At 71.0% G+C, this 217,136-nt stretch carries 192 protein-coding genes, 3 pseudogenes and 1 riboswitch; of the genes and pseudogenes, 97 read left to right on the top strand and 98 right to left on the bottom strand.

What is annotated here, in order from left to right; genetic code table 11:
* Both BCD49_RS45265 and BCD49_RS25480 read left to right on the top strand, forming a co-directional pair.
* Window positions 1-126 (top strand): annotated as a pseudogene (locus tag BCD49_RS45265) (IS982 family transposase); the annotation flags it as partial.
* Between the two features lie 362 nt (window positions 127-488).
* Window positions 489-851: an HIT family protein gene (locus BCD49_RS25480; protein WP_241832396.1), complete on the top strand. Its 363-nt coding sequence runs from the start codon at window positions 489-491 to the stop codon at window positions 849-851.
* Between the two features lie 187 nt (window positions 852-1,038).
* Here the strand turns inward: BCD49_RS25480 and BCD49_RS25475 are convergent, their stop codons facing one another.
* Entirely contained in the window at window positions 1,039-2,418 is a 1,380-nt protein-coding gene (locus BCD49_RS25475) for a serine hydrolase domain-containing protein (RefSeq protein WP_007511325.1), read from the bottom strand.
* Window positions 2,419-2,511: 93 nt separating this feature from the next.
* A complete protein-coding gene (locus BCD49_RS25470; RefSeq protein WP_007511326.1) occupies window positions 2,512-3,693 on the bottom strand; it encodes a sulfotransferase family protein in 1,182 nt (393 codons plus the stop codon).
* Between the two features lie 518 nt (window positions 3,694-4,211).
* Between BCD49_RS25470 and BCD49_RS25465 the strand changes: the two genes are divergently transcribed.
* Together BCD49_RS25465 and BCD49_RS25460 are read left to right on the top strand one after the other, a co-directional pair.
* On the top strand, window positions 4,212-4,913 hold the full coding sequence (locus tag BCD49_RS25465; protein ID WP_007511329.1) for a cysteine hydrolase family protein: 702 nt from the start codon (window positions 4,212-4,214) through the stop codon (window positions 4,911-4,913).
* A gap of 124 nt (window positions 4,914-5,037) precedes the next feature.
* Entirely contained in the window at window positions 5,038-6,693 is a 1,656-nt protein-coding gene (locus tag BCD49_RS25460) for a hypothetical protein (RefSeq protein WP_007511331.1), read from the top strand.
* A gap of 123 nt (window positions 6,694-6,816) precedes the next feature.
* Here the strand turns inward: BCD49_RS25460 and BCD49_RS25455 are convergent, their stop codons facing one another.
* On the bottom strand, window positions 6,817-7,407 hold the full coding sequence (locus tag BCD49_RS25455; RefSeq protein WP_007511333.1) for a carboxymuconolactone decarboxylase family protein: 591 nt from the start codon (window positions 7,405-7,407) through the stop codon (window positions 6,817-6,819).
* Window positions 7,408-7,533: 126 nt separating this feature from the next.
* Here BCD49_RS25455 and BCD49_RS25450 point away from each other — a divergent pair, with 126 nt between their 5' ends.
* The 4 genes from BCD49_RS25450 (at window position 7,534) to BCD49_RS25435 (ending at window position 10,568) form a co-directional block, all read left to right on the top strand.
* Window positions 7,534-8,364, top strand: coding sequence for a helix-turn-helix domain-containing protein (locus BCD49_RS25450; RefSeq protein ID WP_007511334.1), 831 nt, complete (start codon window positions 7,534-7,536; stop codon window positions 8,362-8,364).
* A 258-nt stretch (window positions 8,365-8,622) separates the two neighbouring features.
* Window positions 8,623-8,841 (top strand): CbtB domain-containing protein, encoded by a 219-nt coding sequence (locus BCD49_RS25445; RefSeq protein ID WP_007511335.1) that lies wholly within the window; start codon window positions 8,623-8,625, stop codon window positions 8,839-8,841.
* A gap of 15 nt (window positions 8,842-8,856) precedes the next feature.
* Window positions 8,857-9,732, top strand: a complete 876-nt coding sequence (locus BCD49_RS25440) for a CbtA family protein (protein ID WP_007511336.1) — start codon at window positions 8,857-8,859, stop codon at window positions 9,730-9,732.
* Between the two features lie 110 nt (window positions 9,733-9,842).
* Window positions 9,843-10,568, top strand: a complete 726-nt coding sequence (locus BCD49_RS25435) for an adenosylcobinamide amidohydrolase (protein WP_071041993.1) — start codon at window positions 9,843-9,845, stop codon at window positions 10,566-10,568.
* A gap of 70 nt (window positions 10,569-10,638) precedes the next feature.
* Here BCD49_RS25435 and prpB read toward each other — a convergent pair whose 3' ends face one another.
* Together prpB and BCD49_RS25425 are read right to left on the bottom strand one after the other, a co-directional pair.
* Window positions 10,639-11,553: a methylisocitrate lyase gene (gene prpB, locus BCD49_RS25430; RefSeq protein ID WP_007511338.1), complete on the bottom strand. Its 915-nt coding sequence runs from the start codon at window positions 11,551-11,553 to the stop codon at window positions 10,639-10,641.
* 34 nt (window positions 11,554-11,587) lie between these two features.
* Window positions 11,588-13,099: an MmgE/PrpD family protein gene (locus BCD49_RS25425; protein ID WP_007511339.1), complete on the bottom strand. Its 1,512-nt coding sequence runs from the start codon at window positions 13,097-13,099 to the stop codon at window positions 11,588-11,590.
* 172 nt (window positions 13,100-13,271) lie between these two features.
* Here BCD49_RS25425 and BCD49_RS25420 point away from each other — a divergent pair, with 172 nt between their 5' ends.
* Both BCD49_RS25420 and BCD49_RS25415 read left to right on the top strand, forming a co-directional pair.
* Window positions 13,272-13,790: a flavin reductase family protein gene (locus tag BCD49_RS25420; protein ID WP_007511340.1), complete on the top strand. Its 519-nt coding sequence runs from the start codon at window positions 13,272-13,274 to the stop codon at window positions 13,788-13,790.
* Between the two features lie 177 nt (window positions 13,791-13,967).
* The gene (locus tag BCD49_RS25415) at window positions 13,968-14,621 is read left to right on the top strand and encodes a GntR family transcriptional regulator (protein WP_063630282.1); all 654 of its coding nucleotides are present in this window, start codon (window positions 13,968-13,970) and stop codon (window positions 14,619-14,621) included.
* A 121-nt stretch (window positions 14,622-14,742) separates the two neighbouring features.
* On the opposite strand, the gene BCD49_RS25410 is transcribed toward BCD49_RS25415, so the two are convergent.
* Window positions 14,743-16,068 (bottom strand): LLM class flavin-dependent oxidoreductase, encoded by a 1,326-nt coding sequence (locus BCD49_RS25410; protein ID WP_071041992.1) that lies wholly within the window; start codon window positions 16,066-16,068, stop codon window positions 14,743-14,745.
* A 315-nt stretch (window positions 16,069-16,383) separates the two neighbouring features.
* Window positions 16,384-16,612: riboswitch (cobalamin riboswitch) on the top strand.
* Between the two features lie 246 nt (window positions 16,613-16,858).
* On the opposite strand from BCD49_RS25410, the gene BCD49_RS25405 reads away from it, so the two are divergent.
* Together BCD49_RS25405 and BCD49_RS25400 are read left to right on the top strand one after the other, a co-directional pair.
* Window positions 16,859-19,372 (top strand): ribonucleoside-diphosphate reductase subunit alpha, encoded by a 2,514-nt coding sequence (locus BCD49_RS25405; protein WP_116439428.1) that lies wholly within the window; start codon window positions 16,859-16,861, stop codon window positions 19,370-19,372.
* Complete coding sequence (locus BCD49_RS25400) at window positions 19,363-20,394, top strand: ribonucleotide-diphosphate reductase subunit beta (protein ID WP_035925121.1); 1,032 nt, start codon at window positions 19,363-19,365, stop codon at window positions 20,392-20,394. Before BCD49_RS25405 ends, BCD49_RS25400 begins: the two co-directional genes overlap by 10 nt.
* A gap of 4 nt (window positions 20,395-20,398) precedes the next feature.
* Here BCD49_RS25400 and BCD49_RS25395 read toward each other — a convergent pair whose 3' ends face one another.
* Both BCD49_RS25395 and BCD49_RS46490 read right to left on the bottom strand, forming a co-directional pair.
* Window positions 20,399-21,517 carry an enoyl-CoA hydratase/isomerase family protein gene (locus tag BCD49_RS25395; RefSeq protein WP_007511346.1) on the bottom strand — a complete coding sequence of 373 codons (1,119 nt, stop codon included), beginning with the start codon at window positions 21,515-21,517 and terminating at the stop codon, window positions 20,399-20,401.
* Complete coding sequence (locus BCD49_RS46490; RefSeq protein ID WP_007511348.1) at window positions 21,514-21,606, bottom strand: hypothetical protein; 93 nt, start codon at window positions 21,604-21,606, stop codon at window positions 21,514-21,516. Before BCD49_RS46490 ends, BCD49_RS25395 begins: the two co-directional genes overlap by 4 nt.
* A gap of 73 nt (window positions 21,607-21,679) precedes the next feature.
* Here BCD49_RS46490 and BCD49_RS25390 point away from each other — a divergent pair, with 73 nt between their 5' ends.
* Entirely contained in the window at window positions 21,680-22,870 is a 1,191-nt protein-coding gene (locus tag BCD49_RS25390) for a HoxN/HupN/NixA family nickel/cobalt transporter (RefSeq protein ID WP_007511349.1), read from the top strand.
* 173 nt (window positions 22,871-23,043) lie between these two features.
* On the opposite strand, the gene BCD49_RS25385 is transcribed toward BCD49_RS25390, so the two are convergent.
* The 4 genes from BCD49_RS25385 to BCD49_RS25370 form a co-directional block, all read right to left on the bottom strand.
* Complete coding sequence (locus BCD49_RS25385; protein WP_007511351.1) at window positions 23,044-23,274, bottom strand: hypothetical protein; 231 nt, start codon at window positions 23,272-23,274, stop codon at window positions 23,044-23,046.
* A 150-nt stretch (window positions 23,275-23,424) separates the two neighbouring features.
* Window positions 23,425-24,771 (bottom strand): EAL domain-containing protein, encoded by a 1,347-nt coding sequence (locus tag BCD49_RS44280; protein ID WP_007511352.1) that lies wholly within the window; start codon window positions 24,769-24,771, stop codon window positions 23,425-23,427.
* Between the two features lie 577 nt (window positions 24,772-25,348).
* The gene (locus BCD49_RS25375) at window positions 25,349-25,657 is read right to left on the bottom strand and encodes a DUF6458 family protein (RefSeq protein ID WP_007511354.1); all 309 of its coding nucleotides are present in this window, start codon (window positions 25,655-25,657) and stop codon (window positions 25,349-25,351) included.
* A gap of 228 nt (window positions 25,658-25,885) precedes the next feature.
* Window positions 25,886-26,548, bottom strand: a complete 663-nt coding sequence (locus BCD49_RS25370; protein ID WP_007511356.1) for a TetR/AcrR family transcriptional regulator — start codon at window positions 26,546-26,548, stop codon at window positions 25,886-25,888.
* A gap of 427 nt (window positions 26,549-26,975) precedes the next feature.
* Here BCD49_RS25370 and BCD49_RS25365 point away from each other — a divergent pair, with 427 nt between their 5' ends.
* Entirely contained in the window at window positions 26,976-29,102 is a 2,127-nt protein-coding gene (locus tag BCD49_RS25365) for a PKD domain-containing protein (protein WP_241832395.1), read from the top strand.
* Between the two features lie 128 nt (window positions 29,103-29,230).
* Here the strand turns inward: BCD49_RS25365 and BCD49_RS25360 are convergent, their stop codons facing one another.
* Window positions 29,231-29,770 (bottom strand): hypothetical protein, encoded by a 540-nt coding sequence (locus BCD49_RS25360; protein ID WP_007511360.1) that lies wholly within the window; start codon window positions 29,768-29,770, stop codon window positions 29,231-29,233.
* A gap of 739 nt (window positions 29,771-30,509) precedes the next feature.
* Between BCD49_RS25360 and BCD49_RS43700 the strand changes: the two genes are divergently transcribed.
* Window positions 30,510-30,686: a hypothetical protein gene (locus tag BCD49_RS43700; RefSeq protein WP_007511362.1), complete on the top strand. Its 177-nt coding sequence runs from the start codon at window positions 30,510-30,512 to the stop codon at window positions 30,684-30,686.
* On the opposite strand, the gene BCD49_RS25355 is transcribed toward BCD49_RS43700, so the two are convergent.
* Window positions 30,667-31,296 carry a hypothetical protein gene (locus tag BCD49_RS25355; protein ID WP_007511365.1) on the bottom strand — a complete coding sequence of 210 codons (630 nt, stop codon included), beginning with the start codon at window positions 31,294-31,296 and terminating at the stop codon, window positions 30,667-30,669. The two genes, BCD49_RS43700 and BCD49_RS25355, sit on opposite strands and share 20 nt — an antisense overlap.
* 348 nt (window positions 31,297-31,644) lie before the next feature.
* Here BCD49_RS25355 and fusA point away from each other — a divergent pair, with 348 nt between their 5' ends.
* From fusA to BCD49_RS25340, 3 genes are all read left to right on the top strand, one after another.
* The gene (gene fusA / locus BCD49_RS25350) at window positions 31,645-33,756 is read left to right on the top strand and encodes an elongation factor G (RefSeq protein WP_007511369.1); all 2,112 of its coding nucleotides are present in this window, start codon (window positions 31,645-31,647) and stop codon (window positions 33,754-33,756) included.
* 331 nt (window positions 33,757-34,087) lie between these two features.
* Window positions 34,088-34,873 (top strand): ferritin-like domain-containing protein, encoded by a 786-nt coding sequence (locus BCD49_RS25345; protein WP_007511371.1) that lies wholly within the window; start codon window positions 34,088-34,090, stop codon window positions 34,871-34,873.
* Window positions 34,870-35,712, top strand: a complete 843-nt coding sequence (locus tag BCD49_RS25340; RefSeq protein ID WP_007511373.1) for a ferritin-like domain-containing protein — start codon at window positions 34,870-34,872, stop codon at window positions 35,710-35,712. Before BCD49_RS25345 ends, BCD49_RS25340 begins: the two co-directional genes overlap by 4 nt.
* Window positions 35,713-35,846: 134 nt before the next feature.
* On the opposite strand, the gene BCD49_RS25335 is transcribed toward BCD49_RS25340, so the two are convergent.
* Together BCD49_RS25335 and BCD49_RS25330 are read right to left on the bottom strand one after the other, a co-directional pair.
* Entirely contained in the window at window positions 35,847-37,055 is a 1,209-nt protein-coding gene (locus BCD49_RS25335) for an amidohydrolase family protein (protein WP_007511374.1), read from the bottom strand.
* A gap of 82 nt (window positions 37,056-37,137) precedes the next feature.
* Window positions 37,138-37,722, bottom strand: coding sequence for a TetR/AcrR family transcriptional regulator (locus tag BCD49_RS25330; RefSeq protein ID WP_007511376.1), 585 nt, complete (start codon window positions 37,720-37,722; stop codon window positions 37,138-37,140).
* 89 nt (window positions 37,723-37,811) lie between these two features.
* Here BCD49_RS25330 and BCD49_RS25325 point away from each other — a divergent pair, with 89 nt between their 5' ends.
* The 3 genes from BCD49_RS25325 to BCD49_RS25315 all read left to right on the top strand — a co-directional run bounded on the left by BCD49_RS25325 (window position 37,812) and on the right by BCD49_RS25315 (window position 40,760).
* Complete coding sequence (locus BCD49_RS25325) at window positions 37,812-38,150, top strand: DMT family transporter (protein ID WP_007511378.1); 339 nt, start codon at window positions 37,812-37,814, stop codon at window positions 38,148-38,150.
* Between the two features lie 261 nt (window positions 38,151-38,411).
* Complete coding sequence (locus BCD49_RS25320) at window positions 38,412-39,263, top strand: mycofactocin-coupled SDR family oxidoreductase (protein ID WP_071041986.1); 852 nt, start codon at window positions 38,412-38,414, stop codon at window positions 39,261-39,263.
* A gap of 279 nt (window positions 39,264-39,542) precedes the next feature.
* Window positions 39,543-40,760 carry a cytochrome P450 gene (locus tag BCD49_RS25315; RefSeq protein ID WP_007511382.1) on the top strand — a complete coding sequence of 406 codons (1,218 nt, stop codon included), beginning with the start codon at window positions 39,543-39,545 and terminating at the stop codon, window positions 40,758-40,760.
* A gap of 21 nt (window positions 40,761-40,781) precedes the next feature.
* On the opposite strand, the gene BCD49_RS25310 is transcribed toward BCD49_RS25315, so the two are convergent.
* Window positions 40,782-41,693: an alpha/beta fold hydrolase gene (locus tag BCD49_RS25310; RefSeq protein WP_007511384.1), complete on the bottom strand. Its 912-nt coding sequence runs from the start codon at window positions 41,691-41,693 to the stop codon at window positions 40,782-40,784.
* A 27-nt stretch (window positions 41,694-41,720) separates the two neighbouring features.
* Here BCD49_RS25310 and BCD49_RS25305 point away from each other — a divergent pair, with 27 nt between their 5' ends.
* The 3 genes from BCD49_RS25305 to BCD49_RS25295 all read left to right on the top strand — a co-directional run bounded on the left by BCD49_RS25305 (window position 41,721) and on the right by BCD49_RS25295 (window position 44,571).
* Window positions 41,721-42,329 (top strand): TetR/AcrR family transcriptional regulator, encoded by a 609-nt coding sequence (locus BCD49_RS25305; RefSeq protein ID WP_071041985.1) that lies wholly within the window; start codon window positions 41,721-41,723, stop codon window positions 42,327-42,329.
* Window positions 42,330-42,655: 326 nt separating this feature from the next.
* A complete protein-coding gene (locus BCD49_RS25300) occupies window positions 42,656-43,765 on the top strand; it encodes a sensor histidine kinase (protein WP_071041984.1) in 1,110 nt (369 codons plus the stop codon).
* Window positions 43,766-43,773: 8 nt separating this feature from the next.
* Window positions 43,774-44,571: a response regulator gene (locus tag BCD49_RS25295; protein ID WP_158072968.1), complete on the top strand. Its 798-nt coding sequence runs from the start codon at window positions 43,774-43,776 to the stop codon at window positions 44,569-44,571.
* Between the two features lie 307 nt (window positions 44,572-44,878).
* Here the strand turns inward: BCD49_RS25295 and BCD49_RS25290 are convergent, their stop codons facing one another.
* Complete coding sequence (locus BCD49_RS25290; protein ID WP_131803568.1) at window positions 44,879-45,424, bottom strand: DUF3592 domain-containing protein; 546 nt, start codon at window positions 45,422-45,424, stop codon at window positions 44,879-44,881.
* A 323-nt stretch (window positions 45,425-45,747) separates the two neighbouring features.
* Here BCD49_RS25290 and BCD49_RS25285 point away from each other — a divergent pair, with 323 nt between their 5' ends.
* Entirely contained in the window at window positions 45,748-46,782 is a 1,035-nt protein-coding gene (locus tag BCD49_RS25285; protein ID WP_007511393.1) for a patatin-like phospholipase family protein, read from the top strand.
* Between the two features lie 6 nt (window positions 46,783-46,788).
* Here the strand turns inward: BCD49_RS25285 and BCD49_RS25280 are convergent, their stop codons facing one another.
* The 7 genes from BCD49_RS25280 to BCD49_RS25250 all read right to left on the bottom strand — a co-directional run bounded on the left by BCD49_RS25280 (window position 46,789) and on the right by BCD49_RS25250 (window position 55,461).
* Window positions 46,789-48,081 (bottom strand): ABC transporter substrate-binding protein, encoded by a 1,293-nt coding sequence (locus BCD49_RS25280; RefSeq protein WP_007511395.1) that lies wholly within the window; start codon window positions 48,079-48,081, stop codon window positions 46,789-46,791.
* 397 nt (window positions 48,082-48,478) lie between these two features.
* A complete protein-coding gene (locus BCD49_RS25275; RefSeq protein ID WP_007511397.1) occupies window positions 48,479-49,411 on the bottom strand; it encodes a thioesterase II family protein in 933 nt (310 codons plus the stop codon).
* A 57-nt stretch (window positions 49,412-49,468) separates the two neighbouring features.
* Entirely contained in the window at window positions 49,469-50,065 is a 597-nt protein-coding gene (locus tag BCD49_RS25270; protein ID WP_007511399.1) for a hypothetical protein, read from the bottom strand.
* 200 nt (window positions 50,066-50,265) lie between these two features.
* Window positions 50,266-51,474 carry a beta-1,3-glucanase family protein gene (locus BCD49_RS25265; RefSeq protein ID WP_007511400.1) on the bottom strand — a complete coding sequence of 403 codons (1,209 nt, stop codon included), beginning with the start codon at window positions 51,472-51,474 and terminating at the stop codon, window positions 50,266-50,268.
* Window positions 51,475-51,661: 187 nt separating this feature from the next.
* A complete protein-coding gene (locus BCD49_RS25260; RefSeq protein WP_007511403.1) occupies window positions 51,662-53,197 on the bottom strand; it encodes a glycoside hydrolase family 18 protein in 1,536 nt (511 codons plus the stop codon).
* Window positions 53,198-53,299: 102 nt separating this feature from the next.
* Entirely contained in the window at window positions 53,300-54,757 is a 1,458-nt protein-coding gene (locus BCD49_RS25255) for a sensor histidine kinase (RefSeq protein WP_027140851.1), read from the bottom strand.
* The gene (locus BCD49_RS25250; protein WP_027140850.1) at window positions 54,754-55,461 is read right to left on the bottom strand and encodes a response regulator transcription factor; all 708 of its coding nucleotides are present in this window, start codon (window positions 55,459-55,461) and stop codon (window positions 54,754-54,756) included. Before BCD49_RS25250 ends, BCD49_RS25255 begins: the two co-directional genes overlap by 4 nt.
* A 30-nt stretch (window positions 55,462-55,491) precedes the next feature.
* Between BCD49_RS25250 and BCD49_RS25245 the strand changes: the two genes are divergently transcribed.
* From BCD49_RS25245 to BCD49_RS25210, 8 genes are all read left to right on the top strand, one after another.
* Window positions 55,492-56,106, top strand: coding sequence for a hypothetical protein (locus BCD49_RS25245; RefSeq protein WP_007508919.1), 615 nt, complete (start codon window positions 55,492-55,494; stop codon window positions 56,104-56,106).
* A 167-nt stretch (window positions 56,107-56,273) separates the two neighbouring features.
* Window positions 56,274-57,902, top strand: coding sequence for an ABC transporter substrate-binding protein (locus BCD49_RS25240; protein WP_007508920.1), 1,629 nt, complete (start codon window positions 56,274-56,276; stop codon window positions 57,900-57,902).
* Between the two features lie 146 nt (window positions 57,903-58,048).
* Entirely contained in the window at window positions 58,049-59,092 is a 1,044-nt protein-coding gene (locus tag BCD49_RS25235; RefSeq protein ID WP_007508921.1) for an ABC transporter permease, read from the top strand.
* Entirely contained in the window at window positions 59,089-60,057 is a 969-nt protein-coding gene (locus tag BCD49_RS25230) for an ABC transporter permease (RefSeq protein ID WP_007508923.1), read from the top strand. Before BCD49_RS25235 ends, BCD49_RS25230 begins: the two co-directional genes overlap by 4 nt.
* Entirely contained in the window at window positions 60,039-61,874 is a 1,836-nt protein-coding gene (locus tag BCD49_RS25225; RefSeq protein WP_007508924.1) for a dipeptide ABC transporter ATP-binding protein, read from the top strand. The genes BCD49_RS25230 and BCD49_RS25225 overlap by 19 nt, the downstream gene beginning before the upstream one ends.
* Before the next feature lie 27 nt (window positions 61,875-61,901).
* The gene (locus BCD49_RS25220; RefSeq protein ID WP_007508925.1) at window positions 61,902-63,209 is read left to right on the top strand and encodes an LLM class flavin-dependent oxidoreductase; all 1,308 of its coding nucleotides are present in this window, start codon (window positions 61,902-61,904) and stop codon (window positions 63,207-63,209) included.
* 124 nt (window positions 63,210-63,333) lie between these two features.
* The gene (locus tag BCD49_RS25215) at window positions 63,334-64,548 is read left to right on the top strand and encodes an LLM class flavin-dependent oxidoreductase (protein ID WP_071041982.1); all 1,215 of its coding nucleotides are present in this window, start codon (window positions 63,334-63,336) and stop codon (window positions 64,546-64,548) included.
* 121 nt (window positions 64,549-64,669) lie between these two features.
* The gene (locus BCD49_RS25210) at window positions 64,670-66,037 is read left to right on the top strand and encodes an NtaA/DmoA family FMN-dependent monooxygenase (RefSeq protein WP_007508928.1); all 1,368 of its coding nucleotides are present in this window, start codon (window positions 64,670-64,672) and stop codon (window positions 66,035-66,037) included.
* Window positions 66,038-66,694: 657 nt separating this feature from the next.
* Here the strand turns inward: BCD49_RS25210 and BCD49_RS43225 are convergent.
* Window positions 66,695-66,889: a hypothetical protein gene (locus BCD49_RS43225; protein WP_027140848.1), complete on the bottom strand. Its 195-nt coding sequence runs from the start codon at window positions 66,887-66,889 to the stop codon at window positions 66,695-66,697.
* A 163-nt stretch (window positions 66,890-67,052) separates the two neighbouring features.
* Between BCD49_RS43225 and BCD49_RS25205 the strand changes: the two genes are divergently transcribed.
* Both BCD49_RS25205 and BCD49_RS25200 read left to right on the top strand, forming a co-directional pair.
* Window positions 67,053-67,574 carry a hypothetical protein gene (locus BCD49_RS25205; protein WP_157845243.1) on the top strand — a complete coding sequence of 174 codons (522 nt, stop codon included), beginning with the start codon at window positions 67,053-67,055 and terminating at the stop codon, window positions 67,572-67,574.
* Between the two features lie 119 nt (window positions 67,575-67,693).
* Window positions 67,694-68,344: a hypothetical protein gene (locus BCD49_RS25200; RefSeq protein WP_131803567.1), complete on the top strand. Its 651-nt coding sequence runs from the start codon at window positions 67,694-67,696 to the stop codon at window positions 68,342-68,344.
* Between the two features lie 458 nt (window positions 68,345-68,802).
* Here BCD49_RS25200 and BCD49_RS25195 read toward each other — a convergent pair whose 3' ends face one another.
* From BCD49_RS25195 to BCD49_RS25180, 4 genes are all read right to left on the bottom strand, one after another.
* Window positions 68,803-70,248 (bottom strand): tetratricopeptide repeat protein, encoded by a 1,446-nt coding sequence (locus BCD49_RS25195; protein ID WP_007508939.1) that lies wholly within the window; start codon window positions 70,246-70,248, stop codon window positions 68,803-68,805.
* A gap of 83 nt (window positions 70,249-70,331) precedes the next feature.
* Complete coding sequence (locus BCD49_RS25190) at window positions 70,332-71,264, bottom strand: glutathione S-transferase C-terminal domain-containing protein (RefSeq protein ID WP_241832394.1); 933 nt, start codon at window positions 71,262-71,264, stop codon at window positions 70,332-70,334.
* A gap of 78 nt (window positions 71,265-71,342) precedes the next feature.
* Window positions 71,343-72,131 carry a TauD/TfdA dioxygenase family protein gene (locus tag BCD49_RS25185; RefSeq protein ID WP_071041979.1) on the bottom strand — a complete coding sequence of 263 codons (789 nt, stop codon included), beginning with the start codon at window positions 72,129-72,131 and terminating at the stop codon, window positions 71,343-71,345.
* A gap of 378 nt (window positions 72,132-72,509) precedes the next feature.
* The gene (locus BCD49_RS25180; protein WP_035925112.1) at window positions 72,510-73,106 is read right to left on the bottom strand and encodes a TetR/AcrR family transcriptional regulator; all 597 of its coding nucleotides are present in this window, start codon (window positions 73,104-73,106) and stop codon (window positions 72,510-72,512) included.
* A gap of 81 nt (window positions 73,107-73,187) precedes the next feature.
* Between BCD49_RS25180 and BCD49_RS25175 the strand changes: the two genes are divergently transcribed.
* Window positions 73,188-73,514, top strand: a complete 327-nt coding sequence (locus BCD49_RS25175) for a rhodanese-like domain-containing protein (RefSeq protein WP_007508946.1) — start codon at window positions 73,188-73,190, stop codon at window positions 73,512-73,514.
* 150 nt (window positions 73,515-73,664) lie between these two features.
* Here BCD49_RS25175 and BCD49_RS25170 read toward each other — a convergent pair whose 3' ends face one another.
* The 5 genes from BCD49_RS25170 to BCD49_RS25150 form a co-directional block, all read right to left on the bottom strand.
* Window positions 73,665-74,630 carry an ABC transporter ATP-binding protein gene (locus BCD49_RS25170; protein WP_007508948.1) on the bottom strand — a complete coding sequence of 322 codons (966 nt, stop codon included), beginning with the start codon at window positions 74,628-74,630 and terminating at the stop codon, window positions 73,665-73,667.
* Window positions 74,627-75,514, bottom strand: coding sequence for an ATP-binding cassette domain-containing protein (locus BCD49_RS25165; protein WP_007508951.1), 888 nt, complete (start codon window positions 75,512-75,514; stop codon window positions 74,627-74,629). Before BCD49_RS25165 ends, BCD49_RS25170 begins: the two co-directional genes overlap by 4 nt.
* Window positions 75,511-76,560 (bottom strand): ABC transporter permease, encoded by a 1,050-nt coding sequence (locus BCD49_RS25160; RefSeq protein WP_007508953.1) that lies wholly within the window; start codon window positions 76,558-76,560, stop codon window positions 75,511-75,513. Before BCD49_RS25160 ends, BCD49_RS25165 begins: the two co-directional genes overlap by 4 nt.
* Window positions 76,557-77,507 carry an ABC transporter permease gene (locus tag BCD49_RS25155; protein ID WP_007508955.1) on the bottom strand — a complete coding sequence of 317 codons (951 nt, stop codon included), beginning with the start codon at window positions 77,505-77,507 and terminating at the stop codon, window positions 76,557-76,559. The genes BCD49_RS25160 and BCD49_RS25155 overlap by 4 nt, the downstream gene beginning before the upstream one ends.
* Before the next feature lie 91 nt (window positions 77,508-77,598).
* Window positions 77,599-79,164 (bottom strand): ABC transporter substrate-binding protein, encoded by a 1,566-nt coding sequence (locus BCD49_RS25150; RefSeq protein ID WP_007508957.1) that lies wholly within the window; start codon window positions 79,162-79,164, stop codon window positions 77,599-77,601.
* Window positions 79,165-80,032: 868 nt separating this feature from the next.
* On the opposite strand from BCD49_RS25150, the gene BCD49_RS25145 reads away from it, so the two are divergent.
* The 5 genes from BCD49_RS25145 to BCD49_RS25125 all read left to right on the top strand — a co-directional run bounded on the left by BCD49_RS25145 (window position 80,033) and on the right by BCD49_RS25125 (window position 86,498).
* Window positions 80,033-81,256 (top strand): LLM class flavin-dependent oxidoreductase, encoded by a 1,224-nt coding sequence (locus BCD49_RS25145; RefSeq protein WP_007508959.1) that lies wholly within the window; start codon window positions 80,033-80,035, stop codon window positions 81,254-81,256.
* Between the two features lie 59 nt (window positions 81,257-81,315).
* Window positions 81,316-82,515, top strand: a complete 1,200-nt coding sequence (locus tag BCD49_RS41040) for an LLM class flavin-dependent oxidoreductase (RefSeq protein WP_007508961.1) — start codon at window positions 81,316-81,318, stop codon at window positions 82,513-82,515.
* Between the two features lie 80 nt (window positions 82,516-82,595).
* Window positions 82,596-83,948, top strand: coding sequence for an LLM class flavin-dependent oxidoreductase (locus tag BCD49_RS25135; RefSeq protein WP_051467094.1), 1,353 nt, complete (start codon window positions 82,596-82,598; stop codon window positions 83,946-83,948).
* Window positions 83,945-85,336: an LLM class flavin-dependent oxidoreductase gene (locus BCD49_RS25130; RefSeq protein ID WP_071041978.1), complete on the top strand. Its 1,392-nt coding sequence runs from the start codon at window positions 83,945-83,947 to the stop codon at window positions 85,334-85,336. Before BCD49_RS25135 ends, BCD49_RS25130 begins: the two co-directional genes overlap by 4 nt.
* A 7-nt stretch (window positions 85,337-85,343) precedes the next feature.
* Window positions 85,344-86,498: an LLM class flavin-dependent oxidoreductase gene (locus BCD49_RS25125; protein WP_071041977.1), complete on the top strand. Its 1,155-nt coding sequence runs from the start codon at window positions 85,344-85,346 to the stop codon at window positions 86,496-86,498.
* A gap of 6 nt (window positions 86,499-86,504) precedes the next feature.
* On the opposite strand, the gene BCD49_RS25120 is transcribed toward BCD49_RS25125, so the two are convergent.
* The gene (locus tag BCD49_RS25120) at window positions 86,505-86,912 is read right to left on the bottom strand and encodes a nuclear transport factor 2 family protein (RefSeq protein ID WP_007508970.1); all 408 of its coding nucleotides are present in this window, start codon (window positions 86,910-86,912) and stop codon (window positions 86,505-86,507) included.
* Between the two features lie 161 nt (window positions 86,913-87,073).
* On the opposite strand from BCD49_RS25120, the gene BCD49_RS25115 reads away from it, so the two are divergent.
* A complete protein-coding gene (locus BCD49_RS25115) occupies window positions 87,074-87,991 on the top strand; it encodes a LysR family transcriptional regulator (protein WP_071041976.1) in 918 nt (305 codons plus the stop codon).
* A gap of 36 nt (window positions 87,992-88,027) precedes the next feature.
* Here the strand turns inward: BCD49_RS25115 and BCD49_RS25110 are convergent, their stop codons facing one another.
* Window positions 88,028-88,636: a TetR/AcrR family transcriptional regulator gene (locus tag BCD49_RS25110; protein ID WP_007508974.1), complete on the bottom strand. Its 609-nt coding sequence runs from the start codon at window positions 88,634-88,636 to the stop codon at window positions 88,028-88,030.
* 115 nt (window positions 88,637-88,751) lie between these two features.
* On the opposite strand from BCD49_RS25110, the gene BCD49_RS25105 reads away from it, so the two are divergent.
* Entirely contained in the window at window positions 88,752-89,726 is a 975-nt protein-coding gene (locus tag BCD49_RS25105; protein ID WP_007508976.1) for a zinc-dependent alcohol dehydrogenase family protein, read from the top strand.
* Between the two features lie 38 nt (window positions 89,727-89,764).
* On the opposite strand, the gene BCD49_RS25100 is transcribed toward BCD49_RS25105, so the two are convergent.
* Window positions 89,765-90,298, bottom strand: a complete 534-nt coding sequence (locus tag BCD49_RS25100; protein ID WP_007508978.1) for a winged helix-turn-helix transcriptional regulator — start codon at window positions 90,296-90,298, stop codon at window positions 89,765-89,767.
* A 218-nt stretch (window positions 90,299-90,516) separates the two neighbouring features.
* Here BCD49_RS25100 and BCD49_RS25095 point away from each other — a divergent pair, with 218 nt between their 5' ends.
* From BCD49_RS25095 to BCD49_RS25085, 3 genes are all read left to right on the top strand, one after another.
* Window positions 90,517-91,608, top strand: a complete 1,092-nt coding sequence (locus BCD49_RS25095; RefSeq protein WP_007508980.1) for an LLM class flavin-dependent oxidoreductase — start codon at window positions 90,517-90,519, stop codon at window positions 91,606-91,608.
* 59 nt (window positions 91,609-91,667) lie between these two features.
* The gene (locus tag BCD49_RS25090; RefSeq protein ID WP_007508982.1) at window positions 91,668-92,189 is read left to right on the top strand and encodes an AAA family ATPase; all 522 of its coding nucleotides are present in this window, start codon (window positions 91,668-91,670) and stop codon (window positions 92,187-92,189) included.
* Between the two features lie 308 nt (window positions 92,190-92,497).
* Window positions 92,498-93,388, top strand: a complete 891-nt coding sequence (locus BCD49_RS25085) for an alpha/beta fold hydrolase (RefSeq protein ID WP_007508985.1) — start codon at window positions 92,498-92,500, stop codon at window positions 93,386-93,388.
* A gap of 101 nt (window positions 93,389-93,489) precedes the next feature.
* On the opposite strand, the gene BCD49_RS25080 is transcribed toward BCD49_RS25085, so the two are convergent.
* The 3 genes from BCD49_RS25080 to BCD49_RS25070 are packed head-to-tail and all read right to left on the bottom strand — an operon-like array spanning window position 93,490 to window position 95,292.
* Window positions 93,490-93,879: a MerR family transcriptional regulator gene (locus tag BCD49_RS25080; RefSeq protein WP_007508987.1), complete on the bottom strand. Its 390-nt coding sequence runs from the start codon at window positions 93,877-93,879 to the stop codon at window positions 93,490-93,492.
* Entirely contained in the window at window positions 93,866-94,882 is a 1,017-nt protein-coding gene (locus tag BCD49_RS25075; protein ID WP_035925107.1) for an NADP-dependent oxidoreductase, read from the bottom strand. The genes BCD49_RS25080 and BCD49_RS25075 overlap by 14 nt, the downstream gene beginning before the upstream one ends.
* A 35-nt stretch (window positions 94,883-94,917) precedes the next feature.
* Entirely contained in the window at window positions 94,918-95,292 is a 375-nt protein-coding gene (locus tag BCD49_RS25070; protein WP_007508990.1) for a winged helix-turn-helix transcriptional regulator, read from the bottom strand.
* 204 nt (window positions 95,293-95,496) lie between these two features.
* Here BCD49_RS25070 and BCD49_RS25065 point away from each other — a divergent pair, with 204 nt between their 5' ends.
* Window positions 95,497-96,567, top strand: a complete 1,071-nt coding sequence (locus BCD49_RS25065) for an LLM class flavin-dependent oxidoreductase (protein ID WP_007508992.1) — start codon at window positions 95,497-95,499, stop codon at window positions 96,565-96,567.
* Between the two features lie 124 nt (window positions 96,568-96,691).
* Here BCD49_RS25065 and BCD49_RS25060 read toward each other — a convergent pair whose 3' ends face one another.
* A complete protein-coding gene (locus BCD49_RS25060; protein WP_007508994.1) occupies window positions 96,692-97,606 on the bottom strand; it encodes an LLM class flavin-dependent oxidoreductase in 915 nt (304 codons plus the stop codon).
* 327 nt (window positions 97,607-97,933) lie between these two features.
* Between BCD49_RS25060 and BCD49_RS25055 the strand changes: the two genes are divergently transcribed.
* Both BCD49_RS25055 and BCD49_RS25050 read left to right on the top strand, forming a co-directional pair.
* Window positions 97,934-98,458 carry a MarR family winged helix-turn-helix transcriptional regulator gene (locus BCD49_RS25055; protein WP_007508996.1) on the top strand — a complete coding sequence of 175 codons (525 nt, stop codon included), beginning with the start codon at window positions 97,934-97,936 and terminating at the stop codon, window positions 98,456-98,458.
* Window positions 98,459-99,555: 1,097 nt separating this feature from the next.
* The gene (locus BCD49_RS25050; RefSeq protein WP_007508997.1) at window positions 99,556-100,380 is read left to right on the top strand and encodes an SDR family NAD(P)-dependent oxidoreductase; all 825 of its coding nucleotides are present in this window, start codon (window positions 99,556-99,558) and stop codon (window positions 100,378-100,380) included.
* A 120-nt stretch (window positions 100,381-100,500) separates the two neighbouring features.
* Here the strand turns inward: BCD49_RS25050 and BCD49_RS25045 are convergent, their stop codons facing one another.
* From BCD49_RS25045 to BCD49_RS25015, 7 genes are all read right to left on the bottom strand, one after another.
* A complete protein-coding gene (locus BCD49_RS25045) occupies window positions 100,501-101,109 on the bottom strand; it encodes a GNAT family N-acetyltransferase (protein ID WP_071041975.1) in 609 nt (202 codons plus the stop codon).
* A 79-nt stretch (window positions 101,110-101,188) separates the two neighbouring features.
* The gene (locus BCD49_RS25040) at window positions 101,189-102,424 is read right to left on the bottom strand and encodes an NADH:flavin oxidoreductase (RefSeq protein ID WP_007509001.1); all 1,236 of its coding nucleotides are present in this window, start codon (window positions 102,422-102,424) and stop codon (window positions 101,189-101,191) included.
* 182 nt (window positions 102,425-102,606) lie between these two features.
* Window positions 102,607-103,068 (bottom strand): GNAT family N-acetyltransferase, encoded by a 462-nt coding sequence (locus BCD49_RS25035; RefSeq protein WP_007509004.1) that lies wholly within the window; start codon window positions 103,066-103,068, stop codon window positions 102,607-102,609.
* A 139-nt stretch (window positions 103,069-103,207) separates the two neighbouring features.
* On the bottom strand, window positions 103,208-103,987 hold the full coding sequence (locus BCD49_RS25030; RefSeq protein ID WP_071041974.1) for an SDR family NAD(P)-dependent oxidoreductase: 780 nt from the start codon (window positions 103,985-103,987) through the stop codon (window positions 103,208-103,210).
* 3 nt (window positions 103,988-103,990) lie between these two features.
* On the bottom strand, window positions 103,991-105,220 hold the full coding sequence (locus BCD49_RS25025; RefSeq protein WP_007509007.1) for an LLM class flavin-dependent oxidoreductase: 1,230 nt from the start codon (window positions 105,218-105,220) through the stop codon (window positions 103,991-103,993).
* Between the two features lie 142 nt (window positions 105,221-105,362).
* Window positions 105,363-105,941 (bottom strand): cupin domain-containing protein, encoded by a 579-nt coding sequence (locus BCD49_RS25020; protein ID WP_007509009.1) that lies wholly within the window; start codon window positions 105,939-105,941, stop codon window positions 105,363-105,365.
* Window positions 105,942-105,998: 57 nt separating this feature from the next.
* Window positions 105,999-106,490 carry a MarR family winged helix-turn-helix transcriptional regulator gene (locus BCD49_RS25015; protein ID WP_007509011.1) on the bottom strand — a complete coding sequence of 164 codons (492 nt, stop codon included), beginning with the start codon at window positions 106,488-106,490 and terminating at the stop codon, window positions 105,999-106,001.
* Between the two features lie 88 nt (window positions 106,491-106,578).
* Here BCD49_RS25015 and BCD49_RS25010 point away from each other — a divergent pair, with 88 nt between their 5' ends.
* Entirely contained in the window at window positions 106,579-107,310 is a 732-nt protein-coding gene (locus BCD49_RS25010; protein WP_007509014.1) for an SDR family oxidoreductase, read from the top strand.
* 166 nt (window positions 107,311-107,476) lie between these two features.
* On the opposite strand, the gene BCD49_RS25005 is transcribed toward BCD49_RS25010, so the two are convergent.
* The gene (locus tag BCD49_RS25005; RefSeq protein ID WP_007509016.1) at window positions 107,477-108,130 is read right to left on the bottom strand and encodes a TetR/AcrR family transcriptional regulator; all 654 of its coding nucleotides are present in this window, start codon (window positions 108,128-108,130) and stop codon (window positions 107,477-107,479) included.
* A 121-nt stretch (window positions 108,131-108,251) separates the two neighbouring features.
* Here BCD49_RS25005 and BCD49_RS25000 point away from each other — a divergent pair, with 121 nt between their 5' ends.
* Complete coding sequence (locus BCD49_RS25000) at window positions 108,252-109,187, top strand: zinc-binding dehydrogenase (protein WP_007509018.1); 936 nt, start codon at window positions 108,252-108,254, stop codon at window positions 109,185-109,187.
* A 162-nt stretch (window positions 109,188-109,349) separates the two neighbouring features.
* Window positions 109,350-113,273 carry an NB-ARC domain-containing protein gene (locus BCD49_RS24995; RefSeq protein WP_007509020.1) on the top strand — a complete coding sequence of 1,308 codons (3,924 nt, stop codon included), beginning with the start codon at window positions 109,350-109,352 and terminating at the stop codon, window positions 113,271-113,273.
* A gap of 160 nt (window positions 113,274-113,433) precedes the next feature.
* On the opposite strand, the gene BCD49_RS24990 is transcribed toward BCD49_RS24995, so the two are convergent.
* Window positions 113,434-113,988: a TetR/AcrR family transcriptional regulator gene (locus BCD49_RS24990; protein WP_007509022.1), complete on the bottom strand. Its 555-nt coding sequence runs from the start codon at window positions 113,986-113,988 to the stop codon at window positions 113,434-113,436.
* A 106-nt stretch (window positions 113,989-114,094) separates the two neighbouring features.
* On the opposite strand from BCD49_RS24990, the gene BCD49_RS24985 reads away from it, so the two are divergent.
* Window positions 114,095-115,012 (top strand): TIGR03564 family F420-dependent LLM class oxidoreductase, encoded by a 918-nt coding sequence (locus BCD49_RS24985; RefSeq protein WP_007509023.1) that lies wholly within the window; start codon window positions 114,095-114,097, stop codon window positions 115,010-115,012.
* Between the two features lie 235 nt (window positions 115,013-115,247).
* On the opposite strand, the pseudogene BCD49_RS46485 reads toward BCD49_RS24985, so the two are convergent.
* Both BCD49_RS46485 and BCD49_RS24975 read right to left on the bottom strand, forming a co-directional pair.
* A pseudogene (locus tag BCD49_RS46485) lies at window positions 115,248-115,789 on the bottom strand (MOSC domain-containing protein).
* A 129-nt stretch (window positions 115,790-115,918) separates the two neighbouring features.
* Window positions 115,919-117,175 (bottom strand): acyl-CoA dehydrogenase family protein, encoded by a 1,257-nt coding sequence (locus BCD49_RS24975; RefSeq protein ID WP_007509029.1) that lies wholly within the window; start codon window positions 117,173-117,175, stop codon window positions 115,919-115,921.
* Window positions 117,176-117,281: 106 nt separating this feature from the next.
* Here BCD49_RS24975 and BCD49_RS24970 point away from each other — a divergent pair, with 106 nt between their 5' ends.
* Genes BCD49_RS24970 through BCD49_RS24960 form a run of 3 tightly spaced genes read left to right on the top strand, consistent with a single transcriptional unit; the run spans window position 117,282 to window position 120,762 of the window.
* On the top strand, window positions 117,282-118,436 hold the full coding sequence (locus BCD49_RS24970; protein WP_007509032.1) for an LLM class flavin-dependent oxidoreductase: 1,155 nt from the start codon (window positions 117,282-117,284) through the stop codon (window positions 118,434-118,436).
* On the top strand, window positions 118,433-119,542 hold the full coding sequence (locus BCD49_RS24965) for an LLM class flavin-dependent oxidoreductase (RefSeq protein ID WP_007509034.1): 1,110 nt from the start codon (window positions 118,433-118,435) through the stop codon (window positions 119,540-119,542). The genes BCD49_RS24970 and BCD49_RS24965 overlap by 4 nt, the downstream gene beginning before the upstream one ends.
* Window positions 119,539-120,762 carry an SfnB family sulfur acquisition oxidoreductase gene (locus BCD49_RS24960; protein WP_007509036.1) on the top strand — a complete coding sequence of 408 codons (1,224 nt, stop codon included), beginning with the start codon at window positions 119,539-119,541 and terminating at the stop codon, window positions 120,760-120,762. Before BCD49_RS24965 ends, BCD49_RS24960 begins: the two co-directional genes overlap by 4 nt.
* Window positions 120,763-120,832: 70 nt before the next feature.
* Here the strand turns inward: BCD49_RS24960 and BCD49_RS24955 are convergent, their stop codons facing one another.
* Entirely contained in the window at window positions 120,833-122,119 is a 1,287-nt protein-coding gene (locus tag BCD49_RS24955) for an NAD(P)-binding domain-containing protein (RefSeq protein WP_241832392.1), read from the bottom strand.
* A gap of 72 nt (window positions 122,120-122,191) precedes the next feature.
* On the opposite strand from BCD49_RS24955, the gene BCD49_RS24950 reads away from it, so the two are divergent.
* Genes BCD49_RS24950 through BCD49_RS24935 form a run of 4 tightly spaced genes read left to right on the top strand, consistent with a single transcriptional unit; the run spans window position 122,192 to window position 125,791 of the window.
* Window positions 122,192-122,740, top strand: a complete 549-nt coding sequence (locus tag BCD49_RS24950) for an OsmC family protein (protein ID WP_007509040.1) — start codon at window positions 122,192-122,194, stop codon at window positions 122,738-122,740.
* A gap of 15 nt (window positions 122,741-122,755) precedes the next feature.
* Window positions 122,756-123,958, top strand: coding sequence for a homoserine O-acetyltransferase MetX (gene metX, locus BCD49_RS24945; RefSeq protein ID WP_007509043.1), 1,203 nt, complete (start codon window positions 122,756-122,758; stop codon window positions 123,956-123,958).
* The gene (locus BCD49_RS24940; RefSeq protein ID WP_007509045.1) at window positions 123,955-125,280 is read left to right on the top strand and encodes an O-acetylhomoserine aminocarboxypropyltransferase/cysteine synthase family protein; all 1,326 of its coding nucleotides are present in this window, start codon (window positions 123,955-123,957) and stop codon (window positions 125,278-125,280) included. Before metX ends, BCD49_RS24940 begins: the two co-directional genes overlap by 4 nt.
* Window positions 125,281-125,287: 7 nt before the next feature.
* Window positions 125,288-125,791 (top strand): CoA-binding protein, encoded by a 504-nt coding sequence (locus tag BCD49_RS24935; RefSeq protein ID WP_007509047.1) that lies wholly within the window; start codon window positions 125,288-125,290, stop codon window positions 125,789-125,791.
* Window positions 125,792-125,818: 27 nt separating this feature from the next.
* Here the strand turns inward: BCD49_RS24935 and BCD49_RS24930 are convergent, their stop codons facing one another.
* From BCD49_RS24930 to BCD49_RS24920, 3 genes are all read right to left on the bottom strand, one after another.
* Window positions 125,819-126,244, bottom strand: a complete 426-nt coding sequence (locus BCD49_RS24930) for a hypothetical protein (protein WP_007509049.1) — start codon at window positions 126,242-126,244, stop codon at window positions 125,819-125,821.
* Window positions 126,245-126,459: 215 nt separating this feature from the next.
* Complete coding sequence (locus BCD49_RS24925) at window positions 126,460-126,957, bottom strand: SRPBCC family protein (protein ID WP_007509050.1); 498 nt, start codon at window positions 126,955-126,957, stop codon at window positions 126,460-126,462.
* Window positions 126,954-127,325 (bottom strand): ArsR/SmtB family transcription factor, encoded by a 372-nt coding sequence (locus BCD49_RS24920; protein WP_007509052.1) that lies wholly within the window; start codon window positions 127,323-127,325, stop codon window positions 126,954-126,956. The genes BCD49_RS24925 and BCD49_RS24920 overlap by 4 nt, the downstream gene beginning before the upstream one ends.
* A gap of 216 nt (window positions 127,326-127,541) precedes the next feature.
* Between BCD49_RS24920 and msrB the strand changes: the two genes are divergently transcribed.
* Complete coding sequence (gene msrB / locus BCD49_RS24915; protein ID WP_007509053.1) at window positions 127,542-128,006, top strand: peptide-methionine (R)-S-oxide reductase MsrB; 465 nt, start codon at window positions 127,542-127,544, stop codon at window positions 128,004-128,006.
* Window positions 128,007-128,528 (top strand): peptide-methionine (S)-S-oxide reductase MsrA, encoded by a 522-nt coding sequence (gene msrA / locus BCD49_RS24910; protein WP_007509055.1) that lies wholly within the window; start codon window positions 128,007-128,009, stop codon window positions 128,526-128,528.
* Between the two features lie 109 nt (window positions 128,529-128,637).
* Here msrA and BCD49_RS24905 read toward each other — a convergent pair whose 3' ends face one another.
* The 3 genes from BCD49_RS24905 to BCD49_RS24895 form a co-directional block, all read right to left on the bottom strand.
* A complete protein-coding gene (locus BCD49_RS24905) occupies window positions 128,638-128,946 on the bottom strand; it encodes an STAS domain-containing protein (RefSeq protein ID WP_007509056.1) in 309 nt (102 codons plus the stop codon).
* The gene (locus BCD49_RS24900) at window positions 128,943-133,196 is read right to left on the bottom strand and encodes a SpoIIE family protein phosphatase (RefSeq protein ID WP_007509058.1); all 4,254 of its coding nucleotides are present in this window, start codon (window positions 133,194-133,196) and stop codon (window positions 128,943-128,945) included. Before BCD49_RS24900 ends, BCD49_RS24905 begins: the two co-directional genes overlap by 4 nt.
* Window positions 133,197-133,465: 269 nt before the next feature.
* A complete protein-coding gene (locus BCD49_RS24895; RefSeq protein ID WP_007509060.1) occupies window positions 133,466-134,362 on the bottom strand; it encodes an alcohol dehydrogenase catalytic domain-containing protein in 897 nt (298 codons plus the stop codon).
* 113 nt (window positions 134,363-134,475) lie between these two features.
* Between BCD49_RS24895 and BCD49_RS24890 the strand changes: the two genes are divergently transcribed.
* Window positions 134,476-134,883: a winged helix-turn-helix transcriptional regulator gene (locus tag BCD49_RS24890; RefSeq protein ID WP_071041973.1), complete on the top strand. Its 408-nt coding sequence runs from the start codon at window positions 134,476-134,478 to the stop codon at window positions 134,881-134,883.
* Here BCD49_RS24890 and BCD49_RS24885 read toward each other — a convergent pair.
* From BCD49_RS24885 to BCD49_RS24875, 3 genes are all read right to left on the bottom strand, one after another.
* Window positions 134,810-136,222: an acyltransferase domain-containing protein gene (locus BCD49_RS24885; RefSeq protein WP_232794115.1), complete on the bottom strand. Its 1,413-nt coding sequence runs from the start codon at window positions 136,220-136,222 to the stop codon at window positions 134,810-134,812. The genes BCD49_RS24890 and BCD49_RS24885 overlap by 74 nt on opposite strands.
* Before the next feature lie 267 nt (window positions 136,223-136,489).
* Window positions 136,490-137,485: an aldo/keto reductase gene (locus BCD49_RS24880; RefSeq protein ID WP_071041972.1), complete on the bottom strand. Its 996-nt coding sequence runs from the start codon at window positions 137,483-137,485 to the stop codon at window positions 136,490-136,492.
* Window positions 137,486-137,663: 178 nt separating this feature from the next.
* Window positions 137,664-138,368, bottom strand: coding sequence for a histidine phosphatase family protein (locus BCD49_RS24875; protein WP_007509067.1), 705 nt, complete (start codon window positions 138,366-138,368; stop codon window positions 137,664-137,666).
* Between the two features lie 436 nt (window positions 138,369-138,804).
* Between BCD49_RS24875 and BCD49_RS24870 the strand changes: the two genes are divergently transcribed.
* Both BCD49_RS24870 and BCD49_RS24865 read left to right on the top strand, forming a co-directional pair.
* Window positions 138,805-139,827 carry an acyl-CoA thioesterase gene (locus BCD49_RS24870; protein WP_232794114.1) on the top strand — a complete coding sequence of 341 codons (1,023 nt, stop codon included), beginning with the start codon at window positions 138,805-138,807 and terminating at the stop codon, window positions 139,825-139,827.
* Between the two features lie 226 nt (window positions 139,828-140,053).
* Complete coding sequence (locus BCD49_RS24865; protein WP_083401683.1) at window positions 140,054-140,902, top strand: enoyl-CoA hydratase; 849 nt, start codon at window positions 140,054-140,056, stop codon at window positions 140,900-140,902.
* A 184-nt stretch (window positions 140,903-141,086) separates the two neighbouring features.
* Here BCD49_RS24865 and BCD49_RS24860 read toward each other — a convergent pair whose 3' ends face one another.
* The 3 genes from BCD49_RS24860 to BCD49_RS24850 all read right to left on the bottom strand — a co-directional run bounded on the left by BCD49_RS24860 (window position 141,087) and on the right by BCD49_RS24850 (window position 144,622).
* Window positions 141,087-142,382, bottom strand: coding sequence for an ABC transporter substrate-binding protein (locus BCD49_RS24860; RefSeq protein ID WP_083401682.1), 1,296 nt, complete (start codon window positions 142,380-142,382; stop codon window positions 141,087-141,089).
* A 358-nt stretch (window positions 142,383-142,740) separates the two neighbouring features.
* Window positions 142,741-143,613: an enoyl-CoA hydratase/isomerase family protein gene (locus BCD49_RS24855; RefSeq protein ID WP_007509071.1), complete on the bottom strand. Its 873-nt coding sequence runs from the start codon at window positions 143,611-143,613 to the stop codon at window positions 142,741-142,743.
* Window positions 143,614-143,683: 70 nt separating this feature from the next.
* Entirely contained in the window at window positions 143,684-144,622 is a 939-nt protein-coding gene (locus tag BCD49_RS24850; protein ID WP_071041970.1) for an enoyl-CoA hydratase/isomerase family protein, read from the bottom strand.
* Window positions 144,623-144,729: 107 nt separating this feature from the next.
* Between BCD49_RS24850 and BCD49_RS24845 the strand changes: the two genes are divergently transcribed.
* From BCD49_RS24845 to BCD49_RS24830, 4 genes are read left to right on the top strand one after another with little or no spacing between them, the layout of a single operon-like run.
* Entirely contained in the window at window positions 144,730-145,758 is a 1,029-nt protein-coding gene (locus BCD49_RS24845; RefSeq protein WP_007509074.1) for an acyl-CoA dehydrogenase, read from the top strand.
* Window positions 145,755-146,552 (top strand): enoyl-CoA hydratase/isomerase family protein, encoded by a 798-nt coding sequence (locus BCD49_RS24840; protein WP_071041969.1) that lies wholly within the window; start codon window positions 145,755-145,757, stop codon window positions 146,550-146,552. The genes BCD49_RS24845 and BCD49_RS24840 overlap by 4 nt, the downstream gene beginning before the upstream one ends.
* Window positions 146,549-148,099, top strand: coding sequence for a class I adenylate-forming enzyme family protein (locus BCD49_RS24835; protein WP_007509077.1), 1,551 nt, complete (start codon window positions 146,549-146,551; stop codon window positions 148,097-148,099). Before BCD49_RS24840 ends, BCD49_RS24835 begins: the two co-directional genes overlap by 4 nt.
* A complete protein-coding gene (locus BCD49_RS24830) occupies window positions 148,099-149,283 on the top strand; it encodes an acyl-CoA dehydrogenase family protein (RefSeq protein WP_007509078.1) in 1,185 nt (394 codons plus the stop codon). The genes BCD49_RS24835 and BCD49_RS24830 overlap by 1 nt, the downstream gene beginning before the upstream one ends.
* 646 nt (window positions 149,284-149,929) lie before the next feature.
* On the opposite strand, the gene BCD49_RS24825 is transcribed toward BCD49_RS24830, so the two are convergent.
* The 4 genes from BCD49_RS24825 to BCD49_RS24810 form a co-directional block, all read right to left on the bottom strand.
* On the bottom strand, window positions 149,930-151,339 hold the full coding sequence (locus tag BCD49_RS24825) for a replication initiator (RefSeq protein ID WP_335341708.1): 1,410 nt from the start codon (window positions 151,337-151,339) through the stop codon (window positions 149,930-149,932).
* 462 nt (window positions 151,340-151,801) lie between these two features.
* Entirely contained in the window at window positions 151,802-152,755 is a 954-nt protein-coding gene (locus BCD49_RS24820; protein WP_007509082.1) for a hypothetical protein, read from the bottom strand.
* A 144-nt stretch (window positions 152,756-152,899) separates the two neighbouring features.
* Window positions 152,900-153,556, bottom strand: a complete 657-nt coding sequence (locus BCD49_RS43220) for a hypothetical protein (protein WP_007509084.1) — start codon at window positions 153,554-153,556, stop codon at window positions 152,900-152,902.
* Window positions 153,557-153,912: 356 nt separating this feature from the next.
* On the bottom strand, window positions 153,913-154,362 hold the full coding sequence (locus BCD49_RS24810; protein ID WP_007509086.1) for an NUDIX domain-containing protein: 450 nt from the start codon (window positions 154,360-154,362) through the stop codon (window positions 153,913-153,915).
* A gap of 370 nt (window positions 154,363-154,732) precedes the next feature.
* Between BCD49_RS24810 and BCD49_RS24805 the strand changes: the two genes are divergently transcribed.
* Entirely contained in the window at window positions 154,733-155,878 is a 1,146-nt protein-coding gene (locus tag BCD49_RS24805) for a helix-turn-helix transcriptional regulator (RefSeq protein WP_071041968.1), read from the top strand.
* A gap of 654 nt (window positions 155,879-156,532) precedes the next feature.
* Here the strand turns inward: BCD49_RS24805 and BCD49_RS24800 are convergent.
* The 5 genes from BCD49_RS24800 to BCD49_RS24780 all read right to left on the bottom strand — a co-directional run bounded on the left by BCD49_RS24800 (window position 156,533) and on the right by BCD49_RS24780 (window position 161,999).
* Window positions 156,533-157,009, bottom strand: coding sequence for a hypothetical protein (locus BCD49_RS24800; protein WP_007509089.1), 477 nt, complete (start codon window positions 157,007-157,009; stop codon window positions 156,533-156,535).
* On the bottom strand, window positions 157,006-157,404 hold the full coding sequence (locus BCD49_RS24795; RefSeq protein WP_007509091.1) for a recombinase family protein: 399 nt from the start codon (window positions 157,402-157,404) through the stop codon (window positions 157,006-157,008). Before BCD49_RS24795 ends, BCD49_RS24800 begins: the two co-directional genes overlap by 4 nt.
* Before the next feature lie 407 nt (window positions 157,405-157,811).
* The gene (locus BCD49_RS24790) at window positions 157,812-159,374 is read right to left on the bottom strand and encodes a recombinase family protein (RefSeq protein WP_158072967.1); all 1,563 of its coding nucleotides are present in this window, start codon (window positions 159,372-159,374) and stop codon (window positions 157,812-157,814) included.
* Between the two features lie 94 nt (window positions 159,375-159,468).
* On the bottom strand, window positions 159,469-160,929 hold the full coding sequence (locus BCD49_RS24785) for an aldehyde dehydrogenase family protein (RefSeq protein WP_007509095.1): 1,461 nt from the start codon (window positions 160,927-160,929) through the stop codon (window positions 159,469-159,471).
* On the bottom strand, window positions 160,929-161,999 hold the full coding sequence (locus tag BCD49_RS24780) for an NAD(P)H-dependent amine dehydrogenase family protein (RefSeq protein WP_007509097.1): 1,071 nt from the start codon (window positions 161,997-161,999) through the stop codon (window positions 160,929-160,931). The genes BCD49_RS24785 and BCD49_RS24780 overlap by 1 nt, the downstream gene beginning before the upstream one ends.
* Before the next feature lie 216 nt (window positions 162,000-162,215).
* Here BCD49_RS24780 and BCD49_RS24775 point away from each other — a divergent pair, with 216 nt between their 5' ends.
* The 3 genes from BCD49_RS24775 (at window position 162,216) to BCD49_RS24765 (ending at window position 165,219) form a co-directional block, all read left to right on the top strand.
* A complete protein-coding gene (locus BCD49_RS24775; RefSeq protein ID WP_035925088.1) occupies window positions 162,216-162,998 on the top strand; it encodes a hotdog domain-containing protein in 783 nt (260 codons plus the stop codon).
* A 135-nt stretch (window positions 162,999-163,133) separates the two neighbouring features.
* Complete coding sequence (locus BCD49_RS24770; RefSeq protein ID WP_083401679.1) at window positions 163,134-164,264, top strand: phosphotransferase family protein; 1,131 nt, start codon at window positions 163,134-163,136, stop codon at window positions 164,262-164,264.
* Complete coding sequence (locus BCD49_RS24765; RefSeq protein WP_007509103.1) at window positions 164,257-165,219, top strand: hypothetical protein; 963 nt, start codon at window positions 164,257-164,259, stop codon at window positions 165,217-165,219. Before BCD49_RS24770 ends, BCD49_RS24765 begins: the two co-directional genes overlap by 8 nt.
* A 26-nt stretch (window positions 165,220-165,245) precedes the next feature.
* Here the strand turns inward: BCD49_RS24765 and BCD49_RS24760 are convergent, their stop codons facing one another.
* Together BCD49_RS24760 and BCD49_RS24755 are read right to left on the bottom strand one after the other, a co-directional pair.
* Complete coding sequence (locus BCD49_RS24760) at window positions 165,246-166,319, bottom strand: TIGR03857 family LLM class F420-dependent oxidoreductase (RefSeq protein WP_071041966.1); 1,074 nt, start codon at window positions 166,317-166,319, stop codon at window positions 165,246-165,248.
* 405 nt (window positions 166,320-166,724) lie between these two features.
* Window positions 166,725-167,291 carry a DUF3800 domain-containing protein gene (locus BCD49_RS24755; protein ID WP_007509107.1) on the bottom strand — a complete coding sequence of 189 codons (567 nt, stop codon included), beginning with the start codon at window positions 167,289-167,291 and terminating at the stop codon, window positions 166,725-166,727.
* Between the two features lie 1,150 nt (window positions 167,292-168,441).
* On the opposite strand from BCD49_RS24755, the gene BCD49_RS24750 reads away from it, so the two are divergent.
* A complete protein-coding gene (locus BCD49_RS24750; protein ID WP_083401678.1) occupies window positions 168,442-170,205 on the top strand; it encodes an HNH endonuclease signature motif containing protein in 1,764 nt (587 codons plus the stop codon).
* A gap of 303 nt (window positions 170,206-170,508) precedes the next feature.
* Entirely contained in the window at window positions 170,509-171,555 is a 1,047-nt protein-coding gene (locus BCD49_RS24745; RefSeq protein WP_007509111.1) for a Rieske 2Fe-2S domain-containing protein, read from the top strand.
* Between the two features lie 146 nt (window positions 171,556-171,701).
* Here BCD49_RS24745 and BCD49_RS24740 read toward each other — a convergent pair whose 3' ends face one another.
* The 4 genes from BCD49_RS24740 to BCD49_RS24725 all read right to left on the bottom strand — a co-directional run bounded on the left by BCD49_RS24740 (window position 171,702) and on the right by BCD49_RS24725 (window position 178,392).
* A complete protein-coding gene (locus BCD49_RS24740; RefSeq protein WP_007509113.1) occupies window positions 171,702-172,934 on the bottom strand; it encodes a cytochrome P450 in 1,233 nt (410 codons plus the stop codon).
* 96 nt (window positions 172,935-173,030) lie between these two features.
* Complete coding sequence (locus tag BCD49_RS24735) at window positions 173,031-174,407, bottom strand: NADP-dependent succinic semialdehyde dehydrogenase (RefSeq protein WP_071041965.1); 1,377 nt, start codon at window positions 174,405-174,407, stop codon at window positions 173,031-173,033.
* A 335-nt stretch (window positions 174,408-174,742) separates the two neighbouring features.
* Window positions 174,743-175,705 carry an ABC transporter permease gene (locus BCD49_RS24730; RefSeq protein WP_007509117.1) on the bottom strand — a complete coding sequence of 321 codons (963 nt, stop codon included), beginning with the start codon at window positions 175,703-175,705 and terminating at the stop codon, window positions 174,743-174,745.
* Entirely contained in the window at window positions 175,702-178,392 is a 2,691-nt protein-coding gene (locus tag BCD49_RS24725) for an alpha/beta fold hydrolase (RefSeq protein WP_007509119.1), read from the bottom strand. Before BCD49_RS24725 ends, BCD49_RS24730 begins: the two co-directional genes overlap by 4 nt.
* Window positions 178,393-178,630: 238 nt before the next feature.
* On the opposite strand from BCD49_RS24725, the pseudogene BCD49_RS24720 reads away from it, so the two are divergent.
* Window positions 178,631-179,107, top strand: a pseudogene (locus BCD49_RS24720) (oxygenase MpaB family protein); the annotation flags it as partial.
* 54 nt (window positions 179,108-179,161) lie between these two features.
* On the opposite strand, the gene BCD49_RS24715 reads toward BCD49_RS24720, so the two are convergent.
* The 5 genes from BCD49_RS24715 to BCD49_RS43690 all read right to left on the bottom strand — a co-directional run bounded on the left by BCD49_RS24715 (window position 179,162) and on the right by BCD49_RS43690 (window position 184,528).
* Window positions 179,162-180,037: an oxygenase MpaB family protein gene (locus BCD49_RS24715; protein ID WP_071041964.1), complete on the bottom strand. Its 876-nt coding sequence runs from the start codon at window positions 180,035-180,037 to the stop codon at window positions 179,162-179,164.
* 1,226 nt (window positions 180,038-181,263) lie between these two features.
* Window positions 181,264-182,286 carry a tetratricopeptide repeat protein gene (locus BCD49_RS43695; protein ID WP_071041963.1) on the bottom strand — a complete coding sequence of 341 codons (1,023 nt, stop codon included), beginning with the start codon at window positions 182,284-182,286 and terminating at the stop codon, window positions 181,264-181,266.
* A gap of 505 nt (window positions 182,287-182,791) precedes the next feature.
* Entirely contained in the window at window positions 182,792-183,139 is a 348-nt protein-coding gene (locus tag BCD49_RS24705; protein ID WP_071041962.1) for a hypothetical protein, read from the bottom strand.
* Window positions 183,140-183,580: 441 nt separating this feature from the next.
* The gene (locus BCD49_RS46480; protein ID WP_007509128.1) at window positions 183,581-183,931 is read right to left on the bottom strand and encodes an endonuclease VII domain-containing protein; all 351 of its coding nucleotides are present in this window, start codon (window positions 183,929-183,931) and stop codon (window positions 183,581-183,583) included.
* 438 nt (window positions 183,932-184,369) lie between these two features.
* Entirely contained in the window at window positions 184,370-184,528 is a 159-nt protein-coding gene (locus BCD49_RS43690; protein WP_007509132.1) for a hypothetical protein, read from the bottom strand.
* 117 nt (window positions 184,529-184,645) lie between these two features.
* Here BCD49_RS43690 and BCD49_RS24700 point away from each other — a divergent pair, with 117 nt between their 5' ends.
* The 3 genes from BCD49_RS24700 to BCD49_RS43210 all read left to right on the top strand — a co-directional run bounded on the left by BCD49_RS24700 (window position 184,646) and on the right by BCD49_RS43210 (window position 187,292).
* A complete protein-coding gene (locus tag BCD49_RS24700; protein ID WP_007509134.1) occupies window positions 184,646-184,858 on the top strand; it encodes a hypothetical protein in 213 nt (70 codons plus the stop codon).
* 865 nt (window positions 184,859-185,723) lie between these two features.
* Entirely contained in the window at window positions 185,724-186,515 is a 792-nt protein-coding gene (locus BCD49_RS41025; RefSeq protein WP_007509135.1) for a NucA/NucB deoxyribonuclease domain-containing protein, read from the top strand.
* A 252-nt stretch (window positions 186,516-186,767) separates the two neighbouring features.
* Window positions 186,768-187,292 (top strand): hypothetical protein, encoded by a 525-nt coding sequence (locus BCD49_RS43210; protein ID WP_007509137.1) that lies wholly within the window; start codon window positions 186,768-186,770, stop codon window positions 187,290-187,292.
* Window positions 187,293-187,624: 332 nt separating this feature from the next.
* On the opposite strand, the gene BCD49_RS24695 is transcribed toward BCD49_RS43210, so the two are convergent.
* Window positions 187,625-188,161, bottom strand: a complete 537-nt coding sequence (locus BCD49_RS24695; protein WP_131803565.1) for a hypothetical protein — start codon at window positions 188,159-188,161, stop codon at window positions 187,625-187,627.
* Between the two features lie 200 nt (window positions 188,162-188,361).
* Between BCD49_RS24695 and BCD49_RS24690 the strand changes: the two genes are divergently transcribed.
* Window positions 188,362-188,739 (top strand): hypothetical protein, encoded by a 378-nt coding sequence (locus BCD49_RS24690; RefSeq protein WP_007509141.1) that lies wholly within the window; start codon window positions 188,362-188,364, stop codon window positions 188,737-188,739.
* Window positions 188,740-188,777: 38 nt separating this feature from the next.
* On the opposite strand, the gene BCD49_RS24685 is transcribed toward BCD49_RS24690, so the two are convergent.
* Complete coding sequence (locus BCD49_RS24685) at window positions 188,778-189,347, bottom strand: TetR/AcrR family transcriptional regulator (RefSeq protein WP_051466339.1); 570 nt, start codon at window positions 189,345-189,347, stop codon at window positions 188,778-188,780.
* Window positions 189,348-189,434: 87 nt separating this feature from the next.
* Here BCD49_RS24685 and BCD49_RS24680 point away from each other — a divergent pair, with 87 nt between their 5' ends.
* Window positions 189,435-190,334: an SDR family oxidoreductase gene (locus BCD49_RS24680; RefSeq protein WP_007509144.1), complete on the top strand. Its 900-nt coding sequence runs from the start codon at window positions 189,435-189,437 to the stop codon at window positions 190,332-190,334.
* A 79-nt stretch (window positions 190,335-190,413) separates the two neighbouring features.
* Here BCD49_RS24680 and BCD49_RS24675 read toward each other — a convergent pair whose 3' ends face one another.
* Both BCD49_RS24675 and BCD49_RS24670 read right to left on the bottom strand, forming a co-directional pair.
* On the bottom strand, window positions 190,414-191,730 hold the full coding sequence (locus BCD49_RS24675) for an ABC transporter substrate-binding protein (protein ID WP_083401676.1): 1,317 nt from the start codon (window positions 191,728-191,730) through the stop codon (window positions 190,414-190,416).
* A 30-nt stretch (window positions 191,731-191,760) separates the two neighbouring features.
* Window positions 191,761-192,732 carry an alpha/beta hydrolase gene (locus BCD49_RS24670; RefSeq protein ID WP_007509148.1) on the bottom strand — a complete coding sequence of 324 codons (972 nt, stop codon included), beginning with the start codon at window positions 192,730-192,732 and terminating at the stop codon, window positions 191,761-191,763.
* A gap of 194 nt (window positions 192,733-192,926) precedes the next feature.
* On the opposite strand from BCD49_RS24670, the gene BCD49_RS24665 reads away from it, so the two are divergent.
* Complete coding sequence (locus BCD49_RS24665; RefSeq protein ID WP_071041960.1) at window positions 192,927-194,132, top strand: PucR family transcriptional regulator; 1,206 nt, start codon at window positions 192,927-192,929, stop codon at window positions 194,130-194,132.
* A 132-nt stretch (window positions 194,133-194,264) separates the two neighbouring features.
* Here BCD49_RS24665 and BCD49_RS24660 read toward each other — a convergent pair whose 3' ends face one another.
* The gene (locus BCD49_RS24660) at window positions 194,265-195,713 is read right to left on the bottom strand and encodes an aldehyde dehydrogenase (RefSeq protein ID WP_007509151.1); all 1,449 of its coding nucleotides are present in this window, start codon (window positions 195,711-195,713) and stop codon (window positions 194,265-194,267) included.
* 126 nt (window positions 195,714-195,839) lie between these two features.
* Here BCD49_RS24660 and BCD49_RS24655 point away from each other — a divergent pair, with 126 nt between their 5' ends.
* From BCD49_RS24655 to BCD49_RS24645, 3 genes are read left to right on the top strand one after another with little or no spacing between them, the layout of a single operon-like run.
* Complete coding sequence (locus tag BCD49_RS24655; RefSeq protein ID WP_071041959.1) at window positions 195,840-197,129, top strand: aromatic ring-hydroxylating oxygenase subunit alpha; 1,290 nt, start codon at window positions 195,840-195,842, stop codon at window positions 197,127-197,129.
* Window positions 197,126-197,476: a hypothetical protein gene (locus BCD49_RS24650; protein ID WP_007509155.1), complete on the top strand. Its 351-nt coding sequence runs from the start codon at window positions 197,126-197,128 to the stop codon at window positions 197,474-197,476. Before BCD49_RS24655 ends, BCD49_RS24650 begins: the two co-directional genes overlap by 4 nt.
* The gene (locus BCD49_RS24645) at window positions 197,473-198,318 is read left to right on the top strand and encodes a TauD/TfdA dioxygenase family protein (RefSeq protein WP_007509157.1); all 846 of its coding nucleotides are present in this window, start codon (window positions 197,473-197,475) and stop codon (window positions 198,316-198,318) included. The genes BCD49_RS24650 and BCD49_RS24645 overlap by 4 nt, the downstream gene beginning before the upstream one ends.
* A 37-nt stretch (window positions 198,319-198,355) precedes the next feature.
* On the opposite strand, the gene BCD49_RS24640 is transcribed toward BCD49_RS24645, so the two are convergent.
* Window positions 198,356-198,991: a TetR/AcrR family transcriptional regulator gene (locus BCD49_RS24640; RefSeq protein WP_007509159.1), complete on the bottom strand. Its 636-nt coding sequence runs from the start codon at window positions 198,989-198,991 to the stop codon at window positions 198,356-198,358.
* A gap of 220 nt (window positions 198,992-199,211) precedes the next feature.
* Here BCD49_RS24640 and BCD49_RS24635 point away from each other — a divergent pair, with 220 nt between their 5' ends.
* The 6 genes from BCD49_RS24635 to BCD49_RS24610 all read left to right on the top strand — a co-directional run bounded on the left by BCD49_RS24635 (window position 199,212) and on the right by BCD49_RS24610 (window position 203,964).
* Window positions 199,212-199,976: an SDR family NAD(P)-dependent oxidoreductase gene (locus BCD49_RS24635; RefSeq protein ID WP_007509161.1), complete on the top strand. Its 765-nt coding sequence runs from the start codon at window positions 199,212-199,214 to the stop codon at window positions 199,974-199,976.
* A complete protein-coding gene (locus BCD49_RS24630) occupies window positions 199,973-200,650 on the top strand; it encodes a carboxymuconolactone decarboxylase family protein (protein WP_007509163.1) in 678 nt (225 codons plus the stop codon). The genes BCD49_RS24635 and BCD49_RS24630 overlap by 4 nt, the downstream gene beginning before the upstream one ends.
* A gap of 12 nt (window positions 200,651-200,662) precedes the next feature.
* Window positions 200,663-201,922 carry an aromatic ring-hydroxylating oxygenase subunit alpha gene (locus BCD49_RS24625; RefSeq protein WP_071041958.1) on the top strand — a complete coding sequence of 420 codons (1,260 nt, stop codon included), beginning with the start codon at window positions 200,663-200,665 and terminating at the stop codon, window positions 201,920-201,922.
* 77 nt (window positions 201,923-201,999) lie between these two features.
* Entirely contained in the window at window positions 202,000-202,332 is a 333-nt protein-coding gene (locus BCD49_RS24620) for a hypothetical protein (protein ID WP_027140833.1), read from the top strand.
* Window positions 202,329-203,573 carry a metal-dependent hydrolase family protein gene (locus tag BCD49_RS24615; RefSeq protein WP_007509169.1) on the top strand — a complete coding sequence of 415 codons (1,245 nt, stop codon included), beginning with the start codon at window positions 202,329-202,331 and terminating at the stop codon, window positions 203,571-203,573. The genes BCD49_RS24620 and BCD49_RS24615 overlap by 4 nt, the downstream gene beginning before the upstream one ends.
* Window positions 203,574-203,652: 79 nt before the next feature.
* Window positions 203,653-203,964, top strand: a complete 312-nt coding sequence (locus BCD49_RS24610) for a DUF4286 family protein (protein WP_007509170.1) — start codon at window positions 203,653-203,655, stop codon at window positions 203,962-203,964.
* A gap of 201 nt (window positions 203,965-204,165) precedes the next feature.
* On the opposite strand, the gene BCD49_RS24605 is transcribed toward BCD49_RS24610, so the two are convergent.
* The 4 genes from BCD49_RS24605 to BCD49_RS24590 form a co-directional block, all read right to left on the bottom strand.
* Window positions 204,166-205,008, bottom strand: coding sequence for a TIGR03620 family F420-dependent LLM class oxidoreductase (locus BCD49_RS24605; RefSeq protein ID WP_027140832.1), 843 nt, complete (start codon window positions 205,006-205,008; stop codon window positions 204,166-204,168).
* Window positions 205,009-205,146: 138 nt separating this feature from the next.
* Window positions 205,147-206,199: an SDR family oxidoreductase gene (locus BCD49_RS24600; protein ID WP_071041957.1), complete on the bottom strand. Its 1,053-nt coding sequence runs from the start codon at window positions 206,197-206,199 to the stop codon at window positions 205,147-205,149.
* Between the two features lie 83 nt (window positions 206,200-206,282).
* The gene (locus tag BCD49_RS24595) at window positions 206,283-207,926 is read right to left on the bottom strand and encodes an alpha-amylase family protein (RefSeq protein ID WP_007509175.1); all 1,644 of its coding nucleotides are present in this window, start codon (window positions 207,924-207,926) and stop codon (window positions 206,283-206,285) included.
* A gap of 100 nt (window positions 207,927-208,026) precedes the next feature.
* Window positions 208,027-208,965, bottom strand: a complete 939-nt coding sequence (locus BCD49_RS24590) for a ribose-phosphate diphosphokinase (RefSeq protein ID WP_007509177.1) — start codon at window positions 208,963-208,965, stop codon at window positions 208,027-208,029.
* 370 nt (window positions 208,966-209,335) lie between these two features.
* Between BCD49_RS24590 and BCD49_RS24585 the strand changes: the two genes are divergently transcribed.
* On the top strand, window positions 209,336-210,325 hold the full coding sequence (locus BCD49_RS24585) for an alpha/beta hydrolase (protein WP_007509178.1): 990 nt from the start codon (window positions 209,336-209,338) through the stop codon (window positions 210,323-210,325).
* 118 nt (window positions 210,326-210,443) lie between these two features.
* Window positions 210,444-211,121: a maltokinase N-terminal cap-like domain-containing protein gene (locus tag BCD49_RS24580; RefSeq protein ID WP_007509180.1), complete on the top strand. Its 678-nt coding sequence runs from the start codon at window positions 210,444-210,446 to the stop codon at window positions 211,119-211,121.
* Between the two features lie 69 nt (window positions 211,122-211,190).
* On the opposite strand, the gene BCD49_RS24575 is transcribed toward BCD49_RS24580, so the two are convergent.
* A complete protein-coding gene (locus tag BCD49_RS24575; protein WP_027140830.1) occupies window positions 211,191-212,333 on the bottom strand; it encodes an epoxide hydrolase family protein in 1,143 nt (380 codons plus the stop codon).
* A 268-nt stretch (window positions 212,334-212,601) separates the two neighbouring features.
* Between BCD49_RS24575 and BCD49_RS24570 the strand changes: the two genes are divergently transcribed.
* Together BCD49_RS24570 and BCD49_RS24565 are read left to right on the top strand one after the other, a co-directional pair.
* Window positions 212,602-213,372 carry a VOC family protein gene (locus tag BCD49_RS24570; protein ID WP_007509184.1) on the top strand — a complete coding sequence of 257 codons (771 nt, stop codon included), beginning with the start codon at window positions 212,602-212,604 and terminating at the stop codon, window positions 213,370-213,372.
* A 152-nt stretch (window positions 213,373-213,524) separates the two neighbouring features.
* Window positions 213,525-213,836 (top strand): antibiotic biosynthesis monooxygenase family protein, encoded by a 312-nt coding sequence (locus tag BCD49_RS24565; protein WP_013423807.1) that lies wholly within the window; start codon window positions 213,525-213,527, stop codon window positions 213,834-213,836.
* Between the two features lie 105 nt (window positions 213,837-213,941).
* Here the strand turns inward: BCD49_RS24565 and BCD49_RS24560 are convergent, their stop codons facing one another.
* Window positions 213,942-214,373 carry a hypothetical protein gene (locus tag BCD49_RS24560; RefSeq protein ID WP_007509187.1) on the bottom strand — a complete coding sequence of 144 codons (432 nt, stop codon included), beginning with the start codon at window positions 214,371-214,373 and terminating at the stop codon, window positions 213,942-213,944.
* A 325-nt stretch (window positions 214,374-214,698) separates the two neighbouring features.
* On the opposite strand from BCD49_RS24560, the gene BCD49_RS24555 reads away from it, so the two are divergent.
* The gene (locus BCD49_RS24555) at window positions 214,699-215,700 is read left to right on the top strand and encodes an NAD-dependent epimerase/dehydratase family protein (RefSeq protein WP_007509189.1); all 1,002 of its coding nucleotides are present in this window, start codon (window positions 214,699-214,701) and stop codon (window positions 215,698-215,700) included.
* A 91-nt stretch (window positions 215,701-215,791) separates the two neighbouring features.
* A complete protein-coding gene (locus BCD49_RS24550; RefSeq protein ID WP_007509191.1) occupies window positions 215,792-217,009 on the top strand; it encodes a CaiB/BaiF CoA transferase family protein in 1,218 nt (405 codons plus the stop codon).
* The last annotated feature ends 127 nt before the right edge of the window (window positions 217,010-217,136 follow it).

Genomic DNA, 217,136 nt, shown 5'->3' with positions numbered 1-217,136 from the left:
GGGCGGACCTTCGAGGGCGTCGCGGTCCGCGTCGCCCAGCGCCTACTGGCGATGGCCGCGGCGATCTGGCACAACAACAAGACCGCCGCGCCCGTCACCCGCTCCCTGATCGCCTACGACCACTGACCAGAGATCGGAATTACTCGTCTAGTGCTGCCTCAGGCAATGTCTGCCCGGGGCAACGGCCGCGCGGAACGCCGCCCCGATCACTCCGCTCCCGCGCCGTGGCAGGCGCCAGGGGATCCCGGACGTCCTGTCAGACCTCACGGCCACGACCAGCAGCGTTTCGCGCCCCTGACGCCTGACAGGATTCCCCGTGACGTCGCACAGGCTGAGCGCGCGGCTGCGGTCCGGCCCGCCCCGTTAGCGTAGATCTTGTGGATGACGGGAAGCCGCCCGGAGCCGGCTGTTTTTCCTGCACGCAGAACGCGGCCGAGCCGGCGACGCTCCCACCCAGGGAGCGGATCCTTGTCGGTGACGGTTGGCGGGTGGCACACGCGTTCACGTCGGCCATACCCGGCTGGCTGGTGGTCGTCGCCCGTCGCCACGTCCTGTCGCTGGCGGACCTCACCGCCGCGGAGGCGGCGGAGCTCGGACTGGTGACCCGGCGGCTGAGCGTCGCGCTCACCGCGGCCCTCGACTGTCAGAAGATCTACGTCGCCTGCTTCTCCGAGGCGGTGGGCTTCGAGCATCTGCACGTCCACGTCATCCCGCGGGCCCCGGACCTTTCCCCGGACGAGCGCGGTCCGGCCGTGTTCGCCCAGCTGCGTGCACCCGAGCGACGCTGGGTCCCCGCCGCCGAGATGGACCGCCTCGCCACCCTGCTGGCCGGCCACCTCCCGGATTCCTGACGCCCAGAGGTCGGAAGCGGCGGCTCGACGATCTGGCGCCGCCTCGGCGAAGGCTGGCCCGGCAAGATCGTCGCACCGTGGGCCTGATCAGCGGTTCTGTATCCGGATCCGAACTGGGGCGGGCTCGAGGTTCGGATCGCGGTACAGAGCTGGCGATCTTCCACGCCGAGGTGCGCCTCGGCGCGGGTCAGTAGGTCTGCCAGCCTTGTGGGGCGAGGCCGCCGGGGAGGTCGGTGGTCGGGTCGTACGGCGTGCGGGTGAACACGAAGCTGCCGATGTCCAGGTGTCTGGCGGTGCCGTCGGGCGCCCGGACGACACGCAGCGTCTCGCCCGCGTAGTAGCCGTCGAGGCCGGTCCAGGTGCCGTTCGCCTCAGCCCGGAAGCGGGCACCGCGGCCGGTCGCGCCATACGGGACGAGTTCCAGCCCGCGGTCGGCGCGCAGGTGCAGCAGGTGCGGTGCCGGTCCCCAGTGCCACAGGCCGGTGAGCGCCAGCAGCTCTGGATCGGGGGTCGGCAGCGGGCGCCACGGGTCCGGGATGCGCGGTTCGTGCTCGGCCACGATCTGGATCAGGTCGGCGGCGATCAGCGGGACCGCCGGTCCGGAGGTGGCGTTCGCCAGGACGACGGCGGCGACGTCGTCTCGTTCGCTCACCCAGAGCGCCGCGAGGAATCCCGGCATCGAGCCGGTGTGGCCGTAGAGCACCTGGCCGTCCTGCCGTCGCAGTTCCAGGCCGAGCCCGTACGAGCCGGTCCAGTCGTCGGCCTCGTCCGGTTCCGACGCGGGCCGGCGCATCTCGGCGAGGGTGCCGGCGCCCAGGACACCGCCGGCCCCCCGGGCCAGGAACGCCGCCCAGCGGGAGAGGTCGGCGGCGGTCGACCAGAGCTGACCCGCGGGCGCCATCACCCCGGTGTCCTCCAACGGCTCGGGCAGCATCACGTCGGCCCACGGGTGCACCGCGAAGCCGCCGGCGTGCGGGGCCTGAGGTGACGGTGCGGTCCGGGTGAGGTCGAGAGGCGCCAGCACCTCCTGGCGCAGCGCCTCGCCCCACGGCTGTCCGCGCAGCCGGCTGACCAGCGCGCCGAGCAGTGCGAACCCGGGGTTCGAGTAGTGGAACCGGCGGCCCGCCGGGTGGCGTACCGCCGGCTGGCCGAGCACGTCACCAAGCTGTGGCCGCAGCGATCCCGGGGTGCGTTCCCACCAGGGGCCCGGGGTCTCGGACGCGAGGCCAGAGGTGTGGCCGAGCAGCTGGGCGATCGTCAGCGACCCGGCCGTGGTGCCGGGAAGGTGACGGTCCAGCGGGTCCGCCAGGTCCAGCACGCCCTCGTCACGCAAGCGCATGACCTGCACCGCGACGAAGGTCTTCGTGATCGAGCCGATCCGGTACTGGACGTCGGCGTCCGGGCTGTGCCCGTCGATCATGCTCCGGCCGTCGGTCCAGACGAGTCGGCCGCCGCGCACGACCGCGCCGACCAGCGAGGGCGTGCGCCCCTCCGCCTGCCCGACGGCCAGCCGGTGCAGCAGCGCGCGGCGTGTACTCGGCAACAGCTCCTCGGACGGCAAGGCCATCGCCCCTTCCTCTAGCCCGGTCTCGCGTGATCTGGCGTGATCTGGCGTGATCCTCTGGCCAATGATGCGGAGGGGTCCAGCTAACTCCGTCGGCTACACGTCCTCCTCGGCGACCTTGAAGTACTTGGTGTACCGGGCTGTGCGGGCCCGGACGTCAGCGAGGTCCAGGCCGGTGTCGGCGAAGGCGTAACGGTGCCCGCTCGTCTCCCGCTTGTTGCCCTGGATGAATGTGGCCATCCGGGCCTCGGTCTGGGGGCTCAGCTCGAAGCCGAAGCGGTCGTAGATCGCCCGCACGGTCGCCATCGGGTCGGCCATGAGGTCGGCGAACTGGATGTCGATGACCTGGTCGGCCGGCACGGTCCCGTCGAGCCGGGCGTCCAGGGAGCGTTCCACCCCGTCGACGAGCAGTTCGGCGAACAGCGCCGCGGTCTCCTCCCGGTCGACCTGGTCGGAGTGCAGGCTGCGCAGCGCGGCGGACAGGCTGGTGTTGGAGGCGACCAGCCTCGCCACGTCGCGGTGGGTCTGCACGAGCAGCGCGTTCGGGTACTGCGCCATCAGCTGCGGCAGCGTCCAGATGTGCGACGGCCATTTGATCAGCCAGCGCTGGCCGCGGTGCTCGCTCTGCAGCACCTCGAGAAAACGCCGGTGCCAGACGTACGCGCCGGCGATGTGGCCGTCCCTGACGGCGTCGTGCAGCCACCAGTGCATGTATCCGGGCACGTGGTACTGGTAGGGGAAGATCGTGCTGATGAACGCGGTACCCATGATCCGGCCGCATTCCTGCGCGAGCCGTCCGCCGATCTGGTGGATCGTGCGGAAGCCCGGGATGAGCGTGTCGGTGACGGCGTAGAGCTCTTCGGCCTCGGTGATGCGGGGGTCGGTCTCGTAGGTCTCGGTCCGCGGCGGCGGCACCGGCTGCTCGACCTCCCAGGTCATCGGCACCCGATGCGCGCTGTCCTGGGCGAGGGCGTCATGCAGCAGCGTGGTGCCGGTGCGGGCCTGTCCCACGATGATCACCGGCGGGGTGATGTCGCGGTCCCGGATCTGTGGGTTGGCGCGGTGGTAGTCCACGATCCGCAGCCGGCGGCTGAGGTAGGCGCCCATCTCGATCCCCAGGGCCAGGTGCCCCAGCTCGTTGAACCGTGCTCCGGGAAGATCGTCGATCAGCCGGGCAAGGCCGTCCCGCCACCCGTCCCCGCCGAAGATCTCGTCGTCGCCGAAGTCGGACAGCCCGGTGCTGTCTACAGCCGCTGTGAGCAGCTCGTTTGCGTGCACGCCTCAACCTCTCCCCAGGGGGCCCTCAACGTAGCAAGGGGCGTCATAGGGGTTGAAAGCGGCAAAGCGGCCCAGGCGAGTAACCGTACCGGATCTTGGTCGGCCGGCCCGCAACGATCGCGCCGTTCACTGGCGAACGAGTCGACGGTCTGGCTGATGGTGATGAACCGACTACTTGGTGTCGCTAGCGTCGCCAGCAAGGAGATCTGTATACGACGCCGGATACGCGATTGTATACGTCATTTACCGCTGCGTTACACAGCGACACGCGCCCCGAAACCGAACGGCCCGACAGTCGTCGAAGGCAGCTAGCGCCCGCGGTATCAAGACCAAAATCCCGACCGAATCGCACGTGCAGKCCTCCGGATCCGGGCATCCCGGCCGGCTCGCCCCCCAGCCCTGGGGCCGCTCCCGTCCTGCGCGGTGATCCGCGAGGTGCTCCGACGACCACACCAACCGGTTTGGTTTTCCCGGTCACCGCATACCGTCCCCGTCTCCGCCGACGACAGGACTCTGGCATGACGAGCGCACCACTCACCGTTTCGGCCCGTCCATACGACTTCACCTTTGATCCAGCCACGACGGCCCTCGTCGTCATCGACATGCAGCGTGACTTCATGGAGCCGGGCGGCTTCGGTGAAAGCCTCGGCAACGACGTGTCCCAGCTGCGGAGCACCATCGAGCCACTGACGGCGGTCTTCGCCGCCGCCCGTGCCGCCGGCCTGACCGTCATACACACCCGGGAAGGCCACAAGCCGGATCTCTCGGACCTGCCCCCGGCCAAGCTGAACCGGGGGAACGCGGCCCTGAAAATCGGCGACGTCGGCCCGAAGGGGCGAATTCTCATTCGCGGCGAGTACGGCCAGGACATCATCGACGAACTCGCGCCGATCGAGGGTGAGATCGTCATCGACAAGCCCGGCAAGGGTGCCTTCTACGCCACGTCGTTCGGCGAGATCCTGGCCGAGAAGGGCATAAAGAGCCTCGTCGTCACCGGGGTCACGACCGAGGTGTGCGTGCACACGACGGTCCGGGAGGCCAACGACCGCGGGTACGAGTGCCTGGTCCTGTCCGACTGCGTCGGCAGCTACTTCCCGGAGTTCCAGCGGGTCGCCCTCGAGATGATCGCCGCGCAGGGCGGAATCTTCGGCTGGGTCGCGCCGTCGGCCGCGTTCATCGACGCGCTCGCGCCCCTCTCGGCGGCGTCCGCGGCCCAGTGACCACCGGCCGGTAGTTCAGGAATCCGGCCGCCGCGCGCCGGGCGGATTATGACCGGCCGCGTCCGCGGCCAGCACCCGGGCAGCCGCGCCGCGGCTGTGCCCACCCGTCATTGAGGAGTCTGCCATGGTGAAGTTTCCAGGGACGGGCGGCACAGCCACCGCCGGTCCGCCGCTGTGGGTCCGGGGGGACCTCAACGCCTTCTTCGGTCTCGGTATCAACGTCCTGGTCAACGTCCTGGTACTGACGGGGCTGTGCATCGGCGTAATCGCGATTCCCAAGGGTGATGTGCTCGGCACGATTCTGCCCGCACTCGGGATCGCACTGATCCTCGGAAATCTGTACTACACCTATCTGGCCCGCCGGCTCGCGATCAAAGAAAACCGGTCGGACGTCACGGCGATGCCGTACGGGCCCAGCGTGCCGCACATGTTCATCGTCACGTTCGTCATCATGCTGCCGATCTACCTGAAGACGAAGGACCCGTTCAAGGCCTGGGAAGCCGGCATGGCGTGGGCCTTCATCATCGGCGTGATCGTCATGCTCGGCGCGTTCGTCGGCCCGACGATCCGCCGCTACGCGCCTCGGGCGGCAATGCTCGGCACCCTGGCCGGTATCTCGGTCGCGTTCATCTCGATGCGGCCGGTCGGGCAGATGTGGGAGGCGGCCTGGATCGCGCTGCCCGTCTTCGCCCTGCTCATCGTCGGGCTGCTCACCGACATCAAGCTGCCCTGGAACCTGCCGATCGGGGCTGTCGCGCTGCTGGTGGGCACGGCGATCGGCTGGATCGGCGGCTTCATGGACACCCCGGACGTGACCTCGGCGGCCAAGGACATCGCGCTGGCCGTGCCCGACTTCCGGTTCGACATGCTGTTCTCCGGGTTGAAGGACCTCTCGCCGCTGCTGGCGACCGCCATTCCCCTGGGCGTCTACAACTTCACCGAGGCGATGACCAACGTGGAGAGCGCCGCCTCGGCCGGTGACAACTACAACCTGCGCGCGGTCCTGCTGGCCGACGGCTTCGGCGCCGTGATCGGCTCCTGCCTGGGCTCGCCGTTCCCGCCCGCCGTCTACATCGGCCACCCCGGCTGGAAGGGCGCCGGCGGCCGCACCGGCTATTCGCTGGCCACCGGCGTGATGATCGCGGTCCTGTGCTTCTTCAGCCTGTTCAGTCTCCTCGGCTCGATTCTCCCGTTRCCGGCGATCGTGCCGATCCTGCTCTACATCGGCCTGCTCATCGGCGCCCAGGCCTTCCAGGTCTCGCCCCGGGCACACGCGCCGGCGGTGGTCGCGGCCCTCTTGCCCAACATCGCCTCGTGGGCGGTCGGCCTGATGGACAACGTGYTGTCGGCCGCCGGCACCAGCGCGACCCAGGTGGGCTACGACAAGATCAACCAGGCGGGAGTCATCTACAAGGGATTGATGATCTTCGGTGAGGGGGCGATCCTGGCCGGCCTCGTGCTGGGCTCGATCGTCGCCTTCATCATCGACAAACGATTCATTTCGGCGGCGATCTTCTCGGCCATCGGCGCGGTGCTCTCGTTCATCGGCCTGATTCATGGCGAGAAGGTCGAGTGGGACGCCAACGGCCAGGTCGCGCTGGGCTACCTGCTCCTGGCCGCCATCTGCGTCGTCTTCGCCCTGACCAAGCCGGCGCCACGGGAACCGGACGCCGACGAGATCGAGCTGGAGCGCGTCCACGGCGTGCCCCAGCAGCCCAGCAAGAAGGACAAGGACAGCGGGACCGCGCCGGCACCGGAGGCGTCGGCCGCCGCGGGCTGACCCCTGTACCCCCAATCCCGCTGGCGGGGCGCGCGACTGACCCGGCGCGCCCCGCCAGCGGCGCCGCCCGCGCCGCGGACGTGGTCCTCCACCTCCTGGCACGGCGGCCGTCGTCATGTGCGATCAGATTTCGACCATGCCGGAGCCACTTGCGGAGCTGGCGTGCTGGTCGCCCGACTCCCATCGGCGAAGGAAACCGTCCAGCTCGACCCGGTCGGCGAGGTTGTCGACGAGGCCGACGAGGCCCGCGAAGGCGGTTTCGAGGACGACGTCGAGGATCAGGCCGTCGTCGAGGCCGGCCGCGGCTGCCCGGTCCAGGACCGCGTCATCGACCCTGCCGCGGCCGACAGCGAGGGAACGGGCGAGCGCGTACACCGCGGCGTCGCGCGGCTCGGCCGGCTCGCGGCCGTCGCGCATCGCGGCGATGTCCGCGACGTCGATGTCGAGCCGGTCCAGCATCGTCGAGTGGAAGGCGACGCCGTACGCGTTGTCGACGGCGACGCCCACGGCGAGGCCGGCCACCTCGCGTTCCCGCAGCGGAAGCCGGGCCGTCCCGAGGGCGCGGCGCATCCCGTCGAACCCGGCGAGCAGAGCCGGAGAGCTGGCCATCGTGCCGGCCAGGTGGGGGACGATGCCGAGGTCGTCGGCGATGCCTCGTAGCAGCGGCGCGGCGTCGACGGGAGCGGATTCGGTGGTGTGGACGGTGAGCTTCATCGTCGTCGCCTTTCCTCGATGCCGCCGACGGCCGGCGGCTGCCAGCAGACTCCCGAACCGCAGGTGGCGGCGCGATTCCCTGGCAGGGAAGGGATTCGATGTCGGCGACCGGCTAGCGTCCGTGGCATGGTGCCGCCGGATGCCGCCTCGTTGCCCGGTTCGGCGCTCGGCGATCAGCTGCGCCACTGGCGGGGCCTCCGCCGGTTCAGCCAGCTGGATCTGGCGTCCGCCGCCGGGAGCACGCCCCGCTACGTGAGCTTCGTCGAGAGCGGCCGGGCCCGGCCAAGCCGCCAGATGATCGAGCGGTTGGCTCGTACGCTCGACATCCCGCTGCGCGACCGCAATCTTCTGCTGCTGGCCGGTGGCTACGCGCCGTCGTACGCCCATGAGCCGCTGGACAGCCCGCGGCTGCGCCAGGTCGGCGCGGCACTGGCGGCGATGCTCGACCAGCACGATCCGCTGCCTGCTGTGATCATGAACCGGAGCTGGGACGTGCTGCGGGCCAACCAGGGTGCCCAGCTGTTGTTCGGGCGGTTGTGCGCGCCTGAACCGGTGCCGGAGCCGGCCAACGTGCTTCGACTGGTCATCGAACCTGGCCCGGTCCGGCGGGCGATCCGAAACTGGAACAGCGTCGTCCCGCACCTGTTGGAACGGGCGCGTCGCGAGGCCGTGGGCGGAGTGCTGGATGACCGAACCGCCGAACTGGTGCGCGGGCTGCGGGCCAGGCCCGGCGTCGCCTCGCTGCTCGCCGCCCCGGAGTCGGGCCTGGAAGCGGCGCCCGTGGTCGACGTGCAGTTCGAGGTGGACGGCACACCGCTCAACCTGTTCTCCGTGGTGTCCACGATCGGCACGCCGATCGACATCACCGCGCAGGAGCTCCGGCTGGAGTCGTTCTTCCCCAGCGATGATGCGACCCGCGAGAACTGGTCGCGCCTGCGTGCCGCCAGCTGGGTCTGATCGGAGGGGTGCCCGCCATGCTCCCACGCGCGGCCGCGGCCGGTATCGGTGGTGTGATCTGGTTGATGGGCCATTGACAGGCTCTGGTGCTCCCCGCACACTTCGAACGCGATCTGTAGGTGGAAGCCGGTGCGAGTCCGGCACGGTCGCGCCACTGTGATCAAGCCTTCCCGCCCGTCCGGCGGTCGCTTGAGAGTCAGACCCACCTGCGGGTCCGGTCCGAATGTTCAGGGACGCGTGATCCCGAAGGGGGCTACCGTGAGTACCAACGCGCCTGTGGTCGAGGCACACGACCGAGCTATCTCCTCGCCCGTCACCTCACGAGCACTATGGCTCGGGGGCGTCCTCATTCTTTCGCTCCTGCTGTACTACTTCATCGGTATCGACCAGGGCGCGACGTCGCTGTTCGGTCAGGACAGCCACATCCATGAGTTCGTGCACGACGCGCGGCACTTCCTCGGCTTCCCCTGCCACTGAGCAGCCGGAGTCGTCATGGAATCGCGTTTCATTTTCCGCGCCCTCGGCGCCGGCGCTCTCGGCGGCCTGCTGGCGTTCGTCTTCGCCCGGATATTCGCCGAGCCGTTTATCCAGAGCGCGATCGACTACGAAGCGGGTCGTGACGCGGCCCAGGCGGAGCTTTACAAGGCCGCCGGCCTGACAGTCGGTGGGGAAGAGGCGGAGATCTTCAGCCGAGGGCTCCAGCGCAACCTCGGAATCGCCACCGGGATGGTGCTGTTCGGCCTGGCGATGGCTGGCCTGTTCGTCGTGGCCTACCTCGTCGTCTCCCGCCGCTTCCCCGACATCCGGCCGCGGGTGCTCGCGGCGCTCCTCGCCGCCGCCTGCTTCGTCGGCTTCTACGCCGTGCCGTTCGTGAAGTACCCCGCGAACCCGCCCGCGGTCGGCCACGGTGAGACGATCGGCGACCGCAGCGCGGTCTACCTGGCCATGGTCGGCATCTCCGCCGTCGCGCTCATCCTCGCCGTCGTAGCCGGATACCGCCTCGCCGGACGCTTCGGCGCGTGGTACGGCAGCCTGCTCGCGGCGCTCGGCTTCGTGGTCGTCGTCTCCGTCGCGATGGCGCTGCTGCCCGCCCTGGGCCACTTCCCGCTCAACGAGTCCCAGTACGGCAGGCACGCCACCGAAACCCCCCAGCCGCTGCTGGACCCGGACGGGAAGATCGTGTACCCGGGCTTTCCGGCCGACGTCCTGTTCAAGTTCCGGCTGTACTCGCTCATCGCCCAGATGATCATGTGGGCGACGATCGGTCTCGCCTTCGGCGCTCTCGCCGAGCGCGTCACCGCCAAGGCGAAGGCTCCCGCGCCGGCCACCCGTCCGGCAGGCGTCGTCACGGCGTCGCCGGCATCCTGACGGACCACGTACCCATCTCGACCGAAAACCCGGCGGGTCGCCCTCGGCGGCCCGCCGGGCCCGCGTCCGAGGTCACCTTCGGTGCGGCGGCTGGCGTCGCCGAAGTGGCGATGGCGGGCGACGCCGGGTCGCCGGCTGTCCCGTCGTTGACGGTGAAGCTCGACCGGCTCGAGCACCGGGACGACGGCACCGGACAGCCGCGTGCGGCGCTGGTCTGGCGGTTCGCCGCGCCGGTGCGGATGATCTCCAGCGCGGTGCTCGGCGGCGGGCTCGCGCGTGGTGAGTGGGTCATCAATGCCGGAGTGGCGCAGGACTATCGTCGGGACGATCCCGCTGGCCACCTCAGCGAGATCGCCGCCGAACTCGGTCTGCCGGAGGGTGGCGGTGCCGGGCTGATGACCGCGGCGGACGTCCGGCAGATGTGCGGCGCCAGTGATGGTGGTGTTCGATGCGACGCCACGGTCGGGCTGTCGTACCCGACGTGGGCCGCCGCGTCGGGTGACCTGCCGACGCGGGCGGCCAGGTGGCATCCCGGAACGGTCAACCTGGTCTGCCTGCTGCCCGTGCGGCTGAGCGACGCCGCCCTGGTCAACGCGGTCGTCACGGCCACCGAGGCCAAGAGCCAGGCTCTGCTGGAGGCCGGCGTGCCCGGCACCGGTACCGCGTCGGACGCCATCGTGGTGTGCTGCCCGGACGGACCCGCCGACCGAGGGTCGCAGGCCGAGTACTGCGGCCCGCGCTCGCAGTGGGGAGCACGGCTGGCCCGTGCCGTCCACGCGGCTGTCGCCGAGGGCACCGCGCGCTACGCGGTCCKATGGTCCGAACCCCCGATCTGAGCACGGTCGGTGCACRCGGAGACCAGCGCACGCGGAAACCAGCGCGCTTGGAGATCAGCGCACCCGGAGATCAGCCGGGGAGGCGGAAGTTGAAGATCTCGTCGTCGAAGACGTTGTAGTCGGCGTAGTCGAGCAGTTCGTAGAGCCTGGCCCTGGTCTGCATGCGGTCGACGACGCCGGCCTGGGTGCCTTCGTCCTTGAGACGGCGCAGGCCGTCCTCGACGGCGCCCATGGCGAGGCGTAGCAGGGTGACCGGGTAGATGACGAGGTTCACGCCGACCGACTCGAGCTGTGTCGCGGTGAACAGCTCGCTCTTGCCGAACTCGGTCATGTTCGCGAGGAGCGGCACGTCCACGGCCTCGCGGATGGCCGCGAACTCGCCCAGGTTGGCCATCGCCTCCGGGAAGATCATGTCCGCGCCGGCTTCGACGTAGGCCCTGGCCCGGTCGGCCGCCGCGCCGAGGCCCTCGACCGCGCGGGCGTCGGTCCGAGCGCAGATGACGAAGTTCGGGTCGCGGCGGGCCGCGACGGCCGCGCGGATCCGCCGGGCCATCTCGGCGGTCTCGACCACCGACTTGCCGTCGAGATGGCCGCACCGCTTCGGGTTGACCTGGTCCTCCAGATGGCAGCCGGCGAGGCCCGCGTCCTCGAGGACCTGGACGGTGCGGGCGACGTTCATCGGCTCGCCGAAGCCGGTGTCCGCGTCGACGATCGCCGGCAGGTCGGTCACCCGGGCGATCGCGCCGGACCGCCCGGCGACCTCGGTGAGGGTGGTCAGCCCGATGTCGGGCAGGCCCAGGTCGGCGGAGAGCACCGCGCCGGAGACGTACACCCCGTCGAACCCGAGCCGTTGGATGAGCAGGGCGGACAGCGGGTTGAACGCGCCGGGGAAACGCAGCAGCCCCCGGCCTCCGCTCTGGGAGGCGACCAGCGCCTCGCGCAGCGCTACCCGCCGGCTCGCCGCCGAGGTCTGGGCGTGCAGCATCGCGATTCCCTTCTGGTCGCTGGTTTCCTGCTGGCTAGAAGAGCCCGCCTGCGCAGCTGGCGGGCAGGGGCCGGTCGGGTACGAGGGTCAGCTCGCCCAGCTCGTCCGGGCGTAGCTCCGGCAGCCGCACCGCGGCGTCGAGGAAGCGGTCCTGCTCGCCGGTCGGCACGACGCCCGCCGCCAGCCGGCGGAACTTCGCCACGTACTCGGACCGCCCGAACGGCCGGGCGCCGAGCGGGTGCGCGTCGGCGACGGCGATCTCGTCCTCGACCACCGAACCGTCCGCGAGGGTGACAACGACCCGGCCGCCGAACGCCTTCTCGGCCGGGTCGGTCGCGTGGTAGCGGCGGGTCCACTCCGGGTCCTCGACCGTGGTGATCTTCCGCCACAGCTCGACGGTGTCGGGCCTGGCGGCGCGCTCGGGTGCATAGGAGCGCTCGTGATGCCAGTCGGAGTCCTGCAGCGCGACGGCGAAGATGTACGGGATCGAGTGGTCCAGGGTCTCGCGGCTCGCCGTCGGGTCGTACTTCTGCGGGTCGTTCGCGCCCGAGCCGATCACGTGGTGGGTGTGGTGGCTGGTGTGGATGACGACGTGGCGCACCGTCGCCAGCTCGGGGCCGAGGCGGGGGCCGAGGCGGCGGGCCAGGTCGATGAGCGCCTGGCTCTGGTACTCCGCCGAGTGCTCCTTGGTGTAGGTGTCCAGGATGCCGAGCTTGGGCTCGCCGGGGCCGGGCAGGCCGACGACGTACCGCGCCTGTGGGCCGTCGAGCAGCCAGGCGATCACCCCGTCCTCGCCCTCGTAGATCGGCGACGGCGCGCCCTGGCCCCGCATCGCCCGGTCGACCGCCTCGACGGCGATCTTCCCGGCGAACGCTGGCGCGTAGGCCTTCCAGCTGGAGATCTCACCCTTGCGGGACTGGCGGGTCGTCGTCGTGGTGTGCAGCGCCTGGCCGACGGCCTGGTAGACGGTCTCGGTGGGCAGGCCGAGCAGCGTGCCGATCCCGGCCGCGGCCGACGGCCCGAGGTGCGCGATGTGGTCGATCTTGTGCTTGTGCAGGCAGATCGCGCGGACCAGCGCCACCTGGATCTCGTAGCCGGTCGCGATGGCGCGCAGCAGCTCCCGCCCGCCGAGCCCGACGTGCTGGGCGGTTGCCAGGATCGGCGGGATGTTGTCGCCGGGATGGGAGTAGTCGGCGGCGAGGAAGGTGTCGTGGAAGTCGAGCTCGCGCACGGCGACGCCGTTCGCCCAGGCCGCCCACTCGGGGGAGACCCGGGTCTCGGGCGCCACGCCGAACACCGTGGCGCCGGCCCGCCCGGCCGCCGCGGGGTGCCGCAGCGCCTGCTCCCGGGCCGCGGCGACCGGCCCGCGGGCCAGCGACGCCGCCGCGACGCCGGCGTTGTCGATCATCCGGTTGATGACCATCTCCGAGACCTCGCCGGTCACCTCCACCGGGTCGGTCGCGACGGCGGCGATCTTCCAGGCGAGCTGCTCGTCCCGGGCCAGCCGCTCCTCGCTGCGGTAGACGCGCACCTTGTGCTCGATCATGCGGTCACACCTCTCCTCGGGGCGAGTCTCTCTCCGGTCCGGCATCTTGGCCTGGGACGGGTCGGGAGCCCCAACCGATGGTCCGATCGGACAGTTGGCCGGCTGGAGACCGGGGCCGGCCGAAGCCATGCACTCCTTGACACCTGATATATCAATCCGGCAGGCTGTTCTTGTGACAAGTGCGGCAGACAGCCCCCGTACGGATCTGGCGGACGACGCGCCGCGGCTCTTTCGCGAGGCCATGTCGCTGTTTCCCAGCGGCGTGACGATCGTGACGACGGCCGACCACACCGGGCGCTGGTGGGGCTTCACCGCCAGCTCCTTCTGCTCGGTCTCCATGGACCCGCCGCTCGTACTGGTCTGCCTCGCGGCGACGGCCGAGTGTCATCCGGTGTTCGCGGCGGCCGAGCGGTTCGTCGTGCACGTGGTGCATCCCGAGCACGCGGACCTCGCCGTCCGCTTCGCGACCAGGGGTGCTGACAAGTTCTCGGACGCCGGCTTCCGCTCGAACGAGCACGGTCTGCCCGTCCTCGACCGGGCGAGCGCGACGTTCGACTGCGTCACCCACGCGGTGCAGCCGGCGGGCGACCACTCGATCCTGCTGGGCCGGGTCGAGCGGACCTGGGTCGGCGACGATCTTCCCGCCGTCTATTTCCGCCGCAGGTTCCATCTCATCGGGGACGTCGCCTGAGACATTCCTCTCTGATATACGCTGATGGCCGTGTCAGCGTCGAGTCACCTACATCCGCCTGCTGGCGGAGTCATCGAGGGTGAGCGAGCGGTGACAACAGACGCCCCGGCTTCGGCGGGTGACGCCGACGGGACCGGCCTTCGTCGRCTCCGGCTGGGGGCGACCGYCAGGGACCGGGTGGCCGACGTTCTGCGCGACCAGATCATGAGCGGCCGGTTCGGCCCGGGGACGCGCATCGACCTGGACGAGACCGCCGCCTGGCTGGGCACGAGCCGGACCCCGGTGCGGGAGGCGTGCCTGACGCTGCAGTTCGAGGGGCTCGTCCAGGTCGCTCCCCGCAGCGGGGTCACCGTCATCGGCCTGCGCCAGCGCGACGTCGAGGACAACTTCGCCCTCAGCGCCCAGCTCGCGGGCTCCGCGGCGGCCTGGGCCGCGGAGCGGATCTCGGTGACCGCCCTCGACGAGGTGCGGCGGCTCGCCGATGGCGTCCGCGTCGCCGTCGAGGCCGGCGGTGACCCGAAGATGCCGAACTTCCTGTTCCACCGGGCGATCAACCGGGCCAGCGACTCGGTGCGGCTCATCGCGCTGATCCGCCAGACCGGGCGGATCATCCCGTGGTCCTTCTTCGACATGGTTCCCGAGCAGGCGGGCTGCGCCCTGCGGGAGCACGACGACATCGTCGACGCGCTTTCCGCCCGCAACGCCGCCCGCGCCCGCCGGGTCTCGGAAGAACATGTGATCAACGCCGGCCGGCTGCTCGTGGCCCGGATGTTCGGCCCTCAGCCGGCAGGCGACGCCGCTCCCCTGCCAGGCACCAGCGTCGCCAGCTAGCACGGTTCCCGGCGGGGTTCGCCGAACCGCCGGCGCGGAAATCGCCAGGACCGTACTCGGATCCGAACGTCGAACCGTTGCCTGTTCGGATCCGAGTACGGTCCCGCTGATCAGCCTCCCGTCAGGCTCCCGGTGCCGCGAAACTGCTGGCGGGCCGGGCGAGGCCCAGGTTCTCCCGCAGCGTCGAGCCGGTGTAGCTGGAGCGCATCAGGCCGCGGCGGCGCAGCTCGGGCACGACCATCCGGACGAAGTCCTCGAACGCGCCGGGGAAGTGCGTCGCGGCGAGGACGAAGCCGTCGCAGGAGCGGCTCTCGAACCACTCCTGCATCTGGTCGGCGATCTGCTCGCCGGTGCCGACGAACCGTGGGCCCTGCAGCAGGGAGGCCCGGTGGCTGGCGAGGGTGCGCAGGGTCAGCTTCCCGCCGCCGAGGTGCCGCTTCACCCCCTGGACGAGACCGCGGATGCCGGAGATGGAGGCGATGAGCTCGTCGGTGATCTCGTCGTCGAGCGAGTAGCCGGAGAAGTCGTGGTTGGTGAGCTCGGACAGCAGCGTCAGCGACGCCAGTGGGTGCACGAGCTCGTTGAGGAAGATGTTCTCCTTCTCCCGGGCGATCGCCTCGGTCTCGCCCACCACGGCGTAGACCATCGGCAGCATGCGCACGGCGGCCGCGTCGCGTCCCTCGGCCGTGATCTGCTCCTTCTGGGCCTTGTAGTGCTCGAGGGCGACAGCCTGGCTCGGGTCCGCGGTGAAGATCAGGTCGGCCCACCGGGCGGCGAAGCGCTGGCCCCGGCCGGACTGGCCGGCCTGGATGATGGGCGGGCGCCCCTGCGGCGGGCGGGGCACCGTGAGCGGGCCGCGCACGTTGAAGTACTTGCCCTGGTAGTTGATCTCGTGGACCTTGGCCGGGTCGGCGAAGATGCCCGCGGCGCGGTCCAGGACGAGGGCGTCGTCCTCCCAGGAGTCCCACAACTGGGTGACGATCTCGATGAACTCCTCGGCGCGGTCGTAGCGCTCGTCGTGGCCGAGGTGCTGCTCGACGCCGAAGTTGCGTGCCTCGGCGTCGTTCACCGAGGTGACGACGTTCCACGCCGCCCGGCCGCCGCTGAGGTGGTCGAGGGTGGCGAAGGTGCGCGCGACGTGGAACGGCGGGTAGTAGGTCGTCGAGTAGGTCGCCCCCAGACCCAGGTGCGACGTCGCCGCGGCGGCGGCAYCCAGCACCGCCGTCAGGTCCATCTTGACGGGACGGGCGCCGTAGCGGACCGCGTCGTCCGGGGACCCGCCGTAGATCGACGRCATCGCGAGGCGGTCGTCGAAGAACATCAGGTCGAACGTGCCGTCCTCGAGCGTCCGCGCGATCCGCTGGTAGTAGCGCAGGTCGAGGAAGTCCGGCGCCGAGTTCGGGTACCGCCAGGAGCCCGAGTACACCGACACGTTCGAGGCCTGCATGAAGGCGACCAGGGTGAGCTGATCGTCGCGTCCAGCGGACACGTCCACCCCTCTCAAGGTTGATATATCAGAGATGTGGTCACAGTAGACCCTCGGTGCGCCGCCGGGTCAACTCGGACGGAGAACATCGGGCGGAGAACAAGCAGCGTAGGACCGCCCCTCGCGGGTGTGTCCGCGCCCGTCCAGGCCGCCGCGGCGCCTCGCCGCGGCCCCGTTCGGCTCGCCGTGACGCGGCCGGATCCGGGGTCGACAGGGTGGCACGCATCCGCCGCGACACAACATGTGGGCTACTTGCAGGCCTGTGATTCTCATATGTAGGGTGAGGCACGCACTGGTTCGGCCGTCCCGCCAAGGGCGGCCGTCGTAAGAGGGAACCCGGCGAGAGTCCGGGACTGCCCCGCAGCGGTATGTGGGAACGACCGCCGTCAGGAGCACTGGGCGCGCGACGGCGCGCCTGGGAAGCGACGGCCAGTAGGTCCGTCGGCGCCACCGGTGCCGACGGGAGCCCACGAGTCCGAAGACCTGCCAGCGCGCCGCGCGCGAACACGCGCGCGGCGGTCCGACGGCCTCGAGGGAGGGCCGGGATCACCGTGCCGGAGCTTGTCCGGGCACGGGCACCTCGTCGGTCGCCACCATGGCCTGGCATCGTCGCGCCCCTGGTCGGTCGCGCCGCGTCGCCGCCGTGCGCCGGACCGTCAGGTGCCCGCCTGCCGGGATGCCCCCGAGACGGTGGCCTCCTCCCTGACGCCACCGGTCCAGACCGACGAGCGGACTCGCGCGAGGAGAGACGTTGACCGTCACCGAATCGTCCCCGACAGCAGACCCTGGCCTCGGGGCCAAAGGACGCGCGAAAGAAGATCATTTCCGCGCGTCCTTTGGCTCGACCGGCACCCAGGCGATGCGGGTCCGCCATCGCGGCGGCACGCTCGAACCCGTCGACGTCAGCGGGATCGCCGACGCGGTGGCACGCCGCGCGGATGATCTCGATCGGGTCGACCCGCTCCGGGTCGCGTCCCGCACGATCGGGGGGCTCTATGACGGGGTGAGCGCCGAGGAACTCGACAAGCTCGCCGTGCAGACGGCCGCGGACCTGATCGGTGAGGAGCCGCAGTACTCCCGGCTCGCCGCCCGCCTGCTCGCCGCGCTCATCGCCGACGAGGTCGCCGGTCAGGGGATCACCTCGTTCAGCGAGGGCGTCGCGAACGGCCACCGCCTCGGCCTCATCGGCGACCCGACCGCCGCGTTCGTCGCCGCGCACGCCGCCGAGCTGGACGCGCTCATCGACCCGGACGCCGACCGGGCCTTCGAGTACTTCGGCATCCGCACCGTGGCGKACCGCTATCTGCTGCGCCATCCGCGCACCCGGCTGGTCGTGGAGACCCCGCAGCGCTGGCTGCTGCGGGTCGCCTGCGGGCTGTCCCACGACGTCGCCGAGGCCGCCGAGCTGTACCGGTTGATGGCGTCGCTCGCCTACCTACCGAGCTCGCCGACGCTGTTCAACGCGGGCACCGCGCATCCGCAGATGTCGAGCTGCTTCCTCGTCGACTCGCCCCGCGACGAACTGGAGTCCATCTACGAGCGGTACAGCCAGGTCGCCCGGCTGTCGAAGTTCGCCGGCGGCATCGGGATCGGCTTCTCCCGGGTGCGGTCCCGCGGCGCGCTGATCCGCGGCACGAACGGGCGTTCCAACGGGATCGTGCCGTGGCTGCGCACCCTCGACGCCTCGGTCGCCGCCGTCAACCAGGGGGGCCGGCGCAAGGGCGCCGCCTGCGTGTACCTGGAACCCTGGCACCCCGACATCGAGGAGTTCCTCGAGCTGCGGGACAACACCGGCGAGGACGCCCGGCGCACCCACAACCTCAGCCTCGCGCACTGGATCCCGGACGAGTTCATGCGCCGGGTGCGCGCCGACGAGTCGTGGTCGCTGATGGACCCCGACGAGGTCCCCGAGCTGACGGACCTGTGGGGCGACGAGTTCGACCGCGCCTACCGGGCGGCGGAGACCGCGGGGCGCTACGTCCGCCAGCTGCCCGCGCGCGACCTGTACGCCCGGATGATGCGCACGCTCGCGCAGACCGGCAACGGCTGGATGACCTTCAAGGACGCCGCGAACCGGACTGGCAACCAGACCGCCGAGCCGGGAAACGTCATCCACCTGTCGAACCTGTGCACCGAGATCCTCGAGGTCACCAGCGACGCCGAGACCGCGGTGTGCAACCTCGGCTCGGTGAACCTGGCCCGACACCTGCTGGCGCCCCGGCTCGCGGACGGCGACCCGTCGACGTCCTCGACGGCCCCGACAGCGGACCCGGGTGGGCGGATCGACTGGGCGATGCTGCGGGCCACCGTCCGCACCGCGGTGACGTTCCTCGACCGGGTGATCGACATCAACTACTACCCGACCGGCGAGGCCKCCGCGAGCAACCCCCGGTGGCGGCCGGTGGGGCTCGGCGTGATGGGACTGCAGGACGTCTTCTTCGCGCTGCGGCTGCCGTTCGACTCCGCCGCCGCCCGGGAGCTTTCCACCAGGCTCTCCGAGGAGATCGTGCTCACCGCGCTCGAACGGTCCGTGGAGCTCGCCCGCGAGCACGGCCCGCACCCGGCGTTCGCGCAGACCAGGGCCGCGCGTGGGGTGCTGCACCCGGACCACTTCGACGTGACGCCGTCGCAGCCGGCCCGGTGGGCCGCGCTGCGGGCCGACATCGTCGAGCACGGCCTGCGCAACTGCCTGCTGATCGCGATCGCGCCGACCGCGACCATCGCGTCGATCGCCGGCTGCTACGAGTGCATCGAGCCGCAGGTGTCCAACGTGTTCAAGCGCGAGACGCTGTCCGGCGAGTTCCTGCAGATCAACAGCTACCTCGTCGAGGAGCTGCGCGGCCGGGGACTGTGGACGGCGCCTGTCCGGGAGCGGATCAGGGCGGCCGAGGGTTCGGTCCAGGAGATCGGCGAGCTGCCGGACGACCTGCGGGTCCTGTTCCGGACCGCCTGGGAACTGCCGCAGCGAGCGCTGATCGACCTGGCGGCGGCGCGGACGCCCTACATCGACCAGAGCCAGTCGCTGAACCTGTTCATGGCCGACCCGAACATCGGCCGGCTCTCGTCGATGTACTCCTACGCCTGGTCGAGCGGCCTCAAGACGACGTACTACCTGCGGTCGCGGCCCGCGACCCGCATCCAGCAGGCGACGGTGACGGCGGCGACCCACACCATCCCGACCCAGGAGACTCCGCGGGACGGCGAGGAGGCCGCGGCCGTCGCCTGCTCCCTGGAGAACCCCGAGATCTGCGAGGCATGCCAGTGACGACGCCCGCCGCTGGAACTGGGCCGATGCTGCTCGACCCGGGTATGAGCCTCACGCTGCGGCCGATGAGCTATCCGGCCTTCTACGACCGTTACCGGGCGGCGATCCGCAACACGTGGACCGTGGAGGAGGTCGACCTGCACTCCGACCTCGCCGACCTGCACCGGCTGAGCCCCGCCGAGCGGCACCTGGTCAACCGGCTGGTCGCCTTCTTCGCGACCGGCGACACGATCGTCGCCAACAACCTGGTCCTCAACCTCTACCGCCACATCAACGCGCCGGAGGCCCGGCTCTACCTGTCCCGGCAGCTGTTCGAGGAGGCCGTGCACGTCCAGTTCTACCTGACGCTGCTCGACACCTATCTCCCCGACGCCGACGAACGCGCCCAGGCATTCGCCGCCGTCGAGAACGTGCCGTCGATCCGCGCGAAGGCACAGTTCTGCTTCCGCTGGATCGACACGCTCGGCGGCCTCGACCAGCTGAGCACCCGCGCGGACCGGCGGGCTTTCCTGCTCAACCTCATCTGCTTCGCCGCCTGCATCGAGGGGCTGTTCTTCTACGGCGCGTTCGCCTACGTCTACTTCCTGCGCTCCCGGGGCCTGCTGCACGGGCTGGCGTCCGGCACCAACTGGGTGTTCCGCGACGAGTCCATGCACATGGAGTTCGCGCTCGACGTCGTGCGGACCATCCGGGCGCAGGAGCCGGATCTCGTCGACGGCGAGTTCGAGGCCTCGGTGCGCCAGATGCTCGCCGAGGCCGTCGACGCGGAGACCGAGTTCGCGCGGGACCTGCTGGCGGGGGGCGTCGCCGGGATGACCGTCGTCGACATGCGCGCCTACCTGGAGCACGTGGCCGACCGCCGGCTCGTCCAGCTCGGGTTCGCCCCGATGTTCGGGTCGGCGAACCCGTTCTCGTTCCTCGAGCTGCAGGACGTGCAGGAGCTGTCGAACTTCTTCGAGCGCCGGGTCTCGGCCTACCAGGTCGCCATCGCCGGCTCGGTCTCCTTCGACGAGGACTTCTGACCGGTCATCGGGTCGCGTTCCGGCGGGTACGAGCGGGGCTTCGGTCCAGGTCGAGATCGAGGTCGCCGCCCGGAGGCACGGCGAAGAACCCCGCGACCAGGGCGGCGTCGACGTCCGCGAGCGCGGGCGGCGACCAGCGCGGCGAACGGTCCTTGTCGATGATCTGTGCCCGGATGCCCTCGGCCAGGTCGGGGTGGCGCAGGCAGGCGGTGGAGACGCGGAACTCCTGGACGAGCGCCGCGTCCAGGTCCGCGAGCCCGGCCACTCGGCGCAGCGCGGCCAGCGTGACGGCGAGCGCCGTGGGCGACTTCGCCGCGATCTCGTCGGCCGCGGTGGCCGCCGCCGGATCGCCGCTGGCGCGCAGGCGCGCCAGGATCTCCTCGACGCTGTCCGCCGCGTAGCAGGTGTCGATCCAGCCGCGCTCGGCGGCGAGGTTCCCGCTGCCGGCGGGGACGGCCAGCGCGGCGACGGCGTCGCTCGGCGCCGTCCCGGCCGACAGGGCGCCGACCAGTGCCGGCAGCCGCTCGGCGGGGACGAGGTGGTCGGCGAGCCCGGCCGTGATCGCGTCGGCGCCGGACAGGCCGCCGGCGGTGAGCGCCGCGTGGGTGCCGGTCTCGCCGGGCATCCGGGAGAGCAGCCAGGTCCCGCCGACGTCGGGCACGAACCCGATGCCGGTCTCCGGCATGGCGATCCTGGAGCGCTCCGTGACGACGCGGACCGAGCCGTGCGCGGAGATCCCGACGCCGCCACCCATCACCAGGCCGTCCATCAGCGCGACGTAGGGCTTCGGGTAGTGGGCGATGAACGAGTTCAGCCGGTACTCGTCGGCCCAGAAGTCCACGGATCCAGTTCCGCCGGACCGCGCGTCGCGGTAGAAGGCCCGGACGTCGCCGCCGGCGCACAGTCCGCGCTCGCCGGCGCCGTCGACGACGACGCAGGTGATCGAGTCGTCGGCGGCCCAGTCGTCGAGCGCCTCGATCATCGCGAGCACCATGGCGTGCGTCAGCGCGTTGATCGCCTTCGGTCGGTCGAGGGTGAGTCGGCCGACGCGGCCGTCGACGCGGCGGATCACGTCGTCGGTACCCTCCGTCGCCAAGGTGGCGATGGACGTGGCGGCGGTCATCGGGCCTCCGCCAGCACCGAACGGGACGCGACCACCCGGATGATCTCGTTGGTGCTCTCGGGGATCTGGCGCATCCGTGGGTCTCGCATGATCGTCTCCAAACCAAACTCCGTGAGGTATCCGCTAGTTGCGAAGATCTCGCAACAACGAGATGGTGGCAGCATGGCTCAAGCAGCTCCCAGCGCCGGCGGGCTCACCCTGTCGTCGCGGCTGACCCAGTTCCGGCAGAGCCTCAGCGGCGCGGACAGGCGGTCCCTCGCCGGGATGACCGCGTTCATCGTGCTGCTGCACGCGTTGGGCTTCGTCGTCCTGCTCACCCTGGTCACCCCGCACGACTACCACCTCGGCGGCGACCACCCGATCTTCACCGCCGGCGTCGGCGTCCTCGCGTACACCTTCGGCCTGCGGCACGCCTTCGACGCCGACCATATCGCCGCGGTCGACAACGCCACCCGCAAGCTCATCGCCGACAACGTCGCGAAGGAGGCCGCAGGCAGCGGGCGCCAGCGCCGGCCGCTGTCCGTCGGGTTCTGGTTCTCCCTCGGCCACTCGACCATCGTCTTCGCGCTCGCGTTCCTGCTCTCCGTCGGCGTGAAGTCCCTGGTCGGCCCAGTCGAGGACGACTCCTCCAAGCTGCACACCATCACCGGCGTCATCGGCCCGTCCGTGTCCGGCGTCTTCCTGTGGATCCTCGGGATCCTCAACCTCGCCGCCCTGATCGGCATCATCAAGATCTTCCGCGGGATGCGGAACGGGACCTACGACGAGCAGGAGCTCGAACGCCGCCTCGACTCCCGCGGCTTCATGAACCGCTTCCTCGGCGGCCTGACCAAGACCGTCACCAAGCCGTGGAACATCTACCCCGTCGGCGTCCTGTTCGGGCTCGGCTTCGACACCGCCACCGAGGTCGGCCTCCTCGTGATGGCCGGCGGCGCCGCCGCGTTCAACCTGCCCTTCTACTCGATCCTGGTCCTGCCGATCCTGTTCGCCGCCGGCATGTGCCTCATGGACACCATCGACGGCGTCTTCATGAACGCCGCCTACGGCTGGGCGTTCGCCCGCCCCGTCCGCAAGGTCTTCTACAACCTGACGATCACCAGCATCTCCGTGGTCGTCGCCCTCGTCGTCGGCACCATCGAGCTCATCGGCGTCCTCGCGGACCGGTTCACGATCGAGTCCGGACCACTCGCCTGGATCGCCAACATCAACCTCGACTACACCGGCTATGTCATCGTCGGACTCTTCTTCGTCGCCTGGGCCGTCGCCCTGGCCATCTGGTACTTCGGCCGCGTCGAGGAACGCTGGACCGCCAGCCTGACCGCCGAGCCCGCCCCCACGACCGAATCGGTCTGACCACGACACCAACCCAGCTCCGGTCGCCGGCGAACACCGGACGTCCTGGAACCTGGATGCCTCAGGGGCATCGGGCCAGCCAGTCAGCCGCGTTTCAGTGAAAAGGACTGGCTTGCCGCCGCGGCGCATCGGCCGCGGCGGCCGGCCAGTCCGTCGGCGGCCAGCGGTCGTGGCTAGACGACGGGTGCGCCCTCGCCCTTCTGGTGGGCGCCGCGCTCGATGTGCTCGCGGTAGGCGGCGTCCTCGGCCGGGGTCGTGGTCAGGCCGTCAGCGGCGCGCATCGCGTCCTCGTCGATCGGGCCAACGTCGGCTCCGGTCACGGACTCGTCCCTGCGTCGGCCCTCCTCGGCCTCGGCGTACGCGTCGGAGTTGCGGAAGTCGGGATCGCGTTCCGGGTTCGGCATTGAATCGGCTCCACTTCCGAAAGGCTGTGCCGGCTGGCTGTGCTCACCTGCCTGCGGACCTTCCCAAGGATGGCGCCGTCAACCCGATCAGCCTGCTGCTTCCCGACCCCCGACCCCCGACCCTGAGCCCGATCCCGATCCTGACCCCGGTCATGCGGCCGAGGGAAGCGGTCTCGGCACCCCGAGGTAGAAGCCCTGAGCCTGGTGGACGCCCGCGGAGACGAGAGACCTCAGCTCGCCCGCCGTCTCGACGCCCTCGGCGAGCACACAGGCGCCGATGTCGCCGGCGAACTGGGCGAGGGCCGAGGCGAGCGCGTGCAGGTTCCGGTCGGTGTCGATCCGCTGGGTCAGCTGCCGATCCATCTTGATCACATCGGGTAGCAACTGGACGAGGTGGTGCAGGCTCGCGTAGCCGACACCGACGTCGTCGACGGCGGTGCGCACACCGCGGGCGCGCAGGTGATCCAGGGCGGCGCGGGTCGCCGGATAGTCCTCGATGCGCTCGTGCTCGGTGACCTCCACGATGATCCGGTCCGTGGGTTCGCTCGCGAGCAGCTTCGCCAACCGGCCGGACGCGACGGTCGCGGGCGAGGCGTTGACCGCGATCGCCAGCCCGTGAGGAAGGCGGGGGAGAACGCGCAGGGCCGCGTCGATCGCGGAGAGCTCGAGGTCTGTACCAAGACCGACCGAGACGGCGTCCGCGAACCATCGCTCCGGTGAGCCGAACCCGGGTGGGAACCGGGCCAGCGCCTCAGCGCTGGCCATCCGCATCGTGGCCAGATTGAACACGGGCTGGAACACCATCTTCGGCCCGCCGTCGTCGATCACCCCGCGGATCCGACGGAACCGCCGGTCACGCATCTGCCAGGCGGCGCCCGGTTCGCCCGAACCCGGTTCGCCGACACCGCGTTCGGAGACAGAAGGTTCGGCGACACCCGGTTCGGCGACACCGGGTTCGGAGACAGAGGGTTCGGCGACGGAGTACGACAGCGCATCGGCGAGCAGGGAGAGGAAATGCCCGTCCTTCTCCTGCAGCCTCGGGTCCGGCTCATGGCTCATACAGGTGAGCAGGCCATAGATCTGACCGTCAGCGCAGCGGACCTGCGCCGTGACGAGCGCGCCTATCCGCGGTCCGGTCCCCAGCTCACCGGCGGCCGGGTCGCCCGCCGTCCGCCGGTTCGATCGCACATCCGGCAGGACGGGTGGCAGCCGGCCGTCCCGGAGCTTCCCGCACAGCGACTCCGGATCGGCGGACACGAACCCGGGCGCGATTCCGAATGACTCCGCGTCGCCCTCGGTGGCCTCGACCACGAGGGCGTCACCGGCGGACCGCGAGAGGCAGGAAAGCTGCATGTCCAGGTGCTGCCGAGCCACTGACAGCATCCGGCGCACGGTCTGTCCCGGACGGTCGGGGCCGGCGCCGGCTGCCCGGCCCGCTCCCGCATCGCGGCATGTACACCCGTCGGCCACGTCGTCCCCCTCCGAGCCCCGCTCCATGGGTGACTCCCGACAATGCACAGGGATACCCCGACTGCGCCCCGGTTATGCCGAACTACTTACCGTGGCCGACGAGGCTGACCGCGAGCGGGCGGCGTGAAGACGAGCGGACGGCGCGATGACGAGCGGAAACCGCTACGACGAAACAGCCGCGGGCCCACCCACCGTGGTGGGCAGGCCCGCGGCTGTTACCGGCCGGCGCCGTGGTCTGTCAGTGGCGGGCGCTCGTCGTCGAGTGAGTCCGCGAGCGGCGACGCAGCCGCCGCAGACCCCGTGCCCCTGACCGGTCGGCCGCGTTCACGTCACGCCGAACCTCATGGCGGAGCCTCCGTAGCAACTTCATCGTTTCCTCCTCGGGCCTCGTCGTGTCCTTCGTCCGTCCGGACTTCGTCGTCCTGTCGCCGGCCTGGTCGTGACATGCCCGCCGCGGCGCCTATAACACTTCTCGTCCCGCGGTTCCTGTCTCAGTCGGTGTGCCGGAGTTCGTCAGGTCGGCGTTCGTCAAGGTCAGAGGTCGTCAGGTCGTCAGGTCGTCAGGTCGGCGGTCGTCAAGGTCGGCGGTCGTCGCGTGTTCGGTTCAGCGAACCGGCGGCCGGTAGTCGGTCGTCACCCGGCGGTCGTACTGCGTGGTGCGGGTCGCCGGGGCGTCGTCGTAGACCTCGACTTCAGGCTGCTGCGGCGGGTAGACGTCAGGCTGCTGCGGGTACACGACGCGCTGCCGCCGGCGCGGGGCGAACAGGAAGATGTCGAGAACGATCCCGGCCGCGCCGGCCACCATCAGCACCACGCCGATGACGGCGATGTCGAGCCCGGAAATCGAGACGTCGACGGCGAACGTGAGGATCGCACCGACCGCCATGAGGAAGATGCCGGCACCGATACCCATCGTGGGCTCCCTTCGGGGTGCCTCCCGGCTGGAGGCGATCACTTCGTGGCGTACCCGAAGAGATCGCTGGTATTCGATGGATACCGAGCGGATTGTGTTCCCAAATCCCGGGTGTGGCGCTGCCGACCCTTTTGGGGGTGCTGACCTGCGGTTTTGTGGCCCGCGCCGAGGGGCGGCTGGGTCGGACCGCATCGTCTCGTCGTGGTCTCACGACGGTTGGTTTTCCGTTCAGATCCCGTTGGGTGGCTCGATCACGGCGCGCGCCGCCTCCATCCAGTTCTGCCCCGAGAGCCTGCGAAACGCCTGGACGACCAGCGCGCCGAGGTCGAAGTCGGGGGAGAGGAGCCACTGGGCCGCGAGGCCGTCCCAGGCGGCCACGAACTGCCGCGCGACCTCTACCGGATCAAGGCTCGGATGCGCCTGGCCGGTCTTCTGGCGTTCGGCGACGAGGCGACCGTAGGCCTCGACGGCGACCCGGTTGTACCGGGCGAAGTAGTCCTCCGCCGGATGTCCGGGAGTCGCGGCGAGGCCGGTGAGGGCGAGCCGTAGCCGGAGCAGTGGCTCTCGCCGGGTCGAGACGCGCGCGGCCTCGGCGAGGGCGTCGATGTCGAGGCCGGCCAGGCCGTCCGCCGTGCGTACACCGTCCTTCTCGGCGTGGTGCACGGCGAGCTCCTGATCTCGTTCCAGGGCGGCGAGCAGGAGGTGGTCCTTGCTCGGGTAGTGGTAGAGGACCGTCGCCTCGCTCGCGCCCGCCCGCAGCGCGACCTCGGCCGTGGTCACGTTCGCGTGCCCCTTCTCGACGACCAGGTCGAGGACCGCCTGGGCGATCTCCCGGCGACGGGTTGCCGTCCGGGCGTAGTGACCGCGCGGGCCGCGGGCCGTGGAAGCCATGCAGCCGACCTTACCGACCTCAACTCTGAGTCAGTGGTAATAAGCGTTGCGTTCTGTGGTCGATGCCGGGCGAGGTCGCCCTCCGATCCCGTCAAGGTGACGTCGAATTTAAAAGTTGACTCAGGTTTGGGCGTAGGTCAGGATCGCCAGCGTGCCGACGCGGCCGGTCGAGGCGCGCGAGATCCGGTCGGAACCGGGGCGGCTGGAGGCCGGGCGGCCGGAGGCGCCCCGATGCCCGGGGGCGTGGTCTCGGGTCCGGGCCGGATGGCGGTGTGCCATCCGCAGGGGGCCGCGACGAACAAGCCGGGAGCCCCGCCGACGGGCCGCGGGCGTCGACGCGTCTCCAGGCCAGACGATCATGGGAGGAAATGTGAGGCGTTTGTTAACGCGATCGACCGCCGGGGGCGGTGGTGGTCGAAGTCGATCATTGTTTTCCGTTCCAGCGGCGGTGGCGATCGTCGGCATCGCCGCGGTCGCGTCCTGTTCGTCGAATGCTGACGCCGCCCCCAGCTCGCCGACCACTCCCGCGCAGGCGTTGAAGAGCAACGTCGGGAGCCCGTTGACCATCGGCACCGAACCGACGGCGGGAGCGCCCTGCGAGACCGGGGACAACGGCGGTCCCCTGGTGACCGAGTCCTGTGTCGACCCGGCGCTGAACAAGCCCTACGTGGACCTCGATGAGCGCCGGACGATCACCGATCCGGCCACCAGGGTCACCGTGAACGTCCGCTACGTGCACGGCGGCTTCACGGGGACCGCCGGGAAGTTCTCCTTCTACTTCCCGGACAAGTACGCCGGTCGGTTCTTCGAGTCGACCTACCCCACGCTCTCCACCGAGGACGCTGATCCGGCGACGGTCGTCTTCGCGATCTCGAACAACTCCTATGTGGTGTCGGACAACAATGCCGGCGGCCTGCCCGCGGGCGGCGTGATCGCGGGTTACGAGCTCAACGCTGCGTCCGCGAAGTTCTCCCGTGTGGTCGCGGCACAGGTATACGGCGACTCCGCCCGGCCGCGTGGCTACCTGTACGGCGCGAGTGGCGGTGCCTACCAGACCCTCGCCGCGATGGAGAACACCGACGGCGTCTACGACGGCGCGGTACCGATGGTCCCCGGCACCTCGAACGCGCTCCCGAGCAATCTGACCGTGGAGTCGTTGGGGCTGCGGGTGCTGAAGGACAAGCTCCCCCAGATCGACGACGCGATGGAGCCCGGCGGCAGCGGTGACCCCTACGCCGGCCTCGACGCGGAGCAGCGGGCGGTCCTGCGCGAGACGGCCCGGCTCGGCTTCCCGCTGAACGGCTGGTGGGACTACGCGAACATGAGCCCCAACCAGGTCGCGGCCATCGGCGTGGGCGTCCGGGTACTCGACCCGACCTATGTGGACGACTTCTGGACGAAGCCGGGATATGCCGGCACCGACCCGGCCTCGTCGGTCGCGAAGGCCCGGATCCAGTACACCGCCACCGTCACGGGCCTCGTCGGCTCACCCCCGACCGGCCTGGAGCTCTCCGGCCCGCCGACCGGCGACCTGACCGGCGCCGACATCGACGTCACGAGCGGCGCCGCCGCGGGCAAGTCCGTCGCGCTCGACAGCGCGAGTGGGAACACCCTCACCTTCGAACGCGGCGCGGACACTTCGGTGACCAGCGCGATCAAGCCCGGCGACCAGGTACGCCTCGACAACTCCTGGTATCTCGCCCTGCAGTACTACCAGCGCCACCAGGTCCCACCTGCCGACCAGGGCCTGACCGCGTGGGACCAGTTCCGCGACGCCAGCGGCAAGCCGCTCTACCCGCAGCGGGCGGCGCTCACAGGGCCGGTCTTCGCCCAGCAGGGCAGCGGCGGAGTTCCCACCGGCAGGTTCCACGGAAAGATGATCATGCTGGCGTCGACCCTCGACGCCCTGGCGTTCCCCTGGTCTGCCGACTGGTACCGCCAGCAGGCCAAGGCCATCCTCGGATCGAACCTGGATGGCAGCTACCGCCTGTGGTACATGGACAACGCCGGACACGGCCCGCCGCCCACGAAGGCCGCCCTGACCCACATCGTCAGCTACGACGGTGAGCTCCAGCAGGCGCTGCTCGACCTCGACGCCTGGGTCACCCGCGGAACTCCACCCCCCGCCACCACGGGTTACACGATCGACGAGAACACCCAGATCCACCTCGCCACCACCGCCGACCAGCGAGGCGGCGTCCAGCCGGTCGTCAGCCTGAGCATCACCAAGGTCGGAAAGGACAAGATCAAGCCGGCCGTCCGCGCGGACGCGAGGACCGGTCAGGCCGTCACCCTCTCCGTGGACGCGCGGGAGCCACCGGACGCCGGCAGGATCACCCGAGTCGAATGGGACTTCGACGGAACCGGCAGCTACTCGGAAAGCTCCAGACTCGGCAAGATCGATAGCTCCGTGCGGCTGACCACCAACCACGTTTTCACCAAGCCCGGTACCTATTTCGCCGTCGTCCGGGTCACCTCTCAGCGGCAAGGAGACGCCGGGGCGGCCTACACCCTCGTCCAGAATCTCGGCCGCGTCCGGATCGTCGTCAAATAGAAAGTGGCCTGACCTCGCGAGGAGCTTTGCGCGCTAAATGTCGCGGTTCGCGGCACTCGGGCCGCGAACCGCGACTCATGCGGCTGTCTGTGCTTCTGGCCGCGCCGCCGGGCACCCGGCGGTTGGCCTCAGCTGGGCGTCGGTGCCGCCGGGGTGGCAGGTGGCACCGACGCACCGGCGGGGGTGCCATCGCTCGCCGGCTGCCGCGGGTACCAGCAGACGGTCGACCAGTCGGCGCCGCGGTCACCACCGAAGTACCAACCGGCAGGCAGGAGCGTCCCCCAGTCGACCGCCAGGGGCGTCGTGAAGTCGACCGGGAGCTCGTTCGGGATCTGCAGCGGCAGCGCGCCCTGGTGGCAGCCGGTGCCGCCCGGGCGCACGAGGGGATGGCCCGCCTTGTGCTGGGTCTTGCAGGCGATCAGCGTCCCCGGCGGCCAGAAGTATCCGCTCAGCGCGTAGAAACCGGTGTCTATGTGGACGGCCGAGTGAACCGGCGCGTCTGTACCAGGAATGATTATGTTCGCCCGAATACCGCTCGGGCAGGTCGCGCTTGGCAGGCCGCCGGCCTGAGCGACGCCGCCCTCGCTCGCGATAAGCGCGAACGACGCGGCGAGCAGCACCGGCACCAGTGCCCAGCGTGTTTTTCTCGTCCTTGCTGTTCCCAGCATCCTCGAAACCTCCTCATCCCTGKCCGGTAGGCGCGGGCGGCGGATCGCGGCGCCCGCGTCGAACTCAGAGCCGGCGGGCCGACACCGCCGGTGGCCGGTGTTCCGCCGGATCGGCGGGACGTCGGACGGCAGATTAGACCCGAGGAATGGGTGGACAAGGAATCCGTGCCGGGCCTCGCCGTGTCGGGAATCCGACCCGGCCGGCGCGCACCCGACGGGCCCCGCGGTGCTCACGTTACCGTGATCCGTTGGGGATTATCGCATTCCTGGACGATACTGTCGATGCGGATGTCACGGCCGGATTCCCCCGGCGCGCGAGGTGGTTTGCCTGGGTACCGTGCCGCTAGGCGGGATGACGGGCCGGGGCTCTGGGAATGTTGCAGGGGCAACTTCGCGTGTGGTTTCCGCGTCATTAACTCGCACAGCTGAGTAGCAGATTCTCCTGGCCAGTTCAGCCCCGTTCAGTGCGGGCCCGTGCCGCCCGTATGTGGCCGAACCGGCCGCGATCCGCGCCGCCTGGCGGCGAACCTGCCAGCCAGCACCAGCACGGCGGCAGCCGTGACCAGCGCCCGGCGCGAGCGCGGCTACGGCCGGCCCGCCAGGCCCGAACCGCCCTCCCGCGGCGCCGGTCGAGCCGTCCGAGGCGGTCGAGCCGTCGGCGCTGGACGAGCCGCCGACCGCGACCGCCCGCCCCCGCGCCGCCGCGCGCCCTCGCGCGGCGAGGGCGGTCGGCGCGTCTGTGGCGCTGGTCGTCCTCACGCTCACGCTGAGCCTGCCGGCATGGCCGGCCCGGGCCGCCGTCAGCATCACCCCCCGACCGACCGCCGCGCTCGGCTCACCGACACTGACGGTGACCATCCCGGCGTCCGCGGTCGCGGGCGCGTACAGCTGCGTGCTCACCCACTCGGTGGCCTGACTTCCACCCGGTGTCCCGCCGATGGGCCGGCGAGTGCCGCCGCCACCGCATACGGCAGGTGCCGTGGCCATACCAACAGGCCGCGCGCCAGTGACCGGATTCCCAGGCGCAATGGTGTCAACCTGTCCACGCAGTGCCGCCAGGCAGCGATCTCGTCGGCGGCGAACCGGGTTCCGGCCAGCCCGGCCCGGAAACGCCGCGCGTCCCCGCCGTCATTGCGCCATGACGCAAGCCACGCCCGCACCTCGGCGTCGGAGGACGGCAGCGTCCAGCTCCGCAGACCCTCCGCGACCCGCCCACCGGCCGCGATCACGAACCCGTCCGCGCCACCACCCGCGATCGAGTGAACCCGGCCGGAGCTGCGGCCGCCGGCCCGGATCGACGCCGAACTGAACCGGGCCCGGACGGCGAGCGCCGCCACCGCGTGCCCCGCCTCGTGCCAGGCGGTGACCACGGCCTCCGCGCGGGCGGGCGCGTAGGTCCCGGCGAACCCGCCCTCGTAGCGCTGCCTGATCCAGACGTCGTGGACGAGTGACTCGTCGTCGTAGCGCGCGAGACGGGCCAGCTCGGCCCGCACCGCCTCCAGGGTCCGCGTTTCCCCCGGTGTCATCTCGCGACTATGGCACCCGGCGGGAAATCCGGTCGACGTGGTCGGTGAGCGCCCCTAACATCACCCGCACCAGACCGTGATGATGGGAGACCGGAGATGACAGTCCCGCGTTCCCAGCAGCGCGCCGCCGCCCGTCGGGCCGCCGCGCTGTCGGTCGGGCGCGTGCTGCACCGGTTCACGCTGGCATCCACCGCCGCCCGCGGTTAGGCCCGGCGGCGTTCCGCCACAACCGCCGTATCGACGCGTCCCCTCGTCCGGCCTTCCGGCCGGCGACGTCCGCGTTCCGTCCGCCTGACCGCGGGCTCCCTCGTGTCCATTCATCGCGAACACGACCTGGGAGAACCGGCGATGACACCGGCGCGTACCAACCACACCGGCCCGGCAGAGCTCCGCACCATCGGCATCATGGCCCACATCGACGCCGGCAAGACCACCATGACCGAGCGGATCCTGTTCTACACCGGCACCACCTACAAGATGGGAGAGGTCCATGACGGCACGACGGTCATGGACACCACCGCGCAGGAACGGGACCGCGGTATCACGATCACGGCGGCGGCGACCCGCTGCGCATGGCGCGGCCACACCATCCAGATCATCGACACCCCTGGCCACGTCGACTTCACCGTTGAAGTAGAACGGTCGCTTCGGGTTCTCGACGGCTGCGTCACCGCCTTCGACGGGGTCGCCGGCGTCGAACCGCAGACCGAGAACGTGTGGCGGCAGGCGGACAGGTACGACGTGCCGCGGCTCTGTTTCGTCAACAAGATGGACCGGGTCGGCGCCGACCTGTTCCGCTGCGTCGACATGATGGTCGACCGGCTCGGCGTCACTCCGCTGGTGACGCAGCTGCCGATCGGCTCCGGGCCGGACTTCGCCGGCGTCGTCGACCTGGTGGAGATGACCGCCCTGACCTGGGTGGGCGACGACCTCGTCGTCGGCGAGATCCCGGCCCGGCTGCGGAAGGAGGCCCATGACCACCGGGAACGGCTGCTGGAGACCCTCTCCGCGGTGGATGACACGGTGCTGGAGCGGTACCTCGGCGGCGACGTCGACCTGACCGACGTCGGCCTGACCGCCGCCGAGATCAGGGCCGGCATCCGCCGCGCCACGATCGCGGGTGCCGCCAACCCGGTGCTGTGCGGGTCCGCGTTCAGGAACAAGGGAGTCCAGCCGTTGCTGGACGCGGTCGTCGACTACCTGCCGAGCCCGCTGGACGTACCGCCGGTATCTGGCGTCACTCCGGACGGAAGGTCCACGGTGCAACGTCCATGCGCGCCCGACCAGCCGTTCGCCGCGCTCGCGTTCAAGGTGCAGATAGACCAGCACCTGGGCAGGCTCACCTATCTCCGGGTCTATTCCGGGCAGGTGGCCGGCGGCGCTCAGGTGATGAACACGACCCGGGACCGGAAGGAGAGGATCGGCAAGGTCTACCAGCTGCACGCCGACCGCCGCACCGAAAGGCCGGCGGCCACGGCCGGCGAGATCGTCGCCGTGCAGGGCCTGAAACACACCACCACCGGCGACACGCTGTGCGATCCGGCGCGCCCCGTGCTGCTGGAGTCGATGACGTTCCCGGAACCGGTGATCTCGGTCGCGGTCGAACCAAGGACCAGGGCCGATTCCGACGGGCTCCCGGCGGCGATCGCGAGTCTCGCCGCGGAGGACCCGACGTTCCGGGCCCACCAGGACCCGGAGACCGGGCAGACCATTCTCGCCGGCATGGGCGAGCTGCACCTGCAGATATTGGTCGAACGGATGCGCGCCGACTTCGGCGTCGCCGTCACCATCGGCGCCCCGCGGGTGTCGTACCGGGAGACCATCGGCCGGGCGGTCGAACAGGTGACGTACCTGCACAGGAAACAGGACGGAGGGCGCGGGCAGTATGCGAAGGTCGTCGTCAACGTGGCGCCGTTGCCACGCACCAGCCCGGACGATCCGACGTACGAGTTCCACAACGTCGTCACCGGGGGCGCGGTGCCGAAGGAGTACGTCCCGGCCGTCGAGGCCGGCATCGGCGACGCCATGCAGGCCGGGGTGCTGGCCGGCCAGCCGGTCGTCGGGGTCCGGGTGGAGCTCGTCGACGGGCAGCACCACGAGAAGGACTCCTCCGACGTGGCGTTCCGTACCGCCGCAGCCATGGCGTTCAGGGCGGCGGCCCGCCAGGCCGGTCCGGTCCTGCTCGAGCCCGTGATGGCCGTCGAGGTCGTGACGCCACCGGAGTACCTCGGTGACGTCATCGGCGACCTCACCGCCCGCCGCGGCACCGTCCGCACGCTGGACGACCGTCGCGGCGCCCGGGTGGTCACCGCCGTCGTTCCACTGGCGGAGATGTTCGGCTATGTCGGTGACCTGCGTTCCCGCACCCAGGGCAGGGCCACCTACTCGATGCGCTTCGACCGTCACGCCGAGGCGCCCGCGCAGGTGACCCGCCAGGTCGTGGCCAGGTTCGCCGGCTAGACACCGCCCTGACCAGGCAGAACACGTCGTGCCGCCGGGCCCGTTCTCCGGGCCCGGCGGCACGACCCCGTACGGGCCACGCCGCCCGCGGCGTCGGCCGCGTATTCCTGCGAACTCGCACCCATCCGCCCAGCCGATGGCTCCGAATACCTCTTGTAAGCAGCCGGTGCTGGCCGCGTCATCGTCAACCCGTCGTGTGATCAACAGTATGTGATCGTGGCGGTACGCACACCGTTGGCACGGCCACCACTGGCGGCATCGGTGACCTATGTGCTCATAGGTGAGCACCCATGGTGACCGTCGAGCCTCATCGGCAATCAGGAGGGATGCGGTGTCTGACACCGTTGACGACCGACGCCTGCGGGAACTGAGCGAGGCGTCCGAGGACCTGCACAGTGATGCCATGCGGGGCAGCCGCGTGGCCGTCGCCGACCTGGTCGAGTCGACCGAGCCCGCCACCAGATCGGTACGGCGCGGCGCGGCCCTGGCCGTCGGCCTGGCCGGCGCGGGGGTGCTCGCGACGGCGACCCGTGGCTCGGCGGCGACGATGGACGTGGCGATCCTGCAGACCGCCGCGTCGATCGAGAACCTGGCGGTCAGCACCTACACGACGGCGCTGACGCTGCCGTTCATCGGCGGTGCCGAGGCGAACGCCGTCGTGAAGGCGTTCGCGATGACGACGATGAAGCAGCACGTGGATCACGCCGGGGCGTTCAACGCCGCGGTGGTCAGGCTCGGTGGTCAGGCCCAGAGCGCTCCGGACCCGAAGTACGCGAAGGTCGTCGAGGAGGCGATACCGACGATCAAGGGTCCCGGCGACGTCGTGTCGCTCGCGATCACCCTGGAGGACGTCGCCGCGCAGACCTACACCAAGAACGTCAGCCAGGTGGGCAGCTCGATGCTGCGCCAGCTGTTCGGCAGCGTCGCCGCCGTCGAGGCGCAGCACCGGGCCATCCTGCTCGCGGTCTCGGCGCTGCTCGGTGGCGGCGCGGCCGACCTGATCGCGTTGCCGCCCGACGCGGCGAAGCTCCCGAAGGCCGCCGGTGGCGTCGGCTTCCCCGACGCCTTCTACCCGACCTCGATGGCCTCCCCGGCGACTGAAGGAGCGGTTGCATGACCCGGAACGACCAGACCCGACACGACCAGATCGGGCCGGACGGGCGTCGGCGCGGCGAGATGGGCATCGGAGACGCGGAACTGCGCGCGCTGACGAAGGATCTCGACGGGCTGCATCGGGACACCTTCCCGACCGCGTTGGAGCAGCTGCGCGACTCGACCAGCACCACGCGGGCCATGATCGGGAGGGTGGCCGGCAGAGCGACCAGCCGGCGTGGCGTGCTGCTCGGTGGCCTGGCCGCGGCCGGAGCGGGTCTGCTCGCGGCGTGCGGCGGCTCGGACGGGGGCGGGAACCGGCCGGCCATGGGGGCGACCCCCACCCGGGCGGCCAGCCCGTACACCGGCGACCTGAGGGTGGTCGCGCTGGCGGCCGCGTTGGAGAACCTCGCCGTCGCCGCCTACACGATGGCGCTGGCGAAGGCGACCGCCGGCGACTACGGCACGGTGCCGGCCGCCGTCGGCGAGTTCGCGACGGTCGCCCGCGCGCAGCATGTCGATCACGCGAAGGCGTGGAACGGGGTGCTGTCCGGAGCCAAACTGCCGATGATCACCGGAACGCCGCTGACGATCGCCGCGTCGGAGGTCGCGAAGCTGAAGGCGACGAAGTCGGTCCCCGAGCTCGCCACCTTCGCGCTCGGCCTGGAGAACGCGGCCGCGCACACCTACCTGTACGCGATGACGAACGTGACCGACAGCGGCGGCATCGCGACCGCGGCGACGATCGCGCCGGTCGAGGCCATGCACGCGGCCGTGCTGACCTTCATCGCCGGGGACTACCCGGTGCCCGACGCGTTCCTGGACACCAGCTCCGCCGTCGGCCCAGCCGCACTGACCGCCTGACCCGCCGGGCACCCTCCTCGCGGTGTCGGCCACCCCCGCGAGGAGGGCCACCCGGCCCGGCGACCGCAGCCAGTGCGCTGCTCGGCGAGCCTGCCCGATGAGCCTCGGCAGCAGGCCTGCCCGGCGTAGCAGGCCTACGCGGCGATCGTCGGCCAGTCACTGCTCTGGGGGAGCGGCTGGCGGAACAGCCTCGCGGCGTTGCCACCGGCGATCATCACGGCCTCATGCTGGGGGATGTCGGCGAAGCGCTTGCGCAGCAGGTCCTGCGAGCCCGGCCAGGTCGAGTCGGCGTGCGGGAAGTCGGTCTCGAACAGGATGTGGTCGACGCCGATCATGTGGCGCTGGTCGAGCGTGCCTGGGTCGTCGAGCATGCAGAAGTAGAAGTTGCGGCGCAGCGCCTCGCTGGGCGTCACGTCGTAGGTCCACGGCGTGCCGCCGCTGCCGGAGTGTGCGAGCACGTAGTCGAGGCGGTTGATCGCCATCGGCACCCAGCCGATGCCGCCCTCGCTCAGCGCGATCTTCAGATTCGGGTAGAGCGCCGGGATGCCCGCCCACACCCAGTCGACGGCCGCGCAGAAGGCGCCGGCCGGGAACAGCGACGTCTGCACGTTCAGGCCGCCGCCGGGTGAGCCCTGCAGGACGAAGCCGCTGGCGCCGCAGTGCAGCGAGATGACCGTGTCGGTCTCCTCGCACGCCTTGAAGAACGGCTCCCAGTGCTTGTGGTTGGTGATCGGCGGGAGCTTGAGCAGGTGCGGCGACTCGAGGAACGACACCGACGTGAAGCCGAGCTCGGCGTTGCGGCGGACCTCGTCGGCGGCGACCTTCGGGTCCTTGAACCAGGGCAGCTGCATCGGGATGAAGCGCTCCGGGTAGGCGCCGTGCCATTCCTCGATCATCCAGCTGTTCCACGCGCGGACCGCGGCGAGGCCGACCTCCTCGTCGTTGTTCATCGACAGCACGCGGCCGGTGAAGCCCCACGCGCCGGACGGGAAGCACAGCGACGCCCAGATGCCGTCGAGGTCCATGTCCTTCACCCGGGCGTGCACGTCCCACGCGGCCTGGCGCATCTCGCTGAAGTTCAGTGGGTCGAGGGTCCATTCGGACTTCGGGCGCCCGGCGACGACGCTCATCCCGTTGTCGCGGTAGAGGCGGTCCCGGTAGAGCCAGGCCTCCGACCCGTCCGGCGTCGTGATCACCTGAGGTGCCTGGTCGCGGAGGTTCGCCGGGAAGCGCTTGACGAAGATGTCGGCGGGCTCGGTCAGGTGATCGTCCACCGAGACGATCGAGTAGCTGCGTTCCTGCGGCTCGGGGTCCGGAAGCAGCTGCCAGTTCGGCCTCGGCATCGTGTGCTCCTGGTTCTCGCCGGTCGGCTACGGCGCAGTTGTTTGCGAAGCAGTTGTTTGCGAGCGCTTACTCTCTAGGATCCTAGCCGCACTCGTCGGCCCGGGTCGCCAGGTCCGAGCCGTCGGCGATGGCCTGGGCGGCGGTCGCGAGGTCGTCGACGCCCAGGGCCAGCTCGTCGGGCCGGTCGGTACTCAGGTCGAGGTGGAACCCGTACAGGCTGGAGTCGACGAGCCGGACGATGCGGCCGACCCTTTCCGGGGGAGCGCCGCAGCGGACGAGGTAGGCCTGTAGCGCCCGCACCCATCGCTCGTTCGCCTCCCTGACGATGGTGGCGAAGCGCTCCTGGCCGATCAGCCCGGTTGCCGCGGCCTGCACGTAGACGTCCGTGCAGCGGTGGAGCGGGTCGGTCTGGAGGGCCGCCCACAGGGCGTTGACGCCCTGGCGTACTCCGGCGACGCCGGCGAGTGCGTCGACGGCGGCGACCGCCCGGTCCTCCGCGCGCGTGACGACGGCCGCGACCAGCTCATCGCGACTGCCGAAGTGGTAGATGATCATCCGGTCGCTGGTGCCGATCGCCGCGGCGACCGGGCGGAGCGTCAGACCGATGAGACCGTGCTCCAGCACGTGATCGGTGACCTGGTCGAGCAGGTCCTCTCGGCGTCCCATGAGGCCCACATAGTAGGGGCGTAGCGATTGCTACATCCAGACGTAGCGAGTGCTACGCTTGTAGCGTTCGCTACGTTCGGAGGGACGTCATGTACGCAGCCCTTGCCATGCTCGCCACCGCGATCGGCAGCGAGGTCGCGGCCTCCGCGCTGCTCCCGCGCGCCGACGGCTTCAAGGACCCGCTGTGGTCCGCGATCGTGCTGTTTGGCTATGGCCTGTCCATCTGGCTGCTCGCCCTCGTGGTCCGGACCCTGTCGGTGTCGGTGACCTACGCGATCTGGGCGGGCCTCGGCACCGCGGCGGTGGCGGTGGTCGGCGTGTTCTTCCTCGGCGAGGCGATGAGCTGGGCCAAGGGCGTCTCGCTCGGGCTGATCATCGCCGGTGTGATCGGCCTGAACCTGGTCGGCTCCTCGGGGTCCGTCGCCTGAGCGGGCGGCCCCACGACCGCCTCGGAGTCGCCCGGATCCCATCGGTGACTCCGAGGCGGTCGCTTGACGCTCCCGTCGTCGAGCGGAAATATCCAATATCTAGAGGGTGTGCCGCGAGACCGATCGCGAGACCGATGGGGAATCGTCGCCGACGGCTACACCGGTTCCAAGCGCTCCCGGGGTCTGGTGCCGTTCACCGACCCCGGCCGGCCGCCGGTTGCCTGGCCGCACCGACCGCTCGAACAACCTGGAGGACTCAGCATGGGCAAGCTCGATGGCCGGGTCGCGTTCATCACCGGGGCCGCGCGCGGCCAGGGCCGTAGCCACGCGGTGCGGCTTGCCGGGGAGGGCGCGGACATCATCGCGGTCGACCTGTGCGAGCAGATCGCGAGCGTGCCATACCCGCTGGGGACGCCGGAGGACCTCGCGCAGACCGTGAAGGAGGTCGAGGCGCTCGGTCGGGGCATCGTGGCGGTCAAGGCCGACGTGCGGGAGCGGTCCCAGCTGCGCGCGGCGCTGGACGAGGGGCTGGCCCGGTTCGGCCGGCTCGACATCGTCCTTGGGAACGCGGGTGTCTGCCCGTGGGACGACCTGTCGCTGGCCGGTGGGTTCGTCGACGGCACCGACGTCGACCTGATCGGCGTCATGAACACGGTCGCGGTCAGCCTGCCGCACCTGAAGGCCGGCGCGTCGATCGTCCTGACCGGTTCGACGGCCGGGATGATGAAGGGCACCACCGAGGTGATGGGGAACACCGGCGGGGTCGGCTACTCGTGGGCCAAGCAGACGGTGGCCCGGTACACCGAGGTGCTGGCGTTGCAGCTGGCTCCGCACAGCGTGCGGCTCAACGCGATCCACCCGACGAACGTCAACACCAACCTGCTGCAGAACGACCGGATCTACCGGACGTTCCGTCCCGACCTGGAGAACCCGACCCGCGAGGACGCGGAGCTGGCGTTCCCGGTGCTGCAGTCGATGCCGATCCCGTACATCGAGCCGAACGACGTCAGCTCGCTGGTGCTGTTCCTCRCCTCCGACGACGCGAAGTACATCACCGGCCTCAACCTGCGTATCGACGCCGGCGGCATGCTCAAGGGCGAACCAGCCCTCTGAGCCCGCTCCGGCGCGGGAACGCGTCGGGCGTCTCGTGGTAGCGGTCGCCCCCGCGTCGTGTCGCGACGCGGGGGCGGCGGCGGTGTCCGCCCCGCCGCCCCGACCGTTGCGGCTGGCCCTTACATCTAGATATATTGCGAGTCCTGGAGGCGGGTCCGCCGCCGGCCTGTCGGCGGGTACCCCGCCGGGCCAGATCCCGACCGCGGTCGGGACGGCCGCCTGGCCGGGCACCGGTAGGGGYGCCGTCCAGTCGCATCCGCTGGCGGCAAAGGACCGGGTATGGATCTGGAAGAAGCGTCCGGCGTCTTCACCGACCCGCGCGCGTACGCGGACGAGAAGCGGTTCCACGCCGCCACCGCGCTGCTGCGCCGCGAGTCGCCCGTCCATCGGGTGGAGTCGGCGAAGTACGCGCCGTTCTGGGCCATCACCCGGTACGACGACGTCATGGAGATCGCGCGCGAGTCGGAGCTGTGGCACAACGCGCCGCGCACGACCGTGAACCAGCACCCCGACGCCCCGGCGCCGCCGGTGCGCACGCTCGTGCAGATGGACGCGCCAGACCATCTGGTCTACCGGCACATCAGCGCGGACTGGTTCAAGCCGGCCGGCATCCGCAAGCTGTCCGACCGGATAGCCCAGCTCGCCAGACGCTACGTCGACCACCTGGCCGAGCTCGGCGGTGAGTGTGACTTCTTCCGGGACGTCGCCGCGCACTACCCGCTCTACGTGATCCTGTCGCTGCTCGGGATGCCCGAGGAGGACTTCCCGCGGATGCTGAAGCTCACCCAGGAGCTGTTCGGCGCCGACGACGCGGAGATGGCCAGAGACGGGAGCGACGAGGCGGCCGGGCTGGCGCTGCTGGACTTCTTCCAGTACTTCCAGGGGCTGATCGCGAACCGCCGGGAGAACCCGACCGACGACCTCGCCTCCGTGATCGCCAACGCCACGATCGAGGGGGATCTGATCGGGGAGCTGGAGGCGGTCGGCTACTACGTGCTGATCGCGACCGCCGGCCACGACACGACGAGCGCCGCCATCTCCGGCGGGATGCACGCCCTGCTGGAGAACCCGGAGCAGTGGCGGCGGCTGTCCGCCGACCCCTCGCTCGTGCCGACCGCGGTCGACGAGATGATCCGCTGGGTATCGCCGGTCAAGCACTTCATGCGTACGGCCGTGAAGGACACCGCCGTGCGCGGGGTACCCATCCCCGCCGGCGACGCGGTGCTGCTCTCCTACCCGTCGGCGAACCGGGACGAGACCATCTTCGAGCGCCCGGACGTCTTCGATGTCGGCCGCACGCCGAACAGGCACGTCGGCTTCGGCTTCGGCGCCCACTACTGCCTGGGCACCCACCTGGCCCGCCTGGAGGGCCGTGCCCTCTACGCCGAGCTGGTGCCCCGGATCCGGTCCATCGAGCTGGCCGGCCCCGTCGAATACGTCGAAACCCTCTTCGTCGGCGGCCCGAAACGTGTCCCCATCCGCTACGAGATGGCCTGACGGGGATCCCGCCGCCTTGCCCTACCCCCGTAGGGAGCGGTCCTGCGTGGCGTCGAGGAAGGCGAGAAGCCGGGCGTTGACGTCGACGTCGTCGCCGCGCTGGAAGCCCGGCCCGTGGCCGACTCCGGGCAGGATCTCGGCCTGGCCGTGCGGCATGAGCGCCACCCGAGCCTGAGCGCGCGCGGGGTGCAGCAGCGGGCTGCGCTGCCCGATCAGGACAAGGGCCGGTGTCTCGATGGCCCGGAGATCGTCATCGGACAGCGGCTCGGGGGCGGGCCGCCGGGTACGGAACGCCCGCGCACCCGTCAGCAGGACCTTCCTGAGCTCGGGGACGACCAGGACCGGGTTGTCCAGCCAGACCGCCAGCCGTCGGCGCAGCGGCGGCGGAGCGAGACCGGCCATCCCGTTCAGGTACATCAGCCAGATGAACCGGGCGCTCACCTTCTCCAGCCCGCCCGGATCGAGCGCGGTCACGCTCATGAGCCGATCCGGTGCGTGYAGCGCCTGGTTGAGGGCCAGCCAGCCGCCGTAGGAGTGCCCGATCAGATGTGCCTGGGAGACGCCGAGGCCCGCAAGGGTCTGGTCGAGCCAGGCGGCGCTGTCGGGCGGGTCATGGAGCGGGCGGCGGGCGACGCTGCGGCCGGGGTCGCCGATGGTGTCCAGAGCGATCACCGGGTGCCGGGCACCAAGGGCGTTCAGGAACGGGTACCACTGGACCGCGTTCGAGCTCGCGCCGTGCAGCAACACGACCGGCACGCCGGTGTCAGGCCCGTAGCGGTGCACATGGGTGGTACCGAAATCGGTCTCGAGGTCGGCTTCCGTCCACGGTGTCGGCCACAGCGCGGCGAACGCCGCGTCGTAGGCGGCGAGGAACCTGGCACGCTGCTTGTCACCACGGAACCGGCCGACCGTTCGGTCTTCCCGAGCTTTCATGGTACGGTTGTACCACGAAAGGATGCGATGCCGAAACGGGTCGACCACGACMAGCGCCGCCGCCACATCGCCGACGCGCTGCTGCGCGTCGCGGCCGCACAGGGGTTGCACGCGGCCGGGTTCCGGGAGGTGGCGGCCGAGGCCGGGGTGTCGGTGCGGCTGGTCCAGTACTACTTCGAGACCAAGGAGCAGCTGCTGCTGTTCGGCCTGCGCCGGGTCGGTGAGCAGTTCACCGAGCGGGTGCAGCCGCGCCTTGCCTCCGGCGTGCTGCCTCCCGCCGGCCGGGCACGGATCGAGTTCGTCCTGACGGCGACGCTGCCGCTGGACGCCGAAAGTCGATCGCTCTACGTCCTCTACAACCAGTACTTCGCGCTCGCGCTCACCAATCCCGCGCTGGCCGCCCAGCCCTACGGGAGCGACCCCGATGCCCTCGAGACATGGCTTGTCGAGCAGCTGCGTGCCTGCCAGGCCGACGGGCGGCTGGCCCCTGAACGGGATCCCGTCGCCGAGGCGTCCATCGTCCTCGCGTTGACCGTCGGGCTCGGCAATGCGGTTCTCGCCGGCCGGCGATCAACGGACGACGCGCGACGCCTCCTCGCGTGCCACCTCGACGACCGACTCGGCCCGCAGGACTGAATCGTCCACGCGAGACCGTGAGCGGCCGGGGGAGTGGACGGTGTTGCGCTCAGGACCGTCAGACTGGTGGCCATGTCGCGGGTCATCGAGGAATATTCCCGCAGGGTCGGTACTGTTAGTACGGGAACGTCTTCGGCGCTGTGTGTGTGACAGTAGTGTGGGTCTTGGTTGGGGCCCGGTGGGGCGACCATATCTGGCGTTGTGACATCGACCATCCTTGCGGTGTCCTCGGATCTCCTGCTCTTAGCCAACACCGACTGGATAGCCAACACCGACGGCGTGCGTGTCGATGGGTCGGGGGCGCGCGGACAAGGGATGGGGCGTCGGTGGGAGTCGTAGAGCGCACCGAGGAACGGCTGGCACGGATGATCGCCTATACGCGGTCGGCGACGTCGTGCTTTCTTTTCATCCCGCCGGTCTTTGCGTGGGATCGCCTGCGTCACCCGTGGCTCGCGGTCGCGGTAGCACTCATGGGCGTGGTCGAGGCCGCGTGCCTGCACCATCGCCTGCGGAAGGTCAGGAGCACGCGGGACGGCCAGGCCATCGCGTTGGATGTGGGGTTCTCTCTGCTGCTGATGGTGATCGGGTCGCGTGCGGCCAGTGCGGACAGCCGTACGACGGTGATGACGGTCCTGCTGCCCTTCGCGCTGGTGTGCCCCGCCCTCCTCGGGTTCGGGGTCCGAAGGCCGGTGGTCGGCGCGGCGATCGTCTCCGTGCTGGGACTCGGATGGTCGGGGGCGCTGTACCCTAACTACACCGTCAAGATTGCTTCGGATTTGCTGGGGTTCGCCCTTTGGTTCGTCGTCGCGACGCTGATTGCCCGCGAACTGCGCAGTCTTGCTCAGCAGACGCTGCAATCGCAACAGGAAAACGCACGCATTGAACGGGAGCTGTCCAGGCGGGAACGAGAAACGGTTGTCGAGCACGCCAGGAGGGACGCGCACCGAACCATCCACGACTACCTGCTACCGGTAGTGGAGCGAGTGGCGAGCGGTGCCACCGATGAGCCTGTTCACGAAGCGGCGAGGCAGGGCGTCGCCCGGGCTCGCTGGTTTCTGGCCGACATACGAACGAACACGCCGTTCACCAGGCAGATCGGGGACGTCCAGTCGATGTTCCCAGAGATCACCACCGTGATCGACATCGAGTCCGACCCACCACTGGAGGTCGCCGACGCGGTTGTCGCCGCAACCAGGGAAGCGCTCACGAACGTCCGCAAGCATGCGGGTCGAGACGTCGCGGCCCATCTTTACGTGCAGGCCACCGCCGGGTCGGTCGAGATCGTCGTGAGAGACCGGGGCAAGGGTTTCGACACGGCGGCTGTCAGCGCGGGCGGGGGCCTTGGCCGCACCTTCCCGGCGGTGGAGCTGGTCGGGGGGACGGTCTCGATCACGTCAGGCGACGGCACCAAGGTCGTGATCCRATGGCCCGGCTGAAACCTCGCGTGGCGATCGTCGACGACCACGTACTGCTGTGGCCCGCGCTGAGTACCTCCCTGGCGGACTACGGCTTCGACGTCGTCGCCCAGGTACCCGCGATCGCCGAGCTGCCAACGCTCGACCTGGATCTGGTCATCTGCGACCTGCATCTTCCGCGAGGCCTTTCCGGAGCGGCGGCCGTCGCCGATCTCACCCACCGCGGTGTGCCGGTGCTCGCGCTGTCGGGGGTGGCCAACCAGGAGGTCGTCCTCGATGCCATCGAGGCCGGGGCGATCGGCTTCGTGGAGAAGACCTCGCCTGCCAGCCGGTTCACTGTCGCCGTCGAGGCGGCGGTCACCGACGGCTGTCATGTCTCCGCGCAGCTGGCCGGATTCCTGCTGGGCGACCACCGGCGAAGGCCGTTGCCGTCGGGTGACCTGTCCGCCCACCAGCTCACCGTCCTGCGTGAGCTTGCCAAGGGCGAGGACCTCACCGAGGTCGCGCTGAGCCTCGGGATGAGCCGAGCCCACCTTCTCGACCTCGTCCGGGCCGCGCTGGACCTCGCGCGGGAACGTCGCAGGCGGCTGCGGCTGACCCCGCTCGAGCTACGGACCGTCACCTTGGTGGCCYGTGACGGGCTCAGCAACGAGGGCGCCGCCGCCGAGCTGTCGATCTCGCCCTGGACCGTGACCAGCAGGCTGGAACGGGTGCGGGACAAGTACCAGGAGCTGCACCCGGAGGTCAGCCCCCGGATGAGACCGCGGGACGCCGCGAGGGCCTGGGCGGTCGAACTGGACCTGTGCCGACGCCAAGTTCCCAACTGATTGGGATTCCGGTACCGGCACACCTGCCCAATACTTTGCTCGAGGGCCTGGCCCGGCGGTCCGACTCGGGGGAGGACCGCCAGGCCGGGCCCGGCCCGGAGATTGGATGGGCCGCCGTTGTCGCCTGTCAGACGGGCGGGCGGCGTGTCGTTCTCCGGGGCAATTCCCGGCGCCGGCGGCAAACGGGGGAGCCGCCGGCGCCGTCATGCCGCGAAATGGTCGGCCGTCGAGCGGAGCCGCTGATTCCGCGGCCAGTTCGTGGCATTCCGGCCGGCGCCTCCCGGCCGCGGCCGTCCTCAGGACGGCGTCACACCGGCGAGGCCAACCTGGACGCGGTGCCGACGAAGGTCACCAGCGCGGCCAGCGCGGTGATTGCCGCCCACAGGTCGTATGCACCATGGGTGAAACGCTCGGCCTCGACCTTCCCCGGGTTGTCGGGGTCGTACAGGAGGTCGACCGCGGTGCCTACCGCGTAGTTCCCGTCGACTCGCTCGACGTGTTCCTTCCCTGCCAGGTCCCGATATCGGACGGTGGTCAGGTCAGGAGGAGCTGGCTGGCTGAGGTCGGTGATGATGCGTTCCTCAACGTGAACCGACGTACCGGTCACGTGGACGCCGTCATCACGATGGTCGACCAGGAAGTGCGCGAGAAAAGCAAGCCCGGCGGCGCACGCGAAGCCGACCAGCGTTTCCCAATCGACCAGCTTGCCGAACGAAAACCGATGTCGAGGCCCGCGCCGTACAGGATCTTTCTTCGTCACGGCGACACTGGCCGACCAGACTCGTTCTGGATACCGAACATGCGGCCATGACCTCCGGCAATGATCTTCTTGCGAGGGCGGTGGCAGGCGCACGTGGGCGCGTCCAAGAGGCCGGCCGCGATCCGCCGCCAGCTACCAGCGCAGGATAGATCATCCACCTCGACCAGAGTCGCTGAACCGCGGTTGCCTTCGCCCGCAGGCGCAGGCGAGGGCGGCGGCGAACACGGCGGCCGCACCTCTGACGGATGCGCGCCATACCTGTGAGTGCTTGGATCCTCTCTGTCCGTCATGTGGCATAGGGCGCGGTGGTGTCGGTGTTGGAGTGAATGTCATAGCCTGACATTGGCTTCGGGCGGCGGTGTCCTCCAGGCGGGGCAGCCAGCCCGGCAGGCGACTGGACATGCCCGGGAGGTCTGATGACCGTGCCGCTGCTCCCCTCTCAGCCGTCGTTTCCCGCCGTCCCGTCGCCGGACGGCGCCCTCGGCCTCGCGGCCGGCCCGCGAGCTCGCGGCGCGGGCGGCGATCCCGAAGGCTCACCTGACGCCGGGGAGAGCTCAGGCGGAGGCAGGGTCGCGTTCGTCTTCCAGGGCGGAGGCAGCCTCGCCGCGGCCCATGTCGGCATGCTGCGGGCGTTGACCGAGGCGGGCATCGTCCCGGACCTCGTGGTGGGCGCCTCGGCCGGCGCGCTCAACGCCGTCGCGTATGCCAGTGATCCCACCTTGGCGGGCATCGACCGCACCGCCGCGGTGTGGGCATCGATACGTCGCAAGGACGTGGCGCCGCTGTCCGCACGCGCGCTGGTGGGTGGGCTGATCGGCCGGCAGGACGGGCTGGCCTCCAGCGCCGGGTTGCGCCACCTGATCGAAAGTGGGCTGGTGGTTCCCCGGTTGGAGCAGACGGTCATCCCGGCCCATGTCGTCACCACCGACCTGGAGACCGGGCGCCCGGTCGTGCTCTCCCGCGGCGACGCCGTCGAGGCCCTGCTGGCGACCTCGGCCTACCCAGGTGTCTACTCGCCGGTCACCATCGAGGGGCGGAGGCTCATCGACGGGGGAGTGAGCGCCGACACGCCAGTCAGGCAGGCCGAGAGTCTGGGCGCGACGACGACCTACGTGCTGCCCTCGGTCGGCCCCACCCCCGTCGCCGCTACCGCCGAGCTCGTCCCGCACGGGGCGTTCGCGCTGGCACTGCGCGCGATGAACCAGATCCTCGGGAACGCCGCCCGGGCCGACATGTCCGCCGTCCGTGGCACGGTCTATCTGCTGCCCACCCCGGGCACGAAGACCGTGAACCCGTTCGACTTCCGCGGCACCCGGGCCCTGATCGCCGCCGGCTACCGGCTGACCCTGGACTGGCTGCGCGACCCCGCTCCGGTTCCGACGTCGCCGCCGGTCTCGTCACCGGCCCGGTCCCGGACCTCGATCGCGGCACCAGCCACCAGACTGGCCTGAGGGTCGTCAGGGCTGCTGGTTCAGGGCGTTCATCCGTTCCCGGGTGATCACGACGCCGCATTCGGGCTGGTCGTCCGGCTCGAACCCGTCACCGCCCTGGCTGACCCGGATGACGTCGTAGCAGACCGAGACGTTCTGATAGTTCGTCGAGAGGCTGATGGCGTCCTGCGGTGTCATCCCCGCGCTGTCGTAGTCCTTCACGCCGCGCAGGCCGGAGATGAACGACTCCCTGGTCGGGCACCGTCCGGCCTCCTTGAGACCGCGGATGAACAGGTCGGCCGAGAGCCAGCCGTCGACCGCGCTGTCCTGCGTCGCCGGCTGGATCTCCGGGGAATAGGCGTTCATCGCCCGCACGAATGTCTGCTGCCCGGGAGTATTGATCTCGAAGGGCTTGATATTGGTGAAGATCGACACACCGGCCAGCGACTGGCCGAACCTCGCCAGGTTGCTGCCGTCGTAACCCTGGGGCATCAGCACGACCTTGAGCTTGCCGCCGAGAGTCAGGCCGAGTCTGCGCAGCTCCGGCAGCAGGTTGGCCGCCGTCTCCGGAAGCAGAACGCCACCGATCGCGTCGACGTTCGCCGCCCTGATCTGTCGAGCGACACTCTGGTAGTCGATCACCGCGCTGCTGGTCTGGAACGTCTTGACGACCTTGACGCCGCGGGCCCGCAGGCTCGCCACGAACTGCTGCGTGAAGTCGCCGCTGGTGGCGCTCCCGTCGATCGCGAAGACGGCCGCGCGGGTGCCGCCCTGCTCGAAGACGTACTTGCCCCAGGCGGTGCTGGAGCCGTCGCCGTCGTAGAACCACGAGAACATGTTGTTCTTGCCGAGCCAGCTGGGGTCGCTGGCGGGGCCCGTGACCGGGATACCGCGCTCCTGCAGCAGGGCGGCCGAATCCTTGCCCGCGCTGGACCCGTAGATGAACCCGAAGACCTGCTCCTGGTCGAGGAGCTCCTGGACCTTGGTCACGTTGAGCCTCGGGTCCGCCTGGTCGTCCCGCCAGGCATAGGTGACCTTGCGGCCGAAGACGCCGCCCTCCTCGTCGTTGGCGACCTGGAGCCGGGCGTCCACGCCAGCCCGGAAGGCACGCATGCTGCTGGCGGACGGGCCGGTGTCGCTCCAGGTCATGCCAGCCTTGACCGCCGTCGGCGTGATACCCGGCGCGATGGATCCGCAGCCTGTACCGCCGGCCGCGCCGCCGCCTGTGGGGCCGCAGGCGGCCAGGCTGGCGGCCAGGCTGCCGGCGCCGACCGCGAGCGCGACGGTCCTGAACGCTCGCCGACGAACTGGTAGCGACATTGCGGGCAAGCTCCTCTGCGCAACAACGGCGGCGGCCGTCCGGCTTTGCGAACCTCGCGTCTGCTGCCTCGGAAGACCGCTCCGAATGTTGCTCGCGTCACAGTTGACTGGCGCGGTGCGGTCCGCCGGGGCTTTGGATCTCCCCCTGGCGCCAATGCCGGCTGTGATGTTATCGACCACCCACCCGACAAAAGAAACCGCCTCCGGCAAACGCCGGGTAAACATTCGGTTATTCATTGAACTTGATGTACTGAGTGCATCCGGCTGTACTGGCGACACGGCTGACGGTCGAACCCGCGGCGCGCTCGTACACAGCCTGTGGGCTTTTTAACCTACGACCGCTTAATTTGCGCCGCGATTGCGGTCGCGAGCCCCGTCATGAGCCGGCCGCGCCCACTCACCCGGGATCTGGCCGTCCGTCCCGCGATGGTTCCCGCTGACCGGCGAGCCGTAGACGCCGCACCAGCTCGGTAACGACCGGGGCCGGGTCCTCGCGCAGGTAGAAATGCCCGCCCGGGAAGATCATGCCGTCGAAGGACGCCGTGGTCGCGTCGGCCCAGGCGAGGACGTCCGCCACCCGCACCGTCAGGTCGTCCGCGCCGGCGAACGCCACGATGTCCACCGGCAGCCGGACGTCCGACGGCGGTCGGTAGGTCTCGATCAGCCGGTAGTCGTTGCGGATGATGGGCAGCAGGTAGTCCAGCAGGTCCTCGTGCTCGAAGATCGACTCGTCGGTGCCGCCCTGGGCGCGCAGCACCTCGACGAACCGCGCGCGAGACAGCGTGTGGTCCTGGCCCGGGCGAACGACCGTCGGCGCGGCGCGCGCGGAGACCACCAGCAGGCGGACGAGTCCCGGCCGGCGTTCCCGCAGGCGGCGGGCCGTCTCGTACGCGACGGACGCGCCCATGCTGTGGCCGAACAGCACCAGCGGCACTCCGGTCTCAGCGGAGTCGGTGGTCTCAGCAGAGTCGGTGGTCTCAACCGATTCGGGGGTCTCAACAGATTCGGCGGTTCCAGCGGAGTCGGCGGTCCCCGCGGCGCTGGGCCGGGCCGCGTGAGCGGGCGACTCCCAGGCCTGCGCCTGGTCGGCGATGGCGGCGGCGATGCCGTCCACCAGCGGATCCATGGCGTCCACCAGCGGCTCGGCGCTCCGGTTCTCCCGGCCGGGGTACTGCGTCATCCACACCTCGACGTCCGCGGGAAACTCCGCGGCCCAGGTCCAGTACGCGTTGGCGGTACCGCCGGCGTGCGGGAAGACGACGACGCGGTACCGGGCGTTGGGGCGCCGCTGGCGGCAGCGCAGCCAGACCGAGGAACGCGCCGCGGTCATGCGCCCGCCCCGGACGCATCGACGCGGCGGTCCGGCCGAATCCACGCGACGGGCATCTCAGGAGGCGAGCAGCGAGCGCGCGTCGCCCGTGTCGAGGCGCGTGCCGCTGTGCTCGGTGCGCACGAACGCCTCCACCACGTCGATTTCGAGCATCGCCCACCGCTCGCCGAGGTCGAACAGGTCGCCGGTGGGATGCCGGTCGGCGAAGTGCTCGGTGAGCCTGGCCGTGTCCGCCGCCGGTACGGCGGCCACCCAGCCGCCGAAGGCGACCGACACCCAGCGGGTCTGCCCGGCCACCGGTCCGCAGAACTGGAAACGGCAGGCCTGGTCGCCGTCGATGAGCAGGCGGCCGATCGCCAGCGGCGCGAGCAGGACGAGACGGTCGACGGCGGCCACCGGCCAGGCCGCGTCCAGGTTGGCCGCGGGTTTCTTCCTCAGGTCCACGGATCCGAGGCTCGTCGGCTTCTGGGCCGCGGCCGGGTTCGGCGTGCCGTCGAGGCGGCGGGTGGTGAAGCGCAGGCCGTGGGCGACCCGGCCGCTCCAGAGGGCGAGGCTGCCGTAGTCCGCCGACGCCGTCAGAGCGCGGGCGACCGCCACCAGCTCGGGGTGACGCGGGGCGGCACCGCTGCCGGTGACACCTGTCGTCTGCTCCACCGCGTCCTCCACTATGGCTCCCTTAATATTAGGTTTGCCTAACCTAATGGAGGGGATCGCGCGCCACAAGCCCGTGTCCAGGCTCAGTCTGATCGTTTCGGGGCCGTTTCGGGGCCATTTCGGGACGACGGTGCGGGCGAGGAGAGGGTTGTTCGGCCCACGCCGGCGCCGCCGGGGGCCGGAGCGGCGGCGGCCCCCGGTCAGAACGGGGTCAGGACCAGGGTGAGCTGGGACGGGGCGTGGTCCTCGACGTAGGAGGCCTGCCCGGCGACGTCGTCGAAGGCGAAGCCGTAGGCGCGGTGGTTGTCGGTGTGCTCGTGCAGGACCCGCGCGTAGTGGTTGGTGACGGCGTCCTGGTAGTAGGCGCCCGGGTCACCTGTGGGCTGCTCGGCACCGGTCAGCAGCGTCGAGCGGTTGAACCCGGCGGCGAGGACGGCCGCGACCGGCCCGGTGACCCCGTCGTTGGGAGCCGCGAGAGCGCCGTCGCAGAAGAGGACGTCGCGGGTGCTCGGCCGGCCGAACGCGGCCACCCCGCCGTCGAAGGCCAGCGCGCCGCCGGTCACCCGGCCGGTGACGCGCCGCCCGGCCGCGTCGACGGTGAGCCCTCCCGAGGCGTAGCGGTTCCACACCGCGTCGATGTACGAGTCGTAGTACGTGGCCGGGAAGAGCCCTGCCTCGATGCCATGCCCCGGGGCGATGACCCGGACGTCGCCGACCACCAGCGGAGCGAACGCCGGGTTCGCGCGGAGCGCGGCGAAGATCGCGTCACGGCCGCCGGGCACGACCTGGCCGGTGGTCTGGTCACCGTCTCCGTGCAGCCGCAGCAGGAGCGGGACGCTGAACATGTCGACCATGGTCGTGTTGCAGAACATGCCGGCCGCGTTGTGCGTGAACTCGACGAAGTCGTGCAGCACCGCGTACCCGGGCGCGTCGCGCACCCAGCCGGCCGGGTACTGCAACGCCGGCCTGCCGGCCCCGTCGGCGACGATCCGGAAGTCGAGCCTCGCGCCGATCGAGACGTAGATCCGCCCGGACATCCCGGTGGGGACGGCGGCAACGGTGTCGCCGTCCGCCACCAGCGGGATCGCGATGTCGCCGCCGTCCGCTCCCAGCGCGACCTCGGCGACGCTTCCGTCCGCGCGGGCGTAGACCTGCCGGCCGGTGCTCAGGTCGGTGCCGACGACGTAGAACCAGATCTCGCGGTTCGCGTACCGGTAGGTGTGGTTGACGATGACCAGCGGCAGCGGCGTGCCAGGGATGTGGGCCGGGATGTCGACCGCCGCCTGGCTGGCGGCCAGCAGCGCGGCCTGGCCGGAGCCGCCGGAGCGGGTGGCGGCGACGGCGCCGCTCACGCCGGCGGTGGCCAGCGCGGCGGCGCCGCCGACCAGCAGGGAGCGTCGGTTCAGCATCACGGTCTCCTCGGGGGTGACTTGAAGGCGAGAACCTCGGGCGGCACCGGCCGCACCGATGGCACCGACGGCGTCGACACGGCTGGTGTCGACGCCGCCGGCGGTGTCGACGGCGCCCCGGGAGGGGGACGGAGGAGGCCGCCGTCGACGCCGGCCGCGGCGGCAGCGTGGCCGCGACCGGGGCTCGCTAGCCGCTGGTGGCGGCGGCGAAGATCCGCGTGAACTCCAGCGGCTGCTGGGTGAGGCTGCTGCAGGTCGCCTGGGCGTAGTCGGCCGGCCCACCGGGGCACGGCTGGTCGCGGGTCAGCGACCACATGGACCACCAGGCCAGGCCGTGCTGCGCGGCGAACGTGGCGACCTGGCGGGCGTCGGACTGCCGGAAAACCTCGGTGCGCACGTCGTTGACGCCGATCATCGGGGTGACCGCGAGCCGCGACCAGGCCTCTGCGTCCGAGAGCCCGAACACGCCCCTCACCTGGGCCTGCGTGGCGGTGACCGAGTCGATGGCGTAACCGCCCATCCGGCCGTCGGGGTTCGGCGCGACGCCGTCGCCGAAGTCCATCGCCATGACGTTGACCGCGTCGACCCTGACGCCGCGCTCCCGCGCGTTCTCGAGCAGCGCCACGCCGGTCTGGGTGAGCCCGGAGGGGAGCACCGGCAGCGTGAACGACACGTCGAGGCGCCGGCCCTGCGCCGACGCGTCCCGCTGGAGCTGGGCGATCGCCTGGGCGCGCCGGTCGTTCGCCGCCGTGTCGGACAGCGACGAGCCCTCGATGTCGAAGTCCACCTGGCTCAGGCCGTAGGTGCTGACCACCTGGCCGTAGGCGGCGGCCAGCGCGGCCGGGCTGCCGCAGGCACCCGCGAGCTCGGTGCCGTTCGCGCCGCCGAACGAGACCCGCACGTCACCGCCCAGCTCGCGCAGCCGGCCGATCTGGCCGGGCACACCGTCCTGGTTCAGCTCGGACACCCCGCCCCACCTGGGGGAGCAGCCGCCACCGCCCGCGAGCACGAACGCCAGCGTGTAGGTCCGCACACCGGTGGCCTGCGCGGCCGCGACCAGGTCGTACGGCGGGTACAGCGAGGTGTCGATGTAGGGAGCGAAATGGCCGGATCCGCTACCGGACCCGCCGCCCGGCGGGGTGGTGGCCGGCGGCGCGGTGGTCGCCGGCGGCGCCGACGTGGGCGTCGCCGGAGCGGTCGCCGGCGGCGAGGTCGGCGACGAGGGCGCGGACGGCGGGGCGGAGGTGGCGACCGGTGGCGCCGAGGTCGGCTGCCCCGGGTCGCCGGACGGCACGCACGGGCCGCCGTCGATCCGGCATCCGGTCGGGTCGGCGACGCCGCCCGGCGTGCTCACCACGAAACCGACGTCGACGGCCGCGTCGGGGGCGAGCTCGGGCTGCCACTTCGGCGGGGTGACGGTGACGTGCTGGCCGTCCACCCGGTGCTCGGCGTTCCACAGCGAGGTGAGCCGCGCCCCGGCCGGCAGGTCGAACTCGAGGGTGAACCCGCGGGGTGACCCGGTCGTGTTCGTCACCCGGTACTGGGCGGAGTAGCCGGTCTCCCAGGCCCCCGTCCGCGCGTACGCCGCCCCGAAGACCGACGCGGAGGCGGTGCCGGGAATGGTGAGCGCCAGGACGAGCCCGGTCACGGCCGCCAGCGCGACCGCCGTACCGGAGATGATCTGCCGGCGGCGTCGGCGGTGCCGGCCCTGCTTCGACGACATCGTGGTGTGACCTCCTTGGGAGCCCCCGCAGGCGGACGCTAGCCAGCGCGCCGGCCGGCGCAGCCCCGCCTGAGGCAGCCGAGAAGGTCTCTTAGGACTGGCTTAGGAAAGCGCGCGCCAGCGCCGGCTTCGCCGTCTCCGCCGCCGTGCCCGCCCCGCGCCGTGGCCGGCGGTGGCGGTGGCGCGCAGGCGCAGCCGGATCTCGGCGCCGCCCAGCGCGGACCGCCCGACCGTCAGCTCGCCGCCGGTCGACGCGGCCACCCGGCGGGCGATGTCCAGGCCCAGCCCGGTGGAGCCGGCGCCGCCGGCCCCGGCGCCGCGCCGCAGCGCCTCGGCCGGGTCGGTGATGCCGGGGCCCGCGTCCGCGACCGTGATGGTGACGGCGCCGAGGGCGGGACCGGAACCGAGGGCGGGACCGGAACCGGAGGCGGAGGCGGGCGCGGCCCGCAGGGTGACCGCGAACCCGACGCCCTCGTCGGTGTGCTGGAAGACGTTGCCCAGCAGCGCGTCGAGCGCGGCGACCAGCTCGGCCCTGGCGACGGGCACCGGCGCGTCGCCGGCGTCGGCCGCGGCCCCGGTCAGCCGCCAGGGGCGTCCCTGGTCCTCGGCGAGCACCGACCAGAAGTCGACCCGGTCGCGGACCACCTCGGCCGCGTCGCAGCTCGCCGCGGCCGGCCCGCCGGCGCCGCGGTCGCGCGCCGCCCGGATGATGTGGTCCACCTCGCGCTCCAGCCGCTCGACGGCCAGCTGGACCTGGTCGGCCGAGCCGGCGTCGGCCAGCGCGGCGGTGTTGAGCCGCAGCACGGTCAGCGGGGTCCGCAGGCGGTGCGACAGGTCGGCCGCCAGCTCGCGTTCGGCGGCGAGCAGCTGGCGGACCCGGTCGGCCATCGTGTTGAACGCGATGGCCGCGTCGCGCACCTCCGGCGGCACCCCGGTGCCCGAGGTGGGCACCCGGGCGTCGAGGTCGCCCGCGCCGAGCCGGCGGGCGGTGGCGGCGAGCCCTCGGGTCGCGCGCACGGTGCGGCTTGCCAGCCGGTCGGCGACCAGCACCGAGATCGCGACCAGGCCCACCGCGAGCCCGCCGAGCACCAGCCAGGCCGTGTGCACTCCCTGATTCATCGACGAGGCGGGCACGAACACCTCGACCACGGCGATCCGCGCGTCGCTCACGGCCACCGGGCGTAGCAGGACCGAGCCTCCCGGCGCGTCGAGGACCGCCGCCTGCCCGGTAGTCGCGACGGCGGCCAACTGTTCACGCGTCACCCGCGACGGGCCGATCGTGGTCAGCGCGCCGCCCGTGCCGCCCGCGCCGGCCGTGGCGGGCAGGTGGACGGCGGCCAGGCCGTCGGCCCCGCCGCGGGTGGTGGCGAGTGCCCGGTCGAGGGCGAACGGGTCGGTGGTGATCGCCAGGGCCGGCCCGAGCTCGGCGGCCGTCCGCTCGGCCCGGACGAAGGCGCGGTCACGCGCGGTCTGGGCGACGATCAGCGCGAGTGGGATGAGGAAGGCCAGCGCCACCATCGACGTGACCGCGATCGAGACCCGGATCAGCTCCCGCCTCATGCCGCCGGCGCCTCGAGCTTGACGCCCACCCCGCGCACCGTGTGCAGGTAGCGCGGTCGGGCCGCCGTCTCGCCGAGCTTGCGCCGCAGCCACGACAGGTGCACGTCGATGGTCTGGCCGCCGCCGTAGGCCTGGTGCCACACCGCCGCGAGCAGCTCGTCGCGCGTCACCACCACCCCGGGGCGGGCGGCGAGGTAGGCCAGCAGGTCGAACTCGCGGCGGGTCAGGTCGAGCGGCGTGCCGGCCAGCGTCGCCGTCCGGCGGCGGCCGTCGACGACCAGCTCCGCGACCCGTAACGGCGGGCTCGCGACGGTCGCCTGGCCCGCGGCGTCCCGCCCGGCCGGGCTCGCCCGGCGCAGCACGGCGGCGACCCGGGCGTTGAGGTGCGCCGGCGTGAACGGCTTGACGAGGTAGTCGTCCGCGCCGCTGTTGAGCAGCCGCACGATGCTGGCGTCGTCGTCGCGCGCGGTGGCGACCACCACCGGAACGTCGGTCACGCCGCGCAGCATGCGCAGCGCGGCGGCGCCGTCGAGGTCGGGCAGTCCCAGGTCGAGTACGACCAGGTCGCAGCCGACCTGCGTGACCTCGCGCATCGCGTCCAGGGCGGCGCCGGCGCTGCGCACCGCGTGCCCGGCGGCGGTGAGGTGACGGACCAGCGCCGCCCGCACCGACGGATCATCCTCGACCACGAGCACTGTCGCCATACCGCCGTACCGTAGAGCCCGTCGACCGATATGTCCGCCCTGTACCATGCCGACGTGGCCAGGTCGCTGCGCCGCCTCGCCCTGTGGACCATCGGCACCGGGCTCGCCGTCCTGGTCTCCTGGTTCGGCGTCCAGCGAGCGCTCCCGCTGGAGACGGCCGCGGGGCTGCCCAAGGCCGTCCCGGTCGGGCCGCTGATCTCCCCGTCCGTCGCTGCGAGCGCCACCGCGCCCACGGCCGGCGTGTCCGCGACGACCGCGCCCGGCCCCGCCGTCGAGACGCCCGCGACGTCCGGGCCGGCGGCGGGGGAGCCGGGGCCCGGAGCTGGGGCCGGAACGGCCGGGGTGACCGCCGGCGGTGGCCCGGCGGGGTCCGCCGGCGGGCAGGTCTCGCGGCCGCCCGCGGCGGCCCCGGCCACCTCGAACGGCGCCGCCGTCCGGAGCTACCAGCTGACCGGCGGCCGGGTCGTGCTGGAGATGACCGAGACCTCGGCTCGGCTGGTGTCCGCGACCCCGGAGCCGGACTGGCGGGTTCAGGCCTGGGAGGCCGACGGCTGGCTGCGCGTGGACTTCAGCCGGGACGGCGCCGCCACCTCGTCCTGCTTCGTCACCTGGAACGGGCATCCCCCGTCGGTGCAGACCACCTGAGCTGAGGCCGCCGGGTCGACGGACGACGGGTCGGGTGCGCTGACCGGTCGCGCCTGTGACACGGTCATGTCTCTACTTTTTCACTTTGTTCATCGGAATTGACGACAAAGTGCCTGGCTGGCTAGCGTTCCCCGACGGTCGTCCAACGAGGAGGAGAAGAGACCGTCGTGAATCAATCAAGACAGTCCGCACCCACCCGGTGGGCCGTGGCTGTGGCCGCGCTCGCCGTCGGCACGACGTTGCTGAGCGCCTGTGGTTCCGGTGGTTCCTCCGACGGCGGCGCGCCCGCGAGTGCCGCGCCGAAGCCCGGCGGCACGTTGACCTTCGCGGTCGGCTCGGACATCGGCTGCGTCGACCCGCAGCAGGTCGGCAGCAACGACACGGTCTACTCGACGCGCCAGCTCGTCGACTCGCTGACCGACCAGGACCCCGACACGGGCAAGATCGTTCCCTGGCTCGCGCGGAGCTGGGAGATCAGTGCCGACGCGAAGTCCTTCACCTTCCACCTCAAGCCCGGTGTCACGTTCAGCGACGGCACGCCGCTGACCGCGCAGGTGGTCAAGGACAACTTCGAGGCGATCCCCAAGCTGGGCGCCCTCGCCCAGCTGGGCGCCGGCTATCTGGGTGGCTACGCCGGCAGCAAGGTGATCGACGACCAGACCATCGAGATCGACTTCCAGCAGTCGAACGCCCAGTTCCTGCAGGCCACCTCGACGTTCTCGCTCGGCATCGTGTCCGAGGCGAGCGTCAAGAAGACCCCGCAGGCGCGCTGCAGCGACGGGGTGATCGGCTCCGGGCCGTTCGTGCTGTCGAAGTACGTGCCCAGCCAGTCGATCTCGCTGACGAAGCGCACCGGCTACACCTGGGGCTCGTCGCTGTTCACCAAGTCCGGTGACGCCTACCTGGACGCGCTCGAGTTCAAGGTGGTGCCGGAGGCCGGTGTGCGGACCTCCAGCCTGCAGTCCGGCCAGGTCGACGCGATCGGCGCCGTGGCCCAGGCGGACGAGGCGGCACTGGAGGGCAGCGGCGCCCAGCTGCAGGCCCGGGCCAACCCGGGTGTGCCCTTCGGCCTGAGCTTCAACAACTCCAAGGCGCCCTACACCGACCCGAACGTGCGGAAGGCGATTGGTCTGGCGATCGACCGGCAGCAGATCGTCGACACCGTGTTCCCGACCGGGACCAAGCCGGCGACGAGCATCCTCTCGCACACCACGCCTAGCTACGTCGACCTCAGCTCCAGCCTCACCTTCGACAAGGCGAAGGCCGGCTCGCTGCTCGACGCGGCGGGCTGGAAGCTTGGCGCCGACGGGATCCGGCAGAAGGACGGCGCCCCGCTCTCCCTGACGATCACCTGGTTCGCCAACGCCGCCACCAACCAGCCGGCGATGGAGCTGGTCCAGCAGCAGCTCAAGGCCGTCGGCGTCCAGGTCGAGCTGAAGCAGCTCCAGATCGCGCAGATCACCCAGATCCTGACGGGCGCCGACTTCGACGTGCTGTGGGGCAACCTGACCCGGGCCGACCCGGACATCCTGCGCAGCCAGTACTCCACCAAGGGCCTCAACGCGTACAAGATCCCGGTGACCGAGCTGGACACGGTGCTCGCCCAGCAGGCCGCGGAGCCCGACGCGACGAAGCGCGCGGCGCTCGTCGAGCGGGCTCAGCGGCTGGTCGTCGACAACGCCTACGTCGTCCCGGTCGTCGAGCTCGAGACCGAACTCGGCGTCGGCAAGAACGTCCACGACCTGAAGTTCGAGGCGTCCAGCCGCATCCAGCTGCACGACACCTGGAAGAGCTGACCGACTGAGCACGCGGCCCCGCCCGCGGTCACCTGGCCGCCGGCGGGGCCGCGGTGTGGCCGCGCGGGCGGGGCCGGCGGCGAGACCAGCCGGCCGCGGGGGCGCGACCGCTTCGAGGAACACGACGACAGGAGACGGCGGAGAAGATGTGGCGCTACGTGCTTCGCCGTCTCGCCCAGGCGGTCGGCGTGCTGTGGGCGGCCTACACGGTGACGTTCCTGGTGCTCGACTACCTGCCGGGCGACCCGGTCACGGCCATGGCCGGTGCTGGTATGGACTCGCAGGGGATCGACCCCGCGCAGATCGAGAGGTTGAGATATCAGTACGGCTTCGACGAGCCGGTGCTGGTGCAGTACCTCCACTATCTGACGAGGGCGCTGCGCGGTGACTTTGGCGTCTCGGTGTCGACCAATCGCCCAGTCAGCTCGGTGATGAGCGAAGCGCTGCCGCCGACGCTGGCACTCACCGGGCTGGCCCTCGCCATCGGGGTCCTCGCCGGCGGCACGATCGCGCTCGTCGCGACCTACACCAACCAGCGATGGCTTCGCCAGGCTCTGCTCTCGCTGCCGGCGCTCGGGGTGTCGGTCCCCGGCTTCTGGGTCGGGTTGATGCTCGTCCAGCTGTTCTCGTTCCGGATCAGGCTGTTTCCCGCCTTCGGCAACGACGGGCTGCGCGGCCTGATACTGCCGGCCGTCACCCTGGCGGTGCTGCCCGGCGCGATGGTCGCGCAGATCCTCGCCAAGAGCCTGCTCACCGCGCTCGCCGAGCCGTACGCCCAGACCGCCCTGGCCAAGGGGGCGGGCCGGGCGCGGGTGCACCTGCGGCACGCGCTGCGCAACGCCCTGCTGCCCGCGCTGACGATCACCGGCGTGCTGACCGGCCAGTTGATGGCGAACGCCGTCGTCGTCGAGACGGTGTTCTCCCGCAACGGCCTCGGTCGGATCACCTCGGCCGCCGTGACCGTGCAGGACATCCCGGTCGTGCAGGGCGTCGTCGTCTTCGGCGCGTTCGTCTTCATCACGGTCAACCTGGTCGTCGACCTCGTGTACCCGCTCCTCGACCCGAGGATCACCGTCGGCTCCGGCCGCCGCGGTCCCTCCAGAAGAAAGAGCACCCCGATGGACCCGACCCTGGGCGGCGGCGTCCTGACGACGTCGGCCATCGAGCCGGTGGCGGGGAGCGCCCGGTGACCCGCCCCGCCGCGACCGAGCCGGCGCCCTCGGCGCCGGATGCCCCCGAAGACGCCGGCGCGGACCTCGAACCGAACGCCGAGCTCGGGAAGCTCGCGCAGTCGTGGCGGGAACCGTCCTCGGCGTGGCGCCGGGTGGACCTGCCCCGGCTCGGACGGTTCTTCCTGCACCGGCCCGGCCTGGTGCTGGCGGCGATCGTGGTGATCGTGGTGGTGCTGGCCGCGTTCTGGCCGGCGCTCTACACCTCCCGCGACCCGCTGCTGGGCGTACCGACCAGCCGCTTCCAGGGGCCCAGCGGCCAGCACTGGTTCGGTACCGACGAGCTGGGCCGGGATGTGTTCGCCCGTGTCGTGCACGGTGCCGCGCTGTCACTGAAGGCGACGATCATCGCGGTCGCCGTCGCGTTCGTCGTCGGCGGCGGTCTCGGCCTCGTCGCCGGCTTCGTCGGCCGCTGGGCCGAGGACGTCATCATGCGCGTCGTCGACGTGCTGCTGTCCATCCCGGGGCTGTTCATGTCACTAGCCCTGGTCACCGCGCTCGGCTACGGCACGGTCAAGGTGGCCATCGCGGTCGGGATCGCGAGCGTCGCCAGCTTCGCCCGGGTGATGCGCGCCGAGGTGCTCAAGGTGCGCCAGGCGACGTACGTCGAGGCGGCCCGGTCGATCGGCGCCCGCTGGTACAGCGTGCTCGGCCGGCACGTGCTGCCGAACGCGATGGGGCCGGTGCTCGTGCTCGCGACCCTCGACTTCGGCGTGTCGGTCCTGGCGGTGTCGTCGCTGAGCTTCCTGGGCTACGGCGCCGCCCCGCCCGCGCCGGAATGGGGAACGTTGATCTCGAGCGGACGCAACTACCTGGCGAACGCCTGGTGGCTCTCGACCCTGCCCGGCCTGACGGTGGCCGCGACCGTGCTGTCGACGAACCGGATCGCCCGGGCGCTGGACGGCGAATGGGCGACCCAGCGATGACCGGCGGCCCGGCCCGACCCGCCGCGGCCGAACCGGCCGAACCGGCCGAACCGGCTGCTGAGCGGAGCGACCAGGAGAACGACAGCCTGCTCGTGATCCGCGGGCTGTCCGTCTCGTACCAGACCCGGACCGGGCCGGTCCCGGCCGTCCGTGGGATCGACCTCGACATCCGCCCGGGGGAGATCGTCGCGCTGGTCGGCGAGTCCGGGTCCGGGAAGAGCACGACGGCGCACGCCGTGATCGGCCTGCTGCCACCCGGTGGCCGGATCGACGCCGGCAGCGTCCGGTTCGGCGCCCACGACCTGGTCGGGCTCCCGGCGGGGGAGCTGCGTGCCATCCGCGGCGCGGGCATCGGGCTCATCCCGCAGGACCCGACCGTCTCGCTGAACCCGGTGGCGCGGATCGGCGACCAGGTCGCCGAGGTGCTGCGGATCCACCAGCTCGCCGGCCGCCGGGAGGCGGGCAGGGCCGCCGTCGAGCTGCTGGAGCGGGCGGGCCTGCCGGACCCGGCGACCAGGGCCCGGCAGTACCCGCACGAGCTGTCCGGCGGGATGCGGCAGCGGGCGCTGATCGCCATCGCGATCGCCGCCGGGCCCAGCCTGATCATCGCCGACGAGCCGACCAGCGCGCTGGACGTGACCGTGCAGCGGCTCATCCTCGATCACCTCGAACGGCTGACGACCGAGCTCGGCACCGCCGTCCTGCTCGTCACCCACGACCTCGGCGTCGCCGCCGACCGCGCCCAGCGCATCGCGGTGATGTCGCGCGGCAAGATCGTCGAGACCGGCCCGACCGGGCGGATCCTCGACGCCCCGCGCGACCCGTACACGCGCCGCCTRCTGCGTGCCGCCCCCGGCCTGGCCGCGGCCCGCGGCTCGCTGCCGCCCCTGGCCGCCCGCCCGCCGGCCGCTCTCACGAAGACGGCCACCCAGGCCGCGGTGGGCGTGGGTGGTGCGCGGCCGCTGGTCGTGGTGGACCACCTGGTCAAGGACTTCCCGCTGCCCAGGACCGACGGCGGGGCGCGGCTGCTGCGCGCCGTCGACGACGTCAGCTTCACCGTGAGCCGCGGCGAGACGCTCGCGCTGGTCGGCGAGTCGGGCTCGGGAAAGTCGACGACGGCCCGGCTCGTGCTGCGGCTGGTGGACCCGACCGGCGGGCGGATCACCTTCGACGGCGACGACGTGACCCGCGCCGGCGGCGGGCGGCTGCGGGCGCTGCGCCGGCGGGCCCAGCTCATCTACCAGAACCCCTACGCATCCCTCGACCCGAGGTTCACCATCGGAGAGGTGATAAACGAGCCGTTGCGGGTGTTCCACATCGGCGACCGGGCCTCCCGCCTGGCCAGGGTCCGGGACCTGCTCGACCGGGTCGCGCTGCCCGCGTCGATGGTCGACCGCCGCCCGGCGGAGCTCTCCGGCGGGCAGCGTCAGCGGGTCGCGATCGCCCGGGCGCTGGCGCTCGCCCCCGAGCTGGTCGTCTGCGACGAGCCGGTCTCCGCGCTGGACGTCTCGGTACAGGCCCAGGTGCTCGAGCTGCTGGCGCGGCTGCAGGCCGACACCGGCGTGGCCTACCTGTTCATCTCGCACGACCTGGCCGTCGTCCGCCAGATCGCCCACCGGGTCGCGGTGATGCGCTCCGGCCGGATCGTCGAGACCGGCAGCACGGCGGAACTGTTCGCCCGTCCCGAACACGAGTACACCCGCGCCCTGCTCGACGCCATCCCCGGTGCCGCCCGCACCCGCCACGTGCCGACTGCCGGCACTCCGGGCATCCACGGGGATCCGACAGACGTCCATCCGCGCACCGCGAGGGCCTGAGCAGGGCGCAACCACAGGAGGCATGCCATGTCCGATGTTCCGCTTTCCGTCCTCGACCTCGTCCCGGTCAGCGCCGGCGCGACGCACTCCGAGGCGCTGCGCAACGCGGTCGACCTGGCTCGGCGGACGGAGGCCTTCGGCTACCGGCGTTACTGGCTCGCGGAGCATCACCTCGCCAGCGGCGTGATCGGCGCCTCCGCCGCGGTCACCATCGCCCTGGTCGGCGCCGCGACGAGAACGATCCGGCTGGGCTCGGCCGGCGTCCAGATCGGGCACCGCACCCCGCTGTCCGTGGTCGAGGAGTTCGGGCTGCTGAACGCTGCCTTCCCCGGCCGGCTCGACCTGGGCATCGGCCGGTCCCTGAGCCGGCCCGCGCCGAAGGGCGGCGACGGGCCGGCACCCGTCGAAGCGGCGCAGCCGTCGCCATCCGCCGGCCCGCCCGCCCCGGCGGGAACACCGGTGACCGCGGGCGCCGCGCTCGTCTCGTCCGGAGCCGGAGCCGGACCCGGAGCCGCGACGAGCGCCGCCGGTGCCGCGGACGCCGCGGGCGCGGCGGCGAACTACGTCGCGTCCCTCGGCGGTGCCAACCACACCGCCGACGAGTACACCGCGGGCGGCCTCCTGCTGCCGAAGAAGTTCGACATCAGCAGGCTGCTCGCCTCCGACCGGCTCGGACTGACGTTGGCGCTGTTGCAGCAGCCCGGCGCCTACGCCCCGGACTACGGCGAGCAGATCGACGACGTGCTGGCGCTGCTCGCGGGGACCTACCGTTCCCCCGGCGGCCTGCCGGCGCACGCCTCTCCGGGCGAGGGCGCCGACCTCGAGATCTGGATCCTCGGCGCGTCGGGCGGCGTGAGCGCGCAGGTCGCCGGCCAGCGCGGGCTGCCGTTCGCGGCCTCCTACCACCACAGCCCGAGCACCGTGCTCGACGGGATCAATGCCTACCGGGCCGCGTTCCGCCCCTCGGCGCGGCTCGAGCGGCCGCTGGTGGCCGTGTCCGCCGACGTCGTCGTCGCCGAGGACGACGACACCGCCGCGCGCCTGGCCGCCGGTTACGGGCCATGGGTGCTGAGCATCCGCGCGGGCTCGGGCGCGATCCCGTTCCCCGCTCCCGAGGACGCCCTCGCGCACACCTGGACGGACGAGGAGCGGGAGCTGGTCGCCGACCGGGTGCGCACGCAGCTGGTCGGCTCGCCGCGCACCGTCGCCGACCGGCTGGAGCAGCTGCGGGCCGCGACCGGCGCCGACGAGCTGGCCATCACCACCATCACCCACCAGCACGCCGACCGCGTGCGCTCCTACGAGTTGCTGGCCGACGAATGGAGCCGCCGCTGACCGGTCCGCCGGACGGCCGGTCCGCACCCGACACCGCACCGACGCGTCCCGCGGGCTGGCCAGACGCGGCCCGGAGCTGACAGCACGCGAAGCCGACGAGAAAGACGAGAAGGAGACGACTCCCATGGCAGATCCGGCGACCACGGCTCCGCTGCACCTCGCCGTCGCGCTCGACGGCGCCGGCTGGCATCCCGCCGCCTGGCGTGAGCCCGACGCGCGGCCGGCGGAGCTGTTCACCCCGGGCTACTGGCTCGACCAGGTGCTCGAGGCCGAACGCGGCCTTCTCGACCTCGTCACCATCGAGGACTCGCTCGGCCTGCAGTCGTCCGGCTTCGACGGCCCGGACGACCGGACCGACCAGGTGCGCGGCCGGCTCGACGCGGTGCTCATCGCGGCCCGGGTCTCCCCGCTGACCAGCCACATCGGCCTGGTGCCGACGGCGACCGTCAGCCACACCGAGCCGTTCCACATCTCGAAGGCCATCGCCACCCTCGACTTCACCAGCCAGGGCCGGGCCGGCTGGCGGGCCCAGACGTCGCGCCCGGCGGAGAACTCGCACTTCGGCCGGCGCACGGTTCGCCCGTTCCGGCTGGCCGACTACCAGAGCCCCGAGGTGCAGGCCGTGGTCGCCGAGTCCTTCGACGAGGCCGCGGACTTCGTGGAGGTCGTGCGCCGGCTGTGGGACAGCTGGGAGGACGACGCGGAGATCCGCGACGTCGCCTCCGGCCGGTTCGTCGACCGGGACAAGCTGCACTACATCGACTTCGAGGGCCGCTGGTTCAAGGTCCGCGGTCCGTCGATCGTGCCGCGTCCGCCGCAGGGCCAGCCGGTCGTCTCGGCGCTCGCGCACGCGACCATCCCGTACCGGCTCGGCGCCCGCGCCGCCGACATCGTGTACGTGACCCCGCGCGACGAGCCCGGTGCGGCGGCGATCGTGGCCGAGATCCGCGCGGAGCAGGAGGCGGCCGGCCGGGCTGGCGAGACCATCCACGTCTTCGGCGACCTCGTCGTCTTCCTCGACGAGACCGCCGCGGCGGCCGCCGCCCGCAAGGACCGCCTCGACGAGACGGCGGGGGAGGAGTACGCCAGCGACGCCCTGGTCTTCACTGGCACCGCGGCGGAGCTCGCCGATCTGCTGCTCGGCTGGCAGCGCGCCGGACTGTCCGGCTACCGGCTGCGGYCCGGCGCCGTCCCGCACGACCTCGAGGCCATCACCCGCGCCCTGGTTCCCGAGCTCCAGCGCCGCGGCGCCTTCCGCACCGCGTACGAGGCGGACACGCTGCGCGGGCTCCTCGGCCTTGGCCGGCCCGCGAACCGCTACGCGATCGCCGCCCACTGAGCCCGATGGCGACGACGACCCCRCTGACCATGACCACTCCGCTGACGACGACCCCGCTGGCGACGACTCCGCTGGCAGTGGCCCCGTTGACCCCGTCGACCCGCGATTCGAGGTACTCGGCATGAGCGGTGCGCGCAAGCAGATCATCCTCGGCGCCTATGTCGGAGGCGTCAACCACCAGACGGTGTGGTCGGACCCGGCCGCCGGCAGCCAGATCGATTTCTCCACCTTCAAGCACGTGGCGCAGACGGCGGAGCGGGGGAAGTTCGACTTCTTCTTTCTCGCCGAGGGCCTCATCCTGCGCGAACGACTTGGGAAGATCTTCGATCAGGACATCGTCGGCCGTCCTGACACTCTGCCGGTCCTCGCCGCGCTGGCCGCGGTCACGGAGCACCTCGGGCTGGTCGGCACCCTCAATGCGACGTTCAACGAGCCCTACGAGCTCGCCCGACAAGTCGCCTCTCTCGACCACCTGTCCGGCGGCCGCGCTGGCTGGAACGTCGTCACGTCCTTCGACGCCTTCACCGGCCAGAACTTCAGGCGTGGTGGTTTCCTGCACCGGGACGACCGGTACATCCGGGCCGAGGAGTTCGTGACCGTGGCTCGCCGGCTGTGGAACACCTGGGCGCCCGACGCCGTGGTCGCGGACGCCGACGACGGCCGGTTCCTGCGCGACGGCGACGCGGGTGCGTTCCGTTTCCGTGGCTGGCAGTTCGACGTCTCGGGCCGGTTCAACGTGCCGCGCAGCCCGCAGGGACGGCCGGTGATCCTGCAGGCCGGGGTGTCCCCGCAGGGCCGGGACTTCGCCGCGGCCACCGCCGACGCCATCTTCTCTCCGTTCCACCGGCTGGCCGAGGCACAGGAGTTCTACCGCGACATCCAGAACCGCGTCGCCCGCGCGGGTCGCCCAGCGGGCTCGGTGCGCATCCTTCCCGGCGGCGCGTTCGTGCTCGGCGACACCGCGACCGACGCGGCCGAGAAGGCACGCGAGATCGCCCGGACCCAGGTCACCGGCAGGACCGCGCAGGTCCTCTTCGAAGCGGTGTGGAACCGGGACCTGTCCGGCTACGACCCGGACGGCCCGCTGCCGGACGTCGACCCGGACCCGGACGAGCCGTGGGTCATCCAGGGCCGGGCGCGGCTGCACCAGGATCCGTTCGCGACGGTCCGGGAGTGGCGTGCGATCGCGGAGGCGAACAGGTTCTCGCTGCGTGAGCTCGCCATCCACCTGTTCAGCCGGACCGAGTTCGTCGGCACCCCGACCCAGATCGCCGACCAGCTGGACGCGTTCGTCCAGAACGACGGCTCGGACGGCTTCATCCTCGGCTCGCACCTGACCCCGACCGGCCTCGACGAGTTCGTCGACAAGGTCGTCCCGCTGCTGCAGGAACGCGGCTCGCTGCGCGCCGACTACGCCGGCAGCACCCTGCGCGACAACCTGCGCATCCCGGTGCCGGAACCCGCTCCGGTGCCAGCCGCGGTCGCATAGGCCCGCGCCCGCACGCCGACGCAGCCGCGCGGGCGCACCAGACCGGCCAGGACAGCGTGCCGGTAGGGGCGAGCCGACAGCGTCGCCATCCCCACGGCATTCTGTCCTGGCCCCTGCACCGAACTGGCCGTGACCGTGGCCAACGGCGGTCTCAGGGACGAAGGAGGCCCGGCGCCGCCGTGTACCTACGGTCCACCGTCCCATCCGCCGGAATGCCCTGGGTACCGTGTGCCGAATGAGCGGCGACGAAGGCGCGGTTTCCCCAGCCTGTCCCGTCTGCGGACGGACGGATGCCTACCCGGTCACCCATGGCCTTCGCTCCGACCGGAGCGTGGGCCTGCAGCAGGACGGAACATGGGCGAGTGGATCATGTTTCGGTGGACCGGAACAGTGGCGGTGCCGCGGCTGTCGTTGCGAATGGCCGACCAGGGGCTTCCGGTTCCACCTCTTCGTCGACGTCCGCGCCTGGGACCATGAGACGGCGCAGGACACTCTCGCCCGCATGCTCTACGCCAGCCCACCTGTCGAGGATGTGGACGTCGATCCCGTCGAAATCGGCGATGCCGTCGGGTACGTCGGCGTGGACGACGAGGGATTCCCGCGATGGTCGTGGGACTGAGTGGGAGGCGCGGAAGTCTTGGCGGTCATGACTCCCGCTCAGTCCCACGACCATCGCGCCGAGCCGCACCCAGGATCCCACCAGATCATCGGCCTGCTCATGATCTGGTGGGATCCTCGGAGTCCCAGCTCCGAAAATCCCACCAGATCACTGACGGCCACCGCCGCCGACGGCTCATCACCGTCGACGCCGTGCTCTTCAGCCGGGAAAGCGCCGCGCACGTCGACGATCATCAACCCGAAATGCCTTGGTTGAAAAATCAGTAGGAGCGGGAAGAAACGCAGGGCGCTCGCCCCGCCGTCGGGAATGGCCCTGGATCATCGGGCGACGGCTGCCGCGCTGGCGAGGTACCAGCGGCATGCCCTAGCCCTGCTGGCCGTCGGGGGCGCGGCTGTCGTGGCTTCCCTCGTCCTGTACCGGTACGCCGCCGGTCGGTCCGTCAACGAGCGCGAGGCTCTCACGTTTCCTCTGACCAGCGGCGGCTTTGCGCTGCTTTACGGCCTGCCGGGTTTCCTGAACTGTCTGCGCATGCGATGGGTGTTAGCCAGGAACCCGTGGGTGTCCCGGCGGGGCAGGCTTCGCGAGGTCACCGTGAACAGACGCATCCCCGCGCCCGTGCTGATCCTCGATCCGGGCGCGAAGGCTCAGTCGCGGGCCATCCCCACCGGCGACGGCCCGGCGCACGGCCTGGCCGAGCGGGGCCCCAACGGGCGGCCAACCATCCTGCGCCTCTCGGTGAGCATGTGGCGGTGGGGCCGGCACCCGAGCGAGTTCGAAGAGTTCACGACGGTGTGGTTCGCGGGCGACCCGCGCGCGGGCGGCGTCGTGGCGCCCCCGGGAGCACGCGACCTGTACTGGGCGAGGCGCCTGCGCATCAGGCGGTGGGCGAACTATCTCCTGTCGACGACCCCGGAATAGATGTTCTGACGTGGCCGGGGGGCTGGAGCGTGGTCGGCGGAGGCCGCCCGCCGGTCCGCGACGAGGATCGGTGGCGAGGCGGGCATGGTGCCTGACGTGGTGTGGATGTGGAGGCGGTGATGGTTGATGGGGCTGGCGCACGGTCACCGAGTACGTCGTGGGACGACTGGCGGCGGGCCGTGTTCGGTGACCCGTTCATGGTCTGGCACGAGGGTCCGGATTTCAGCCGGCTGCTGGAGCTGGCGCGAGCCAACCGGGCGGATGTCGGCATCAGTCTGGCCGTCGGCGTCGCGCAGCACGACGAGGTGGCGGCCCAGTCGTTCATCGCGCTGGCCGAGGCGGGACTGGTACCCGACGGAGCCGAGACGTTGCTGCKGGCAGCGGTTCCGGATGGCCAGGGGACCTTCCTGGTGCGGCTCGCCGAGGCGCTGTATGCGCTGACCGGCGACGAGGCGTGGGCCAGACCGATCGTTCGGGTGCTCACGACCGTGACGGCACGCGGCGTCGAGACCTTCTGGGGCAACCGCCTCGACGCGGCCATCGCGCTGAGCGGATTCCCGCCGACCGAGCACCTCGTCGACGCGCTCGCGCGTGCGGTCACCGACCACGAGTACCTGGTCCGTTACCACGCCTCCAACACACTGCTTCGGTACTGCGGCGAGCGGCGGGACGTCAGCGACATCTCGACATTCTTCGACAAGATCTGCTCAGGCGATCCGGCGTCATGGCGCGCCGCGGCCGAACACCTGGCCTCCATGGCATCACGCTAAGAGATGGACTGGGGCGACGGCCCGTGGAGGACCCGTGGCGTGACCGGCGTGACCAGGCCCGGCTTCGACACCCGGGGTTAGCCGCATTCTGCTGGGTGGCCTCCTCTTCGTCGCGACCGTAGAGGTCGGGTTTACCTTCGTCAGGATGCTCCGAGACCAGTGGAGAACCCGCGCCTCCAGTGCTACACCGGCAGGCACACGTTCTTGGCACAGAGGAACTCGTTCAGGTAATGGCGGTCGAGCCTCTCGGCGACTTTCTCCTGATCCAGGACCGCGCGGAGCCGACCTGCGCCAGGCGGTCGTCTCCCTCGTCGACTCCAGGCCAGTTCGTGCGTACTCACGAGAACGGTCCTCGGCGGGCTCGTCAGCCACCAGCGCGGAACTTCGAGTTCGTGCGCGGCCGTCGTAGCCTCGTCGCGCACGACGCCTGCACATCAGCCCGGCGTCGATGTCAGGTCTTAGCCCGTGGCGCGCCGGGCCTCCTCGCGCGCGATGGCAAGGACCCTTTCGGTGGCGTGTGTGTCGGCATGGTCGGCGCCGAGGGTGCGGCGTCGCCGCCGCAGGGTGTCCTCGGCGAGTGTTCGTGCCGCTTTGTGGTCACCGAGCCGGATCAGGTCGATCGCCAGATTGTGCGCGGTGGTCAAGGTCTCGGCCCGGTCGGCGCCGACGGTCCGTCGTCGTCGGAGCGTGTCCTCGGCGAGTGTCCGTGCCGCCTGGTAGTCACCAAGTCCGCTGAGCGCGAACGCGAGATCGTCTGCGCTGTTCAGCGTCTCGGCGTCGTCGTTGCCGAGCTTGCGGCGCTCCCGTCGCAGGGTGTCCTCGGCGAGCGTCCGTGCCGCCTTGAAGTCGGCGAGGCGGTTGAGCACGCCGACGAGGTGGTGCGCGGTGGCCAAGGTCTCGGCGTGGTCGGCGCCACGAACGCGGCGCTGTCGTTGCAGCGTGTCCTCGGCGAGCGTCCGTGCCGCTTTGTGGTCGCCAAGACCGATCAGCGCGTCGACCAGGTCATTCGCGGCGGTCAGGGTCTCGGCGCGGTCAGCGCCGAGGAGGCGGCGCAGCCTTTGAAAGGTGTCTTCGGCGACTGTCCGCGCGGTCTCGTGGTCACCGAGCCCACTCAGCGCGAGGACGAGAATGCTCGCCGTGGTCAGGCTATCCAGATGGTCGGCGCCGAGGACGCTGCGGCGTCGTCGCAGCGTGTCTTCTGCGAGCGCCTGTGCCTCCTGCCGATCGCCGAGCCGGATCAGCTCCAAGGACAGCTTGTCCGCGGTCGCCAGGGTCTCGAGGTGGTCGGCGCCGAGCTCACCGCGCTGCCGGACGAGTTCATCATTCAGCCCTCGTGACTGATTGTAGTCAGCCGACGTGCCGGCACGTTCCGGTGTGCCCGCGGGAAAGACCGGTTCGCTGGTTGGCGCGTTTAGCCGGTGGACCGGGAAGTCCGGCGCTGTGGCGGGTTTCGCCCGACCACTGACCGCATGACGGACACGGTCGAGTAGATGGCGGTTCGCCTGGGCGGGATCGAGGTCGAACAGGTCGATGGAGACGATGGCGCTCATCAGGCCCGGCCGTGGGCAGTCCTCGATCCGGACTGGCAGGAGCTTGCGGGCGAAGCCGTGTGGGTCCGCTGCCTGGGCGGCCAACCACTCGTTCTGGCCGTACACCGACGACAGATAGGCAGCGGACAATACGGCGACGGTGCGCTGAGCCCGTAGGATTCCCTGCTGCATGCGAATCTGCCAGTTCGTCCCGGCGACGAAGTCCCACGCCTGGACGAGGACACGGTATCCGCCCGCCTCAAGCTGCCACGAGATCCACTCCGCCCATGCCTGGTCCGCCGCGGTGTACGAGACGAAGAAGTCCCACCCCTCGCGCCCATCGCCGGCCACCTTCTTGCTGCCCCCGTCGATCACCCACCCATTATCCCCATTCGTAACCAGGGAGACTGGTCGACCGTGAGGCAAGCCCGGTGCCGCGACCGCAGCGACCTCGGCGGTCACGCGGCCGGCGAAGTGTTCCAGTCGGGGAGGGCGACGGCGGGGTCGGTGAAGGTGGTGAAGTCGGTCGTCGCCTGGAAGGCGGGAAGCCGGTAGAGGCGAYGGGCGTAGGCCCACAGGTTCGGGTAGTCGGACAGCGGTGGGAGCCGGTCCAGGCCGTGGGCGCGGCCACGGTAGCGGACCAGGGAGACCCACAGCCGGATGTCGGCCTCGCTGAGCTGGCCGCCTGCCAGGTAGTGGGCGTCGGCGAGTCGGCCGTCGAGCCGGGTGAACGCGTCGAGCAGCGTCGCGCGGGCCGCCTCGTCGTTGGCGGCCCGGTGGACGCCGCGGTTCACCGCTGGGCCGATCCAGGATTCGAGCCCGGCGATCTCGGCGCGCAGGCGCTCGGGATAGGTGTCGGCGCCGTTGGACCACTCGCCGAACTGGGTGGCGAGGTCGATCCCGAGGGTGACGTAGTCGTTGCTCACGACCCGGCCGGTCTCGCGGTCCCACAGCGTCGGCACGGAGACGTGGCCGTCGAACCCGGGCTCGGTCGTCTCGTAGGCGTCGCGCAGCAGCGTGAACCCGTTCACCGGGTCCGGGCCGTTGGTCTCGCGGAACGCCCACCCGCGGGCGTCACGGCTGTTGTCGACGTAGGACACGCCGATCACGTCTTCCAGCTCGTTGAGAGCGATCTGCAAGGTGATCCGCTGCGCCCACGGGCAGAACCAGCCGGAGTAGATGTGGTACCGCCCTGGCTCGGCCCGGTAGCCGCTCGACCCGTCCGCGGTGATCCGCCCGGTGAACCGGTACAGCGGGCGCGGGTCCGCCGGGTCTCGCCTGATCGTGTACGCGCCATGGGTGGCGACGTCGGTAGGGCTGGCATAGCCACTTGGGCCGGCAGAGCCGGTGGGGCTGGCACAGGTGGCACTCRCCGTCTGGGACACGGTCATCCTCCTGGTCAGGTCGCGGCGCTGCCACCGCCGCGGCCATCTCCGGTATTCCGGTCGGGCCGATGCGTCGGAGCCCGGTCAGCCGCCGATGACCTTGCGGTAGACGCGGGGGCCGTCGTAGTCGTTCACCGCGTAGTGCCAGGCGGCCAGGTTGTCCCAGAGCACGAAGTCGCCCGGCTTCCAGCCGAAGCTCACGGTGTAGTTGGGGGAGGAGGCATGCGCCAGGAGGAACGGCAGGAGGGCCTCGCCCTCGGCCGGGGCGATGCCGGTCAGGCGCAGCGCGGTCGAGCTGAGGAACAGCCCCTTGCGGCCGGTGTGCCGGTGGGTGCGCACGACCGGGTGCTCGACGGTCTCGGTCACCGGCGGCCGGTCATAGGTTCCGTCGCCGGGGTAGGCGCTGTACACGGCGCTGACCGATGCCAGCAGCTGCTTGAACGGTTCCGAGAGGCCGTCGTAGGCCGCCTGCAGGTCGGCCCACAGGGTGTGACCACCGATCTCCGGCACTACCTGGTAGGTCAGGGACTCGATGTTGAACGGCGKGGTGCGCCAGGTGCCGCCGATGTGCCATGCCGAGGCGGCGCCGCCCTTCTCGAGGTTGAAGGTGTACACCAGCCGGTTGTCCTCGTGGCGGTGGAGCCACCGGGGGTGGTCGAACGGCTCGTCGAAGATCTGCACGGCCCGCACGTGCGCGTCCGGCGAGAGGTCCTGCCCGCGGAACACCAGGACCTTGTACTTCCAGAAGTCCTCGCGCAGTGCCTCGGCGGTGGCGTCGTCGATACCACCCGCCAGATCGACGCCGACGATCTCGGCCCCGAGGACCGGGCTGGCCTGGCGGACTTCATAAGGCGCGGTACGGACAGCGGTCACCGTGTCCCCCTCGAAATGGATTGGAGCGTCTGCCAATCGAGCGCGGTCAGCCGGAAAGACCGCGCTGCGTGGCCGTCGCAGCCTGGATCGGAAAGCGCCGAACGCCTCCCTGGTCGCGGTCGACGACGCGGCCCTTTCCCGTCCGTCGTCGAAACGTGCGCCCCGAGGATCAGCGGGCCGATCGGGCCCCGCCCCCGTGGGACAGCCCGACGTTAACTCCGCTCCCACCAATTCCGCAATCCCTATCGGGTTTATGAACATAGCGGCATAGGGGCGTAACAGCCGCGCGACAGCATCGCGGCACGGCCCCGGCACACGGCCCGGGGCACACGGTCGCGGGCGCACGGCCGCGCCGTGGCCGCGGCGTCGAGATGCTCGTCAGGGTGCCGGGGAACGGCGGGGCGACGCGGAGTGGTTCTCGGCGAGGCGGCGCAGGCCGGTTCTGATGCGCGGCTCGCCGAGCTCCGGCAGCAGCGCGGCGACATGCTCGGCGGCGAGCGCGGCGAGCAGGGCGTGCGCGGCGTGGTCCGGGTCGGGCACGCCGTCCAGCAGGATCGCCGTGTGCCGGTGCCAGAACCGGTAGGCCCCGATCCGGTAGCGGGCGCCGGGTGTCGCGGTCTCCGACATCCGTACCAGGTCCAGGTGTTCGAGCAGGTAGTCGAGGTACGCGTCGACGAACGCGGTAAGCCGGTCGGCCGGCGGCGCTCCGGGGCCGAGTGGCGGCGGCCCGTGCAGGATCGCCTCCTGCAGCACCTGCTCCCGTGTGTCGAGGAGCGCGACCGCTAGGCCGGCCTTGTCGCCGAAGCGGCGGAAGAGGGTGCCCTTGCCGACGCCGGCCGCCGCCGCGATCTGGTCCATGGAGACCGCCGCCACCCCGTACTCGGCGAACAGCCGGGCGGCCGCGTCCAGCACCGCGACCCGGTTGCGAGCGGCGTCGGCCCGTTCCTTGGGTGGCGGCGAGCGAAGCAGCTCCACCGGTGTTGCATAACCGGACTGCGGTCCGCTAAGGTTCTCCTGCACAACCGGACTATAGTCCGATTCTCTGGAGGTAGTGGCATGACCGCACTCATCACCCGTGACGAGCTGAAGGCGGCGATCGGCGCGGGGAACGTGACCGTCGTCGACGCGCTGGGCGGCGGGTACTACGCGCAGCAGCACCTGCCCGGCGCGCTGCCCCTGGTCCTGGCCGAGGTCGACGCGAAGGCGCCCGCCGTGCTGCCGGACCGCGACGCCGCCATCGTCACCTACTGCACCAACCCGTCCTGCCCGAACAGCGGGCAGGTCGCCGACCGGCTCGCCGCGCTYGGCTACTCCAACGTCCGCAAGTACCGCGAGGGCATCGAGGACTGGGTGGCCGCCGGCCTGCCCACCGAATCGGCCTAGGCGGCGCGCCGCCGGAGCCGCGCTTCATGATCTGGTGTGATCCTGGGAGTCGGGGGCCCGAAGATCACACCAGATCATGGGCGGCTCGCGTGCCTGGGGTCCGGGTCGGTTGTCCGCCGGTCGGGYGGCCGCCCGTCGGCTTCCCGCCTGTCAGCCGGGTTCGTCGTCATCGGGTCCTGCCTGGCCGGGATCGCGGCGCGGCGGGTCGGCGCTGGGGTCGGCGCTGAGGCTGGGGTCGGGGTCGGACGGGGACGGCAGGCGGGGGACGGCGGCGAGCAGAGCCGTCGTGTACGGGTGGGCCGGGTTCTCCAGGACCTGGGACGTGCCCCCCTGCTCGACGATCTCGCCGGCGCGCATCACCGCGACCTGGTCGCACAGCCGGGCGACGACGCCCAGGTCATGCGAGACGAGGACGAGGCTGAGGAGGTTGGCGACGGTCAGCTCCGCGAGCAGGTCGAGGATCTGCGCCCGCACGGAGACGTCCAGCGCGCTGACCGGCTCGTCGCCGACGAGGACCCGCGGGCGGGGGGCGAGCGCCCGCGCGATCGCGATCCGCTGGCGCTGCCCGCCGGAGAACTCGTGCGGGTAACGGCGCCGCACGTCCGGCGCCAGGCCGACGGCACGCAGCACCTCGTCGACCCGGGCGTCATGGTTCTCCGCGATCCGCAGGCACTCCAGCGGCTCGGCGACGATCGCCTCGACGGTCATCCGCGGGTCCAGCGAGGCGACCGGGTCCTGCAGAACCACCTGGACGTCGCGGCGCAGCCAGCGCAGGTCGCGGGGTCGGCCGTCGCGGACCGGCCGACCGCGGTAGCTCACCGTCCCGGCGTCGGGGCGGTCGAGGCCGAGCAGCAGCCGGACGAGCGTCGACTTGCCGGAGCCGGACTCGCCGACGATCCCGAGGCTCGCCCCCTCGAGCAGCGTCAGGGTGACGTCCCGGACGGCGCGCCGGATGTGGGAGTCGCCGTCAGCCTGGCCGGCCTTCCAGCCGGCCGTGCGCCGCTCGGCGCGCGGCAGCCGGAACGACCTGGACAGCCCCCTGGCCTCGAAGAGCACGGCTGGGCCCGTAGCCGTGGCCCCATCCGCGGCCGGATCGCCCACGCGGGTGTCGGTCACGGTCGGACCGCCTTCCGCGCCTGGGTCGGGCGGCTCGCGGCGGCACCGGAGCTGGTGCTGGAGCCGGCGCCGATGGTGGCGCCGCCCGTGGTCGGTGGCCACGTGGTGGCGTGGGCGGCCGCGAGCAGGGCGCGGGTGTAGGGGTGGTCGGGATGGCGCAGGACGTCGCCCGTCTGGCCGGACTCGACCAGCCGGCCCGCCCGCATGACCTCGAGGCGGCGGGTCACGGCGGCGACGACGGCCAGGTCGTGGGTGATGAACAGCAACGCGGCCCCCATCTCGTCCACCAGGTCGGTCAGCAGGCTCAGCACCTCCGCCTGGACGGTGACGTCCAGCGCGGTCGTCGGCTCGTCGGCCAGGATCAGCGCCGGGCGGCAGGCGAGCGCGACCGCGAGGCCGACGCGCTGGCGCTGCCCGCCGGACAGCTGGTGCGGGTAGGCGCGCACCAGCCGATCCGGGTCGGGAAGGCCGACCCGGTCGGCGAGCTCCACGGCCGCCGCGTCGGCGGCGCGGCGGGACAGCCCACGGTGGATGCGCAGCGGCTCGCCGATCTGCCGGCCGATCCGCATCAGCGGGTTGAGCGCGGTCAGCGGCTCCTGGAAGACCATCGCGATCTCGTTGCCCCGGATTCGGGACAGCTCCCGGTCGGAGCGGCCGATCAGCTCCGCGCCGGCGAGGCGGACGCTGCCGCTGACCGTCGCCGCCTCGGGCAGCAGGCCGAGGACCGCGAGCGCCGTCAGCGACTTGCCTGATCCGGACTCGCCGATCAGCCCGACCCGTTCGCCGGCGTCCACCTGGAAGTCGACTCCGTCGACGACGGGCACGCCGCCGATGCGAACCCGCAGGTCGCTGACCCGCAAGAGCGGCTCGTTCGGCGCGCTCACCGCGCACCGTCCAGCGGACCGAGCGCTCGCGACCCAAGCGCGGCAGGACCGGGCGCGGCAAGACCGGCTGCGGCGGAACTGGGCGTGGTGGAACCGGGCGCGGCAGGACTGGGCGGCGCGGCGGACGAGGCCAGGTCAGGCACGGCCGCGTCAGGCACGGCGCGGGTCGGGAACCGCAGGCGCGGGTCGGCGGCCTCACGCAGGCCGTCGCCGAGCAGGTTGAAGCCGAGGACGGTCAGCACGACGGCGAGACCGGGCCAGAGCAGCACCAGCGGACGCAACGTCAGGTAGGCCTGCAGCTCGTGCAGGCTGCGGCCCCAGGACGGCGTCGGCGGCGGGGTGCCCAGGCCGAGGTAGGACAGCGCGGCCTCGGCGAGCACCGCGATCCCCGCCGACAGGGAGAGCTGGACGTAGAGCGTCGGCATGGCGTTCGGCAGCAGGTGGCGGGAAATGATCCGCCAGGTCCCGGCGCCGGCGGCCCGGGCGGCCAGCACGAAGTCGGTGGCCAGCACCCGGTTGATCTCGCCGCGGGTGACCCGGCCGACCTGGATGCCGATCCCGATGCCGAGCGCGACCACCGTCGTCCAGGCGTGGCCCGGGAAGACGGCCGCCAGGACCAGCGCGAGCAGCAGCATCGGGAAGGCAAGCAGGATGTCGATGAGGTACACGAACCCCTCGCCGACGACCCGTGGGGTCACGGTCGCGAGCAGCGCCAGCGTGAGGCCGACGATCGCCGCCAGCGCGGTGGCTCCTACGGCGACGACCAGCGTGATCTGGGAGCCGACGAGCAGCTGGCTGAACAGGTCGCGGCCGAGCCGGTCCGCGCCCAGCCAGTGACGGCCGGACATAGGCGCCCACGAGTCGGCCGGTTTGACCTGGGTCGGGTCGTACGGGGTCCACAGCAGTGACACCACCGCCGCGATCACGATCAGGCTGGACAGGGCGGCACCCAGCCGCCCGGACCGGGTGCGCAGCACCGCCCGCGCCGTCGCCACCGCCCCCAGGGCGAACCGCGCCCCACCGGCGGCCCTGCCGGGCCCACTCACCGGGCCTCCCGTAGCCGCGGGTCGAGCAGGCGGTGGCCCAGGTCGACGAGGAAGCTGACGACGAGCACGGCGACGGCGACCAGCAGGACCGTGCCCTGCACCTTCAGCAGGTCGCGGTTGCCGACGTCGACGATGAGCATCTGGCCGATGCCCGGTAGCGCGAAGACGTTCTCGATCACGACCGCGCCCAGCAGCAGGCTGGCGAACTCCAGGCCGAGCACGCTGAGCACCGGCAGCGCGGCGTTGCGGACCCCGTGGCGCACCAGCGCCCTGCCCCTGGTCAGGCCCTTCGCCCTCGCGGTGCGGATGTAGTCGGCGTGCAGCACCTCCAGCGTCGCCGAGCGCGTGAACCGCAGCAGCACCGCGCCCTCCAGCAGCGCCAGGGTGAGCACCGGCAGCACCAGCGAGCGCACGGCCGTGTCCGGCTGCGCCCAGCCGTCGCGCGGGAACCCGCCGGCGGGCAGCAGGCGCCAGTGGACGGCGAACACGGTCGTCGCCATCAGGCCGACCCAGAAGCTCGGCACGGCGATCCCGAGCTGGCTCACGACCGAGAGCGCGTGCCCGGCCGGGCCGCGGTGGCGGGCCGCGGCGACGATCCCGAGCGGCACCCCCACCAGGGCGGCGAGCAGGGTCGCCCCGGCGACCAGCGGGGCGGTCACGGCCAGCTTCTCGCCGATCTCGTCCGACACGGAGACGCCGTTGAGGGCGGACGTGCCGAAGTCCCCGGTCAGCACGCCGCCGATCCAGCTCAGGTACTGCTGGACCAGCGGCCGGTCGGTGCCGAGGTCGTGGCTGATGCGGGCGACCTGCTCCGGCGTCGCCCTGGTCCCGGCGATCACCTGGGCGACGTTGCCGGGCAGCAGCCGCAGCAGCAGGAACACCAGCACGCTCGCCACCAGCAGCGAGAGCACGAACAGGCCGAGCCGGCGCAGGATGATCAGTGCCATGGCGCTGCCTCGCGGTGGGCGACCCACGCCCGGCGGGCACCGGCCGGGCACGATGGCTCGGCCGGCGCCCGCCGGTGGTCGAACGGGTTCGTCACGAGCGAGTGACGACGATCTTCGACGCGTCGTAGCGCGACGAGATGTTGTTCGTCGGATAACCGGTGACGCCGGTCCTGGCGACCTGGAGGGACTCGCCGAGGAGCAGCCAGTCGCTGACGGCCTGCTGGGAGATCAGCTTGGCCAGCGCCTTGAAGTTGGTGTCCCGGTCGGCGTCGGTGGTCGCGGTCACCCCGGCCTGGTACAGCTGCTGGGCCTGCGGGTTGTTGTAACCCCAGTAGTAGCTCGTCTTGGCGTAGTTGCCGAGGTCGCGCGGCTCGGCGTGGTCGACGACGCTCAGGTCGTAGTCGTGGTTGGTGAAGACGTCGGTCAGCCAGGTCGGGAACTCGACCGAGCGGATCGTCAGGTTGACCCCGATCTCCTTGAGCTGTGAGGCGATGTACTCGGAGATGGTGGTCGGGTAGATGTTCGGGATGGTCAGCGTCAGGCTGAGGCCGCCCGCGTGGCCGGCGTCGGCGAGCAGTTTCTTCGCGTTCGCCGGGTCGTACTTGTCGATGCCGGTGAGGTCCTCGTACCAGGGGTCGAGCGGCGGGACGTCGCCGCCGATCCGGATGCCCCGGCCGAAGGTCTTGATGAGGCCGTCCTTGTCGATGCCCTGGCGGATCGCGTGTCGGACCCGCTCGTCGGACAGCGGGGCCTTGGCGGTGTTGAACCCCAGGGTGAACTTGTCGGTCGACGCGCCCTTGGCGATCACGAAGTCCTGGTTGCCCTCGTAGCTGTTCAACAGGTCGGAGTCGAGGATCGAGCCGACGTCGACCTGGCCGGTCTTCACCGCGTTGTTCTGCGCGTTCACGTCGGTGATGTAACGGAAGACGACCTTGGCGACGCTCGCCTTCGCGCCCCAGTAGGCGTCGTTGCGGACCAGCGTGATGCTGTCGCCGTGCTTCCAGGAGTCGAACCTGAACGGCCCCGTGCCGACGGCCGTGCTGGCGAGGTTCGCCGCCCCTTCCTTGAGCACCGCGCCGGCGGCGCCGCTGAGCCAGAAGGGGAAGTTCGAGTCGCGGTTCTTCAGCTTCAGCACGACCGTCGCGTCGTCAGGCGCCGAGGCCGAGGCGAGCGAGACGAGGTCGCCGGCGTTCGGGTTCTTCGACCCGGGCGCGATGACGTTGCTCAGCGACGAGACCACGTCCGACGCCTTGAGYGGGGTGCCGTCGTGGAAGGTCACCCCGTCGCGGAGGGTGAAGGTGTAGGTGAGCCCGTCGCCGGAGACCTTGTAGTCCTCCGCCAGCTCCGGAGACACGTTGCCCTTTTCGTCACGCCCCAGCAGCCCCTGGTAGACGTTGTCGAGCAGCACCTGCGCGATGGCGACGCCGGAGCCCGTGGTGATGTCGAGCGTGCCGGGCTCGAGGACCTGGCCGATGGTGACCGTCGCGTTCGGGTCGGCCCCCTTGCCGCCGCTCCCGCTCGTCCCACCGTCGTCGCTGGTCGTTCCGCCGCCGCAGGCCGCGAGGACCAGCCCGGCGACCGCCGCGACGGCGGTCAGCGCCAGCGAACGGCGCGGGCGGTGGAAACCCAGCCTCGGCCTGGGGGGTCTGACCTTCATGGCCTGTGTGCTCCTTGGGCATCGTCGAAAGGGCGAAGAGAAGGCGAGCGAAAGAAGGCGGCAGAGATATGGGTGCGTCGCCGGGACTCGCCGAAGAGGGACATGTGGAACCTCGTCGTGCCGGGCGGCGGAGATTTGGCGTCAGCGTCTGGAAAGCACGCATGGGGCTCGTCGTGCCGGAGAAGAGGGCATCCCTGAACGCCTGTGCGGCGCCATTACGGGCGGCCCGGCAGCCAGGGTGCGGCGGGCACACGGCCGGTTGGTCGCGGGCTCAGCTACAGAGTCGGCTGGCAACCCGCATCAGGTCGACCGCGCGTCGGCTGGTGAGTGGTACCGCTACCTGCGCCGATCCCCGACAGAGCGGCCGGGGGCCGCGCCGGGAGACGGATGGCGGCTGCATGACCGGCAGCGTATCCCACAATCTCGACCAGGATGGTGGATATGCAACATTGCTGTTGCGATCGGGGCAGGCTGTGACCCGTGTCGCAGGCCCCGTTCCGTGCCGGTTGGCGGCGCCGCGGCGGCGCGGTCAAAGGCGAGAAACAATTCGGCAGCAATCGCGCAGTGAACCGTCCTGGCGGTTGACGGGGCCTGCGTCGCGATGCGACGCTCGGCGCGTTCCGGTGCTGGGCTCGGCTGTCGCGTTTGCGCGGTAGGGCCCGCCGGCACTCCGCTTTCCCTGCGCGCCGGGAAACGGCCGCCGGCGCGTGCCCCGACCCCCGCAGCAGCAGCGCCCACGAGCCCCGTGCCGTACCTACGGCTATTGCCGGGCTGCCTTCATCGCTCGCCCGCCACAGCCGCCACACCCGGCGCCCGCGCAGAGGTCAGCCCCGCGGGCGACCGCCGTCACGAAGGAGAACCACACGTCGTGCCGCTGCACCTGCACTGGTACCTGCCGACCAACGGCGACGACAGGGGCATCGTCGGCTCGGGGGATGGCGAGCCGCGGCACGGCGCCGACGGCGCGCCGCGGTTCTCGCGGTTCCGGGCACCGACCGTCGGCTACCTCGGGCAGATCGCCCGGGCCGCCGAGCAGCTTGGCTACGAGGCGGTGCTCACCCCGACCGGGCTGTGGTGCGAGGACGCCTGGATCGTCACCGCCGCGCTGAGCCAGGTCACCACCCGGCTGCGGTTCCTGGTCGCCTTCCGGCCGGGGCTGATCTCGCCGACGCTCGCCGCGCACCAGGCCGCCACCTTCCAGCGGGTCTCCGACGGCCGGCTGCTGCTCAACATCGTCACCGGCGGCGACTCGGCCGAGCAGCGCCGGTTCGGCGACCACCTCGACCATGACCAGCGCTACGCCCGTACCGACGAGTTCCTGACGGTGCTGCGCGGCGTCGCCGGCGCAAGCCCGCCGCTCGACTTCACCGGCGCGCACTACGACGTCCGGGACGCGAGCGTCGACGCCAGTCCCTGGGGGCCACCGCCGGTCTTCTTCGGCGGCGCGAGCCCCGCCGCCGAGCGGGTCGCCGCCCGGCACGCCGACGTCTACCTGGCCTGGGGCGAGACGCCGGCGCAGATCGCCGAGCGGCTCGACCGGGTGCGGGCGCTGGCCGCGGCGGCTGGCCGGGAGCGTGACCCGCGCTTCGGCATCCGGTTCCACGTCATCAGCCGGGACACCGCCGCCGAGGCATGGGCCGAGGCGGACCGACTGCTCGCCGGCCTCGACGACGCCCGGATCGCCGCCCACCAGGCCGTCTTCGCCGCGAGCGAGTCGGTCGGGCAGCGGCGGATGGCGGCCCTGCACGGCGGCGACCGCACCCGCCTGGAGGTGTACCCGAACGTCTGGGCCGGCTACGGCCTGGTGCGCGGCGGCGCGGGCACGGCGATCGTCGGGAGCCACGAGCAGGTGGCCGAGCGGATCGAGGAGTACCACGCGCTCGGCCTCGACCATTTCATCCTCTCCGGCCAGCCGCACCTGGAGGAGGCCTACCAGCTGGCTGAGGGCGCGGCGGCGCTGCTGCGCGCCCGGGGCCTGCTGGCGTCACCCGATCCGCCGTCGCCGGCCACTCCGTCGCTGGCCGCGTCGCCGCCTGTTGCTGTCCCATCCGTTCCCGCCGGCGCCGGTGCGCCCGCCGGGAGACCGGCCTGACGGCTGGCGATCGTTTCGGACCGCTCGTCCATCCGCCGACTTCCAAGGAGATATCGATCATGGTCGCGACCGTGGGGGACGGCGCCGAGCGGCCGTTCCGGCTGGGGTTCCTGACCCACGTGTTCGGCCGGGAGGAGCCGCGCGAGCTGCTGCCCCGGCTCGTCGAGCTGTTCGTCGCCGCCGACGAGCTCGGCTACGACAGCGGCTGGGTCGCGCAGCACCACTTCCAGACCGAGTTCGGTCGGCTGCCGTCGCCGCTCGTGCTGCTGGCGGCGGCGGCGCAGGCGACGCGGCGGATCGAGCTCGGCACGGCCGTGGTCGTGCTGCCGTTGGAGGACCCGATCCGTCTCGCCGAGGACGCGGCGGTGCTCGACGCCCTCAGCGGCGGGCGGCTGCAACTCGGGCTCGGCACCGGCGGGCCGAGCTCGCCGGTGTTCGGCGCCTTCGGGCGGGACGCCGAGGCACGCCGCGAGCTGTTCGCCGAGGCACTGGCGCGGCTGCGCGGCCTGCTCGGCGGCGACCCGCTCGCGGGGACCGATGCCCTGCGGGTGCAGCCACCGGCCCCGACGCTCACTGGGCGGTTGTGGGACTCGACGTCGAGCGCGGACGGCGCCCGGCGCGCGGCGCGCGCGGGTGACGGCCTGATCCTCGGGGTCGGCCCGGCCGCGACGGCGCAGCGCCCGCTGGCCGACGCCTACCTCGCCGCGCACGAGGCCGAGCAGCTTGCTGTCGAGCAGGCCGAGCATCTCGCCGAACGGTCCGACTGGCGGCCGCGAACGGCGCCGCCGCGCAGCGCGCCGCCGGCCGCCGCGCCACCGGCACGGATCGCGTCGGCGCACGGTGTGTTCCCCGGCCCGGACCGGCGGGCGGCGGCCCGCGACCTCGCGGCCGACATCGCTCGCTACCGGGGATACCTCACCCGCTTCGGGCTGAGCGCGGACGCGGACGACCTGACGACGCTCGACGCGATGAACGTCCACCACGGCCCGGTCGAGACCGTCATCGAGAGCCTCGCGCGCAACCCGGTCGGTCCCGGCGCCGTCTCGACCTTCATCGCCGCCGTCCAGGGTGAGGCCGGCGGCGGCGCCGACTTCGACGCGACCCTGCGCCGCCTGGAGGTCATCGCGACCCAGATCGCTCCCGAGCTGGGCTGGTACCCGGCGAGCCGGCCGGTGGCCGGTGCTGTGAAGGACCCCGGCGCGGTGAAGGACCCCGGCGTCGTGGCGAACCCTGTCGGCGTGGTCGGGGCCGCGCTGTGACCGGCCAGGCGCAGGCGACCGGCCAGGCGCAGTCCCCGACGGGCGGCCGCGGCCGTACGGATGGCGCCAGGCGCCGACGGCTGACGCTCGGGGCGCTGGTGCATGGTTCCGGTGGGCACATCGCCGCCTGGCGTCATCCGCTGTCGCCACCGGACGGGCAGCTGGACCTGCCCCTGCACATCCGGCTCGCCAGGACGCTGGAACGCGGCACCTTCGACGCGCTGTTCCTCGCGGACGTGGTGGCGGTCTGGGGCCACGACCTGGACTCGCTGCGGCGCACCGCCCGCGCCGACCACTTCGAGCCGCTCACCCTGCTCGCCGCGCTGTCGACGGTGACGGAACGGATCGGCCTGGTCGCGACCGCGACCACCACCTACAACGAGCCCTTCCACGTCGCCCGCAAGTTCGCCTCGCTCGACCATCTGTCGGGCGGGCGCGCGGGCTGGAACGTGGTGACGTCGGTCGTCCCGCTGGAGGCGGGCAACTTCGGCCGCGACACCCACCTCGACCACACCCTGCGCTACCGGCGGGCCGAGGAGTTCGTCGAGGTCGTCCGCGGGCTCTGGGACAGCTTCGCCGACGGCTCGGTGCTCCGCGACCGCGCCAGCGGCATCTACTACGACCCCGCCGGGCTGCGCCCGCCGCACCACGCGGGGGAGCACTTCACGGTCCGCGGGCCGCTGAACATCTCCCGGCCGCCCCAGGGCCACCCGGTGATCTTCCAGGCGGGTTCGTCGGAGACCGGCAAGAACTTCGCCGCCCGCCACGGCGAGGTCATCTTCACGGCCCAGACGTCGCTGGCGGGCGCGCGGGACTTCTACGCCGACGTCAAGCGGCGGGCGGCGGCGTACGGCCGCGATCCCGACGACGTGCTGGTGTGGCCGGTGCTCGCTCCCTACGTCGCGAGCACCGAGGCCGAGGCGCGCGCCCGGCTCGACGAGCTGCAGGAGCTGGTGCACGACGACGTCGCGCGCCGGGTGGTGCAGGACAACATCGGCGACCTGGACCTGTCCTCCTACCCACTGGACGGGCCGGTGCCGGACATCGGCGTCACCAACCGCAGCCTGAGCCGGCAGGAGCTGCTGCTGGGCCTCGCCCGCCGGGAGAACCTGACGATCCGCCAGCTGGCACTGCGGTTCGCCGCGGTCTCGTCGGTCATCGGTACTCCCGAGACGGTCGCCGACCACATCGAGCGCTGGTTCCGCGGCCGGGCCGCCGACGGCTTCAACGTGAGTTTCCCCTACCTGCCCGGCTCGGCCGAGGACTTCGTCGACCAGGTCGTGCCGGAGCTGCGCCGCCGCGGCCTGTTCCGTACCGAGTACGAGGAGGCGACCCTGCGCGGGCACCTGGGCCTCCCGCGCCCCGCGGGCCGGCCGGTCGAGCGGGCCGAAGACGACGCCGGCGCCGGGGCAGCGGCGGCGGTGGCGCGATGACCGCCACGTCGCCGGAACAGCCGCGTCCCCGTCAGCTGCACCTGAACGCGTTCCTCAAGCCGCCGGGGGAGTTCCTCGCCGCCTGGCGACACCCGAACACGGTGGCCGACGCGGGCGTGAACATCCGGCACGTGATCGAGCTGGCGCGAACCGCCGAGCGGGCGAAGTTCGACGCCATCTTCTTCGCCGACCTCGTCGGAGTGCCGTTCACCAGCCAGGAGGTGCTGAGCCGAGTCTCGGTCGTCAACGACTCCTTCGAGCCGACGACGCTCATCTCGGCCCTCGCGACGGCGACCAGCCACATCGGGCTGATCGCGACCGCCTCCACGACCTACAACGAGCCCTACCACCTGGCCCGCACCTTCGCCTCCATCGACCACATCAGCGGCGGACGGGCCGGCTGGAACGTCGTCACGTCGCTGAACAACGCAGAGGCACAGAACTTCGGGCTCGACGAGCATCCCGAGCACGAGCTGCGCTATGAGCGTGCGGCCGAGTTCTTCGACGTCGTGACCGGCCTGTGGGACAGCTTCGACGACGACGCGTTTCTGCACGACCAGAAGACCGGCATGTACTTCGACGAGGCCAGGCTGCACCGTCTCGACCATCGTGGGAAGCACTTCGCGGTGGCCGGGCCACTCAACATCCCGCGTCCCCCGCAGGGGCGACCGGTGATCGTGCAGGCCGGCTCGTCGGAGACCGGCCGCGCGCTCGCCGCCTCGGTGGCCGACGTCGTGTTCACCCACCATCCGGACCTGGCCGGCGCGCAGGCGTTCTACGCCGACCTGAAGGCGCGCGCCCAGGCGGCTGGCCGGAACCCGGATGAGGTGGTCGTGCTRCCCGGCCTCTCGACGGTCGTGGGGCGCACGGTCGGCGAGGCCGAGGACAAGCTCGAACGGCTGACCTCGCTGCTGGACCCGCGCATCGCGCTGGCCGACCTCGCCTACTGGCTCGGTGGCGTCGACCTCGCCGCCTACCCCCTGGACGGGCCGCTGCCGGACCTGCCGCCGTCCAACCAGAGCCAGAGCGCCCAGCGCCAGATCGTCGAACGGGCCAGGGCCGGTGGCCTGACCATCCGCCAGCTCGCCCAACAGCTCGCCCGCGACGCCAGGACCATCGCCGGCACCCCGGCGACGATCGCCGACCACATCCAGGAATGGTTCGAGGGCCGCGGCGCKGACGGCTTCAACGTCGTCTTCTCCTACCTTCCGGACACGCTCGACGACTTCGCCACCCTGGTGATCCCGGAGCTGCGCCGCCGTGGCCTGTTCCGTGCCGAGTACAYCGGCCGCACGCTGCGTGAGAACCTCGGCCTGTCGCGACCACCCAGTCGCTGGCCCGCCGCCTCGGCACTGTCTCCTGTGACCCCCTCCCACGACGTCTCGTGAGGCACATATGAGATTCCAGGTGCTCGACATCCTGCCGAACATCCAGAACCCGGTGACCGGACGGCTCGTCAGCACGGCCGAGCGGTACGCGCAGGCGCTGGCCTCCGCCCGGCGCGCCGAGGAGCTGGGCCTGGACGCGGTCGCGATCGGCGAGCGGCACGCCGGGCCGGTGCTGTCCTCCGGTGTCACGGTCCTGCTCGGCGCCATCGCGGCGACCACGACGCGCGTGCGCCTCCAGACCGGGGTGAGCGTGCTGTCCATCCTCGATCCGGTGCGCGTGGCCGAGGACTACGCCACCATCGACCAGCTCTCCCGCGGCCGGTTGGAGCTGGTCATCGGGAAGGGCAACGAGCTGCGGCAGCTGCCCCTGTTCGGCATCGAACAGGGGACGCAGTGGGATGCGCTCGCCGAGAAGTACGAGCTGCTGCGCCGGCTGTGGCGCGAGGAGAACGTCACGTGGTCCGGCCGGTTCCGACCGCCGCTGCACGAGGCCACCACCCTGCCGCGGCCCTACGCCGGCGCGCCCCGCGTCTGGCACGGCTCGGCCACCACCCGGACCTCCGCCGCGCTCGCCGGCCGGTATGGCGACCCGCTGTTCAGCGCCAACGCCATCCAGCCCCGCGACAACTACACGGTGCTCATCGAGCACTACCGCGAGGAGTACGCGCGGCACGGGCACGACCCGCGCTACGGCTATGTCGCGGCCGGCGCCGGCTTCCTCTTCCTGGCCGACACCACCGCCCAGGCGCGGGAGCACTTCGGCCCGACCTACGAGAAGATGGTCGAGTTCTTCAACCGACCCGGCAACCACACCCCGGGCAACGAGATGATCTTCCATGGCATCGACCACGCCATCGCCGAGGGCCCGGTGCTGGTCGGCAGCCCGCAGCAGATCATCGACAAGATCATGTACTTCCATGCCGGGTTCGGCCATGACCTGCAGGCGTTCAGCCTGCCCACCATGATTCCGCACGAGCAGCAGCTGGAGATGCTCGAACGCCTTGCCACCGAGGTGATTCCCGTCGTCCGGCGGGCGGCGCCGACCACGCTGTGGACCGACCAGGATCCCTACGGCGGCCGGCCCGCCTTCGCCGGCAATCAGGCCGCCGACGCCGCGGCCGTCATCGACGAGGCCKGGCAGCGGACGGCGGTGGCCCGATGACGGCGCTCACTGTTCGAACAACACGCGTTTCATATACGAGGTGTCGCAGTACTCCGTGACCGAGGTGATCAGCCCGTCGCGTACCTGGAACACCACCGCGTAGTCGTTGTCGTAGGGCGTCCCGTCGCGGGCCTGGGCGTGGCTCGTCCATTCGGCGACGGCATGCTCGCCATCGGCGATGATGCGGTGCAGGGTCTGTGTCACGGGCACCGCGGGGTCCAGCGTGGCGACGACCTGGGCGAGGAACCCATCCAGGATCTCGCCGGCGCCGGTCCAGGTACCGGCGACCGGCAGGTCGCCCCGGATGGTCCACGTCGCCTTCGGCGCGAAGCTGGCTCGCAATGCGTCGACATCTCCTCGCCGCAGCGCGGCGACATAGTCGGCGACGGTGGCGCGTGTGGTCTCGGTGGTCACAGGAAGGGCCCTTTCCGGGGAGGGTTCCGCGCGGGCGCCTGTCTCGGCGTCGTTGATCCGGACTCGCGCCACCGGGCCAGTCGACCAGCCTGGCCGTTCGCCTTCAACCAGCAACCACCCTCTAGTCTCATCACGACTCGTGATGAATCGAGGGCGCGGACATGGAGCTTCGGCAGCTGCGCTATTTCGTCGCCGTGGCGGACAGCCGGCACTTCGGACGGGCCGCCGAGCAGCTGCACATCGTGCAGCCGGCCGTCAGCCAGCAGATCCGCCGCCTGGAACGCGAGCTGAGCGTGACGCTGCTCGACCGCTCCACCAGGCGCGTGGCGCTCACCGATGCCGGTCGCGTCTTCCTCGGCCACGCCCGGGAGGCGATCGCCGCCGCCGACCGGGCCCAGGCCGCGGCCCGCGAACTCGGCGCCCCCACCGTCCGCACGCTGCGCCTGGGCACCAGCGCCGGCCTCGGTGACTATCTGACCCACGTGCTACGCGACTTCTCGCGGCGCCAGCCGAACATCACCGTCGACCTGGTCAGGCTCACCGAACGCGAGCGGATCGCGCACCTGTCCGGCGGAGACCTCGACGTCGCTTTCGTCCGCCGCCGCCCTGACAGCGAGATGGCCCGCCACCTTCGCTATGCGCACRTCCGGGCCGATCTGCTCGTTGCCGCGCTGCCCACCGGCGTGACCACGGCCCGGCGCCGCACCGTCCGCCTGGCGGAGCTCGCCTCGCTGCCGGTGCGCCTCCCACCGCGCGACGCCAACCCGCTGCTCGTCGACGCCGTGCTCGGCGCTTGCCGCGAGGCGGGATTCGAACCCAGCCACGCGCCCGCCAGCAACGACCAGGACATGCTGGCGATGATCGCCGCCGGCGGCGCCAGCTGGACGGTCTTCTACCCCGACCAGGCCTACCTTCTCGCCAGGCAGGCCCTACCGGGGATTGCCTTCCGCCGCCTGGCCAGCCCTCCCATCAAGATAGAAACCGCCCTGGTCCACCGGGCCGACAACCACAGCCCCCATCTCCTGGACCTGATCGCCGCCGCCCGGGCCGTCACGCCCAGCGATCCGACGGCCAGGTGAGAAGGAAGCCGTTTCCAAGAGATTCCCGGGAAAGTCTCAGCCTCTGGTGAGAGGCAGGCGGACCGCCGGCGGGAGCGGCGTCGGCACGGGGCTCGCCTGGAAAGACTGAATCATGAGCGCGGCGAAGCGGCGTGATGCCACGACCCTCACTCCGGGTGACTCCGCGCGGATACCCTCGTTCGCCATCAGCGCCAGGACGATGTCCTCCAGGACGAAATCCCCGCGCAGCGAACCCGCTTCCTTCGCGCGCCGCACGAGCTCGAGCAGCAGACGCAGCGTGTGATCGCGGTCCTCGGCGAGGCCGACCGCCGGGGGAAGCTGAGAAGTGAACGCGCGCGCGAAGCCCCGGTCGAGGGCGTGCATTTCCATGAGCTTCTCGATCACCAGGCAGAACCCGGTCCACGGGTCGGCCGCCGCCAGCCCCTCGCCCACGACCTCCGAGCACAGGGCCATCTGCTCGCCGAAGGCCTCGGACAGCAGGGCTTCCTTGGTCTGGAAGTGCCGGTAGACGGTGGCGACGCCGACCTGCGCCCGCCGGGCGATCTCCCGGATCGGCACGTCGAGGCCCTCCGCGGCGAACGCCGCGCGCGCGACGGCGAGGATGCGCGCGCGGTTGTCACGGGCGTCCGAGCGCAGCGTCGTCATCACCGCGGTGTCGATATCACTTCGGCCGTCACCGCTCTCACTTTAGCGAAACGGACGGGGTGCTCCGTTACGGTCGGCCGACCAGCCCAGACACATCCCAGAACCGGAGGCGACCGTGAAGGCAGTTGCGATCAAGAGGTTCGGAGGACCCGAGGGCCTCGCCGTCGTCGAGCTCCCCGACCCGGTTCCCGCCGCCGGGCAGGTACTGATCGCCACCGAGGCGATCGGTGTCGGCGGCGTCGACGTCATGATCCGAAGCGGCGCCGTCGCCGCCTACGGGTTCCAGGAGGGCCACATCCTCGGTGGCGAGGTAGCGGGCACCGTGGCGGCGGTCGGGGACGGCGTCGACACGGCCTGGGTCGGTCAGCGGGTGTGGGGGTTCACCGGCCTGGGCGGCGGCTATGCCGAGCGGGCGATCGCGCCGGCCGAGACGCTCGTCCCCCTCCCGGCCGACCTCTCCGCCGCCGACGCGGTGACGCTCGGCAGCTCCGGGCGAGTGGCCCACTTCGGCCTTCGCCACGCCCACTTCAGGCCGGGCGAGTCGGTGCTGGTCCGCGGCGCGTCCGGCGGCATCGGGATCATGGCCGTCCAGCTCGCGGCCCGCCAGGGCGCGGGCACGGTCGCGGTCACGACGTCGTCGCCCGAGCGGGGCGACCGGCTGCGCAAGCTCGGCGCGACCCACGTGCTGGACCGCGCCGGCGAGGGACGAGGCGAGGAACCCCAGGACGCTCCCGCCGGCTACGACGTCATCATCGACGTCGTGGCCGGCCCGGACCTGCCGTCTTTCTTCGCCAGGCTCAACCCGAACGGCCGCATGGTCGCCGTCGGCGCGGTCGCGGGCGACCCACCGGCGGACTTCGCCGCGCACCTGTTCGCGGCGTTCCAGAAGTCGATGTCGTTCGCCACCTTCAGCACGAACACCATGACCGAGGCCGCCCGGCACGCCGTGACCGCCGAGCTGTTCACCGCCGCGGGCCGCGGCGAGCTGGACGCGGTGGTGCACGAACTGCTGCCCCTGGAGCAGGCCGTGCTGGCCCACCAGAAGATGGACGCCGGCGAAGTGTTCGGCAGGATCGTGCTCCTGACCTGACCGGACGCCCAGAACGACCGAGGTCCGCCCGTGACCGATCACCACCTTCCGCGGGCCCGCGGACCCGCCGGCAGATCCGGGCCGGTGCCGGCAGGGGACCCCGGGCCGATCGCCGTCGCCGTCATCGTCGGTGTCGGTGTCGGCGATCCGTCCGAGAGCGCGGGTGGCGGCTGGCGTGCGTCGTAGCTGGCGCGGTGCACATCGACCTCTGCTCGGTGGCGTTCCGCCCAGTCCGCGAGTGCGACGACCGGCTCGAGAAGCGACTCACCGAGCGGTGAGAGGGCGTATTCCACCCGTGGCGGCACCTCGGGATAGGCCACCCTTGTAACAAGCCCGTCGCGTTCGAGACTTTTTAGTGTCTTGGCCAGCAAACGATGCGAGATCCCGTCGATCCGCTGTAGCAGGACCATGAACCGCACCGGACCGGGGGAGAGCTCCGCGACGACATTGAGCGACCACTTGTCACCGACGCGGCGGAACAGCTCACGGACCGACTGGGCGTCCCGTTCCGTCGCGCAGACTCCTCCACCGACGACCGCTGTCTCGTCCGATGCGACGTCCACTTCGCTCACGGGCCAGCCTCCCTTTGCTGATACGCACTTTAAAGTGCATAACGCACGTCGAAGTGCAGTCTTCCGCGTACTCCGGCCGCCCGGCAGGCTGACTCCCGTCCTCGCCGAGCCCGGCACGTCGGGCGGGTTCGTCCTGCCGGGCCGACGAACCAGCTACGCCAGCAGCGACACCCCCTCGGCGTCGCCGGTGACACCAGCCCGCCCCCGGGAGACCACAGATGAAGTTCCTCCTCCTGCCGTACGTCTCGCACGAGCGGAAGTCAGTGCGGCAGCAGATCACGGACCTGGTCGACCAGGCCGTTCTCGCCGAGCGGCTCGGGTTCGACGCCTACGGGATCGGTGAGCGGCACGACGGCCTGGCGGTCTCCTCGTCGCCGGTGGTGATCCTCGCCAACGCCGCCGCGCGCACCGGCACGATCCAGCTGGTCACGACGGTCTCGACGCTCGGGCTGCACGACCCGCTGCGGGCCGTCGAGGACTACTCGACGCTGGACCACCTCGCCGACGGGCGCCTCGACCTCGTCATCGGCAAGGGGGGTTACGCGGAGACCCATCGCATCTTCGGGGTGACCCCGGACGACCAGTGGGACCGGCTGCGCGAGAACTACGAGGCCTTTCGCGCACTGTGGAACGAGACCAAGGTGAACTGGACGGGTCGCTTCCGACCACCGCTGGTCGACGTGACCGCGCTACCCCGGCCGGGTCGGCGCGGCCTGCGGATCTGGCACGGCGCCAACACGAACCTGGAAAGCGCCGACTTCGCCGCCCGGCACGGCGACCCGTTGTTCACCTCGATCGGGACCGCCGCCGTCGGCCGGTATCTCGAGAGCGTGCGGTACTACCGGGAGCGGTTCGCCTTCTACGGCCACGACCCGGACGGTGCTCTGGTGGGCGTCGGCACCGGCGGATTCCTTGCCGCTTCGACGAGCCAGGAGGCGGTCCGGAAGTTCACACCCGTCTTCGAGCGGCGCCTGGCCTACAACCGCCGCTACGAACACGCGGCCATCGACCGGCTCGGGATCGCCACGGTCGAGGACTTCATCACCAAGACCTCGGCACTCGTCGGCAGCCCGCAACAGGTGATCGACATCCTGCTGGCCCAGTACGAGACGTTCCAGCACGACCTCGTGCACATCCACGTCGACGCGGAGGCACTCACCCCGGAGGACTACCGGGCCACCCTGGAGATCTTCGCCACCGAGATCGCGCCGGTCATCCGCCGGGAGCTCCCGAACAAACCGATCGACGACTGGCGCACGCCGCCGCCCAGAGCGCTCGAAACCGCGAGCGGACCTGCTCGCGCCAGGTGATCGCCACGACACGCCGGCGGCGATCACCTGCGGGTGGACGTCGCGCTAGCCTCGCGTTCGTGGACGATGCGGATCTTCTGCCGGACCTCACCGGGAGGGAACGCGGCCTCGTCGTGATGATGTGCGGCCTGTCCGGCTCTGGCAAGAGCACATATGCGCGGGCCCTCGAGCGCCGCGGCTACACCCGGCTTTCGATCGACGAGCTGGTGTGGGAATGGATCGGCCACGATGCGGCTGACCTCGACCCGGCGGAATACGAGCATCTCAAGTCCACCGCCGAGCGGAAACTATGGGAAGATCTTATCCGTCTGATGACGGCGAGGCTGCCCGTGGTCATCGACTACAGCTTCTGGAACCGGGCGACCCGGGATCGGTACAAGGCCGCTATCGAGAGCCACGGATGCCGGTGGGAGCTTATCCGGCTGAAGGTCGACCTGGAAACGCTGCGGCGTCGGCTGGCCGTCCGCAACCAGCACAGCGACGCGAACAGCGTTACCGTCTCCGACGAACTCCTGGAACGTTACTTCGCCAATTTTCAGGAACCCGTGGGCGAGGGGGAGCGGGTCATCGTCCAGGAGTAGGCCGGACAGGTCCCGCGGCCGGGCGCGTCCCGGGGCGACCCGTGACCGGCGGTGGGACCTCGCCGGCGTCGCGAGGTCGGTCTCGACCACTGCCGGGTCCGTCCTCGTCGCGCATCGACGGCGGCGCGCCTGCCAGCGAACCTGTCTCCGTGAACGGTTTGTATCGATCGCTTATCAGTTGGGGCCGGACGGGCCGGAAGAAGGGTGCCGAGAATCTCGCGTTCGTTATCGTGACGAGGGTTTTCAGCAGCCGGTCGCCGACAGCCGAGACATCGGTCGGTGCACCGGGCGGCGACAGGAGGACGACGATGGGTCACGACCCCGCCGAGTTCGACTTTCTCGCGGAGGAGGCGGCCGAGGTGGGCGCCCCGCCCGAGCTTCCGACGGTGCGCCGCCTCGACGTGACGACCTCGGAGGGCGCCCTCAGCGCGCTGCTGTGGGGTGCCTCGCCGGAGATCACCCTGCTGCACGGCGGCGGCCTGAACGCCCACACCTGGGACGGGACGCTGCTCGCGCTCGGCCGGCCGGCTCTCGCCCTCGACCTGCCGGGCCACGGCGACTCGGCGTGGCGCGACGACTTCGACTACTCCCCGCAGCGGAACGCCACAGCCGTGGCCGCCGTCCTCGACGCCGTCGAGCCGGGCGTCCGGCAGACCGTCGTGGGCCAGTCGCTGGGAGCCCATACCGCGATCGCCCTGGCGCAGACGCGTCCGGATCTGGTCGGCGGCCTGGTCCTCGTGGACGCCAGCCCCAACCAGCGCCCCGAGGACGCCGCCCAGGTGATCGACTTCCTCGCCGGTCCGCAGGAGTTCGGCTCCCGCGAAGAGATCGTCGAGAAGGCCCTCGCCGCCGGCATCGGCTCGTCACGGCCGGCGCTCACCCGGGGCGTGGTGCTCAACACCCGGGTTCGCGACGACGGCACGGTCGTGTTCAAGCACCACTTCGCCAGCCCGCCGCCCGGCGCCCGGTTCAGCGTCGACTTCGGTGACCTGTGGCCCGGGCTGGACGCGACGACGATCCCGGTGCTGCTGGTCCGCGGGCGGTACGGGTTCCTCTCGCCGGAGGTCGTCGACGAGTTCCGCGCCCGCGTGCCGCGGGCCGAGGTCGTCGAGTTCGAGACGGGCCACAACGTCCAGGAACAGCAGCCGGCCGCGCTCGCCGCCGCGATCAGCCGCTTTCTCGCCGGCCAGGCGGGCTGAGCGAGTCCGCCGGCTCGACGGTGTCGCGGCGGCGGACCGCTCGAGGCACCGCTCTCCCGCGGCCGAGGCACCACGTCTCTCGCGCCCGCGGCACCGCACGTTCAGCCGCGGGACGAGGCCGGGGCGTCGTCGCCTGTCGAGATCGACGCGGCGAGGCGGTCGCGCAGCCCGGTGAGCTCGGCTATTCGCCGATCCAGGGTGGCGAGCCGTTCCCGGCTCCGGGCCAGGGCGGCCTCGCAGGGGCCGCCAGGACTGGCCGCGAACCGTTCGGGGAGTCGTCCGTCGAGGAACGCATCGAAGGTGGCGATGTCCTCCAGGGTGAACCCGAGGCTCAGCAGGGTGCGGATGTTCCGGATGCGTGCCAGGTCCGAGTCGCTGTAGTCGCGGTAACCGGCCGGGGTGCGCGCTGCGCGGATGAGGCCGTGCTGTTCGTACCAGCGCAGCGCCCGCGGCGTCGCCCCGACCGCACGGGCCGCATCAGTGATACGCATTCCTCAAGTCCACCACGACCAGGCCGGTGTGCCGACCGGCGAGCAGATCGAGCAGCCCGGGCACGGCGGAGTCCAGCCCATCCAGCCGCGTGTGGGCCAGGTGCATGGAGCCGTCACGCAGCCAGGCCGCGAAGCGGGCCGGCCACTCGGCCGCGAGGCCGGGATGGTCGGCGGCGGTGAATCCGGTGACGGTGAGGCGCTTGCCCGCGACGGCCATCGTGTCCACTGTCAGGGACGCGGGCTCGTGCGCGGCCTGGTGGGCCAGCGCGCCGCAGATCACGATCCGAGCCCGGGGCCGGGCCGCGTGGACCGCCGCGCGCAGCTGCGCACCGCCGACGTTGTCGAAGACCACGTCGACGCCGTCTGGGGCCGCGGCGCCCAGAGCATCGCCGATGGGACCGCGGCGGTAGTCGAGGGCCTGGTCATAGCCCAGGACGCCGGTGGCATAGTCGGCCTTGGCGGCCGAGCCGACGGTACCGATCACCCGGCCCGCGCCCAGCAGCCGGGCGAGCTGGCCGGCCACGCTGCCGACCGACCCGGCGGCGCTGGTGACCAGTACCGTCTCGCCAGCCGCCAGCCGTCCCGCGGCGATGAGGCCGGCGTAGGCGGTCAGCCCCGAAGACAGGTGAGCTACCGGGTCCGGGTACAGGTCCGGGTCCAGCCGCAGGAATCCGGAGGCGGGGCCCCACGCGTGCTCCCGCCACCCCGACCGGTGCCGCACCAGGTCCCCGGGCGCGAACCCCGGGTCGGTGGACGCGACCACCTCGCCGAGCGCCGGCCCGTGCAGCACCTCCCCGACCCGGTACATCGGCAGGGGAACGTCCTCGTCCGACATCAACGTCCGCATGGCCGCGCTCAGCGCCAGGTACGTGTTGCGCACCAGCACCTGCCCCTCAGTCAACGGCGGGACGTCCACCTCGACCAGGCGGAAGTCCGCGGGGACGGGCGTCCCCTGCGGACGGTGGGCAAGCAGGACCTGACGGGAGGTTCGAGTCGTCGACACGGCGGCGACGCTAAGCCCTGACGCCCACGTCAAGGTCAACGTGCGTCACGCGTTGACTTGGCTGCCTGATGTGCTGCCCAGTCCACGCTCCACGCTCGGACCGCGTCCAGCACGGGCTCGAGGCGGCGGCCGATGGCGGTGAGGGCGTAACGGACCTCCACCGGCCTGGCCACGGTCACCACCCGCTCGACGACCTCGGCCTGCTCGAGCTCCTTGAGGCGCTGGGAGAGCATCGCGTCGGTGATTCTCGGGATGTGCTCGCGCAGCTCGCCGAACCGCATCGGGCCGGCGAGCAGCTCGGCGAGGATCACTCCGGTCCAGCGCCGGCCGATCAGCTCGATGGCCGTGTGGAAGTCCAGGCCGCCGCCGGCGGCGGCCTGCGTCCCGTCCCGATCGCTGTTCGCAGCCATGTCGCTGACACCCTACCGTCGCGGGGTGTCTCTCGATCTTGCCTTGACTATGTTTTTCGTATCGAGCTATCTTATCAATAGTTCATGAGCGAGAGGATGCTGGATGTGCACCGTCGGCGAGATCGGCGCGGATGAAGGTCGGGCTCCCGGGGCCGGAGCAGGAACGATGGCCCGGTGGGAAGCGCCGCGTGAGGTTGGCGACGCGTGAGCCGGGACCTCGACATCGGCGTCACCTCGCTGTCGGACCTGCAGCCCGTGACCGTGGACGGCACGCGCCGCACCCCCCGTCAGCGCGTCGAGCAGATCGTGTCGCTCGGGGTGCTGGCCGACGAGCTCGGGCTGGATCACTTCGGGCTGGGTGAGCATCACAACGCGGACTTCGTCGTCTCGTCGCCGGCCGCAGTGCTGTCCGCCATTGCGGCCCGCACCTCCCGGCTGCGGCTGACCAGCTCCGTCACGACGCTCGGCGCCCTCGACCCCGTCCGGGTCTACCAGGACTTCGCCACCCTGGACCTTCTCAGTGGCGGGCGCGCCGAGATCATCGTCGGTCGCAGCGCCTACCCCGAGCCGTTCGCGCTGTTCGGGGTCGACATCGGGCAGTACGACGCGGTGTTCCAGGAGAAATTGGATCTTCTGATGAAGATCCGCGCTGAGCCGGTGGTCACCTGGCGAGGCCGGTTCCGGCCGCCGCTACGCGACGCGGTCGTCATGCCCAGGGCCGTCCAGGAGCCGCTGCCGGTCTGGCTGGGCGTCGGCGGAACCTCGGCCAGCGCCGCCAGGGCGGGCCGGCTCGGGCTGCCGATGATCCTTGGCTACATCGGCGGCACCCCGGCGCGRCTGCGCGAACTCGCCGACGTGTACCGGGAGGCCGGCGCCCAGTCGGGGCACGCCGACGACCTGCGCCTCGGCGTCGCCCTGCACTACTTCGGCACGTCGAGCGCTGGGGAGGCGATGTCGCTCTACCCCTACTACCACGACTTTCTGCGCCCGAAGCACCCCGGCGGCGGCGGCTTCGTCGTCGAACGCGAGCAGTTCGCCCTGGGCCTACGTCCTGGCCAGCACCTGATGATCGGCACCTCCGAGCAGGTCTCCGAGAAGCTCGCCGAGCTGTACGACGCGGTGCGCTTCGACCGGGTCCACGCGCTGATCGACTGGGGCGGCCTGCCCGAGGACGCGGTGCGCGAGTCGCTGCACCGACTGGGCGAGGTCATCGCGCCCGCCCTGCGCCGGCACGTCGCGCCGGGCCACGACCGCCAGCCCGCCGTACCTGGCTAGGCCGTCGTACGTGGAAATGCGAACAGTGGACAGGGCAGGCCCTGGAACGCCGGTTGTCCTATCCGTTCGGCGGTCGCGGGCCGAGGCGTCTCGTCCCCGCGTCGCCGGCTCGCGCCAGGGGCCGTTAGCCGTTCTCCTTGGCGATCGCCTCGCGCACCGCTGGGGCGATCTCCTGGGCCCAGCGGGCGACGGAAACGGCGTCCGGCGTGCCCCCGCCGGGCGAGAAGAGGAGAAAGCCGGATGCGCCGTGCGTCAGCACGGCCGCGGTCAGCTCCTCGGCCCACTGGTCGGCGGAACCGCCGGTCCACCGGCCGTCGCGGTCACGCGTGGCGGCCGCTGGGCGGTCGGTGATGCGTCCGGGCAGGTTGTAGACCGTGCGGATCGCATGCGGATCGCGCCCGGCGGCCGTCGCCGCTTCGTCGATGATCGGCCGTGACTCCCGGTATCGCTGGCTGAGCCAGTCCGCCGCGTGGCCCGGGATCCAGCCGTCGGCCACGCGGCCGGTGGCGGTCAGCGACTTCGGGCCGACCGATCCGGTCCACACGGGGACGGCGGCCACCGGCGCCGGCTCGATCTGGTCCACTCGGTAGTGGCGGCCCCGATGGGTGACCGGCGGACCGCCACCGGACAACCTCCTGATCAGGACGACCGCCTCCTCGAAGGCGTCGACGGCGTCACCCGGTGACAGACGAGGCACGCCCATGTCGGAGATCCGGTCCCACAGACCACCCACACCTACGCCAAGAACGATGCGGCCGCCGGAGAGCGCGGACAACGACGTCACCGTCCGCGCCAGCACGGGAGCGGGCCGGGTCGGCAGGTTGGTGACGTTGGCGAAGGCCGCGAGCTGCCGGGTCCGTCCGAGGACGAATCCGAGGGAGGCATACGCGTCCAGTCGCCCGCCGATGTAGGGATGGTCTGACAGCGAGAAAATGTCAAGCCCGTCGCGGTCGGCCTGCTCGGCCAGGCGCAGCAGCTCCGGCCCGTCGCCGATGCCGCAGTGCGCGCCAAAACCGAAGACGACTTCTCCTACAGACATTTTTCCGCCTTTCGTTCGAGGGGCTGCTTCGCCGTTCTGTCAGCCGCGCGGGACGTTTCGGCGAACGGGTCTGCCCTGAGATTCGGAGCGGGGAGTACACGCCGGGGCGCTGCGGCCCGATGCCCAGTTCGTCACGCCTGTGGCGCAAGTCGTCGCGCCTCTCCGACTGTCATGGGCCGGGACGCGGCCAGGAAGACCGCGCTGAGGGTGGTAGTGGCCGGGACACCATCCCGCCGGCGAGCCGATCTGGGGCTGGCACAGGAGCTGGGCGCTACCGCCGTGATCGGCGTGCCGGCTCGGCGGGAGGTGAACGGGTAGCCTGGCGCGGTGAGCGCCGCCCTGCCGCCCTCTCCTCGTACATCAGGTCAGGCGCCGCTGGAGAGGCTGGAGGCCGGCGTCGCGGCGCTGGTGCGTTGGAGCGAGAGCAGGCATATCCGGGCGGAGATCGCCGAGCGCTCGGGCTGCGAGCTGCCGCCGAGCGAACTGCGGTTGCTGGAGTTCTTCGACCTGGCCGAGCCGCTGCGGATCTCCGACATCGCCGAGTGCCTGCGGATCGACATCTCCACGGCTTCGCTCCAGCTGCGTCAGCTCCGCGAGAACCGCCTCGTCGAGGCGACTCCCGTCAAGGGAGACCGGCGCGTGAGCCTGATCGCCATAACGTCCAAAGGTCGTGAGACTGTCCGGAAGGTGCGCACCGCGCGGCACGCGCTCCTACGGGAAGTGTTCGCCGGCGTCCCGGACGACAGACTTGACCTGACGGCCGACGTACTGTTGCTCGTCCACGACCACATGCTCGCCGGCATGCGCGAGCTGTTCGGGACTGGCGCGACCGGCGGAACGGCTTCCCGCTAGCAATCGGGGCCGACCCGCCCTGACCCGTTAGCGCGCTGAAAGCCATTGGTGACTGACCACGCTAGGATGCCGCCGGTGATCCGGTGGGGTTTTCGGCGCTCTGGCACGCAAGAACCCAATTGCTCTACGAACGCCTTGACGATCCCAGAGGGCGGAGTCTGACGGACGTGGTGTACGGGGTGTGACTGGGAGAACACGGCTGAGGTGGTCGCTGACGGCTCGTTGTGGCCGGCTGGTGTGACTGCCTGGGTCGCGCCGCGGGCAATCTGGAGTGCCCTCGACCGCGCCCTGGTTCCGAAGCGGGATCGTGGCATTTTGGCGTGTCCATAGACAGCCTGAACCAACACACTTCGCCGTACTGCTGTCGATGTGTGTCAGATGATTGGGCCTATGGGGTCATTCATCCGCCACGGTCCGCCAGAGGCTGGTGGCAGGCAGGCCGTCCCGGCTGGTGGGAGCACGAGTCGGCGCGGGTCGGATGCCGCTTCGGCGTGCCCTACGCGTAGGTGACCGGCGTCATGCGGATCTTCTGGCCCGGACCTGAGTAATTTCGTTTCCTCGCTCTGGTACGCAGGAACGCAATCACCGTGGAATTGCCTTGGCGATCGCGGAGTCAACCCCGCTTGGAGCCCGGCCCGGGCTCGGTCGGGGCGCCGTCCGGGCGCTCGTGCGGCCGCGTGCTCGTCCTGTCCGACGTCAGAGTCACAACCAGCGCCGTTTCGCGCCCATGACGTCTGACCCGACGCCCGGGATCCTGCTGGCGCCCGCCGCGACGCGGGTTAGAAGCGACCGGCCGCCGCTGCGCGCTGCCCGCCCATCCATCCATGGGCTGTGGCGGGCGGGAAGCCGGGATCCGCCCCACAACCCATGACCGGATCCGATGCGAGACCTGAGTAATTAGGGTTCCTCGCTCTGACTCCGACGATCCCATTAGATCGTGAGTCGGGCCGGCGCCGGGTGAGACCGTCGGCACCGTCCCGATCATCGGTCGCGGGTTCTCCAATCGGCCGGGGTGATCCGTTCGGCGCGGAGATGTTTTGATAGATAAAAGTATCTGGCGTGACCTGGGCACGCCCTCGGCGGAGGGGAGCTGGCGTATGGCGACGGCTGTGATCACAGGCGGTACCGACGGCATCGGCAGGGGGCTCGCAGCGGAGTACCTCCGCCGCGGGTTCGAGGTGCTCGTCGTGGGGCGCAGCGAGAAGAAGGGCCGGGCCTTCGAGAACTCCGGCGACCGGGCACATTTCATCGCCGCCGACCTGAGCGAGGTGGCCGAGAACCGCCGCCTGGTCGAGTGGATCTCGCGGCGGCACCCGGTGATCGACGTGCTCGTGCTCGGCGCGCGTTACCACCTGCCAGCTCGCGTGGTCACCGCCGACGGGTTCGAGAGCACCTTCGCGCTGTTCTATCTCAGCAGGTTCCTGCTCAGCCACGGGCTGGTCGGCCCGCTGAGCCGCGCCGAGCACCCGGTCGTGCTCAACTTCGGTGGGGCCGGCCAGACCGAGCCGGTCCGGTGGGACGACCTGCAACTGGAACGCGCCTACCACGGCGTTGGGGCGATGGGGCACGCCGCCCGGCTCGACGACCTGCTCGGCCTCGACTTCGTCGAGACCTATGCCGACACGGGCATCAGGTATGTCCTCAACCACCCGGGGGTGGTCGTCACGAGCTTCGCCGGTGAGTACGACCCGGTCACCGCCGCGCAGGTCGACCAGCTGCGAGTGATCGGCAAGCCGGTGTCGACAGCCGTGGCCCAGATCCTCCCGTTCCTCGAACCGCCCGGACGGGAACGCCTGACCGCCGTGCTCGAAGGCCAGCGGGTGCCGCTGAAGCCGGCGCTGTGGGCGCTCGACGACGCGCGCCGCCTGCGCGACATCACCCTGGACCTCCTGGCCCAGTTCGACCGTCGGACCGACGGCTAGGGTGACGGCGAGAACGGCAGCACCGCCGACCCCGGCGTGACCCGGCGTCGCGCGGCAACAGCATTCCGGCCCATGGCCAGGCTCTGCCGGCCGTGGCGATCAGCTTGCTCTACGCCCGCGTCACCGGTGGCCGTCGGAGAACAGCCTCGCGACGTCGGCCCAGGCCATGCGCAGCTTGCGCGGCGCGCCCTGGAGCCGGGCCGGGTCCCCGCCGGGCGGTGATACAGGCGCCGTCCCCTCGTCGGTGGCTCCTAGCGCTTGGTAGAACCGCAGCGCGGCGGTGTTCTGCTGCAATACCCAGAGATACATCGCATTGTTGGCCCCGTGCCCGGCGACGGCGCGGGCGGCGCGATGGAGAAGCCGCGTGCCGATACCCGTCCGACGCAGGTCGTGGGTCACGTGCAGGTTGTCGACGAGGCTGCCCCACCGCGGGTCGTCGTYGAACTCGACGTGGATGAAGCCCACCACACGGGCGTCGTGCTCGGCGAGGATCGTCTCGTTGTTGGCCGGTACGCCCAGCCGCGTCGACCACACCGCACGGCGGTCGGCCGCCACGTCACCGTCGAGGAACGAGTCGGCATAGGCACCGCGGTAGTGGCGGCGCCAGCTGTCGGCATGGAGAGCCGCGATCTGCTCGGCGTCGTCCGCACCGGCGCGTCGGAACCGCACCGACTGGAGCTGCGGGTTTTGTCCATCGGGCGTGGCGGTGACGCCAAAGGACGAAGGCATGGCCGGGCAGCTCCTTGGGAACGCGGCTTGATCGACACCACGGGTGGTGGCGGGCCGGCGGCGGCCCGGCCACGGGTCGTCAGGTCAGGCGGGACCCGTCGGCCTGGTCGTAGGCCCGGATCTCGGACAGGCGACCGTCACGCAGCTTGGTGGTCCAGGCCGGGTCGGAGAGCAGGACGCGGCCGAGGGCGACCAGGTCGAACTCGCCACGGTCGAACAACTCCAGCAGCGGAGCGAGGCTCATGGTCGGTACCGCGCCCTCGTGGTCGCCGCGGAAGGCCGTCGGCACGCCGATCGAGCCGATCGCGATGGTGGGCAGGCCGGTGAGGTTCTTGGCCCAGCCGGCAAGGGTGCGCGGGGAGCCGTCGAACGCCGGCAGCCAGTAACGGCGGGTGGAGACGTGCAGCGCGGTGGCCCCGGCGTCCGCGAGCGGGGTGAGCAGCGCCGCGAGCTCGTCGGGGGTCTCGGCGATCCGGGCGTCGTAGTCGGCGCCCTTCCACTGGGAGAACCGGTAGATCACCGGGAAGTCAGGTCCCACCTCTCCACGGACCGCGGCGACGACGTCGGCCCCGATCCGAGCCCGGTTGGCCAGACTTCCGCCGTAGCCGTCGGCGCGGCGGTTGGTCCGCGGCCAGAAGAACTGATCCAGCAGGTAGCCGTGCGCCCCGTGCAGCTCGACGCCGTCGAATCCGGCCCTGCGGGCGTCGGCCGCGGCGCGGGCGAAGGAGGCGACCACTTCGTCGATCTCCGCGGTGCTCGGCTCGTCGCCGACCACCGTTCCGTCGGGCCGCAGGCCGGAAGGGGAGAACACCGCCGCCTCCGGGTGCGGCGGGGCACCCGCCGTGCGGCCGGCGCCGAGATGCCACAGCTGCGGGACGATCCGTCCGCCTACCGCGTGCACGGCGTCGGCGACCTGGCGCCAGCCCGCCAGCGCCTCGTCGCCGTAGAACCGCGGCACCCGGTCGCTGGCCCCGGCCGACGGATGATCGACATAGGTGCCTTCGGTCACGACGAGGCCGACGTGCTCCGCCCGCCGTGCGTAGTAGCCGGCCACGTCCTCGCCCGGCACTCCGTCCGGGGAGAACTGGCGGGTCATCGGCGCCATCACGAACCGGTTGGCGAGTTCGACGCCGGACAGCGCGAACGGCGTGAACAGCGCCGCCGCGTCCACCCCGTCCAACAGGCGCTCACTGCTCAGCGGGGACGCGGCCGCCGTGACACTCGCAGTCGTCGCAACACTCGAAGACACAGTCACATCGCGTCCAATCCGGGCATCGCCGCCGATGTTCCGTCCAGATCTGTGGCGTTCGCCCATCCCGCACTGTCCGGCGTCGCGGTGCCCGACCGGTCGGGGCGGCGGCGTTCCACGCGGCGTCTGGTCGGCTCCGGGTCCGTCAGCCTCACGCCGCTGACCAAGGCGACGCGCTTGGCCTTGTCTCGCCCGCGCCCAAGCCGATGTCGGCTAGTGCGCGCAGGGCGCTGCCCTGGGTGTCGTGGCTAGGACTCGTCCGTCAGCGGCCGGCGGAAGGTCACCATGGGGCGCCCCGGGCCGTTGTAATCCGGCACGGGACCGCCGACGGCGAATCCGAGGCGGCGGTGGAACGCGATCGAGCCGGTGTTGCCCGGTCCGGTGATCGCGTGGACCTCTCGGCAGCCCGCCGCCCGCGCGCGTTGGAAGAACTCCTCGTAGAGGCGGCGTGCCCAACCGCCGCGGCGCTGGTCGGGCCGCACGCCGACGAAGTGGATGTAGGCGATGCGTGGCTGAGATGGTGACAGGAAGGCGACGAGGAAGGCCGCCAGGCCGTGGTCGTCCTCGACGACCCGGCTGGACTGGTGGAAATGGTCGAGGAAGAGCCGCGGGAGTGCGGCGTCGATGGGCCGGCCCCACCAGTCGTCCGCCACCGCCGCGATGGTGTCGTAGTCGTCCGGCCGAGCTGCCCGGACCCTGAGGGCGTTCATCCGCCCACAATTCCCGATGCGGCCGGCCTGGTGCCCGCTGAGGCTGGCTCGACTGCTCCGCCGTACCGATACCCGAGGGCGCCGGGAAGAGGAGGGCCGGAGCGCGGCCGTTGACGAAAAGGTCGCCGATCTCGCCTGGTCAGTAGTGGATGGGGCCGGGAGTGCCGCCGCCGGCGGCGAGGGACTCGCCGGTGATGGCGGCGGCGACGGGTGAGGCGAGGAAGGTGACGACGGCCGCGACCTCGTCCGCCGTCACGACCCGGCCGATGACGATGCTCCTGGCCGCGGCGGCGARCTGCTCCTCGGTCACCGTGATGGTGCCGTCGTGCCGGTCGGTCCGGGTGAAGCCGGGGTGGACGGCGTTGACGGTGACGCCGTGGGCGCCGAGCTCGTCGGCGAGGGTCTTCGTCAGCGCGACGATGCCGGCGTTGCGGATCGAACCGGAGACGAGGCCGACCTGGCGGGCGGCCACCCCGCCGATGTTGATGATGCGGCCCCATCGCTGCGCCGTGAAGTGGGGAATGACCTCCTGCGCGGTCCGCAGGTAGCCGAGCACCTTCACGTTGAGGTCGGCGGCGGCATCCGCGGTGGCGAGGGCGCGCACGCCCCCGGGGCCGCCCGCGCCGCCGACGCGGGCGGCGTTGTTGACCAGGATGTCGACCCCACCGAGCTCGTCGACGGTGCGAGCGACCAGCTCCCGCACGGCCTCGTCGCTGCCGGTGTCCGCCACGACCGGGACGACCACCCCGCCATCGGCGCCGGCGGCCAGCCGGGCCGCCGCCGCCTTGAGCCGCTCACCGTCGCGCGCCGCGATCACCACCCGGGCGCCCTCGGCGAGCAGCGCGCCGGCCACCGCCAGCCCGATGCCCCGGCTGCCGCCCGTCACGATCGCGCGTCGCCCCGCAAGTTCAAGATCCACGATTCATCCCCTGGCCCTGGCCGCCGCGGTGTCGGCGACGCTGGTGAAGTCATTGCCGTAGTAGCCGAGGTGCTCGGCCTGGAGGGTGCCGCGCTGGCCGGTGGCCTCGCGGTGGGCTAGCTCCTGCCGCACGAGCGGGAGGATGTACGTGCCGTACTTCTCGACGTCGACGATGCCGTCGTAGCCACGGATGGAGACGATGTCGGCGCCAGCGTCGACGTAGTCGAGGATCGCGGCCGCCACCGTCTCGTAGCTTCCGACCAGCGCGGTCGACGCCCCGGCCCCGCCGGTGGCGCTCGCCGTCGGGGTCCAGAGCGCGCGGTCGTAGCGCTCGGCGGCGCCCGCGAAGCCCAGCGCCCGCTGCGAGCCCTTGTTCTGCGGTGCGCCGTTGCCGCCGATCCAGCGGCGGGCCAGGTCCTGGCCCGCCCGCGCGCGCTCCGCGAGCACGCCGAGGATCTGGTAGGCCCTCTCCCAGGCCAGCTCGTCGGTCGCCTCGATGATCGGGCGGAAGGTGACCCAGATCCGCTGGCGGGGGCGGCCGGCCCGGTCGGCGATCGCGTGCACGCGGTCGATCTCCTTGCGGACCTCCGCCAGTGGCTCGCCCCAGAAGGTGAACCAGTCGGCCTTCACGCCACCGACCTCGAAGGCCTCGTTCGACTGGCCGCCGATCGAGATCGGGATCGGCTCGCCGGAGTAGGTGGCGAAGCCGGGGCCGAAGTCGTCGAACTTGTAGAACTCACCTTCGTGGCTGAAGGGCTCCTTCGCGGTCCAGGCACGACGCAGCACATCGATGTATTCCGACGTGCGCGCGTAACGACGGTCCTTCGGGACGTAGTCGCCCTGCCGCGCCTGCTCGGCGTCGCTGCCACCAGAGATGAGGTGGACGACGGCGCGGCCTTCGGTGAGCTGGTCCAGAGTGGCGAGCTTCTGCGCGGCGACGAGCGGGAAGGTGGTGTTGGGCCGCAGGGCGACGATCGGCTTGATCCGCTCGGTCAGCAGACCGGTGGCGGAGGCGACGACGAACGAGTCGGCGGAGTTCGCGCTGTAGCCGTTCAGCGTGTAGTCGAAGCCGGCCTCGTCGAGCGCCCGGACGTACTGGCGGTAGGCGGCCAGATCGACGCCGGACCCCGGTGGGTGGAGCTCGGAGCCGCCGCTGTAGCTGGTCGCGCTGACGAACTCGACCTTACGGGCCGCGGTCGCGGGGATCTGGCTGTCGAAGGCGGGGATGGTCACGAGGTCTCCGAACGGGATGCGCGGCCAGGCCGGCCACGCTGGCCGGACTGCTGGTCACCCCGTCCAACCGTCAACCCTCGCCCCGAATGCCTCCGCTACAGCCGTGTTGCCGCCAGAACACATCCCAGGGGAAGACCTTTGTCTAGTAGGTGTGCCAGGAGCGGCCTTGGTCGGAGGTCTTGGCCGGGCCTCGCCAGCGCAGGTCGGGGAGGTTGACGACGATCGCTTCCTGGGTGGTGCGGGCGATGACGACGACCGCCTCGGCCTCCGGGTCGGGGTTCTCCTCCCGGTGGGGCACCCACGGCGGTACGTAGATGTAGTCGCCGGGGGAGGTCTCCAGCCGGATCTCCTCGTCGTCGCGCAGGAAGACGAACGCCGGGTGGCCGGTGACGACGTAGATCCCGGTCTCGGACAGGCCGTGGTGATGGTTCGCAGACCGGGTGGCGGGAGCGACGTGGGTCTGGCCCATCCACAGTCGCTCCGTGCCGACCGTCGTGCCGGACAGCGCCTCGACCCGGCGCATCCCCGCTGTCTGGGCGGTGTGGGCGGACAGGCCGGTCGGGCGGATCTGGTACAGCCGACGGTGGAAGGCGTCGAACTCAGGCCCGGCCGGCTCCTCCGGCCCGGTCGCATCCTCCGGCTCGGGCAGCGCCTTGCCGGCCTTGCCGGCCTCGTCGGTCGCGCTGGGCTCGTCGGCTGAGGCCGCTGTTCGGTCAGGCATGGTGCCCCTCCTGAGGCGGTGGTTCGGTTTCCAGGTCCGACGGGACGGATCCAGTGATCAGGCGGGCGGAGCCGGGGCGGATGTCGTCGCCGGTGTCGGGTGTCCGGTGCGGAGGGCGTGCGCGGCCGTCCGCGCGAGGTCGGTGAGACGGCCGCGGTCCGCCGCGTCCAGCGAGCCGCAGCTGTCGGTGATCGCTTCGGCCACCGCGGTGCGGATCTGGGGCGCCAGAGCCGCGCCCTGTTCGGAGAGCGTCACCCGGCTGACCCGGCGGTCGGCCGGGTCGGGGGTCCTGCGGACAAGCCCACGCCGCTCGAGCCGGTCGACCATTCCCGTCACGTTGGTCTTGTCGCAGCCGAGCATGCCCGCGAGCTCGCCGAACGACGGGGCGCGGCTGTCCAGGTGCGCGCGGTTGTCCAGGTGGCAGAGCAGCTCGATCTGCTGGGTGGTGAGCCCGAACCGGCGGGCGATCACCCCGTACAGGACGTCCACCTGGCGATGCAGCGCGGACAGCGCGGCGGCCAGGTCGCGATCGGCCTTGCTGGGTTGCACCCACGAAGTCTACCTGGTCGACAGTTGACATCCTCGACCATATTTGTCGATGATATCGACTATCGGTGTACTGGACTATGGAGGCCGCGTGTCCGACAGGGTCGCGATCGTGACGGGAGGCTCGCGCGGCATCGGCCGCGCGATCGCGCGGCGGCTCGGCGCCGGCGGCGCGGACATCGTCGTCAACTACCGGTCGGACCGCCCGGCGGCCCTGGAGGTCGTCGCCGCGGTGGAGGCCGCCGGTCGGCGCGCCGTCGCCCTGGCGGCCGACGTCGCCGTCCCCGACCAGCTGCGCGGGCTGTTCGACGCGGCGCAGCGGCACTACGGCGGCATCGACATCGTGGTCAGCAACGTCGGGCTCGCCCGGTTCGCGCCGATCGCGGACACGTCTGACACCGACTACGACCAGATGTTCGCCACGAACACCCGAGCGACGTTCATGGTCCTGCGCGAGGCGGCCAACCGGGTACGCGACGGCGGCCGGATCGTCGTCGTGTCCAGCGGAGCGGCCGTGACCCATCGCCCCGGCGCTGGCGTCTATGCCGCGAGCAAGGCGGCGGGCGACGAGCTCGTCCGCGTACTCGCCCGGGAGCTTGGACCACGCGGGATCACCGTGAACAGCGTGCTGCCTGGTGCGACCCGGACCGAAGCGCTCACCTCGACCCAACCGCCAGCCGTGCTCGAACAGATCGCCGCGCAGAACCCGTTGCGGCGCCTGGGTGAGCCGGACGACATCGCCGAGATCGTCGCCTTCCTCGCCTCGGACGCCGCCCGCTGGCTGACGGGCCAGACCGTGCACGCCGGCGGCGGCCTCTTCTGATCGGGCACCGGGGAGCAGGTGCCCGCGCGCGGTCGGGCACTCATCCTGTGCGGCGCCACGGGGAATCCTGGCAGACGTCAGGGGCACCACCAGCGCCGTTTCGTGGCCCTGACGTCTGACAGGACGTCCGGATCTCCCAGGTGCCTACCACGACTGACGCGGCGGACTAGGCGCTGAAGGCGCGTAGGAAGGTGTCGACGCCGGCGGTGACGACCGCGTCGAGCTGTTCCGGTGGGGCAGGCCGGGTGCCCAGCGCGGTCAGCGCTGGCAGCTCGTCGCCGATCAGCGCGATGAACTGGTTGGCCGCCCGGACCGGGTCGGTCAGCCGCAGGTGGCCGGCGGTCGCCAGGCGGGCCAGCCGGCCCGCGAGCGCGTCGATGACAGGCGTCGCGGCACCGGCGCGAACGTCGTCGAGCAGGTCCGGGAAGCGCACGATCTCGGCGTGCAGGAGCCGCCGCAGGCTGGTTGACACGGGGTCGGCGAAGCAGGTGGTGAGCCTGCGGCCGAGCAGCGTCAGCTCGACGCGCAGGTCCTCCGGCTCGGCCGGGAAGGCCTCGAGGGCGCCCAGCGTCGCCGCGATCGCCTGGCGGCCGACCTCCGCCATCACTACGCGGAACAGGTTCTCCTTCGCGCCGAAGTGGTTGTAGATGGTCGGCTTCGCCACGCCGGCCGCGGCGGCGATGGCGTCGACGCTCGCCTGCGCGTAGCCGTCGCGCGCGAAGACGTCGAAAGCGGCTCGCACGATCGCCTGGCGCTTGTCGATGCGCCCGCGCGAGTAGGGGTCCCCGCCGCCGCCTTCGCCACTGCCCACGCCGCCCATGCTACGGTGCGGACCACACAAGTGAACTAGTCAGTTCAATACACCGAACTGGTTGGGACATTTGAGCGGTGGCGAACTGTGTCCGGCCCGGAAGGGTCCGGTGTGTACTGGAGGAGAAGCGATGAGATCGCTCGTCGTCGACCCGGCCGCGTCGTCCGGGCTGCGCATCGAGCAGCGACCGGAGCCGGCCCCCGGCCCCGGTCAGGTGCTGATTCAGGTCGAGGCGGTCTCGCTCGTCGACCGTGACCTCGTCTACGCGCCGCGGATGCTCGGCGCCGGCGGGGTGTGGGGCTTCGACGCGGCTGGAACCGTGGTCGAGGCGGCGCCCGACCCGGACGCCCCGGGCTCCGTGTCCGCGCTGGCCCCCGGGACCCGCGTCGTCACCCTGCTTCCCGCGCCGGGAGCCTGGTCCGAGCTGGTCGTCAGCGAGGCGGCCGACGTCGCGTCGCTGCCTGGCTCCGTCGACGCGGCGACCGCCACGGCGCTGGCCCTGCCCGGCATCTCGGCTCAGCAGTCGCTGCGCGAGGTCACCCCACGACCGGACCAGCACGTACTGGTCACGGGGGCATCCGGCGGGGTCGGCTGGTACGCCGTCCAGCTCGCCGCGCTCGCGGGCGCGCGGGTCACCGCCCTCGTGCGCGACCCGGCAGACGCCGCAGCGCTGCGCGAGGTCGGCGCGTCAGCCGTCGTCACCGACCTGGCGGACGTCGCTGGCTCGGTTGACATCGTGATCGACATCGTCGGCGGCGCCGTGCTCGCGTCCGCGGTGTTGCTGCTGGGCGAGGGCGGGGTGGCGGTCGCGGTCGGCGCGATCTCCGGCGAGCCGACGGTCCTCGCGCCGGACGCCCTGGCGAGCCCGGCGCGCCGGCGGCTGCAGGGCTACTGGGGCCACTGGCCGGTCGGCGGCGAGCTACGCGAGCTGACCGGACTGGTCGCCGCCGGCCGGTTGCGCCCGGCCGAGCACTCGCGCGTCAGCTGGCGGGCGGTCGACGACCTGGCCGCCGGCTATCTCGACGGGAGCGTCCGCCGCCGCCGAACCGTCCTCGCGGTCGACTGACACAAGATGACCACCTACTGGCCTTGACCTGCTGGAGTTTGGTGAGCACCGAATGCGAGCCAGAATCGGCGGTCTGGTGGGACGATGTGCATCACCGGGACGGGGTCGTGCCGCCGTCTTGGTCGATGCCGTCTAGGTGGTTTCGGACGCGGGGGGTGCCAGGTGAACGACGGCCTGACAGCCGTCGAGCTTGCCACCGCATTCCCGGACCGGGCGGCGGCTCTGCCCGTGTTGCGGCTCGCGGGCTTTCCTGACGTCCACATCCCGTTCGACGCCGCGACGCCGTTGCAGTTCTGGGACGCGGTGTGCCAGGCGCTGCGCGCCGGTGTCATGAAGGAGGGGCAGGCGCGGCTGTTCGCCGCGGCTCGTGCGCTCTATCCACACAATCCCGCGTTCACCGGGAACGGGACGGCCTCCGACGTCGCGCCCGGGCCGCCGGGCGTCGGGCCTGCTCCCGACCCGCCCTGGCAGCTGCCCCCACCGCCGGCTCTGGTCGTCGCTCGCCCGGAGCTGGAGGTCGAGCTGCTCGCGGCGCTGCTGGGCCCGGCCGGCCCGGTGGCTGGGAGGACGACCGGCATCGAGGGCGAGGGCGGCTTCGGCAAGACCACGCTCGCCGCCGCGGTCTGTGCCCGCGATGAGGTACGTCAGGCGTTTCCTGGCGGCCTGCTGTGGGTCGAGGTCGGGGAGGAACGCCACGGTGCCGCGCTGGCCGCCCTGCTCGATGACCTGGCCATCAGCCTGGTGGGTGCCCCGGCTGGGTCCTCCGACCCAGCCAGGGCCGCGGCCCGGGTCGCCGCCCTGCTCGAGGCCCGGCCTCCGGTGCTGCTTGTGGTCGACGACGTCTGGCGGGCCTCCCAGCTCGCCCCCTTCCTGGCCGTCGGCCGGGCCTGCGGACTGCTCGTCATCACCCGCATCCGTCGCGTTCTGCCGGTCGGTGCCCGGTCGCTGCTGGTCGATCAGATGGCCGACGACGAGGCTCGGGAACTGCTGTGCGGCCCGGTGGACGGGCTCCCCGAGCCGCTGGTGGCGGACCTGCTCGCCTGGACAGGAGGCTGGCCGCTGCTGCTCGGCCTGGCCGGTAGCCAGCTCGCCCTCGCCGTGCGGGAGCGCGCCGGCCTCGAGCAGGCCGCTGCCTGGCTTCTTCGGCAGTTGGTCAACGACGGGCCGGCAACCTTGGACGTGGCGGATGAGCGTGACCGCCAGTTCAGCGTGCGAGCCACCATCAACGCGAGCCTGTCCCAGTTACCCGAAGCCAGCCAACGTCACTACCTGGATCTCGGCATCTTCCCCGAGGACACCTACGTGCCGATCGAGGTCGTCGCGTTGCTGTGGGGCCGTGCCGGTGATCCTGATGGCCGCGAGGCCCGCAGGCTGTGCGACCGGCTGGTCGACCTGAGCCTGCTGCGCCGCCGGTGGAGCGACGACGGCCCGAGGTTCGGCCTGCACGACGTGCTGCGGGCTCACCTGCGCAGCGAGCTCGGCACGGCCGGGCAGAAAGCGGCGCACGCCGCGCTGGTCGCCGCCTTCCGCGTCCTCGTGACCGGCGCGGACGGGCGGGGCCGGTGGTGGCTGCTGCCCGACGGCCCGGTCGGCGACTACCTGACACGCCGACTCATGCACCATCTGCGCGCCGCAGGCCTGGTCGACGAGGCCGGCGCGCTCGCCTGCGACCCGCGCTGGATCGAAGCCTCGATCCAGCGCACCGGGTCCAGTCTGGCGGTCGAGGCCGACCTGGCGAGCACGGGCGGTGAACGGGCGCCTCTGTTCGGGCGAGTGCTGGCGGGCAGCGCCCACCTGCTGACCGGCGCGCCCCTGCCGGGTGGCCTCGGCCCGACCTTGGCGGCTCGACTCGCCACGATCCCCGCTCTCGCAGCCATCGCCGAGTCCTACGCCGAGTCCTTCGCTCATCCATATCTGGGCGTCGTCTGGTCGACCGAGGCCACCAGCCAGGCTCAGCGGCGCGTCCTGGCCGGCCACACCGACGCGGTGACCGCCGTGGCCTTCGCGTCAGACGGTCGTCTGCTGGCCACTGGCAGCCGAGACGGGACGGCACGGTTGTGGAACACGGACAGCGGCACCGAGTCCGCGGTTCTCACTGGCCACCCCGTCTGGGTGCGCGACGTGCGGTTCTCACCAGACGGCCGGCTGCTAGCCACCCTCGGCGATGACGCGACGCTGCGACTGTGGAAGATCGACCGCCCTTTCGAATCCGCCGTTCTGGTCCGTCACCTGAGCTCGGTCGCCGCGGTCGCGTTCTCGCCGGACGGCGGTCTGTTCGCCACCGCCGAGGACGGCCGCGTGCGGGTGTGGGAGGCGGCCAGCGGCGTCGAGCGCGCCGTACTGGTCGGCCACGTCGGCTGGGTGGTCTCGGTGGAGTTCTCGCCGGACGGCCGCCTGCTCGTCGCCGGGGGCGAGGACGGCTCGGTGCGGGTGTGGGAGACGGACAGCGGCGTCGAGCGCGCCGCGCTGACCTTTCGTGGCGGCCAGGCGCGGGGGGTGATGTTCTCGCCGGAGGATGGCCGTCTGCTGGCCGCCGCTGACAGCCACGGGACCGTGTGGCTGTGGGATATCACCAGCGGCGCCGTGCGCGCCGTCCCTGACGACTCCCGAGTTCAGGCGGCGGAGTTCTCCCCGGACGGCAGGGTGCTGGCCACCGCCGGTGGCCTGTTGGAAGGGTCAGTCCGGTTGTGGGACACCGCCGGCGACGCCGAGCTCGCCGGACTCGCCGGTCACAGTCGGTCGGTGCGGGCAGTGGTGTTCTCGCGGGATGGCCGGCTGCTGGCCACCGGTGGGGACGACGGGACGGCGCGGTTGTGGGAGACGGACCGCGGTGCCGAGCTCGCGGTGCTGACCGGTCACCTCGGGGCCGTGGCGGATGTGGCGTTCTCGCCAGACGGCCAGCTGCTCGCCACCGTCAGCGACGACCGGACGGCACGCCTGTGGGACGTCTCCGGCGACATCGGACGCGCCACAGTACCGGCCGGCCTTGGAGAGGTACGGGATGTCGTCTTCCGCCCGGATGGCGAGCTGCTGGTCATCGTCAGCCCCGACGCGACGGTACGGCTCTGGGAGGCACGTAGCGGCATCGAGCGCGCCGCCTTCGCCAGCCACAGTGGCGGCTGGGCGGCCGTGATGGCGTCGTCGCCGAGCGGTGATCTGCTGGCGATCGGCGCGGAGGACGGGACGGTGACCCTCCGGGAAACCGCCGACGGCACCGAACGCGCCGCTCTGAACGGCCACACCGCACTGGTGATCTCGACGGTGTTCTCATCCGACGGCGCGTTGCTGGTCACCGCTGCCGACGACAACACGGTGCGGATCTGGGAAACCGCCGACGGCGCGGAACGCGTGGTGCTGGCTTTTGCCAGCGGCCCGGTGCAGGTATTGGCACTCTCACCGGACGGCACGCTGCTGGCTACTCGCCAATACGGGGGGCCGGCGAGGCTGTGGGACACGACCAGCGGCGCCGAGCGGGCCGTTCTGGGCAGCCCCGACAACACGGGGCAGGCCGTGGTGTTCTCACCGGACGGTCGGCTGGTGGCCGCGTCCGGGGACGAGGACGGGACGGTGCGCATGTGGGAAACAGCCAGCTGCACCGAGCTTGCCGTGCTGGTCGGCCACGCCGGCTGGGTGCAGGAGGTGGCCTTCTCGCCGGACAGCCTGCTGGTGGCTACGTTTGGCGACGACGACGGGACGGCGCGATTGTCGGAGACCGCCACCGGGGTCGAGATCGCCATGCTTACCTGCCGCCTCGGAGGCGTGGAAAATGTGGTGTTCTCACCGGACAGCCGACTGCTGGCGACCGTCAGCGATGAGGGAATAATTCAGCTGTGGGATACCGCCAGCGGGGTCGAACATGCCGCATGGGCCGCTGGCCGATATGCCGCAATGACGTTCTCGCCGGACGGCGGGCTGCTGGCTTCTACTGGCCCTGAGGACGGCACCGTGCGGCTGCGGGACGTGGCCACCGGCACCGAGGTGACCGCCTTGAGGGTCGGCATGAATGTCTCCGGGATTCGATGGCGCGACGACTGTCTCTGCTGCACCACGACTCTCGGCGCCGTGCTGCTTCGCTGCCATCGCTAGCCAGCCCTGGTCCAGCCTGTCCGGCAAAGCACGGCTCTATGGACCGGTGCCCGGTGCCTGGCGTCTCTGTTCCTCGCGACACGGTGGCCCCGTCAAACTTGGATCAAGGTCGCGAGGTCGCCGAGCGAGAGCGGCCTTCTGATGCGTCTCCGTTACCTGGTTAGTCGGCCGGTCTGTCGGCGCGTGGGCCGCCATCGGCCCGCAGGCCGTCGAGCATCACGGTCGTGAGGTGGTCGTCGGCGCGGGCGCCCGGGCGGCAGAGCATGACGTTGAGCAGGCCGACGACCTCGGCGGGCGGGATGTCGGCGCGCAGCGACCCTTCGCGCTGCGCCCGCGCGGCGATCTGCGCCAGCAGGGCGTTGAGCTCCGTGACCAGGTCCTGGACCTGGGAACGCGGTGGCTGGCCGCCGGCCAGCTCCTTGATCAGGGCCAGCGGCAGGTCCGTGCAGCGCCGCACCAGTTGGAGCAGGACCTCCCACCCGGTCAGGCTCCGGGCCTGTTCGGCGTGGCCCGCCGCGAGCAGCTGCCCGACGGCGTCCGCGGCGATGTCCTCCAGGAGGGTCCGCCGGTCCGGGAAGTGCCGATAGAGCGTTCCGACGCCGAGGCCGGCCGTGCGCGCGATCTCCTCCATCGACACCGCCGCCCCGTGCTGGGTGAGCAGCCTGCTCGCGGTGGTGACGATGAGCTCGCGGTTACGGCGGGCGTCGGTGCGCACGACGGCGACCCCTTCGATCGAACCCCTCAACGAAACGGAACTGGAGGTTCATGTTACGGTCCGCCTGGTAGCGGAACCGGAACGTCCGATTCACCTTGGAGGGATCGTGAAGATCGGTCTGTACGTCAACGGGGTCGGCCCGAGCCCACAGGCGCTCATCGACCAGGTCCGGGCCGCCGCGGCCGCCGGCCTCGACAGCGCCTACTTCAGCCAGATCTTCTCCTGGGACGCGCTCACGGTCGCCGCCCTCAGCGCTCAGGCGGCACCGGGCCTCGCGCTGGGCACGGCCATCGTGCAGACCTACCCCCGGCACCCGATCGCGCTTGCGGGACAGGCGCTGACCGTGCAGGCGGTCAGCGGGCAGCCGTTCACGCTCGGGGTCGGCCCGAGCCATCCACCGATCATCGAGGGCATGTTCGGCTACTCGTACGACAAACCGGCTCGGCATGTCCGCGAGTACCTGTCGGCGCTGCTGCCGCTGCTGCGCGGCGAGCAGGTTGATTACCACGGGGAGACACTCACCGCGACCGGCGCGGTCGACGCGCCGAACACGCCACCGCCGTCGGTGCTGCTGTCCGCGCTCGGGCCGGTGATGCTGCGGATCGCAGGCGAGCTCGCCGACGGCACCGTGACCGTGTGGACCGGTTCCGAGCTGATCGGGGACTACATCGCCCCGACCCTCACCGAAGCGGCCACGAGTGCCGGGAGGCCGGCTCCCCGGATCGTGGCGACGGTGGTGGCGAGCGTGACCGCGGATCCCGACGCCACCCGGCGGTGGGTCGCCGAGCAGGTCGGGTTCGCCTCCCAGTTCCCGGGCTACCGGGCCGTGCTGGAGCGCCAGGGACGCTCGGGTGTCGAGGAGACGGTCATCGCCGGTGACGAGGACGCGGTGGCGCGGGCCCTCGGTGAGTTCGCGGCGGCCGGCGTCACCGAGCTGGTCGTCGGCCCGGTCGGCGACGAGCGGGAGTGGACCAGGACGCTGGAACTGCTCGCCGCGCTGCGTGGGGAGCTCGCCGCGGTGTGACCTGATGCGCCGCGCCCGGCACGTTCACCCTGCGCGCGGCCGCCCCCTCATCGTGTCCGACGTTGCGGGGAATCCTGTCAGACGTCGGGGCCACGACCAGTACCGTTTCGTGGCCCCGACGTCTGACAGGACGTGCAGGATCCCCAGGTGCCTCCACGACGCGCGAGGGGAGCAGCCAGGCCGCTGCTGGGTCTGACTCGTCGAGCGGGCAGACAGAGCCTTGCCTAAGGCAACGCTAAACCGGCTCCAGTGGCCGGTACGGCTTGCCGGGAAGCTCCACGATGATGGTGTCGCTGGGACGCACCGTACCGCCCTGTCTCACGATGCTCATGATTCCGGCCTTGCGCACGATATTCCCCGCCTCATCGCGGCCCACGACCTGCTTCAGCAGCCCCTCCTGGAAGTTGTCGATCTGGCGGCAGGGATTGCGCAGACCAGTGACCTCCACGACCGCCTCGGCGCCGATGTGCAGCAATGTGCCGACGGGCAGGTCGAGCAGAGCGATGCCACGTGTCGTGATGTTCTCGCCGAGTTCACCGGGCGCTACCGTGAATCCTTGCCACCTACCTCGGCGAAGAGTTCCTCGTGGATGAGGTGGACCTGCCGCAGATTGGGCTGGGTGGGATCCCGCGCGACGCGTGAGCGATGCCTGACCGTCACACCCGCGTGCACGTCCCCTTCTACCCCGAGCCCGGCCAGCAACGTGATGCTGTCCCGGTTCGGCTTGGTGAACGAGTACTGGCCTTTGCTGCTGACCGCGGTCACCGTCGCGCCCATGTTCTTCACCCTCACAAGCGAAGCCCTGATCGCCGCCGGCGTGTTGCCGGCGTCGTGATTCTGCCGCATTCGCGACGACGGCGACACGGTCACGGCGATCTTCAGGGAGCGGGGGAGCGGGCGCCTGCGTCACTGGTACAGGCCCGGCTCGGGCTCCCAGCCTTCGAGTACGTGGCGGCCGATCTCGATGTGCTTCCAGGCGACCGGGTCGTGCAGCGAGAGCGTGCGCGCGTTGCGCCAGAAGCGGTCGAAGCCGAGCTCGCGCCTCGCGGACCGGGTGCCCATCAGTGCGAAGATCTCCGAGGTCGCGCGGACGGCGGCGCGGCTGGCCGTGGCCTTGGCGGCGTAGATGGGCACGGCCAGCTGCGTGCGGTCGACCTGGCCCGCCTCGAAGGCGTCGAGCAGGTCGCCGGTGGCGATGACGGCGGTGTAGGCGGCGACGAGATCGGCGGTCAGCTCGCCGGCCAGGGCCCGGACGGTGGGGTCCTCGGAGGCCTGCTCGACGTCGGCCGACGGCCATGGTCGGCTGCGGTCGCGGACGAACGGCGCGGCGGCGCGCAGCGCGGCGATGCCGAGGCCGACCAGCTCGGCGGCGAAGCCCGCCTGGAAACGCGGCCCGGAGTGCGGCATGAGCCCGGTGGCCAGCAGGCCGCCGAGCAGCGGGGAGACCTCGACCTCGGTGAAGGTGATGGTTCCCGACTCGGTGGCCCGCTGGCCGAGCGCGTCCCAGTCGTAGGCGATGCGTACGCCCGGCGCGTCCGGCGGCACGAGGAACGTCCTGACGCCGTCCAGCGGGTTGGCTGCCCCGGCGACCGGGTCGAAGGCGGCCACGGCGATCAGGTCCGAGCCTGCGGCGCCGGTGGTGTAGATCTTGGTGCCGTCGAGCAGGTAGGAGCCGTCGTCGCGGCGGTGCGCGAGCGTCGTCATCGGGCTGTCGACGCGCCGGCCGTTCTCCGCCGCGGCCAGGCCGATGACCTGGCGCTGGGTGACGAGCAGCTCGCCCAGCCGGGTCCGCAGCTCCGGGCCCGCGGTGATGTGCAGCTCGCGGACGCAATCCTCATGGACGCGGAAGATCTGCGCGACGGAGCTGTCCGCGACGGCCATGCGCACCTGCGCCTCCAGCGTCAGCCGGTGTGACGCGGCGATGCCGCCGAGCTCGCGGGGCAGGGAGGCGAAGGTGATGCCCGTCGGCTTGAGCGCGGTGATCGACGAGGCCGGGTAGCGCCCCCGCGCGTCGTGCTCGGCGGCGGCCGGCTCGACCTGCTCGTCGAGCACGGCCTGAAGGCGGCCGAGAACGCCGCGCTCCTCGTCGTTCAGACGCGGTGGTGGGAACGCCCGGTCCAGCAGCCCGCGCGCGGCGAGAGCGGATTGCACGGAGGTGGTCATGCGTCGACTCCCGGTGGTGGGTTCGGCGCTGCGGCCGAGTGCGGCGACACGTGGGGTGAAAACTGTCGAAAAGGTACCTTAACCAGCGGTTTTGTAGAATTCTCCCGTGGCTTCGCCCGGGACCCGCTCGTCATCCTCGCCCGACCCCGAGGTCCTCTGGTACCTCACCGCCCCGGACGGCCGCGCGCCATGGTCACCCAGTGGCGTGCGCGACGTGGACTTCGCCTACCTCAAGCAGCTCGCGGGTGCCATCGACGGTCTGGGTTTCGATGGCGCGCTGCTGGCCACCGGCCCGCACGACGTCCACATCCTGGCCGCCGCCCTCGCCTCGCACACCGAGCGGATGCGCTTCCTGCTGGCCGTCCACCCGCCGCTGTTGTCACCGATGCTGGCCGCCAAGATGACCGTCACGCTCGACCAGTTCACCCGCGGGCGCGTCCTGCTGAACATCGTCAACGGTGACGCCGCCACGCTCGCCTCGATGGGCTCGACGCTCGCCCACGACGACCGCTACCGCTACACCGACGAGTGGATCCCGGCGTGGCGGGCCGCCGTCGCCGGCGAGGTCGTCGACGTCGAAGGCGACTTCGTCACGGTGCGGGGCGGCAAGCTGGCGCTGCCGTCGGTGCAGAAGCCCACGCCACCGCTGTGGTTCGGCGGAGCGTCGCCTGCCGCGGTCGAGGTCGCCGCGCGCCACATCGACACCTACCTCGTCTACGGCGACACCCCGGCCAACACCGCCGAGCGGATCGGCCGGGTCGCGGCGCGTGCCGCCGAGCTCGGGCGGACCCTGCGCTACGGGATCCGGCTGTACGTCGTCGTCCGCGACACCGACGAGGAGGCCTGGGCCGAGGCCGCCCGCATCCTGCGCACCATGGACCCGGCCGTCGTCGCCTCGATCCAGCGGGCGTTCGCGGGCACCGATTCGCAGGTCCAGCAGCACCAGCTGGCGCTGCACGGCGGCCAGATCCCGGACGACCCGCGAGCGCTCGAGTTCGACGACGCGCTGTGGTCGGGCTTCGGCCTGGTGCGCCCCGGCGCGGCGACGGCGATCGTCGGCTCGCCCGCGACCGTCCTGCGCCGGCTGCGCGACTTCCAGGCCGTCGGCATCTCCACCTTCATCCTCTCCGGCGTCCCGCTGCTTGAGGAGGCGTACCGGTTCGCCGAGCTGGTGCTGCCCGCCCTCCAGGAGACCGAGGGCCTGCCTGGCGGCGACGCCGCGCTTGGCTACGGCACGCTCGTGGGGGAGGGGCGGCGATGAGCGGGCACCCGCCGGCGGGCGGTGCGACGCACCCGCTGCGCTTCGGCGTCTGGGCGCTGATCAACGGGACCTGGGCGTCGCTGCACCACCCCGACGACCCGCCCGACGCCAGCTACCTGCGCAACCGGCGGCAGATCGTCGAGGCCGAGGCGCTCGGCTACGACACGACGCTGGTCGCCCAGCACACGATCAACCCTTGGAGCGACGAGCTCGACGGCCTGGAGGCATGGACCGCGTCGGCCGCGCTGGCCGAGGCGACGGAGCGCATCGAGATCATCACGGCGATCAAGCCGTTCCTGTACCACCCGGTCGTGCTGGCCAAGCAGGCCCTGCAGATCGAGGAGATCAGCCAGGGCCGGTTCGCCATCAACCTGGTCAACGCCTGGTACAAGCCCGAGATCGAGAAGGCCGGGCTGCCGTTCCTCGAACACGACGAGCGCTACGCCTACGGCCGCGAATGGCTGACGGTCGCGCGCTCGCTCCTCGAAGGCCGGCGCACGACGTTCCACGGCCGGCACTTCGACGTCGACGGCTACCTGCTGCGCCCCGAGGACCGCTTCCGGGACCGCCCGCGTATCTATCTCGGCGGCGAGTCCGAGCCGGCGCGCGCGCTGGGCGCCGACCTCGCGGACCTGTACTTCATCAACGGCCAGCCGATCGAGCGGGTGCGCGCCATCGTCGCCGACGTCGCGAGCCGTGGGCGCGCCGGCCAGCCGCCGCTGCGCTTCGGGCTGTCGGCGTTCGTGATCGCGCGCGAGACCGAGGCGCAGGCGCGCGAGGCACTCGCGTTCGCCTGGGAGATCGCGGCCAGGGACGAGCCGAAGGTGGCGGAGATGTTGAAGCACATCGACACCAAGGCGGTGATGTTCCAGACCCACGCCCAGTTCCCCGCGATCGGCACCAACGGCGGGACCGCGGCCGGCCTCGTCGGCACCTACGACCAGGTCGCCGAGCGGATCCGCGACTTCCACGCCGAGGGGATCGAGACCTTCATGCTGCAGTTCCAGCCGTTCGAACCGGAGATGCGGCGGTTCGCCGAGGAGGTCATCCCCCGGGTCCGCCGCCTGGTGCCATCCGCCGGTGGGGGATGGGCGGTGGCGCCGTGAGCCACGGGGCCGTCGGCGGCGAAGCCGTCGGTGCGCACGTCGTTGGCTCCGACGCCGAGGCGCTCCAGATCGCCGACGCGTTCGCCGCGACGCTGCGCGACGGCGCGGCCGAGCGCGACCGGCAGGCGCGGGTGCCGGTGGAGGAGCTCGCGGCGCTGGGCCGCAGTGGGCTGCTCGGACTGACGGTGCCGGCGCGCCTCGGCGGCGCCGACGTGTCGGCCGTGACCCTCGCCGAGGTGTTCCGGCGGCTCGCGGTCGCGGACCCGTCGGTGGCGCAGGTGCCGCAGAACCACTACGTGTTCGTCTCGGTCCTGCGCCACGACGGCACCGAGGAGCAGCAGCGGCGGCTGCTGGGCGACGTGCTGACGGGCGCGCGGTTCGGCAACGCCCTGTCGGAGCGCGGCACGAAGCACGTCATGGACATGCGGACCCGGCTGCTGCCGGCGGCCGACGGGACGCTGCGCCTGAACGGCACCAAGTACTACTGCACGGGCGCGTTGACGGCGACGTGGATCCCGGTGTTCGCGCTCGACGAGGCGGACCGGCTGGTGGTCGCGTACGTCCCGCGTGACGCGGACGGCGTGGAGGTGCTGCAGGACTGGAGCGCCTTCGGGCAGCGGGCGACGATGAGCGGCACGACGCGGCTGACGGACGTGGCCGTCGCCCCGGAGAACGTCGTGGCGCACTGGCACACGTACGAGCGGCCGCAGGTGGCCGGCGCGTTCGGCCAGATCCTGCACGCGGCCATCGACGTCGGCATCGCGGGCGCCGCGCTCGCCGACGGCGCGCGGTTCGTGCGCGAGCAGGCCCGGCCGTGGTTCGAGGCCGCCGAGGAACGCGCCGCCGACGAGCCGCACGTGCTCCTGCGCTTCGGCCAGCTCGGCGCCAAGGTCCACGCCGCGGAGGCGCTGCTGCGGCGGGCGGCCGAGACGCTCGACGCGGCGGCCGCACAGGGGCCCCGGCCCAGTGCCGAGGCCGCGGGCGCGGCGTCACTGGCGGTGGCCGAGGCGAAGGCGTTCGGCGGCGACGTCGCCGTCGAGGTCGCCAGCGAGATCTTCGGGCTGATGGGCGCCTCGGCGTCCGACGCGGCGCACGACCTGGACCGTCACTGGCGCAATGCCCGTACGCACACCCTGCATGACCCGGCGCGCTGGAAGTACGTGCACAACGGCAACCACATCATCAACGGCGTGCTGCCACCGAACCACGGCCTGGTCTAGGCGCGCGTCGTGGCAGGGATCCGGGCGGGTGCGCGGCCACGCGCGAGCCTCGGCCGTCGACGACGTGCGGTCAGCGGCGCTCGGCCAGGTACCCGGCGAGGTGGTCGATCACCTCGCGCGCGTCGTCCTCGATGCCGTGGATGAAGGTGGACTTCCGCCGCCGCAGCAGCGGCAGGCCCAGCGCGTACAGGCCCGGGACGCCGAGCACGCCGCCCTCGTGGCGCAGGCGGCCCTTCGCGTCCAGGGCCGGCAGGTCGAGCCACTGGTAGTCGGGTCGGAAGCCCGTCGCCCACACGATCGCCCGGATCTCCCCGCTGCCCAGGTCGAGTCGCAGCCGCGTCGTCTCGGGCACCTTCGTCGGCGCGAACCGCTCGGGACCGCCGAGCTCGCCGCGCGCCCGGGCCCCGTCCACTCGGGCGCCGTCCATCCGGGCCCATTCGTCGAACGTGTCCAGCAGGCGTTCCAGCTTGAGGTCCGCGAGCGAGAACAGGTTGCGCAGGCCGCCGGAGAACAGCGCTTCGCCGTCGCGCACCGCCGCCCAGCGGCCCACCAGCTCGACGCCCATCGCGGCGAGCGCGTTGAGATCGAGCGTCCGGCGCTCGGGCGTCCCGACGAGCTGCGGCGAGGGCAGCCGCCGCGCCCGGGTGAGGTCGTCGACCTGATCGTGCCGCTGGTCCCACACGCCCGACGCGTCCATCCACCACAGCACGTCGCGCCCGCGGTACAGGCGCGGCAGCCGCACGTGCTCGCCCACCGACAGGGTCACCGGCCGGCCCGACCGCGCCAGCTCGGCCGCGAGCTGCACGCCGGTCGCCGACGCTCCGACGACGAGGACGCCRCCGTCGGGCAGCTCGTCGGGGCCGCGGTAGTCGAACGGCGTCAGCTGCTCGACGGCCGACGGCACCGCMTCGGCGAACGGCGGCACCGTCGGTCGGTTGCAGGCGCCGCTCGCGATGACCACGGTCTGGCAGCGAATCTCGCCGTGGCTCGTTATGACGTCGTATCCGTCATCTGCGTGTCGCACCGACGACACGTTCGTGCCGGTGCGGACGGGAGCGCGCGAGACTTCGGCGAAGCGCTCGATGAACCCGATCACCTCGCCCATCGTCATGTAGCCGTCGGGATCGGGGCCTTCGTAGCGCTGGTTCGGCAGGTGGGTCTGCCAGTTGGGAGTGAGCAGCCGCAGGGAGTCCCAGCGTTCGCGTCGCCAGGAGTTCGCCACCTCGCCGCGTTCGAGCACGACGTGGTCGACCGACCGGTCGCTCAGGAAGTGGCTCGCGGCGAGGCCCGCGTGCCCCGCGCCGATGACGACGGTGCTGGTGCGCTCGATGGCCGGCCTCCTCGCAGCTAGTTCCACCCGTCTGACCAGTGTATTGTCGAGAATCCCCACGGGGAATCTGGGGAATAGGACTAGAGGGGGCCACGCAACATGACCACGGCTGACAACGGAGTCAACGTCCAGGCGCTGCTCGACGCGCGCGAGGTGCTGAAGGGCGCGCCCGAGGCCGCGCAGTTCACCTGGCGGGCATCCTCCACGTGGAAGCAGGGCGTCCACAGCACGACCTCGATCCAGGGCTTCCACGGTCTCGGGGCGGAGCAGAGCCACAAGGCCGAGACGGTGTTCGACGCCGACCACCCCGAGGTCTTCGCCGCCGAGGACAACGGCATCACGCCGATCGAATACCTCCTCGTCGGCCTGGCGAGCTGCCTGACAGCGGGCGTGGCGTCCGTCGCGCAGAACCGCGGCATCCAGCTGCGCTCGGTCGAGGCGCAGCTCGAGGGCAAGCACGACATCCGCGGGATCCTCGGTGTCGACAGCGACGTTCGCAACGGCTTCAACGACATCAAGGTGACCTTCACCATCGACGCGGACGCCTCGGAGAAGGACATCGCCGCCCTGGTGGCCCAGTCCCAGAAGCGCTCCGCCGTGTTCGACGCGCTCACCAACCCCACCAACGTGACGGTCGAGGTCGCCTGAGCGTTGAATGCGTCCGTGGCGTCAGCCTCGGCGAGGGCACCCGGCTCGGTCGGCAGTGTCGAGACGCGCTACCTCGACCTGCCGAGGCCGGTGCGTCTCGACTGCGGACGGGAGCTGCACCCGGTCCGGGTGGCGTACGAGACCTACGGCGCGCTCGCGCCCGGGCGCGACAACGTCATCCTGGTGTGTCACGCGCTGAGCGGTGACGCCCACGCGGCCGGCGTCTCGCGCACACCGCCCGAGCAGAGCACCCGCGACGGGTTCGGGGCGCGGGACCGCGACGGCACCGCCGGCCCGGGACTCGGCTGGTGGGACGGGATGATCGGCCCCGGCAAGGCGTTCGACACCGACCGGTTCTTCGTCGTCGCCACCAACCTGCTCGGCGGGTGCCGCGGCACGACGGGGCCGTCGTCCGTCGACCCGGCCACCGGCCGGCCGTACGGGTCGGACTTCCCGGTCATCACCGTCGCCGACATGGTGCGCACCGAGCGCGCCTTCCTGGACGAGCTCGGTATCGAGCGGCTCGCGGCGGTGGCCGGTGGCTCGCTCGGTGGCATGCAGGCGCTCGAGTGGGCGATCCTGTTCCCCGACCAGGTCGACGCCGTCGTGGTCATCGCCAGCACGCACGCCCTGTACCCGCAGGGCCTGGCCTGGAACGCGATAGCCCGTGACGCGATCATGCGGGACCCGGACTGGCAGGGCGGCCACTACTACGGCACGGGCCGTGCGCCCAGCGCGGGCATGGGCCTGGCGCGGATGGTCGGCCACGTCACGTACCTGTCGGCACCGGCGCTGGACGACAAGTTCGGCCGGCGCCTGCAGTTCTCCGACGACATCCGCTACACGATCACCGAGCCGGAGTTCGAGGTCGAGAGCTACCTGCGCCACCAGGCCGACTCGTTCGTCCGGCGCTTCGACGCGAACACCTACCTCTACACGTCGCGCGCGCTGACGTACTTCGATCTCGGCCGGCAGCACGGCGGCGGGTCGCTCACGCGCGCGCTCGCGAACGTCTCGGTACGGGCGCTGCTGATCGCGTTCAGCTCCGACTGGCTGTACCCACCGGCCGCGTCGGCGCAGATCGCGGACGCGCTGCGGGCCCTCGGCAAACCGGTCGAGTTCCACGTGATCGACGCGCCGTACGGCCACGACTGCTTCCTGCTGGAGGAAGCTAGGCAGACACCGATCATTCGCCGTTTCCTGGAGAGGCCTTCGTGACCGACCAGTCCGCCCGCGTCGAGGAAGCTCGTGCGTTCGGGTTCGAGACACGGCAGCTGCACGCCGGGCAACGACCCGACCCGAACACCGGCGCGCGCGCGGTGCCGATCTTCCAGACGACCAGCTACGTGTTCGAGGACCCGGAGTCCGCGGCCGCGTACTTCAACCTGCAGGAGTACGGCAACACGTACTCGCGCATCATGAACCCGACCGTCGCGGTGTTCGAGGAACGGGTGGCGAACCTCGAGGGCGGCGTCGGCGGGGTGGCGTTCGCCAGCGGCATCGCCGCGCAGGCGGCCGCGCTGTTCACGCTGCTGGCGCCGGGTGACCACGTCGTCTCGTCCTCGGCGCTCTACGGCGGGACGGTGAACCAGCTCAAGCACCTGCTGCGCAAGATGAGCGCCGAGCTGACGTGGGTCGATCCGGACGATCCGGCGGCGTGGCGGGGCGCGGTGCGCGCGAACACGAAGGCCTTCTTCGGCGAGACGATCGGCAACCCCGCCGGGAACGTGCTGGACATCCGGACCGTGGCGGACATCGCGCACGAGCACGAGCTGCCGCTCCTCGTCGACAACACGTTCGCCACGCCATACCTGTGCCGGCCGATCGACTGGGGCGCCGACATCGTGATCCACTCGGCGACCAAGTTCATCGGCGGCCACGGCACGAGCATCGGCGGCGTCGTCGTCGAGGCCGGCACCTTCGACTGGTCCAACGGGCGGTTTCCCGTCATCGCGGACCCGTCGCCGGCCTACCACGGCCTGCGGTTCCACGAGACGTTCGGGACCTACGGCTACCTGATGAAGCTGCGGGCCGAGACCCTGCGCGACCTCGGCGCGACGCTCGCGCCGCTGAACGCGTTCCTGTTCCTGCAGGGGCTCGAGACGCTGTCGCTGCGGATGGAACGCCACGTCGAGAACGCCCGGGCGGTCGCGGCGTTCCTCGAGTCCCACGAGCTGGCGTCCAACGTGACCTATTCCGGCCTGCCGACGAGCAAATACCGCCCGCTGGTGGACAGGTACCTGCCGCGCGGCGCGGGCGCGGTGTTCTCGTTCGACTGCGCCGGCGGCCGCGACGGCGGCCAGGACCTCATCCGCGGCGTGACGCTCTGGTCCCACCTCGCGAACGTCGGCGACGCGAAAAGCCTGATCATCCACCCGGCCAGCACCACGCACCGCCAGCTGAGCGACGACGAGCTCCGGGCATCCGGCGTCGGGCCGGGGACGGTGCGGCTGTCGGTCGGCCTCGAGTCCGTCGAGGACCTGATCTGGGACCTGGAACAGGGTTTCGCGCACGTCGCCGCGGCAGCGGGAAAGAGGTAGCGACAACGTGACCGATCTCGGGGACGACGTGACCGATCTCGGGCGCTACCAGGACCCGCGAACGATCCAGCGCGTGCTGCACACCGCGCGGACGGTCGCGGTCGTGGGGCTGTCGAGCAACGAGCTGCGGGCCAGCTACTTCGTCGGCTACTACCTCAAGCGGCACGGCTACCGCGTCATCCCGGTGAATCCCCGGGAGACGGAGATCCTCGGCGAGCGGTGTTACCCAAGCCTGGCCGACGTGCCCGTGCCGGTGGACCTCGTGAACGTCTTCCGCGCGCCGGACGCGCTGCCGGCGATCGCGCGGGAGGCCGTGGCGATCCACGCCAGCGCCCTCTGGTGCCAGTTCGGTGTGATCAACGAGGAGGGCGCGCGGATCGCCGAGGAAGGCGGTCTGACGGTGGTCATGGACCGCTGCCTGAAGATAGAGCACGCGCGCTACGCGGGCCGGATGCACTGGCTCGGCTTCAACACCGAGCGCATCACCTCCGTCCGCGCCGGGCTCCAGTAGCCGGCAGGCGGACGTTCGCTGCCAGCGTCACCTTCGCGGACTGACTCCGTCAGCGAGAGAGAACGCCTCATGGTCGAGACGCCACGTGTCGTCCGTCGTCTGGCAGAGGTCGGCTCGCCAGCTTGCCAACCTGCCGCGAAGCGTCGCCACCAGCATGCCCGACTCGGACCAGACAGTGCCGGCGCCCGCGCGTTCCGCCACGGCGGCGGCCTCTTCCGCGACGGCATAGGCGTCGCGACGGGAGGATTTCCGGTACAGGAATGTCGCGTACCTGAGCGCGCATTCGAGTCGGATCGGATCAGCCGGTCCCAACATCGACGCCGCCGACTGAGCCTTCTCATAGAGGTCCGTTGCCCGTGCGACGGCGGCGGCGTATCCCTCGGATGATTTGGTCAGCGGCACCGCTTTGGCTGCTAGTTCGGCCTGAGCCGTCAGCGCCTTGACATCCATCATGGATAGTCCTCGGGTCAGAGTTCTCGGCTGGGAAAGATCCACAGCCAARCCCCCCCTGACGTGTCAGACCATAGCATCGCGAAGACGGGCCGTCGGCCGAACGCGGTATCGGCATCGGGCATCGAGGTGGCGACGCGACGTGGGCATGGCCACGATCGCCCGATGACGGCCGCCGCCGCGACGGCACTGTGCTGCGCCGGGGATCCTCGTCGCGGTCAGTCGCTCGTCCGGTAGTGATCCCGCATCGCCGGGTAGTAGTCGCGGTCGAAGTCGACGGCGGCCGGGTCGCCACCGGTCTCCGCCGCGATCAACCGGTCGAGGTAGTACTCCCACCCGGGCCCGATGTTCTCGGCGGCGTCGGGAGCGATCCCCGGCTGGGAGAAGGTCAGGGTGGTGACGCCGTCGGTCTCGGTGAGCTCGAGGTCGAGCAGCCAGCCGTCGTCGCCGGCGCGGGTGCTCACTCGGAGCACGTGTGGCGGCGTGCACTCGCGGATCTCCACGTCGGACGGCGGCCCGTCGCCCTCCTCCGTCATCCGCAACTTCACCCGGCCCGATGCGGGGTCTCCGGTGAAGGGGCCGATCCAGCGGGCCAGGCGCTCGGGCTCGGTGACCGCTGCCCACACGTCCCACACGGGCGCGCGGAACGTGCGCGTGAGGACCAGTACGTGTTGTTCGCCCCGTCGCTCGATGCGGCCGGTCGGCTTCGGCGTCATGCGGTCTCCTGTTCGGGCTGGCGTCGGGTTGTCGCGGCGCGGCGGTCGCGGCCGGCGCGGCGCACCTCCGTGTCGAGGGCGTCGAGGGCGTTGCCCGACAGCAGTGCGCCCAGGTCGGGCGCGGCGAGGCCGGCCAGGAACGCGCGGACCTCGTCCAGCCCCGCCGGGCGCAGCGTGTAGTGGCGTTCGCGGCCTCGGTCGACGACGTCGACGAGACCTGCCTCGGTCAGCAGCCGCAGGTGCTTGCTGACCGCCGGGCGGGACACGTCGTACGGCGCGGCCAGGTCGACCACCCGCCGCGGCCCGGCGGCGAGTCGCCGAAGCAGCGACCGCCGGACCGGGTCCGCGAGCGCRCCGAAGACGTCCACCCGAAAATGGTAACCTTTCAGTTACCATTTCGGCAAGGAGCTGGTGACCGCCGCGCCGCCGCTCGCGCCGGTCGCCTTGATCGCGCTGATCGCCCTGGCCCGGATCTCCGACGCGGCCCGCGGCCCGCGGCCCGCGCCCGTGCTGGCGCGCTCCGGGCACAAACGGGTGTTCAGCGGCGTTCAGGTGGTCAGGTGCGCCACCGTCGAGGGGACGAGATGCCAGAGACCTACAGCAGGGACCCTGCGGCCATTTCGCGGCTTACGCCGGAGCAGTACCGGGTGACCCAGGAAAGCGGCACCGAGCGAGCGTTCACCGGTGAGTACTGCGACAACAAGCGGCCGGGGATCTACGTCGACGTCGTTTCCGGCGAGCCTTTGTTCGCGTCGGTGCACAAGTTCGACAGCGGCACCGGCTGGCCGAGCTTCACGGTGCCGATCGAGCCGGGCAACGTGATCGAGAAGGTCGACACCAGTTACGGGATGCGGCGTACCGAGGTCCGGTCGGCGCACGGTGACAGCCACCTCGGCCACCTGTTCGACGACGGCCCGGCGGACGCCGGCGGCCTGCGGTACTGCCTGAACTCGGCGGCCCTCCGCTTCGTCCCGGTGGACGAGCTGGAGAGCGCGGGCTACGGCGCCTATCGGCAGCTTTTTGAGGACAAAGAGGGGAAGGCGGAGTAGATGAGCACCGCGACGGAGAAGGCCGTCCTGGCCGGCGGCTGTTTCTGGGGAGTCGAGGAGCTCGTCCGCAAGCTCCCCGGCGTGCTGGACACCGAGGTGGGTTACACCGGCGGCGACGTACCCAACGCGACGTACCGCAACCACGGCACCCACGCCGAGGCACTGGAGATCACCTTCGACCCGGCCAGGATCTCCTACCGGGACCTGCTGGAGTTCTTCTTCCAGATCCACGACCCGTCGACGAGGAACCGGCAGGGCAACGACGTCGGCCTCAGCTACCGGTCGGCGATCTTCTACACCGACGAGGAGCAGAAGCGGGTCGCGGAGGACACCATCGCGGACGTCGACGCCTCCGGCATCTGGCCGGGGAAGGTCGTCACCGAGGTCGCTGCGGCCGGTCCGTTCTGGCAGGCGGAGCCAGAGCACCAGGACTACCTGCAGAACTACCCGGAGGGCTACACCTGCCACTACGTGCGGCCGGGCTGGAAGCTCCCCCACCGCGCGGAGTCGGCGGCACACTGACCGCTCCTGACTGACCGCTCCTGATCGAGGGGCACCCCGCGCCCGGGTGCCCCTCGCCTCGACGGCTACCGGCTACCCCTGGGAGTTCGGTCTGGGCGGGGTCAGCCGGTCAGGGATTCCCGTCGGAGGTCTCGACGGTGGCCAGCTCGGTCAGGCCGCTGATGCGCAGGGCTGGTAGCAGGACCGGGTTGCAGACCAGGTGCAGGTGCTCGGCGTGCACGAACAGGGCGTTGATCGCGCCGCTGTCCAGGTAGTCGACGGCGGTGAGGTCGACCACCACCGGGGTGGCCTCGACCACCGCTGCGGCGAGGGCGGCGCGGAACTCGGGCAGGTTGGTCATGTCGATCTCACCGCGGGCGGCCAGGATCGGCCGGCCGTCGGGGTGGCGATCGGTACGCAGGGTCAGCGGGCTGCTCACGTGGCGATCCTCGCGTACATCTCGACGATGGTCCCCCCCTCGGTGGTGTCGATGGTGACCCGGTACATCAGGCCACGCATCAGCGCGATCCCGCGGCCGCGGTGCTCCCGCGCGGTGGCCTCGGGATCACGGGGCTTCCAACGCCCACTGTCGGTAACGGACACCCACAGCCGGTCGGCCAGCGCGGCGGCGCGCAGCCGGATCATCCCCGCGGGGTGGTCACGGTGGCCGTGTTCGACGGCGTTGTTGCAGGCCTCGCCGATGGCGATCAGCACGTCGTTGATCTGCTGGGTGTCCAGGTCGCAGCGCCGCAGCCAGTTCCGGACGGTGTGCCGGACCGGGGCCAGCTCGCTGGCCGCGGCCACGAAGTCGACCTCCAGCGGCCCCGGCGGGCGGTAGAGCAGCAGCGCCACGTCATCCTCATACCCGTCCTCGGGAGCGAGGGTGGCCATCAGATGACTGGCCAACTCCTCCACCGGCATGGCGCGGCCGTCGTGGACGGTGGCCGCCGCGCGGGCGATGCCCTCGTCCAGGGAGCGGCGGCGGCGTTCGACCAGCCCGTCGGTGTAGAGCAGCAGGGTCGCGCGTGCCGGGATCACGAGGCTGTCCTGCCCCCGGTGCTGGTCGACGCGCAGCCCCAGAGGGATGCCGCGGCCGCCGTCCAGGGTCGAGGTGGTGCCGTCGGCCCGTACGAGAATCGGTGGCGGATGCCCGGCGCTGCTGTACGCCAGCTCGCCGGTGACCGGGTCGAGCATGGCGCAGAAGACGGTGGTGCATTCCGCTCCGGGCAGCAGCGCGGCGAACCGGTCCAGGCCGGTCAGGGCCCGCGCGGGGCTGGAGTGCTCCAGCAGCAGCGCGCGGCAGGCGCTGCGCAGCTGGCCCATCACCGCGGCGGCGTCCAGCCCGTGGCCCACGCAGTCGCCGACGACGATGCCGATGCGGTCCCTGGCCAGGGGCACGGTGTCGTACCAGTCACCGCCGACCTGCAGCGGGCGGATGGCCGGCTGGTAGCGCACCGCGAACCCGCCGGGCAGGCTCGCGGGCCCCAGGATGGCGTGTTGCAGGGCCACCGCGGCCTCGCGCTGCTGGTCGATCTCGTACACCCGGTGCAGACCCTGGCCCAGCCGACCGGCCAGTACCGACAGCAGCGCATGGTCCTCGGCACCGACCGGGCGCCGGCCGAGGTCGATCCACACCACCAGCACCCCGCCGGGATAGCCGACGGTGACCCCGGCGCGGCCGGGCTGATGGAGCTGGGGGGTCAGCAGCGGTGCCTCGCACAGCCCGGACAGCTCCTGCCGCAGCCGTGGCGTCAGCTCGGGCCACCGGCTGTGGTCGCTGGTGTACAGCAGGTCCGGTTCCTCGCGGTGGCCGGTGGAGCTGGCGGGAAAGGCGGCGATGACCACGCGGGTGGCCGACCAGGTGCGGCGCAGCTCGGTCACCGCGGCGGCCAGGGCATCGGGCACGGTGTCGGCCTGGGCGAGCTGGTCGGCGAGCGCGGCCAGGGCGGTGTCGCGTTGGACGGCGAAGTGCTCGGCGGTGATGTCGCGGACGGTGCCCACGATCACGTACCGGCCGGTCTCCGGGTCCTCGACCCGGTTGAAGGTGGCCCGCAGCCAGACCCGGTGCCCGTCGCGGTGGACCAGCGGGAGATCGGCCGCGCCGGTGACGCTCTCGACCAGGCGGGAGAACTCGCGGCGGACCCGCTGGTAGGCGTGCGGGTCGGTGTCGGGATCGGGCCACCAGGGCAGCGGCGGCCGGTAGGGAGCCCCTTCTGGCCCGTAGCCGAGGATCTCGGCGAACGTGGCGTTGATCTCGATGACCGTGCCGTCGGGGTCGCTGACGAAGAACCCCTCCTGCAGCGAGTCCAGCAGGGCGGTGCGCCACCGGGCGTGCTGGCTGCGCAGCCGGGCCAGCTCCACGTTGGCCCGTACCCGCGCCAGCAGGTCGGCCGCGGCGAACGGTTTGACCAGGTAGTCGTCCGCGCCCGCCTCCAGCCCCTCGATGGAGGCCTCCTGGTCGGCGCGCGCGGACAGCAGCAGTATGGGGACGCTCGCGGTGCGCCCGTCCGCGCGCAGCGCGGCCACCAGGCCCAGCCCGTCCAGCCGGGGCATCATGACGTCGCTGACGACCAGGTCGGGCAGCTCGGCGCGGATGGCGTCCAACGCGGCCTGACCGTCGGTGACCGTCCTGACCTGGTGCCCGGCGCTCCAGAGCAGACGGGTCAGGTACTCGCGCATGTCGGCGTTGTCGTCGGCGACCAGCACCCGCGCGGGCCGGTCCCGGCGGCTGGCGTCGGCCGTGACGGATGGGTCGGGTGCGTCGGCCCGCGCGAGGAAGGCCTCGCCGTTCTGCTCGGCGCGCTGGCCGTCCGCGGCCGCGGTGCCGGGCAGCCAGCGCAGCGCCTCCCGCACGAACGGCTCGGCGCTCACCGAGGTCGTCACCGCCGCCCCGCCATCGTCCACGGCGTCGGCCGGCAGGTGGGCGTGGCCGAAGGGCAGGCGAATCGTGAAGGTCGTGCCCTGGTCCTGCGCCGAGGAGGCGGTGATGGCCCCGCCGTGCATGCCGACGAGCTCCCTGACCAGCGCCAGCCCGATGCCGCTGCCCTCGCTGGAGCGGGACCGGGCGTGCTCCACGCGGTGGAACCGCTCGAACAGCCGTGGCACCTCCGCCTCGGCGATGCCGACGCCGGTGTCGGCGACCGTGACGACCGCCTGGTCGCCCTCGGCGCCCACGCGGACGGCGACGGCACCGTCGAAGGTGAACTTGACCGCGTTGGACAGCAGATTGAAGATCACCTTCTCCCACATGCCACGGTCGACGTAGACCGTGGCGGGCAGCGGGGGACACTCCACGTCGAACCGCAGCCCGGCCTTCTCGATCGCGGACCGGAACACGCTGGCCAGCTCCCCGGTCAGCGCCGCCAGGTCGACCGGCTGGTAGGTGGCCCGCATGCGCCCGGCCTCGATCCGGGAGAAGTCCAGCAGGGCGTTGACCAGCCTGCCGAGACGCAGCCCGTTGCGGTGGATGACCTCCACCTCCTCCCGCACCGCGGGCTCGGCGTCGGCGAGGTGGGTCCGCAGCTCCTGCACCGGCCCGGTGATCAGGGTCAGCGGGGTGCGGAACTCATGGCTGATGTTGGCGAAGAAGGCGGTCTTGGCGCGGTCCAGCTCGGCCAGCTCCTCGGCCCGCCGCTGCTGAGCCCGATAGCTGCGGGCACTGAGGACCCCGGTGGCGACGTGCCTCGCGACCAGGTCGACGAAACCGCGGTAACGCTCGTCCAGCGGGCGATACCGGTTCAGCGCGGCCACCATGAACCCCAGCGGCGCACCGCCGTGCTGGAGCAGCGGCACGACCAGCGCCTGGGCCGGCGGCCGTGGCCAGTCGCCGGCCGGCAGCGCGCCCCGCGCCGATCCGTCCGGCGCCGGTCCGTCGAGTGGTGGGCTGTCGAGGTCGACGAGTACCGACTCGCCCCGGGCCGCCGACGCGGCAGGCCACACCCCGGCGTCGTCGGCCGTCGGCAGGTACCGCGGGGCGGCCGGATGACCGCTCGCGATCCCGGTCGTCGCCGCGAGCCGCGCGCCGCCGTCGTCGTCGCACAGGTAGGTCAGGGTGAACGGCAGGTCGCGCTGGTTGCGGCCCAGCTGGTCCGCCGTGAACTCCAGCATCTCCTGCTCGGTGCGCAGCACGCTCGGATCCGAGCCGAGGTTCCGCAGCGTGGTCATGCGCCGCTCGCCGATGACACGTTCGGTGTCTTCAATGACCACACACAGCATCCCGACGACCGCGCCCTGATCGTCGCGCAGTGGGCTGTAGGAGAAGGTGTGGTGGGTCTCCTCCGGATATCCCGAGCGTTCCAGGAAGAGCATCAACCCCTCGTCCCAGGTGGCCTGGCCCGTGGCCAGCACCCGGTCGATACGGGGGCTGATGTCCTCCCAGATCTCCTCCCACACCTGGCCAGCCGGGCGGCCCAGCGCCCACGGGTACTTCTGTCCCAGGGTGCCGCGGCGGTAGGCCGCGTTGCAGAAGAAGGTCAGCCGCGGGCCCCACGCCATCCACATCGGGAACCGCGACGACAGCAGGATGCTCACCGCGGTCCGCAGGCTCTGCGGCCATCCGGACGGCTCGCCGATCGGCGTCGCCGACCAGTCGACCGCCGCCAGGTCCCGGCCGACCTCCTCGTCGGCGGCGAACACCCCAGCCGCCGTCGGGGCGACCGCTCGCGCCCCGCCGTCGGCTCCACTGCTCACGGGGCCGTCCTCTCGCCCTTACGGCGGAAAGCCTCTCCTGACGACACAGCGGAAACAGTGTTCTGGCGCCATGCCCAACACCGACCGCTTCCGAGCGGCTCGCTTCCGAGCTGGCTCGCTTCCGGGCCAGCTCAGGTGGTCAGCGCGACCTCGCCAGCATGCGCCAGTCCGCGTCTCGGAACCTACCAGACGAGTGACCACTACCCGCCGGGAAGATCAACATCCGGATCGCCGGCCACCAGGCCACTCCCGCGCGGCCGGTCCGCGGGTCACGGTATGAGCAGCCACCGGCCCCGCTGGCCGCCGCCGGCGACCTTGTCGTACGCCGACGCGGCCTCGGCCAGCGGCACCCGGCCGGCCACCCTCAGCTCCAGGACGCCGCCGGCGGCGAGGGCGAGCAGGTCGGCCAGCCGGGAACTGTCGGGCCGGACGTTCACGATGCCGACCTCGATGCCCCGTTCCGGGGACGCGGGGGACGCCGAGGTCACCCCGGCGAACGTCCCGCCGTCGCGGATCGCCGCGAGGGCCGCCGCGTGCAGGACGGCGCCGTCGACGACGGCGTCGAACGTCGGCCCCGGCAGCTCGGTGACCAGCGCGCGGGCCCCGGCTCGCAGCACGAAGTCCCGGTCGGACGCGCGCGCCAGCCCGGTGACCGTCCAGCCGGCGTGCGCGGCCAGCGCGATGGCGTATCCGCCCACGGCACCGGCGGCACCGGTGACCAGCAGGGTCCGCCCGCCAGCGGGGCCCAGCCGGTCGACCAGCTGCGCCGCGGTCAGGGCGTTGAGGGGGAGGGAGGCGGCGGCGACCGGATCGAGGCCGGCGGGCAGCGGCGCGGCGCCCGCCGCCGGCACGACGGTCTCCTCGGCGTGCGCGCGGACCGGGGCGGCGAGGTTGCCGTGGGCGGCGGCGACCGGGTCGCCGACCGAGAAGCCGGTGACGTCGGCGCCGATCTCGGTGACGACGCCGGTGAGGGACCAGCCGAGGCCGACGGTGCCGGTCAGCCCGAAGATCGCCCGGCCCGGTCCGCCCGCGAAGAGGGTGTCGACGGGATCGACCGAGGCCGCCGTCACCCGGACTCGCAGGTCACCGGGGCCCAGCGGGGGCAGGGTCACCTCCTGGAGGGTGGGCGCGGGGGTGTCTGGCGTGGAGACGAGAGCGAGCGTCATGGCGGATCTCCTTCCGGTGCGTGCGCCGATCGGTGCACGGCACCACCATCGGTGCCTTACTCTCTGATGGGAAGAAGGCACTCTGAAGTGGTGTAGGCACCCGGAGGTGAGCCATGGACGTGACCACTGTTGAAAGACCGACTGCTGACAGGCCAACGGCGCGATTCGACGCGTTCCACCCCTCCTGCCCCAGCCGGCGGCTGCTCGACACGATCGGCGACAAGTGGGTGAGCCTCGTGATCGTGGCGCTGGGTCTCGGCGGCCGGATGCGCTATTCCGAGCTCGCCGCGCGAATYGCCGGCGTGAGCCAGAAGATGCTGACCCAGACGTTGCGGGGTMTCGAACGAGACGGGCTGCTGACCCGGACGGTGACTCCGTCGGTGCCCGTCCGGGTCGACTACGAGCTCACGCCGCTGGGCCTGTCCCTGCTGGACACGATTCGCCATCTCAAGGAGTGGGCCGAGGCACACCTGCCCGAGGTCGACGCCGCGCGGGCGGAATACGACCGGAACCGTCCCTGACCTGACGCTCACCGGTGTCGGCCTGGCGAGTCTCGCGGCTGGGGCAGGCGGCGGACCAGTCGACGGTGAAGCCTGTGACGTCGAGGCGGGCGGCGGCGGTCAGCGCCGCCTCTGCCTCGGGTCTGCCGCCCCGGGAGGCCGCGACCAGGACCGCGCCCTCGCCAGCGGCCATCGTCCTGGGCAGGCAGGCGGTGGCGAGCGCGACCAGGACGGCGTCGGGGCCGAGCTCGACGAAGGAGGTGACCCCGTCCCGGCACAGCCGGGCCACGCCGTCGCCGAACCGCACGGGACCGCGTACGTGGCGCACCCAGTAATCGGGTGACGTCAGCTCGGCGTCGGTGGCCAGCTCGCCGCTGAGGTTGGACACCACCGGCAGGGCCGGCGCCTGGTAGGTCACCCGCTCGGCCACCGCCCGGAATGCGTCGAGCATGCCGTTCATGTGGGGCGAATGGAACGCGTGGCTCACGGTCAGGCGTCTCGTGCTCCGGCCTCGGCCGGCCCAGCCCGCAGCCACCGCCTCGACCATCTCCGCGTCCCCGGCCACCACCGTGGCCATGGGCCCGTCGACCGCGGCGACGTCCACCTGGCCGGCGAGCCGCGCGATGGAGTGGCGGACCTCGGCCTCCGACGCGTGGATCGCGACCATCGCCCCGCCCGGGCGGCACTCCTGCGTCAGCCGGCCGCGGGCGGCGACGAGCGCGCAGGCGTCGTCGAGGCTCCAGACCCCGGCGAGGTACGCCGCGACGAGCTCGCCGATCGAGTGCCCGACCAGAACGTCGGGTACGAGGCCCCAGGACTCCAGCAGGCGGAACATCGCCGTCTCGAACGCGAACAGCGCGCACTGGGCGTATGCCGACTGGTCGAGCGCCGCCGCCGCCGGCGATCCCGCGGCGGCGAACATGACGTCGGCCAGCGGGCGTTCCAGCCGCCCGTCGAACCGGGCGCAGACCTCGTCCAGCGCCCGGCCGAACACGGGGTAGGCGTCCCGCAGCTCACGCCCCAGCCCCGGGCGTTGGCCGCCCTGCCCGGTGAACAGGAAGGCGGTCCGGCCGAGGGCGACGCCCGGGCGGACCTGCCCACGGACCGCCCCACCCGCCGGACGGCCGTCGGACAGCCTGGCGAGCGCGCCCGCCAGCCGCCCTCGGCCGGACGGACCGCTGGGGACGACCGCGACCGATCGCCAGGGGAGCCGGCTGCGGCGCGCCAGGGCGTGTGCCACGTCGAGCGGGTCCGCGTCGGGATACCGGGCCAGATGGTCGCCCAGACGGGCCGCCTGGACCCGAAGCTCGGCGTCGGTCCGCCCGGACAGGATCACCGGCACGACCGGCACGACCGGCACGACCGGCACCGCGGGTACCGCCGTGGCGCCGGGTGACGGCTCCGAATTCTGGTCGCGACCGGGGCCGGTCGGTTGCGCGTCGACAACAAACGGAGGATTTGCTCCGACAGGAACCGGCATTTGTCTAAGCTAGAACGCCGCCTTTGCCGCTAATACCCCTGTAAGAGGGTATTAGCGGCAAAGTGGGCGGTGCCGGGTGGGGGTGCCGGTCGGGACGATGCTTTCCGGCGGTGCCCGGCACCTCGGCGCCGGGGGCGCCGGGTGTGCCTACCAGGCGAAGTGCTCGGGTGCCGTCCGGTAGCCGGGGAAGATCTCGTCCAGCCTGGCGAGCGCCTTCTCGTCCAGGCGCACGTCGAGTGCCCGGACGGCGTCGTCGAGCTGCTGCCGGATGCGGGGACYGACGATCGGAGCGGTGACGGCGGGCTGGTGCAGCAGCCAGGCGAGCGCGACATCGCCGGGCTCGTGGCCGAGCTCGGCGGCGAAGTCCTCGTAGGCCTCGATCTGCGCGCGCTTGGCGTTGAGGGTCTGCGCCGCCCGGCCTTCGAGTCGCCGCAGGCCTTCGCGCTCCTTGCGCAGCACGCCGCCCAGCAGCCCGCTCTGCAGCGGCGACCACGGGAGGATGCCCAGACCATAGTGCTGGGCGGCCGGGAGGATCTCCAGCTCGATGTCGCGGGTGATCAGGTTGTAGAACGGCTGCTCGCTCGACAGGCCGACCAGCCCGTGCTGGGCCGCGGCGGCCTGCGCCTGGGCGATGTGCCAGCCGGCGAAGTTGCTGCTGCCGACGTAGAGGATCTTGCCGGCGGTGATGGCGACGTCGATGGCCTGCCAGATCTCGTCCCACGGGGTCGCCCGGTCGACGTGGTGGAACTGGTACAGGTCGATGTAGTCGGTCTGGAGGCGGGTCAGGCTCGCGTCCAGGGCGCGGCGGATGTTGAGAGCCGACAGCTTGCCCTCGTTGGGCCCCTCGCCCATGTTGCCGTAGACCTTGGTGGCGAGCACCGTGCGCTCGCGGCGCCCTCCGCCCTCGGCGAACCAGCGGCCGATGATCGACTCGGTGGCGCCCACGCCGTCCCCGAGGCCGGAGACCCCGGCCGAGCGCAGCCCGTAGACGTTGGCGGTGTCGAAGAAGTTGATGCCGTACTCATGCGCCGCGTCCATGATCGCGTGTGCGTCGACCTCGTCGGTCAGCGGGCCGAAGTTCATCGTGCCCAGGCAGAGGCGAGACACGGACAGACCGGAACGGCCGAGGTGAGTGAACTGCATCCTGAGCGGGATCCTCTCTGGTGACGGAGACCAGCGGACACCGCGCTCGGGCGGTCCCGCGGGCACCTGGCCAGTCTCCAACTTCGAGTGCGCTCCAGGTCAAGCCCGCGGCGCCCGTCCGATCGGAACACGACCCGGCGGCGGTGCGCCAGGCGCGGCCGGACCGCGCGGCCGGCCGTTACGTGGTGCCGCGAACCTCGGCGATGGCCTCGCGGGCGGGGGCGCCGGTGACGTCGCGGGCGGCGAGGCCCGGGTCGTCGATGCCTGGGCCGGCGTGCCTGCCTGGCGGCTCCTCCAGCCACTGCTCGAGGTCCCAGCCGACCGTCCCACCACCGGTGAGGATGACCATCCCGGTGTTCGACACCCATCGGTTGTCCGCGGGCCCGACCGCGCCCACGCGGATGCCGGCCCAGGTCCGTATCGCGGCGCCGTGGCTGATGACCGCGACGGTGTCGTCGGCGGCATGCGCCGCGGCGATGTCCGCTATGGCGGTGTCATACCGGGTGACGAAGGCGCGGCCGCTCTCCCCGCCCGGCATCGTGTGGTCCAGGTCGCCGTGTATCCAGTGGCGGATGGTCTCTAGATACGTCGTGATCGAAGTCTTGTCGCTGCGTAGCTCGAGGTGGCCCGCGACGATCTCCTCGACTCCCTCGCGCACCTGCACGGTGAGGCCGTGGGCCGCGGCGAGGGGAGCCGCCGTGAGCTGGGCGCGAGTCAGGACCGAGGCGTAGATCCCCGAGATTCGTTCGTCACGGAGCGCGGCCGGGAGTGCCTGTGCCTGCGCGTGCCCGAGGGGAGTCAGCCCAGCGCCCGGGCGCGCGGTGTCGAGCGCGCCGTCGACGTTGTGGGGAGTCTGGCCGTGGCGGATCAGTATTAGGCGCATCACGGCCGACTCTAGCGTCCGAGCTTCGCCCGGGTGCCCGTAACCGCCGGTCAGYCCCGCCGCGCTGGATGCCGGACATCCGGCTTCATGTCGGCCTCACGCGGTCCGGGTGAACCGGCGCGCGCATCGGCGGTGACTCTTTCGGCCGGGTACACCGACAAAGCACCGGCGGCCGATGCCCGGGCAGCGCCTGGGTCAGTGCTCGACCGTCCCTCCGCTTTCTGGCTCGAGTCGACAGCCGTAGAGGTGACGTACCGGTGGGCGGTTCGCGACCCTCACCGGCCATTTATCTTCGCTCATTGGATGTTCCTCCGTATCTGGTGAACATCGATGCGCCGTCGATACGGAAAGCATGGCGATAATACCGTGACCGGGCTGGCGAGCCGGTCGCAGTCGCCAAAACGTCCGGATGTTAGAAATGCTAACGTCAGGCATCGTGACCGATGTGACGACGGATACCGAGGGCACCAGGGGCGCCCGGGGCGCCGGGAGCACGGTGGAGGCCACGGGCCTCACGGGCGCCGTGGACGCTGAGGCGAGCATCGAGGACGTCCACCCGGCCGCGGTCACGGAGGCAGGGATCGCTGAGGCCGCGGTCGCAGAGGCGGTCGCTGAGGCGGGGCGCGCCGCTGACCGGCGGTGGCTCGGTCTGGAGCTGCTCGAGGCCGGCCCCGATGCCACCGGCGTCGCCACGACACGTGCGACCGTGGTGATGGCGGAGCGTCATCTCACCCAGTTGCGGCGGATGTACGGCGGCACCGGGCTTTCGCTGGTCGGCGCGCTCGTCGAGGCGGCGACCGGGCGGTCGCTGCGCTGGGCGACGGCGCAGTTCGTGGGGACGCCGCGGCACGGCGACCGTGTCGACCTGGTCGCCGAGGTGCTGGCTGCGGGCCGGCGCACGTCGCAGGTGCGGGTCACCGGTTTCGTCGGCGGCCGGGTCGTGCTGGCCGGGCTGGGCGCGGCCGGAGACGTCAACCCGGCCATCCCGGAGGGGACAGTCCCGAGCATGCCGGTGGTGCCGCCTCCGGAGGACTGCCCGCCGACCCGGTTGCCGATTCCGCCGGATCTTCCGCCCGGGTTCTTCGCCATGGTCGAGATGCGCGAGTTCGGCGAAGGGCCGCGGCTGCGTTTCTGGATGCGCTTTCCCGGCCGGCCGGTGACCCGTCCCGCCATGCTTCCGATGGTGGCCGACTCGGTGCCGACCATGGTGATGGCCGCTCTCGGCCACAGCGGTTCCGGGTCGAGCCTCGACAACACGATCCGGATCGGTTCGGCGCCGGACAGCGAGTGGGTGCTCGTCGACGGCACCCCCGAGCAGGCGGCCGGCGGCTATGGCCACGGCTCGGTACGGCTCTGGACCCCGGACGGCTCGCTCGCGGGCGTGGGTAGTCAGACGGCGGCCCTGTGGCTGGGAGCGGGGGCGCCCGGCCGATCGGGCACTGAGCCGATCGGGCACTGAGCCGATCGGGCACTGAGTTGATCGGGCACTGAGTTGATCGGATACCGGGCATCCCTGGGCGTGATCCCGGGGCGGCGGCCGCTCCTGGCGGCGGCGCACATCGGTCATTAACATCTAGACATCTCGGCGGCAGTCGGCCGCCGGGCACGCCGGGCCCACAGGGCTGCCCCCGACCGGCCGGCCGACGGGCGCCAGGTGGCACCCGCCAGGGTTCGAGGAGACCGTCGTGATCACAAGCTTCATCGAGTACGAGGTCAGCGAGCGGATCGCGACGATCACGCTCAACCGGCCGGAGGCGGYCAACGCCCAGACGCTGCCGCTGCTCGACGACCTGGACGAGGCGTGGCGCCGCGCGGCGGACGACCCCGAGGTCCGGGTCATCGTGCTGCAGGCCAACGGCAAGCACTTCTCCGCCGGCCACGACATCAAGGGCGTCGGCCCCGAGGCCGCCAGCAACGGTGCCAGTAATGGCGCCAGCAACGGTGCCAGCAACGGAGAGGCTCCCAAGTGGACCCTCGCCGGCATCTACGAGATCGAGGCGAAGCGGTTCCTGGAGTACACCCTGCGGTGGCGCAACATCCCCAAGCCGTCGATCGCCGCCGTGCAGGGTGTGTGCATCTCCGGTGGCCTGCTGCTGGCCTGGCCGTGCGACCTGATCGTCGCGGCCGACAACGCGAAGTTCTCCGACCCGGTGGTCATGATGGGCATCGGCGGTGTCGAGTACCACGGCCACACCTGGGAGATGGGCCCTCGCAAGGCCAAGGAGATCCTGTTCACCGGCCGGCACATGACGGCGCAGGAGGCCGAGAGCGTCGGCATGGTCAACCGGGTGGTGCCGCTCGACGAGCTGCGCCCGGCGGTCCGTGAGCTCGCGGCCCACATCGCCCAGATGCATCCGTTCGCGCTGCGCCAGGCGAAGCGCGCGGTCAACCAGACCCTGGACGTCCAGGGCTTCTACGCGGCGATCCAGTCGGTGTTCGACATTCACCAGACCGGCCACGGCCACGCCCTGTCCGAGACCGGACTGCCTATCCTGACGCTTCTCGACGGCATGAAGACCGCGATCAAGAAGTAACGTCGGCAACAAGCAACGTCGGCCGCTTGGCTGGGAAGCGTCGACTGGCCAAGAAGCAAATCGGCCGGTCGAAGGAATCGAAGGGTCCGTTGCGCGGGCCACGTCATTGTCCCGCGCAACAGACCCTCGACGCCGTGACCCACCCCGGTGGGTACGCCCATGCGTCAGTTCGAATGGGCGTGCGTCAGTTCGGGATGGGAGAGTTCCCGAGGACCTTGAAGTCCGTGGGCTGGCCGTCACTGTCCAGTGTCGTCGTGAGCCCACCCCGCACGCAGACCGCGGGCGTTTCCGGGAAGGCCTTGCCGTTGCAGCGGAGCTTCAGTCCGCCCGCGCCCGGCAGCTCCTTCTCCGGCATCGCCCTGATGGCGGCGGCGGCCGTGGCCGGGGTGATGTCACCCTTGATGCCCTCGAGCGCGGTCGCGAGGCCGGCGAACGTGACGAACATTCCGCGGGCCACGGCCGAGTCGGCGGGGATGCCCTTGCCGTAGGTGCCGATGACCGCGTTGTAGAGGACCGTGGAGGGGTCGTCCCCGCCGGTCGGCATGGACGCGGCGATGGTCATCCCCTTCAGGACGTCGCCCGGCACGGCCTTGCGGGTCGCGTCGGAGATGCACTGCGACAGCGCGCTGATGTTGCCGTCGTAGCCGACCGCCCGCAGGCCGTTGAACGCGCTGATGCAGAACGAGTCGTTGCCGACGACGAACACGACCCCGGGCGTGCCGCTCGTGACGCCCTGCAGCTGCGCCGTCATGTCGGCCGTACCCGGGGGGATGCGGATCAGGGTGTACTCGAGGCCCGCGGCCTTCATGAGCCTGGGCGCGACGTCCTGGACGCTGGGGAGCACGGCGGGTACGTCGATGACGACCGACGTCACCTTCTTGAGGTTCTCGGCCTTCGCGAGGGCGATGGGCAGCTGCTGGATCGCGAAGTTCGGGTCGCTGATCGTGAACGTCGTCGGGTCACTCAGGAGGGCCGGAGTGGTGAGGCCGTAGAACATCGCCGGGATGTCCGCGTCGCTCAGCGGCTTCGCCACCGCGTCGCCCACCGCCGACTCGCCGATCGCGACCGCGACGACGTCCTTCTCGACCATCTGGTTGCCGCAGTCGGTGCCCTTGCCCGGGTCCCCCTGGGTCTCGCACGTGACCAGCTCGACGGGCCGGCCGCCGATGCCCCCATGGTGCTCGTTGAGCCATTTGGCGGTGGCATCGGCGACGTCGAACTGGACCGAGTTGTCGAGGGCCGCGGACTTGCCGTCGGAGACGATGCCGATCTTGACGGGCGCGCCCGCCGCCCTGTCGACCGGTCCCAGCGCGTTCGTGGTCGCGGACGGCTTCRCCGTGGTGCCACCGGAGTCGGAGTCCGAGCCGCACGCGGTGGTGAGCACGAGCAGGGCCAGGGGCGCGGTTAACAGTGTGCCGGCGGTCCGTCGATGGCGTCGCCCCGCCATGGGACGACGGTGTTGGATCACCTTGTGCCGCATGGGTATCTCCAATTCATGGTCATGGCAGGACCGGGCACTCGTGAAGAGTTATGTTGACATCAACGTCGATGTTGGGAACATAGCGGCGGCCGGTGCGCGTTGGCAACAGACCGGCTCCGGCCACCACGGGCGACGCGAAGCGTCGCCGCCCCGCGCGAACGCCGCCACCCAACCGATCGTGGCCGTCGACGACGGCCATTGCCGGCCTGGCCTTGGTCCTGGCGCGGGGTGCAGGGGTGCGGGGGTGCGGGAAATTGGGTGTACGGGAGTGCGGCGGTGAGGGGTGAGGGCGCGCGGACGCCTACCCGTCGTTCCGGAAGATCCTCACAACCCGGTCACCGATCGTGATCGGTGTGCTTCAGCGGCCGGTGTAGTTCGGCGCGCGGCGAGTGGTGAAGGCGGTAAGGCCCTCGCGGAAGTCCGCGGTGCGGGAGCTCAGCTCCAGCGCCAGGGACTCGTTTTCGAGCGCCTGGGCGAAGCTGTTCTCCAGGTTGCGGTTGAGGCAGCGCTTCGCCAGGCCGATGGCGACGGTCGGGCCGGTCGCGAGCTGCTCGATGACCGCGGCGGCGGTGGCGTCCAGCTCGCCTGCGGGGGCGCTGGCGTGGATCAGGCCCCAGGCGGCCGCCTCGGCGCCTGTCAGCTTGCGGCCGAGCAGGAGCAGGTCACGCGCCCGGGCGACGCCGACCAGCCGGGGCAGCAGCCAGGTCGCCCCGCTGTCCGGGGTGAAGCCACGCTGCAGGAACGGCTCCCAGAACCGCGCGTCGTCGGCGGCGACGGTGACGTCGGCGGCCAGCGCCAGCTGGAAGCCGAGGCCCGCCGCCCAGCCGCGCACGACGCAGACCACCGGCAGCTGGATCTCCATGATCAGCTGCACGAGGCGGTGCGCCTGGACGGGGGTGCGCCGCTGCACGCTGCCCGGCCGCGGTTTGCTCTTCGGGGCCTCATCGGCCTTGTCGGCCTTGTCGCCGGTGTTGGATGACACCCAGTCGGCGCCCGAGCAGAAGTGGCCACCCGCGCCCTCGATCACGACGGCACGCAGGCGGTCGTCCGTCGAGGCCGCCTCCAGCGTGGCGACGAGGACGCCGACGGCGGCAATGTCGAGCGCGTTGCGGCGAGCCGGCCGGTTGAGCACGATCCGCAGCACGCCGTCGCGCACGGCCGTCTCGACGGCCCGCGCGGTCTCGACGTCATCCGGGGTGGCCACCGCACCGGACGCTTCGCTCGTAGACATCTAGATGCTTACCCTCTGGGGTGTCGTCGTGACGGACTGGTGGTGCGCGCTGACGCGGGCCGTCAGCCTGTCACGGCTCGGGGATCTCGAAGTGCTCGTCGCGCAGCTCGAAGGCGCGCTTGACGCCATGGCGGGCGCGCTCCTTGACGAAGTTGAACTCGCCATCCTCGAAGCTGAGGTTCGTGCCGTACGCGTGGAAGAGGTAGCTGAGCACCTCCTCGCCCTGGTAGGCCTGCAGTTGCTCGATGAGGCGGAACGCCTCCTTGGCCATCACGATGCCGTCGGCGGGCATCCGCGAGACCTTGCGGGCCCACCACTCGGCCCGCTTCTCGACGTCGCCGTCGTCGACGACCTCCGTGAAGACCCCGAGGTGCTCCACGGCCGCGCCGGAGATCGAGTCTCCGGTCAGCAGCATGCGGCGGGCCAGGACCGGCCCGAGCCGGTGGAAGAACACGTGCAGGGAGCCGAGCGCCGGGCCGAGGAAGCGGGTCGCCGGCATGCCGAGCTTGGCGTCCCGGCCGAYGACCGCGATGTCGGCCATCAGCGCCATCTCGAAGCCGCCGCCGAGCGCGAGGCCGCGGACCTCGGCGACCGTCGCCTTCGGGAACCCGAGGAACTCGTGGTAGAAATCGAACGTCCGTCGGTCGACGGTGAGGCGGCGACGCTGGCTGGGCCGCCGGGGCCTGGCGCCATTGCTGGTCGCCGCGCCCGGTCCGCCGCCGTCCTTTCCGGCGCCGTCGTTGCCAGTACCGTCCTTGCCGGTGCCCTCGCCGTACCAGCCGTAGGCGTTGCGCATGTCCGCGCCGGCGGAGAAGTCACCACCGGCGCCGCGCAGCAACACGACCTTGACGTCGTCGTCGCAGRCCGCGTCGTCCAGGTACGCGGCGAGCTGGTCGCGCATCGCGGCGTCGTAGGAGTTGCGCCGGTCGGGGTTGTTGAGCGTGATGCGGGCGATCCCGAACTCGGGATCCCGCTCCATCAGTACGCGTCCGTCAGTCAACGCGGTCATCCTTCTCCCGTTGCGCGTGAGTCGTTGCCATCCTAGGGTTAATGTCTAGATATTTCCAGCGAGCCGCGCGCGGCCGGCCATGACGAGGCAGAGGGAAGCGTCACTGCATGGACTTCCGTCTCAGCGACGAGCAGCTTGCCCTGCGCGACACCGTCGTGTCGTTCTGCAAGGGTCATTCCGACGTGGCGGCGGCCGCGTCCCGCGAGGGCAAGCCGGCGGATGCCGGGGCGTGGTCGGAGCTCGCGGGAATCGGCGTGCTCGGCATGCTGGTCCCGGACGCGGCCGACGGCGCGGCGCCCGGTGGCGAAGCGCCCGGTGGCGCGGCCGAGGTCGCCATCGCCTTCGAGGAGCTCGGCCGGCACCTGTGCGTCGGCCCGCTGCTCTGGTCGACGATCGGCGCCCCGCTCGTCCCGGGCGCCGGCGACGGGGACGTCCGGGTCGCCGGGGTGCGCGTCGAGCCCGGCCTGCCCGCCGGTCCGGTCGCCGTTGAGCACGCGGGGGAGAGCGACGTGCTGATCGCGCTGTACCCGGACCGCGTCGAGCGGCTGGAGACGGCCGACCTGCCGGTCTCCGTCGCCGGTGAGCCGTTCGACCCGCTGACGCCCACGGCGGTGTTCGAGACGCTGCCCGCCGGCACCGCGATCGGCGGCGCGCGGGAGGCTGCTCGGCTGCGGCTGCTCGGCACGACCCTGTCCGCCGCGCTGCTGACCGGGGTCGCGCAGGGCGCGCTGGACACGGCGACGAGCTACGCGGCCGGGCGCAGGCAGTTCGGCGTGCCCATCGGCTCGTTCCAGGCCGTGAAACACCTGCTCACCGACATGTACGTGCGGGTCGCGCTCGCCCGCAGCGCCACCTACGCCGCCGCCGCCATGATCGACGACCCACGCGCCGGGGACGCCGTCCGGGCCGCGAGCGCCGCGAAGCTGCTGGCCGGCGAGGCGGGCATCGGCAACGGCCGCGCCGCCATCCAGGTGCTCGGCGGCATGGGCTTCACCTGGGAGATGCTTCCGCACTACTTCCTCAAGCGGGCCTGGGTGCTGGAACAGGGCTTCGGCCCCGCCGACAGCCACGCGCTCGCCCTGGCCGACACCCTCGCGGCCGAGGCGGGCGGGACGACGAAGGCGGTGAACGGGTGACGGAGGCGACGCGGCCACCCTCGTACGGCACGGTCAAGTACGAGGTGACCCCCGACAAGGTCGCCACGATCACGCTCAACCGGCCCGAGGCGCTGAACGCCTTCGACCGCCGGATGTGCGAGGAGATCCGCGACGTCTGGAAGCGGGTCAAGGACGACCCGGCGGTCAACGCGGTCGTGCTGCGCGCCGCCGGCGACCGGGCGTTCAGCGCGGGCCTGGACATCAAGAAGAGCTACGGCCAGCCGGACGACGTCTGGAACCACGAGGACCCCGGCGAGCTGCTCTCGCCCAAGTGGCAGAAGGTCTGGAAGCCGGTCGTGTGCGCCGTGCAGGGCATCTGCACGGCCGGGGCCTTCTACTTCCTGAACGAGTCGGACATCGTGATCTGCTCCGAGGACGCCACCTTCTTCGACTCGCACGTGAGCCAGGGGATGGTGCTGGCGCTGGAGCCGATCGGCCTGATGCGCAGGATCGGGCTCGGCGAGACCCTGCGGATCGCGCTGTCGGGCAACGACGAGCGGGTCACCGCCGCCACCGCGCTGCGCATCKGGCTCGTGACCGAGGTCGTCGAGCGTGACCGGCTGTGGGAACGGGCGCACGAGATCGCCGCCGGGATCGCCGAGAAGCCGTCGTCGGCCACCCAGGGCACGGTCCGCGCCATCTGGGAGTCACTGGACCGTCCATACCGCGCCGCCATGGAGCAGGGATTGATCTACACCCGTCTGGGCAACCCGATCGGCATGGCCGAGGTCAGGGCCAACCCGCGGCCGAAGCGCCAGCCGAGGCTGCGATGACGAGCGTCGAGGAGGTCGGGCGCCCCGCGCTGTCCGGCCGCATCGCCGACACCCTCGTCCTGGACCCGTCCGCCCCGTTCCTGGAGTTCCACGGCGAGTGGCGCACCTGGGGCCAGCTCGCGGTGACCGCCGACGCGGTCGCGGCCCACGTGCCCACGCCGGGCACTCGGGTCGGGGTGCTCCTGCGCAACCGGCCGGCGCACGTCGGCATCCTCGTCGGCCTTCTGCGCGCCGGGGCCTGCGTCGTCACCATCAACCCGAGCCGTGGCGTCGACCGGGTCCGCGCCGATCTCGCCGGCCTCGGCCTGCCGATACTCGCCGGCACGCCGGACGACATCGCGATGTTCGTCGACCCGGAGCTGGGACTCCGGGTGCTCACCGCCACGGATCTCGGCGGGCCGGTCGCCGCCTCGGGGGCGCTTCCCGACGACCTGGGCGCGCCGCGGCCGGAGGTCGCCGTCGAGATGCTGACCAGCGGGACCACGGGCCCGCCGAAGCGCATCCCGCTCGGCTACGAGATGCTCCTGCGCGGGCTCGTCGGCGCCAAGCACTACGAGTCGAACCAGGACGACACTCCTCGGCTGCGTTCCGGCGTCGCGATCGTGAACGCGCCGCTGGTGCACATGGGTGGCCTGTTCCGGGTCCTGCAGTGCCTCTACGACGGTCGGGCGCTGTGTCTGCTGGAGCGGTTCGCGCTCGACCCGTGGGCGGACGCGGTGCGCAGGCACCGGCCACGCACGGTCAGCCTCGTGCCGGCGGCACTGCGGATGGTGCTGGAGGCCGACCTCGACCCGGCGGTCTTCGCGAGTGTCCGCTCGGTGATCTCCGGCACCGCCCCGCTGTCCCCGGACGACGCGGACGCGTTCGAGGCGAAGTACGGCGTGCCGGTGCTCGTCTCGTACGCGGCCACCGAGTTCGGCGGCGGCGTGGCGGGCTGGAACCTGGCCGACCACCAGAAGTACTGGGCGGCCAAGCGTGGCAGCGTCGGGCGGGCGCACGCGGGCTGCGAGCTGCGCGTCGTCGACGCGGAGAGCCTCGAGCCGCTGCCGCCCGACACCGAGGGCCTGCTGGAGGTCCGCGCGCACCAGTTCGGTGACGGCGCGGGCTGGGTCCACACCACCGACCTCGCCCGCCTGGATGCCGACGGGTTCCTGTGGATCCTCGGCCGGGCCGACCAGGCGATCATCCGCGGCGGCTTCAAGATCATTCCGGACGACGTTCGGGTCGCGCTGGAGCGGGACCCGCGGGTCCGCGCCGCCGCGGTCGTCGGCCGTCCCGACCCACGGCTGGGCGCCGTTCCTGTCGCCGCCGTCGAACTGCGAACGGCCGTCGGCGCGCTCGAGGCGAAGGAGGTGGCCCAGGCGCTGCGGACCGACGCTGCCCGGGTTCTCGCGGCCTACGAGCTGCCGACCGAGATCCGCGTCGTCGACGCGCTGCCGCGCACCCCGTCGGGCAAGGCCGATCTTGGCGCGATCAAGGAACTGCTCGCCACACCGAACCGGGATCAGGATCAGGGCCAGGACCAGGAGTGGGAGCGTGAGCGCTGATGGACCTCACCTACAGCGAGGAGGACGAGCGCTTCCGCGCCGAGCTGCGGACGTGGCTGGCCAGGGAGGTGCCGGCCCACGGCGCGCCCCCACCGCCCGGCGAYTGGCCGGCGCGGCGTGCCTACGACACGGCGTGGCAGCGCAGGCTGTACGACGCGGGCTACGCGGGCCTGCACTGGCCGAAGGCGTTCGGCGGCCGCGGCGTGGCGGTCAGCCAGCAGCTGGTCTACCTGGAGGAGTATGCGGCGGCGAACGCGCCGTACATCTCCGTGAACTTCGTCGGCATGATGCACGCCGGCCCGACGCTGATCGCGGAGGGGACCGAGGCGCAGCGGGCGTTCCACCTGCCGCGGATCCTGCGCGGCGACGACGTCTGGTGCCAGGGTTTCTCCGAGCCGGACGCCGGTTCGGACCTGGCGTCGCTGCGGACCCGGGCGGTCCGGGACGGCGATGAGTACGTCATCCACGGCCAGAAGATCTGGAGCACCCGCGCGCACGTCGCGGACTACTGCGAGCTGCTGGTCCGTACCGACCCCGAGGCGCGCAAGCACCGCGGGATCAGCTGGCTGATCCTGGACATGCACCAGCCCGGCGTCGAGGTCCGCCCGATGCGCACGATCGACGGGGAGAGCCACTTCTGCGAGGTCTTCCTCGACGGCGCCCGCGCTCCTGTCACGAACCGGGTCGGCGAGGAGAACGACGGCTGGCGGGTCACGAACGTGACGCTGCGTTTCGAGCGCGGCACCGCGTTCGCCCAGCACATCATCACGCTGCGCTCGCAGGTCCGGGCGCTCCTCGAGATCGCGATGGCGACCCCGACCGGCCCCGGCGGGCAGACGGCGTGGGACGACTCGGCGCTGCGCAAGCAGGTCGGCAGGCTCTCGGCGAGCGTCGACGCGCTGTGGCGGCTGACCCAGCTGGGCATTGCCGAGGCCGAACGGACCGGCCTGCCCGCCCCGACCGGCTCCGCGGTGAAGCTGCGGTTCTCCGAGCTGGCCCAGGAGATCACCGAGTTGACGGTCCGGATCCTCGGCCGGCCCGTGCTGGGCGGCGCCGCCGGCCGGGCGCGGGAGGCCGCGCGCGACTACCTGTGGTCGCTGCAATACACGATCGCCGCCGGCACGTCGCAGATTCAGCGCAACCTCGTGGCCGAGCGCATCCTGGGCATGCCGAGGAGCGCCTGAGCCCGGGGGTTCGACGCCCGCTTCTGCCTCGGCGCCGCCCTGGCGCCCCGCCGCGCCGCTGAAGCGGGTACGGATTGTGGCGGATGAGCAGGCCTATCGAGATGTGTGTCTCAGCACTCACAAGAGTTGTCCTATGCCGGGATGGACCGTATCCCCGGCGGGCAGCGTGGTGCGCGTTACGGAGTTTCGCCGGCTATGTGCACATGGCCGAACAGCGTGCGCAGGTGACTGGCGACCTCGACGGGCACCGGCGGTGCCGATTCCACCGCTCGTCGGATGGCCTCTTCCTGCGCCGCCAGGATGGCCGCGACGCGGTCATGATCCGATAGCGGAGCAGGATCGTCAGTGCGTGCACTACGAGYCGCGCCCGCCGTCCCGCCGGTAACGCGTGATCGTCTATGCGACGCCGCTGGACGGGACGGGGCCCACCCCCCCACCCCCACGGGAGGCGCAGCTTCCTCGGCGCCCGCCCAGTCCCCCGCTCTGGTTGAGGACGAGGCGGACGCCGAGTAGAAGGTGTGAACTTCACTACACACCGTAACGACATCTACCGCTCCGGTCACGTCTGCCGCTCCGGGCACGTCAGCCCGGTCGTCGAAGGACAGCGCGACCTGTCCAGCCACCGGCCCACTCCCGCGCCGCCGCGTCACGACCCCACCCCGCGCGAGTTCTGCGCCATGGCAGGGTCACGGCCACGTCCGGCGTAGCGCCACTGTCCGATGATCTCCGTTTGGGGGTCGCCGTCGGGTCGGCCGAATTCGTCGAGCACGACCGGCGAGCCGTCGTCGTCCAGGCCCAGCGGACGGCCGGACAGCGCCGCCGCGAGTAGCCGCGACCAGCGCCGCCGCATCCCGCGCAACTGCCGGAACGTGGTGGAGTACTTCCGCGATTTGGTGAGCCAGTGGCCACCGAAACCGAACGAGTGCGACCAGCGGATCAGCCCCGACACTCGGCCCGCCGGACGGCCCGCCGCCGCATCCAACGCTTCCGCGAACGCCCGGTCGGTGCCGAGGCGCCAGCACGTCTCGACCAGCCGCTTTGTGTGTCCGCGCAGGCCGAGCCGGGCAAGGTGACGCAGCGACCGCACCGGCCCGTCGAGCGCCCCGGAGTCGGTCACCGACTTGGTCAGATACTTCGCCAGGTAGTTACCGACCTTGACCGCGTCCACGTCCGAGCCCAGCCGGATCCGGCGGATGTCGACCTGCCCACCCCAGCGCACCGCCCACCCGCCGACCGACGCCGCCGACGGCAGCGCCCCCGAGCTGTCGAACAGCGCCACGGCCGCAGGGTCGGGAGCAGCCACCGCCACGGAGTCAACGACCGCCCGTAGGCAGTCCGCGATCAGATCCCCGTACGCCCACTCGGGCGGGGTGGTCGGTTCGCCGGACGGGTCACGGCCATCGACCCGGACCACCACGTGCAGATGCACCAGGCCCCGCCGTTGCATCTCCGCGACCTTCACGAACGACACCCGCACCACCCGGCGCAGCCCCGTGACCGTCAGCCCGACCGCCGAGGCCACCGCGGATTCCAACCGGTCCCGGGTGGCCTTCCACAGCGCGGGCACCATCGCGTTCCACACCACGGCGCGGCTGTAGTCGAAGCAGCGCGGACACAGCGGCTCACCAAGACGCCGGTCATCCGCATCGTGGCGCAGATGGCAGGACAGGGCACGGCCGTGTTCGCAGGTTCCACGACGCTGCCGACACACTCGGCTGTCCGCGCCCTTGCTGGCCCGCCGGGAGTGCACCGGCCCGAAGCTGGGGGCGGTGAGGGTCACGAACCAGGCAGGCCCACCCGCCACCGCAGCCGCGCCGTCGGGGCCGGTGTCCAGGCCGCGCACCACGATGCGCCGCGCATCGCGCTGATACAGCTTCGAGCAGTCCGGACAGGCCGACGCCCGCCGGTTGTTACACCGCACATGCACCGTCGGCGGGGCCGACGCCCGCCGGATCTCACCGGTCGCCAGGTCCACCTGATCCGACCGTCCGGAGAGCCGCACAGGCCGGCTACAGCCCTCGGTTGCTGGTGTCGTTGACGAAGATGCCTCGGTCATCGGGACCGCGCCCCCACCCCGGGAAGCAGGCCCGACCACACCTCACGTCACACCCACCACCAACGCCGCACAGCGCGGCAGACCGGGGTGAAGGCAACGCGAAGATGGAGTCGAGGCCCGCAGGCCGCCCCACCCGCAGGTGGGGTGCGCCCGGGATACCTACCGCTGTTGCTCGCGGAGGTCACACCAAGCGCGTAGGTGGTGACACCGAAGCCCGGGCCGTCGTCCTCATGGCCAGCTTTCCGTGTGGCGGCACCCGTACTTAATCCAGGTCTGGGAATCTTGACCTAGCCCTAACGGGCTCTAAAGGGTCTACCCGATGACCTGACCCCACCGTACCCAGCCAGCCACACCCCAAACAAGCCAAACACAAGAAAACGAGGGCACAGGCCCCAAGCCCATGCCCCCGTACCTATATGCCGCCTAGCGCAGGGTCAGCCCCACGGCTATGACCCGTCGGCCCTAGGCCATCTGCCAGGAGCCCGCCCGGTTGGCGAGCATGTCCCAGCCATACCCATCGCCAGCCTGCCGCGCCTGCTCGATCACCGACCGAGCAAGCCACGACGCCGGCCGACCGGCGGAGATATCGAGCGCGCGCCTCGCGTGGCTGGCCGCTTCCGCCCGATCGCCGCCGTCCAACGCCGCCCGCGATTCGTAGAGGGCAACCGCCGAGCGCAGCCCGGGACCCTGATCCTCGGCCAGATAGGCCGCGAGGCTCAGCCGTGGGCGAGCCGCCTTCCCCAGGCCAGCCCGAACCAGCGCGTTTGCACTGAACGCGGCGACATGGGCGCGGTTATAGTCACCCGGCGACGAGGCGCCCAGTTGCCCCGCAAGCCGTTCGGCACCCTTGACCAGCAGCACCGTTGCGTCGACATCGCCACGCCGGGCGCTCAGATTCGCCCCGAGGACAGCGGCAGTCGCCGCCAGCCACGTAACACGGCCGCGCGTACGCACCTTGGCCAGGATTGCGTCAGGCACGCCGTAACTCTCGGGCCGGGTAGCGTCCCACACTCCTGCCGCGACCAGATCCGCACGCAGCTCGGTGTACAGATCCCCATGCCCCCGGGCAAGCATCCTTGCCCGTTGCGCCAGTTCCAGCGCCCTATCCGGGAGGCCACTATCGAGGTGCGCTCGGGCATCGAGCAGTGCGACGTGAGCGGCTGTAGCCTCCCAGTCGGCATCGCCGGACGTCCCGACCTGACCGCAGAGGTAGGACCAGTGATGGCAGTCGTCCAACACGGTCGCCAGCGGCGTAACCTCCCAGCGGGCGTTATGCGTCGCCACCCCGTTGTCTATGCTCTCGCGGATTTCGGTAGCGCTACCAGCGCCGGCAGCGTCGGCAGCACCAGCCGTCATCGCTGCCACCGGAAGGGCGAGACCCGCGCGCAGCAGGGTACGCCGGTGTGGTCGATGCATGCTCGCTCCTGTCCGATGCGGCCGGACGTGCGCATTGCTCCTCCAGTCTGAACGATGTTCCGTGCCGCAGCGGCACTTTTCGTCTCTGTCAGTAAGTTCGGGTCCGCTGGCGTGACCCCGCCGGCTATGGCGCCGCCGATCGAGTTAGCCGGATCGGCGAAAGATGCGGTCGAAGGCGTCTGCGCCGTGGCGCTGGTCCAGCCATCGCGTCAGTTCGCCGAGATCCCCGGTGACCATCGCGGCCACGATCAGCACGTGAAGGTCTTCGGCCTCCCTGCCGCCGATTTCAGCGAGGAACGCCGTGTAGCGGGTGTCTACCTCGCGGTTGTAGGCGGCCAGAGCGGCAAGGTAGCGGTCGATGCCGCAGCCGTAGGTCTCGGCGGAGTACAAGCATGAGGCGAGCTTGGCGCGTTCGGCGCCGGTGAGTTGGCCTGTGGTGTCGTGGAACATGACGCGGTTTGACGCGTCCGCTGGCGCCGACAGGCCGAGAGCGACCGCCGTATGGCGAGCGACCGTCCGGGCCTCCCGATCCGTCGCTCCCTCCATTACCACGCCAAGGTTCCGCGTAGATTCGGCGTCCGGAGGGTCTACAGCGGAGAATGAGAGCCCGCCAGGATCCCGGCGGTTGATCCCGTACCGGGTGCGGAACACCTCAGCTTCGTAGATGACATACTCGCGGAATGTTCCGTAGTGCAGAGAATCGTGTGTGTACGACCGCAGCAGATCCAGCGCTACCAGAGTAGGCGGCGTGCCTGGCTGCGACGGGTGTAGATAGCCGTGCTGGGTGACCACCGCGCCCATCTGGAGGTGCCGGTATCCTTGGCCCCCATGGTGGAACCCGCCATACCTCTCCGCCGATTCTGAACGGATGCCCACCCATACGCGATCTGGCGGAAGCATCCTGTGTAACCCGAGCTGTCCGCAGCGGGCCATTGCTAACGCCGTCCCGACGCGGAAGATCTCCCGAGCCTGCTGGTCCCATGCCCCGACCACAGCGTAGAGCGATAGAAACGTCAGGTCCGGGTGGGCGGGGTGGGCACGGTCCAGCGCGGCGGTTGCTCGTGCGGCAGCGAGCAGCAGACTAGCGTCAGCCCGATCTGCCAGCCGGCCGCCCAGATGCTCGTTCGGTGCGAGCGGCTCGTGTTGCGACCGCCAGATCAGCGCGCCGTCTGGATCAGGAGCCGATGAGAGTCGTGTGTCCCTTCCGGTAGTTGGTCCGGCGGGAACCATCTTGCCTCCAGGATCTCCGAAGGGTTGATTTTGAGCTTGCCGCCGATGAAAGTGGCCGCGTAGGCGACCTCGACCCGTAGTCTGTAGCCGCTTTTCAGGTGCACCAGTTCGGCGACCTCCACATTGAGCCCTGTTTCCTCGCGAACCTCGCGAACGATCGTGTCCTCGAATCGCTCCGACGCTTTCGCGTATCCCGTCGGCAGGCCCCACTGTCGGCGTTCCGGCCATAGCCGGTGGCGCAAAAGGAGCACGTGACCGTCGCTGTTCGTCACAACCCCAGTGACGCCGATCATGAATTTAGAGTGCGCCGCCCACAGTACCCACCACTGCGCCGGGCCACGAATTGCCTTCCACGCTACCTCCAGCACTTTCTTCATCGCGCTTTCCTCCGGTTCCGGCTTCTGGGCTTGTCCGCGTCGACGATGATGCCGGATCCCGTGCTGTATCGCCCGCCGGCCCGCCGCGCCGGCATCAGGCGATCGGCCGGAGGATTGCACCCGCAGGCCGAAGTGAGAGCCGTAGCCTGTGGCGCTGTAGTACCGGGGCCGACCCTGGCCGCCCGACCAGCCGCCCGGCACGTCCCGTGCGGTCATTCGGATGCGTGCCCGCTCGTCCTCCGTCCCAGATAACCGACTGCTTCTGTGGCACCTCGGGCCGGCATCCGTGCTGCCGGCCCGAGGGCCTAGACGTAGCCTGCCGGTGGCGCACTGTCGCGGGTAGTGGCAGCACTAGGGGCATGATGGTCATGTGGCAGTCGGAGAACTTGTGCGAGAACTGCGCTCGGCGCGAGGCTGGTCCCAGGGCCGGCTAGCTGACGAGCTTTGCCGGGTAGCCGGCCGCACGACAGTCACCCGCGAGACGGTGTCCCGCTGGGAGACGGGAAAGATCACCTGCCCTGACCCGTACTGGCTCCGGCACCTCGCCGCCGTCCTCCAGGTGCCGCTCCAAGTCTTGGAGAATGAAAAGTTGGACCGCCGCAGGTTTCTGACCGATCTCGCCGCCACGTCGATCGCCCCACTCGTCGCGAGCGACCTCATTCACGCTGGGTTCAGTGCCAGACTCCAGGGCCACGGCCCAGACGTCGACGAGTGGCACGAAAAGCTCGCCACGTACGGCGCCGACTACATGGCCCTTGGCGCGGCCGAGATCCAACGGCGCCTGGCCATTGACCTGCTCGTTCTCCAACAGCAACTAGATCGACCGGAGCTTTGGGGCGTATCCGCCAAGCTCGCCACCCTCTTCGGGAAGACCTTCCCCGGGGCTGACGGGTCCAAGGCCGTGGATTGGTACCGGACAGCCGCCACCGCCGCAGACCGATCCCAAGACGACCAGACCCGAGTCTGGGTACGCGGGCGGGCAGCGATCGCCCTTGGCTACGAAGGAGCCTCRCTCGGCATCGCGGAGTCCTTCGCCCGCCAGGCATTCGAGATCTCTGACAGGCCGTCACTCGGCCGACTGAACGCCGTCATGGGCCTCGCCCACGTAGCAGCGATCCGAGGCGACCGGACCACCGCGCTTGACCTGCTCACCGAAGGCCGACGCATTTTCGACGCCGCAGGCTCTGAGGAACAGACGTCCGACTACGCCGTTCCTGAGTGGCGCATGAACGTGTTCACCAGCCTCCTACACGCCCGACTCGRCGACGAGCGCGACGCAGTGGAAGCGCAGGACACCGCCCGTAGCCTGCTTCCATCGTCGCTTCCACGATTCGCGACTCATCTTGAGCTGCACCGTGGGCTGATGCTCGCGCGGGCCGGTGACCGCGACGGCGGCACCCAGTACGCACACGCCGCCATGGACCGTCTACCTCCGGACAAGCACTCGTTGACCCTGCGCCTACTGGTCACGGAGGTTGAGCGAGCAGCAGGCAGGCGCGATCCACAGCGCGGATGACCCCACGGACGCCCTTCGGCGCGCAGGTCGATGATCGCCGTCGCAGACTTTCTGTACATCTTCAAGGGCGGCCTTCGGCCGCCGTGGTGGGGTGCGCCGTGCGCGCCGCACGCGCCGCTCCGGGTGGGGCCCGTCAGCCCCGCCACGCCCCGGGGCCCCGCCTCGCTTCGCTCGGCACCCCGGGCGTGTCGGGTCTGCCACCCACCCGGAGCGTCGGAGCGTCGGCCCGTCGCACCCCACCACCAGGACGGTGAAGGCCACCGCGGAATCCGTCAGTAGGCAGCGCGATACCGCAGGCATGACAGTGAGCCGGGCGAGTCCGGTTTAGTGCTCGGGGGCCAGCCCCCGAACCCCCGGCCGCCTCCGGAGAGGGGACAGGGCAGGGCGGGAGTCCGCGTGTCTCCTCCGGTGAGCAGGCACCCAGAGGGTTGCCACAGGAACCCCGACCGCGCAAGACCGCCACCCGACACGATGAGCGCAGGCAACGACGGGCGGATCTTGCACGGCCGAGAACCCTGTAGCAAAGCAGAGCTTGCCTGCCCACCGGAGAAGCCCCGCTCAGCCAGGGGTATGACGGGGCAGAGCCCCGAGGCCCCGGAACGGCGACGGCCGGCAACCCTGTGCAGGATCGTCGGCCGCCGCCGTCCACCTGGACTACGAGCCGTGCCGATCCGACCGGCAGCCGCACCGGCCCCGTGTCCCGTCTCGCAGCAGGCCCGCCAGTGCGACGACCGTTTCCGGAGCCTCCCGCCTGACCAGGTCGAAGACACGGGCCCCGATCGCCGAGTCCGCCGCCGCCGAGATCAGTTCGTAGGCCGCGACCTGGTACGGGGTCAGGCCACGGTCTGGCACCGCCGCGACGTCCGGTACCCAGCCGCCAGGGATCGTCACGGCTTCCTGCCCACCGCCGGGCCCGCTGGACGATGCCGCCGGGTCGGGTACACCGTCCGGGAACCGGCGGAATAGCAGCACCACTCCCGCGTGCCGTGCGGGCATGTGATCGACGAACGACGCCGGGGGGAGCCCCGCCGCGACGGTGCCGATCTCGGCTGGAGTCGCGCCTACCTGTACTTCCAGGCCATATCCGCTGTCTGGCAGCGTCAGGGCCCGCACCAGCGGCCAGCCGTTCACGCCGCCACCCCCGCCGCCGAGCCGAGGGCACCCACGATCAGGTCCGAGACCAGCGGCTCGACCGTGTCCCAACCGGTCGACGCGATCAGCAGCCGCACCCCCGCGTGGCGCAGGAGAACCAGCTCCCGGGCAATCTCCCGCTCGTTTGCGCCGATGGTGTCCAACGCGTCGACCACGACCACGTCATACCGACGCATCCGGACCAGCCGCCGCACCGTCGCCCACGCACGGCCACGGCCGCCACCGGTACCGATCTGGCAGACCTCACCACCCGCGACCCAGCCACGCTCCGCGCACGCCGCCCGAAACGCCCGCCGCTGGTCTGCGAGCCGATCCGCCCCAACTCCGTGACGGGTGAAGGCAACAGCCCGCACCCCATCTGCCATGATGGCCATGGGTTCCACTCCTTGCTAGCTCAAGGTTTGGGATCAAGGCCCGGGATTGGTGTTAGCGCACCGTCCCGGGCCGCCTTATTGAGTTGTCGTTCTGCTTACCATTGTAAACCGCCGTGCCGGTAAATGCAGCCGAATCCGAGAATCCCGGTCGGAGCCATTCACGGCAAGATCAGAAGAATTGGCCGTAAAGGCCCCTGGAATCGCCGTAGACAACATCAATCTTAGGGCTACATTCTCATACCGGGCTAAACGATCATCGGAGTTCAGAGATTAGCCCCAGCCATCCGGCAGACACGGCCGGGCCGCGACCCGAGAGCAACGCCCACCAGGACCAGCCCGCCGAGCGCGACGCCCACCAGGACTACACCCACGACGACCAGCCGGCCACCGCGCAGGCTCTGCGCTGGTCAGGCTGCACTGATCTGCGCCGCAGGTTGGGTGAAGTCCCGCCAGTCGTGTTCGACGCGGCGTGGATCGAGAGCCCCACGGATTCCACGTGCCTTCATCGGCTTACCCGTCCGAGGACTGACCCCGACGACCGGGGCGGGCAGGACCCGGAAATAGGCGAGCAACGACCGGACCGCGTCCCGACGCGCCGCCATTGTCATGCCCTCCCAGTTCGCCCGTACCGCGTTCTCGTCCTCCCGTGCACCATGGGCGAGTTCCCGCAGACTGGCAGGCACCGCGAGCTTTTCCAACCGCTCCCGCGCCGCGCCGAGTTTGATCTCCAAATCGTCGATCGCGTCGAGCGCGGCCAACCGGGCACGGCCGGAACGGTTCTTCACCTCCGCGCCGAGCTCGGCTAGCTCCGCTTCGATCCCCTCCACCTCGGCTTCCGCCTTACGGATCACGTCGTTGTCAGCAGCCGTCAGGCTGGCGAACAGGTCCGGGCGCGCCATCCGCGCCACCACCAGACGCATCACGTAGTCGTCCGTGTCTTGCTGGTTGACCACCGCGTGGCGACTACCCGACGAGCACACGTACACCCGCACCCCACGTGCGTTGCCCACCGCGACCGGCGCACCRCACAGACCACACGTCGCGGTGAACGACATCAGGTTGGAATAGGCACCCGGAGCGCGGCCCCGGACYGCGTGCACCGTGGCGATCTTTTGGAGAGCGTTCTGGGCCGCCGTCCACTGCGCCCGACTCACCAGCGCACGCCAGCCCTGCGGCACCGTCGTGGGCATCTCGTCACCGAAGAAGGTGTGGACCCGTTCCGCGAGGTAGGCGCGGTTCTCGCACGCGGTACGGACGATGCGCTCATCCCAGCGCTTCCCCGCCCGAGGCACCGGCGCGCCCTTGCCATTCAGCCACCGGGCCACGCTCGCCAACGAGTCACCCCGCCCGACCCGATCGAACATCTCCGACGCCACCGCCGACCACGCCGGATCGACCTCCCGCGCTGTCAGCTTGCGGGTGCGCGGGTCATAGACGTTGCGATACCCCAGCGGCGCGGCACCCGTCGGCTTGCCCGAGCGGACGTTGTCATCGACACCGTCCTTGACCCGCTTGGACTTTTTCGCCGACTCGTCCGCGTTGTCGATCCCGTCCTCAAGCAGCGTCTTGTGATCACGCCACACCGACAGGTCATACAACCGCCGATCCGCCTGCACATACAGGCCCACCCMGCCACGGCGCAGCTCGTCGAGGAACGGCGCCCACGTCGCCATCTGACGATCCGCCCGCGACGTCTCCCGGACCCACACCAGATCCACCGCACCGGCCGCTACAAGATCCAGCACCTTTGCCCATTCCGCGCGCGGCGCACCGTCCTTGCGGTACATACTGGCTGACTGTCCAGACTCGGCATGCACAGCCACCACAGCCCAACCGTGGTGGCCAGCGTCCTCCTGACCCATCCGGACCTGATCAGCCGTCGACGTCCCGCCAGCGGCAGACCGGCGGGCATAGATCACCACCCGCAGCGCCGCCCCGCTCTCGCTGCCTGCACCAAACGTCCTGGTCACGGATCGTTGTAGCGTCATAAGTAAGATCATATCATTGTGAGTGCTGAGACTCAGGGAACTATAGGCCTGCCCATCCGACACGGTTCGGCTTGGGTCAGGCGGGCCAGCTGACCGTCTTGGTCTCGGTGAAGATCTCCAGGCCTTCGAGGCCGCACTGGCGGCCGATGCCGGACTGCTTGTAGCCGCCGAACGGGGCGTCGGCGCCGTACCAGAGGCCGCCGTTGAGGCCGAGCGTCCCGGTGCGGATCCGGCGCGCCAGGCCCTTGGCCCGGTCGAGGTCGGCCGACGTGATCACCCCGGACAGGCCGTAGACGGAGTCGTTGGCGATGCGGACCGCGTCGTCGTCGTCCTCGAAGCCGATGATGACGAGCACCGGGCCGAAGATCTCCTCCTGGGCGATCGTCATGCCGGGGGTGACGTCGGCGAACAGCGTCGGCTCGACGAAGTAGCCGCGGTCGAGGTCCTTGGGCACGCCGCCGCCGAGCACCAGCCGGGCGCCCTCGGCGCGGCCGGACTCGATGTAGCCGAGCACCCGCTCCTGCTGGCGGCGGGAGACCTGCGGGCCCTGCAGCACCGACGGGTCGGTCGGGTCGCCGTACTTGACGCCCTCGAAGGCGGCGGTAGCCAGCTCGATGGCCTCGTCGTAGCGGGAGTTCGGCACGAGCAGCCGGGTCGGCATCGCGCAGCCCTGGCCGGCGTGCATGCAGACCATGGCGGCGCTGGGGATGGCCTGGGCGAAGTCGGCGTCGTCGAGGAACAGGTTGACGGACTTGCCGCCGAGCTCGAGGAACGTCGGCTTCACGGTGGCGGCCGCCGCCGCCATGATGCGCCGGCCGGTGACGGTCGAGCCGGTGAAGGCGACCATGTCGACCAGGGGAGAGGTGGAGATGACCTCGCCGACGAGGTGGTCGGACGAGGGGACGATGTTGACGACGCCCGGCGGGATGTCGGTGTGCTCGGCGATGAGCCGGCCGAGCCGGGTGGTGTTCCAGGGGGTGTCCGGCGCCGGCTTGAGCACGCAGGTGTTGCCCATGGCGAGGATCGGGCCGAGCTTGTTGAGCGCGATCTCGAGCGGGAAGTTCCACGGGGTGACCACGCCGACGACCCCGACGGGCTCCTTCCACACCTCCCGGGCTGAGAGGTAGCCCATTCCGAAGGCGTCCTTCGCCTCGAGTGTCCGCGTCCACGGGAACGACTCGATCTGCTCGGCGGGCCAGCGCAGCGCCTCCCGCAGCGGCGCGTCGAGCTGCGGCCCGTAGGTCGTGATCACCGGGCAGCCGACCTCGGCGACCAGCTCGGACCGAAACTCCTCCACCTCGGCCTCGATCGCCGCCTGCAGCTGCAGGATCGCCTTCTTGCGGCCGGCGTGGTCGCGCGCCCAGTCCGACTGGTCGAACGCGGCCCGGGCCGCGGCGACCGCACGTTCCATGTCGGCGCGCGACCCGTCGGCGGTGACCCCGAGGACCTCCTCGGTCGCCGGGTTGACGTTGTCGAAGACCCGGCCGCCCTCGGCGTCGACGAGCTTGCCGTTGATTAACATTCGCTGCTCGGACATCAGTTCTCCGTAAGGGCTGGCGCGGATCGGGAGACGACTTTCCTGGGCAGTGGGAGTGGCAGGTCGGCGTAGGTCACGATTCCGGGCGGCGCGGCGACTACGGCGGGGATGGCGTGCACCGCCGGCATGGCCGTCATGACCATGCCCAGAACCATGAAATCCGCGAAGGTGGTTCCCTGGAAGTCGGGGGGCGGCAGAATTTCGACCTTCGTCCGGATCGTCGGGCGGCCGTGGACCTCGATGAGATAGCCGGTGTCCATCTTCCAGTCGGGCTCCAGGGACTGGCCCTTGCGCCACCGGAAGCGCAGGTCGACGATGGTCCGCCCGGCCACCTTGCCCTGCCAGCTGCCGGCGATCCCCGCGACGCAGCCGGCGTCGATCTTCCAGGAGCCGAGGTCGAGATCCTCGGTGGTCTTCGCGTACTCCGCCTCGCAGACCACCTCGTCGAACTCGACGCCGAGGGCCGCGCCGAGCAGCCGGACGGCGTCCTCGAACACCCCGGTGCCCTTGGTGGTCATCGCCAGCAGGTTCGGGTCGTCGATGGGGCGGGCGAACCCGACCGGCAGCTCGGTGGCGGGGGAGTCGTAGCCGGTGGCGTCGGCCGTCTCGCTGACCACGATCTTGTCGACGCGGTCGCAGCCGGCGGCGGAGACCATCGCGATCAGGTTCGCCAGGCCCGGGTTGATGCCGGAGCCGAAGACGGAGGACTGGCCCTGGGCACAGGCCTCCTGGAGGCGGCCACGGCCCGCGCCGAGGGAGTGGCCGGTGATGAACCCCGCCGTGCTGACGATGTTCGCGCCTGACTCGAGGATGCGCACCATCTCGTCGACGTCGAGCCACATGGGGTTGTAGACGACGCAGTCGGGCTTGAGCGCGAGCAGCGCGTCGACGTCGTTCGTCGCGGCCACCCCCGCGGGGGCCGTGCCGCACAGCTCCCCGACGTCCTTGCCGACCTTGTCGGGCGACCACGCGTAGCAGCCGACTAACTCCAGGTCAGGATGGGTGAGTATGGCCTCGACCGACTGTCGGCCGACGTTGCCGGTGGTCCACTGCACAACCCGATAGGTCATCGCGCATCTCCGCTCCGGACGCGACAAGCTGGACACAGCGCTGGGCGTCCTGGTGAAGGTTCTACCTCGTGAGAGGCAAGTCATCTAGATGTATCGCGCAGGTTTCCCGGCCTCCGGGCGTCTGCGTCCCCAGCCTCCTCGCTCCGTTAAATATATAGATGTATCATGCTCAGGGCTGTGCGGACCGGCCCGGTGGAGCCCAGAAAGGATGTCGCCGTGACACCGGCCAGCCACATCGTCGTCGAGCTCGGTCTCTCCGTCGCGATCGACGGCCCGCTGGCGGTGGGACGCGCCGCGGTCGTTCCGGAGATCTGCGTGCCGGGGAGCGTCGTGCCGCGGACCTCGGTCCTGGCCACCTGGGCCGACGTGATCACCGGAACGCTCTGCATCTCCGCGATCGCGCCGCGCATTCCGCTCACGCTCGATCTCGAGGTCCAGGTGTTCGAGCCACCCGTCGAGGGGGACACGGTCACGATCGAGGCCAGCATGGTCAAACTGGGCCGGACCGTCATGGTGACCGAGGCCAGGTTCCACGTGGAGGGGTCCGCCGCGCCGGCCGCGCTTGCGCTGGTGTCGTTCATCGCCTCACCGGATCCGAGCCACGTCTTTCCCCCCGACTTCCGGCCGCCGCTTCGGCAGGAGGCCGGCCGGCTGTCGATGCCGTTCGCCGAGCGGGCCGGGTCCGTGGTCGAGAACCCCGGGACGGCGGAGGTCCCCCGGAAGCTGGACGGGCTCAACGCGTCCGGCGGGATCCAGGGCGGCCTGGTCGCGCTGGCCGCCGAGGAGGCCGCGGCCTCGCTGTCCGACACCCCGGTGTTCCTGGAGTCCCTGACGCTGCGCTACCTGAGGCCGTTCGCGGTCGGCCCGGCCCGGGCGACGGCCGAGCGCCACGGCGACACCTGCCTGGTGCGCCTGACCGACGCCGGCGTCGGCAGGCTCAGCGCCCTGGCGACCGCCCGTCTGGCGGCCGCGCCCCGGCTGCGTCCCGCCCGGCCATAGCCCCAGGGCGCGGCTGCCGCGCGGGCGCAGATGCCGCGCGGGCATTGAAGACATATAGACGTATGGCCTAACCTCTGCGAGCAGCGCAGGAGCCGTCGCGCGAGGAGGCCGCATGGACATCGAACGGGCTCGGACGTGAGCCCCGACCCGGTACCGGACGACGAACCCGGCTTACCCGCCGGCGACGACCCAGGCGCACCGATCGACACCGTCAGCGTCGACGCACAGCGCGCGACCGACCCCGACCCCGACGGCGTCGACGGCGTCGACGCGCGGCGTATCGCGGCCTGGCTGAGCGAGAGCCTGGACCCCGCGGTGTCGTCGGCGGTGGTCAGMAAGCTGCCCGGCGGCCACTCCAGCGGGGTGTGGCGCGTCGACGCCGTCATCGGCGGCGACGGCGTCCGGCCGATGATCCTCAAGGCTCCCGGGGAGCCGAGCGTCGTGTACCGGCGGGACGCCTGCCGCGAGGCGCGGATCCTCGCCGCCATCCGGGGGTTGGGCGGGCCGGTCCCGGACGTGCTCGCCGTCGACACCGGCACCGCCACCGGCCGGCGATGCTTCGTCATGGAGCGCGTGGCGGGACGCGGGCTGGCCGACTCGTCGATGGCGGGCCCGCACGAGGACGCCTGGCTGCGGACCGTCGACCCGGATGCCCGGCGGGCGATCTGGGACTCCTTCCACGACGCGCTCGCCGCCCTGCACGCGGTCGACGCGCGCCAGGTTCCCGACGCGAGTCACGGCCCGCGCGGCGTGCTCGACGTCCTCGACTACTGGCGGGCAGCGCTGCTGGACGCCGCACCGGCGTCCTCGGTGCCCAGGCAGCTCAGCGCGCTGGACTGGCTGCGGGACCACGTCCCACCGGGCGCCGACGACGCGCCGGCGGTCTGCATGGGCGACGCCCGGATCGCCAACTGCCTCATCGACGGGAACGAGGCACGGGCGCTGGTCGACTTCGAGGTGGCCTACGTCGGCAATCCCGCCGCCGACGTCGCCTACAGCATCTTCTTCGACGACCTGCACCGGTCAGGCGCGCAACAACCGCTCGACGGGCTTCCGTCCGCCGCCGAGACCTGGGACCGGTGGAGCCGCGCGACCGGCCGGGCCGTCGACGACCCGGCCTACTGGACGGCCTTCGGCGTGACGATCCTCTGCGTCACGGCCACCCGGGCGATGATCCAGTGGGGTCTGGCGGACGAGGGAATCGAATCGGCCAACCCGCTGGTCGCCCGCTGGGAGGCGTGCGTGGAAAGGGCGACCCATGCCTGAGTCATCCGCGAGGTTCACCGCCGACGACGAGAACGTGCATCCGTCCGACCCGGACGACTGGTCGTGGAACGAGTCCTGGTACTTCTCCTGGATCGACCTGGACGGCGGGCCAGCCGGTTTCTTCCGCGTCGGGCTCCTGCCGAACCAGCGCCGGGCGATGCTCTGGTGCTTCGTCCACGTCGACGACGCGTGGCTCGGCGTCGAGGAGTCCCGGCTCGTGCTCGCCGATTTCGACCTTGCCGCCGGGCATTCCTACGACAGGTGGGCCCTTCGGTTCGGCTGGCGCCCGGAGCTGCCGCTGGCCGGCGCGCGCTTCACCTTCGCCGGAACGTTGCTCACCCGGTCCGGCGCCGACGCGGGCGCCCAGGTGCCCGTCTCGATCGACCTGACCTGCGCGGCCACGAGCGAGCGCGTCGGCGCGGCACCGGGCACCGACACGCCGCGGCCGTCGTATCCGGCCGACCGCTTCGAGCAGTCTCTCCGGGCGTTCGGGACCGTCGCCGTCGGCGGCGACGCTCGCCCGGTGCGCGCCGGCGCGCACCGGGACCGGTCGTGGGGGCCGCGCGAGTGGCGGCTGCCGTTCGCGATCGGTGACCTGCAGGGCGGCGACCGCCAGCTCTACTTCGTCGGCTCGCCCAGGTACGGCCGCGGCTCCGGATACCTGCGCGACGGCTCCGCCGAGCCGCGCCGGCTGCGCTGGGTCGGCGGGACCGTCGGGTACGACGACAAGACGCGGACGATCACCCCTGGAACGCTGCGCTTCGAGGACGCCGACGGCGCCCCGATCGAGGTGGAGCTCGAACCGATCATGCCGAGCGTCTCCTTCGACATGGCCCACACCTGCCAGGAACCGGAGCAGTGGCCGTACTGGCGCACCCTCGTGCGGGCCAGGGTGCCCGGGTGGGACGGTCCGTGCCGCGGCTGGTTCGAGGCCAGCCGCTACGAATCCCCCTGAGTTCGTCTGGTCGGCTGGTCATCTGGCTATGGCTGGGCGGTCTTCTCGTATTCGGCGACGATCGGGGCGAGCTCGGCGGGGGTGGCGCCGTGCATGATGACGCCGTCGCAGCCGAGGGCGAGCTGGTTGCGGACGGCGGCGACGCACTGGGCCGGGGTGCCGGTGGCGGCTGGTTCGAGCCATTCGGCGGGGATGAGTGTGGCGGCGTGTTGGAGCTGCTCGGGGGTGCCGGTCACGTCGAGGCCGCGGATGCCGGCGATGATCGGGTCGGCCCGGTACCGCTCGAGCACCTTGGGGTCCCAGCCGTTGGTGCGTACGAGCAGGTCGCCGTACCCCTCGAGGTAGGTGCCGAGACGGCCGACGAGCTTCATGAGCCGCTGGTCGGCGGGGACGTGTTCGCCGACCGTGGCGAAGCAGGACCAGACCTTGACGGAGTCGGGGTCGCGCCCGGCCTCCTCGGCGGCGCGCTTCACCGTCGCGACGGCGCGCGCCGTGGTCTCGTCGGTGAAGAAGGTGTGCAGCACGACCTGGTCGAAGACCCGCCCGCCCAGCTCGAGCGTGTTCGGCCCGAACGCCACGATGCCCATCGGCAGGTGCTCGTCGAGCGTCGCGTCGAGGTGGAGCACCGGCCAGGAGCCGGCCGGACCGTCGTGGCCGATGATGACCTCGCCACGGAAGAGCCGGCGCATGAGGTTGGTGAAGTCCTCGAGCTGCGCGGTCGTCACCCGGGGGATGCCGTAGATGTCCTGCATCCGCGGGACCCCACGGCCGAGCCCGAGGACGAAGCGACCGCCGGTGAGGCTCTGCATCGTGCGGGCGTAGCCGGCGGTCACCATGKGGTGGCGGGTGTTGTGGTTCGTGGCCCCGGTGGCGATGGTGATGCGTTCGGTGACGGCGCCCGCCGCGCCGGACAGGGCCGCGGCTTCCTTCTTGTTGAACCGCTCCGAGATGTAGGCGGTGCCGAGGCCGAGCCGTTCGGCCTCGGCGGCCTCGACGACGATGTCATGCGACGACTTCGGCTGCCCGGCCAGCAGGTAACAGGCAAGCTCCTCGTGCACCCGGCCGGTGTCGCTCGCGCCATTCGCCGTGGCGGTGTTCATGGTTTGCTCCCAGAAGGACGTCAAGCCGGCACCAAAGATCTAAAGGGATCTCACCAGGCAACAGCCACCCGCGCAAGCGGCCTCCGCCGGTCCAGCGAGCTCCAAGCTGACCTGCTCGTCGGCCGGCGTCAGGCGGCCTCCTGCGCCGAGACCGGTCGCGCTGGGCAGCCTGGGGCGTCGAGTGGGACGTAGCTGTCGATACAGGCCTATTGAACCGGCACCGGTGTGGGCGGAGGCTCCGGACACACCGGGCAGTCCAGTAACTACTCGCGTCGACAGGTTGACTTCGGTGTCGAGGATCCGCACGATCGGACTGGTGCCGTTCCCATCGCGGTGGGGATGGAAGTGAGCCCCGGGACTTCCTGCCGGACGACAGGGCCCGGGGCTTCGCGCTGCGTAGATCGGTCAGCATTCGATGGAGATGACCGTCAGTCGGGATGAGACCGTTTCGAGGAACTGCGGATCCCCTGTGCGGTCGCGTGTCACAGCTCCGCAGATCGCGTCGGCGATCCAGAGGAGGGCTTCCTCTGGGCCGGGCCTGTGGTCCATGCGCAGCTGGCCCCGGACTACCTTCTGGGTTCGCAAAATGTCGAGCATCCCGCGGTCACGCTGATCGTCCTTGCGGCCGCGCGACTCGACCACGACCTGCTCGACCCCGAGCTGGTCGAGTTCAAAGAGCATGCGTTCCAGGCAGTGGCGGCGCCGGCGTTCGCTGCGCTCGCCTTCTCTGCCGTCGCGGATGACGACGATGTGCTCAAGAGCGATCGACGCGACGGTTTCCATGATCTGGCGACGGCGCTTCTCCTGCTCCGCGCGCCAGTGAACCTTGACCTGTCCGGGAAGCAGCAGGTCGCGCATGGTGGAGCGGAGCTGATCGAGCTTGGCGGGCTCGCAGATTGCCGCAGCCAGCAGGTAGGTGTGGGGATCGCGAGCCTGATCGGAGCCGGACTCGTCCAAGTAGGCGTGGAACATCGGATCACCGCCGCGCCGCGGTCGCCGCGCACGGCATGAAGGACGGGATCCAGACCCCGATGGGGTCGACGGACAACACGACGGTGCTCCACACCCGCGCCTCGTCCCCCGGATATGACGAAGCGCTGTTGAGCAGCGTCCACCGTCGAGCCAGCCACGCCTATCCGGACGTGCCTCTACGTAGAGGCGGGCCTGCCGGAAACCGGGGCCGGCAACCCAACGTCAGGATGACGACGTGACTCCCGCGCGTGTATGCGGACGAATCCGCCCCCCGTGGCGCAGGTGCTTGCGGTAGATCATAGCCAGAACTTCCCGCCAGTCGGTCCGCGGGCCCGAGTCATTCGGGGCCAAGACTCACAGGGCCCGCACCGCGGCGAGCACAGCCAGCGCCGGGCTCGGCGTGCCAGCGAACACGGCTCTGAGGTGACAGAAGTCGACCTGGCCGGTGAGCTGGGCTGTGCGCTGCGCAACATCAAAGCGTCCGCATCAAGGCGTCCGCCGCGAAGGGCCACACTCACCTGCAGAAACGTGACACGGATGTGAAGACCTCCCAGCGACCAAAGATCGCTAGCCCAGAAAGCGATCCAGGCGCGTCCCTAGGGGCATCCTGCCGCGACCGGTGGAGATCGGTGCGCGCCGCGGAACGCGAAGATCCACCGGTCGGAGCACGGTTGTCCATGCGGCATGTTCCGTCCTGCTGGTTCGCCGGGGACCTGATGACGCGCGGCGCGCGGCGGGTGCGCTGACTGCCCGCGGCGCACGGCGAGGTTGGCTCGCATGCTCGCATGCTCGCCTGCTCGCTGAGCCGTCGAGCCGCCTCCGGGCCGTCGAGCCGCTGGCGGGCCGTCGAGCCGCTGCCTGGCCGTCGTCCGTCGTGCCGCCGAGCCGCTGCCGGGCGGCCGGGCATCGTGCCGTCGAGCCGCCGGGCGGCGGCCGGCCGGTGCACGCCGCGGAACGCGTCTTCGGCACGGCTCGTGGCTCACGCCATGGACGTGACTGGCGGCGGCCCAGGCTGGGGCCGGCCGTCGGAGGTACGGGCGGGTCCCTGACCTGGAAAAACTGTCGGACCGGCGTGCGATCGTCGTGGCATCGACGGGCGGCATCGACGGCCCGTTACTGGGCCTGGCACTCCTTGACCTCGGTGGTGGCGATGTCCGACGAGAAGTTCGACGCTGAGAAGATCAGCGGCGCGGAGAAGATCAGCATGGTGGGATCCGGCTCGGCCGGGCTGGAGGTGGAGACGGCTCCGCTGCCCGAGCTGGAGGCGGAGATCTGTGGGTGGGCGGGGCGAATCGCGGCGGCGACGTGCCAGATGTTGCGGGTACTCGCGGCGTTCGACCGACGTCAKGGGTGGTCGGGGCTCGGGATGTCGACGTGCGCGCAGTGGCTGTCGTGGCGCTGTGGCATCTCGGTCCGCACGGCGCAGGAGCACGTGGCCGTGGCCCGGGCACTGGAGGGGCTGCCGGCGGTGCGGGCGGCGTTCGCGGCCGGGCGGCTGTCGTACTCGAAGGTACGGGCGGTGGCGCGGGTGGCCGAGCCGGCGTCGGAGCCGTCGTGGCTGGCTCATGCGCTGCACTGCACGGCCGGGCAGCTGGAGCGGCTCGTGTCCCGATTTCACCAGCTGACCGCGGACCCGTCGGAGCRGTCGGCGGCGCGGAAGGTTTCGTGGCGGACGGGCTCGGACGGCCTGTTCCGGCTGTCGGCGGTCCTGACGGCGGAGGAGGGCGCCCGGCTGTCGGTGGCCATCGACGCGGCCCGGGCGGCCCTGGACGACGTCACGCCACCACCGGTCGACGGCGAGCCCGGGCCTGTGTCGGTGGACGGCGAGATAGTGGCCGCGCCGCGTGATCGCCGCGCTGACGCTGACGCCCTGGTCTCGCTCGCGGAGGGATTCCTGTGCCGGCCTGTGCCCGCGCTGATGGACCCAGCGCACACGCTGACGGTGCATGTTGACGCGGAGACCCTGCTGGTCGGTCAACTGGTGGCCGGTGAACGGCTCGCCGCTGGGCGGGGAGACGGAGGTGAGGGCGGGGCCTCGCCGCCGACCGCCGACGGAGCGGGCCGGGACTGCGGCAGCGGGCTGTCAGCGGGGGAGCGGTCCGCGCGTGGAAAGGTGGTGGAGAGCGCGGTGGCGAGTAGCAGGATTGCGACGGCGGACCGGTCCACGACAGGGAATCGGTCCGCGCCGGACGACCAGTCCGCGACGGGGAACGAATTCGCGTTGGACGAGCGGTCCACGTCGGACGACGGGATCGCGGCGGCTGGCGGGTTTGCGGCGGTGATCGGAAACGATCCGGTCAGCCGGCTGGCGCGCGGGCTGCTGCGGTGTGACGCCGGCCCTGGCATCGGCCTGCCTCGGGCGGTGCTGTCCCGGCTCGGGTGCGACGTGCTCGTGCGCGCGCTCGTCCAGGACGACGCGGCCAACCCGTTGGCACTCGGGCGACGGCGTCGGCTGCCGACCCAGCGGCTCCGGGAGGCGGTCTACGCCCGGGACCAGGGGATCTGCCAGTACCCGGGTTGTAGCCACACTCGATGGCTGCAGGCCCATCACCTGCGTACCTGGGCGGCGGACGCGGGTGCGACGGACCTGGAGAACCTGACACTGCTGTGTTCCCGGCATCACCGACTGATCCACGACGAAGGCATCGCGCTGCGCCGCCGCGACGACGGCAGGATCGTGGCGACGCTGCCGGACGGCTTCGAGATCGTCCCGGCGCCCCGTCTCGACCAGCGCGCGGATCTGCCAGATCGGCGGCGCCACTCCGGCGGGGATTCCGATCCGGTCGAGCAGCTGATCGCCGCCACCCGACACGTCGACGACGACGCGATCCACACCCATGGCGGCGGYCGCCTCAGCTGGGACGACTCGCTCTACGTCCTCCTGCAACATCTCCAGCCATCGGGCGCGCGGTAGGCCGGGTGACGTCGGGTCGTCCTCGGCCGGCCGAGCACCAGCCCGCTGCCACGGTGCCCGGGGCTGGCCAATGGCCTCGATTGTGGGCTCGGCCATTGACCGCAGCGAACGGCCAACTGCAGCGAAGCGGCGAGGTGTACAGCGCGAGGTGTGATGGGCAGTTGAGCGACGCCGCGAGGCAGGTCAGGTCGCAACGTCACCGAAACCGGCCGGCTATGCCTGGTGTGTGTACTGAGGGCGCGGCCTCGTGGGTAGCCGGCGGTGGTCACCGCCTCCACGCGGCCCTCGGAGGACAGTCCCGAGATGAGGACCGCCCCACAGAAGTTCGGCGACGAGCGCCAGGAGCGGGTAGATCGGCCCGATCATTTGGTGATCTCGGAACATCCGGTCTTTCGTAGGTTCTGGTACGCCGCCTGTCTGGCCCGCAGCCTGGGCGACGAGCCGGTGGCGTTGACGGTGCTGGGCACCCCTCTTGTGCTGTGGCGGCCCTCCGCGGACGCCCCAGCCAGCGCCGCGCTGGACCGGTGCGCGCACCGGGACGCACCGCTCTCACGGGGCTGGATCGCGAACTGTCACCTGGTCTGTCCCTACCACGGCTGGGAATGGGACGGCGCCGGACGGACGAGGCGCATTCCGCAGTTCCCCGACGCGCCACACCCGACGAAGAGCGGTCTGACCATGGTCGCGACGCGAGAGCGCTACGGGATGGTGTGGGTGTGCCTGGCCGACGATCCGATCGTGGACATCCCGCCGTTGCCGGAGTACGACGACCCCGCGTGGCGGGTAGTGCCGGAGTACGAGTTCGATTTTGCGTGCACCGCGCCGCACCTGCTGGAGAACAACTTCGATCCGGCACATATCGCGTTCGTGCACCGGAACACGTTCGGAAACCCGGACCGCGCCGAGTTGGCCGATACGACGGTCACCCGCGAGCCTTACGGCCTGCGCTCGTGTGGTCAGGTCAGTGTCGAGTCCCGCCCCGGTGAGACCGGGGCGACGACCCGCACCACCGTCTCCGACCTCTACGCGCCGTTCTTCGCGCGTATCCATATCGCCTATCCGGACGGTCTGCGGCACCTGATGATCAAAGCGATCACCCCGGTCGACGACGAACGGTGTCGACTGGTACAGATCGTCCTGCGCACGGACACCGAACAGGACCGTCCGGCCGCCGACATCCTGGCCTTCGACATCGCCGTCGAGACCGAGGACCGAGCGCTGCTCGAGCTGCTGCCGACGCCGTTCCCGCTCGCGCGGCACCTGAACGCCCACGCGCGCGCCGACCGTAACAGCCTGGCGATTCGTCGCCTGTGGACCGACCTGGTCACCGGCCGTTGGGTACCGTCATGACCCGCAAGAAGCACGCCATGACGCGAGCCTGACCTGTGCCAACGCCTGTGCCTGCTGACACAGATCGATCGTGGGTCTTACCAACCGGGAATCCACCGCGCTGTCACCCTCGGCAACCGGGTGATCGATCGGCCGTCGCGCCGTCCTCAGCCGAGTTTCGGGCCCGGGGTGAAGCGGATCGGGAGGTGGCGGGGGCCGGAGATGAAGTTCGACTGCAGCCAGGTGGTCGGCCCCGCGGGCTCGATGTCGGGCATCCGCGTGAGGATCTCGCGCAGCAGCGCGGCGATCTCGACGCGGGCCAGGTGGGAGCCGAGGCAGAAGTGCGGGCCGCCGCTGCCGAAGGCGATGTGGTCGTTGGGGGAGCGGGTGATGTCGAACGTCTGGGGGTCGGTGAACACCCGCTCGTCGCGGTTGGCGGAGCCGTAGTACATGACGACCTTGTCGCCCGCGCTGATCTTCTGGCCGCGCAGCTCGGTGTCGGTCGTGACGGTCCGGCGCATGTAGACGACGGGGCTGACCCAGCGGAGCATCTCCTCGATCGCCGGGTCCAGGCGGCCGTCCAGGTCGGCCGTCAGCGCGGCCCGCGCCTCCGGGTGCTCGAACAGGGCGTGCAGGCCGCCGCCGACGAGCTGGCGGGTGGTGTCACCGCCGGCGTCGATGAGAAGCATGAAGAACAGGTTGAAGTCCATCTCGTCGAGGCGGTGGCCCTCGACCTCGGCGGCCAGCAGCCGGCTGGAGAGATCCTCGCCGGGGTTGCGGCGTTTGGACGCCTGGAGCTCGCTCGCATAGGTGAACATCTTGATCGCCGCGTTGAGCTGGGTGCCTTCCGGCACGGTGTCCGGAACGGCGTGGATCAGCTCGGTCAGCTTGTAGAGCTCCCGGCCGTCTTCCAGTGGCATGCCGAGCAGGTCGGCGATGACGAGGGACGGCATCTCGCCGGCGAGGTCGTCGACGAGGTCGCACTCGCCGCGTTCGATGACCGCGTCGACGATCCGCCGGGCGAGCGCCTCGACCCGGTGCGTGAGTGGCTTGACGGAGCGGGGCACGAAGTCGGGGCTGACGAGCTTGCGGTATCTGCTGTGCCGAGGCGGGTCCATCATCAGCATCATCTGGTGGTCGCCCACCGAAGCGCCGTCGCCGTGTATGTCGGCGATCTGCACGGACGGCGAGTTGGAGAACGTGCCCGGGTCGCGGGCGACGTGCCGGACGTCCTCGTAGCGGGTGACGGCCCAGAAGCCGGGGCCGTCGGGCTCGTCGTGGCGGTGTACCGGGTCGTGCTCGCGCAGCCAGCTGAACTGGTCGTGTGGCTGGCCGTTCGCGAACGACGCCGCGTCGAGCAGGTCGATCTTTGGCGCGGTGGCGGTGCTCGCCGCTGTCATGCTTCTCCCCAACCCAGGTCGGCGGAGGCAGCCGTGTGACGAGCCTCCTGGTACATGTCCTCCCAACGATATAAATGGATGGCTTCGTCCCTGGGGTCAGCCCACCCAGACGGACTTCTGGTTGCAGAACTCCCGGATGCCGACAGCGCCGAGCTCACGCCCGTAGCCGGACCGCTTCACTCCGCCGAAGGGGAGCTCCGGGTAGGAGGTCGTCATGCCGTTGATGAAGACGGCGCYGGCGACGAGTTCGTTCGCGAACCGGTCCTGCTCGGCCGGGTCATTGGTCCACGCGTTCGAGCCCAAGCCGAAGGTGGTGGCGTTGGCGATCTCAAGAGCCGCGTCGAGGTCCGGCACCCGGTAGAGAGTGGCCAGCGGGCCGAACGCCTCCTCGAGGTGTAGCCGCATGGCGTCGGTGACGTCGGCGACGACCGTCGGGGGGAAGAACCAGCCCGGGCCCTCCTGCGACTTCCCGCCGCAGAGCACCGTCGCGCCCTTGGCGACGGCGTCGGCCAGCAGCTCCTCCAGATCGACGCGTCCCTGCTCGGTGGCGATCGGCCCGACGTCGGTGCCCGCGGCCATGGGATCGCCGACCGTGAGGGCGGCCATCTTCTCGGTGAACAGCCGGGCGAACTCGGCGTAGGCGTCCTCGTGGACGATGAACCGCTTGGCGGCGATGCAGGACTGGCCGTTGTTCTGGCACCGGGCCGTGACGGCGACCGTGGCGGCCCGCTCCAGGTCGGCCGACGGCATGACGACGAACGGGTCGCTGCCGCCGAGCTCGAGCACCGTCTTCTTGATCTCGTCGCCGCAGATCGACGCGACCGACTGGCCGGCGGGCTCGCTGCCGGTGACCGCGGCGGCGGCGACCCGCGGGTCGCGCAGCACCGCCTCGACCTGGCGCGCGCTGATCAGCAGGGTCTGGAAGGCCCCCTCCGGGAAGCCGGCCCTGGCGAACAGGTCTCCCAGGTAGAGCGCGCACTGCGGCACGTTGGAGGCGTGCTTGAGCAGGCCGACGTTGCCGGCCATCAGCGCGGGCGCGGCGAACCGGGTCACCTGCCACAGCGGGAAGTTCCATGGCATCACGGCGAGCACGACGCCGAGCGGCTGGTAGCGGGCGAACGCCCGGCTCGCCCCGACGGCGGCCGGGTCGTCGAGCGGCTCGTCGGCCAGGAACGCCTCGGCGTGCTCGGCGTAGAACCGCAGGCCCTTGGCGCACTTGGCCGCCTCGGCCTCGGCGGAGGCGAGCGTCTTGCCCATCTCGGTCGTCATCGTCACGGCGATGTCGCGGCGTTCGGCGTCGAGCAGGTCCGCCGCCGCGCGCAGCAGGCCGGCGCGCTCGGCGAACGTCGTGCGCCGGTAGCTCGTGAACGTCTCGGCCGCGCGGGCGATCTTGGCGTCGATCTCGTCGGCGCTGAGCGGGTCGAAGGTCTTCAGGACGGCGCCGGTCGCCGGGTTGATGGTCTGGATCGCCATGCCACTCACTCCTCGAGGACTCAGCGGGGACGTCCGCTAGTCGGTGCTGATCCGGAAAGACCGGCCGCACGGGTGGCGACAGCGCGGCCGGCCGGGCTCATCCGGCCATGAACCATCGCCGGACGCCAGGCGGGCGGCGGCCACCACCCGGTCGATGCCGGTCTTCGTGGCGAGTAAAACCCGGGGCCCCGCCGGTAACGCGGATCCGTCGACACGTCCGCCTCCCTGGGCTGTTCTCCCGGCCTCCCGGCGGACCGTAGCATCATGAGCGAACGCTCGCTACCTTAGATAGGTGAGTGCACACTCGTCTCGCGGTCAGGCCCCGGCCGGAGGCGTCAGCTGACGATGTCCTTGCGCTGGAAGTGCCACCAGGCCAGGGCGAAGAGGACCGCCGAGTAGACCAGGACCAGGCCGCTTCCGCGCATCATGTTGTCCCACTGGACGCCGGGTCCGATCGCGTCGAGCCAGGCGTACTGGAAGTGGGTGGGCAGGAACCTGCGGTACGGGTCCAGAGCGGCGATCGAGTCGAGGATGTTCGACAGGACCACGACCATGGTGGCGCCGCCGACCGCGCCCAACGGGGCGTCGGTGAGCACGCCGAACAGGAACGCGAGCGCCGCGACCAGCAGCGACTGCAGGCTCGCGTAGCCGACGACGATCAGCAGCCTCGTCAGCCCTTCCCCGGTGGTGAACGAACCACCCAGAGGTGACTGCGCCGGCGCCCACCCGAAGAACAGGCCACCGACCAGCAGTGCCCAGGCGGGCAGCAGCACGTTCGCGCCGAGGCTCAACGACAGGGCGACGATCAGCTTCTGCCGCAGCAGCCGCGCGCGTGGCACCGGGATCGCGAGCAGGTAGCGCAACGAGGACCAGCTCGCCTCGCTCGCCACCGTGTCGCCGCAGAACAGGGCGACCAGCACGACCAGCAGGAACGACGCCGAGGCGAACTCGGTGAACAGGGCGAAGTTGATCGCCCCCTTCGTCGCCAGCGTCGCCAGCAGCGGTCCCGAGAAGTTGCCGTTGTTGTTTCCCGACGCCGACCCGGGCGAGCTCGCCTGAAAGGCGAGCGCGATGGCCAGCGGCAACAGCAGGAGGATCAGGGCGACCAGGTGGGTCCGCCGGCGGCGTAGCTGCCGGACGAACTCCACGCGTGTTCGCAGCGTGCGCTCGGGCCGGAAGCCGGTGTCGCGGGTCTCGGCGTCGTGGGACTCGGCCGTGTCCACCAGCAGGTCGTGCGCGCCGCGCTGGGTGGGAGGCGGCCGAAACTCGCCGAGCTCGTTGCCGGGTGGTGTCGTCATTGATCCGCGCCGACCATCCTGAGAAACACTTCCTCCAACGAGCGCTGGGCCGGCATGATCTGTGACGGCACGCCGGCGGCCGCCAGGATGTGCTGCGCCTCCTCCGGGTCCGCGACCGAGAGCTGCGTCCTGCCCATGCCGACGATCTCCTCCACCGACCCGGCCGCGACGAGCTTCCCCTTGTGCATGACGACGACGTGGGTGCAGGTCTGTTCCACCTCGGCGAGCAGGTGGCTGGAGATCACGACGGTGCGGCCCGTCGTGGCGTAGCGGCGCAGGACCTCCCGCATCTCGGCGATCTGCGGCGGGTCCAGGCCGTTGGTCGGCTCGTCGAGCACCAGCAGCTCAGGCAGCCCGAGCATCGCCTGCGCGATCGCCAGGCGTTGGCGCATGCCCTGGCTGTATGTCTTGACCGGCCGTTCGACCGACGATCCCAGGCCGGCGATCTCCAGCGCGGTGTCGAACCGCGCGTCCGCCGGCGGCCGGCCGGTCGCCGCCCAGAACAGGCGCAGGTTGTCCCGGCCCGACAGGTGCGGCAGCAGCCCGGGGCCCTCGATGAACGTCCCGACCTTGGCGAGCACCGGCGCCCCCGCCTCGACGAGCTCACCGAACAGGCGCACGGTGCCCGCCGTCGGCCTGATCAGCCCCATGAGCACGCGCAGCGCCGTGGTCTTCCCCGCGCCGTTCGGACCCAGCAGCCCCACGACCTGGCCGCCCTCCACCCGGAAGCTCACCCCGTCGACCGCGCGGTACCCGTCGCCGTACTCCTTGACCAGGCCCTCGATCACCACCGGCACCGTCGTCAGTTCGGCGTCGACGGCACGCCGGCGCCGGCGGCGCAGGCGCGCGACCAGCGCGCCGGGCACGAGCGCCGCCATCGCCGCGCCACCCACCACCAGCCAGATCCACGGCAGGCTGGCCCCCCCGATGTGCCCGTCGATCGTGGCGATGGCCAGGTCACCGCGCAGCGACGTGCCGGCCAGCGCGATGACGTAGCTGCGGGGGGAGGCCGGCAGCTGGTAGGCCGAGTCTGTGGTGCCGATGGCGACCACGATGCGGTGACCGGCAGGTATCTGGGTCACGATGCCCGGCAGGGCCACCGTCACGGTCCTCGCTTCGCCAGGCCGCAGGCCGGTGAGCTGGATCGGCGCCACCAGGCCGTTCGGGAGGTCGGGAGTCCCGTCCGCCGGCACGTCGAGCAGTGAGGCGAACAGCGTCGCGTCGGTGGTATCCCGCGCGGTCACCTGCAGGGCGATCGTCGATGATCCGCCCACGAGCATCCCCACGGGCAGCGGCTCAGACACGAACGCCGCCACCTGGCCGGGAATCGTGGCCAGACCAGTCAGCCCGGCCGCGGCCCCGGCCCCGGTTTCAGCCCCGGTTTCGGATCCCGACCCCGAGATCGACCCCGCCGAACTCGAGAGCGCGGTCGCGTTGGCAAGTAGGTTGCCCAGGCCCGGGATGGTGGTGATGGCGGCCGGACTGCCACCGGCCGGCGCGTAGATGGTCTGCGGCGGGCCGGCGACGGTCACGCGGTCGGTCCGTCGGCTCGTCGCGGCGTCGTCCGCGCGCAGGACCCGTGGGACGGTCTGCCCGGTCTGGGTGGAGATGCTGCTGCCGGGCACGCCGACCTCGAACGAGGTGTCGAGCTGCCCGTGCCCGAGCAGTACCGGAGCGAACCAGTCGTCGACGTTGCGGACCAGGACGTCGGTGGACGTCGTCCCGTCGTGGCCGCCGGTTCGCCAGACCTCCTTCACCGGCGTGCCCCGGGCGGCGATGCCACGGGCGTTCGCGTCCGCCTGGCCGAGGGAGAACAACGAGTCCCGCTCGCCCTGGATGAGCAGCGTCGGAACCGTGATCCGGTCGAGCACGCTGGCAGGGCTGGACGCCCGCAGCAGCGACAGGATCGTCGCGTCCGCCTGTCCGGTGGCGGCCGCCCGCTGGTAGGCGGCGCACAGGTCCGGCGCGAACCGTCCGCACTCACCGGGCTGCTGGGCCGCGGCGGAGGTGAACAGCACGCCGGCCCACTGCTTCTTGAAGACGCCCGCCCGGTCAGCGGCTGGCTGGTCGGCGGCTGGCTGGCCGGTGGCGGGGGCCGCCTGATCGGTGGGGACGGCGTTCGGAAACAGCGCCTGCGACAGGTCGTTCCAGGTGATGTCGGCCGCGACCGCGTCGATCCGCCTGTCATTGCCCGCCGCGAGCAGCCCGAGCGCGCCACCGTAGGACGAGCCGGCGACGCCCACACGCGGGTCGCCGGGCGCGTCCTTCGACACCTGCGGCAGCGTGGCCAGGTAGGTGATCAGCTTGTTCGCGTCCGCCACCTCGTACTCCGGCGCGTCCAGATGAACCAGGCCGCCGGACCGACCGAAGCCCCTCGCCGTGTAGGCAAGGACGACGTATCCGCGCCGCGCGAAGGAACGGGCCGTGGAGGCGAGGTCGTCCTTGGACCCACCGAACCCGTGAGCGAGCAGGATCGCCGGCGCAGGCGTCGACCGCGGCAGGTAGACGGTCGTGTCCAGCATGACCGACGAGCCGTTCTCCGCGACGCCGGCGACGAACTGGGACCGGGTCCGGACTGAGTCGTCGTTGCCGGTCGAGGCCAGCGCGATCAGGCCGCCGACGACGGCCAGGAGCGCGACCGCCGTGACGGTGACGAGACGACGCCGGCGCCTGAGGAAGGCCCTCACCGGGTCTGGTCCTGCCGACGGATACCGATCCAGTCCACAGGTGCCACCGGGATGCCGCTCCTTTCGCCGCACGCGAGTGTCCGGACGATGGCCAGACGTCAGGCACCGGGTCACCGGAACGCGCGGGCCACGTCGACCGTAACGTTCCGGGTCGGCCCCGCATCAACCCGAGGGTCTGACCACATACTCACAGTCTTTCGATCAGGCCGACCGGCGGGACCGCGCGCATGATGGGGTGATGGTGCTGCCCAGGGTGCCCAGGCTGCCCGTCGACGCGGATGAGATCCGCTCGTGGGTCGGCGGCGAGGTGTTCGCCCGGGTGGCCGGACCGGACGGTCCGCGGCGGCGTGAACGGATCTTCGAGGCCGCCGGCGAGCGGTGGCTCGCCGAGGGCCGCCCGATCCGGCGGGTCCACGGCGACTCGGCGATGTTCGTCGGCGGCCTGYGCGCGCTGCTGCTGCAGTCGCTGCACCCGCTCGCGATGGCCGGGGTGGCCGCACACTCGGACTTCCGCGCCGACCCCTGGGGCCGCCTGCAGCGGACCAGCTACTTCCTGGCCGCGACGACGTTCGGGCCGGCCGACGAGGCGGAGCGGGCCGTCGCCCGGGTGAAGGGTGTGCACCGCCGGGTCAGCGGGACGGCGCCTGACGGGCGGCCGTACGCGGCCTCCGACCCGCATCTGCTGCGCTGGGTGCATCTCGCGGAGGTGGACAGTTCAAATCGCCCGTGTCACAACTAGGCTCGCTCGCCGGAGACGCCGTGCTCAGCCTCAGGYGCGCCTAGGTCCCATCGCCCACCGGATCGTCGTAACGATCGACTGCCCCGCGATGCGACCCACGGTCTCCTCGGCGACGGGCAGGTAGGGCAGCCTCAGAGGCCACCGCGTCCAGGCGGGCATGAGACCGACGGCGGCTCCGGCCAGAGCGCCGTAAGGCGGTCGCGCGGGCAGGGGGAGGGGTGCCTGAAGCAGTAGGTACCGAGCAGCCGAACGGGCTTCTGGGGTTCCAGCCAGCTCTGGTCTGTACTCCCGGATCGCGGTGTCCAACTCCTCGCGCGTCTCGGGAAGATCAGGGATGTCCAGGTGTCGACCGACAACAGCCATATCGGCGATGTAGCCGTCGCACTCCTCGGGACTCAGCTTGGTGTGGCCGTACCGCTGGAATGCTGCAAGGAAGCTATCTGTCTCCGCCACGTGCACCCACCGCAGCAGGTGCGGGTCGGAGGCGTCATACGGGCGGCCGTCAGGCGCGGTGCCGTGGACTCGGCGGTGTACGCCCTTCACCCGGGAGACGGCGCGCTCGGCTCCCTCGGCCGGTCCGAAGGTCGTCATAGCGAGGAAGTAGCTGGTCTGCTGGAGACGTCCCCACGGGTCGTTGCGGTAGTCCGAGTGCTCGGCGACCCCGGCCATGGCCAGCGGGTGCAGCGACTGGAGCAGTAGCGCGCGCAGGCCGCCCACGAACATCGACGCATCCGCGTGTACGCGGCGGATGGGCCGATCCTCGGTGAACCAGCGCTTCCCAGGAGCCTCGAAGATCCGTTCCCGGCGTGCCGGCCCCTCGGACCCAGCCACCCGGCCTAACACGTGGCCGCCGAGCCAGATCCGCAGGTCCTCCGTCCGTTCGAGCACGACCGTGCTGGCCACCATGCCCCCATCATGCGCCGAGCACCGCGCATCGGGCGGGGCTTGGGGCTTCCGTAAGGCACGACCAAGGCCCGGCGACCTAAGGCACGGCTGCTGTCTCCACACCCCCCGCGCGCGCGACCGACCAGCTCCCCGGTATAAGTATCCCGTCTTTGGTGATGAAGCGACGTTGTCCCTCTGTTGACCTTTAGGATTAGACAAGACCTCCTTCATCCACTACGGTGGTTGCTGTGACCATGGAGCCCTCGGACCTCATCGCCGCCCTTGAGGCTGCAGTGCGGGCTGCGGACGAGGAAGTCTTTAGGTTGCTCGTTCAGCATGAAGATGCCTCCCGACGACTTGAGATCGTCGAAGCGCGTCTAGTGGAGGCGAGGCAAGCGCAAAATGCCGTCAAGGCGCTGCTAGATCAGCAGAAGAGAACGCGCAAGCGACCTGTGCCACCTCGACGGAACTTCGCGCCGACCGGTAGTGCTCGAACGGAAACCACCGGTAGTCCACTGGCCTCGAACGAACCACAGGTGTCGCCGGCTCCCCACAAGATGAGCGTCGCTGCCCAGCGGGTAGTGGAGGTTCTCACTGATGCGCCGCACCCTCTCCGCCCTGCGGATGTCCTCAAGGCGTTCGAAGAGCGYGGATGGGTGGAGAAGCATTGGGCGGCGCCAGCTCAGAGCGTGTACAGCGCCCTCAAGAGGGCGGAGGATCTCGGTCTTGTAGCTCGAACCGACGACAGCCGGTGGCAGATATCAGGCCAAGCGCTCGCATTGGAGCCATACACAGGGGCGAGACGTCCTATTCGGTATGCCTGCCAAGATTGCGGTGAGATCTTTGTCTCTCTCCCGCAGAACGCTCGCTGCCCAAAATGCGGCAATGGGAAGGCTTCGAAAAAATACAGGATCGAGACTTCGTCTCCCAAACGGGATGACGCTAAGGTCGAGGAAGACGGAGGTGAGTGAAATGGCTGGCATCACCAGGCACGGCGACCGGTCGAGTGGGGTGTGACGGCACCCGCCGGTCGCCGCCGGGCAGTAAGCCAAAGATCCTTGCCGGGAGCCCCTTGGCTGCTGTTCGCAGAGGTAACCGTACCTCAGGTGTAGGACCGAGTCACGTGATGTGATCCTCCACCACCGGCGCGGTGCGTCGATCGATCCGTTCAGTCGGTCGCCCGCACCGCGCCACCTACTTTAAAAGATCTACGATCCGACTTTAGTCGATCTTCCACACCCACCCGGCTACACCGTCGAGGGCGGCGAGAAGCCCCATGGTCTGACTCGGTCGACGAGGTCTGAGAACTCGCCACCAGCCATGAGGTCGAGCTGGACGACCGAGCCCGCGATGAACGCTGTGGGTCGGGCGTCGGCCATCGCGACGGCCTTGGAGGCCACCGCGTGTGCCTTGTCGACGTCGCCTTGGCCGAGCGCGGCCCGAGCCTGGTACACCCAGACGTACGCGCGGATGCCTGCGGCTGGTGAGCCGGCCAGGATGTCGGCGGCTTCCTCCAGGCGGGGTGTGGCTTCGTCGAACAGCCCGACCTCGACCAGGGCCGAGCCGGCGAACGCTTTGAGGTTGCTCGGGTGGTAGGTGCCGAGCAAGCCGAAGCCTGGGTTTCCCCATGCGGCGTCCGACAGTTTGCCGTGCTGCTCCTCGGCGGCCATCACGGCGTCGATGGTGGTGTGGGCTCGACCCATCGCGGCGGCCGCTGTGGCTTCCTCCAGGAGGGCCATCACGCCGGACGGCGAGGCACCCGCGGTGCTCTTGGCCCGCTGGGCGATGTCCACGGCTTTGCGGTGGCGGCCCGAGTGGTGCAGCGCGCCGGACACGATCGACCAGGCGTAGCCGCTGGTTTGTGCGTCGCCTACCTCGGTCGCGAGGCTGGCCGCCAGCTCGCCCGTGCGGATCGCCTCGTCGTAGTCGCCCGTGTCGTCCGCGACGGCCGACGAGATCGTCAACAGCCGGGAGTACACGGCCTTGGTGTCGCGCATCTGGGTTGGCGATGGTCGACCGGTAACCAGCTTGGTGATGTTCCGTTCGGCGTGGTTCAGGGCGGTGCCGATCCTGCGCGGGTCGGTCGACGAATAGCCCGTGGCCAGTGCGTTGACGGTGCGGGTGACCGATTCGAGGATCAGGCTAGGCCCGTCGAGCGGCTCTCTCACCAGCCMGCCCCCGAGCCCAGCGCCCGCGCCGGCGAGCAGTAGGTGAACGAAGCCTCGGCGGTCGATCGTCGGTCCTCGTGGTGGTGGTTCCGCGAAGTCCATGGATCGATCGTCCGTCGTTGACGCAGAGAAGTCGACTGTAGCCACCAGCCCATGTGGCGATCATCCCCTATCGGTGTCCGACCTGTCACCCAGGGAGACCACAACGGTGCGCCACGACTTGGCTTCCGAGAGTCGCCCCCTCGGTGAAAATATCGGCTTGYGGCGGCCCCTCTGAGCGCTTTCGGGAAAGATCGCGGCTATTCAGCGCGACCGTGACGTTCCGATCGACGTGCCCCTATCGATGACACGCGACGCGCGTTCCACTTGCCCTACGGCGATCTCAGAGCGCCTCAACACGCCGCCTCGCGTCACGCATGTGCGCACGTCGAGCGAGGGGCAAATCGCCCGAACGCCGACTATGCGAGGGCGAGAGATCGTTTTTGCCAACGTTGTCAACGCGTGCACTCGGCGCACACATTGCACGGGCCGGTGTGAGGGCGTCCACCGAAAGGCCCCCGTTCCCCGATCGCGACGGATCGGGCGGGGGCCTTTATCAGTATTGYGGTCAGGCGGTAGCAGCCTCGGCCGGCGTCGGCTCGGCGGCCTTGGCACGATCGCGACGGCACTTCGCGCGGGCGGCCTTGGTGGACGGGTGGTCGCACGTCGTGTGGCTGGTGTTTGCCMGCTTCGGCTTCTCCTCGGCGGCCGGCTCGGCGGTGTTCTTTACACCGGCCGGGGTGACGTCGTCGGTCTCGGTCGTGGTCACGTCGTCGGCCTGGGCCTCGGTGTCGGCGATCGGCTCAGCCGGGGCGACCTCCTCGACGGTGACGACCTCCTCGGCGGCCTGGGCCTCGGCGGGCTTCGCGGCGGTGCGGGGCTTGCGGGTGCGGGTGGCCTTGACGGGCTCGGTCATTGTCGGGCTCCTTTGTATCGGTGGGGCGTTGAGACAACGCTAGGAGAGGGGGAGCGCCATCTAAAGGAAAACTTTGAGCAACAGCACGTGGAGACATCGCCGAGGAAAACCGCTCATGCTCTGTGCGCGCGTCACCTGGCGCCGGAATGCTAGACCTCGGCATAGGGGCCGTTGCCCCGTCAGCACCCGCCTCAGCGCCGTTACGGGGTGCTTCGCCGAGGCGCTATCTCGCGCGGACTCAGCCACCGATCAGCGCCCGCAGGTGATCGGTCATCTTGACGCTGTGTGACGGGTGAGGGTTCACGCCGCGTCACAATTACCGAGCGTGAAGAAAGCCGGCTGGCGTGACGAACTATCGACGCTGCGCAACAGCGGTGGGCGATATGGGCGCTTCGAGCTCTACATAATCTTTCATATCGGCCAATGGCACCCTCGGCTAGGTTAAACCCCAGCGGCCTGGCGGTGGAGGAGGAGGTATGCGTGCGCGGCCCGCACGAAACCGGGTGCTTCTAGTGCCTCAAGTCTGCGGTTGCACGGGGCGCAGAGCAGATCCCGGACCACGCCCGTCCGGTGGTTGTGGTCGACGTGCGGCTCCTTCGGGGTGTTTCTGAACGGCCGGGCACAGATGGCGCACAGCCCACACGAGGCGATGAGCAGCCTGTCCCACTCTTCAATGGTTATGCCATAGTGGGACCATAGATTCCGAGTCAGACCATGCCTCGGGTCGGCCTCCTTCCTTCTGCGGTACCTTTCTTGCCGGCGCGTCCGTCGAGCTTCGGGGTCGTAGGACATTTCCGGTCTCCTAGGGGCGTCGGATCGTCAAGATCAACGCTAAGTGCTAGGAGTGCGGAATCTCAACTTCCTTCAAAAATGGGAGTTCCGCTAGCGCGCTAACGTCGAACCTCATGGGTTTTCGGTCGCGAGTGATGGCCCTGAAAGACAGGAATGGCGGCCGTCAGAAGCCAGCCAGGCGGTTTCTGACCGCCGGTGGTGGTGTGAGCGCCCATGGGACGGGCCGCCATCGGTCGATGCCGGCGAGCGTCATTGCCGTCTGGGCGTACATCACGCTGGGGTATGGGCCGTAGGCTCCCGCGGGCTGGCCATCGTCGCCGAGTACGACGGCAACCGTCATTCGGCCACTGCCTACCGTCCGGGGACCGGCACCACGTACCCGTGCGCACTCGGCGACGACGGTAGACCGGACAGCCAGTGCCGAAGCCGTCGAGTCGCTCACCGGGTAGGCCGCGACAGCTCGTCGGTAGTGACGACGCTCCGCCAGTCCCACACCGCCCCGGCGTCGCGTTCGAGTGGGTCGGGCTCGTCGGTCGGGGTGGGCTCGCCTACGGCGCCCCTGGGCTCGTTATCGGGCGGTGTGGACGGGGCGGACATCGGGGCTCCCTGGGCTCAAGACGCGCGACGCGCGAGGCATGGCCCAGCCTGGCGTGCCCATTGACATAGGTCAGGGGATGAGACAGCTACTTACGCCAATGACTGACAGTCCTGCCCGTGGGCAACGTCCGACCTGAGGACCTGATCACCTTCGGCGACGTCCGCGAAGCCCTCGGCGTCAGTCGCCAGCGGGCCTCGGTCATCGTGGGCGAGCGTCGGTTCCCAGAGCCCTGGTTCGTCTCGCGTGACGGCACCACCCGCCTGTGGCTACGCACCGAGGTCGAGACCTGGCTTGACGCGAACCGCCCCGGCTGGCGCGGCGAAGCCTGACCACTCCACACCCCCCGTCAGAGCGGTGTGGACCGCCATACCCAGCAAGGGTCTCCCCGAGTTGCTCGGTGGGCGGGTCCTCGACGTCCATCGCCAGATTCGTGACGTTGCGAGGGCTCCAGTTCTCGTCTCGGCGAGCAGTGGCGTAAGTCACATTCAACGGTTAGTTACGAGGTCGCTTACAGACTGCAGCGTCCCGGCCGGAAGATTGATCGTTTACCGTTCAGAAACGCGAATCGGCGAAGACTGAAACCTCACCCTGTGCGATCGCGCTACACGGAGTCACCCACCTTGCGTCGTCCTCTACTGGGGGTTCGCCAAAGCGCGGCGGAGGACGACGCATCGAGTTATGTTTCCGATGCGCCACAAGCGCGTAAAAGCCTTGACCGTCAAGTCAACGGCTCTCTAACCGACCTTTGCCCATGAGCCTATTTTGGCGTGGCACAAAACGATGCCGCATCACGGCAGAGAGGTGCGCCCCCACGTGCCAAAGCTATTGATGCTGAGACGCCTCCGTCCCCCCAGACGACCTAAGAGAGGTATCTCTCTCTCGGTGGCCGCCGGTATCGGTCTCGCGATCTTGGCGGGAACGACTTCGGCAAGCGCCGCGTCGGAAACACCGCCGCTGGCCGGGCTTACCGCCGAATCCACGTGCGGCGCGGTCAGTGCATCTGGCACGCAGGCCTGTTATACACCTCTGCACCCGCAATCAACCGCCAGACTCGCCCCATCGAGCGTGGCTGGCCCGATTCAAGACCTCGCTGATGCACTGGACCCAGAATCCTGCGGTAGAATGCCGAGCCCTCCCGCTGATCCCATAATCCTTGCTTCCCGTACTTCAGGCTGTACGGGCAGTCAGGGGCTGGTGCAGTATAGACGCAATAACACCGTCGTCAGCCAAGCCATAGCGACGAGCTTCATACTTTCGCAGCTTAACGCCAAGTCCCGCCTCCTGAATACTGTGAAGGTCGGCGTCGTGCTCACCGACAACGTCGGGGAGCCAATGCCGCAAGTCAGGTGGTCCCAGGACGTCTCCTGCCTAGCCAGTCCTGGTTGCTCTATTTTCATCGGCACGCATCTGATGAATCTGGCGATGAATATCTCACAAATCTCCTCCGTCTCGTTCGATTCGCCGGGAGACCAAATTTCAGCATTCCGACCATTCGCCTCCGGGGACTTCGGTATCGGCGAGGCGATTGGCCTCACCCACTTTGATCAGGGCTACACAAACTGGATCCAGTGCGACTCCGAATCCGGTCAGGTCGCTATTAGCGGATGCATTCATGATGAATTCGTCCCGACCTATGTCCTACACAGGTCCGCCTACCCGAACGTTTGGCTAGGTGACCTGGACGCCATCGTGGCTGGCAAGCCCACGACTCTCCACAGACTTATTGATGGGAAGGATCCGAGCGGGCGAACAAGGCAGTCAAATCGGAACGCGGCGTGCGCAGGTTTTGTCGCAAGCGGCCCTCTTGATACCTGCGACGAATATCCCTACGCGTCAACATTGGAGGGCGGAGCCGGCGGACACACGTGGCACGTGCCGTCGACCGAGAACAGTCTTCATGGGTCGCAGGACCTCGGAAAGTTCTACACAGACAACCGCCTGTTCAACGGCGAGGCATTCCACGTAGTGCTGGACCCGGCGTCGTAAACTAGGACCGGGACCGGACAGCGCTACTCCGGTTGGCTCGCCTAACCCGGAGGGCAGGCAAGCGGATGCGAGAGCGTGGCCCCCTGGCTCCGCTGCGCCTGTTCCAGTAGAGGACCGTGCCGTGCGCACTTGCTCCTATGCGCGCGGCACGGTCTGACTGCGTTCCGCGTTCAAAGCTAGCAAAATCACAAGAAGACGACTTCTGCTAAAATATGATGGCCTGGTTTCGGAACTGCCGTAAGGAGCAATATTATGGCGGCGGCAAGCAGTAGTGGACGACACGTTCTCTTCAGCGGCCCTAGAAAAATTGCCGATTGGGCTCTTTTTCTCTGTGACGGCTCTGTCGCATCCCTCGGCATGTCCTTCCCGATTGATCCGCTCCTAGCGGTCGACGGGGGTCTAGTTCGTATCTTCTGCGCTTCGGATTCGGCAGTGGACCCAGAAGCTGCCGAGGCGACTGTCAAGATTATCGCCTACGAAAGCGCTCCACCCCTCTGGGAAGAAGCGGATGACGCTATCGAAACGTCATGGTCGCCGACCGAATCGGCGCTCTTCATTACAGACGCATATGCTAATTACCGCGAGAATATCGAACCTCTTCCGTTCGGCGCTGGCAACTATCGACTCCGGGTTGAGGCCAAGCGCAGCCCGTGGCCCGAGGTCATCCGCATCTCCCTATGGCCAGGAGAGCCGGCACCTGATTTCGTCCACAAGATCACCAGCGAGATTGGGAGGGCTCTGGCTGCCGAAGGACCTTATCAGCCAGGGCAGCCATGATAGGGCATGCGCGTGGCGAAGATCGCCAAAGTGACGTTCGCGGCGACCGGCTGAATCATCAACGTAATCCACAACTTCAGCGACGACCGGTCCGAATCCCTCTACCCGCGCTACGCCTGCGGCTGACTACTCCACACCCCCCGTCAGCCGGCGTCGGTGAGGCTGAGCGGGGGCTGTGGACTGGTCAGGCGATCGGGGCACAGTGCGCGCGCACGTCGTGACGTGCGACGCGAGGGCACGTCGTAGAGGCGCCTGACGGCGTCGTGCGGCGAGTGGACAACGCCCCGCGTGCGTCGATCAGGGCGCGCGTCCTGCGGTGCCCCGAGGACCTATCAGAGCGACCCCGGCCGCAAGCCCGGGTACTTGTCCCACAGGGCAGCCTGGTCGGTGATCGCGGGCTTGGCCTTCTGCTCGGCCTTCCTCCGTTCCCACTCGGCATCCGATCGGGGCTTGGCCTTCGGGCCTGTGTTCTCCGCGAGGGCGGGGTACTTCCTCCTCAGCTCGGCGCCGGTATCGCCTGGCTCGCCGCTGGGCTGGCTCGCCGGGGCGCGCGAGCCACCACGAAGCGACGGGTACTTGTTGACCAGCGCGGCGGCCTTCTCCGCTGTCACGACGCCGTTCCCTGGCTCCACCCTGGGAGCGCCGGTCGGCTGATTGCCCTTGACCCAGTGAGGCTTCCGCTTCGCCAGGTCGGCGACGGCTTCCTTCATGCCCGTCACCCGGCCGGTCTCAGGGTCGTACACCACACCCGGCGCGTTCTCGATGACACCAAGCGGATCCGAGATGTCGTGCCACTGCACTTCGTGAGAGGCGCGGTGAAAGGCGACCTTGATCCGATCTGCCCTGCTCTCGCCCCGCGCGGCCTCCAACTGGGCCTCAAGCTCGGCAGCTCGATCGGCAAGACGCCGAGTCTCGATCGACTCKGGGCGGCTGTCCCACTCCTTCAGTTGCTTCTCGAGCGCGGACGCCCGGCGATCGGCAGCCCGTAGGCGCCTACGAAGCTTCGCCACCTCGTCCTCGTCGTCGGGGGCGTCGTTCCCGTCGCCGTCGGGCGCTCCAGCGTCGTCCTGTGGCGACTCACCCCCGCTGTCCGGGGTGTCACCCCCAGCGCTATCACCGGGGCTGCCCTCGCCCTCCTCGGGAGCGCCGCCCCCTGCGGGTAGACGGGCCGGAGCTGGCCGGCACGCCGCCGGCACGCCAGGCCGCGCGGTACCTGCTGGTCAGCGCCCCGCTCCCGCTTGCGGCCCGGGTGCCGTACACCGCGCTGGGGGCGGCCGCCGTCGGCCTGATGCCCGCCTGGACGCGGTGGCCCCTGCGGCTGCCCTACCTGCCGGTGGTCGAGGGGACCGTCGGCCGGCTGGCCGGCTGGGGCGTGGTGGCCGGTGTCCGCTGGGCGACGAACCGCCCGCCCGCGCCATCCGAAGAGGTTCACCAGCCGGCGCCCTGACAGCGTCCGCGGCCCACGCGGGGTGGCCGGCGGCTGGGTCAGGTCAGGGCGCGTAACGCCGCGGCGGCTTCCGCGATGCAGGCGGCGATGCCAGGGGGCCTCTCGGCGGAGACCTCGTCGGAGACCCAGTGCGCGAACCCGACCTGGAAGACCGTCACCGCGCTGTGGGCGGCGAGGCTGGCGGTGGGCTCGGCGACTCCACGCGCGCGCAGCGCCTCGGCGGCCGTTTCGGCCATGGCCGCGAGCTTGAGCAGTTCGCGCTCCTGTAGACCCGGATTGGCCGCGATGATCCGGGACCGGCGGACGGCGTGGTCGCGGCGGTCCTCCAGCAGGCTGGCACCCGCGACCACCCCGGCCAGCGCCGCGTCCAGTGGTGACAGGCCGGCCGACGCGGCCAGGATCGCGTCGTAGGCCTTGCGCTCCATGGTCTTCGAATTGTCGAAGAGGACCTCGCGCTTGTCGGCGAAGTGCCGGAAGAAGGTGCGCTCGGTGACGCCGGCGCGCTCGGCGATGTCGCCGGCGGTGGTCTGCTCGAAGCCGCGCTCGGCGAACAGCTCCACCGCGGCGCGGATCATCCGCCCCTGCGCGTCCGGCATCCATCGGCCCATGCCGAGGAGTGTAGTGATGACAGTAGCTGACATGGGGTGCTACGGTTGATGTCAGTCACTGACATACCTGCGGAAAGGGAGCCCACCATGCGCGTCTTCGTCACCGGCGCCTCCGGCTGGATCGGCTCGGCCGTCACCGACGAGCTCCTCGCCCACGGCTACGACGTCGTCGGTCTCGCCCGCTCCGACGAGTCGGCCGCCGCCCTGGCGGCCAAGGGCGCCACCGCCCACCGCGGCGGCCTCGACGACCTCGACAGCCTGGCCTCGGGTGCCGAGGCCGCCGACGGCGTCATTCACCTCGCCTTCAACCACGACTTCGCCGACTACGCCGGCGCCGGCCGCACCGAGCACGCCGCCGTCCAGCGGATGCTCGACACGCTCAAGGGCAGCGACCGGCCGTTCCTGCTCGCCTCCGGGCTGGCGTCGGGCGCCATCGGGCGGCCGTTGACCGAGGACGACGCCTCGCCGTTCCGCGGCGCGGACTCGATGCGCGGCGGCAGCGAGAACCTCGCCCTCGACTTCGCCGACCGGGGGGTCCGCACGGTGGCGCTGCGTTTCTCCCCGACCGTGCACGGCATGGGCGACCACGGCTTCACCGCGACCCTGACGAGGATCGCCAAGGAGGCCGGGGTGGCCGGCTACATCGGCGACGGCGCGACCCGCTGGGCGGCCGTGCACCGCTCCGACGCCGCACGGCTCGTCCGCCTCGCGCTGGAGAAGGCCCCAGCCGGCTCACGGGTGCACGCGGTGGCCGAGGGCGGCATCCCCTCCCGCGACATCGCCGCCGCCATCGGGGACTACCTGGGCCTGCCGACGGCGTCGGTCCCGCCGGCGGACGCCGAGGCTCACTTCGGCTGGATCGGGCGCTTCTTCGGTATGGACGCGGTCGCGTCCAACGCCCGTACCCGGGAGCTGCTCGGCTGGACGCCGACCGGCCCGACGCTGCTGGAGGACATCGCCGCCGGCGCCTACGCGCTGCCCGCGTGACCGCGGGGCGCTGACGGAGTCGACGGCCATCCCGGCCCGGACCAGCGGGAAAGCCGCGTCGGTCCGGGCCGGGATTCGTTCAGTTCCCGATCGGGGTGGAGCCCAGCACCTCGAAGGCGGTGGGCTGGCCCTTGTCGTCGAGGGTCGTCGACAGGCCGCCTCGCACGCAGACCGCCGGGTCCGCCGGGTCGGCCTTCCCGTTGCAGCGGAACTTCTGGCCGCCCGAGCCGGGTAGTTCTCGCTCTGGCATCGCCTTGATGGTCGCGATGACGGTCGCCGGCGTGATGGTTCCCGAGATTCCCTCGGTGGCGGTGGCGAGGCCGGCCAGAGTCATGAACATGCCGCGGCCGATGACCGCGTCCGCGCTGCCGATGCCGTGGCTGTAGGTCTTGAGCACCGCGTCGTAGAGCACCGTGGACGGGTCGGTGCCGCCGTTGGGCACGGTGGCCGAGACGATCATTCCCTTGAGCGCGTCGGCGGGCACGGCCTTGCGGGTGGCGTCGGTGACGCACTGGGAGATCGCGCTGATCTTGCCGTCGAAGCCGACGGCGCGCAGGCCGTTGAACGCGCTGATGCAGAACGAGTCATTGCCGATGACGAACACGAGGCCGGGGTGGGCGCCCGCGACGTTCTGCATCTGGGGTGTCATGTCGGCGGTGCCCGGAGGGACGGTGACGAGCTGGTATTCGAGGCCCGCCTTGGCGAACGCCCCCGGCGCGACCTCCTGGGCGCTGTGCAGCGCGGCCGGCACGTCGATCACCACCGCGGTCACCTTGTGCACTCCCAGCTTCTTGGCGAGGCTGATCGGCATCTGGAGAGTGGCGTAGTTCGGGTCGCCGAGGGCGAACGTCGACTCGTTGTCGGCGAGCACGTCGGGGCTGCCGGCACCGTAGACCATGGTGGGCACGTTCGCGGCCGCCAGGGGTMGCCAGATGTCGTCGATCACTCCCGACTCGGCGACGGCGACGGCGACGAGGTCGTCGGAGACCAGCTGGTTGGCGCAGTCGGTGGCCTTGGACGGATCCCCCTGCGTCTTGCATTTCACCAGCTTGATCGGGCGGCCACCGATCCCGGAACGCCGCTCGTTGAGGTACGCGGCGGTGGCGTCGGCGACGTCGAGCTGGGCGGAGGCGTCGAAGCCGGGGGTCGCGCCGTCCGAGATGATGCCTATCTTCACCGGCTCGCCGCTCGCGGCCCTCACCGGCCCGAGTACGCCGGCGTTCGCCGTGGTGTTCGCGGGTGACGGGGCGTCTCCGTCCGAGCCGCAGGCCGCGCCGAACACCACCAGGGCCAGCGACGCGGCTAACACCGCGCCCAGCGAGCGTCGTCCCGGTCGAGCGCCCGTCCGTCGTCCGAGCGAGGCTGCTGCCGTCCGCATCTCCGCTGTCGTTCGCATATCCATGCTCCTCCTTGCCAGGGACGGGAGTCAGCCGGCGGTCGTGGGGGACAGCCCGAGCGCGGCGGCCAGGACGGCCGTCGCCTCCCTGCTCTCCCGCTGGCTGACGGCGGCCTGCGCCGCCACCGCGGAGCCGTGGAACGTGCCGGGGTACAGGTGAAGCTCGACCGGCACCTCGGCGGCGAGCAGTGCCTGGGCGTAGGCGATGCCCTCGTCTCGCAACGGGTCGAACTCCATGACGGAGATGTAGGCGGGCGGCAGGCCGGTCAGGTCGGTCGCCCGAGCGGGCGCGGCGTAGGGCGAGACGCCGGGCGTGCCCGGGACGCCGTCGCCAAGGTAGGAGTTCCAGCTGATGACCGCGTTGGGCCGGTTCCACATCGGGGTGTCGACGAACCGGCGCATGCTGGGGGTGTCGAGCCGGTCGTCGACCTCGGGGACGCCGAGGAACTGGAAGCACAGCGGCGGGCCGCCGCGGTCTCGGGCCAGCAGCGCGAGGCCGGCGGCCAGTCCGGCGCCGGCGCTGATCCCGCGGACCGCGATCCGGGTCGGGTCGACGCCGAGGTCGCCGGTGCTCTTCGCCAGCCACTCCAAGGCGGCATAGCAGTCCTCCAGCGGGGCCGGGAACGGGTGTTCCGGGGCCAGCCGGTAGTCCACCGACACGACGACGACGCCGAGCGCGCGGACCAGGTCCAGGCAGGACCCGTCGTCGATGCTGATGTCCCCGATCACGAACCCGCCGCCGTGGATGTTGAGCACACCGGCGGTGAGGCCGGCTCGGGAGCCGGGGGTCGGCCGCGCCGGCCGGTAGACCCGGACGGGAACCTCGGGAGCGCCCGGCGGTCCGGGAACGCGCAGGTCCCGGACGTCGACCCCGGTGGTGTCGGACCGCATGCTGTTCCTGAACTCGGCGAGCAGGGCGCGGAACGAGGCCAGGTCGGAGAAGTCGGGCGCGGGCAGCATCGGGATGACGGCTGCCAGCTCGGGGTCGAATCGGTAGGTCATCGCGGAGCTCCCTCAGGTGGTGGCTGGCAGCACTCTGCCGAACCTGGCTGCCCCGGTCATCCGCCAGTCGTCGGACGTTCGCGCGCCGGCACCCGCCACCTGGCGATGGGGTCCGGAGTGTGGCGGCCTCGCCGAGTGACGCCGTAACCTCCCCGTGTGCGAACCGCTGCCTGGACGAGCCGCGGCGGCCGGCGGTGAAGGGCCTGCTGCTGCAGCTGTCCGCGCTCGACGCGGACGCCGAGAGCGCGGTCCGGGTCATCGCGTACTTCGACGCCCTGGTGGCCGCCCGGGCGGACGCCGCCTCCCTGGTCCGCGCGACCGCGGCGCTCGCCGAGTGCGGCGCCGGGCTGGAGACGGCGGACATCGGCCGGGTGCGGTACCGCCAGGACGGCACACCGATGCCCCATTCGGTGGAGGGGGTCCGTTCGGCGGAGGGGTCCGCCGAGCCCGGGCACGTCTCCGGCTGGATGAGCCTCGACGGCGACGGCGGCCGGGTATGGCTGGAGCGGCCCGGCTTACCCCGCCCGCTGGACGAGATCGTCCTGGAGCGGATGGCGATCGCCGCGCGGGCCATCGGCACGAGAGCCCGCCCGTCGCTGCACATCGCCGACCCGGCTTTGGTGGAGCTGGTGCTCTCGGACCGGGAGTCGGCCGAGGACCGGGCTCGCGCGCTGCGCCTGCTGGGGCTGCTGCCCGACGTGGCGGTGCGGGCGGTGGCGATCTCCCCGCCGGCGGGGACGGACGTCGGGGTGCAGGCGGTCGCCCTGATGGCCCGGGGCCGGCTCGGGCGGCGCACCGTCCGGGTGGCCGTCCTGGGCCGGATGGCGGCGGTGCTGCTCCAGGACCGGTCCGCGGCGGCGACCCCGGCCGGCGACCTGCGCCTCGCGCTCGCCGAACGCCCGTCCAGCCGGACCGACACGAGCACGCCCGACTGCTCCGCCTCCGCCGATCGTTGGGACGGCGCCGCCCAGCCGCGGGTGGGGGTCGGTGGCCCGGTCGACGGGCTCGACGCCCGGCGTTCCTGGCGGCAGGCGCGCCTCGCGCTGCGGTTCGCCGCCCCCGGATCCGCCGACGCGCTGGTCGTCGACTACTCGGAACTCGGCTCGGTCGCGCTGCTCGCGGACGTCCCGGTCGACCGGCTGCGCGCCGACCCGGACGTCCGCGCCCTCGACGCGCTCGCCCAGGCGCCGGCCGGTGCTGGCGACATCGCCGTCCTCGAGGCGTACTGCCGGGCGAGCTCGTTGCGGCAGGCGGCCGCCGTCCTGCACCTGCACCACAGCTCCGTCGCCGCCAGGGTGGCGCATCTCGAGGACGTCCTCGGCTGGCGCCTCGACGAACCCGAGGGCCGGTTCCGCGCCCGCCTCGCCCTGCTCGCCCGCCGCCTCGCGACCGCGCCATAGACCGCCGACTCCTCGTCAGCGGTCCGGGCGATCAACGCATTCTCGGCGGCGTCGTCATCAGCGTCGCGTAGCCGTCGCCAGCTCCCGTCAGGCCGGCGGAGCGCAAGCGACCTCTTGCCGCTCGGGCGCCTGCTATCCGGGGGCGATGGAGATCGACTTGATGTCGAGGTAGCCTTCGAGGCCCTCGCGGCCGAGTTCGCGGCCGTAGCCGCTCGCCTTCACCCCGCCGAACGGTGCCGCCGGGTCCATGGAGTAGCCCTGGTTCACGCCGAAGGTTCCCGCGCGGACCCGGCCGGCGATGTCGAGTCCGCGGGCCGGGTCCGCGGTGAACACGGAGCCCGCGAGGCCGTAGTCGGTGTCGTTCGCGATCCGGACGGCGTCGTCCTCGTCGTCGTAGGGGAGGACCACGACCACCGGGCCGAAGATCTCCTCACGGGCGATGGTCATGGCGGGGGCCACGTCGCTGAAGACGGTGGGCTGGACGTACCAGCCGCTGTCGATGCCGGGGGGCGGCGCGCTGCCGCCACGGACGAGCCGGGCGCCCTCGCGCACGCCGGTGTCGATGTGGCTCCGTACCCGCTCCCGTTGGCGCCTGGTCACGAGCGGGCCCATCTGCGTGTCCGGGTCGGCAGGGTTCCCGATCCTGATGGTCGACAGTTCCGCCGCGAGCGCGTCCGCGTAGTCGTCGAGCCGGTTGGCGGGGGCCAGCACGCGGGTGAGGGCGTTGCAGATCTGGCCGGCCATGCCCATGCCGGAGAACCGGACGGCCTTCGCCACGGTGGCCGGGTCGGCGTCGCCGAGCGCGATGGCGGCTGACTTCCCGCCGAGTTCGAGGCTGACTCTGGTGAGGTTCGAGGCGCAGGCGGCGGCGACCTGGCGGCCGGCCGCCGTCGAGCCGGTAAAGGAGACCTTGTCGATGCCGGGGTGGGCGACGAGGTAGGCGCTCACGTCCCGGTCGGCGGGCAGGACGCTCACGACGCCGGGCGGAAGACCGGCCCGCGCGAACAGGTCGGCGAGGTACAGCGCGTCGAGTGGCGACTCGGGCGCCGGTTTCAGCACGACCGCGCAGCCGGCGAGCAGCGCGGGGATCACCTTGGTGACGGTCAGGAACTGCGGCATGTTCCACGGGACGACCGCGGCGACGACGCCGACGGGCTCTCGGCGCAGGACGATGTCCTGCCCATAGACACCCGGGCGGTTCTCCTGCCATGGATAGGCGGCGGCGATGTCGGCGAACGCGCTGATCATGGATCCGGGCAGGCCGACCTGGGCGCGCCTGGCGAAGGAGATCGGGGCGCCCAGCTGGGCGGTGATGATTTCCGCCAGCTCGTCGCGGCGGGCGCTGTAGAGCGCGGCCAGCCGGCGGATCGTCTCGACACGTTCGGCCGGATCGGTGCGCGGCCACGGCCCTTCGTCGAAGGCGCGGCGCGCGGCGGCGACGGCACGGTCGACGTCCGCGGTGCCCGCGGCCGCGACGCTTCCGACCGGCTGCTCGCTGTGCGGGGAGATCACCTCGATGCGAGCCCCGGTGCTGGGCATGATCCACTCGCCGCCGATGAACAGCTGTCCCCGCTCCTGCATGAGCGCTCCCTGGTTTGGGGCCTTGTGGCCTGCGCCGAGCCTATGTTAGTCACTTGGAGAACATTAGTCAGTCGTAGAACGCTCTCGACCGGTGGTCTCGAGCGACCGCAACGGGAGGACTGGGCCATGGCACGTGCCACCAAGCCGGCGGAGRCCAGCTGGACGGAGCGCTACCCGGGGCTGGGCACCGGCCTCGTGTCGTACGAGGACTCGATCTCGCCGGAGTTCTACGAACTGGAGCGCGAGGCGATCTTCCGGCGGGCGTGGCTGAACGTCGGCCGGGTCGAGCAGCTGCCGCGCAAAGGGAGCTTCTTCACCAAGGACCTCGCGGTCGCGAAGACCTCCGTCATCGTCGCGCGTGACCTGGACGGCCGGGTCCGCGCCTTTCACAACGTGTGTCGTCACCGTGGCAACAAGCTGCTGTGGGAAGGGACTCCGAAGGAGGAGACCAGCGGCGTCTGTCGCCAGTTCATGTGCAAGTACCACGGCTGGCGGTACGGCCTGGACGGCCAGCTGAACTTCGTCCTGCAGCAGGAGGAGTTCTTCGACTTCGACAAGGCCGACTTCCCGCTCGTCTCGGTGCACTGCGAGGTCTGGGAGGGTTTCATCTTCGTCAACCTCTCGGACGAGCCCAGCCAGACCCTCCTGGATTTCCTCGGGCCGATGGTGCGTGGCCTGGAGGGCTATCCGTTCCATCTCGTCACGGAGCGGTACGCGTACAAGGCCGACCTCAACAGCAACTGGAAGATCTACCTGGACGCTTTCCAGGAGTACTACCACGCGTCGATCCTGCACTCGCAGCAGCAGGTGCCGAGCCTGCGCAGCTTCGAGTCCGGTTTCAAGGCGCCGCACTACCAGATCGACGGGCCGCACCGGATGATCAGCACCGGTGGCTGGAAGGGCGTGCCGCGGCACATGCTGCCGCACGACCAGATGTACCCGATCGAGCCCCTCACCGAGGCCGGCCTCATGGGCCCCTGGCAGCGCCCGGACATCCCCGAGCTCGACCCGGTCAACCTGCCGGCGGGGCTCAATCCCGGTGGGCTGGACCCCTGGTCGATCTCGAACTTCCAGATCTTCCCGAACTTCGTCATCCTGGTCTACGAGCGCGGCTGGTACCTCACCTACCACTACTGGCCGACCGGCCCCAACACGCACGCATGGGAGATGTCGTACTACTTCCCGCGGTCGCGGACCGCCAGCGAGCGGATCCGTCACGAGGTCACCGCCGTCATCTCCAAGGAAGCGGGCCTGCAGGACGCCGGCACGCTCGACGGAACCCAGATGGGCCTGGAATCCCGGGTCATCGACAAATACCCGCTCTCCGACCAGGAGATCACCGTTCGCCACCTGCACAAGGTCACCGGTGACTGGGTGCGGGCCTACCTTCGAGACGGAAAGGGGGTCCGGGCATGAGCGACTCGTTACTCCCGGCCTCGTTGCTCCCGACGCAGTTCGCCGATCTCGAGTCCTTCGCCGCCAGGTGGTGCCTCCCCGGCGAGCCGGCCAGGTACACCGCACGGCTGAACAGCGCGATGGCGGACATGCAGGCGTTCTATGACGCCACGTTCCCACGGGTGCGCGACGCCATGGCGTATCTCGACCAGTTCCCGCTGGACGAGCTGCCCGAGCAGGAGGAGAACCTGCTGTATCTCGTGTACTCGTTCGTGATGGTCTCGCTGCCGGTCGAGGTCTGGCACCAGCCCAGGGTCATCGACGCCGGCACCGCCTACTTCGACCGTTACCTGGAGCCCGCGCCATGACGACGACCATCACCTGYGAGCCGCTCGCCGCGACCGTCGGCGCCGAGGTGAGCGGTGTCGACGCCGAGCGCCTCGCCCAGGACGACACGATCGCCGGGTCGATCCTCGAGGCGCTCGAGCAGTTCGGCGTGCTGGTCTTCCGCGGCCTGAACCTGGAGCCGGACAACCAGGTGGCGTTCTGCCGCCGGCTCGGTGAGATCGACTTCGAGCCGGGGCACCACCCGGTCGCGGGTATCTACCGGGTGACCCTGGACCAGTCGAAGAACTCGTCGGCGGCCTATCTCAGGGGCACCTTCGCCTGGCATATGGACGGGTGCACCCCGCTGCACGGCGAGCCGCCGCAGAAGGCGACCATTCTCAGCGCCAAGCAGGTGGCGGCGAACGGCGGGGAGACGGAGTTCGCCAGCACCTACGCCGGCTATGACGCGCTGTCCGACGCAGAGAAGGAACGGTTCGCCTCGCTGCGGGTGATGCACACGTTCGAGGCGTCCCAGCGCACGGTGTACCCGGACCCGACCCCGGAACAGCTCGAGAAGTGGCGCGCCCGCCCGACCTCGGCCCACCCCCTGGTCTGGACCCACCGGACCGGCCGCAGGTCGCTGGTCATCGGCGCCCACGCCAGCCACATCGTCGGCATGGACCTCGACGAGGGGCGAGCGCTGCTGGGAAAGCTGCTCGACCACACGACCGCGGGCGGGCTGACCTACCGCCACGAATGGTCGGTCGGCGACACCGTCATCTGGGACAACACCGGCGTCGTGCACCGGGCCGCTCCGTACGACCCGAGTTCGCCGCGCGAGATGCTGCGCACCACCGTCTTTGGGGACGAGCCGATCCAGTGACCGCGGCGGCCGGTGAACGGGCCGGTTGGCCGGTCGGCTAGCTGGCCCGTCGGCCGGCGATGGCGTCGACGACCTCGTCGTCGGCCGGCCGGCGGTCGCCTTCCAGGGCGTGGATCTCGCGCTCGACGACGGCGATCAGCTCGCGGTGGCCGATGTCGATGTCGAAGGCCTCCTCGATGTGCAGGAACCGGGAGATCGCGGCCATGGCGAGGATCAACGACGCGGGCGGCCACCGGTCGGGATCGACGCCATAGCCCCTGAGCACGTCCGAGAGGGTCTCGAGCTGCAGCCGCCGGAACGTCCGCGAGTAGGAGGCGATCTCGGCGCGGATCGCCTTGCGGTGGTTCGCCAGCGCGGTGAACTCCATCGTGCGCGCGTTGTTCGAGGACTCCTGGACGAGTTCCCAGAGGGCCCACAACGGCTGCGGGGAGCGCATCGCGTGGCGGAGCCGGTCCAGGCTGCGCTCGGCGCCGCGGCGGAACAGCTCGATGAACAGGCCGTCCATCGTGCCGAAGTAGTAGTAGACGAGCCCGTTGTTGACGCCCGCCCTGGTCGCCAGCCGGCGGGTGGTGACGGCGGCGTAGCCCTCCTCGAGCATCAGGGCCTCGGTGGCGTCGAGGAGCGCCGTGCGCGTGACCGAGTCGTCGACGGCGCTCCGCCGTGCCCGCGTCATGTCTGTTCCTCTCGCTGCTCCCGGCGCCCCTTGCCAGTCCCAGTGTCGCCCCCGTCCGCCGCTGGGCAGCCCTTGCCCTGGGCCACGCTCCATGTTAGTCATGTGAAGAACAGCGTTAGTCGTTCGAAGAACACCGATGTCCCAGCGTGTACGGGTGGCGAAGGGCGGTACAGGTCACCCCCGTCGGCGAAGTCGTCTTCGAGTGAGGAAGGACAGAACGATGCCGCGTAGCAGAGTGCAACAGTCGCGCGTGGCCGTGGTCACCGGCGGAGCATCGGGCATCGGGGAGGCCACCTGCCATCACCTGGCCGAGCGTGGCCACCGGATCGCCGTCCTCGACCTCGACGACCACGGCGCGCAGCGGGTGGCCAAGGAGCTGCGGGCCGAGGGGGCGGAGGCTCTCGGCCTCGCGGTCGACGTCACGGACCGCCCGGCCCTCGACGCCGCCTTCACCAGCATCCGCTCGGCGCTGGGCCCGACGGAGATTTTGGTGACCAGCGCCGGCCTCGTGGACTTCCAGTCGTTCGAGCAGATCACGCTCGAGCGGTGGAACCGGGTCGTCGAGGTGAACCTCACCGGCACCTTCCACTGCTGCCAGGCGGCGGTGCCCGACATGGTCGCGGCCGGGTGGGGCCGGATCGTCACGATCTCGTCGTCGAGCGCCCAGCGGGGCTCGCCGAACATGGCGCACTACGCGGCGGCCAAGGGCGGTGTCATGGTGCTGACCAAGTCCCTGGCCCGTGCCTATGCGACCCACGGCATCACGGTCAACTGCGTTCCGCCGTCGGGGATCGAGACCCCGATGCAGCATCGTGACCAGGCCGCGGGGAACCTGCCGCCCAATGAGGTGATGGCCGCGAGCATCCCGCTCGGCCATCTCGGGACCCCGGACGACCTGGCCGCGGCGGTCGCCTTCCTCGCCTCCGAGGAGGCCGGCTTCATCACGGGCCAGGTGCTGGGCGTCAACGGCGGGTCTGTGCTGTGAGGCCTGCCCCTACCCCCCGGTTGGGGCCGCTGCCGGTGTCGGAGTGGACTGAGGAGGACCGCGAGCTGTTGCGCGGCAACCTGACCCGTGCCGACCGCTACCTGTCGGGTGAGGCGGACGCGCCGCCCATGCCGGCGATCCTCGGCCTGTTCGCCCGCCACTCCCGGGTAGGTGGGCCGTGGCTCGCGTTCAGCGGGACGCTGCTCGACGACGGCGCACTCGATCCGCGCGACCGTGAGCTGCTGATCCTCCGAGTCGGTCATCGGACGGGCTGCCGGTACCAGTGGGCGCAGCATGTCGGCATGGCGCAGACCGCCGGGCTGACGCTCGACGAGATCGCCGCCGTGGCCGCCGGCGTCGCGTCTGACGCTGCCGGCACCACGTCCGGCGCTGCCTGCGTCGCCACGGCCGCTGACGGGTGGACGGACCGCGACCGTGACCTGCTGCGCGCCGTCGACCAGCTCGTTGACGACCACGTCATCGACGACGCCACCTGGGCGCGCCTGGCCGCGCACCTCGACGAGCGCCAGCTTCTGGAGCTGACCTTCGTGGTGGGTGGCTATGTGTGTCTCGCCATGGTGCTCAACAGCGTCGGTCTGGAGCCCGCGGCTCTACCAGACCCGGACGGCGCGAAAAACGGCCGCACCGTTCCCGACGCCGCGCCGATCCCCTGAAGGAGGCAGCGCATGCCACGTTTCCCGAAACCACCGGAAGGCAGCTGGACCGAGCACTACCCGGAGCTCGGCACCGGCCCCGTGTCGTATGAGGACTCGATCTCGCCCGAGTACTTCGAGCGCGAGAAGGAGGCGATCTTCAAGCGGGCCTGGCTGAACGTCGGCCGGGTCGAGCAGCTTCCGCGCGTTGGCAGCTACTTCACCAAGGACATCAAGGCCGCCCACGCGTCGATCGTCGTCGTGCGCGACAAGGCCGGCCAGGTGCGGGCCTTCCACAACATGTGCCGGCACCGGGGCAACAAGCTCGTCTGGACCGAGGATCCGAAGAACGAGAGCCAGGGGATCTGCCGGCAGTTCACCTGCAAGTACCACGGCTGGCGTTACGACCTTGACGGCTCGCTGACGTTCATCCAGCAGGAGGGCGAGTTCTTCGACGTCGACAAGAGCCAGTGGGGCCTGGCGCCGGTGCACTGCGACGTCTGGGCGGGGTTCATCTTCGTGAACTTCTCGCGGGAGCCGTCGCAGTCGCTGCGGGATTTCCTCGGGCCGATGGTGACCGACCTGGAGGGCTACCCGTTCGAACGGATGACGGCCCGTTTTGGGTACAGCACCACGGTCGGGGCGAACTGGAAGCTGTTCATGGACGCGTTCGCGGAGTTCTACCACGCGCCGGTCCTGCACGGTAACCAGTCGCCGGAGAAGTACTCGAAGGCCGCCGTGCAGGCCGGTTTCGAGGCGCCCCACTACCAGATCGAGCGCCCGCACCGGCTGGTGAGCACGTCCGGCGTCCGGTTCTGGGAGATGGGCGCGGACATGATCAAGCCGATGGAGGCGATGACCCGCGGCGGCCTGTTCGGCCCGTGGGACAAGGCCGACCTCGGTGAGATGCCGAAGGGCCTCAACCCGGCAAAATGCGACCCGTGGGGTCTGGACTCGTTCCAGCTCTTCCCGAACTTCGTGATCCTCATCTGGAGCCAGGGCTGGTACCTGACGTACAACTACTGGCCGACGTCGCACAACACGCACGTCTTCGAGGGCAACGTCTACTTCCTGCCGGCGACGAACGTCMGCGACCGGATCTCCCAGGAGATGTCGGCGGTGACGTTCAAGGAGTTCGCGCTGCAGGACGCCAACACGCTCGAGGCCACCCAGATGATGCTCGAGACCCGGTACGTCGACCGGTTCCTCCTKGGCGACCAGGAGATCCTCTGCCGACACCTGCACGCCGAGGTCCGCGACTGGATCGACACCTACGAGGGAGCGTCCCGGTGAGCGCGGCCGAACCTGGCGGATCGACTCCGCAAGTTCCGCCGATCCGGCAGGAACCCCGGGAGCGAACCCAGGACGCTGTGAGAGCGTTACTGCCGGCCGAGTTCGCCGATCTCGAGCCGTTCGCCGCGAAGTGGGCGCTACCGAGCGAGCCCGAGCGGTACGGCACCCGGCTGGCCAGCACGACCGAGGAGATGCAGGTCTTCTACGACGCGATCACCCCGCGCGTCGAGGCCGTGATGGCCTACCTGGAGAGGCTGCCGTACGACGCGCTGCCCGACGACGCGACCAACCTGCTGTACCTGCTCTACTCGATGATCCAGACGTCGTTCCCCGTCGAGATCTGGCACCAGCCGAGGGTCCCGGACACCGGCGCCACCAGGTTCGACTGCTTCGTCGAGCCGGTCCCGTGACCGCGCCGACCGTCCTGCGGGCCGACCGGTGGCTGGACATCGATGCCGGCGAGGTCCGGTCGCCCGCGGTGATCGTGGTCGAGGGCAACCGGATCAGCGCGATCAACCCGGCCGAGCTCCCCGCCGGCGCGACGGAGATCGACCTCGGCGACGTGACGCTGCTGCCCGGGCTGATGGATATGGAGCTCAACCTCCTGATCGGCGGACCGGAGACCCCTACGGGCCTGCCGCTGCCGATGCACGGCGTCCAGGACGACCCTGCGTACCGAACGCTGCGCGCCACGATCAACGCCCGCAAGACCCTGCTGGCCGGATTCACGACCGTGCGCAACCTCGGCCTGATGGTCAAGACGGGCGGGTATCTGCTGGACGTCGCGCTGCAGCGCGCCATCGACCAGGGATGGGTGGAAGGCCCGCGGATCATCCCAGCGGGGCACGCGGTCACTCCTTACGGCGGCCACCTCGACCCGACGGTGTTCCAGCGTCTCGCACCGGGGATCATGCCGCTCGGTGTCGGCGAGGGGATCGCGAATGGCGTCGACCAGGTGCGTTACTGCGTGCGGTACCAGATCCGCCATGGCGCCAAGGTGATCAAGGTGTCCGCTTCGGGCGGAGTGATGTCACACAGCACCGGTCCCGGCTCCCAGCAGTACTCCGACGAGGAACTGGCCGCGATCGTCGACGAGGCGCACCGGGCCGACATCCGGGTAGCCGCCCACGCGGTGGGGGACCGGGCGGTGCGGGCCTGCGTCGAGGCCGGGATCGACTGCGTCGAGCACGGCTTCCTGGCCAGCGACGAGACGTTGAAGCTGATGGCGGAGGCCGGCACGTTCCTGGTGTCCACCACGTACCTGACCGACGCGATGGACGTCGCCAGAGCCGCGCCGGAGCTGCAGGCGAAGGCCGCCGTGGTGTTTCCCCAGGCCAGGGCCATGCTTCCCCGGGCCGTCGCCGCCGGAGTGAGGATCGCCTGCGGTACCGACGCCCCCGCCGTCCCGCACGGCGACAACGCCAAGGAGCTGGCCGCGCTGGTGACCCGCGGCATGACCCCGCCGCAGGCGCTGCGCGCGGCCACCGTCACGAGCGCGGAACTCGTCGAGCGTGACCACGAGCTCGGCCGGCTGCGGGCGGGCTACCTCGCCGACGTCATCGCCGTTCCCGGCGACCCGACCCAGGACATCACCGTCACCCAGGACGTCCGGTTCGTCATGAAGGACGGCCGCATCCACAAGGGCGCCTGAACACCCATCCACAAGGGCGCCTGAACACCAACGCCAACGCCAGCCCTAAAGGCCGCACGACTCACTAGGAGCTCTACCCATGGCCAACGGCGTGCTCATCGTCGAATCACGGCCCGCCTCACCGGACGAGCTGGCGGCGTACCACGACTGGTACGACCACACGCATCTTCCCGAGATCCTGAAGGTGGACGGCTTCGTCTCCGCCCGCCGGCTGGAGTCCCTCGACAGCGACACCTTCATCGTGATCTACGAGATCGACTGTGACCTTGAGGCGGCCAAGGCGGCGCTGGGCCTGGCACAGTCGACGGGAGCCCTGTCCCGGCCGGAGCACGTGCAGCTGGGCCCACCGCCGACCGTCCGCTACTTCCGCCAGCTCAGCTCCGCCGAGTAGGCCACCCACCCACCCACCCGGACGGATGGCGGTCGGTCGGTCTGGCTCGGTCGTTCGCGAGAACTCGCCCCGCACCGCGATGCGCGTGGGCCGCCCTGTTGCCCGGGACCCGGATTCTCGACCGGCCGGGCGCGTTCCTTCCGCGTGTCGCGATCGGTACCGCGCGGGAGGTCCGCGCCCGGCCGGGCGTCGGTTGGTGGCCTAGCCGAGCAGGGCCTCGGCGAGGCGTGCCTGCCAGGCGGTCGTGGAGCTGGGGTCGCCGCCCGGGGGCAGGCGCAGGCCGAGCACCACCTGGTCGGCGCCGGCCGACTGGTAATCGGCGATCCGTGCCACGATCGTCTCCAGGCCGCCCCAGACGGTGATGCCGTCGACGAAGGCGTCGCTGAGCCCGGTGATGTCGGCCTCGTCGAATCCCATGCGGACGAAGTTGCGGCGGTAGCCGGGACGGGTCGTGAAGAAGCCCACCGAAGCGCGGGCGAGCTCTCGGGCCGCGTCGGGGTCCGACAGAGGAATGACCGGCACCAGCACCGCGAGCGCCGGCCCGTCGCCGAGCAGCTTGCGCGCCTCGGCCACGTAGTCCGTGGTCACCAGGTAGGGGTAGGCGCCGCCGGCACGGCCGCGGGACAGGTCGAGCATCCGCGGGCCGAGCGCGGCGAGGATCCGCTCCGACGCGGGCACCGCCGGCGTCGCGGTGTCCAGCGCGTCCAGGTAGGCGTTGATCGTCGGCAGCGGCTTCGGGCCGTGCGCGCCGCCCAGGCCGACGACGAACCGGCCGGGATGGTCGGCCGCCAACGCCGCGTGCGCCGTCGCGACCTCGGTGGCCGGTACCCGGTCGACCGAGATGATGGCGCTCGCCACCCGCAGCGTCGACGTGCCGCGGACGACGCGGTCGATCTGCGCGAGATTGTTGCCCTGGCCGCCCGGTAGCCAGAGCGTCTGATATCCCAGTTCCTCCAGCCTGGCGGCGGCGTCGATCTCCGCGGCTGGTTCCGCTGTCGGGTCTAGGGCTAGGCCGGCGATACCGACCGGTCCCGCAATGGTCATGACCAGCGCCAACGGGCCTAGCCGACAGACTGTTCCCGGTCCGGACAAAGTTGGGCCGGGCATTTCGTCATGTTTTCGGGATTAGTGATCATCCGTGAGTCCGTGCCACAGATTTGTGCGCGGACGGTTAGCGGAAAGTTAATTGTCCTTGCGATGTGTCAGAAGCCAGCCGGTCGCCGCCGCCGCGGCCGCGGCGGTCGTGGTCGCGGCCACCACGCCGTGGTGCTGGGAGGCCCAGAGCTGGGGGTCGCGGCGATGGGACCGGTCGTCGAAGGAGCCGTGCGCGCCGAAGTCGTGGCCGCCGGGCGCGTCGGCTGGCTTCCACAGGTTGCCCGCCGCACTGGGGTCGTGCGCGGCGTCGGTCTGCTGGCCGGCGAAACCGGTACGGGCCAGATAGCGGTCGAGCAGGCCCGGCGCGACGGCGTTGGCGGCCAGGGTCGCGGCGGTGCTGGAGCCGACCCAGTACTCGCGCCGGCGGGGGTGGTCGGCTGCGTACAGCACCGCGCGGGCGGCGAGCTCGGGCTGGTAGATCGGCGGCACGGGCTGGGCCTGGCGGGGCAGCCGGGACAACAGCCAGGAGAACTGGGGGGTGTTGACCGCAGGCATCTGCACCATCGTGACGTGGACGTTCGAATGTTCGTGCAGCAGCTCGCAGCGCAGCGCCTCGTGGAAGCCCTGGATGGCGTGCTTCGCGCCGCAGTACGCGGTCTGCAGCGGGATGCCGCGGTAGGCGAGGGCGGAGCCGACCTGCACGACCGTGCCGCGGTCGCGTGGCTTCATGTACCGCAGCGCGGCCATCGTTCCGTAGACGTAGCCGAGATAGGTCACCTCGGTGGCCCGCTGGAACTCGGCCGGCTGGATCTGGCTGAAGGGGGCGAACACCGAGCTGAAGGCGACGTTGACCCACACGTCGATCGGCCCGAGCTCGTCCTCGATCCGCCGCGCCGCCTGGGCGACGCCGTCGGCGTCGGCCACGTCGACGGGGATCGCCAATGCCTGGCCACCCGCTTCGGCGACCTCTCCGGCGGCGGCGGCCAGGCCGGCCTCACCACGGGCGAGCAGGCCGACGGACGCGCCGCGGGCGGCGCACGCCCGGGCGGTCGCGCGCCMGATGCCGCCGCTGGCGCCGGTGACGACCACGACCCGGTGGTCGGTCTTCCTCCTCTTACGACGTCCGTTCCATAGAGGCATCGGTGTCGGCTCCCTTTCCTGTGGGCTCACCTCTCATGAATTCCCGAGACAGCCCGTCGTACCCTCGGTGGCCTGGGGAGTTCTCAGCCGTGCCGGGCCAAGCGGAACCAGCGGTAGCCATACCGGCCCAGCTCGAGACCGTTCAGGTCGCGGCCGGGTGGGGCGTAGTCGTGGTCGGCGAACAACTCGACCGGTTCCTCGTCCTGCCCGGGCTGGCGGCCGATGTCGACGGTCACCGGCTTGTCGGCCAGGTTGTGGGTGAACAGGACGGTCCCGCTGTCGGCGTCGAATCGAACGGCGAGGACGGACCTCGCCCTGACGGGCAACACCTGCCACCGGCCGAGCCCGGTCTCGGGACATTCGCGCGCGGCGCGGATCATCCGTTCGAACCAGGACAGCAGGGAGTCGGGCTCCAGCCGCTGGCGAGCCACGTTGACCGTCTGGTATCCGAATTCCTTGTCGCTGACGACCGGTCGGACGAGCGCGTCCGGCGGGGCGGACGAGAAACCGCCGCCGCTCGCCGCGGACCACTGCATGGGGGTGCGGATGGCGTTGCGCTCGGGCAGGTCCAGGTCGTCGCCCATGCCGATCTCCTCGCCGTAGCGAAGGACCGGCGTACCGGGCATGGTGAACTGCAGTGAGTACGCCAGCTCGATGCGGGCGCGGTCGCCGCCGAGCATCGGCGCCAGCCGGCGGCGGATGCCCCGGCCGTAGAGCTGCATGTTCTCGTCCGGGCCGAACGCGTCGAAGACCTCTGCCCGCTCGGTGTCGCGCAGGCGGCCCAGGTCGATCTCGTCGTGGTTGCGCAGGAACGTGCACCACTGGCCGCCGGCCGGCGGCACGGGGAGGTCCGCGAGAGCGTTCCGCAGCGGGCGGGCGTCCTGGCGGGCGAGCGCGAGCATGGTCGCCTGGTTCAGGCCGAACGCGAAGATCATGGGCAGCCGGTCGGCGGACTCGCCGTCGCCGAAGAACCGGCCGATCTCCTTGTCGGGCACGTTCGCCTCGGCCAGGACGACGGCGTCGCCGCGCCGCCAGGAGATATGCCGGTACAGCTCGGAGAGCATCGGGTAGTCGAGCGGGGGAGAGGGTTCCCCGGGCTTGGTCTCCTCGATGACGAACGGCGCGGCGTCCATCCGGAAGCCGGCGACCCCGAGCTGAAGCCAGAAGGCGACGATCTTCTTGATCTCGGCGCGGACGGCCGGATTACCGCTGTTGAGGTCGGGCTCGAAGTCGTAGAAGCGGTGGTAGTAGTACGACCCGGAGTGCCGGTCGTAGGTCCAGGTCTCCTTCTGCACCCCAGGGAACACCATGCCCTGGTGCCGGTCGGGCGGGGCGTCGTCCGACCACACGTACCAGTCACGCAACGGCGACGCGCGGTCGGCGCGGGCCTGCGCGAACCACGGATGCTCGTCGGAGGTGTGGTTGACGACGAGATCGATGATGACCCGGATGCCGAGGTTGCCGGCCTGGTGGATCAGCTGGGCGAGGTCGCCGGGGCTGCCCAGCCGGGGGTCGACGCCGTAGTAGTCAGTGATGTCGTAGCCGTCGTCGCGGTTCGGGGTGGGGTGGATCGGGTTGAGCCACAGGCAGGTCACACCGAGGCGGGACAGGTAGTCCAGCCGGCTGATCAGTCCGGGCAGGTCGCCGGTACCGTCCCCGTCGCTGTCCTGGAAGGTCTCGACGTCGACGCAGTAGATCACTGCCTGCTGGTACCAACGATCGTTCACGTCGCGGCTCTGCCCGGGTGCGAAGCCGCCAAACCGGGGCGTTCGCGGCGCCGCCGCCGACGGCGGGTCGGCCGGCGGCCTGGGGTGGCTACCTGCCAGCTCAGTCGAACAGTGAACTGACCGACTCGCCGTTGTGAATGCGTCGCATGGCCTCGGCCAGCGCGGGCGCGATGGACAGGATCTCCAGCTTGGAGACCCGCTCCTCCGGCAGGATCGGCACGGTGTTGGTGCAGACGATCTCGAGGACGTCGGGCTGGTCACCGATTCGCTTGAGCGCGCCGCCGGCGAACAGACCGTGGGTGCAGGCCACGCGGATGGAGCCGACACCGATGTCGCGGAGCTTGTTGAGCAGTTCGAGGACTGTGCTGCCCTTGGCGATCTCGTCGTCGAGGATGATGATGTCGCGACCGGCGACGTCGCCGATGACCGCGCTGATGGCGACCCGGTCGTCGGCGAACCGCTGCTTCGCGCCGGCCGCGACCGGGACTCCGAGCCGCCGGGCGAAGCTCGCCGCCTCCTTGGCGTTGCCGAGGTCGGGGGAGACCACGGTGGTGTTCGACAGGTCGTACTGACGGAAGTGCTCCGCCAGCTCCCGCAGCGCGTGCAGGTGGTCGACGGGGACGCTGAAGAAGCCGTGGACCTGGGGTGAGTGCAGGGTCATCGCGAGGATCCGGCTGGCGCCGGCGGTGGCCAGCAGGTCGGCGACGAGCCGACCGCCGATGGAGATCCGTGGCGCGTCCTTCTTGTCCGACCGGGCATACGAATAGTGCGGCATCACGACCGTGGTACGCGCCGCGGACGCCCCCTTCGCCGCATCGATCATGAGCAGTAGTTCGACCAGGTTCTCCTGGACGGGCTTCACGAGTGGCTGGATGATGTAGATGTCCCGTTCGCGGCAGTTCGCCTGCAGCTGCACCTCCAGGCAGTCGTTGGCGAAACGGTCGATGCGAACCGGCGACAATGGCGTCTTGAGGTGTCGGCACACCTCCTCCGCCAGCTGCCGATGTGCACTTCCGCTGAACACGACAATCTCTCGCACAAACCGCCCCTGACATTAGTGCGACGTTGCGGGAAGTCCCATCATACAGGTCGGATCTTGCTGACCCGATCAATCCAATGGTCAACCGAGATATCGGATGGTGGGCTGAGCGCTCTTGGCGCGGCGTGGACGGCCGGCCGGAATCCAGCCGACTCGCCCGCCGACTCGGCCAACAAAGCGGCGGGCGGGTGCGGCGGGAACCGGTTTGATTTCACGTTGGAAATGCCGCGTGCGGCGCCACGCGGTTTCGGCGTGGCGTGCGCGGCGCGGTGTGCCGTGGAGTGGTTCGGACAGGTCTGGTCCGGCGGGTGCGGCGTTCGCTGGTCAGCCGGCTCGGCGGGGCGCCGGCCGGGAATGGGACGATCGCGGCGTGCGGCCGAGTCGACGGACGGTACTGCTGGCGGCGCCGACGTTCGCGGCCGGCGCCGTCGGTGGCGCGCTGTGGGCGCGGCGCTCCGGCGACCCGGCGGGGAGCGGGCGGCCCACGGTCTCGGACGGCGGGCGGCCCACGGTCTCGGACGGCGGGCGGCCCGGTCCGCCGAGCGGCGCGGCGGCGGACGGCGCGGCGGCGTCGACTCCGCCGGCCGGCGGCAAGGCTGCGCCGCTGATACCGAGCGGGCCGGCCGCGGTGACGCGGACGACGTTCCGGAGCGCCGCTCGCGGTCTGGACGTCTCGATGGTGCTCGTCTCACCGGTCGCCGGCGCCGTCGACGGTCTGCCGGTGTGTCTCGTCCTGCACGGCCGTGGCGACGACGCGCGCCGCGGCGTGGCTCTTCTCGGCCTGGACGCCGCGTTGGCGGACGCGGCCCGGGCCGGAGTGGCGCCGTTCGTCGCCGTAGCGGTCGACGGTGGCGAGACCTACTGGCACCCGCGCAGATCCGGCGACGACCCGGAACGGATGATCCTGGCCGAGATCCTGCCCCGCCTCGCGGATCAGGGGTTGCGCACCACCCGGCTGGCGGCGATCGGCTGGTCGATGGGCGGCTACGGCGCCCTGCTGCTCGCCCGGCGCCACCCGGACCTGGTCGTCGCCGTGGCGGCGAGCAGCCCGGCGATGTGGCCCGCCTACGGTGCCAGCGCGCCGGGCGCGTTCGACTCCGCCGCCGACTTCGCGGCCCACCGGGTCCTGGGTGAGCCGCCGCCCCCGGGAGTGGCCTACAGAATCGACTGCGGGCAGAGCGACCCGTTCTACGCCGTCTCCCGGCAGGCCGCGGACGAGCTGGCGGCGACCGAACGCCGATTCGGCCCGGGCGGACACGACCCCACGTACTGGCGCGCCGCCGTCGGCGTCCAGCTCGCCTTCGTCGGCCGAGCGCTCGCCCGCGCCGCGTCCCCGGGACCCAGGCCCACCGCGGGATGACAGGTCCGGCCAGGCCATCGTGCTCGGGTCACCGGCGGGCGACGGTGGGCCGTCGACGGTGGGCCGTCGGCCGCGATGCCCTCGCCGAGAGGCTGCCCGCGGGGAAGATAATCCGGGAATGGCGACGATCCACAACACCACCTTGGTCCCATCCAAGCTGGAACTGCTGACTGCCTGGCTCCCCGGTCAGCCCTGGTACCTCGACGCCGGCAAGGCGCCCCAGCTCACCAAGGCCGGCGGGTTCCGGCTCGACGACCCGGCCGGCGAGGTCGGCATCGAGTTCATGATCGTCACGGACGTGGCCGACGGCGACCCGGTGACCTATCACGTKCCCATGACCTACCACGCACAGGCGCAACCGGGCATGGAAGCCGGCCTCATCGGGACGACCGAGCACGGTGTGCTCGGTACCAGGTACGTGTACGACGCGACGTACGACTGGGTGTTCGTCACCCAGCTCGTCGCGCTGATCCAGGGCAAGGCCGAGCCGCAGGCGCAAAGCCTCACCGACACCCCGGACCCCACCGTGCGCAGCGAACCGGTTCTGCCCGGCTCGGACCTCGTCGTGACCGGCTGCGCCCTCGCCAGCAACGGTCCCGACGGGACGAGGCTGCGGATCTCGACGACGGACGCCGACGCCGTCCCGACGGACCTCCTGCTGCGGGTCGTCCGCGCCCTCCCCGTCCGTCCGGGTGCCGTGGACCAGCGCGGCGGCCACGTCCAGGTCCCCTGGCGTCAGGCGGACGGAACCGAGTCAAGCGCGGCCGTCGTCACCGCGGCCCCGGCGGTCGACTAGCCGACAGGGCGGACCACTCCTCTGGACCTTTCGTGACCCTGGTGGCGGGCGACGGATGGGCATCGGCGTTCAGGCGAGGCCCGCGAAGAACTGCCGGAGGTCGTCAACCACCAGATCCGGGTGGGTGGTGTAGGCGAAGTGCCCGCCCTGATCGAACTCGGTRTAGCGCACGACGTTGTTCGCGCGCTGGGCGAAGGCCCGTACGGTCCGGTAGTCCTCGGGGAACACCGCGACGGCGGTCGGCACCTTGTTCGGCAGCTCGCGGTAGCCGGCTCCGGTGCGTGCGTCCTCGTAGTAGTGCCGTGCGCTCGACACGCCTGTACGGGTGAACCAGTAGATGCTCACGTGGGTGAGATAGGTGTCGACGTCGAGGTAGTCGGCGTAGTCGCCCCAGCCGGTCCACAGCTCGGCGTTCCAGGCCAGCTGTCCGATCGGTGAGTCGGTGAGCCCGTACCCCAGTGTCTGCGGCCGGGTCTGCTGGATCTTCTGGTAACCCGCCTTGCTCTGGAAGTCCGAGGTGCTACCGGACAGGCTTTCCCGGTCCGCCGCCGACAACCCGGCCAGCTCCGCCGGGTCGCCGGAGGGGAACGCGAAGATCTGCAGGAGGTGCACCCCGAGCAGGCCGTCCGGCGCAAGGATGCCCAGCTCCCGCCCGACCAGGGCGCCGGCGTCACCGCCGACCGCGCCCCACCGCTCGTAGCCCAGCCGGTCCATCAACGTGGCGAAGGCGCGGGCCATCCGCGCGCTGTCCCATCCCCGCTCCGTCACGGGGCTGGAGAAGCCATAGCCAGGCAGCGAGGGCACCACCACGTGGAACGCCCGCGAGGGACTGGCGCCGTGTGCCCGCGGGTCGGTCAGCGGCCCGATCATCTCGAGGAACTCCACCACCGAGCCTGGCCAGCCGTGCAGGAGCAGCAGAGGCAGGGCGCCCGGCTCGGCGGACCGCACGTGCAGGAAGTGGATGTTCTGCCCGTCGATGGTCGTCGTGAACTGCGGGACCTCGTTGAGCCGGGCCTCGTGCGCCCGCCAGTCGTAACCGCTGCTCCAACGCTCGGCCAGTCTGCGCACCACCCCGATGGGCATGCCGTAGTCGGTGCCGGCACCGGTCACCTCGGCCGGCCAGCGGGCGATGGACAGGCGCGCGGCCAGGTCGTCAAGGTCGCGCCGCGGAATGTCGATACGAAACGGTTGGATGGTTGGCGAGGTCGTCATGCCCCGACCGTAGAAGTGATTCCGGCCGGATCCTGACCTAAAGCGGCGGGCCGGCACTCGGCGGTCAGGCGACGCGGTGGCCGTGCGCAGGTACGCGAACATTCGCCACATCGTCACCTGATTGCGCCGGCATTGGCGGTCGCTGCGCGCCAATGAAGCCGCGGTTCGCCGATGGGACTCCACCGGGCGGGAAACTGTCCTACCTGCCCGCTACGGTCCACCGCAGGACACACAGGAGTGTCCGCCAAATGAGCGAGAGGTGGTCGCAATGGCCGAGTTCACATCCTACGAACCGGGAACTCCTTGTTGGGTGGATCTTGGTAGCCCGGATCCGGCGGCGTCCAGGGCCTTCTACGGCGGCCTGTTCGGCTGGGAGGCGAACGTCTCGCCGGATCCGGCGGCGGGCGGTTATACGTTGTTCACCTTGCGCGGCAAGCAGGTCGCGGGCCTGGGCCCGCTGTTCGTCGAGGGACAGCCGGCCGCCTGGAGCACCTATGTCCGGGTCGACGACGCGGACAAGACGGCCGAGGCCGTGGTCGGCGCCGGTGGCCAGGTCGTCGTCGCGCCGATGGACGTCCTGGACGCGGGCCGGATGGCGGTGTTCCTCGACTCCGGCGGTGCCGCCATCTCCGTGTGGCAGCCGGGGATGCACAAGGGAGCCGAGCTGGCGAACGAGCCCGGCGCATTCTGCTGGAACGAGCTGGACACCCGCGACGTGGCCGCGGCCAAGGCCTTCTACCCGGCCGTGTTCGGCTGGGCCACGGACGATTCGGGGGCCCAGGGCGGCCCGATGGAGTACTACGAGTGGAAGCTCGGCGGCGCCATCATCGGTGGGATGATGCCCATGCCCGCGATGGTGCCCGCCGAGGTGCCGTCATTCTGGTTGACCTACTTCGCGGTCAGCGACACCGATGCGATCGCCGCGAAGACGGTGGAGCTCGGCGGGTCGGTCATCCTGGAACCGGCCGACATCCCCATCGGCCGGTTCGCGATCCTCGCCGGCCCGCACCGGGAGACCTTCGCGGTCATCAGGCTCTGAGGCGGGCGCCGATCCGGCGGAACGCGGTGTCCGGTGTCCGGCGAGTGCGCCGGACGCCGGGCACCGTCGTTCGCCGCTGCCGGACGCGGCCCTCGCCGGGCAGCGCGCGGTGGGCCTACAGCGGCTCCCGGGTTGGCCGTAGGCTGGGCGGCGTGACTGTCGTGAAGATCAATGCGATCGAGGTTCCCGAGGGCGCGGGCCCCGAGCTGGAGAAGCGGTTCGCGAACCGGCTGCACGCGGTGGACGGGCAGCCAGGCTTCGTGTCGTTCGAGCTGCTGCGGCCGGTGAAGGGCGACAACCGGTACTTCGTCGTGACGCACTGGGACAGCGAGGAGTCGTTCCAGGCGTGGCTCACCGGGCCGGCCATGGAGGCGCACTCGGGGGAGCGCGCCCGCCCGGTGGCGTCCGGCTCGTCCCTGCTGGAGTTCGAGGTCGTCCAGCGCTCGGTGGCGGGCGGCTCCTGACGGGGTCTCATCCCCACGGCGCGCCGAGCGCACCAGCCTGCTGCCGCTGACTGGTGCCCCCGCGCCGCGCGCGCCGAGGGACGGCGCCGTGACCGGGCCGGGTGGTCAGCCGCCGGGGCAAGTGTTCGGTGGGCCGCTGTACTCCGCGCAGTAGGTGCCGGTCGGGCTGTGGCGGGGCGCCGGATCCCGCGTGTCCCGAAGGAATGAGACGCATCCGGCGAACAGCAGCGCGCCGACCAGCGTGCCCAGGGCACAGCCGACCTTCCAGCGGCGGATGGCCGGCCGGTTGTCGGCCCAGGTAGCGAGGAAGAGCCCGGCCGGGGGAACGCCGAAGGCAACGGCCGCGCCGATGCCAAGGTAGCGGGCGGCCTTCAGTATGTCCTGGCGATCCACTGACTCCCCRAAGAACGCGACGCTGTACATCAGCGCGTCCCACGTGGCCACCGCCGGCACCACGAGCCAGACGACCGCGAGCAGGATCCGCAGGGCGGCGACGGACTCGGCCCAGGGTGGCTGGTCCGGGCGGGGACTGTCCATGACGCCGATGGTGGCGGTCTGAAGCCGGCCCGGGCCTGAGCAGGAACGCCCGACCCGCCTGGGCGCGAATACTCAGGCGTGGCTCGCCGATCGTCCTCGCGGCCGCGCCCCGGGGCGGGCCGCCCCGGGGCGGGCCGCCCGCCCGCCGATCCGCGCGGAAATTGATCCGTGATACGTATGCTTCGCGCCTGTTCGTCCCGACGACGCTCGGGAGTGGCCGACTCCCCCCGGAGCGCCGCTGCCCCCGTGCCACCACCGCGACGAGGCAGTCCGAACGAGCCGACGAAACGGTCGGACGCGAGCCGATTGAGGAGACGGTCAGGTCGTGGTCGACACACAGCTGGTCATGGGAGCTAGCGGCTTCCTCGGTTCACACGTCACGCGGCAGCTGGTGGAGCGCGGCGACGACGTTCGGGTGTGGATTCGTCGGACCAGCTCGACGCAGGCCTTCGAGGACCTGCCCGTGGAACGGCACTACGGCGACCTGACCGACGACGACGCGATGCGCGCGGCGATGACCGGCGTGGACACCGTGCACTACTGCGTCGTCGACACCCGGGCCTGGCTACGCGACCCCGCACCGCTGTTCGCGACGAACGTCGACGGCCTGCGGCACGCGCTGGACGCCGCGGTCGAGGCGAAGGTGCGGCGCTTCGTCTTCTGCAGCACGGTGGGCACGATCGGCCTGTCGACGGACGGCGGTCCGGCCGACGAGGACGATCCGCACACCTGGCAGCACCTGGGCGGCCCGTACATCCAGGCCCGCGTCGCCGCCGAGGACCTCGTCCTGAGCTACCACCGCGAGCGGGGACTCCCCGCCATCGTCATGTGCGTGTCGACGACCTACGGCGCGCCCGACTTCGGCTCGCCGCACGGCCAGATGGTGTCCGAGGCCGCGCACGGCAAGATGCCGGTCCACTTCGGCGACGCCGCGATGGAGGTCGTCGGCATCAAGGACGCCGCCCGCGCGTTCCTGCTCGCGGCGGAGAAGGGACGCGTCGGCGAGCGCTACATCATCAGCGAGCGCTACATGTCCTGGAAGGAACTGCTGACGACCGCGGCCGCGGCGGTGGACGCGAAGCCCCCGCGCTTCGGCATCCCGCTGCCCGCGATGAAGGTGGTCGGCCGCGTCGGCGACGTGGCCGGGCGCGTGCTGCGCCGTGACATCCCGATGACCACCGTCAGCGTCCGGCTCATGCATTTCATGCCGCCACTCGACCACGGCAAGGCCACCAGGGAGCTCGACTGGCATCCGTCCCCGACGCCGGACGCCGTCCGGGAAGCCGCGAAGTTCTACGTCGAGCAGCGGCGCGAGAGCGCCGGCTGACCGGAAACGAGAACCCGGTTACAGTCTGGCCTCTGACCGCCAGCGTGTCCTCGTTCGGCGGATGGCGCCGGCCGAGGAAGGGAGCTCCGGCATGAGTGGGCCGCTGGACGGGGTGAAGGTGGTCGAGCTGGGGGTCGTGGTGGCCGGGCCGGCCTGCGCCGGGATTCTGCTCGACTGGGGCGCCGAGGTCGTCAAGGTGGAACCGCCGGAGGGCGACCCGCACCGCGGGAACATCATCACCGCGTTGTTCGAGCTGGACAACCGGGGGAAGCGCAGCGTCTGCCTCGACCTGAAGAACGAGGCCGCGCGCGAGGTGCTGTTACGACTGCTGGCGGGCGCGGACGTGCTGGTCACTAACCTGCGGCTGGCCGCGCTCGCCCGGCTTGGTCTGGACTACGAGACCCTGTCGGCGCGGTTTCCCCGGCTCATCTACGCCGCCGCGACCGGATACGGCGTGACCGGGGAGGGCGCGGACAAGCCCGGGTACGACATGGGCGCCTACTGGTCGCGCGCCGGGATCGCGTTCGCGCTCACGCAGGAGGGGACGCCGCCACCGGTCTCTCGGCCGGGCATGGGCGACCATCCGACCGCGATGGCGCTCGCGGCGGGGGTGTGCGCCGCTTTGGTCGAACAGCGGACGCATGGCCGCGGGCAGTTCGTGACCACGTCGCTGCTGCGGACCGGTGCCTACACGATCGGTTGTGACCTGGCGAGCCACGCGCGGGGCCAGCTCGCGACTCCAGGGCTGAGCCGGATGATGTACAACCCGATTCTCGCCGTCTACCAGGCCGGCGACGGCCACTGGTTCTGGCTGCTCGGGCTGCAGGGCGCCCGGCACTGGCCGGGCATCGCCCGGGCGATCGACCGCCCCGAGCTGGCCGAGGACCCGCGGTACGCCACCATGGCGGACCTGGGCAGGAACCGGGGTGAGGTGCTCGCGCTGCTCGACGAGGCGTTCGCGCGCCAACCGCTCGACCACTGGGCGGAGGTCTTCGCGCGCCATGACGTCTGGTGGGATCCGGTGCACTCCTTCGACGAGGTGCTCGCCGACCCGTTCGCCCACGCGGCCGGCGTCTTCCGGCCCGTCGCCGTCGAGGACGGTGAGGCGACCGGCGAGAACGACGCCGCGACGCCGACCGGCGAACGCCGGGTCGTCACCGTCGCGACCCCGGTCGACTTCTCCTCGTTCCAGCCCGGCGACGCCCCGCGCGCGCCGGAGATCGGCGAGCACACGGAGGAGGTGCTCCTCGGCCTTGGCCTCGACTGGTCGCGGATCATCGCCCTGAAGGACGCGGGCGCCATTCCGTAGCTGGCTGGTGGCGACGTCTGAGGTCCGCCGGCCGGCTATGACGCGGGCGCGGGCGCGGCGGGGAGTCTGATGCCGAGGGCGTTGAGCCAGATGCGGGTGAGTTCGTCGACGGCCTTGTCGGTGTCGA

It is taken from the genome of Pseudofrankia sp. EUN1h, from assembly GCF_001854645.1.
Lineage (GTDB): Bacteria > Actinomycetota > Actinomycetes > Frankiales > Frankiaceae > Pseudofrankia > Pseudofrankia saprophytica.
Note: the sequence above shows the minus strand (reverse complement) of the source record. Positions and strands in the feature narration are given on the sequence as shown.

Excerpts from the sequence above, each read along its gene's own strand:
- BCD49_RS25375 (WP_007511354.1), bottom strand. The coding sequence starts at position 25,657 with ATGGGTATCGGTGCCGGCATCTTCCTCATGGCGGTCGGTGCGATCCTC.
- BCD49_RS25390 (WP_007511349.1), top strand. The coding sequence starts at position 21,680 with ATGGCTCAAGCAGCTCCCAGCGCCGGCGGGCTCACCCTGTCGTCGCGG.
- BCD49_RS46480 (WP_007509128.1), bottom strand. The coding sequence starts at position 183,931 with ATGTCCTACGACCCCGAAGCTCGACGGACGCGCCGGCAAGAAAGGTAC.
- BCD49_RS24795 (WP_007509091.1), bottom strand. The coding sequence starts at position 157,404 with ATGGCCATCATGGCAGATGGGGTGCGGGCTGTTGCCTTCACCCGTCAC.
- BCD49_RS24650 (WP_007509155.1), top strand. The coding sequence starts at position 197,126 with ATGAGCGACTCGTTACTCCCGGCCTCGTTGCTCCCGACGCAGTTCGCC.
- BCD49_RS24925 (WP_007509050.1), bottom strand. The coding sequence starts at position 126,957 with ATGACGCCGAAGCCGACCGGCCGCATCGAGCGACGGGGCGAACAACAC.
- BCD49_RS25235 (WP_007508921.1), top strand. The coding sequence starts at position 58,049 with ATGTGGCGCTACGTGCTTCGCCGTCTCGCCCAGGCGGTCGGCGTGCTG.
- BCD49_RS25000 (WP_007509018.1), top strand. The coding sequence starts at position 108,252 with ATGAGATCGCTCGTCGTCGACCCGGCCGCGTCGTCCGGGCTGCGCATC.
- BCD49_RS25260 (WP_007511403.1), bottom strand. The coding sequence starts at position 53,197 with ATGTCGTCGAAGCAGGGCCGGCACCGCCGACGCCGCCGGCAGATCATC.
- BCD49_RS25355 (WP_007511365.1), bottom strand. The coding sequence starts at position 31,296 with ATGACACCGGGGGAAACGCGGACCCTGGAGGCGGTGCGGGCCGAGCTG.
- BCD49_RS25400 (WP_035925121.1), top strand. The coding sequence starts at position 19,363 with ATGCCAGTGACGACGCCCGCCGCTGGAACTGGGCCGATGCTGCTCGAC.
- BCD49_RS25360 (WP_007511360.1), bottom strand. The coding sequence starts at position 29,770 with ATGCTGGGAACAGCAAGGACGAGAAAAACACGCTGGGCACTGGTGCCG.
- BCD49_RS25060 (WP_007508994.1), bottom strand. The coding sequence starts at position 97,606 with ATGTCTGTAGGAGAAGTCGTCTTCGGTTTTGGCGCGCACTGCGGCATC.
- BCD49_RS24670 (WP_007509148.1), bottom strand. The coding sequence starts at position 192,732 with ATGACCTACCGATTCGACCCCGAGCTGGCAGCCGTCATCCCGATGCTG.
- BCD49_RS25335 (WP_007511374.1), bottom strand. The coding sequence starts at position 37,055 with ATGCCGAGGCCGAACTGGCAGCTGCTTCCGGACCCCGAGCCGCAGGAA.
- BCD49_RS25465 (WP_007511329.1), top strand. The coding sequence starts at position 4,212 with ATGACGAGCGCACCACTCACCGTTTCGGCCCGTCCATACGACTTCACC.
- BCD49_RS24635 (WP_007509161.1), top strand. The coding sequence starts at position 199,212 with ATGCCGCGTAGCAGAGTGCAACAGTCGCGCGTGGCCGTGGTCACCGGC.
- BCD49_RS25265 (WP_007511400.1), bottom strand. The coding sequence starts at position 51,474 with ATGCTGAACCGACGCTCCCTGCTGGTCGGCGGCGCCGCCGCGCTGGCC.
- BCD49_RS24810 (WP_007509086.1), bottom strand. The coding sequence starts at position 154,362 with ATGAAGAAAGTGCTGGAGGTAGCGTGGAAGGCAATTCGTGGCCCGGCG.
- BCD49_RS25370 (WP_007511356.1), bottom strand. The coding sequence starts at position 26,548 with ATGGCTTCCACGGCCCGCGGCCCGCGCGGTCACTACGCCCGGACGGCA.
- msrB (WP_007509053.1), top strand. The coding sequence starts at position 127,542 with ATGCCAGAGACCTACAGCAGGGACCCTGCGGCCATTTCGCGGCTTACG.
- BCD49_RS24855 (WP_007509071.1), bottom strand. The coding sequence starts at position 143,613 with ATGTCTACGAGCGAAGCGTCCGGTGCGGTGGCCACCCCGGATGACGTC.
- BCD49_RS25275 (WP_007511397.1), bottom strand. The coding sequence starts at position 49,411 with ATGACCGCGGCGCGTTCCTCGGTCTGGCTGCGCTGCCGCCAGCGGCGC.
- BCD49_RS25330 (WP_007511376.1), bottom strand. The coding sequence starts at position 37,722 with ATGGGACGCCGAGAGGACCTGCTCGACCAGGTCACCGATCACGTGCTG.
- BCD49_RS24685 (WP_051466339.1), bottom strand. The coding sequence starts at position 189,347 with ATGGGCCGATGGATGCCGGACGCGCAGGGGCGGATGATCCGCGCCGCG.
- BCD49_RS25155 (WP_007508955.1), bottom strand. The coding sequence starts at position 77,507 with ATGGCACTGATCATCCTGCGCCGGCTCGGCCTGTTCGTGCTCTCGCTG.
- BCD49_RS25040 (WP_007509001.1), bottom strand. The coding sequence starts at position 102,424 with ATGGGCGAACGCCACAGATCTGGACGGAACATCGGCGGCGATGCCCGG.
- BCD49_RS24975 (WP_007509029.1), bottom strand. The coding sequence starts at position 117,175 with ATGACCACCTCCGTGCAATCCGCTCTCGCCGCGCGCGGGCTGCTGGAC.
- BCD49_RS24570 (WP_007509184.1), top strand. The coding sequence starts at position 212,602 with ATGGCCGAGTTCACATCCTACGAACCGGGAACTCCTTGTTGGGTGGAT.
- BCD49_RS25250 (WP_027140850.1), bottom strand. The coding sequence starts at position 55,461 with ATGGCGACAGTGCTCGTGGTCGAGGATGATCCGTCGGTGCGGGCGGCG.
- BCD49_RS25080 (WP_007508987.1), bottom strand. The coding sequence starts at position 93,879 with ATGCGTATCACTGATGCGGCCCGTGCGGTCGGGGCGACGCCGCGGGCG.
- BCD49_RS25385 (WP_007511351.1), bottom strand. The coding sequence starts at position 23,274 with ATGCCGAACCCGGAACGCGATCCCGACTTCCGCAACTCCGACGCGTAC.
- BCD49_RS43220 (WP_007509084.1), bottom strand. The coding sequence starts at position 153,556 with ATGGGCGCGGTGGTCACCCAGCACGGCTATCTACACCCGTCGCAGCCA.
- BCD49_RS43225 (WP_027140848.1), bottom strand. The coding sequence starts at position 66,889 with ATGATCGTCGACGTGCGCGGCGCTTTCCCGGCTGAAGAGCACGGCGTC.
- BCD49_RS24765 (WP_007509103.1), top strand. The coding sequence starts at position 164,257 with ATGCCTGAGTCATCCGCGAGGTTCACCGCCGACGACGAGAACGTGCAT.
- BCD49_RS24640 (WP_007509159.1), bottom strand. The coding sequence starts at position 198,991 with ATGACGCGGGCACGGCGGAGCGCCGTCGACGACTCGGTCACGCGCACG.
- BCD49_RS24785 (WP_007509095.1), bottom strand. The coding sequence starts at position 160,929 with ATGTCCGAGCAGCGAATGTTAATCAACGGCAAGCTCGTCGACGCCGAG.
- BCD49_RS25450 (WP_007511334.1), top strand. The coding sequence starts at position 7,534 with ATGGTGCCGCCGGATGCCGCCTCGTTGCCCGGTTCGGCGCTCGGCGAT.
- BCD49_RS24965 (WP_007509034.1), top strand. The coding sequence starts at position 118,433 with ATGAGCGGGCACCCGCCGGCGGGCGGTGCGACGCACCCGCTGCGCTTC.
- BCD49_RS25280 (WP_007511395.1), bottom strand. The coding sequence starts at position 48,081 with ATGTCGCTACCAGTTCGTCGGCGAGCGTTCAGGACCGTCGCGCTCGCG.
- BCD49_RS24745 (WP_007509111.1), top strand. The coding sequence starts at position 170,509 with ATGAGGACCGCCCCACAGAAGTTCGGCGACGAGCGCCAGGAGCGGGTA.
- BCD49_RS25020 (WP_007509009.1), bottom strand. The coding sequence starts at position 105,941 with ATGCCTGACCGAACAGCGGCCTCAGCCGACGAGCCCAGCGCGACCGAC.
- BCD49_RS25475 (WP_007511325.1), bottom strand. The coding sequence starts at position 2,418 with ATGGCCTTGCCGTCCGAGGAGCTGTTGCCGAGTACACGCCGCGCGCTG.
- BCD49_RS24845 (WP_007509074.1), top strand. The coding sequence starts at position 144,730 with ATGGACTTCCGTCTCAGCGACGAGCAGCTTGCCCTGCGCGACACCGTC.
- BCD49_RS24780 (WP_007509097.1), bottom strand. The coding sequence starts at position 161,999 with ATGACCTATCGGGTTGTGCAGTGGACCACCGGCAACGTCGGCCGACAG.
- BCD49_RS25325 (WP_007511378.1), top strand. The coding sequence starts at position 37,812 with ATGTACGCAGCCCTTGCCATGCTCGCCACCGCGATCGGCAGCGAGGTC.
- BCD49_RS25085 (WP_007508985.1), top strand. The coding sequence starts at position 92,498 with ATGGGTCACGACCCCGCCGAGTTCGACTTTCTCGCGGAGGAGGCGGCC.
- BCD49_RS43690 (WP_007509132.1), bottom strand. The coding sequence starts at position 184,528 with ATGTCCGCCCCGTCCACACCGCCCGATAACGAGCCCAGGGGCGCCGTA.
- BCD49_RS44280 (WP_007511352.1), bottom strand. The coding sequence starts at position 24,771 with ATGGAGCGGGGCTCGGAGGGGGACGACGTGGCCGACGGGTGTACATGC.
- BCD49_RS43210 (WP_007509137.1), top strand. The coding sequence starts at position 186,768 with ATGGCGGCGGCAAGCAGTAGTGGACGACACGTTCTCTTCAGCGGCCCT.
- BCD49_RS24660 (WP_007509151.1), bottom strand. The coding sequence starts at position 195,713 with ATGCAGGAGCGGGGACAGCTGTTCATCGGCGGCGAGTGGATCATGCCC.
- BCD49_RS24825 (WP_335341708.1), bottom strand. The coding sequence starts at position 151,339 with ATGACCGAGGCATCTTCGTCAACGACACCAGCAACCGAGGGCTGTAGC.
- BCD49_RS25070 (WP_007508990.1), bottom strand. The coding sequence starts at position 95,292 with ATGGCTGCGAACAGCGATCGGGACGGGACGCAGGCCGCCGCCGGCGGC.
- BCD49_RS24895 (WP_007509060.1), bottom strand. The coding sequence starts at position 134,362 with ATGACGCTCGCTCTCGTCTCCACGCCAGACACCCCCGCGCCCACCCTC.
- BCD49_RS25340 (WP_007511373.1), top strand. The coding sequence starts at position 34,870 with ATGACCCGGAACGACCAGACCCGACACGACCAGATCGGGCCGGACGGG.
- BCD49_RS25220 (WP_007508925.1), top strand. The coding sequence starts at position 61,902 with ATGTCCGATGTTCCGCTTTCCGTCCTCGACCTCGTCCCGGTCAGCGCC.
- BCD49_RS25245 (WP_007508919.1), top strand. The coding sequence starts at position 55,492 with ATGTCCGCCCTGTACCATGCCGACGTGGCCAGGTCGCTGCGCCGCCTC.
- BCD49_RS25440 (WP_007511336.1), top strand. The coding sequence starts at position 8,857 with ATGGAATCGCGTTTCATTTTCCGCGCCCTCGGCGCCGGCGCTCTCGGC.
- BCD49_RS24950 (WP_007509040.1), top strand. The coding sequence starts at position 122,192 with ATGACCACGGCTGACAACGGAGTCAACGTCCAGGCGCTGCTCGACGCG.
- BCD49_RS25455 (WP_007511333.1), bottom strand. The coding sequence starts at position 7,407 with ATGAAGCTCACCGTCCACACCACCGAATCCGCTCCCGTCGACGCCGCG.
- BCD49_RS25285 (WP_007511393.1), top strand. The coding sequence starts at position 45,748 with ATGACCGTGCCGCTGCTCCCCTCTCAGCCGTCGTTTCCCGCCGTCCCG.
- BCD49_RS24550 (WP_007509191.1), top strand. The coding sequence starts at position 215,792 with ATGAGTGGGCCGCTGGACGGGGTGAAGGTGGTCGAGCTGGGGGTCGTG.
- BCD49_RS25050 (WP_007508997.1), top strand. The coding sequence starts at position 99,556 with ATGGCGACGGCTGTGATCACAGGCGGTACCGACGGCATCGGCAGGGGG.
- BCD49_RS24610 (WP_007509170.1), top strand. The coding sequence starts at position 203,653 with ATGGCCAACGGCGTGCTCATCGTCGAATCACGGCCCGCCTCACCGGAC.
- BCD49_RS24730 (WP_007509117.1), bottom strand. The coding sequence starts at position 175,705 with ATGACGACACCACCCGGCAACGAGCTCGGCGAGTTTCGGCCGCCTCCC.
- BCD49_RS25035 (WP_007509004.1), bottom strand. The coding sequence starts at position 103,068 with ATGAACGCCCTCAGGGTCCGGGCAGCTCGGCCGGACGACTACGACACC.
- BCD49_RS24605 (WP_027140832.1), bottom strand. The coding sequence starts at position 205,008 with ATGACCATTGCGGGACCGGTCGGTATCGCCGGCCTAGCCCTAGACCCG.
- BCD49_RS25255 (WP_027140851.1), bottom strand. The coding sequence starts at position 54,757 with ATGAGGCGGGAGCTGATCCGGGTCTCGATCGCGGTCACGTCGATGGTG.
- BCD49_RS24835 (WP_007509077.1), top strand. The coding sequence starts at position 146,549 with ATGACGAGCGTCGAGGAGGTCGGGCGCCCCGCGCTGTCCGGCCGCATC.
- BCD49_RS24930 (WP_007509049.1), bottom strand. The coding sequence starts at position 126,244 with ATGATGGATGTCAAGGCGCTGACGGCTCAGGCCGAACTAGCAGCCAAA.
- BCD49_RS24755 (WP_007509107.1), bottom strand. The coding sequence starts at position 167,291 with ATGTTCCACGCCTACTTGGACGAGTCCGGCTCCGATCAGGCTCGCGAT.
- BCD49_RS24740 (WP_007509113.1), bottom strand. The coding sequence starts at position 172,934 with ATGACAGCGGCGAGCACCGCCACCGCGCCAAAGATCGACCTGCTCGAC.
- BCD49_RS46490 (WP_007511348.1), bottom strand. The coding sequence starts at position 21,606 with ATGCGAGACCCACGGATGCGCCAGATCCCCGAGAGCACCAACGAGATC.
- BCD49_RS24820 (WP_007509082.1), bottom strand. The coding sequence starts at position 152,755 with ATGCATCGACCACACCGGCGTACCCTGCTGCGCGCGGGTCTCGCCCTT.
- BCD49_RS25005 (WP_007509016.1), bottom strand. The coding sequence starts at position 108,130 with ATGGGCGGCGTGGGCAGTGGCGAAGGCGGCGGCGGGGACCCCTACTCG.
- BCD49_RS25315 (WP_007511382.1), top strand. The coding sequence starts at position 39,543 with ATGGATCTGGAAGAAGCGTCCGGCGTCTTCACCGACCCGCGCGCGTAC.
- BCD49_RS25395 (WP_007511346.1), bottom strand. The coding sequence starts at position 21,517 with ATGACCGCCGCCACGTCCATCGCCACCTTGGCGACGGAGGGTACCGAC.
- BCD49_RS25095 (WP_007508980.1), top strand. The coding sequence starts at position 90,517 with ATGAAGTTCCTCCTCCTGCCGTACGTCTCGCACGAGCGGAAGTCAGTG.
- BCD49_RS25425 (WP_007511339.1), bottom strand. The coding sequence starts at position 13,099 with ATGATCGAGCACAAGGTGCGCGTCTACCGCAGCGAGGAGCGGCTGGCC.
- BCD49_RS24680 (WP_007509144.1), top strand. The coding sequence starts at position 189,435 with ATGCGCGTCTTCGTCACCGGCGCCTCCGGCTGGATCGGCTCGGCCGTC.
- BCD49_RS25110 (WP_007508974.1), bottom strand. The coding sequence starts at position 88,636 with ATGACGACGCTGCGCTCGGACGCCCGTGACAACCGCGCGCGCATCCTC.
- msrA (WP_007509055.1), top strand. The coding sequence starts at position 128,007 with ATGAGCACCGCGACGGAGAAGGCCGTCCTGGCCGGCGGCTGTTTCTGG.
- prpB (WP_007511338.1), bottom strand. The coding sequence starts at position 11,553 with ATGCTGCACGCCCAGACCTCGGCGGCGAGCCGGCGGGTAGCGCTGCGC.
- BCD49_RS41040 (WP_007508961.1), top strand. The coding sequence starts at position 81,316 with ATGGTCGCGACCGTGGGGGACGGCGCCGAGCGGCCGTTCCGGCTGGGG.
- fusA (WP_007511369.1), top strand. The coding sequence starts at position 31,645 with ATGACACCGGCGCGTACCAACCACACCGGCCCGGCAGAGCTCCGCACC.
- BCD49_RS25210 (WP_007508928.1), top strand. The coding sequence starts at position 64,670 with ATGAGCGGTGCGCGCAAGCAGATCATCCTCGGCGCCTATGTCGGAGGC.
- BCD49_RS24875 (WP_007509067.1), bottom strand. The coding sequence starts at position 138,368 with ATGCGCCTAATACTGATCCGCCACGGCCAGACTCCCCACAACGTCGAC.